General features: G+C 29.6%; 207 protein-coding genes, 6 tRNA genes, 6 rRNA genes, 1 pseudogene, 5 riboswitches and 1 other annotated feature (2 of these 226 only partly in view). Of the genes and pseudogenes, 46 read left to right on the top strand and 174 right to left on the bottom strand.

Features of this window, described 5'->3' with window-relative positions:
* Nucleotides 1–41, top strand: the final stretch of a protein-coding gene (locus FGL08_RS01660) for a PAS domain-containing sensor histidine kinase (RefSeq protein WP_138209155.1). It extends 1,780 nt beyond the left edge of the window; 41 of the gene's 1,821 nt are visible here — the last part of the coding sequence; the start codon falls outside the window, past its left edge; its stop codon occupies nucleotides 39–41.
* A 127-nt stretch (nucleotides 42–168) separates the two neighbouring features.
* Here the strand turns inward: FGL08_RS01660 and FGL08_RS01655 are convergent, their stop codons facing one another.
* Complete coding sequence (locus tag FGL08_RS01655) at nucleotides 169–1,119, bottom strand: ribonuclease H1 domain-containing protein (protein ID WP_243117922.1); 951 nt, start codon at nucleotides 1,117–1,119, stop codon at nucleotides 169–171.
* Nucleotides 1,120–1,337: 218 nt separating this feature from the next.
* On the opposite strand from FGL08_RS01655, the gene FGL08_RS01650 reads away from it, so the two are divergent.
* Nucleotides 1,338–2,129 (top strand): thymidylate synthase, encoded by a 792-nt coding sequence (locus FGL08_RS01650; RefSeq protein ID WP_138209153.1) that lies wholly within the window; start codon nucleotides 1,338–1,340, stop codon nucleotides 2,127–2,129.
* 1 nt (nucleotide 2,130) lies between these two features.
* Complete coding sequence (locus FGL08_RS01645) at nucleotides 2,131–2,631, top strand: dihydrofolate reductase (RefSeq protein WP_138209152.1); 501 nt, start codon at nucleotides 2,131–2,133, stop codon at nucleotides 2,629–2,631.
* A gap of 128 nt (nucleotides 2,632–2,759) precedes the next feature.
* Here the strand turns inward: FGL08_RS01645 and FGL08_RS01640 are convergent, their stop codons facing one another.
* The 6 genes from FGL08_RS01640 to FGL08_RS01615 form a co-directional block, all read right to left on the bottom strand.
* On the bottom strand, nucleotides 2,760–3,611 hold the full coding sequence (locus FGL08_RS01640) for a YybI family spore inner coat protein (protein WP_243117921.1): 852 nt from the start codon (nucleotides 3,609–3,611) through the stop codon (nucleotides 2,760–2,762).
* Nucleotides 3,612–3,683: 72 nt separating this feature from the next.
* The gene (locus tag FGL08_RS01635; protein ID WP_138209151.1) at nucleotides 3,684–4,397 is read right to left on the bottom strand and encodes a M48 family metallopeptidase; all 714 of its coding nucleotides are present in this window, start codon (nucleotides 4,395–4,397) and stop codon (nucleotides 3,684–3,686) included.
* Between the two features lie 163 nt (nucleotides 4,398–4,560).
* Nucleotides 4,561–4,764: a hypothetical protein gene (locus tag FGL08_RS01630; protein ID WP_138209150.1), complete on the bottom strand. Its 204-nt coding sequence runs from the start codon at nucleotides 4,762–4,764 to the stop codon at nucleotides 4,561–4,563.
* A gap of 89 nt (nucleotides 4,765–4,853) precedes the next feature.
* A complete protein-coding gene (locus tag FGL08_RS01625) occupies nucleotides 4,854–5,603 on the bottom strand; it encodes an anaerobic carbon-monoxide dehydrogenase catalytic subunit (RefSeq protein WP_138209149.1) in 750 nt (249 codons plus the stop codon).
* Between the two features lie 169 nt (nucleotides 5,604–5,772).
* Nucleotides 5,773–6,783: an LCP family protein gene (locus FGL08_RS01620; protein WP_138209148.1), complete on the bottom strand. Its 1,011-nt coding sequence runs from the start codon at nucleotides 6,781–6,783 to the stop codon at nucleotides 5,773–5,775.
* Between the two features lie 304 nt (nucleotides 6,784–7,087).
* Nucleotides 7,088–8,743 (bottom strand): glutamine--tRNA ligase/YqeY domain fusion protein, encoded by a 1,656-nt coding sequence (locus FGL08_RS01615; RefSeq protein WP_138209147.1) that lies wholly within the window; start codon nucleotides 8,741–8,743, stop codon nucleotides 7,088–7,090.
* Nucleotides 8,744–9,050: 307 nt separating this feature from the next.
* Here FGL08_RS01615 and FGL08_RS01610 point away from each other — a divergent pair, with 307 nt between their 5' ends.
* Nucleotides 9,051–9,971: a DUF6612 family protein gene (locus FGL08_RS01610; protein WP_138209146.1), complete on the top strand. Its 921-nt coding sequence runs from the start codon at nucleotides 9,051–9,053 to the stop codon at nucleotides 9,969–9,971.
* Nucleotides 9,972–10,062: 91 nt separating this feature from the next.
* Here FGL08_RS01610 and FGL08_RS01605 read toward each other — a convergent pair whose 3' ends face one another.
* The 14 genes from FGL08_RS01605 to FGL08_RS01540 form a co-directional block, all read right to left on the bottom strand.
* The gene (locus FGL08_RS01605) at nucleotides 10,063–11,877 is read right to left on the bottom strand and encodes a DUF2207 domain-containing protein (protein ID WP_138209145.1); all 1,815 of its coding nucleotides are present in this window, start codon (nucleotides 11,875–11,877) and stop codon (nucleotides 10,063–10,065) included.
* 232 nt (nucleotides 11,878–12,109) lie between these two features.
* On the bottom strand, nucleotides 12,110–12,685 hold the full coding sequence (locus FGL08_RS01600) for a 50S ribosomal protein L25 (RefSeq protein ID WP_171011946.1): 576 nt from the start codon (nucleotides 12,683–12,685) through the stop codon (nucleotides 12,110–12,112).
* 283 nt (nucleotides 12,686–12,968) lie between these two features.
* On the bottom strand, nucleotides 12,969–13,694 hold the full coding sequence (locus FGL08_RS01595; RefSeq protein WP_138209143.1) for a DUF1361 domain-containing protein: 726 nt from the start codon (nucleotides 13,692–13,694) through the stop codon (nucleotides 12,969–12,971).
* A 90-nt stretch (nucleotides 13,695–13,784) separates the two neighbouring features.
* Nucleotides 13,785–15,116 carry a magnesium transporter gene (gene mgtE / locus FGL08_RS01590; RefSeq protein ID WP_138209142.1) on the bottom strand — a complete coding sequence of 444 codons (1,332 nt, stop codon included), beginning with the start codon at nucleotides 15,114–15,116 and terminating at the stop codon, nucleotides 13,785–13,787.
* A 314-nt stretch (nucleotides 15,117–15,430) separates the two neighbouring features.
* A complete protein-coding gene (locus tag FGL08_RS01585; RefSeq protein WP_138211233.1) occupies nucleotides 15,431–15,994 on the bottom strand; it encodes a protein kinase in 564 nt (187 codons plus the stop codon).
* 141 nt (nucleotides 15,995–16,135) lie between these two features.
* Nucleotides 16,136–17,395 (bottom strand): dicarboxylate/amino acid:cation symporter, encoded by a 1,260-nt coding sequence (locus tag FGL08_RS01580; RefSeq protein ID WP_138209141.1) that lies wholly within the window; start codon nucleotides 17,393–17,395, stop codon nucleotides 16,136–16,138.
* 475 nt (nucleotides 17,396–17,870) lie between these two features.
* Complete coding sequence (locus FGL08_RS01575; protein WP_171011945.1) at nucleotides 17,871–18,533, bottom strand: B3/B4 domain-containing protein; 663 nt, start codon at nucleotides 18,531–18,533, stop codon at nucleotides 17,871–17,873.
* A gap of 54 nt (nucleotides 18,534–18,587) precedes the next feature.
* The gene (locus FGL08_RS01570; RefSeq protein WP_138209139.1) at nucleotides 18,588–19,367 is read right to left on the bottom strand and encodes an ABC transporter ATP-binding protein; all 780 of its coding nucleotides are present in this window, start codon (nucleotides 19,365–19,367) and stop codon (nucleotides 18,588–18,590) included.
* On the bottom strand, nucleotides 19,367–20,422 hold the full coding sequence (locus tag FGL08_RS01565) for a FecCD family ABC transporter permease (protein ID WP_171011944.1): 1,056 nt from the start codon (nucleotides 20,420–20,422) through the stop codon (nucleotides 19,367–19,369). Before FGL08_RS01565 ends, FGL08_RS01570 begins: the two co-directional genes overlap by 1 nt.
* A gap of 314 nt (nucleotides 20,423–20,736) precedes the next feature.
* Entirely contained in the window at nucleotides 20,737–24,324 is a 3,588-nt protein-coding gene (locus tag FGL08_RS01560) for an Ig-like domain-containing protein (protein WP_171011943.1), read from the bottom strand.
* Between the two features lie 45 nt (nucleotides 24,325–24,369).
* Nucleotides 24,370–26,166: a prenyltransferase/squalene oxidase repeat-containing protein gene (locus tag FGL08_RS01555; protein ID WP_138209137.1), complete on the bottom strand. Its 1,797-nt coding sequence runs from the start codon at nucleotides 26,164–26,166 to the stop codon at nucleotides 24,370–24,372.
* Nucleotides 26,167–26,340: 174 nt separating this feature from the next.
* A riboswitch (cobalamin riboswitch) is annotated at nucleotides 26,341–26,514 on the bottom strand.
* 233 nt (nucleotides 26,515–26,747) lie between these two features.
* A complete protein-coding gene (locus FGL08_RS01550) occupies nucleotides 26,748–27,938 on the bottom strand; it encodes a metal-dependent hydrolase family protein (RefSeq protein WP_243117920.1) in 1,191 nt (396 codons plus the stop codon).
* Between the two features lie 596 nt (nucleotides 27,939–28,534).
* Nucleotides 28,535–28,714, bottom strand: a riboswitch (cobalamin riboswitch).
* 112 nt (nucleotides 28,715–28,826) lie between these two features.
* Nucleotides 28,827–29,486, bottom strand: coding sequence for a VTT domain-containing protein (locus tag FGL08_RS01545; RefSeq protein ID WP_138209136.1), 660 nt, complete (start codon nucleotides 29,484–29,486; stop codon nucleotides 28,827–28,829).
* A gap of 208 nt (nucleotides 29,487–29,694) precedes the next feature.
* Complete coding sequence (locus tag FGL08_RS01540; RefSeq protein WP_138209135.1) at nucleotides 29,695–30,801, bottom strand: AI-2E family transporter; 1,107 nt, start codon at nucleotides 30,799–30,801, stop codon at nucleotides 29,695–29,697.
* A 360-nt stretch (nucleotides 30,802–31,161) separates the two neighbouring features.
* Between FGL08_RS01540 and FGL08_RS01535 the strand changes: the two genes are divergently transcribed.
* Entirely contained in the window at nucleotides 31,162–31,734 is a 573-nt protein-coding gene (locus FGL08_RS01535; protein ID WP_138209134.1) for a GNAT family N-acetyltransferase, read from the top strand.
* Nucleotides 31,735–31,865: 131 nt separating this feature from the next.
* On the opposite strand, the gene FGL08_RS01530 is transcribed toward FGL08_RS01535, so the two are convergent.
* From FGL08_RS01530 to yedE, 5 genes are all read right to left on the bottom strand, one after another.
* The gene (locus tag FGL08_RS01530) at nucleotides 31,866–33,665 is read right to left on the bottom strand and encodes a MutS-related protein (protein WP_138209133.1); all 1,800 of its coding nucleotides are present in this window, start codon (nucleotides 33,663–33,665) and stop codon (nucleotides 31,866–31,868) included.
* A gap of 100 nt (nucleotides 33,666–33,765) precedes the next feature.
* Nucleotides 33,766–33,972, bottom strand: coding sequence for a hypothetical protein (locus FGL08_RS01525; RefSeq protein ID WP_138209132.1), 207 nt, complete (start codon nucleotides 33,970–33,972; stop codon nucleotides 33,766–33,768).
* Between the two features lie 123 nt (nucleotides 33,973–34,095).
* Nucleotides 34,096–34,332 (bottom strand): putative Se/S carrier protein, encoded by a 237-nt coding sequence (locus tag FGL08_RS01520; protein ID WP_138209131.1) that lies wholly within the window; start codon nucleotides 34,330–34,332, stop codon nucleotides 34,096–34,098.
* Between the two features lie 5 nt (nucleotides 34,333–34,337).
* Complete coding sequence (locus FGL08_RS01515; RefSeq protein ID WP_138209130.1) at nucleotides 34,338–34,547, bottom strand: sulfurtransferase TusA family protein; 210 nt, start codon at nucleotides 34,545–34,547, stop codon at nucleotides 34,338–34,340.
* Nucleotides 34,528–35,622 carry a YedE family putative selenium transporter gene (gene yedE / locus FGL08_RS01510; protein WP_138209129.1) on the bottom strand — a complete coding sequence of 365 codons (1,095 nt, stop codon included), beginning with the start codon at nucleotides 35,620–35,622 and terminating at the stop codon, nucleotides 34,528–34,530. Before yedE ends, FGL08_RS01515 begins: the two co-directional genes overlap by 20 nt.
* A gap of 361 nt (nucleotides 35,623–35,983) precedes the next feature.
* Here yedE and FGL08_RS01505 point away from each other — a divergent pair, with 361 nt between their 5' ends.
* Nucleotides 35,984–36,805, top strand: a complete 822-nt coding sequence (locus tag FGL08_RS01505; protein ID WP_138209128.1) for a hypothetical protein — start codon at nucleotides 35,984–35,986, stop codon at nucleotides 36,803–36,805.
* 93 nt (nucleotides 36,806–36,898) lie between these two features.
* Here the strand turns inward: FGL08_RS01505 and FGL08_RS01500 are convergent, their stop codons facing one another.
* On the bottom strand, nucleotides 36,899–37,777 hold the full coding sequence (locus FGL08_RS01500) for a DegV family protein (RefSeq protein ID WP_138209127.1): 879 nt from the start codon (nucleotides 37,775–37,777) through the stop codon (nucleotides 36,899–36,901).
* 189 nt (nucleotides 37,778–37,966) lie between these two features.
* Between FGL08_RS01500 and FGL08_RS01495 the strand changes: the two genes are divergently transcribed.
* A complete protein-coding gene (locus FGL08_RS01495) occupies nucleotides 37,967–39,547 on the top strand; it encodes an ABC-F family ATP-binding cassette domain-containing protein (protein ID WP_138209126.1) in 1,581 nt (526 codons plus the stop codon).
* Nucleotides 39,548–39,692: 145 nt separating this feature from the next.
* Here the strand turns inward: FGL08_RS01495 and FGL08_RS01490 are convergent, their stop codons facing one another.
* The 3 genes from FGL08_RS01490 to glmS all read right to left on the bottom strand — a co-directional run bounded on the left by FGL08_RS01490 (nucleotide 39,693) and on the right by glmS (nucleotide 44,599).
* Entirely contained in the window at nucleotides 39,693–41,156 is a 1,464-nt protein-coding gene (locus FGL08_RS01490) for an IS1182 family transposase (RefSeq protein ID WP_138208895.1), read from the bottom strand.
* Nucleotides 41,157–41,343: 187 nt separating this feature from the next.
* Nucleotides 41,344–42,540 carry an O-antigen ligase family protein gene (locus FGL08_RS01485; RefSeq protein ID WP_138209125.1) on the bottom strand — a complete coding sequence of 399 codons (1,197 nt, stop codon included), beginning with the start codon at nucleotides 42,538–42,540 and terminating at the stop codon, nucleotides 41,344–41,346.
* A gap of 232 nt (nucleotides 42,541–42,772) precedes the next feature.
* On the bottom strand, nucleotides 42,773–44,599 hold the full coding sequence (glmS, locus tag FGL08_RS01480) for a glutamine--fructose-6-phosphate transaminase (isomerizing) (protein WP_138209124.1): 1,827 nt from the start codon (nucleotides 44,597–44,599) through the stop codon (nucleotides 42,773–42,775).
* 761 nt (nucleotides 44,600–45,360) lie between these two features.
* Between glmS and FGL08_RS01475 the strand changes: the two genes are divergently transcribed.
* Nucleotides 45,361–46,707: an HAD family hydrolase gene (locus FGL08_RS01475; RefSeq protein ID WP_138209123.1), complete on the top strand. Its 1,347-nt coding sequence runs from the start codon at nucleotides 45,361–45,363 to the stop codon at nucleotides 46,705–46,707.
* Nucleotides 46,708–46,805: 98 nt separating this feature from the next.
* On the opposite strand, the gene glmM is transcribed toward FGL08_RS01475, so the two are convergent.
* Together glmM and FGL08_RS01465 are read right to left on the bottom strand one after the other, a co-directional pair.
* On the bottom strand, nucleotides 46,806–48,155 hold the full coding sequence (glmM, locus tag FGL08_RS01470; RefSeq protein WP_138209122.1) for a phosphoglucosamine mutase: 1,350 nt from the start codon (nucleotides 48,153–48,155) through the stop codon (nucleotides 46,806–46,808).
* A gap of 315 nt (nucleotides 48,156–48,470) precedes the next feature.
* Nucleotides 48,471–50,549 carry a methyl-accepting chemotaxis protein gene (locus FGL08_RS01465; protein WP_138209121.1) on the bottom strand — a complete coding sequence of 693 codons (2,079 nt, stop codon included), beginning with the start codon at nucleotides 50,547–50,549 and terminating at the stop codon, nucleotides 48,471–48,473.
* A gap of 212 nt (nucleotides 50,550–50,761) precedes the next feature.
* On the opposite strand from FGL08_RS01465, the gene FGL08_RS01460 reads away from it, so the two are divergent.
* The gene (locus FGL08_RS01460) at nucleotides 50,762–50,920 is read left to right on the top strand and encodes a DUF1540 domain-containing protein (RefSeq protein WP_138209120.1); all 159 of its coding nucleotides are present in this window, start codon (nucleotides 50,762–50,764) and stop codon (nucleotides 50,918–50,920) included.
* Between the two features lie 103 nt (nucleotides 50,921–51,023).
* Here FGL08_RS01460 and FGL08_RS01455 read toward each other — a convergent pair whose 3' ends face one another.
* The gene (locus FGL08_RS01455; protein ID WP_138209119.1) at nucleotides 51,024–52,340 is read right to left on the bottom strand and encodes a methyl-accepting chemotaxis protein; all 1,317 of its coding nucleotides are present in this window, start codon (nucleotides 52,338–52,340) and stop codon (nucleotides 51,024–51,026) included.
* A gap of 183 nt (nucleotides 52,341–52,523) precedes the next feature.
* On the opposite strand from FGL08_RS01455, the gene FGL08_RS01450 reads away from it, so the two are divergent.
* Nucleotides 52,524–53,198 carry a uracil-DNA glycosylase gene (locus FGL08_RS01450; RefSeq protein WP_138209118.1) on the top strand — a complete coding sequence of 225 codons (675 nt, stop codon included), beginning with the start codon at nucleotides 52,524–52,526 and terminating at the stop codon, nucleotides 53,196–53,198.
* 122 nt (nucleotides 53,199–53,320) lie between these two features.
* On the opposite strand, the gene FGL08_RS01445 is transcribed toward FGL08_RS01450, so the two are convergent.
* From FGL08_RS01445 to cdaA, 7 genes are all read right to left on the bottom strand, one after another.
* On the bottom strand, nucleotides 53,321–55,876 hold the full coding sequence (locus FGL08_RS01445; protein ID WP_138209117.1) for an FAD-dependent oxidoreductase: 2,556 nt from the start codon (nucleotides 55,874–55,876) through the stop codon (nucleotides 53,321–53,323).
* Nucleotides 55,877–56,286: 410 nt separating this feature from the next.
* Nucleotides 56,287–57,093, bottom strand: coding sequence for a YdcF family protein (locus tag FGL08_RS01440; RefSeq protein WP_138209116.1), 807 nt, complete (start codon nucleotides 57,091–57,093; stop codon nucleotides 56,287–56,289).
* A gap of 29 nt (nucleotides 57,094–57,122) precedes the next feature.
* Nucleotides 57,123–58,223: a butyrate kinase gene (buk, locus tag FGL08_RS01435; protein ID WP_138209115.1), complete on the bottom strand. Its 1,101-nt coding sequence runs from the start codon at nucleotides 58,221–58,223 to the stop codon at nucleotides 57,123–57,125.
* Nucleotides 58,223–59,299, bottom strand: coding sequence for a butyrate kinase (gene buk / locus FGL08_RS01430; protein ID WP_138209114.1), 1,077 nt, complete (start codon nucleotides 59,297–59,299; stop codon nucleotides 58,223–58,225). The genes buk (FGL08_RS01435) and buk (FGL08_RS01430) overlap by 1 nt, the downstream gene beginning before the upstream one ends.
* 51 nt (nucleotides 59,300–59,350) lie before the next feature.
* Nucleotides 59,351–60,946 carry an NAD(P)/FAD-dependent oxidoreductase gene (locus FGL08_RS01425; RefSeq protein WP_138209113.1) on the bottom strand — a complete coding sequence of 532 codons (1,596 nt, stop codon included), beginning with the start codon at nucleotides 60,944–60,946 and terminating at the stop codon, nucleotides 59,351–59,353.
* Between the two features lie 14 nt (nucleotides 60,947–60,960).
* The gene (locus tag FGL08_RS01420; protein ID WP_138209112.1) at nucleotides 60,961–62,220 is read right to left on the bottom strand and encodes a CdaR family protein; all 1,260 of its coding nucleotides are present in this window, start codon (nucleotides 62,218–62,220) and stop codon (nucleotides 60,961–60,963) included.
* A complete protein-coding gene (cdaA, locus tag FGL08_RS01415) occupies nucleotides 62,193–63,017 on the bottom strand; it encodes a diadenylate cyclase CdaA (protein ID WP_138211231.1) in 825 nt (274 codons plus the stop codon). The genes FGL08_RS01420 and cdaA overlap by 28 nt, the downstream gene beginning before the upstream one ends.
* 242 nt (nucleotides 63,018–63,259) lie before the next feature.
* Between cdaA and FGL08_RS01410 the strand changes: the two genes are divergently transcribed.
* From FGL08_RS01410 to FGL08_RS01400, 3 genes are all read left to right on the top strand, one after another.
* Nucleotides 63,260–64,246, top strand: a complete 987-nt coding sequence (locus FGL08_RS01410) for a hypothetical protein (protein WP_138209111.1) — start codon at nucleotides 63,260–63,262, stop codon at nucleotides 64,244–64,246.
* A 52-nt stretch (nucleotides 64,247–64,298) separates the two neighbouring features.
* Nucleotides 64,299–64,430, top strand: a riboswitch (cyclic di-AMP (ydaO/yuaA leader).
* A gap of 1 nt (nucleotide 64,431) precedes the next feature.
* Entirely contained in the window at nucleotides 64,432–65,004 is a 573-nt protein-coding gene (locus FGL08_RS01405) for a cell wall hydrolase (RefSeq protein WP_138209110.1), read from the top strand.
* Between the two features lie 264 nt (nucleotides 65,005–65,268).
* On the top strand, nucleotides 65,269–66,732 hold the full coding sequence (locus FGL08_RS01400) for an IS1182 family transposase (RefSeq protein ID WP_138208895.1): 1,464 nt from the start codon (nucleotides 65,269–65,271) through the stop codon (nucleotides 66,730–66,732).
* Between the two features lie 221 nt (nucleotides 66,733–66,953).
* Here FGL08_RS01400 and FGL08_RS01395 read toward each other — a convergent pair whose 3' ends face one another.
* From FGL08_RS01395 to FGL08_RS01355, 8 genes are all read right to left on the bottom strand, one after another.
* Nucleotides 66,954–67,820 (bottom strand): NAD(P)/FAD-dependent oxidoreductase, encoded by an 867-nt coding sequence (locus FGL08_RS01395; RefSeq protein ID WP_138209109.1) that lies wholly within the window; start codon nucleotides 67,818–67,820, stop codon nucleotides 66,954–66,956.
* 13 nt (nucleotides 67,821–67,833) lie between these two features.
* Nucleotides 67,834–68,148 (bottom strand): thioredoxin, encoded by a 315-nt coding sequence (gene trxA / locus FGL08_RS01390; RefSeq protein ID WP_138209108.1) that lies wholly within the window; start codon nucleotides 68,146–68,148, stop codon nucleotides 67,834–67,836.
* A 119-nt stretch (nucleotides 68,149–68,267) separates the two neighbouring features.
* Complete coding sequence (locus tag FGL08_RS01385) at nucleotides 68,268–69,593, bottom strand: tetratricopeptide repeat protein (protein WP_138209107.1); 1,326 nt, start codon at nucleotides 69,591–69,593, stop codon at nucleotides 68,268–68,270.
* Nucleotides 69,586–70,467, bottom strand: coding sequence for a triphosphoribosyl-dephospho-CoA synthase CitG (citG, locus tag FGL08_RS01380; RefSeq protein WP_138209106.1), 882 nt, complete (start codon nucleotides 70,465–70,467; stop codon nucleotides 69,586–69,588). Before citG ends, FGL08_RS01385 begins: the two co-directional genes overlap by 8 nt.
* On the bottom strand, nucleotides 70,454–71,017 hold the full coding sequence (citX, locus tag FGL08_RS01375; protein WP_138209105.1) for a citrate lyase holo-[acyl-carrier protein] synthase: 564 nt from the start codon (nucleotides 71,015–71,017) through the stop codon (nucleotides 70,454–70,456). Before citX ends, citG begins: the two co-directional genes overlap by 14 nt.
* Nucleotides 70,980–72,023, bottom strand: coding sequence for a [citrate (pro-3S)-lyase] ligase (citC, locus tag FGL08_RS01370; protein ID WP_138209104.1), 1,044 nt, complete (start codon nucleotides 72,021–72,023; stop codon nucleotides 70,980–70,982). Before citC ends, citX begins: the two co-directional genes overlap by 38 nt.
* Before the next feature lie 76 nt (nucleotides 72,024–72,099).
* A complete protein-coding gene (locus FGL08_RS01365) occupies nucleotides 72,100–73,290 on the bottom strand; it encodes a Y-family DNA polymerase (protein ID WP_138209103.1) in 1,191 nt (396 codons plus the stop codon).
* A 553-nt stretch (nucleotides 73,291–73,843) separates the two neighbouring features.
* The gene (locus FGL08_RS01355) at nucleotides 73,844–74,509 is read right to left on the bottom strand and encodes a DUF4230 domain-containing protein (protein WP_138209101.1); all 666 of its coding nucleotides are present in this window, start codon (nucleotides 74,507–74,509) and stop codon (nucleotides 73,844–73,846) included.
* Nucleotides 74,510–74,783: 274 nt separating this feature from the next.
* Here FGL08_RS01355 and FGL08_RS01350 point away from each other — a divergent pair, with 274 nt between their 5' ends.
* Nucleotides 74,784–75,374 (top strand): manganese efflux pump MntP, encoded by a 591-nt coding sequence (locus tag FGL08_RS01350; RefSeq protein WP_138209100.1) that lies wholly within the window; start codon nucleotides 74,784–74,786, stop codon nucleotides 75,372–75,374.
* 97 nt (nucleotides 75,375–75,471) lie between these two features.
* Here the strand turns inward: FGL08_RS01350 and FGL08_RS01345 are convergent, their stop codons facing one another.
* From FGL08_RS01345 to FGL08_RS01325, 5 genes are all read right to left on the bottom strand, one after another.
* The gene (locus FGL08_RS01345; RefSeq protein ID WP_138209099.1) at nucleotides 75,472–76,644 is read right to left on the bottom strand and encodes a recombinase family protein; all 1,173 of its coding nucleotides are present in this window, start codon (nucleotides 76,642–76,644) and stop codon (nucleotides 75,472–75,474) included.
* Nucleotides 76,645–77,106: 462 nt separating this feature from the next.
* Nucleotides 77,107–78,036: a cysteine synthase A gene (cysK, locus tag FGL08_RS01340; protein WP_138209098.1), complete on the bottom strand. Its 930-nt coding sequence runs from the start codon at nucleotides 78,034–78,036 to the stop codon at nucleotides 77,107–77,109.
* A gap of 286 nt (nucleotides 78,037–78,322) precedes the next feature.
* Nucleotides 78,323–78,760: an RrF2 family transcriptional regulator gene (locus FGL08_RS01335; RefSeq protein WP_138209097.1), complete on the bottom strand. Its 438-nt coding sequence runs from the start codon at nucleotides 78,758–78,760 to the stop codon at nucleotides 78,323–78,325.
* A 20-nt stretch (nucleotides 78,761–78,780) separates the two neighbouring features.
* Entirely contained in the window at nucleotides 78,781–79,926 is a 1,146-nt protein-coding gene (gene thiI, locus FGL08_RS01330; protein ID WP_138209096.1) for a tRNA uracil 4-sulfurtransferase ThiI, read from the bottom strand.
* Nucleotides 79,927–79,936: 10 nt separating this feature from the next.
* Complete coding sequence (locus FGL08_RS01325; protein ID WP_138209095.1) at nucleotides 79,937–81,073, bottom strand: cysteine desulfurase family protein; 1,137 nt, start codon at nucleotides 81,071–81,073, stop codon at nucleotides 79,937–79,939.
* A gap of 205 nt (nucleotides 81,074–81,278) precedes the next feature.
* Here FGL08_RS01325 and FGL08_RS01320 point away from each other — a divergent pair, with 205 nt between their 5' ends.
* From FGL08_RS01320 to FGL08_RS01305, 4 genes are all read left to right on the top strand, one after another.
* The gene (locus FGL08_RS01320; RefSeq protein WP_138209094.1) at nucleotides 81,279–81,626 is read left to right on the top strand and encodes a hypothetical protein; all 348 of its coding nucleotides are present in this window, start codon (nucleotides 81,279–81,281) and stop codon (nucleotides 81,624–81,626) included.
* Nucleotides 81,627–81,724: 98 nt separating this feature from the next.
* Entirely contained in the window at nucleotides 81,725–82,969 is a 1,245-nt protein-coding gene (locus tag FGL08_RS01315) for a hypothetical protein (RefSeq protein ID WP_138209093.1), read from the top strand.
* 10 nt (nucleotides 82,970–82,979) lie between these two features.
* On the top strand, nucleotides 82,980–84,038 hold the full coding sequence (locus tag FGL08_RS01310) for an ABC transporter permease (protein ID WP_138209092.1): 1,059 nt from the start codon (nucleotides 82,980–82,982) through the stop codon (nucleotides 84,036–84,038).
* 24 nt (nucleotides 84,039–84,062) lie between these two features.
* A complete protein-coding gene (locus FGL08_RS01305) occupies nucleotides 84,063–84,740 on the top strand; it encodes an ABC transporter ATP-binding protein (RefSeq protein WP_138209091.1) in 678 nt (225 codons plus the stop codon).
* A 46-nt stretch (nucleotides 84,741–84,786) separates the two neighbouring features.
* Here the strand turns inward: FGL08_RS01305 and FGL08_RS01300 are convergent, their stop codons facing one another.
* From FGL08_RS01300 to FGL08_RS01230, 16 genes are all read right to left on the bottom strand, one after another.
* A complete protein-coding gene (locus FGL08_RS01300; RefSeq protein ID WP_138209090.1) occupies nucleotides 84,787–87,162 on the bottom strand; it encodes an ABC transporter permease in 2,376 nt (791 codons plus the stop codon).
* A gap of 12 nt (nucleotides 87,163–87,174) precedes the next feature.
* On the bottom strand, nucleotides 87,175–87,852 hold the full coding sequence (locus FGL08_RS01295) for an ABC transporter ATP-binding protein (protein ID WP_138209089.1): 678 nt from the start codon (nucleotides 87,850–87,852) through the stop codon (nucleotides 87,175–87,177).
* Between the two features lie 190 nt (nucleotides 87,853–88,042).
* Nucleotides 88,043–89,728, bottom strand: coding sequence for an ABC transporter ATP-binding protein (locus tag FGL08_RS01290; protein WP_138209088.1), 1,686 nt, complete (start codon nucleotides 89,726–89,728; stop codon nucleotides 88,043–88,045).
* A 47-nt stretch (nucleotides 89,729–89,775) separates the two neighbouring features.
* Complete coding sequence (locus FGL08_RS01285; RefSeq protein WP_138209087.1) at nucleotides 89,776–90,747, bottom strand: hypothetical protein; 972 nt, start codon at nucleotides 90,745–90,747, stop codon at nucleotides 89,776–89,778.
* A 35-nt stretch (nucleotides 90,748–90,782) separates the two neighbouring features.
* The gene (locus FGL08_RS01280; RefSeq protein WP_138209086.1) at nucleotides 90,783–91,784 is read right to left on the bottom strand and encodes a M42 family metallopeptidase; all 1,002 of its coding nucleotides are present in this window, start codon (nucleotides 91,782–91,784) and stop codon (nucleotides 90,783–90,785) included.
* Nucleotides 91,785–91,787: 3 nt separating this feature from the next.
* Nucleotides 91,788–92,744 carry a zinc-binding metallopeptidase family protein gene (locus FGL08_RS01275; protein ID WP_138209085.1) on the bottom strand — a complete coding sequence of 319 codons (957 nt, stop codon included), beginning with the start codon at nucleotides 92,742–92,744 and terminating at the stop codon, nucleotides 91,788–91,790.
* Between the two features lie 143 nt (nucleotides 92,745–92,887).
* Nucleotides 92,888–93,049 carry a hypothetical protein gene (locus FGL08_RS13285; protein ID WP_171011942.1) on the bottom strand — a complete coding sequence of 54 codons (162 nt, stop codon included), beginning with the start codon at nucleotides 93,047–93,049 and terminating at the stop codon, nucleotides 92,888–92,890.
* 149 nt (nucleotides 93,050–93,198) lie between these two features.
* Nucleotides 93,199–94,572 (bottom strand): PapB family radical SAM/SPASM ranthipeptide maturase, encoded by a 1,374-nt coding sequence (papB, locus tag FGL08_RS01270; RefSeq protein ID WP_138209084.1) that lies wholly within the window; start codon nucleotides 94,570–94,572, stop codon nucleotides 93,199–93,201.
* A 390-nt stretch (nucleotides 94,573–94,962) separates the two neighbouring features.
* On the bottom strand, nucleotides 94,963–95,178 hold the full coding sequence (locus tag FGL08_RS01265; RefSeq protein WP_138209083.1) for a heavy-metal-associated domain-containing protein: 216 nt from the start codon (nucleotides 95,176–95,178) through the stop codon (nucleotides 94,963–94,965).
* Nucleotides 95,175–96,200, bottom strand: coding sequence for a LacI family DNA-binding transcriptional regulator (locus FGL08_RS01260; RefSeq protein WP_138209082.1), 1,026 nt, complete (start codon nucleotides 96,198–96,200; stop codon nucleotides 95,175–95,177). The genes FGL08_RS01265 and FGL08_RS01260 overlap by 4 nt, the downstream gene beginning before the upstream one ends.
* A 32-nt stretch (nucleotides 96,201–96,232) precedes the next feature.
* Nucleotides 96,233–97,159, bottom strand: a complete 927-nt coding sequence (locus FGL08_RS01255; RefSeq protein ID WP_138209081.1) for a nucleoside hydrolase — start codon at nucleotides 97,157–97,159, stop codon at nucleotides 96,233–96,235.
* 81 nt (nucleotides 97,160–97,240) lie between these two features.
* Nucleotides 97,241–98,179, bottom strand: a complete 939-nt coding sequence (gene rihA, locus FGL08_RS01250) for a pyrimidine-specific ribonucleoside hydrolase RihA (RefSeq protein ID WP_138209080.1) — start codon at nucleotides 98,177–98,179, stop codon at nucleotides 97,241–97,243.
* Nucleotides 98,179–99,108: an ABC transporter permease gene (locus FGL08_RS01245; RefSeq protein ID WP_138209079.1), complete on the bottom strand. Its 930-nt coding sequence runs from the start codon at nucleotides 99,106–99,108 to the stop codon at nucleotides 98,179–98,181. Before FGL08_RS01245 ends, rihA begins: the two co-directional genes overlap by 1 nt.
* 1 nt (nucleotide 99,109) lies before the next feature.
* Nucleotides 99,110–100,207 (bottom strand): ABC transporter permease, encoded by a 1,098-nt coding sequence (locus FGL08_RS01240; RefSeq protein ID WP_138209078.1) that lies wholly within the window; start codon nucleotides 100,205–100,207, stop codon nucleotides 99,110–99,112.
* Nucleotides 100,197–101,753, bottom strand: coding sequence for an ABC transporter ATP-binding protein (locus tag FGL08_RS01235; protein ID WP_138209077.1), 1,557 nt, complete (start codon nucleotides 101,751–101,753; stop codon nucleotides 100,197–100,199). The genes FGL08_RS01240 and FGL08_RS01235 overlap by 11 nt, the downstream gene beginning before the upstream one ends.
* A 95-nt stretch (nucleotides 101,754–101,848) precedes the next feature.
* A complete protein-coding gene (locus tag FGL08_RS01230) occupies nucleotides 101,849–102,979 on the bottom strand; it encodes a BMP family ABC transporter substrate-binding protein (protein WP_138209076.1) in 1,131 nt (376 codons plus the stop codon).
* Between the two features lie 543 nt (nucleotides 102,980–103,522).
* On the opposite strand from FGL08_RS01230, the gene FGL08_RS13280 reads away from it, so the two are divergent.
* Complete coding sequence (locus FGL08_RS13280) at nucleotides 103,523–103,660, top strand: hypothetical protein (protein WP_171011941.1); 138 nt, start codon at nucleotides 103,523–103,525, stop codon at nucleotides 103,658–103,660.
* 70 nt (nucleotides 103,661–103,730) lie between these two features.
* Nucleotides 103,731–104,300: an anti-sigma-I factor RsgI family protein gene (locus FGL08_RS01225; RefSeq protein WP_138209075.1), complete on the top strand. Its 570-nt coding sequence runs from the start codon at nucleotides 103,731–103,733 to the stop codon at nucleotides 104,298–104,300.
* A gap of 924 nt (nucleotides 104,301–105,224) precedes the next feature.
* On the opposite strand, the gene FGL08_RS01220 is transcribed toward FGL08_RS01225, so the two are convergent.
* The 6 genes from FGL08_RS01220 to FGL08_RS01195 are packed head-to-tail and all read right to left on the bottom strand — an operon-like array spanning nucleotide 105,225 to nucleotide 109,756.
* A complete protein-coding gene (locus FGL08_RS01220; protein WP_243117919.1) occupies nucleotides 105,225–106,400 on the bottom strand; it encodes an ABC transporter permease in 1,176 nt (391 codons plus the stop codon).
* On the bottom strand, nucleotides 106,400–107,122 hold the full coding sequence (locus FGL08_RS01215) for an ABC transporter ATP-binding protein (protein WP_138209073.1): 723 nt from the start codon (nucleotides 107,120–107,122) through the stop codon (nucleotides 106,400–106,402). The genes FGL08_RS01220 and FGL08_RS01215 overlap by 1 nt, the downstream gene beginning before the upstream one ends.
* Nucleotides 107,123–107,137: 15 nt before the next feature.
* Entirely contained in the window at nucleotides 107,138–107,812 is a 675-nt protein-coding gene (locus FGL08_RS01210; RefSeq protein ID WP_138209072.1) for an ABC-2 transporter permease, read from the bottom strand.
* A 16-nt stretch (nucleotides 107,813–107,828) separates the two neighbouring features.
* Nucleotides 107,829–108,494, bottom strand: coding sequence for an ABC-2 transporter permease (locus FGL08_RS01205; RefSeq protein WP_138209071.1), 666 nt, complete (start codon nucleotides 108,492–108,494; stop codon nucleotides 107,829–107,831).
* A gap of 4 nt (nucleotides 108,495–108,498) precedes the next feature.
* Nucleotides 108,499–109,368, bottom strand: coding sequence for an ABC transporter ATP-binding protein (locus tag FGL08_RS01200; RefSeq protein WP_243117918.1), 870 nt, complete (start codon nucleotides 109,366–109,368; stop codon nucleotides 108,499–108,501).
* A gap of 19 nt (nucleotides 109,369–109,387) precedes the next feature.
* Nucleotides 109,388–109,756, bottom strand: a complete 369-nt coding sequence (locus tag FGL08_RS01195; protein WP_138209069.1) for a GntR family transcriptional regulator — start codon at nucleotides 109,754–109,756, stop codon at nucleotides 109,388–109,390.
* A 254-nt stretch (nucleotides 109,757–110,010) separates the two neighbouring features.
* Between FGL08_RS01195 and ispF the strand changes: the two genes are divergently transcribed.
* A complete protein-coding gene (gene ispF, locus FGL08_RS01190) occupies nucleotides 110,011–110,478 on the top strand; it encodes a 2-C-methyl-D-erythritol 2,4-cyclodiphosphate synthase (protein ID WP_138209068.1) in 468 nt (155 codons plus the stop codon).
* A 211-nt stretch (nucleotides 110,479–110,689) separates the two neighbouring features.
* Complete coding sequence (locus tag FGL08_RS01185) at nucleotides 110,690–111,658, top strand: hypothetical protein (RefSeq protein ID WP_138209067.1); 969 nt, start codon at nucleotides 110,690–110,692, stop codon at nucleotides 111,656–111,658.
* A 169-nt stretch (nucleotides 111,659–111,827) separates the two neighbouring features.
* Here the strand turns inward: FGL08_RS01185 and nadE are convergent, their stop codons facing one another.
* The 12 genes from nadE to FGL08_RS01125 all read right to left on the bottom strand — a co-directional run bounded on the left by nadE (nucleotide 111,828) and on the right by FGL08_RS01125 (nucleotide 122,827).
* Nucleotides 111,828–112,718, bottom strand: a complete 891-nt coding sequence (nadE, locus tag FGL08_RS01180; protein WP_138209066.1) for an NAD(+) synthase — start codon at nucleotides 112,716–112,718, stop codon at nucleotides 111,828–111,830.
* 75 nt (nucleotides 112,719–112,793) lie between these two features.
* A complete protein-coding gene (locus FGL08_RS01175) occupies nucleotides 112,794–113,534 on the bottom strand; it encodes a hypothetical protein (RefSeq protein ID WP_138209065.1) in 741 nt (246 codons plus the stop codon).
* A gap of 12 nt (nucleotides 113,535–113,546) precedes the next feature.
* A complete protein-coding gene (locus FGL08_RS01170; RefSeq protein WP_138209064.1) occupies nucleotides 113,547–114,260 on the bottom strand; it encodes a DUF5058 family protein in 714 nt (237 codons plus the stop codon).
* A 305-nt stretch (nucleotides 114,261–114,565) separates the two neighbouring features.
* Entirely contained in the window at nucleotides 114,566–115,051 is a 486-nt protein-coding gene (locus tag FGL08_RS13740; protein WP_415578685.1) for a putative ABC transporter permease, read from the bottom strand.
* Between the two features lie 202 nt (nucleotides 115,052–115,253).
* Nucleotides 115,254–116,981 (bottom strand): DUF4091 domain-containing protein, encoded by a 1,728-nt coding sequence (locus tag FGL08_RS01160; protein ID WP_138209062.1) that lies wholly within the window; start codon nucleotides 116,979–116,981, stop codon nucleotides 115,254–115,256.
* 65 nt (nucleotides 116,982–117,046) lie between these two features.
* Complete coding sequence (locus tag FGL08_RS01155; RefSeq protein ID WP_138209061.1) at nucleotides 117,047–118,204, bottom strand: GNAT family N-acetyltransferase; 1,158 nt, start codon at nucleotides 118,202–118,204, stop codon at nucleotides 117,047–117,049.
* Between the two features lie 26 nt (nucleotides 118,205–118,230).
* Nucleotides 118,231–119,037, bottom strand: coding sequence for a carbohydrate ABC transporter permease (locus FGL08_RS01150; protein ID WP_138209060.1), 807 nt, complete (start codon nucleotides 119,035–119,037; stop codon nucleotides 118,231–118,233).
* A gap of 12 nt (nucleotides 119,038–119,049) precedes the next feature.
* A complete protein-coding gene (locus FGL08_RS01145) occupies nucleotides 119,050–119,937 on the bottom strand; it encodes a carbohydrate ABC transporter permease (RefSeq protein ID WP_138209059.1) in 888 nt (295 codons plus the stop codon).
* 84 nt (nucleotides 119,938–120,021) lie between these two features.
* Complete coding sequence (locus FGL08_RS01140) at nucleotides 120,022–121,314, bottom strand: ABC transporter substrate-binding protein (protein WP_138209058.1); 1,293 nt, start codon at nucleotides 121,312–121,314, stop codon at nucleotides 120,022–120,024.
* A 249-nt stretch (nucleotides 121,315–121,563) separates the two neighbouring features.
* Nucleotides 121,564–121,782, bottom strand: coding sequence for a DUF2922 domain-containing protein (locus tag FGL08_RS01135; protein ID WP_138209057.1), 219 nt, complete (start codon nucleotides 121,780–121,782; stop codon nucleotides 121,564–121,566).
* Nucleotides 121,783–121,806: 24 nt separating this feature from the next.
* Entirely contained in the window at nucleotides 121,807–122,034 is a 228-nt protein-coding gene (locus tag FGL08_RS01130) for a DUF1659 domain-containing protein (RefSeq protein ID WP_171011940.1), read from the bottom strand.
* A gap of 193 nt (nucleotides 122,035–122,227) precedes the next feature.
* Entirely contained in the window at nucleotides 122,228–122,827 is a 600-nt protein-coding gene (locus FGL08_RS01125; protein ID WP_138209055.1) for a hypothetical protein, read from the bottom strand.
* Between the two features lie 198 nt (nucleotides 122,828–123,025).
* On the opposite strand from FGL08_RS01125, the gene FGL08_RS01120 reads away from it, so the two are divergent.
* The 4 genes from FGL08_RS01120 (at nucleotide 123,026) to FGL08_RS01105 (ending at nucleotide 126,342) form a co-directional block, all read left to right on the top strand.
* Nucleotides 123,026–124,126, top strand: a complete 1,101-nt coding sequence (locus FGL08_RS01120) for a M24 family metallopeptidase (RefSeq protein ID WP_138209054.1) — start codon at nucleotides 123,026–123,028, stop codon at nucleotides 124,124–124,126.
* Between the two features lie 146 nt (nucleotides 124,127–124,272).
* On the top strand, nucleotides 124,273–124,770 hold the full coding sequence (locus FGL08_RS01115) for a hypothetical protein (protein WP_138209053.1): 498 nt from the start codon (nucleotides 124,273–124,275) through the stop codon (nucleotides 124,768–124,770).
* Between the two features lie 13 nt (nucleotides 124,771–124,783).
* Nucleotides 124,784–125,125, top strand: coding sequence for a P-II family nitrogen regulator (locus tag FGL08_RS01110; protein WP_138209052.1), 342 nt, complete (start codon nucleotides 124,784–124,786; stop codon nucleotides 125,123–125,125).
* A gap of 23 nt (nucleotides 125,126–125,148) precedes the next feature.
* A complete protein-coding gene (locus tag FGL08_RS01105; protein ID WP_138209051.1) occupies nucleotides 125,149–126,342 on the top strand; it encodes a cation:proton antiporter in 1,194 nt (397 codons plus the stop codon).
* 78 nt (nucleotides 126,343–126,420) lie between these two features.
* Here the strand turns inward: FGL08_RS01105 and FGL08_RS01100 are convergent, their stop codons facing one another.
* From FGL08_RS01100 to fsa, 6 genes are all read right to left on the bottom strand, one after another.
* The gene (locus tag FGL08_RS01100; RefSeq protein WP_138209050.1) at nucleotides 126,421–127,419 is read right to left on the bottom strand and encodes an ornithine carbamoyltransferase; all 999 of its coding nucleotides are present in this window, start codon (nucleotides 127,417–127,419) and stop codon (nucleotides 126,421–126,423) included.
* A gap of 154 nt (nucleotides 127,420–127,573) precedes the next feature.
* Entirely contained in the window at nucleotides 127,574–128,782 is a 1,209-nt protein-coding gene (gene arcA / locus FGL08_RS01095; RefSeq protein WP_138209049.1) for an arginine deiminase, read from the bottom strand.
* A 113-nt stretch (nucleotides 128,783–128,895) separates the two neighbouring features.
* Nucleotides 128,896–129,840 (bottom strand): carbamate kinase, encoded by a 945-nt coding sequence (arcC, locus tag FGL08_RS01090; protein ID WP_138209048.1) that lies wholly within the window; start codon nucleotides 129,838–129,840, stop codon nucleotides 128,896–128,898.
* 324 nt (nucleotides 129,841–130,164) lie between these two features.
* Nucleotides 130,165–130,320, bottom strand: coding sequence for a YvrJ family protein (locus FGL08_RS01085; protein WP_138209047.1), 156 nt, complete (start codon nucleotides 130,318–130,320; stop codon nucleotides 130,165–130,167).
* Nucleotides 130,321–130,409: 89 nt separating this feature from the next.
* Nucleotides 130,410–130,955 carry a DUF1836 domain-containing protein gene (locus FGL08_RS01080; protein ID WP_138211230.1) on the bottom strand — a complete coding sequence of 182 codons (546 nt, stop codon included), beginning with the start codon at nucleotides 130,953–130,955 and terminating at the stop codon, nucleotides 130,410–130,412.
* 588 nt (nucleotides 130,956–131,543) lie between these two features.
* Nucleotides 131,544–132,188 carry a fructose-6-phosphate aldolase gene (fsa, locus tag FGL08_RS01075; protein ID WP_138209046.1) on the bottom strand — a complete coding sequence of 215 codons (645 nt, stop codon included), beginning with the start codon at nucleotides 132,186–132,188 and terminating at the stop codon, nucleotides 131,544–131,546.
* A 641-nt stretch (nucleotides 132,189–132,829) separates the two neighbouring features.
* On the opposite strand from fsa, the gene FGL08_RS01070 reads away from it, so the two are divergent.
* On the top strand, nucleotides 132,830–133,075 hold the full coding sequence (locus tag FGL08_RS01070) for an AbrB/MazE/SpoVT family DNA-binding domain-containing protein (protein WP_138209045.1): 246 nt from the start codon (nucleotides 132,830–132,832) through the stop codon (nucleotides 133,073–133,075).
* Nucleotides 133,076–133,237: 162 nt separating this feature from the next.
* On the opposite strand, the gene FGL08_RS01065 is transcribed toward FGL08_RS01070, so the two are convergent.
* Complete coding sequence (locus tag FGL08_RS01065) at nucleotides 133,238–134,032, bottom strand: DUF4489 domain-containing protein (RefSeq protein WP_138209044.1); 795 nt, start codon at nucleotides 134,030–134,032, stop codon at nucleotides 133,238–133,240.
* 105 nt (nucleotides 134,033–134,137) lie between these two features.
* A complete protein-coding gene (locus FGL08_RS01060) occupies nucleotides 134,138–134,977 on the bottom strand; it encodes a hypothetical protein (RefSeq protein WP_138209043.1) in 840 nt (279 codons plus the stop codon).
* Nucleotides 134,978–135,202: 225 nt separating this feature from the next.
* Between FGL08_RS01060 and FGL08_RS01055 the strand changes: the two genes are divergently transcribed.
* Both FGL08_RS01055 and FGL08_RS01050 read left to right on the top strand, forming a co-directional pair.
* Nucleotides 135,203–136,987, top strand: coding sequence for a coiled-coil domain-containing protein (locus FGL08_RS01055; protein WP_138209042.1), 1,785 nt, complete (start codon nucleotides 135,203–135,205; stop codon nucleotides 136,985–136,987).
* A gap of 21 nt (nucleotides 136,988–137,008) precedes the next feature.
* Nucleotides 137,009–138,487, top strand: coding sequence for a YncE family protein (locus FGL08_RS01050; protein WP_138209041.1), 1,479 nt, complete (start codon nucleotides 137,009–137,011; stop codon nucleotides 138,485–138,487).
* A 157-nt stretch (nucleotides 138,488–138,644) separates the two neighbouring features.
* Here FGL08_RS01050 and FGL08_RS01045 read toward each other — a convergent pair whose 3' ends face one another.
* From FGL08_RS01045 to FGL08_RS01005, 9 genes are all read right to left on the bottom strand, one after another.
* Nucleotides 138,645–139,844: a C40 family peptidase gene (locus FGL08_RS01045; RefSeq protein ID WP_171011939.1), complete on the bottom strand. Its 1,200-nt coding sequence runs from the start codon at nucleotides 139,842–139,844 to the stop codon at nucleotides 138,645–138,647.
* A 339-nt stretch (nucleotides 139,845–140,183) separates the two neighbouring features.
* Nucleotides 140,184–141,659: a C40 family peptidase gene (locus tag FGL08_RS01040; RefSeq protein WP_138209039.1), complete on the bottom strand. Its 1,476-nt coding sequence runs from the start codon at nucleotides 141,657–141,659 to the stop codon at nucleotides 140,184–140,186.
* A 295-nt stretch (nucleotides 141,660–141,954) separates the two neighbouring features.
* Nucleotides 141,955–143,196, bottom strand: a complete 1,242-nt coding sequence (locus FGL08_RS01035; RefSeq protein WP_138209038.1) for a C40 family peptidase — start codon at nucleotides 143,194–143,196, stop codon at nucleotides 141,955–141,957.
* Between the two features lie 225 nt (nucleotides 143,197–143,421).
* Nucleotides 143,422–144,261, bottom strand: a complete 840-nt coding sequence (rsmI, locus tag FGL08_RS01030; protein ID WP_138209037.1) for a 16S rRNA (cytidine(1402)-2'-O)-methyltransferase — start codon at nucleotides 144,259–144,261, stop codon at nucleotides 143,422–143,424.
* 2 nt (nucleotides 144,262–144,263) lie between these two features.
* Nucleotides 144,264–145,013 (bottom strand): tRNA1(Val) (adenine(37)-N6)-methyltransferase, encoded by a 750-nt coding sequence (locus FGL08_RS01025; protein WP_138209036.1) that lies wholly within the window; start codon nucleotides 145,011–145,013, stop codon nucleotides 144,264–144,266.
* Between the two features lie 332 nt (nucleotides 145,014–145,345).
* Nucleotides 145,346–147,439 (bottom strand): hypothetical protein, encoded by a 2,094-nt coding sequence (locus FGL08_RS01020; protein WP_138209035.1) that lies wholly within the window; start codon nucleotides 147,437–147,439, stop codon nucleotides 145,346–145,348.
* Between the two features lie 24 nt (nucleotides 147,440–147,463).
* Complete coding sequence (locus FGL08_RS01015; RefSeq protein WP_138209034.1) at nucleotides 147,464–149,557, bottom strand: efflux RND transporter permease subunit; 2,094 nt, start codon at nucleotides 149,555–149,557, stop codon at nucleotides 147,464–147,466.
* 14 nt (nucleotides 149,558–149,571) lie between these two features.
* Nucleotides 149,572–150,180: a TetR/AcrR family transcriptional regulator gene (locus FGL08_RS01010; RefSeq protein WP_138209033.1), complete on the bottom strand. Its 609-nt coding sequence runs from the start codon at nucleotides 150,178–150,180 to the stop codon at nucleotides 149,572–149,574.
* A 322-nt stretch (nucleotides 150,181–150,502) separates the two neighbouring features.
* A complete protein-coding gene (locus tag FGL08_RS01005; RefSeq protein WP_138209032.1) occupies nucleotides 150,503–150,862 on the bottom strand; it encodes a hypothetical protein in 360 nt (119 codons plus the stop codon).
* Nucleotides 150,863–151,020: 158 nt separating this feature from the next.
* Between FGL08_RS01005 and FGL08_RS01000 the strand changes: the two genes are divergently transcribed.
* The 5 genes from FGL08_RS01000 to FGL08_RS00980 all read left to right on the top strand — a co-directional run bounded on the left by FGL08_RS01000 (nucleotide 151,021) and on the right by FGL08_RS00980 (nucleotide 156,296).
* Nucleotides 151,021–151,266: a FeoA family protein gene (locus tag FGL08_RS01000; RefSeq protein ID WP_138209031.1), complete on the top strand. Its 246-nt coding sequence runs from the start codon at nucleotides 151,021–151,023 to the stop codon at nucleotides 151,264–151,266.
* A complete protein-coding gene (locus FGL08_RS13715; RefSeq protein WP_138209030.1) occupies nucleotides 151,257–152,018 on the top strand; it encodes a FeoB small GTPase domain-containing protein in 762 nt (253 codons plus the stop codon). Before FGL08_RS01000 ends, FGL08_RS13715 begins: the two co-directional genes overlap by 10 nt.
* Nucleotides 152,019–152,067: 49 nt before the next feature.
* Nucleotides 152,068–153,477: a nucleoside recognition domain-containing protein gene (locus FGL08_RS13710; protein WP_243117917.1), complete on the top strand. Its 1,410-nt coding sequence runs from the start codon at nucleotides 152,068–152,070 to the stop codon at nucleotides 153,475–153,477.
* Between the two features lie 528 nt (nucleotides 153,478–154,005).
* Entirely contained in the window at nucleotides 154,006–155,991 is a 1,986-nt protein-coding gene (locus tag FGL08_RS00985; protein WP_138209028.1) for a fructose-1,6-bisphosphatase, read from the top strand.
* 41 nt (nucleotides 155,992–156,032) lie between these two features.
* Nucleotides 156,033–156,296: a cysteine-rich small domain-containing protein gene (locus FGL08_RS00980; RefSeq protein WP_138209027.1), complete on the top strand. Its 264-nt coding sequence runs from the start codon at nucleotides 156,033–156,035 to the stop codon at nucleotides 156,294–156,296.
* 309 nt (nucleotides 156,297–156,605) lie between these two features.
* On the opposite strand, the gene FGL08_RS00975 is transcribed toward FGL08_RS00980, so the two are convergent.
* From FGL08_RS00975 to FGL08_RS00930, 10 genes are all read right to left on the bottom strand, one after another.
* Nucleotides 156,606–157,439 (bottom strand): LysM peptidoglycan-binding domain-containing protein, encoded by an 834-nt coding sequence (locus tag FGL08_RS00975; protein WP_138209026.1) that lies wholly within the window; start codon nucleotides 157,437–157,439, stop codon nucleotides 156,606–156,608.
* 262 nt (nucleotides 157,440–157,701) lie between these two features.
* A complete protein-coding gene (locus tag FGL08_RS00970) occupies nucleotides 157,702–157,971 on the bottom strand; it encodes a YkuS family protein (RefSeq protein WP_138209025.1) in 270 nt (89 codons plus the stop codon).
* Between the two features lie 149 nt (nucleotides 157,972–158,120).
* Nucleotides 158,121–158,333, bottom strand: coding sequence for a heavy-metal-associated domain-containing protein (locus FGL08_RS00965; protein WP_138209024.1), 213 nt, complete (start codon nucleotides 158,331–158,333; stop codon nucleotides 158,121–158,123).
* Between the two features lie 13 nt (nucleotides 158,334–158,346).
* A complete protein-coding gene (locus FGL08_RS00960) occupies nucleotides 158,347–159,291 on the bottom strand; it encodes a PSP1 domain-containing protein (RefSeq protein WP_138209023.1) in 945 nt (314 codons plus the stop codon).
* A gap of 1 nt (nucleotide 159,292) precedes the next feature.
* Nucleotides 159,293–160,237: a DNA polymerase III subunit delta' gene (locus FGL08_RS00955; protein ID WP_138209022.1), complete on the bottom strand. Its 945-nt coding sequence runs from the start codon at nucleotides 160,235–160,237 to the stop codon at nucleotides 159,293–159,295.
* A 59-nt stretch (nucleotides 160,238–160,296) separates the two neighbouring features.
* The gene (locus FGL08_RS00950) at nucleotides 160,297–160,626 is read right to left on the bottom strand and encodes a cyclic-di-AMP receptor (RefSeq protein WP_138209021.1); all 330 of its coding nucleotides are present in this window, start codon (nucleotides 160,624–160,626) and stop codon (nucleotides 160,297–160,299) included.
* A gap of 117 nt (nucleotides 160,627–160,743) precedes the next feature.
* Complete coding sequence (darA, locus tag FGL08_RS00945) at nucleotides 160,744–161,073, bottom strand: cyclic di-AMP receptor DarA (protein WP_138209020.1); 330 nt, start codon at nucleotides 161,071–161,073, stop codon at nucleotides 160,744–160,746.
* A 102-nt stretch (nucleotides 161,074–161,175) separates the two neighbouring features.
* Nucleotides 161,176–161,817, bottom strand: a complete 642-nt coding sequence (tmk, locus tag FGL08_RS00940; RefSeq protein WP_138209019.1) for a dTMP kinase — start codon at nucleotides 161,815–161,817, stop codon at nucleotides 161,176–161,178.
* A 63-nt stretch (nucleotides 161,818–161,880) separates the two neighbouring features.
* A complete protein-coding gene (locus FGL08_RS00935; protein ID WP_138209018.1) occupies nucleotides 161,881–163,317 on the bottom strand; it encodes an aminotransferase class I/II-fold pyridoxal phosphate-dependent enzyme in 1,437 nt (478 codons plus the stop codon).
* Entirely contained in the window at nucleotides 163,311–163,508 is a 198-nt protein-coding gene (locus tag FGL08_RS00930) for a sigma factor G inhibitor Gin (RefSeq protein ID WP_138209017.1), read from the bottom strand. Before FGL08_RS00930 ends, FGL08_RS00935 begins: the two co-directional genes overlap by 7 nt.
* Before the next feature lie 225 nt (nucleotides 163,509–163,733).
* Between FGL08_RS00930 and FGL08_RS00925 the strand changes: the two genes are divergently transcribed.
* A complete protein-coding gene (locus FGL08_RS00925) occupies nucleotides 163,734–164,897 on the top strand; it encodes a zinc-binding metallopeptidase family protein (RefSeq protein ID WP_138209016.1) in 1,164 nt (387 codons plus the stop codon).
* Between the two features lie 65 nt (nucleotides 164,898–164,962).
* Here the strand turns inward: FGL08_RS00925 and FGL08_RS00920 are convergent, their stop codons facing one another.
* Complete coding sequence (locus tag FGL08_RS00920; protein WP_138209015.1) at nucleotides 164,963–165,448, bottom strand: hypothetical protein; 486 nt, start codon at nucleotides 165,446–165,448, stop codon at nucleotides 164,963–164,965.
* Between the two features lie 310 nt (nucleotides 165,449–165,758).
* Here FGL08_RS00920 and FGL08_RS00915 point away from each other — a divergent pair, with 310 nt between their 5' ends.
* A complete protein-coding gene (locus FGL08_RS00915; protein ID WP_243117916.1) occupies nucleotides 165,759–166,694 on the top strand; it encodes a S66 peptidase family protein in 936 nt (311 codons plus the stop codon).
* A 94-nt stretch (nucleotides 166,695–166,788) separates the two neighbouring features.
* Here FGL08_RS00915 and FGL08_RS00910 read toward each other — a convergent pair.
* From FGL08_RS00910 to FGL08_RS00885, 6 genes are all read right to left on the bottom strand, one after another.
* A tRNA-Cys gene (locus FGL08_RS00910) sits at nucleotides 166,789–166,863 on the bottom strand.
* Between the two features lie 7 nt (nucleotides 166,864–166,870).
* Nucleotides 166,871–166,946: transfer RNA gene (locus FGL08_RS00905), tRNA-Phe, on the bottom strand.
* A gap of 4 nt (nucleotides 166,947–166,950) precedes the next feature.
* A tRNA-Asn gene (locus tag FGL08_RS00900) sits at nucleotides 166,951–167,025 on the bottom strand.
* A gap of 9 nt (nucleotides 167,026–167,034) precedes the next feature.
* Nucleotides 167,035–167,151 (bottom strand): 5S ribosomal RNA (rrf, locus tag FGL08_RS00895).
* Between the two features lie 44 nt (nucleotides 167,152–167,195).
* Nucleotides 167,196–170,102, bottom strand: a 23S ribosomal RNA gene (locus FGL08_RS00890).
* A gap of 162 nt (nucleotides 170,103–170,264) precedes the next feature.
* Nucleotides 170,265–171,779 (bottom strand): 16S ribosomal RNA (locus FGL08_RS00885).
* Together the 16S, 23S and 5S rRNA genes with 3 tRNA genes alongside form the textbook arrangement of a ribosomal RNA operon.
* A 473-nt stretch (nucleotides 171,780–172,252) precedes the next feature.
* Between FGL08_RS00885 and FGL08_RS00880 the strand changes: the two are divergent.
* Nucleotides 172,253–172,777 (top strand): annotated as a pseudogene (locus FGL08_RS00880) (NAD-dependent protein deacylase); the annotation flags it as partial.
* 80 nt (nucleotides 172,778–172,857) lie between these two features.
* Here FGL08_RS00880 and FGL08_RS00875 read toward each other — a convergent pair.
* The 11 genes from FGL08_RS00875 to FGL08_RS00825 form a co-directional block, all read right to left on the bottom strand.
* The gene (locus FGL08_RS00875) at nucleotides 172,858–173,619 is read right to left on the bottom strand and encodes a hypothetical protein (RefSeq protein WP_138209013.1); all 762 of its coding nucleotides are present in this window, start codon (nucleotides 173,617–173,619) and stop codon (nucleotides 172,858–172,860) included.
* Nucleotide 173,620: 1 nt separating this feature from the next.
* Nucleotides 173,621–173,836, bottom strand: coding sequence for a hypothetical protein (locus FGL08_RS00870; RefSeq protein WP_138209012.1), 216 nt, complete (start codon nucleotides 173,834–173,836; stop codon nucleotides 173,621–173,623).
* A 3-nt stretch (nucleotides 173,837–173,839) separates the two neighbouring features.
* Nucleotides 173,840–174,544 carry an ABC transporter ATP-binding protein gene (locus tag FGL08_RS00865; RefSeq protein ID WP_138209011.1) on the bottom strand — a complete coding sequence of 235 codons (705 nt, stop codon included), beginning with the start codon at nucleotides 174,542–174,544 and terminating at the stop codon, nucleotides 173,840–173,842.
* A 15-nt stretch (nucleotides 174,545–174,559) separates the two neighbouring features.
* Complete coding sequence (locus tag FGL08_RS00860; RefSeq protein WP_138209010.1) at nucleotides 174,560–174,919, bottom strand: GntR family transcriptional regulator; 360 nt, start codon at nucleotides 174,917–174,919, stop codon at nucleotides 174,560–174,562.
* Between the two features lie 230 nt (nucleotides 174,920–175,149).
* Nucleotides 175,150–175,225 (bottom strand) — tRNA-Lys (locus FGL08_RS00855).
* Between the two features lie 5 nt (nucleotides 175,226–175,230).
* A 5S ribosomal RNA gene (rrf, locus tag FGL08_RS00850) occupies nucleotides 175,231–175,347 on the bottom strand.
* Nucleotides 175,348–175,391: 44 nt separating this feature from the next.
* Nucleotides 175,392–178,298: ribosomal RNA gene (locus FGL08_RS00845) — 23S ribosomal RNA — on the bottom strand.
* 136 nt (nucleotides 178,299–178,434) lie between these two features.
* Nucleotides 178,435–178,511 (bottom strand) — tRNA-Ile (locus FGL08_RS00840).
* A gap of 5 nt (nucleotides 178,512–178,516) precedes the next feature.
* Nucleotides 178,517–178,592: transfer RNA gene (locus FGL08_RS00835), tRNA-Ala, on the bottom strand.
* Nucleotides 178,593–178,718: 126 nt separating this feature from the next.
* Nucleotides 178,719–180,233, bottom strand: a 16S ribosomal RNA gene (locus FGL08_RS00830).
* 521 nt (nucleotides 180,234–180,754) lie between these two features.
* Nucleotides 180,755–181,891: a pyridoxal-phosphate-dependent aminotransferase family protein gene (locus FGL08_RS00825; protein ID WP_138209009.1), complete on the bottom strand. Its 1,137-nt coding sequence runs from the start codon at nucleotides 181,889–181,891 to the stop codon at nucleotides 180,755–180,757.
* Nucleotides 181,892–182,302: 411 nt separating this feature from the next.
* Between FGL08_RS00825 and FGL08_RS13515 the strand changes: the two genes are divergently transcribed.
* On the top strand, nucleotides 182,303–182,617 hold the full coding sequence (locus tag FGL08_RS13515; RefSeq protein ID WP_243117915.1) for a hypothetical protein: 315 nt from the start codon (nucleotides 182,303–182,305) through the stop codon (nucleotides 182,615–182,617).
* 11 nt (nucleotides 182,618–182,628) lie between these two features.
* Nucleotides 182,629–183,369 (top strand): HD-GYP domain-containing protein, encoded by a 741-nt coding sequence (locus FGL08_RS00820; protein ID WP_243117914.1) that lies wholly within the window; start codon nucleotides 182,629–182,631, stop codon nucleotides 183,367–183,369.
* A gap of 91 nt (nucleotides 183,370–183,460) precedes the next feature.
* Here the strand turns inward: FGL08_RS00820 and FGL08_RS00815 are convergent, their stop codons facing one another.
* From FGL08_RS00815 to fni, 12 genes are all read right to left on the bottom strand, one after another.
* Nucleotides 183,461–184,402, bottom strand: a complete 942-nt coding sequence (locus FGL08_RS00815) for a magnesium transporter CorA family protein (protein ID WP_138209008.1) — start codon at nucleotides 184,400–184,402, stop codon at nucleotides 183,461–183,463.
* 143 nt (nucleotides 184,403–184,545) lie between these two features.
* Nucleotides 184,546–185,058 (bottom strand): UDP-galactopyranose mutase, encoded by a 513-nt coding sequence (locus FGL08_RS00810; protein WP_138209007.1) that lies wholly within the window; start codon nucleotides 185,056–185,058, stop codon nucleotides 184,546–184,548.
* Nucleotides 185,059–185,185: 127 nt separating this feature from the next.
* A complete protein-coding gene (gene trpA / locus FGL08_RS00805; RefSeq protein WP_138211228.1) occupies nucleotides 185,186–185,992 on the bottom strand; it encodes a tryptophan synthase subunit alpha in 807 nt (268 codons plus the stop codon).
* Nucleotides 185,993–186,020: 28 nt separating this feature from the next.
* Nucleotides 186,021–187,199, bottom strand: a complete 1,179-nt coding sequence (trpB, locus tag FGL08_RS00800) for a tryptophan synthase subunit beta (RefSeq protein ID WP_138209006.1) — start codon at nucleotides 187,197–187,199, stop codon at nucleotides 186,021–186,023.
* A gap of 2 nt (nucleotides 187,200–187,201) precedes the next feature.
* Nucleotides 187,202–187,807: a phosphoribosylanthranilate isomerase gene (locus FGL08_RS00795; RefSeq protein ID WP_138209005.1), complete on the bottom strand. Its 606-nt coding sequence runs from the start codon at nucleotides 187,805–187,807 to the stop codon at nucleotides 187,202–187,204.
* 25 nt (nucleotides 187,808–187,832) lie between these two features.
* A complete protein-coding gene (gene trpC, locus FGL08_RS00790; protein WP_138209004.1) occupies nucleotides 187,833–188,615 on the bottom strand; it encodes an indole-3-glycerol phosphate synthase TrpC in 783 nt (260 codons plus the stop codon).
* Nucleotides 188,612–189,634, bottom strand: a complete 1,023-nt coding sequence (gene trpD, locus FGL08_RS00785) for an anthranilate phosphoribosyltransferase (RefSeq protein ID WP_138209003.1) — start codon at nucleotides 189,632–189,634, stop codon at nucleotides 188,612–188,614. Before trpD ends, trpC begins: the two co-directional genes overlap by 4 nt.
* A 60-nt stretch (nucleotides 189,635–189,694) precedes the next feature.
* Nucleotides 189,695–191,137: an anthranilate synthase component I gene (trpE, locus tag FGL08_RS00780; protein ID WP_138209002.1), complete on the bottom strand. Its 1,443-nt coding sequence runs from the start codon at nucleotides 191,135–191,137 to the stop codon at nucleotides 189,695–189,697.
* Between the two features lie 50 nt (nucleotides 191,138–191,187).
* Nucleotides 191,188–191,522: a binding site (T-box leader), on the bottom strand.
* Between the two features lie 143 nt (nucleotides 191,523–191,665).
* Nucleotides 191,666–192,454: a hypothetical protein gene (locus tag FGL08_RS00775; RefSeq protein WP_138209001.1), complete on the bottom strand. Its 789-nt coding sequence runs from the start codon at nucleotides 192,452–192,454 to the stop codon at nucleotides 191,666–191,668.
* A 106-nt stretch (nucleotides 192,455–192,560) separates the two neighbouring features.
* Complete coding sequence (locus FGL08_RS00770) at nucleotides 192,561–192,851, bottom strand: FtsX-like permease family protein (RefSeq protein WP_138209000.1); 291 nt, start codon at nucleotides 192,849–192,851, stop codon at nucleotides 192,561–192,563.
* Nucleotides 192,832–193,266, bottom strand: coding sequence for an ABC transporter permease (locus tag FGL08_RS00765; RefSeq protein WP_138208999.1), 435 nt, complete (start codon nucleotides 193,264–193,266; stop codon nucleotides 192,832–192,834). The genes FGL08_RS00770 and FGL08_RS00765 overlap by 20 nt, the downstream gene beginning before the upstream one ends.
* 74 nt (nucleotides 193,267–193,340) lie before the next feature.
* Complete coding sequence (gene fni, locus FGL08_RS00760; protein ID WP_138208998.1) at nucleotides 193,341–194,378, bottom strand: type 2 isopentenyl-diphosphate Delta-isomerase; 1,038 nt, start codon at nucleotides 194,376–194,378, stop codon at nucleotides 193,341–193,343.
* 469 nt (nucleotides 194,379–194,847) lie between these two features.
* Nucleotides 194,848–194,954: riboswitch (SAM riboswitch) on the top strand.
* 92 nt (nucleotides 194,955–195,046) lie between these two features.
* Nucleotides 195,047–195,151: riboswitch (SAM riboswitch) on the top strand.
* 89 nt (nucleotides 195,152–195,240) lie between these two features.
* Between fni and FGL08_RS00755 the strand changes: the two genes are divergently transcribed.
* From FGL08_RS00755 to FGL08_RS00740, 4 genes are all read left to right on the top strand, one after another.
* Entirely contained in the window at nucleotides 195,241–196,200 is a 960-nt protein-coding gene (locus tag FGL08_RS00755; protein ID WP_138211227.1) for a methionine ABC transporter ATP-binding protein, read from the top strand.
* 1 nt (nucleotide 196,201) lies between these two features.
* On the top strand, nucleotides 196,202–196,840 hold the full coding sequence (locus tag FGL08_RS00750) for a methionine ABC transporter permease (RefSeq protein ID WP_138208997.1): 639 nt from the start codon (nucleotides 196,202–196,204) through the stop codon (nucleotides 196,838–196,840).
* A gap of 45 nt (nucleotides 196,841–196,885) precedes the next feature.
* Nucleotides 196,886–197,683, top strand: a complete 798-nt coding sequence (locus FGL08_RS00745; RefSeq protein ID WP_138208996.1) for a MetQ/NlpA family ABC transporter substrate-binding protein — start codon at nucleotides 196,886–196,888, stop codon at nucleotides 197,681–197,683.
* Between the two features lie 307 nt (nucleotides 197,684–197,990).
* Nucleotides 197,991–199,337 (top strand): MFS transporter, encoded by a 1,347-nt coding sequence (locus FGL08_RS00740; protein WP_138208995.1) that lies wholly within the window; start codon nucleotides 197,991–197,993, stop codon nucleotides 199,335–199,337.
* 165 nt (nucleotides 199,338–199,502) lie between these two features.
* Here the strand turns inward: FGL08_RS00740 and FGL08_RS00735 are convergent, their stop codons facing one another.
* From FGL08_RS00735 to FGL08_RS00715, 5 genes are all read right to left on the bottom strand, one after another.
* A complete protein-coding gene (locus FGL08_RS00735; protein WP_138208994.1) occupies nucleotides 199,503–199,946 on the bottom strand; it encodes a Dps family protein in 444 nt (147 codons plus the stop codon).
* Nucleotides 199,947–200,148: 202 nt separating this feature from the next.
* Nucleotides 200,149–202,017 carry an FtsX-like permease family protein gene (locus FGL08_RS00730; RefSeq protein WP_171011938.1) on the bottom strand — a complete coding sequence of 623 codons (1,869 nt, stop codon included), beginning with the start codon at nucleotides 202,015–202,017 and terminating at the stop codon, nucleotides 200,149–200,151.
* Nucleotides 202,007–202,762 (bottom strand): ABC transporter ATP-binding protein, encoded by a 756-nt coding sequence (locus FGL08_RS00725; RefSeq protein WP_138208992.1) that lies wholly within the window; start codon nucleotides 202,760–202,762, stop codon nucleotides 202,007–202,009. Before FGL08_RS00725 ends, FGL08_RS00730 begins: the two co-directional genes overlap by 11 nt.
* Before the next feature lie 37 nt (nucleotides 202,763–202,799).
* Complete coding sequence (locus tag FGL08_RS00720) at nucleotides 202,800–203,780, bottom strand: sensor histidine kinase (RefSeq protein WP_138208991.1); 981 nt, start codon at nucleotides 203,778–203,780, stop codon at nucleotides 202,800–202,802.
* Nucleotides 203,780–204,481: a response regulator transcription factor gene (locus tag FGL08_RS00715; RefSeq protein ID WP_138208990.1), complete on the bottom strand. Its 702-nt coding sequence runs from the start codon at nucleotides 204,479–204,481 to the stop codon at nucleotides 203,780–203,782. Before FGL08_RS00715 ends, FGL08_RS00720 begins: the two co-directional genes overlap by 1 nt.
* Before the next feature lie 241 nt (nucleotides 204,482–204,722).
* On the opposite strand from FGL08_RS00715, the gene FGL08_RS00710 reads away from it, so the two are divergent.
* Nucleotides 204,723–205,136 (top strand): bis(5'-nucleosyl)-tetraphosphatase, encoded by a 414-nt coding sequence (locus tag FGL08_RS00710; protein ID WP_138208989.1) that lies wholly within the window; start codon nucleotides 204,723–204,725, stop codon nucleotides 205,134–205,136.
* Between the two features lie 57 nt (nucleotides 205,137–205,193).
* On the opposite strand, the gene FGL08_RS00705 is transcribed toward FGL08_RS00710, so the two are convergent.
* From FGL08_RS00705 to FGL08_RS00635, 16 genes are all read right to left on the bottom strand, one after another.
* Nucleotides 205,194–205,700: a transglycosylase SLT domain-containing protein gene (locus FGL08_RS00705; protein ID WP_138208988.1), complete on the bottom strand. Its 507-nt coding sequence runs from the start codon at nucleotides 205,698–205,700 to the stop codon at nucleotides 205,194–205,196.
* 34 nt (nucleotides 205,701–205,734) lie between these two features.
* The gene (locus tag FGL08_RS00700; protein ID WP_171011937.1) at nucleotides 205,735–207,654 is read right to left on the bottom strand and encodes an ABC transporter permease; all 1,920 of its coding nucleotides are present in this window, start codon (nucleotides 207,652–207,654) and stop codon (nucleotides 205,735–205,737) included.
* Nucleotides 207,641–208,408, bottom strand: coding sequence for an ABC transporter ATP-binding protein (locus FGL08_RS00695; protein ID WP_138208986.1), 768 nt, complete (start codon nucleotides 208,406–208,408; stop codon nucleotides 207,641–207,643). The genes FGL08_RS00700 and FGL08_RS00695 overlap by 14 nt, the downstream gene beginning before the upstream one ends.
* A gap of 318 nt (nucleotides 208,409–208,726) precedes the next feature.
* Nucleotides 208,727–209,821, bottom strand: a complete 1,095-nt coding sequence (locus FGL08_RS00690) for an ABC transporter ATP-binding protein (RefSeq protein WP_138208985.1) — start codon at nucleotides 209,819–209,821, stop codon at nucleotides 208,727–208,729.
* A gap of 339 nt (nucleotides 209,822–210,160) precedes the next feature.
* Nucleotides 210,161–211,123, bottom strand: coding sequence for a helix-turn-helix transcriptional regulator (locus FGL08_RS00685; RefSeq protein WP_138208984.1), 963 nt, complete (start codon nucleotides 211,121–211,123; stop codon nucleotides 210,161–210,163).
* Between the two features lie 311 nt (nucleotides 211,124–211,434).
* Nucleotides 211,435–211,854: a hypothetical protein gene (locus tag FGL08_RS00680; protein ID WP_138208983.1), complete on the bottom strand. Its 420-nt coding sequence runs from the start codon at nucleotides 211,852–211,854 to the stop codon at nucleotides 211,435–211,437.
* 226 nt (nucleotides 211,855–212,080) lie between these two features.
* Nucleotides 212,081–212,212 (bottom strand): hypothetical protein, encoded by a 132-nt coding sequence (locus tag FGL08_RS13635; protein WP_279232930.1) that lies wholly within the window; start codon nucleotides 212,210–212,212, stop codon nucleotides 212,081–212,083.
* Nucleotides 212,213–212,246: 34 nt separating this feature from the next.
* Nucleotides 212,247–213,035 (bottom strand): CPBP family intramembrane glutamic endopeptidase, encoded by a 789-nt coding sequence (locus FGL08_RS00675; RefSeq protein WP_138208982.1) that lies wholly within the window; start codon nucleotides 213,033–213,035, stop codon nucleotides 212,247–212,249.
* Between the two features lie 386 nt (nucleotides 213,036–213,421).
* Nucleotides 213,422–214,234 carry a CPBP family intramembrane glutamic endopeptidase gene (locus tag FGL08_RS00670; RefSeq protein WP_138208981.1) on the bottom strand — a complete coding sequence of 271 codons (813 nt, stop codon included), beginning with the start codon at nucleotides 214,232–214,234 and terminating at the stop codon, nucleotides 213,422–213,424.
* Between the two features lie 112 nt (nucleotides 214,235–214,346).
* Entirely contained in the window at nucleotides 214,347–215,135 is a 789-nt protein-coding gene (locus FGL08_RS00665; protein ID WP_171011936.1) for a CPBP family intramembrane glutamic endopeptidase, read from the bottom strand.
* Nucleotides 215,136–215,515: 380 nt separating this feature from the next.
* Nucleotides 215,516–216,439: a zinc-binding metallopeptidase family protein gene (locus FGL08_RS00660; protein WP_138208979.1), complete on the bottom strand. Its 924-nt coding sequence runs from the start codon at nucleotides 216,437–216,439 to the stop codon at nucleotides 215,516–215,518.
* Between the two features lie 48 nt (nucleotides 216,440–216,487).
* Complete coding sequence (locus tag FGL08_RS00655; protein ID WP_138208978.1) at nucleotides 216,488–217,537, bottom strand: M42 family metallopeptidase; 1,050 nt, start codon at nucleotides 217,535–217,537, stop codon at nucleotides 216,488–216,490.
* Nucleotides 217,528–218,571: a M42 family metallopeptidase gene (locus tag FGL08_RS00650; RefSeq protein ID WP_138208977.1), complete on the bottom strand. Its 1,044-nt coding sequence runs from the start codon at nucleotides 218,569–218,571 to the stop codon at nucleotides 217,528–217,530. The genes FGL08_RS00655 and FGL08_RS00650 overlap by 10 nt, the downstream gene beginning before the upstream one ends.
* 125 nt (nucleotides 218,572–218,696) lie before the next feature.
* Nucleotides 218,697–218,939, bottom strand: coding sequence for a hypothetical protein (locus FGL08_RS00645; protein ID WP_138208976.1), 243 nt, complete (start codon nucleotides 218,937–218,939; stop codon nucleotides 218,697–218,699).
* A gap of 168 nt (nucleotides 218,940–219,107) precedes the next feature.
* Entirely contained in the window at nucleotides 219,108–219,884 is a 777-nt protein-coding gene (locus tag FGL08_RS00640; RefSeq protein ID WP_197733540.1) for an ABC transporter permease, read from the bottom strand.
* A gap of 49 nt (nucleotides 219,885–219,933) precedes the next feature.
* The gene (locus FGL08_RS00635; protein WP_197733539.1) at nucleotides 219,934–220,587 is read right to left on the bottom strand and encodes an ABC transporter ATP-binding protein; all 654 of its coding nucleotides are present in this window, start codon (nucleotides 220,585–220,587) and stop codon (nucleotides 219,934–219,936) included.
* Between the two features lie 275 nt (nucleotides 220,588–220,862).
* On the opposite strand from FGL08_RS00635, the gene FGL08_RS00630 reads away from it, so the two are divergent.
* Nucleotides 220,863–221,423 carry a DUF2314 domain-containing protein gene (locus FGL08_RS00630; RefSeq protein ID WP_138208974.1) on the top strand — a complete coding sequence of 187 codons (561 nt, stop codon included), beginning with the start codon at nucleotides 220,863–220,865 and terminating at the stop codon, nucleotides 221,421–221,423.
* Between the two features lie 160 nt (nucleotides 221,424–221,583).
* On the opposite strand, the gene arsM is transcribed toward FGL08_RS00630, so the two are convergent.
* From arsM to FGL08_RS00595, 7 genes are all read right to left on the bottom strand, one after another.
* Complete coding sequence (gene arsM / locus FGL08_RS00625; RefSeq protein WP_171011935.1) at nucleotides 221,584–222,390, bottom strand: arsenite methyltransferase; 807 nt, start codon at nucleotides 222,388–222,390, stop codon at nucleotides 221,584–221,586.
* A gap of 79 nt (nucleotides 222,391–222,469) precedes the next feature.
* Nucleotides 222,470–222,727, bottom strand: a complete 258-nt coding sequence (locus FGL08_RS00620) for an ArsR/SmtB family transcription factor (RefSeq protein WP_138208972.1) — start codon at nucleotides 222,725–222,727, stop codon at nucleotides 222,470–222,472.
* 146 nt (nucleotides 222,728–222,873) lie between these two features.
* Nucleotides 222,874–223,425 carry a CD3072 family TudS-related putative desulfidase gene (locus tag FGL08_RS00615; protein ID WP_138208971.1) on the bottom strand — a complete coding sequence of 184 codons (552 nt, stop codon included), beginning with the start codon at nucleotides 223,423–223,425 and terminating at the stop codon, nucleotides 222,874–222,876.
* A gap of 10 nt (nucleotides 223,426–223,435) precedes the next feature.
* The gene (locus FGL08_RS00610; protein WP_138208970.1) at nucleotides 223,436–224,791 is read right to left on the bottom strand and encodes an ABC transporter substrate-binding protein; all 1,356 of its coding nucleotides are present in this window, start codon (nucleotides 224,789–224,791) and stop codon (nucleotides 223,436–223,438) included.
* A gap of 36 nt (nucleotides 224,792–224,827) precedes the next feature.
* Nucleotides 224,828–225,652 (bottom strand): carbohydrate ABC transporter permease, encoded by an 825-nt coding sequence (locus FGL08_RS00605; RefSeq protein ID WP_138208969.1) that lies wholly within the window; start codon nucleotides 225,650–225,652, stop codon nucleotides 224,828–224,830.
* A 12-nt stretch (nucleotides 225,653–225,664) separates the two neighbouring features.
* Nucleotides 225,665–226,531, bottom strand: a complete 867-nt coding sequence (locus FGL08_RS00600) for a carbohydrate ABC transporter permease (RefSeq protein ID WP_138208968.1) — start codon at nucleotides 226,529–226,531, stop codon at nucleotides 225,665–225,667.
* 4 nt (nucleotides 226,532–226,535) lie between these two features.
* Entirely contained in the window at nucleotides 226,536–227,609 is a 1,074-nt protein-coding gene (locus FGL08_RS00595) for an ABC transporter ATP-binding protein (protein ID WP_138208967.1), read from the bottom strand.
* 335 nt (nucleotides 227,610–227,944) lie between these two features.
* Here FGL08_RS00595 and FGL08_RS00590 point away from each other — a divergent pair, with 335 nt between their 5' ends.
* A complete protein-coding gene (locus FGL08_RS00590; protein WP_138208966.1) occupies nucleotides 227,945–228,136 on the top strand; it encodes a hypothetical protein in 192 nt (63 codons plus the stop codon).
* Nucleotides 228,137–228,280: 144 nt separating this feature from the next.
* Here the strand turns inward: FGL08_RS00590 and FGL08_RS00585 are convergent, their stop codons facing one another.
* Nucleotides 228,281–229,588, bottom strand: a complete 1,308-nt coding sequence (locus tag FGL08_RS00585) for an MFS transporter (RefSeq protein ID WP_138208965.1) — start codon at nucleotides 229,586–229,588, stop codon at nucleotides 228,281–228,283.
* 330 nt (nucleotides 229,589–229,918) lie between these two features.
* Nucleotides 229,919–230,686 carry the 3' portion of an amidohydrolase gene (locus tag FGL08_RS00580; RefSeq protein ID WP_138208964.1) on the bottom strand. It continues 549 nt past the right edge of the window, so 768 of the gene's 1,317 nt are visible here — the last part of the coding sequence; its start codon lies beyond the right edge, outside the window — the gene reads right to left on this strand; its stop codon occupies nucleotides 229,919–229,921.

Genomic DNA, 230,686 nt, shown 5'->3' with positions numbered 1-230,686 from the left:
TAGATACTATAAATATAGAATTTTCAGATATTTATATATAATATATATTATACTCCTGTATACTGATTTCTTAATAATAAATCTTTTAATTATGAGGGAATAAAAAGTAGTAATTTCAAAATTTAAAATTTAAAATTACTACTTTTTATTTTACATCATAATATTTATCTATATAATTTCTAAAATTAAATTGATTATATCTTCTTTCTTTAATTTCTTTAAATAAGTTTTCTTTTTATTTTTATCTAATCCCTTTAATTTATTTATATGTTCTTTAAAATTGCTTTGCTCTAATTTAACTCCTGTAACATTTAAATCTTCTTTGCAATTATCATTGCTTTTAGTAAGTCTACTTTCTCCTTTTAATATAATATTATCGCTATTATCCTTTATCTTTAGTAATTTAATAACTTCTTCTTTTATTTCTTCATTTTCAACATATATATTTTCTATTTTTAATAATTTATCCACAACTCCTGTTACTTCTAAACCTGCAGCTACTTTTGCATAATTATCTGTAATTTCATTAAATAGATCTCCTGTATGGCTATCAACCTTTACAAATACAACTTCTAAACCTTCTTTTGTATACTCATTAAATTTTTCATAATAAAATTTAGATGAGGAATCTTTTCTATCCCATGTACCTATGGCATGGTGAAAAATCCCTTCATAATCATGGAAAAGTACTATTTTATTTTTATTATTTTTAATAGCATATTCATAGGATCTTAGTGCAGCTTTTAGTTCTCCCAGTATTTGTCTTAACCTACTTTCAGAACTATCCTCAGCTACACCAGATTCCATGTACTTTATTACTTTTTCTTCCACGACTACAAGAGCATAGGAATACTTTTTTGTATGTGTATTATAGCTACCATCAACATATATTTGAATACAATCTGAAGGATATGGGTCTACCCCCTTTATAAGTAGCATCTTATGATCTTTTAAATATTCCTTGGCATCTTCAATACTTTGAAAACTCTTATATTTTGCTCCCTTTACTCCCTTTACTACAGCTAAACATTCATTCCATGTAGAGTATATTTTATTCTGAACTCTTTCACCTTTCAAAGAATCAAAACCCTCTTTTACGGCATATACTTTTTTACCCATATTTATTTCCTTTCAATTAAATATTTTTAATATATTTTTATAACCTAATTTTAAAGTTAAATTTTAGAAACTGCAACTCACATTAAAACTTAATATAGTATTTTATAATTTATTAATGCAATAATTAGTCATAATAGATAATTTTTATTTTTACATTACAGGTTTATTATAATATAATTTATATAAACCTTATACAAATATATTAAGGAGTGAATATAATGAGTCTTGCAGATAAGCAGTATCTTCAAATTGCTGAAGACATCTTAAATAATGGTTATTATGACCAAAATAGAACAGGTGTTGCTACATACAAGCTACCTCATAAAACCATGCAATTTGACTTAGAAAAAGAATTCCCCATATTAACAACAAAGTTTGTAGCATTTAAAACTGCTGTAAAAGAATTATTGTGGATATATAAGGATCAATCTAATGATGTTAAAAAACTTCATGAACAAAATGTCCACATTTGGGATGAATGGACTTTAGAAGATGGTACTATAGGTACAGCATATGGTTGGGTAGTTAAAGAGTATAACCAATTAGACAAATTAATTGAGACCTTAAAAACAAACCCTCAAGATAGAAGGATGATGATAAACTTATGGCAAATACCACATATAGAAACTGGTGCCCTTCCACCATGTGCTTTCCTTACTATGTGGGATGTTTGCGATGGACGATTAAACTGTATGCTAGTTCAAAGAAGTGCTGATTTTTGCCTCGGTGTACCATTCAATATGACTCAATATGCTGTTCTTGTTCATTTGATTGCCCAAGTTACAGGTCTAAAACCAGGCCTATTTACACATGTAATGAATAATGCTCATATCTATGAAAATCATATGGAAGGTATAAAAATTCAACTAACTAGAAAGAATGAACAATATGAGGCACCAAAGCTTTGGATAAATCCTGAAATCAAAAATTTCTATGATTTTGCACCTGAAGACATAAAATTAGTAGACTACAAAAATCATGGTAAAATTTCTATGGAGGTTGCTATATAATATGTTATCTATTATTGTTGCTATTGCTAATAATAATGTAATTGGGAGAAACAATAAGTTAATCTGGCACATCCCTGAAGATCTTAAAAGATTTAAAAGAATTACTAAAGGGAAAAAAATTATTATGGGTAGAAATACCTTCGAATCTCTTCCTGGAGTATTACCAGAAAGAGAACATATAGTATTAACAAGAGATAAAAATTATACGGTAGATAATGAAAATGTCAAAATAATAAATAATATAGAAGAGTTAGATACCTATATTAAGGATGATGAAGAGCATTTTATCATTGGAGGAGGAACTATATACGAATTATTTATTCCACATAGTTCCAACCTATATTTAACTAGAATCTATGAAGACTTCAAAGGTGACACATTTTTCCCTGAATATGATGAAGACCAATGGGAACTTCTAGAGTCAGAAAAAGGACTTCAAAATGAAAGTAATCCATATGATTATGACTACCTAACTTATAAACGAAAAACAGAAGATAAGTAACACTATATAATCAAAAATTCTATAAGTATGTAATAACATTAGAGGATTCAACATGATAAAATTTATTGATGTTGAATCCTCTTTTTAACAATAGGACAAAATTATAAATTATAGTGATAATTTTATATCTATTTCCCTACTTGATTTATAGCAACTTGTGACCATACTTTTTTAAATATTCCATCCTCAAAAGATAAATATGTTTGAAGATATCCTAATCCATCAGCACTATAAGTTCCTATAATTCTTTGAATTGCAAAAAGATCAAATTTATTTTTTACTCCGAATGTAGAGTATATGGGAAATAACACATTAAGTCCTGTAACATCACCACTGACTGGTTTTTTTAACTTCCCTAGTTTATCATAATACTGGTCTAAATACTCCCTACTTCTATGACTTATATCTATAATAAACTTTTCTTTACCATCAACACTAACTACTTCTACCCTATAATAATCTCTAAAGTTAACATTATATTTTTGACTATTACTAAAATCCTCATGATCAAAAATCTTTACAAAATCCCCATTTTTATAACTAAAAATATAATAATAATAGAAACCGCCACTACCACCTGATCCTATACTTACAAAAATATCATTTATGCCATCTCCAGTAAGGTCTCCTAAAAATAGTTCTGGCTCGTATCCAGCATTATCTTTCATAGTTATATAATATACTCTCTTAGTTCTTCCATCTTGTATAAACAAATGAATATCTTCTTTAAAATTAGGTGAGTCATTCCTACTTTTACCTAGTAAATAAATATACTCTGGGAATCCATCTCCTGTAACATCAGATTTTTTAAAATCTAGAACTTCATATCCATCTATAGTTTTAGGTGGCTTAAACTTACTATTCTTTTCACTACGAGTATACTCGTCTTCATAATATACATTGTTAGATTTAACATTAATCTCATCTAAACCTTTATCAGATTCTGCAATATTAACATTAGGTGGTATGTTAATATACATACTTTCTCCCCCCTAAAAATTCACATTCAATATTATACTATGCTTTTTATTTTAAAGGGTACTAAATAATCTTTATACTTCTATTTTTGCCCCATTTTCCTTAAGCCATATTGATTTCTCTTTATAATCAGGCATTATATAATGTACTAAATTCCAAAAATCCTTAGAATGATTCTTATGTACCATGTGACACATTTCATGTAAAACGACATACTCTAATACGCCTCTTGTAGCCATAGATAATCGAAAATTAAGTAAGATTTTGTTCTTATATGTACAGCTTCCCCATCTTCTTTTCTGGTCTTTTATAACAACTTCCGTAGGTTTCATAGGAAAGTATATCTGAAATTTATTAATAGCTCTTCTAACCTCTTTTGCAGTTTCTTCTCTATAAAATTTATATAGTAGCTCTTTTATATTCTCCTTATCTACTCTAGGTGATATAACATAAAGCTTTTTCTCATTATAATCAGACGTAACTTTAATAAGCTTAGGGTTTTTATCCACAACCAGGGAATATTCATCCCCAAAATATAAAAACTTATCCCCTGATTTATAATCTCTTTGTATATATCCAGATAACTTCTCTTTATAAAATCTTAAGTGTTTCTCTATCCACACTCTTTTATTTTCTATAACCTCCCTTACTTTTTCCTCTTCTAAAAATAAAGGTGAGATTACATTTATAGTTTTATCATCCTCTACACTTATTTTAATACTTTTTCTATTTTTAAAATCTACTTTAACTTTAGCTTGTCCATTCTCATATACAAAATAAAATTCCATAATAACTCCTTTAAAACCTGAAATTTATTTACTACTTAATGTAATATCAAAAGTTTTATTTAGATAGAGTTTAATATATAACTTAGGAGAAATACTGAATCTCCTAAATTATATATTTTTCTATTAATTTTATTTATACCATTTTTAAAATTAATATTAATTATTAGTGTAAATCTATAAAGCTATTCTCTTTAGAGTAATTATTCTTAGATTCTTCCTGATTAAATTTATCTTCCATTTCATCTTTCTTTACTTTTTCTAAATAGTTAGTTTGATTTACAATATTATTTTCAAAGCTTTCTACAGCATTCTTTGTATAATTTCCTATTTTCTTAACTGCTATAGCTTTTTTCTTTGAATTACTCATATTATCACTCCTTATTGTATTATGATTTAATTTACAAGAGTTTATTATTATTTACACAATTATAGTTTGCACTTTAAGATTAAATTATTTTATATTAATATTTCTTTTAAATCTTCTTCTGGTGTAGATATTTTCTTAATTCCAAACTTATCTACTAAAACTTTGTATACATTTGTTGGCATTAGTTCCTCTAAATCTACTACTAATCTAATATTTTTTATACCTAGTGAAATTAATGTTAATAACACAACCATATCCTGTTCTTCATTCAATGATAATACTAAGGATAAAGGAAGCTTATTTACATGACATTTGAACATTCTAGATAATGCTAAAAGTATCCTTATAACATCATAAGTATCATTATATGCTCCTATATTTAAAAGCCTTGGTATATTACCTATAGTTTCAAACTCACTTTTATTAAATATATCTTTTTCACAAGCTAATGCCAGTATTATTGTATCCTTTGGTGCTTTTTCAACAACCTTTGTAAAATATTCGCTTTCTAAACCTTCATTATAACACTCCCTGAGCAACAAAAAGTGTTTTAAACTTCCGGTCTCTATACTCCCCATAAGTTCTTCTTTATACAATAAAGTTACATACCTCGTAAATTCATACTCTTCACTTCCCTCAAAAATTTTAAGATGTAAATCATTATTAATCCAAGAAATAAAATCTACATTTTCACTATTATCCTTATCCCAGAGTTGCATATATCTTAAATTCACTTTTCCAAAATCTATTATAAGTTTAATTAATTCTTCTGAGTTTAATTTATTATTGCTCAGTTCATTAAAGGTTCTAAAAAAGAAATCACTAACATCATTATCCATAAAAAACCTCCTAACATTTACATATAAATTTATATTACATATGCCTTTAGTTTTCCTGTTCCCGTAGTAAATATGTATGTCCTATTTTTCTTAGAAACTTTTATAATATGTAGACAATAATATATAAAAAATAAGAGATACAAAAGTATTTTTGTATCTCTTATTTTAATTATTTACTTATATCTTTATATATATAATTTTGCATATCGCCTTTTGTACCCTCTAAGTCACAAACAAAATAATAAATACCTTTAATCATCTTTCCTTGTCCCCTACTATTGGCTGGGAATTGTTTTTGTTCTATATTTCCAATATCCATTGACATAACATCAAGTCCCAATTTAACAATATCACCTGAGCCCAAAGATGTCTTTACATTAGGTAGTAATTCTGATACTAATTCAGGATATTTTGTAGGCCCTACATTCTTTACCTTCTTTAACATTTCAGATAATATGTATCTTTGTCTTTCTGCTCTCCTATGATCTCCTCCTGAAGTATATCTTATTCTACAATAAGCTACCGATTGAAGTCCATTTAATGTTTGTTTTCCTGTTCTAGTAACTGGTGTTGGTTTAACTTTTTCTATTCTTGCTATTTCATTTATATAATTGTTAATGTATTTTAATTCTTCACTTGTAATATCTACATCTACTCCGCCAATATTATCTATAACCGTCCCTAGCCCATAAAAGTTAATAGCTGCAAAATCCTTTATTGCTAGTCCAAAGTTTTTATTTATAGTACTAACTGCAAGTTCTGGTCCTCCAAAATGATAAGCATGATTTATCTTATCCATTCCTCTTCCTTTAATATCTACATAACTATCTCTTATTATTGAAGATAATTTTATCTTTTTCCTTCCTTTATCTAAGGTTAACACCATTATTGAGTCTGACCTTGGGCTATCATCCCCGTTTAGACTTCTGCTATCTAAACCAAATAAAGCTATATTTATTATTTCCTTTCCATGTTCATCCTTATATTTACTTTCCAAAGCTTTACCTTCATCTGATATTTCAACATTTTTAATAGGTTCCTTCTTTACAGAATTAAGCTTGTTCCAAAAATACCCGAATGTTCCTACACCGGCTATAAAAAAAATAGCTATGATTGTGGTTATAATTAACAACACCTTTTTCTTTGCAGATCTTTTTCTCTTTACAGATCTTCTTCCCATTTTATCCTCTCCATCCTATACATAATAAAAATATAAATTAATAGTATAAACATATTAATAGTACTAAAAAATTACATATTTTTAAATATACCTGTCTATTTATACATTTTTATTCTTCAATTTCATATATTATCATTTTACTCCATTTAATAAGAAATAGGTATTACAAATTTGTAACAAATCTTACTATACTTATATTCTTATTATATCGAGAATATCATAACTTTACTTTAGTTTTTAAATTGAATACGGCATTGAATCTTAACTAAGAGTCAATGCCTATAAATAATAAGGTTATATACTTTTACTTAGATACTTTAAAAGAACTTTTTAAAGAAACTATTCTATTAAACACTAACTTATCTTCTGTTGTATCCTTAATGTCTACATTAAAGTATCCGTGTCTAAATAATTGAAACTTATCTCCCTTTTGTGCATTATTTATATTCTTTTCTACATATCCATTTAACACTTCTAAGGAATTTGGATTTATAGCCTCAAGGAAGTTATCACTTTGATTCTCTCCATCCAAGATTAATGGTTCATATAATCTAAATTCTGCTGATGATGAATCTTTTGCATCTATCCAATGAATTGTTCCTTTAACCTTTCTTCCTGTAAATCCTGTTCCACTTTTTGTTTCTGGATCATAGGTACAGTGCACTTCAATAACTTCTCCATTTTCATCTTTTATAAAATCGTTACATTTTATAAAATAAGCACCCTTTAATCTTACTTCGTTTCCAGGGAATAATCTAAAATACTTCTTAGGAGGTTCTTCCATAAAATCTTCTTTTTCTATATAAATTTCTCTTGAAAATGAAACTAATCTTTTTCCCATAGAAGGATCATCTGGATTATTTTCCAGTTCAAGCATTTCGGTTTCATTTTCTGGATAATTTGTTATAATCACTTTAAGAGGTCTTAAAACTGCCATAGTCCTTGGAGCTTTAGGATTTAAATCTTCTCTTATAAAATGTTCTAACATTTGGGAATCCACCATACTATTGCTTTTAGCAACCCCTATTTCCCTACAGAAGTTTCTTATAGATTCTGGTGTGTATCCTTTTCTTCTTAATCCTGCTATAGTAGGCATACGAGGATCATCCCATCCATCCACGATTTTTTCATCTACTAACAATTTAAGCTTTCTTTTACTCATTACAGTATTAGTTATATTTAACCTTGCAAATTCAATCTGTCTTGGAACTTTCTCCATTTCACATTCGCTAACCACCCAATCATAAAGTGGTCTATGGTCTTCAAACTCAAGTGAACATAGTGAATGAGTTATTCCCTCTATAGCATCTTCAAGAGGATGAGCAAAATCATACATTGGATATATACACCACTTATCTCCTGTATTGTGGTGTTTCGTATGAGATATTCTATAAATTATAGGATCTCTCATATTTATGTTTGAAGAACTCATATCAATCTTTGCTCTTAATACCTTTTCTCCATCCTTAAATTCACCTTTTGCCATTCTTTCAAATAAGTCTAAATTCTCTTCTATACTTCTATTTCTATAAGGGCTTTCCTTACCTGGTTCCGTAAGAGTTCCCCTATATTCTCTTATTTCCTCTGCAGTAAGTTCACATACATATGCTTTTTGTTTTTTTATTAATAAAATTGCCCTTTGATACATTTCATCAAAATAGTTAGATGCAAAATGAAGTTCATTCCAGTTATATCCAAGCCACTCTATATCTTTCTTTATAGCATCTACATATTCCGTATCCTCTTTTATAGGATTAGTATCATCAAAACGTAAATTTGCCCTTCCACTATACTCTTTCGCTAGTTCAAAATTTAAAACTATAGATTTAGCATGCCCTACATGTAAATAACCATTTGGTTCAGGTGGAAAACGTGTAATTATTTCCTTATGCTTTCCTGAAGCTAAATCTTCCTTTATTATATTTTTAATAAAATTTGATGAACTATTTTTATTTTCCATGCTTCACCATTCCTTCTATATCACTGATATTTAAAACTTTATAACCTTACTATATGTATTAATATCTTAACCTAATTCATTATAAACATTAAGGTTTAAAGGCTATTTTCTTTATCATTATCTACATAATCAAATACAAAGATACTCCGTTATTTTAAATTAACACCTCCATTATATCAAATATTTAATACCTTATCCATAATATTTCTTTTGTTATAAATACACTACTTATCTTTAAATAAATATTGCCTAAGTATTTATATGATGTTATATTAAAAGCATAAAAGCACAATAGGAGGATATTCAAATGAAAAAACTTTTTTCATCTCTGCTGGCAGGTATTTTATGTACTACACTAATGGCAGGATGTAACCTAATAAAATCTGATGCAAAACTTTTAGAAAAAGCTTTTAAAAATACTAATGAAATCAATAAGTGTAAATCTAAGTATAACTTTTCAATTAAAGATAACACAAATAAGAATTCTGTAAAAATGGATTTTGATATTACTAGTGATCTAAAAGAAGATAAATCTCTTATGGATTTTAGTATAGCTTTAAAGGACTTCTCTGAAAAATTTACCGTATATTCTAATAAAAATAATAGTTTTATAAAACTCTCTGGTTATGATAAATTTATTTCCTATCCTAAGAATGCTTCTAGCAAAGATGTAAAATTAGCTAATCTTAACACCGATTTAGTAAATAAATCTTTTAAAAATTTCGAAGCATATATACGAAAAAAAGGAATAAGTAATGATGTTAAATTAGAAACTGAAGGTGACTTTAAAGTCTTAAAACTATCTTTAAGCCAAGAAGACCTAAAGATTCTATATGATAAATTTATCGAAATAAATATGGGTTCTGTAAAAGACTTATTTATAGAAAACGTTATTGATGAAATGGAATCCCTAAACAATAAAAAGTTTTCAAAGTCTGAAAAGGATAAAATAAGTGAAGAACTGCATAAAAATTTTGAAAAAACCTTTAACGAAATTACTAGTAAAGTAACTATAAAAAATATGAATGTTAATTTATATATAGATAAAAAGGACAAAATTATAAAAAAATATAAAACTCATACAAACTTTTCAATGGATAAGAATGATTTTATAATAAATCTTGATTCGGATATACTAGAACATGGTGATAAAGTTCAATTTAAAAACATTGACACAAAAAACTCCATATCATATGAAGATTATATAAAGTCTATAGAATCTAAATAAAACAATTTTTATATCAAAAGGGGGTGTCTAAAATTTCATTTTGGACATCCCCCTTTTCTTTATTTATTTTATATAAACTATATTTTATACATTAGAAGCCGCCAGCTCCACCCCCACCTGAAGCTCCTCCATTTCCACCAGAAAAGCCACCTGTATATCCTCCAGAACTACCTCCAGTGTTTCCTGAATTATAAAAATAGGTATTATTGAAATTACTTCTACTCCAGATTAAGAAAGAATTACGTTTAATTAAATGGTCTATTAGGAAATAATTCATAAGCCAATTATCATCAGAATAAACTTCATTATTAACAACAAACTTTCTAAAACTAGAAAGTGTAGTATTGGCAACTCCTAAAGACACCATATAAGGAAAATAGTCATCTATAGGATAAGTATTTATGGCACTTTCAAAATTCTTATTAGAAAAAACTCTTTTTATTGTTTTCCATTTTGCCTTTTGACTATATCCATATGGAGTTAGTATATACATTAAAGATATTCCTAAAATGAATATAAATATACTACTTAAAATATTAAAAACTCCCATAGGCCCTGAATATATTATCTGTAAAATGGCAGTTATAAATAAAACAACGGAAATAATTATATAAATAACCCCTAATCCCTTTTTACTCTTATCGAATATATTTCTTTCCCTAACTTCTTCTTTTATAATTTTATTCCATATTCTTATATCTTCATTAAAACTATATTTAGGTTGCTTAACTTTATTCCTAAGCTCTCTCATGCTTAACATACCTGTGTAGTCTGAAAGTTTATTTATCATATCTAAAAAATAAGCTTCATGTTCTAAGAGTCCTTCTTTTATTTTTCCCGTTAAAGTGATTTTATAATTTTCTTTTCCACCCTTTGTAAAAGATTCTATACTTAAATATTGCTTTCTATTTAAATCAATCATGGTTGCAATAAAATTCTTAGAATTATCTACTAATTGAAATATATAACTCACCAAGGCAGGGCTAATATCATCTGGTATACCCTCTAAATCCAAATCTTTCTTATTCTTTCTAACTGCTAAAATAAAAACGACAAATAGTAAGAAGCTCCCACCCAAACATATTCTTCCTATATTAGTAAACAGTACTTTTAGTTTTTCATCTCTTATTTTTTGTTTTTCTATATTTTTTAAATAAGCTTCTTCCTCTGCTATAATATGTTCTTTTATATTTTTATCTACAACCTTTTTACTACTATTTATCAGATTTTTAGGGAATAAAACTCTAGTTTGTACGTATTTTCCGTCAATCTTTTCATCCTGTATTTCTATAGTATTATTATCTTTAAAGTTGTATGCTATATTCTTACTCCCTCTTGGAAAAACTCTCATTTCCGCCTTATTAAAGTCTTTCGGAAAGGTTATTGTTCCCTTTATACTTTTTAATTTTGTATCATACCCTTTATCCCAGAAACCTATAGACATCTCCCCTATATCATTATATAGCGTAGCTCCATATGGAGTTTTATAGGTAAACTTAATTCTTCTCTTCTTGTTATTAGTAGGAATAAATACCTTTACTCTTATCATATCTTCATCCATCTTTTTTATGGAATATACATAACTATCACCATTTTGTGCATTTTCATCCCTAGTAAGTTCTACTTCGGTGTTATCACTTTCTATAATATACACCTTTAAATCCTCTATACTACCTAATCCTCTTGATGAAATATCTTTAAATGCACCATTAAACTTTCCTTTAAAATTATAGGTTAGATTCTCTTTTATAAAATAAGAACCATCTTCTTCAATCTTTAAATTAGCCTCAAGATTTTCTATTATTATTTGATTCTCATCTGCCAAAACCTTTAAAGGAAAAATAGCAAATATCAAAATAAAAGCTAAGAAAAATTTTAAAGTATTAAGTCTATATAGCTTACTCATAATCTCTCCCCTCCTCAACAAAATAGATATTAATTTTATAATTTATAATTATATATATTATAAACAATTTATACCAAGAATCAATACCTTTAAATACCTTAGTATTATTTAGAACTCTATATTAATATAATTCATATAATAAAACATTATATAAAATAAGCCTAGATGAATATTTTATTTCACCTAGGCTTATTTTAGTATCAAACATATTTAGATATTAACTAAGTTAATTTTACTCTTCATTATCTTCCGCTCCTGAAGATTTTCTCTCTCCAGAAACTACTATAGCAAAAACTTCATCCTCTTCGTGAAGTATATCTAAGTTTTTATCAATTTCTATATCTTTTAACATAATTTTTTCACCGAAATCTTTGCTTCCCACATCTAAATTTATAGCTTCTGGTATCCCATCAGCTTTTCCTGTAACTTCAATCTCATCAACAAATGTCTCAAGAAGTAATCGTCTGTTTGTAAGATTTTCAATACCTTTGAAATTTATTGGAACTTTCACAGTTACATCTTCATTCTTACTAAATGCTTGTACATCTAAGTGCATTACTTCATTATTTAAATTATCTCTTTGAACATCTTTAACCACACAATTCTTTATATCATCATTTAGTTTTATCTGTACAATTGAAGCTCCTGTTGCTTTTCTTAAAAGACTTTCTACTTTAACTTTATCAAATTTTATTGGAACTGAACTACCACTCTCCTCCAGATACATAACTCCTGGAGTAAATCCCTCTTTTCTTACTTTTTTTCCTTTTTCATTTCTCTCTGCAGCTTTTATAAATAATTTACTCAAAATACTCGCCCCTTTCATTTATACCAAATGTGATGAGTAAGAGATTAATTACATTAGATTAATTTTATAATATTAAAATTCCATATTCAAGGATATAACCTATGATTTCCAATTATTTAATAATTACTTAATATCTTATTAACATTTGGTAATTTTGTAGTGCGATTTACATTTCTATATGCATTATATTCTAAATATCATAATCTCATAATCTACTGAATAAAAAAATTGCTTGCAGAATATAACACCTTAGATTTGTGCCTATACTGCAAACAATTTAAACTTATTTATCCTTTTTTATATTTATAAGAAAATATAGCATAAGATATAAAATCATACTTAGACTAGAAAAAAGAATTGTAAACTTTATACTCTTCTCATTTATATTATTGTTTAAAATATCTAATATTTCATTATAGTTTAAAATATCCCAACTATTTAACCTTATAAATCTACCAATGTATATTCCAAAACCACTTAAGATACTTACTATTATTACGAAAATCCATGAAATAAAATCATTAAATTTTTTTCTTACACATTGGGCATTTAAATATAGAGATACAAAACCTAAAAGATATCCCAACCAAGCACCTATAATCATTATAAAAAAGTCTTTCCATATATCAAAGTTGTCATTGAAAAGTATTTTAGATTGTCCAATTTTAAGTCCATAATTAGGATTGGGTATATAGAATTTATGATCAGAAAAATGCATTAAATCCGTAAATAAGTAAATTGTATTAGGATAGAATATGAGCCAAAGAAAGCTCAATAAAAATATGATAAATATGTATTTACCCTTTTGTTTATGCTGTATTATTTTATATATATAGCTTGATATAATAAAAGGAATCCATGCTAAAAATACATTCCATATCATAAATTCTCTATTTAATTTATATTCTTTAAACACAATCATACCATATAATATAGAAATTATAATAAGAAAGTTCCTGAGTGGTATAAAATTTATCTCACAGGAAGAATTAATATTTTTATTTTTCATACTACCTCCATATAAAACAACTTTATAATTAAGGTCATATCTACTTAATTAAAATTAAGCATATATGACCTTAATGTATAAAATATTAATTTATATTCCTAATAGCATTGTTGCCATGCTAAAGTATACGATAAGTGCAAAAGCATCTACAATAGTTGTAATTAATGGACTTGCCATTATAGCAGGATCTAACTTGAATTTTTTAGCTACAATAGGAAGTATTCCACCTACAACCTTTGCTAAAACTACAGTAAAAAATAAACTTATTGATACTGTAAGTGATATTTCGATTGACATTGATTCTAATAAATAAATTCTAAAGAAATTAAGTACTGATAGAACTAATCCAACTATCATACTTACCCTTAACTCTTTCCAAAGAACTTGGAATACATCTTTAAGTTCTATTTCACCTAAAGCAAGACCTCTTATAATTAATGTTGAGGATTGGGAACCTGCATTTCCACCAGTATCCATAAGCATAGGTATAAATGCTGCTAAGACTACAACTGATTGAAGTACATCTTCAAATTTCTTTATTATATTTCCTGTAAAAGTAGCAGAAATCATAAGTACTAATAGCCAAATAATTCTATGCTTTGCAAGTGAAAACACTCCAGTTTTTAAGTACTCTTCTTCTGAAGGCTCCATCCCTGCCATCTTTTGGAAGTCTTCTGTATTTTCTTCTTCTATGATCTCTACAATATCATCTATAGTTATTATTCCTACAAGTCTATTCTCATTGTCAACTACTGGTAAAGATGTGAATCCATATTTTTTAAATACAGCTGCTACTTCCTCTTGGTCCTCCAATGTATGTGTATATATCATTTCTGTACACATTATATCTTTAATCTTAACTTCATCATCACTTAAAATTAGCTTCCTAATGGATAATATACCTTCTAATTTTCTATTTTTATCTATTACATAACATGTATTAATGGTTTCCTTGTCTAAGGCTGTATGTTTTATCTGTTTTATAGCCTGTCCTACAGTCATTTCTTTTTTTAGGTCTACATATTCTATGGTCATTATACTACCAGCTGAATTTTCAGGGTATCTTAAAAATTGATTTATTAACCTTCTCTTTTCTTCATCAGTATTTTTTAATACTCTTTTAACTACACTTGCTGGCATTTCTTCTAAAAAGTCTACAGTATCATCTATAAATGATTGATTCATTATTCCACTAATTTCATTATCCGTAATAGATTCTACAATATGTCTCCTCTGGTTATTGGACATATATGAAAATACGTCCGCCGCAATATCCTTTGGTAGAATCCTAAAAACAATTATTAGTTCATCTTTCTCTAGTTCCTCTAAAAATTGAGCTATATCTACTGGATTTGTATGAGATAACTCTTCCTTAGCTTGAACTAATTTTTTATCCTTTAATAGTTCTAATATTTTTCCCATTGGTATACCTCCTATTTAAAGGAGAAACATCACCACTTCAGCAATAGTTATGGCTCCTCCTATATTAAATTGTAAAATTGTACATTTCCCACTCGATAAGGGGCTAGCATCCACAACTATCACCTACTTTCATTGAATATATTTTTTATATAATATTTAAATTAGTATACAAAATGTAAACTTGCCGTATAAATACGTACAAAGCACTATTTAATTCTATAACAGGATACTAATTTTGACAACCCTACAAATTACATAAAATATTTGTTATGATTATTTAAATCTTATTTTACTATAAATGATTTTATAAAATTTTATTTTATGTTCTTTTCAAGATATAAGTTCATTCTATATTTCCAAAATTCATATGTTTCTTTATTTATTTCTTTTATGAACTCTAGAAACTCATCTAAAACACCTAATTTATTTAGACCTTTCATTAGATGCCTTGGGTATAACACGCTTTTACTGTAATTATTTTTAGGGTCTATAACTACTAAATGTTTTTTATCTAATATATATATATCCTTACATCTTATATCTAGTTTCTTAAACTTAAGTCTTTTAAATTCTTTTATAAGATTAAATATCTCATAAGATAGTTCCTTTGTAATGCCATTTTCTTTTATATAATGATCTAACCTATGACCATTCACAAAATCTCTTACAATATAATTCTTTCCGCAATCATATACTTTAGGAAAGCATTTACTTTTCCTCGTCCTTTTTAATATGCTATATTCTTTAGCACATACATTTTCATCATTAAAAAATTTAACAATCCTATTCTTAGGAAGAATATATACTATTCCATTATGTCCACAACCTAAATATTTCCCCTTTTTTAAATAAGATTCCCCCTTACTATCTAAAAACATAGAAAACCCTTTTTTCTTTCCCACATACCTCACTTCCAAAATTATTACTATAATATATAGTATGTAAAATTAGAGGGACGGTTCATTAGAATATTATATACTGTATGTACAGTTTTAATCTCTAATTAACCATCCCATAAATTAAGCTTCTATATTATTGTATATATCTAAATCTAGTTCCTTTTCTGAACCTGCAACTATCACAGTACAAACTGCATCCCCTGTAATGTTCGCTGCTGTTCTAAACATATCCACTATTCTATCTGCACTTAGTACTAAAGCTATTCCTTCCATAGGAAGTCCTACCTGCTGTAACACCATAGTTAGCATTACAATACCTGCACTCGGAACCCCTGCTGTACCTATTGATGATAAAGTAGATGTTAAAATTATAATTAACTGTTGTTGAAAACTTAGATCGACTTTAAATACTTGAGCTATAAATATAGCTGCTACCCCTTGCATTATAGCTGTTCCATCCATATTTATAGTAGCTCCTAGAGGTATTGTAAAACTACTTACTTTATTTGAAACACCCATTTTTTCATTACAGGTTTCCATATTTAAAGGTATTGTAGCATTACTACTTGAAGTACTAAAGCCCATCAACATAACCGGCCAAAATTTTCTAAAGAACGTAATAGGACTAACTTTTCCCAAAAGCTTTAATGCCCCTGCATAAACTATAAAAGTATGAATTACAAGCCCAATCACTACTACTAATATATATTTTATTAATGAAAACAATACTGATGTACCTTGATTCATTATTACTTGTGATATTAAAGCAAAAACTCCTAATGGTGCAAATTGCATAACTATAGTTATAACTTTTAAAAGAATAGTATTTATTTGATCACATAATTCTATAACTGGTTTTGCCTTATCCCCTATAGAGGTAATGGCAACTCCAAATATAATAGCAAAGAATATAATTTGAAGCATGTCTCCCTTTACCATAGACTCTATTGGATTCGTTGGAATCATATTTGTAAACATATCCATTATAAAAGGTGCTTCTGCAGTTTTAACTGAAGATACTGTTTTAGCTATATTGTTCATACCTATACCTGGTTTTAGTACATTAGCCACTACCAAAGCCAAAGATACCGCGAATGCTGTTGTTAATAGATAAAATACTACAGTTTTTCCACCAATTCTTCCAAGCTTTTTTATATCTCCTATACCTGATATTCCTACTATTAAAGAAAATAGTACTAAAGGAACCACAACCATTTTTATGGCTCTTAAAAACATATTTCCTAGAGGTCCTAAAATCCATTTGATTGTAACAGCATTTATATCTTTAGGTAAAAATTTATTGAAAACTATACCAAATAAGATTCCCAAAACCAATGCTATAAATATTTTGCTCGTTAAAGAAATTTTCTTTTTTTTCATAGTTACCTCCATTAATTGCAATTTTTATATAAGCATTTCTTCATTTTGTCATTTATCATTTTTCTTTACCTTTATTATAATACACTATTTTTATAGCTTTTCAAGAGGTTTTGTGATTTTTTTATAATTTATTTATTTATTTTTTGCAATTTTAAGTATACTTTTCTTGCATTAATTCTTTTTGCAGAAAATTTATTACAATCTCTTTTTAGTATTTACAAGTATCGTATATGTTTTTTATATTTTGATTTATATTTAACCTTTTTCAAAAATGAAATTTTTTCATTCATCATATAAGTATCTATTTCATTTAATTTTTTTATCCATTTAGCCCCGAAAATATTCTTTAACTAACTTTATTATATAAAAATTAATTATCTAACTTATTCATAAAAAAACAAAAATCTACATCGAAGTATTCCCCCAATATAGATTCTTATTTTAGTAATATGGATTTTTTCCTTAATACACTTTTTTAATTAATCATGCTAATCTTTAAATCTTTTCCTTGTGCAAATTTTTCTAATAACTCACAAGTTTCATATAAATATTTTTCAATCTTGTCATTTCTTTTAAAACTCAATATTATTAAAATTAGATTTTCACAATTTTCGTCTACCATAGTTTTAACACTATCAGAAGTTGTAGAACCAAAAGCTCCTTCATAATCGTAAAATGCAGGTAAATTTTGTATCTTTATTTTCCCTCTGCCGATCCCTTCATATACGTCATCCGTAATCCCCTTTTTTAATGTTATATTCCCATTTATTTTATCAGCATTATAAGCACATACAGGAAGTTTACTTTTTAAAGAAATTAAATTATTTATATCTACTACATTATTCACTTTATAAAGTCCATTTCCCTTAACTACTCTTCTCATTAAAGACTCCGGTGCAACCCTATATCTGCTAGGATCATTTCCTAATTTTCTATATGCACATCTTGCTTCTTTAATTCCTCTTGCTTGAAGTACTTCCTCTAATGAGTAAGTGTTATATATTTCATCGCAAATCTTATTAATTGATTCCATAAGTTCATGAGAGGATTTATAAACCTTTACCGTACCTTCAATAACTCCAAGTGTAATCTCTCCATCTACTATATCTTTTAAAGTTTTATCTATGCTCAAATACACAAACATCACTCCCATAATCTTATTTTGTCATCTTAATATTTTTCTCTTTATGCTTTACACCTTATATGAACCAGGTATATATGATATATTTAATTTATTTGTACAAGGATTCTTGCTTATGTAGGCTTCTACCCTAAAAAGTTTTTTTATCATATCCTTTGTTAACACCTCTTCTGGTGTTCCAAATTTCACAACTTCTCCTTGACTCATAAGAAAAATTTTGTCACAATAAAATGCTGCTATATTTAAATCATGTATAGCTGAAAAAGTTGTTAATCTTTGTGACTTTATAATATCCATTATCTGAAGCTGATATCCTATGTCTAAATGATTAGTAGGTTCGTCTAATATAAGCACTTTGGCTTCTTGAACCAAAGCTCTTGCTATTAATACCCTCTGCTTTTCTCCTCCAGAAAGACTCAAGAAACTTCTTTCTTTAAATTCTTCCATACCTACAGTATGTAGCGCCTCTTCTGCTATGTTCATATCTCTTTTATTATCACTTTGGAACAATTCTTTGTGTGCAAACCTTCCCATTAAGACAATTTCCAAAACAGAGAAATCAAATTCAGTGCTATTTTCTTGAGCTACCACAGCCATTTGTTTCGCTATTTCTTTGTTAGTTAATTTAAATATATTCTTTTCATTTAGGTAAATACATCCTCCTGTAGGGGTGTAAATTCTATATATATTTTTTAATAGTGTAGATTTTCCGCATCCATTAGGACCAACTAATCCCACAAATTCTCCATAATTTATAGATATATTAATATTTTTTAATATGTCTATATTATTAATTTTATAAGTTATATTTTCAGTTTTTATATTATACATTATTTACCTCCAAAACTATAACGGCTCTTTCTGATTAACCATAAAAAGAAAGGTGCACCTAGAAAGGATGTAACAACACCTATAGGTAATTCCTCTGGTGATACTAAAACCCTTGCGAAAACATCTGCCCAAACTAAGAATATCGCCCCTAGTAAACTAACTAAGGGTATTAACTTCTTATGAGAAGAACCAACTATACTTCTAGCCATATGAGGTATTATAAGTCCTACAAATCCTATAATACCACTTACAGATACCATAATTCCTGTAAGTAAAGTACTTAATATAATAATAACTTTTCTAACTGTCCTTGTACCAACACCTAAGGTCATAGCTACATCTTCACCTAAAAGCATTGCATCTAGAGATTTATTTAATATAAAAGCTAATATTATAGATATAAATAATACTAAAAAGGTTGGTAATATAAAAGACCACTGACTACCGGCTAAGGATCCTGTCATCCAAAACATAGCAGAGTATAGTTTTTGAGCATTTTTTGATCTAAAAACTATAAAATTTGTTATAGCTGAAGACATAGACCCTACTGCCACTCCTGTTAATATCAACCTTGTAGTGGTAAATCTATTTTTTAAATTTGCTATTCTAAAAACTAATATTGTAGAAAGCAAAGATCCTAGAAAAGCTCCCACTGCTACTCCATATTGTCCAAAATAAGAAAAAGCTCCAAGTAAAATCGCTGAAACAGCACCTGTAGATGCTCCTGAAGAAATTCCCAGTACATAAGGATCTGCTAAAGAATTTTTTGTTAATGCTTGCATTAGAAGTCCAGAAATAGAAAGGCCTGCACCAACTAGTGCCGCTAAAATTACTCTTGGAAGTCTTAAATCCCATATAATATTTTCCATAGAACTAGGCCAAACTATTGCAAAAACTTCCCTATTAATTATTTTATTACTCACTATCTTCCATACCCAAGAGGGATTTATATGTACAGAACCATAAGTTATAGCATATATTATTGATATTAAAAATATAGGTATTAGAAAAAAATATAAAATACTAGTTGGTATTTTTCTTATCTTTTTAAACATTATTCCTCCCCTTTATATTATCTTAATTATGTTAACATAAAAACAGTCAACTATAGTTTTTACAACTTTACAATTTCCTACTCCTTCAATCATATACAAAAGTTTTTATTCTTATATTAATAAATCCTTCTTCAATATTATCATAAAACCTCACACATTTTATTTATATCTAAAAATATGATAATTTTTTTAGATATAAATAATAATTTTTACAATATTAATGTTAATTATGGTTATATAAAACAAAAAGCATCCCTCATATGAAGGATGCTTTTTTATTAACTTATATATTTAAATTTATAGAGAGGTTTAAATTATCGTATTTCCATAGTTTCCATTAATTCTTCTAAATTATCTAGGTTATCAAAAATAAATGTTTTAGCTTTATATTCTCCTTTTTCTGGTACACTTACTTTTGTTAGAAGTTGAACTTCTTTCCCTTTTTCTACTACTGCTTTTTCTGAGCTATACTTTATAAATTTACCTTCTTCATTATAAAGAGCTGTTATTAAAAATACTTCTTGATTAATAGCTTTATTATTTCTAATCTTAATCCTTGGTTGTAACAATGAACCATTTACTATTTTAATATCTTTTGTAATATTTTCTATAATTAATTCTTCTTTTATTTCTTCTTTTCCATTACTAATTATATCTAAAGTGTGCCTAACTAATTCAGGTTTTGGTTCTCCTTTAGATATCTTAGCAGAATACCTACCTTTTTTCGGAATATCAACAACAGCTTTTCCATTCTTATCTGTTATATGCTCACCTATGCCTTCAATTGATATTTTAACTCCTTCAATAGGGGTTCCCTCTTCCATAGTGTCTGTTATGATAAAAGTAACCTTACCACTTTCCTCTTTTACATTTATTTTAGGTATTTTAGTTAAAACTGCATCATCCGTATAAACAGACATATAAAGAACTAATTCTTGAACATTAGAAACTCCGTTTTCATCGGTCATTTCTTTATATGCAGCCATTCCAACAGATGGCAAATCTATTGTTCCATCATTTTTAACTACATAATATGACCATCCTTGTCTTGGTTTTTGCCTTTCTCCAAGTATGCCTTCTACAAAATACCCCATACCTGGTAGTTCCTTTCCTTCTACATTCTCTTCTCCTACAGCTTTTCTTAAAACTTCTATAGGTGTAGTTTCAGTATCAAATTCATAAGATATTTTATCTTTATATAGAGTTTTTTGTGCTCCTTCTACTCTTACTTTTATATCAGATTTATGCTTTTCTACTACTACTATTTCTACAGTTTTTTCAATTATACTATTACCTTTTAGGAAAGCCTTAATTGTTACTTTTCCAGGTGATATCGCTTCTATATCGCCATGTTCATTTATCTTGGCTATATTTTCATTAGAACTTGCCCATGATACTATTTTAGTATTATCTATTTGTTCTAGAGTATTTATAGCATTTCCTATAGGAGTCACTTTTTCCCCTACTCTTAATCTTGTCTTATTTAACGAAATATTTATATCTTTTATCTCATCTTTTAATAATGTAAAGTTTACACTGCTTTCTATTGTTGTATCCTTAACTTTTGCTGTGATTGTTACACTGCCTTCTTTTAAGACTTTAACTAAACCATCATTTACTAAAGCTTTTGTGTTATCTGAGCTTTCCCAGGTAACTTCTGCATTACTTATAAGATTCTTCTTATCATCATAAACATTAGCTTTTAATGATATTTCTTCACCAATTAATCTTTTTTCTCTTCCAGAATTAATTATATTTAATTCCTTCGCTGTACCTGTTATAGAGTCTGTATCTTTTAACTTTAGTTTTTCAAACATTGATTGGTTTTCTATTAAATCAACTAAGGCTCCAAAAGCATGGTAAGTAGACCTATAATCTAATCCTACTTTATCTCCACTCTTAGAATATCCCCAGTTCACAGGAGTGTCCCCTGCATACTTAGCCATAAGCATAGAATCTAACATAGTCTTTCCATTTTTAATCCACTCTGTAGAGTTTAATGGAGATATTCCATTTGCTATAAGACCTTGAATTACAGCACCAGTTGCAACCGGACTATTATTAAAATATCCCTTTGCTAAATTAAATCCACCTTCATTATTTTGTTTTTCTTTTAAGAAATTAATCAAAGTGTTTTTTGTAGCTTCTACACCTTTAAAGTTTTTATATTTTCCTAAAGCTGTTAGTACAATTCCTTCTACCTTAATTTCTTCATATCCAACAGCATCTTTATATTTATCACTGTCTACCATATCAAGTAAAGCTTTTATAGCAAATTCTCTATTATAATCAGCATTTGCCATATCTAAAGCCAAAATAGCATATGATAGAACATCCGCTTTATCCTTATCCATTTCGGAATTGTACAAAAATTGTCCTTTTTCTTTACCATTTAATATCTGTGTGCTTCTTAGCATGTCAACATAGTTTACATTCTCGTAATCTCTTGGATTTAACCCCGCACCTATTAAAGTTATAATAGTTCTTGATATATTAAATACTGAATTGTTGCTTGTATATTTATATATATTTTCTTTTATATGATTTTGGTCCATTCCAGCAATTCTTGCAGCTGGAGATGCTAAAAATTCATATGAATTATATACCTTAAAGTGTTCCTTTAAAAAGTTTATTTCTTTAGTTATTTCCTCTTTTTGTTTTTTTGTTAATCCTTCATTTCCTTTTACTACTAAAGTAAAACTCTCTTTTACCTCTGGCTTACTTTTAACCTTTGCTACTATATTTACCGTGCCTGGTTTTAATGTTGTAACATTACCTTTATTTATTGCGGCTATACTGGAATCAGAGCTTTCCCATATTATCTCTTCATCCTCTAATAATAATTTATTTAAATCGTATACTTGTCCTAATACTGTAAACTTATCTCCTTCTACTACAGAAGTCTTAACATTAGAAAGGATTATTCTCGCTGGAATAGAACTTTCTATATATTTTATTTCTTTATAAGCTGAATTTTTAAATTTTAAATCTGTTAAAGCAAGCAACACTTCTTTTGCTGTAATTTGTGCGGAAAGATCTTTTTTGCTTTTATCTGATACTAGTGCATCTAAAAGACTTTTTCCATCCTTTATCCAAGAATCTCCTAATGGATTTTCTCCTATAGCAATAAGTCCTTGTACAGTTCTTGATGTTACAATGGTGCTATCATCTTCTGAATAAGCTGTTTTACTTCTAATAAACCCAGTATTGCTTTGTAATGACTTTAGATAATTTTTAATTCCTTCAATAGCCTCACTTACACCCTTTATGTCTTTATGATTTGAAAGTGCAACTAAAGCTAAGGCTGATGTTCCAGTATCTTCTCTAAATTCATTAGTCCACTCATCTTCAAAATCATCATATTCTTCAATACTTTCGCCAAGTTTTAATTTGTTTCCTTCCTTTTCAGAAAGACTTAAAAGCTGAGTTATAGCTTTTTGTTTATTGTAATTTTCTCCTACCATATCTAGTGCTAATATCATAAAAGTTAGTTTTTCAGGATTATTAACCTTATACATTTCTTCTTGTAATTTAATTATTTCGCTAACATAATTCTTATCATTAAAATCTCTTGGATTCTTTCCTGATGCTAATATTCCGATTATATTTCTAGCATAATTATATATATCTCCACCCGGAAATAAATTTAAATTATTTGCAATGTCTGATGTTAAACTCCCTGCTCTTCTTAAAGCTAAAGCAGTTATATAATCATAATTAAATGCAGAACCAAGATTTTTATCTAAACGTTGTCTTGATGCTTTAATTCCATCTTCTATAAGAGCTTCTTCATTTCCTTTGGCACTTACATTTAAAAAGCTAATACTGTTGAATACAGTAAGACACATCATGATTAAGGCTAGAAATAAAGCTGTTCTTTTAGTTCTTTTTACATTACTCATATATATCACCTTCTTATTTATATATATCATTTGTTTTTATATTTTCTATTCTATTTCGAAATTAGGTATTTTCACTTTTTCTGATCCTTGTAATTTTATAACACCCTTATAAGAACCTTTATCTAATTTTAAATTTAAATTATCAGAGCTAACTCCTAATTTAATATCATTTATATATTTAATTTCGTTATTATTATCAAAAAGAATAATTGTTACTTTTTCAAAGTTTTTATATCTACTAAATGTAATTGTTCCACCATTTGTTGTGTTCAGTTTTCCCATTACATCCTTAACTTTTATATCTATTATTTCTTCCTTTTCCTCTTTATCTTCCTTATCTTTATCGTTTGGTTTGTTATCCTCACCTTTATTGTTATCTTTAGGTAAGTCTACTGAAGGTCTTAAGTTTACATAGCTGTTTATATTGTCTTTTTTAAAGCTTAGGGCTATTAATGCTTGCTCAGTAGCTATTTTATTACCCTTCTTATCAGATTTATTATGTTTAAAGCTTCCATCTTCAACTTTATAAGTTAAAATCTCATCTAAAATATTTTGATTATTTATAGTGTAAGCACTTAAATCATCACCTGATGCAACAATAGCCATAACTATTTGTGCAAGGCTCTCTAAATTTTGGCTATTTTTATCTTTATTCATTTTTTCAAGTGAAACTTTTAAATGCTCCAATGCTTTTTTTACTATTGGATGATTTTTATCATTTCCACCCATAGTTAAAGAATATACTGTCATAGCAGTAATATCTGGAAGATTATCACTTTTCCTAATTCCACTAAATAATGCAAATCCCCCATCTGATTTTTGCTCCTTAGCTAAGTATTGGATTGCTTCTTCCTTTTTATAGCTTTCACCTAAAATATCAAGTACCATCATGCCCCATACCTGTGCATTTATTGATTCATCTTTTGCCTCTACCATATTCTTTATCTTAGAAACTAAATTTGTACCTTTAAAGTTATATGGATTACCATCCTGAGATAATACTGCTAATGCTGATCTTGAGTAGTTTAAAAGCCCGTAATCGTCACCTTCATCTTTTATTTCTTTTTCTATATATTCTAGTAACTTTTCTTTCTTGTCTTTTAATTCTTGTGAAGATTTATTTTGGCCAGCCACTTTTAAAGCTATTACATCCCAATTACTTAGATCATTATTAGTTTTTAAATAATCTGATGACTTGCTGATTATTTTTATAATGTCTTTATCCTGAACTTTAGGAGTAATTTTCTTATTTTCTGTTATATTGTTTGAATCCTTGGTTGAATCTTTATTTGGTTCTTTGTTTCCTGACCCTTGACCATTGTTATTAATATTATCTTTCTGAATATCTTCATCTTTGTTATTATTCCTGTTATCCTCTTGGTCTTTAATGTTATTTGATATATCTTTATCCTTATCTATAATTTGCCCACTTTTATTTCCAACAACTTTGTTGTTGCCCATATTATTATTATATACATCCCTATTACTTGTAGATGAATTTCCATTCCCTGAATTACCTTGTGATGTATTATTTTTAGAAATTAATGAACTTCCATCATTTATACTGTTATTATCTGAAGAACTTGTACCATTATCAATATCGGCATTTTTATTATTTGAAGTATCATTGTCGCTGTCACTTTCCTTCTTATCTTCTTTTATGATACTTTCTTTAAGCTTGTCCTGCTCTTTCTTGCTATTTTTATTATAAAGGTAGTCTTGTGATAATTTATCCTTCTTACTAACCTTTTTCTCATTTATAGAAGTAAACTTATACACTGAGTAAATACTACCTATTGCTATTAAAAAAGCCAAAACTATACCTACGTACTTCTTTTTCATACTCTTCCTCCTCTTTTGTTTAACATTTTATTTAGAAATAAAAAATCTCAACCTATAGAGGTTGAGATTTATTTAAATTGCACATTTACATAACTACACATAAGTATATAAAATATACACTTGTTAAATATGTATGAAAAATCTATAAATGTAGCACTTCCCCTCCCTCCGAAGGTTTGCTAAAAATTTTAGGCAGGTCTCCTGACTCAAGTATCTTCCCACACCCTGCCTTCCCGTTTTCACAGTGGCTTTATTAGGGTTGGTCAACTTTTACAGTAGCGGGGGCTGTAGTGGCATCTAACCACTTTCCCTATTAATCTTAATAGAACCTAAAATCATAACTTGTTAAGTTTTTGTATCTTTTATAAGTATATCACCAGCTTTATTGATAATCAATAGTAATTAAAAATATCTATCTATTGGAAATTTTGCTAAAAAATAGAAACAGCCCTTGATTTAGTAAATTATCATTACCTAATTCATTATGAACTGTCCCTATTCTTTGAAAATTATTTTTAAATCTATACTTGTATCAATACCTATGTTTAAATATACTTTTTTTAAAATTAGTATCTGAATATTTATCTTTTTACAAATTTACCGCCTTTAATTATAAACTTCATATTATCTAAATTTATATTAGTTATATCTTCTAAAGGATTCTTAGTTAAAACCACTACATCGGCTTTCTTACCTTTTTCTAAAGTACCAGTAATATCATCAACTTTCAGTACCTCTGCCCCTGATTTTGTAGCAGCTACTATGGTTTCCATAGGAGAAAGTCCCGCATCATGAACTGCATACATCTCTTTCAAACTATACTCTCCATAAGGAGTTAGTTTACTACAAAAGGAGTCCGATCCTACTGCTATCCTAACCCCTGTATCCTTTGCAGCTTGAAAGTTAGCTATAGTACGATTTAACTCTTTTTCAGCTAATGTTTCTCCGGGAAAAATATCTAGAATTGATCTATATGGTGGTTCATATTCTGTAAACCATTCATAGAAAAACTTCATTGTAGGAACTAAACTTATATCTTTTTGTACCATCATATTTAAACACTCTTCATCAAGTTCTTGTCCATGTTCTATACTATGAACTCCCGCTTTTATACAAGCCCTAGCGCCTTCCAAACTTTCGCAATGAGCTCTCACAGGAAGCCCGACATAATTCGCCTCTTCAACTACCACTTCTATCTCCTCATAACTATAGTGCTGATGCCTTTTATCATCTAACCTCCAAACACCACCACCAGTAGCCCATATTTTAATAGCATCTGGTTCAGTTCTTAAAATAGAACGTACTACCTTTCGAAGCTCTTCTCTTCCATCAGCGCAAATAGCCCATGGATGAGATTTTTGAACATAATCTAGAGGAAGACCATGTGTATCTCCATGACCACATGTTCTAGATAATCCAAGACCACAAGTTACAATCCTCGGTCCTTTTACTATACCCTCATTTATCATATTCCTCAAATATGTACCATTTCGAGATATATCTCCGGTAGTAGTGAACCCATGATTAAGACATGTTTCTGCTTGCGCAACAGCTACAATAGATTTTTGTATAACGTGCTCCAATATCCATGATAAATCAGATGCATTTAATGCACCACCAAAGTGAACATGAGTATCGATAAGTCCAGGAATGACAGTCATACCAGTGGTATCTATGGTATCATAATCTTCAGGTATATTAATATTCTCCATTTCACCCACATATGCGATTTCATCTCCATTTACCATTAATAACGAATTCTCAATAGGCATACCCCCTTATTCCATCAATTAATATACCACCCTTTAAAGCTAATTTTGATGATTGCATTTAACCCCCCCTATTTTATGTAATAATTGCAATATATCCCATCCCCCTTTCTACACTTGAGCTTCAGTTCCTTCTTAATAATGACTCTTTTAAATGACAATTGATTAAAGACTTAATTACAACAAAATAAGGCTAAAGTATTATATGTTTAAATTAACTATAATATATACTTAATATTAATAATATTAAGTATATTTTTATATAAACTATGATTTAGAGTTACAAAAAAAGAAAAACTGATGCAAACTTAAATGCATCAGCAAAAATAATTTATTCTAAATAACATCATTGTTAAAAGGTGTATTCAACACCATTGTTGATACGTTGATATGGAATTTAATTATAATTTATGGGGTTACTGCAGCTACATTGCTACACTGGGATTTAATTATACTTTTATTTTTCCTGTTTATACTAGGGTTTGTAAAATAAAAATCCTAACCTTAAAGGTTAGGATGCTCTTTTTATATAATATAGTACATACTTATAAAACAGACGTATGTAAAACACATATTGAAGCAACGTCCCTCCCTCCGAAGGATTACTTAAAATTTAGGCAGGTCTCCTGACTTAAGCTTCGTCCTATTCCCTTACCTTCCCGTTTTCACAGTGGTTTCACTAAGGTTTCGTCTGCTTTTACAGTAGCGGGGGCTGTAATGGTATCTCACCATTTTCCCTATTAGTCTTAATAAAAAGAACCTAAATCCTTATGTATCAGATTTATTATTTAGTTTACTTAATCATTATATCACTATTAAAAAAGATTATCAATTTGTATAATAAAATAAATCTTAGATATTTAAGAATTATTTACATAAATCTAAATTATTCTATGCATTAGATAATTTTTTCTTCAGTTTTCTTATTATAATAGCAAAAAATACGAAAACTACATATCCAATAATAGGCATAAAAATAACTATGCTATAATTATTCCTAACAAAAGTTAAATTCCCAAACCAATATCCTAATAAATTCAGAGGTATTACCCATAAAAATGCACCTAAAATATTATATAACATAAATTTCATATGTCCTACATTGCTTACTCCTGCTATAAATGGAGAAAAAGTTCTAACAACTGGTATGTATCTTGCCATTATAAGGGTCCTTCCCCCTTGCTTTTCGTAAAATAGCTTAGTTTTATCAAAATACCCCTTCTTTTCAATAATAACACCTATCTTACTCTTTATTATCTTTGCTCCAAAAAACTTTCCTATATTATAATTTATTATTCCACCAAATATAGATGCCAAAAGTAATGTTATGATAAGTACATATATATTTATTGATTTTAATGCTGCAAATGTTCCTGTAATAAAGATTAAAGAATTTCCGGGTAAAAATGGTGTTAGTATTATACCACTCTCTAAAAAAACAATTATAAATATAATAATATATGCTTTATATCCAAAATGGGTAATAACAATACCTAAATATTTATCAAGATGAAATATTATATTTAAAACACGATTTAACATATCCATCATAATCCACCTTCGTATCTTTAATTTAAAATATCACACTCTATAATGTACTTAAAACCATTATATATTTAAAACTCACTAATAATATTACCATACTTAGAACTTATTTTTATTAATAAATTAAAAATAATAGAACCTCTAAAAACATAAGGACAGTTCATAAAATATAAATTTCATAAAAAATTATATTTTGTGAACTGTCCCTAAAAAATTAAAAAACTTTATCTACATATATTTTTATAACAGCCATTACAGGTACTGATAAAATCATACCAACCACACCATATAATCCCCCACCTAAGGTAACTGCCAACATTACAAGGAATGGACTTAGTCCAACTTTATCTCCTATTAATTTAGGATCCAAGTACCAGCCATCAAATTGTTGCAATAAAAATAAAAATCCAACTACAATTAATGCTTTAATAGGACTATAAAAAATATTTATAACTCCCGCTACAAACATACCTACAAAAGGACCAAAATAAGGTATCATATTGGTTATTCCAACAGCTATTGCAATTAATAAAGCATATGGTGATTTTATAAACATAAGCCCTATCAATGCTATAATAGCCACAATAAGAGAGTCTAGTGCCTTTGTGCCTATATAAGTACCTATCATACTGTTTAAGGTACTTAATAATCGTAGAAACCTATTCCCATTTTTTTCTTTTAAAGTCTTATATATAGCCTTTTTGGATACATATTTAAAATTCTCTTTGTCCGCTAAAACATAAATAGCTATAAGGAATCCAAATATCCACTTTATAAAATAGTTAGTAATTGACAATAAATTGGCTAAAAAAGAATTTAACACCGAAATAGAGAATTCACTAGCCTTAGAAATAAGTTTCTCTGGATTAAAATTAGCTCCAACAGAAGTATTGATTAATTCTCCAGCTTTACTATTATTAAGTAAATTATTTACCCATCTTTCTGTTGCACGTGTATATTGAGGAACACTTCTAAGTATTTCCATAATACTAGTAGTTATTTTAGGTAATAAATATATTATTACTATAATAAATAAACCAACTATTATAAGATATGTACATAATATACTTATTGATCTTTTTAATTTAAATTTCTTTTCTAAAAATCTCATAAGTGGGTTTAGTATATATGCTATAATAATTCCATATATAAAGGGACTTATTATTGAATATATATTCCCAATTCTATTTAAAAAATATGGTGTAATATCTAGTAATTTAAGAAACATAATAGATGATATAAATACTAAAAATGCTGCTATAGCTATAGGAATTATAATATCCATATATTTTTTATCTTTAAATTTTTTAAAATCCATCATCTAAATTCCTTTCTCATTTATTTTTCCATATAAATATATAGATTTATTCAGTGTTCTATTTATTAGTATAACATATAGTTACAATTCTCAATACAACTTTTTAAACTATACTTTTTAAGTTTTTTTAAATTGTATATAATAAATCCCTCAATTCTATTGACATCACAATTGTCCTATAGTAACATATATAGAAATAATTAAAAATCTAGTGAGTGTATCTAAGCCGTAGTATAGTTACTACTATGCTATTGTGAGCGGTACAGGGATTTTTCCTACACGCATTAAAATATTAACCTGCGGAGTCACTTAATTATAGTGATTCTGCGGGTTTTTTTATATTAAATTAAAGGGGGAATAATTATGTATTTTAAAAAAATTACTGGTGAAAAATGTTATCTATCTCCAATTGATACTAGCGACTACGAAAAATATACTGAATGGCTGAACGATCCGGAAGTAGCTATAGGTCTTTCCCTAATGCCAAAGGTTATTGGTATACAATTTGAAAAAGATGCCTTAAATGATTTAGTTAAAGATGGATATAATTTCGCTATAATAGATTCTAAAAGCAATGAGCTTATTGGAAATTGTGGTTTCCCATCTACAGACCTCAGAAATAGACATGGAGAGGTTGGTATCTTTATAGGGAATAAGTCCTATTGGGGAAAAGGATATGGCGTTGAAGCATTGACATTACTATTGGACTTTGGATTTAATGTCATTAACCTTGAAAGTATTCACCTAGTAGCTTATGGATTTAATGAATCAGCTATAAAATGTTATAGAAAAGTAGGTTTTAAAGAATGTGGAAGGATTCGTAATGCTTATACCTTAGCTGGAAATAAATACGATCAGATAATTATGGATATCCTAAGTAGTGAATTTAAACCTAATCATTTAAAACAATTTATAAATAAAAAACTCGGCATATAACTGTAATTACGTAGATATTTTCGTAATAAATAAAAAATGTAGAGAAAAATAGAGAGTGTCTTTATATACACTCTCTAAATATAAATTTATCTTATATACTTTCATACTTTAATTTTATTTTTAGTTTCATACTATTCCACTATATTTATACCAACTATTTTCATAAGATATTTAGCATTTGTGGTGGTTGATTTCCCATCTTTTATCTTATAGTCGAAATATATCTTATCATCCTTATAATACTCTGAAAAATGATAATTATTTATCCTATTGTATCTATCTAACTCACATAATTCTAAGTCATGTGTGGTTATAGCACCTATTATTTTTTCATTGTTTAAATTTAACAATACATTCTTAGCTCCGAGTATTCTATCCATAGAATTTGTTCCTCTAAATATCTCATCAATTAAAAATATCATTTCCTTATCATCATTAGAGTTCTTAATTATATCTCTTATCCTTATAAGTTCGGCATAGAAAGTAGAAATTCCATTCTTCAGATCATCGCTTATTCTCATTGAAGTAAATATATCTAATATAGAACAAGTCATCTCTCTTGCAAAAACGGGTGCTCCACTATAGGCAAGGACTAAGTTTATTCCTATAGTTCTTAAAAATGTAGTTTTCCCTGACATATTAGAACCTGTTATTATAAAAATTTTATTATCCATACTTACATCATTATCTATTCTATCCTTACCATTTATAAGAGGATGCCCAAGTTTTTTAGCATTTACCGCTAATTTGCCTTCACTATTTATTTTAGGAAAAGTAATATCTTCCTCAATATGAGTTAAAACACTCAAGCTCATGAGTGACTCAACTTCTCCTATATGATATAACCATTTCCTTATTTCGCATCCATATTGTCTTTTCCAAGCCTCTAGAGAAAATACACATTGGTAATCCCAAAGTAAGAGTGCATTTAGTCCAAGGTATAGCAATCCATTATATCTTAAATTAACCTTTTCAAAAGTATTATCTAATTTCTTTATAGCAATAAGTGCAGAATTTTTTTCACTAAATAAATCTGATTTTATACTTTTTAATTTTTGAGACTTGAACTCTTCTTTTTCTATAAGTTTTAACATATGTACATAGGTATCTATATTATATTTAAAAAGTCCAAGTTCCCCTAGTATATTATTAAGTTTCATAAAATTTATTCCCCAAATGGATATCTGAATAATAATTATTATGGGAATTAAATTATATAAACTTTGAAGTTTAAGTAATAGTATAAAAGCTCCTAAAGGAACTGTAATTAAAGGCAGTGTATATATTAAAGTATTTAAAATTTTGGACTTTATCAATACTTCACTATCCTCACCATACTTAATTAACCTTTCAGATTTATTAAGCTTATCTTTATGCTTTCTTGTAATGTATTCCATTTCCTCACATAAATATAATTTATCATGTAATTCTTTTATAGCTTCCTGTCTTAAAACTATCTCTTCCTTTTTATAACTAGGATTCATTAAAGATTTAGCTAAACTTTCTCTTCCTTCTTTGGTATTAGTTATATTAATCATTTGGAATAATGATTTTTCACCGAATATATCTAAATCGCTGGAATATCTGTGGGCTTCATCTATAAACTCATCACCTATATCTTTAAACTCAGTCCACTTTCCATTAATTCTAGATAAATATCTCTTATTTATTTCTATAATTTCCTTAGAAAAATTCAATCTTTCTTTAGTTCTTCTGTGAATTCTCATTAAAAATATAAATGCCATGTAAAGAAGCAGTAGTACTAAAAAGTATGCTTTATTAAAATTCAACTTTAAAACCCTATATGTTAAATAAATGGAGCTAATCATAGTTATTAGCCTAAATATCGAAAATAAATTACACCTCTTACTATACTCTAAGATTTTTTCATCATGTTTCTTTATCTTTTTACTAAACCTATTTGCCTCCATGTAATCCCTCCTTTTATATAGTTTCATATAAAACTATTATAAAAATTAAAGCAAGGAACTCCTAGTTTAATCTCCCTGCTTAATTTTTTTAAATTAGAATTTATTTATTTATGGTATCCTTTTTATTTTTATTAATTAATATTATAAGAGCTATTCCTAAAATTAACAATACTGACATGTCCCCTGCATCTAAATTATTTGCAACCCTTTCCTCTATACCAATACTTTTATCCCTAATACCAAGATAATCTAATCCTAATGTGAAAAATCCTAAGTTATAACCCCCTTGTATTCCACATCCCCCCAAAGACTCTCATCCCATAAGGAATACAGTTCAAAAACTTTAGAGGCAATTAACAAATATAAAATATATTGAATAATAAAAACACCCTATTTATCTAGAGTGTTTTTATTATATACTTATATTCTATTATTCTTCACTATATACGCAGTTATATTCTCCATTATTTATAGAAAATACAGTTTCTACATCATCTATTAGTATATTTTCTAACTCATCACTATAGCTAAACTTAACCCCTATACCACAATTTGAAGTTATTTTTCTAGGTACAGGCATAGCTTGATTTTTAACATCTAAGCTATTTAAATATCTGTTAAATTTTATAGCTCCAGAGTTAGTAAAAAACGTTGCTATATACTCCATATGTTCTACTTCCTTGCAGATAGTATAGATTCTTCATCATCTATATCTTTTATAGTGACCTTATAACCAGCATTTTTCATAAATCTTTCTACATTTCCTCTTGCGGTCATATTATCTACAATTACATCAATACCTTCAGGGTTGCTTTCTAATGCTTTTTTTGTCATAAGTACAGGTTGAGGGCATGATACTCCCCTAGCATCTATTTGATTCAATCTTTACATCTCCCTTCGATTTAATCTTTATAGTTTTTTCTATATTAAAATATGAAATAGCGCATACCAATACAAATCCTATTATTACTGCAACTTTACCATTTAAAGTTGCTCCCTTTCCACTTGAAGCTAAACTAAAGTTATGGCAGAAAGCTGCACCTACGAACATTCCTAAAACTGATATAACAGAATCTATATTTCCTTCTGCTGATAAAATAAGTTGTCTCATAGGACATCCTCCAAGTAGGACACATCCCCATCCTGCAAGAACCATACCTAAGAAATTCCATAGTCCATCTATATGTGCAACAGGTTGTCCAACAAATCCTAATTTAAACTTTCCTATTATTAAATTTCCTATAAGACAAAATACAAAAATAGCTATAAACCCAGATAATAAATATGTATCTTTAAACATTATTAAATCTCTAATGCCACCCACCATACATAATCTTGTTTTTTGAGCTAAAATACCTACTACTAAGCCTGCAATTAATGCAATAATTATTGGAGCATGAGATGCACCTGGACCCTTTTTACTAAACAATATAAATGCTGGCGCTGTAGTTAGTAACATAAAAAGACCTATATTAACTACTGGGAATAAGTATCCTTCTGCCTTATTTAATTTATAATTTCTCTTTAAACTAAACCCTTTGTTTAGGAACATAATACCTATAACTATTCCTACTACAAATCCAACAAGTCCTGCTATGGCATTTAAATCACCACCTGCAAGTCTTAACACCATTCTTAAAGGACATCCAAGGAACATTAAAGCCCCCACCATAACTACAAATCCTAAAGTAAATCTTATAAATGGTGAAGAACCTCCTTTTGTTGCGAACTCCTTACTAAAAATAGACATTATAAAGGCTCCAATAACCATACCTATAATTTCTGGTCTTATGTATTGAACTACTGGTGCTCTATGTAACCCTAACCCTCCTGCAATATCTCTTATGAAACATGCAATACAAAATCCCATGTTCACAGGATTCCCAAAATAAACTAAAAGCACAGAAATAATACCAACTATGGCCCCTGTGAGGATAATACCCTTTTTACTATCCATGTTTTATAACCCCCTCTTTATTTAATAATGTAATATATAGATTATTACTTATACTAATTTCATTCTAGTGAATTATTAATATTTTGTTAAATTGTTTTTATTGATACAACTTGTATAATCTATAGGTAAAATCAATACTATTAATATTTCTCTAAATAATTAAAAATAAGTTTAAAAAAGGCATACATAAAAATTTTACTCGTAAAAACAGTTCCTTTTTATTAAATCTTGATCTTAAAAAACAAATAGCATTACAATATTATAATATGTTATAATATTGTAATGTAGTTAATTATTAATATTTGTATTAATAATTAACTACATGCATGATTTACTAAATAAACACTAAGGGGTGTGTATAATGAGAGTATATAACAATTCAAGGGGAAAAGTTTCATCTAATAAAAGTAAACGAAATTTAATTATAGCTATTTCCTTAAGTTCTATAATAGCTATATCAAGCTTTACAATAATGAGCCTAAATAATAAGAATAAAAAAAATCATAATAAATCTTTGTTAGGAAATATAAGTGTAGACAATAATGAAAAGAGTATACCTATGGAAAATACCTCTAAAAGTGTAAATAATACTAAGCCAGTTCTTAGCAGTCAAAATCATAGTAATAAGAATAAAGAGCCATCTGATGATGAAACTGTAAATAATAAAGAAAAACCATTAAAGGAATCTAAAAAAACTGAAATTAATAACTCTAAAAATAAAAGTACTACTAATAAAAATGTAACACCAGCATCTATCCCTAAAAAGGATCCATCTAAAATAAAAGAAGACAAATTACCCCAAATACCACCTATCCCTACGAAACCAATAAAATATACCAGTCATAAACATGGTATTTCCATAAATTTTCCTGCTAGTTGGAAAGGTAAATATTATATTTTAGAAAATGAATCTGATATAAACGTATGCTTTACCCAGAAAGAGAGAATCGTTCCAGGGCATATTAGAATATTTTCTATAGTTAAAAAGACAAGAGAAGAAGACGAGTGGTATTTAGATAGTGTTGGAGGAAGAAAGTATTTTAAAGCTAGAGGCAATACCTATGTTATAGGTGGTCCAACTGATTATGCATTCAATGATCCTAATAGTAAAGAAGCTCTACTTTACAAGAAAATGCATAATGAAATATCAAGTGTCACTAGTACATTAAAAGAAATAAAATAAAATATCACATATAAATAAAAAAACATCAAAGAGTCTTCTTTGATGTTTTTTTATTTATAACTATAAGTTTTAAAATAGTATACAATTTAAATTTTACTTAGGTTCTTTATGGGTTCCTAAAAAGTAAAGCGCTACAGTTCCTACTCCTGTGTGACTTCCTATAGCGAGTCCAATATAGTTTATTATAATATTTTTCACATTATACTTTTCTTTGATCATATTCGCTAGTTCTTCAGCCCCTTTTAAATTATCACTATGAGCTATAAATATCTCTTCTAGGCTGTCATCTGATAAATGAGCTTCTAAATTTTCAAACAGTTTTTTTAGCGCTTGTTTATGTCCTCTTGCCTTATAAAAAGGAATCAGTTTACCCTCATCATTAATATACATTACTGGTTTTATGTTAAGTAAACCTCCGATATTAGCTGAAACAGCACTAATTCTTCCACCTCTTTTTAGATGCTTAAGATCATCCACTGTAAAATAGTGACATACTCTATTTTTATTTGTTTCTAACCATTTTACTATCTCTTCTTTTGACTTTCCTTCTTCCCTTAACTTAGCAGCCTTATAAACTAAAAGTCCTTGACCACTAGATGCTCCTCTTGTATCCACTATGGATATATCTGCATCTGGATATTTCTCAAGTATATCTTCTCTAGCCATTACCGCACTATTATAGGTTCCACTTAATGCAGAAGAAAAAGCAATATATAATACTTTATTATTATCTTTTACGTGTTTTTCAAACTCTGTATAAAATCTGAAAGAATTAATTTGACTTGTGGTTGGAGATGCCCCCTCTCTAATTGCTCTATAAAAGTCCTTATATGAAAGTGATGCTCCACAATCTTCAATTATCTCTTTTCCATTTAAATCACATACTAATCCCATATATTCAATATTTAAAAACTTCACTATATCTAAAGATAAATCACAACCTGAATCAGTTATAATTACAAAATCATTCATATACAAACTCCTTTAAGGATAAAATTTCTATATTTATTTTATAATTATACCCCTTTTTTCCCTTTATAATCAACTAAAACATTTTATACCCTTGAATACCTCCTTTTTAAGTTCCTGTTTTTATGGTATAATGTCGCGATATGATATAATATTATTTGATTATAAAATTTGGTAAAGGGTGGTATGGACTTGATTACAGTAACGAATTTAAGTTTAAGATATGGAGAGAAAAAACTTTTTGAAGATGTAAATCTTAAATTTACACCTGGGAATTGCTATGGTGTTATAGGCGCTAATGGTGCAGGTAAAAGTACATTTTTAAAAATTTTATCTGGAGAAATAGAACCTAATAAAGGTGATGTATCCATTCAACCTGGTGTTAGAATGTCTATTTTAAAGCAAGATCACTTTAAATATGATGAATTCCCTGTTTTAGAAACAGTTATAATGGGAAATGAAAGACTTTATGAAATTATGAAGGAAAAGGATATTATATATGCTAAAACTCCTTTTACAGATGAAGATGGAATAAAAGCCTCTGAACTTGAAGGAGAGTTTGCTGAATTAAACGGATGGGAATCAGAATCTGAAGCATCTTCCCTACTTCAAGGACTAGGTATAGGTACAGAGCTCCATGAAAAATTTATGAAAGAATTATCTGGCAGTGAAAAAGTGAAAGTATTACTTGCTCAAGCCCTATTTGGTAATCCTGGTGTGCTTATACTAGATGAGCCTACTAACCATTTAGATATAAAATCTATTAACTGGCTTGAGGAGTTTTTAATAAATTTTCATGGTACAGTAATTGTAGTATCCCATGATAGACATTTCCTAAATAAAGTATGTACACACATGGCTGATGTTGACTTTGGTGCTATCAAGTTATATGTTGGAAACTATGATTTTTGGTATGAATCTAGCCAATTAGCTCTTAAAATGGCTAAGGAACAGAACAAGAAAAAAGAAGAAAAAGTTAAAGAACTTCAAGAGTTTATTGCAAGATTTAGTGCTAATGCATCTAAATCCAAGCAAGCAACTTCTCGTAAAAAGTTACTAGATAAAATCGATTTAGAAGATATTCAACCTTCTAGTAGAAGATATCCTTTCATAGGTTTCAAACCTGAGAGAGAAGTTGGTAATGATATATTAAGAGTAGATTCATTAAGTAAGAGCATAGATGGAGTAAATGTATTAAATAATGTAAGCTTCACTGTGGGCAAGAACGATAAAATTGCGTTTATCGGCGACGAACTTTCTATATCTACATTATTTAAAATAATAGCTGGAGAAATGGAACCAGATAGTGGAGAATATAAGTGGGGCGTTACTATAACAAAAGCTTATTTACCTAAGGATAACTCAGAGTACTTTAATGATGTAGATTTAAATCTGGTTGATTGGTTAAGACAATACTCAGAAGAAAAATCCGAAAGCTATTTACGTGGTTTTCTTGGAAGAATGTTATTCTCTGGTGAAGAACCATTAAAAGAAGTTAAAGTTCTATCTGGTGGTGAGAAGGTTAGATGCATGTTATCAAAAACTATGCTTAATAATGCTAATGTGCTTATATTAGACCAACCAACTAACCACTTGGATTTAGAATCAATAACTGCTTTAAATAATGGCTTGGTAGATTATAAGAGTAATATATTATTCACTTCTCATGATCACCAATTCATACAAACTATTGCCAATAGAGTTATAGATATAAGTCCTAATGAATTTATTGATAAGAAAGTTACTTTTGATGAATACTTAGAAAGCAAATAAAAAGTAAGTGCCTTTTGGGAGACCACTGAAAAACTTATAGTTTTTCGGGGGTTTACTTTTTACATAATTTAAAAGACTCAAGTTTATACCATTTTGTGGTATGAGCTTGAGTCTTTTTGTATTATTAAACCCTAATCGGGTATATTTACTGATTGCTTAGAGTCAATATTCTCTTCAAGTTTACAGCAAAAATGGTCAATGCACCTTGCATTTGCATGCCAACAAGACCTGCGGCTGACGCAACATCATACCCATGTCTATGTTTCATTTCACTATTTTTAGCTTCAATTTTATATCTCTCTTTTGATTTTTCTTTAAAAAAATCAGTTTCTTGAAATTCAATATGTTTTTGATGCGTATTCGTTTTGATTGAAACTGAGTATGATTTAGTTTTAGCACCTTCTTTATAGCACCCTTGTTTTAAAGGGCAACACTGACACTTTTTAACATCAAAAAAATAAGAAATTACTGTACCTAGTCCATCTTTGGCATGTTTTTTAGGTCTAGTACTAGTTTTCTTAGTACTCATATGGCCAGCTTCACACGCATACATATCTGCATCTTTATTATATTCAAACTTCGTTTTAGTTTGTCTTTTGTTACCATGAGATACTGATTTACTAAGCTTTGCAATTAGATTTTTTTCACTTTCATTTACATATTCTATATTTTCTTTTTCTGAATAAGCTGCATCTCCAATAATATTTTCTATGTTTAAGCCAGAGGCTTCGCTCTTTTCAATAAGTGATTTTAGTTGTTTTCCATCGTGTTTTTCTCCCGAAGTAACTACAGCAGCAGTAATAATACGTTCCTCAGTCATTGCAATATGAGTTTTATACCCAAAGAAAGATGTATCAGCAGTTTTGTGTCCAACTTTTGCGTCAGCATCTTTAGAGAATGACAAAACCTCTAAATCATCTTCGATTGTTTCTTTTAATAAATTTAATTTTTCTTTTACAGCTGGATAACTTGAAATGACCTCTTCTTTTTCAATAACTGATATAAGTTTTTGACAATACTCTATTTCATCCTCAAGAAGACCGTTGTTAACTTTATTAGGAAACCTTGCTTTCATTGACTCATCAATGTTATAAACTGACTTTCGAAGTTTTTTAGATTGTTCAATTAAAACTTCCCTAGGTGTTTTTTGATTGTATCTAGCTTTGGTATGAGTTGAATCAACAATAATTGATTTTGATTTTATAATTTCCTTTTCCAATGCTATTTCTACGGTTTTAGAAATTAGCATGTCCATTAGATTAGTGTCCTTTAAGCGTAGCTTTCTAAATTTAGTTAAAGAACTTGGATTAATTACATCCTCCTCCGGAGCCATATCTAAGAAATATTTAAAAGACATATCATATTTAGAGCGTTCAACAACATCTACATCAGAAATATTGAAAATAGTTTTTAGTAAAAGATATTTAAACATTCTTATTGGGTCAATCGCTCCGCGACCGTTATTATTGCAATATGTAGAAACTAATTCATCGTAGATGAATGAGAAATCTACCATTTCTTTAATCCTTCTCAACATATTATCTTTAGGGATAATCCTATCATATATATCACCATATTCGCTTAATATCATCTTTTGATGCATTAACATAAAATCACCTGCTTAAATTAGTAATATAAAAATTATACTAAAAAATAGACATAACATCTACACAAACTGTAGTGTTATGTCTATTAAGATTAGGAGGGTACTTTTTCAGTACCCTCGCCTTTTGGCACTTACTTTTTTCTAATAAATAAACATATTTTTATTCATATATAGTTATATAAATATTAATCTAATTAAGTCTAAACAATGATTTTAATTTATTTCTAATTCGTAAGGGTTTACTATCCAATACAGTACTATATTGTCTTAAAAGTGATAATGTTACAGCTGAACACGATATAAACAATAAAGCCGCCTGCGGTGCAATCATTGTAAAATCAACTAGTCCATGACCAATTATTAAAGCCTGAATGCCAGCGAGCATAGGAACAAAAGGGCATCTTTGTGTATAAAGAACTTTTAAACTTCTAAGTAAATTTATTTTAATATACATATATATTAAAAATCCTACAGCTCCGAGCGTGGTCATAAATGTAATCCAAATATTATGAGCATGAAATAACATTTTATTATACCCAACTATGTACTCTGATCCATAATCCCATACAGCCATAAGTCCCCAACCTGTAATAGGTTTATTTTTTGCCATTGTAATACATCCCCTCCATATTCCTACACGATTATGAAATGAACGATCAACATTATGGGCTATGACATTATTTAAAATAGGTAATGGTATAAATGTAACCACTACTATAAATATAAATAATAATATATATATCCATATATTTTTTTTATTCCAATCAAATTTAAATAGGTAAAAGGCAAAAAGCCCAAATACTAATCCAATGAACGCCCCACGAGATCCTGTTAAAAATAAAGCAACAAGAAATAAAAGCGTCGATGCTTTATAAAACAACTTATTATATCTAGAGTCTGTAGAACAAAAATAAATACTAACAAGTATCATTATAGCAAACCAATTACCAGCCACATTAGGATTGCCAAAGGTACTATATATCCTTTTATTATGTATAGTTTGAAAAGTAAAATCTAGGAATCTTGCTACAACATTCTCTTTAAAATATAAACAAAAAATCTTTTCTATAATTCCAAATATACCAGAAAAAACTGAGAAATATATCAAACATCTATATATCTTTTCTACCCTATCCCTATTAATACAATAGCTTTGTATATACACACTACTGCAAAAATACATAAGTAAGGCAAAGGATGAAAATATTGATGTTATACTACGATTTAAAACTCCTACAATTAAAGACCATATAAACAATAAAAAAAGCCCTATATTAAGATAATTTTTCTCTACAATAATTTTTCCTACTAAAACCCTATATGTCATGTATATGCACGGAATAGCTGTTGTATAAGGGGAAATAACCATAAATAATACTAAAAGCAAAATAATAAAACCCCCTTAAAAAATATTATTATAATTAATACAAAGTAATTATATCAAACTTTTATATGTATTTGCCAATATATATATATTTTTTTGTAAATACTAATACTTATTACAACTTTTTACTTAATGTCTATAAAATATTTTACGATTAATATCTATACAACCCACTATTAGCAATAAAAAATCACCTCTCAAGTAAAAGTATTTAAGAGGTGATTATATTCAATCCTTATTCAACTGTTACTGATTTAGCTAAGTTTCTTGGTTTATCTACGTCGCATCCTTTTTGGACTGCTACATAGTATGAGAATAATTGTAATGGAATTACTGATATTACTGGTGTTAATATATCTATAACATTTGGAAGATAAGTTACTGAATCTACATTCTCTTCAACTTCAATATGACCTTTTGGTACAAAAGCGGCTACCTTAGCACCTCTTGCTGTTACCTCTTTTATATTACTTACCATCTTATCTATTAAATTAGACTGTGTAGCTAGTGAAATAACCACTGTGCCCTCTTCCATTAATGCTATTGGACCATGCTTTAATTCTCCACCTGCATATGCTTCTGAGTGAATATAAGAGATTTCTTTTAATTTCAAAGAGCCCTCCATAGCAACAGCGTAGTCCATTCCTCTTCCTAGGAAGAACATATCTCTGTGCATATAGTTTTCTGATGCAAACTTTTGTATTGCTTCTTTATTTTCTAATACCTCTTCTGCTTTTAGTGGAAGTTGTAACATTGCTGATTTTATTTCCTCTAATTCTTCGCTAGATAATGCTCCGTTATTTTGAGCAAAATACAATGCAATTATATACATTGCTATAAGCTGTGTTACATATGCTTTTGTTGAAGCTACAGCAATTTCTGGCCCTGCCCAAGTATATAAAACATCTTCTGCCTCTCTTGAAACTGTACTTCCAACTACATTAGTTACAGCAATAACTCTTGCTCCCTTAGATTTCGCAAGTCTTAGAGCAGCTAAAGTGTCTGCTGTTTCTCCTGATTGGCTTATAACAATCATAAGAGAATTTTCATCTACTAATGGATCTCTATATTTAAATTCTGAAGCAATGTCCACTTCAACTGGTATTCTTGCTAACTTTTCTATTGCATATTTACCAACTACACCAGCATGGTAAGCTGTTCCACATGCTACTATATAAATTTTACTTAATTTTTCTATTTGTTCTTTTGTTATATTAATGTTATCTAAATTTATTGGCTCTCCTAATAAAATTCTAGATGCCATAGTATCTTTTATTACTTTTGGCTGCTCATGAATTTCTTTTATCATGAAATGCTCGTATCCACCTTTTTCTGCTGCATCAGCATCCCAAGTTACATGGTACACTTCTTTTTCTATTTTTTCGCCATCTATATCACATAGTTGAACACCACTTTTGTCCATTAAAACAAATTCGTTATCATTTAATAGATAGATATCCCTTGTTTCATTTAAAACTGCTGGAATATCAGATGCTATGAAAGCTTCTCCATCTCCAAGTCCAACGATTAATGGGCTATCTTTTCTAACTGCTACTACTTTATCTGGCTCATGTGAAGATATAACCCCTAGAGCATAACTTCCTTCCATCTTAGATACAGCTTTTCTAACTGCTACTAAAAGATCTCCTTCATAGTAGTAATCTATTAAATGAGGAATTACTTCTGTATCGGTTTCTGATACAAATTCATATCCTTTTTTAATTAGTTTTTCTCTTAAGTTAATGTAGTTTTCAATAATTCCATTATGAACTATAGTAATTGTTCCTTCTTTATTTGAATGAGGATGAGAATTTAAATATGATGGTTGTCCATGTGTTGCCCATCTTGTATGTCCTATACCTATATTACCATGTACTGGATTTTGTTCTAACTTTTCTTCTAGACACTTTAATCTTCCTTTACACTTTGTAACATTGATTCCATCTTGCTGTATTACTGCTATACCTGATGAATCATATCCTCTATATTCTAATTTGCTTAATCCATTAATTAATAAAGGTGCTACCTCTCTATTTCCAAAATATCCAACTATTCCGCACATTATTATCGTACCTCTCTTATTGTAATATTCTCTAGCATAATTTAATTTTTCTTTGGTTAATCACTTGCTTTAGTCTTTATTTTGTATTATTTTGTTAAGGCGATGGACATTAGAGATCCCACCTGCAGACAAAAAAATACTTATAGCCTATCTACTAAAATTTTCAACAAAACTATAATCTTAACCAAACCATTATAACTAGATATTTAATTATAATTTGCACCTAACTGATTTTGTAACGAAAATCACTCTTCGCTTTTATCAGTTGTTATCGGTAGTACAAATACCGTGGGGCACCCGCCGAAGGTTCGATAAAACCCCATCCTCGTCAAGTTATATAAAAATATCTATATAACTCCTGGCGCTTTAAATCGTTTTTTTAACTTATATTTTTATGTTCACCTCCCTTATTTCTATGATGTTATGCTCTTCTAAAAGGTGTCACATTATTATATGCATTTTTACTATGTTACGTCAATACTTTTAACACTTTATTTATAGTTCCACTATATAGAAAATCGTAGTTTAAAAATAATTTTGACTAAATAAATTATAATATAAAAATTCAAAGAAAAAGTTAAAGAAAAGATACAATTTTTCGATAATATTATTATATTAATAATTAAATTTAGTCAAAAAAATAAGAAAATTCTTTTTTTATTGTTGACATTTGAAAATGCTCATTATATAAATATATTGAACGTACAAGGTTTATACATTTTTATAAGAGCTAACAAAAGAAAATTAGGGAGTGGAATCTTATGAATAATTTAATTAAAAAATCTCTTAGTGTAGCTTTAACATGCTCAATCGCTCTTTCTTTAGCTGCATGTGGTTCTTCTAATAAGGCAGAAGAAAATAAGACAAATAATACTAAAACCGAGCAAAGTACAAATAACACTGCTAACCAAGGTGAAGTTAAATTAGAAAAAGGTAACTGGGCACCAGAAAACTATAAGGCTTTAAGTGCTCTTATAGAAAAGCATGGTAAAAACAGCAAAGACTACAATGCTCAAAAAAAACCATACGCTGTATTTGATTGGGATAATACAACAATTATAAATGATGTTGAAGAAGCTTTATTAGCTTACCAATTAGAAAATCTTGAGTTTAAAATGACTCCAGAAGAATTCAGCAAAACTATAAGAATTAATATTCCAAAAGATAACTTTAAACCAGAATGTAATAATAAAGAAGGTAAACCTGTAAATATAGAATTAGTTGGTGCTGATATCGATTCAGACTACAAATTCCTATATGAAAATTATAAAGGATTTAAAGGTACTAAATCTTTAGATGAAATTAAAAAAACTACTGAATATAAAGATTTTATAGCTAAAACTAGATATCTTTATGCTTCAATCGGTGAATCTTTTAGTTCAGATGTAAGCTACCCATGGGTAACTTATTTATTTGCTGGAATGAACGAAAAAGAAGTTGCTGAGCTTACTAAAAAGTCAAATCAATATTGGTTAAAACATGAGTTAGGCGAAGAAACTTGGACTAGCCCGGCAGAATTAAAAGGAAAAGCTGGCGTTGTTTCAGTTAAATTTAATACTGGCTTAAGAACTTTAAAAGAGCAACAAAACCTTTATAAAACTTTAATGGCTAATGGAATTGATGTTTATATTTGTTCAGCATCATTTATAGATGTTGTTAGAGCATTTGCTACAGATTCTGAATTTGGATATGAACTTCCTAAAGAAAATGTATTTGCAATGGAACTTGAAAGAGATGACAAAGGCGTAATTAAATCTGAATTTAGAAAAGGTTATGATCAAACTCAAAGCAAAGGTAAAACTAAAACTATAGAAAGATTTTTAGTTGAAAAACACGGCGGTCAAGGTCCATTAATTGTTGGTGGAGATAGTGCTGGTGACGTTGCTATGTTGTCTGATTTTAAAGATACAAAATTCAGCTTAATAATTAATAGATGTAAAGGTGGCGATCTTGGTAAACTTTCAAAAGAAGCTGCTGATACTATAGGTAAAGATGACGCTAGATATTATTTACAAGGAAGAGATGAAAACACTGGTGAATTTAGACCAACTCAAAAATCTATATTCCTAGGAAGCAAAGAAGAAAAACTTCTTAAAGAAAGTAAATAATTTAATAACTTAAAAATATATGCTTATAAATTTTGTATAAACCTTATGAAAAGAGGATGTATCAAATATTGATACATCCTCTTTTTTATTTTAATCTTTTAATTATTTGCTTTTTCTTCTATTTTTTTAGCTAGTGCTATTGCCATATTCTCTATTTCTTTTTTATCTTTTCCTTCAAGCATAACTCTAACTAGCGGCTCCGTTCCTGAAGGTCTTATAAGCACTCTTCCTGAACCATTTAAATGTTCTTCCATCTTTCTTATTTGTTCAGCAATTGCCTCATCTTTAATATGAATATCTTTCATATTATTAGGAACTTTCGCATTAACAAGCACTTGAGGAAGTTCTGTCATTATGCTTGTTAGTTCTGATAATGTTTTCCCTTTACGTTTAATTACCGATGCTATTTGCAGACCAGATACTAGCCCATCTCCTGTTGTATTAAAATCTAGGAATATTAAATGTCCTGATTGTTCTCCACCAAGACTATATCCCTTTGAAGCCATTTCTTCAAGAACATATCTGTCTCCAACCTTGGTTTTTACCCTCTTTATGTTTTCTTTATCTAATGCTATATCAAGTCCCATATTACTCATAACTGTAACTACAAGAGTATCTTTTTTAAGTTTCCCCTGCTCTTTTAAATCTTTTGCGCATATAGCCATAAGAAAATCTCCATTTACAAGGTTTCCTTTCTCATCAACCGCAAGACATCTATCTGCATCTCCATCGAAAGCTAGTCCAAAATCACAGTTATTATCCTTTACAAAACTCATTAACTGCTCTGGGTGTGTTGAACCACATGCCTTATTTATATTTGCTCCATCTGGATTATTATTTATAACTAAAACTTCTGCTCCTAGTCCCTTAAAAGCCTTTAGTGAAGTTATGTAAGATGCTCCATTAGCACAATCTAATGCTATTTTTAACCCTTTTAAATCACAATTTATAGTGCTTTTTGCAAATTCTACATAATCTTCGATTGCATTAGCAACCATTTTCTTTCTACCTAAATTTTCTCCTGTAGGTTGTGGAACACCTTCAAAATTATTTTCTATAAGTTCTTGAATTTTATCTTCTAATTCGTCTTTTAATTTATAACCTTGTGAGTTAAAAAATTTTATTCCATTATATTCTACAGGATTATGGGATGCCGATATAACAACTCCTGCATCTGCATTATATTTTCTTGTTAAATATGCAACTGCTGGTGTGGGAACAACCCCTAAACAAATAGCTTCAGCTCCAACAGATAATAATCCTGAAACTAACGCTGACTCTAGCATATCTCCAGATATTCTCGTATCCATACCTACTACAACTTTTGGTTTATGTGCTCCCTCTGTTAAAACGTAAGCTCCAGCTTTACCCAATTTAAAAGCAAGTTCTGACGTAAGTTCTGTATTGGCAATTCCTCTAACACCATCTGTACCAAAAATTCTGCTCATGGTAAATACCTCACTTTTTCTGTAATTTAAATTCTATATTATAAGTTTTTATTTGCCTATTTTAAAATTTAATATTTATTTTTATAAAATAAAATACTAATTAATTATATTACATTTGTATTGTTATAACAAGTTTCATGCCTAATTTCATATTATGTAACACTTTTATGTAATGTTTTCCATTTAAAATAATATAACCGTTTTATAAAAACACCTCACTTCCCATAAGTATTTACCTTATGTTAGTGAGGTATCTTTCTTAGCTGATTAATATTACATTGATAATTTAACCTTCTCAGAATCTATAATTTAATTTTATATATTAAACTTTTCAACTAAATTATTTAACTCTTGTGATATATTCTCTAGCTTATTTGATGACTCGGCTATATCTTCAAAAGTTTTAAGTTGTTCTTCTACAGATGCTGAAACTTCCTCTGTAGATGCTGCAGATTCTTGTGATACTGCACTTACTTCTTGAATAACACTAAGAACAGCTTCTTTATCCTCGTTTACTATCTTAATATTTTCAGATAAAATATCTAACTTATCTAAAGTATTAAAAATGGCCTTTTCTATACCTTTGAAAGACTCTTCTTGCACTTTTAATGCATTTTCTGTTTCTTCTGTAAGTCCTAAACTTATATCCATATTTGATTTAGTTTCTTGTATTTCTATTTGAATTTCTTTTATTATATCTGATATTTGTCTCGTAGATACCGCTGTCTCTTCTGCAAGCTTCCTTACTTCATCCGCAACTACAGCAAATCCACGTCCTGCCTCTCCTGCTCTTGCTGCTTCTATAGCAGCATTTAATGCAAGTAGATTCGTTTGTTCTGCTATTTTCTCTATAGTAGATACAATTTTCCCAACAGAACCAGACTTATTTGATAATCTATCTATATTGTTAGATACATCCGTTATTCTTTCTGTATTAATATTGAATTTTTCAACTAAATTATCTAATGTATTCATACCGTTCTTATTTATCTCTCTTGTGTTCTCTGAATACTCTTTTAATGATTGGTTACTATCTACCACTAACATAATTTTATTTGATAAGTTAACTAACCTCTCTGCACCATTTTGTGAATTACAAGCAAGTTCTCCTGCACCCTTTGCAATTTCTTCTACTGTACTAGAGACTGCATTAGAGGAATATACAGCTTCTTCAGAATTATTAGTTACCTTTTTAGCATTATCTAATACACCTTCAGATAGTACTTGGATACTTTTAAAGGTATTTCTGAGCTCTTCCCTAAAAGATTCTGCAGACCTTGCCATAGTCCCTATCTCATCCTTAAGTAGAAATATTCTTCTATCTATTTTATATGTTAAATCTAAATTTTTCATAGAATCTAGCATTTTGGTTACATTTACTACTGGCTTAGATATCATTTTTCCTATAAATAATGCAAAGACCATTGATAATGAGATTATTATTAAAGTAGTTACTATAATTTGGATTAAATTTTTATTTAGATGTGCTAAAACTTCTGACTTTGGAACTACGATTATCATCTTCCATCCTGTCATGAGCTTACCGTAGCTTATATAAGACTTTTTCTTACTGTACTCCTCTTGAAGAAATCCTTTATCGTTTGATTTGACTTTTTGAGCTATGTTTTTATATTTTCCCTTTTCTTCTTTTTCTAGATTTGTGTCATTCTTTTTCTTTTTGTCTATTATATAATCAAGTTTATCATTTACCACAAAAGCATATCCTGTATTATAAAACTTCATACTATTTATTGTTTTAGCATATTGTGTAAAATTCATATCTACAACCATGAGTCCAACGTACTTATTACCTTTAAATACAGGCTTTGCAAAAGCTATTTGGAAATTCCCCTTAGAATCGGCATGTGGTTCATCCCATGTTCCGCTTTTATTTCTCACATACTCATGATACCATTCTTTATCTCCGCTATTAGGAAGAAAAGATCCCCTATCATAATCATACTCTTCCTTTTTTGCTTGCCCTGATCCCTCACTATCTTCATAACAAATAACCCGTAATTTTGTGTCTGTATAAAGTTCTGGATTTATTATAAAATAAACTCCAAGTCCTTTTTCCTTAGATGTCACCACATTTTTAATAATTTCATCCATATTCTTTTGATACTCTTCTATAAAATTTTTATCCTTGCTTAGTTTTTCAAAATCTATAAGAGAACTCGCAGTACCCCCAAGATCTTCTGCAATATTTTCCATGCCTATATAAGTACCGTTTAATTTTTCTACATTAGCCTCTACCATGTAATCTAACTTATACTTTATTTCTTCTTCTGAAAATCTCTTACTATTAAAAAAACTAAGCCTCCCTACTAAAACTGAAACTATCAGTGTAGATGTTATTATTGCTATAATTATTTTTACACTAATCTTTTTCATATAACCCCCTAAAGAAATTCTTCTTTAGGTCTAACCCCCTTTCTAATCACTTCCATTTTTTTGATTAAATTGTAGTTTTATTTATTTTTTTTGTATTATTTTTATATTAATTTAATTATCGTAATATTTTAATAAGAGTTTACATAATAAAAAGTTTTATTGACATAATAATAATGTATTTTTAATAATTTATTTTTAAGAGGTGAAAAGATATGAAACATAATGAAAGTATTAAATGTGTAGTTGATGAATGTAAATATCATTCTGGGGACAAAGATTACTGTACACTTAATGTTATAGAAGTTGTTAAACACGAACCACAAGCAAAAACAACTATGTGTACAGATTGTGGAAGCTTTGAAGCAAAATAGTTAAATAATTATTTGTAACCTTTTTATTATATTCAATTTAAAAAGGATATATGCTAGATTTCATAGCATATATCCTTTTATTATATTTATTAAAAATACTCAGTTATTTAACAATAATCTTCTTAGTGTAGTCATTTAATTTTTTACTAATAGTTTTTAAATTTATACCAAACTCATTTACCTTTTCCATAGAAGATATTTGTTTTTGTATTAATGCTGAGACTTCTTCTGTACCAGCTGCAGTTTCTTCAGATACAGATGCTATTTCTTGTATAGAATACATTACAACTTCCCTATCCTCATTCATCCTTTCCATATTTTTAACTAATATATTTAATTTTTCTATGGTTTTATTATAGGTTTCATCCATAATATCGAAATATCCTCTTTCTTTCTTCAGAGCTTTATAACTCTCCTGATTTGCAACAATACACTTATCCATATTTTCTTTGGAGTCTCTAATTCCTAATTTTAATTCTTTTAATATATCTCCTATAACCTTTGTTGACTCCTTAGTTTTTTCAGATAAATTTCTTATCTCTTCTGCTATTACAGAAAAACCTTTACCATTTTCTTTTGCTTTAGCAGCCTCTATAGTTGCATTTAAAGATAAAAGATTTGTCCTTATTGCAATTTCTTCTATTACATTAATAATATCTCCAATACTTTCTGATTTTTTTGAAAGATCACTTACTATGGTAAAAGTATTTTCTATATTATTTTTGTTTTCTGCAAACCTTTCTTCTAAAATATTTAAAGCCTCTAAAGCATTAGAAATATTCTTTTTTTCTTCCAATGAAAATCCTTTTAATACACTAGTTTCATTTACTAAAAGTAAAATTTTATCAGATAAGCTTTCTAACTTTTCAGATCCATTCTGTGTGCTTTCAGCAAGTTCTATAGCACCCTTAGAAAGTTCATCCATAGTTATAGAAATTCCACTTATAGAACCTTCAGTTTCTTTTAAACTTTTTTCCATTGTAACTGACCCTTTTAATATATCTATGGAAGACTCTTTAATTCCCCTTCCAATATAAATTAAACTATCCTTAAGTGTAATTAAGGATCTAGACATTTCACCTAATTCATCTTTTCTATTTAGAACATCTTTATCTATAAAATCCTTAGTTAAATCGAACTTAGACATATAATTTAAAATTCTAGTTACACATTGAACAGGTTTACCTATATTTTTAGATAATATAAGTGATGTTATTAATGATACAGTTAAAATTAGTGCTAAGGAAACTATAATACTCCCCATTCCCTTAGTAATATCTATATTACTGTTATAATCCTTTATTATACTTCTAGTATTTAAAATAAAACCCATAGCCACTATAAATCCTGATAATAAATTAGATACTAATAATACAAGTCCTAATCTCCAGCTTACATTTTTAGTATTAAGTTTATCCATGTGGCTAAATCAACTCCTTTCTCAATGAAATTTTTATCCTTAGTAAACTCCAACCTTTCTTTACCTAATATCATTGTATTAAGTTATACTAATTTTGTTGATAAAATTCGACCAATTATAAATTATTTCATTAAAATAGTATATAATAATCATATATAACTGTAGTTAAAGGATGGGAGATAAATGAATGTACTTAAGAATGATTGGCATGATCTTTTAGATCAAGAATTTTCCAAAGATTATTATTTAAAACTGAGGGAGTTTTTAATTGAAGAGTATAGGAATAAAACCATATACCCAGATATGAACGATATTTTTAATGCACTTAAATATACACCATACAAGGATGTAAAGGTAGTAATCTTAGGGCAAGACCCTTATCACGGTCCTAATCAATCACATGGACTTAGCTTTTCTGTAAAGCCTGGGGTTAAAACCCCACCTTCGCTTGTTAACATCTACAAAGAATTAAATAGTGATTTAGGTTGCTATATACCAAATAACGGATATTTAAAGAAATGGGCAGAAGAAGGGGTACTACTTTTAAACACAGTACTTACAGTAAGAGCTGGAGAAGCTAACTCGCATAAAAATAAAGGGTGGGAAAAATTTACGGATAAAATTATATCTCTTATAAATGAAAAAAATGATCCTGTTGTGTTTATTCTTTGGGGAAATAATGCACAAGCTAAAGTAAAATTAATTACAAATTCAAAACATGATATAATAAAATCTGTACACCCAAGTCCATTATCGGCAAGTCGCGGCTTTTTTGGAACAAAACCGTTCTCAAAAAGTAATGAATTTCTAAAATCTATAGGAAAATCTCCAATAGATTGGCAAATAGAAAATATTTAAAAACTTTTATTGTAAAATAAAGGATTTAGTATTGAATTATAAATAAATCTATACTAAATCCTCTTTTATTCCTATTTATTATTTAAATTTAAAATATAATTACTTAAAATAAACTTAATAAACTATATATTAAAAGATAACTTTTTAGCAAAACTATTGAAATCTTCTTCTTTTTTAACTCCATTTATTAATTTTATACTATCTGAAGTATCTCCAATTAGTATTCCACTTACAAGTACATCATCTTTAAAAAAGAATTTCTTATAAATCCCCTTTTCTTTATTATTTATGGTAATTACTGACGAAGATTCTTCTGGTATAGTTCCACAACTTATAAGTGTTGTGTTCATGGCATTAAAAGAAATAACATCTACATAATCTATAAATTGTCTCTCATCTCCACAAACATTAGCTCCTGCAATCTTTGCCATTTCTATAGATGCTGGCCAGTTACCATAAACTCTTTCATTTAATTCAGCCACATCCCCGCAAGCATAAACCTCCCTAGCTGAAGTTTCCATCTTATTATTTACAATTACACCTCTATTTAAAGAAATATCCGTACCTTTAAATAACTCGATGTTAGATCTAATACCTATAGAAAATAAAACCATATCAGCCTCTATTTCTTCACCTGTATTTAGCTTAACATAAGAAATCTTATCTTCCTCCAAAATTTCTACCACTTGTGATCCTGTTAAAGCTTTCACTCCAGCTTCTTCAAGTTTTTTATTTAAAATTTGTGCACCTTCCTTATCTAACTGCTTATTTAAGATATGGTCTGCAAATTCTATAATGGTTACATCCTTACCTGATTTCTTCATTGCCCAAGCTGCCTCAAGTCCAAGAAGTCCGCCACCAACTACTACTGCTTTATTACACTTACCTATATATGATTTAATATTTTCTAAATCTTTTAAATCTCTAAGTGTAAATACACCGTTTTTATCAATTCCTTTTATTAAAGGCATGAAATTTCTACTTCCATTAGCAAGAATAAGCCTATCATAAGAAACCTCTACTCCATCCTTTAAAATAAGCTTCTTATATATTGTATTTACTTTTTCAACTTTAACACCTAATCTTAAATCTATATTATTTTCATTATACCATTCCTTGCTTGAAAGATAGAAGTTATTGTTCACCTTATCATCACCTAAAAGTTCTGATAATGCTGGTCTATAATAAGCTACCTCTTCCTCTTCAGAAAATATAGTTATATTACATGTTTTATTTCTTTTTCTTATAGACTCTGCTGCATAGTACCCTGAGGCACCGTTACCTAAAATACATATTTTATCATTATTATCTTGTGAGTAATTTATAACTTCTTCTGTAATCTCTACGAAATATTCCTCTCCAACACCACAAGCAGAACATATTTCTGGAGGTGTATCTCCTTCAAATATTTCTCCACAAATAAGACATTTCCACAATTTCTTTCTTCTAATAGAAGTGTTTGAATCCTTTGCAAATTTTGCTTTTAGCTTATTTCCAAAAGCTTCTCCATAATTAAAAGCAACCTTTAAATCCTCTTCTGAAGGTTTAAAATTTATTTTAAGTGGATCTACTACATCCATTCTAAGTTGTTTTAATCTCTCAGTTAAATTAGAAGGACCTTCTCCACTCCAACCAAAAGAACCGTAACTTCCCGCGATCTTACCACCATGAACAATGGGATTTAAATTTATAAGAATATCCCAAAGTGGTTTTAAAGCATCTCCATTAATAGTTGGAGTTCCAAGTAAAATACCATTGGATATATTTATTTTAGATAGAACATCACTAAAATCATCTTTTGAAAGGTCATAACTATTAACTTTTATATCTCCAACACTCTCTATACCTTTAGAAATTGCATTTGTCATCATTTCTGTGTATCCATAAGCAGATACATAACAAATTGAAACAGTATTTTCAAATTCTGCTGAGCCTTCTTCCAAACTCCAGATTTTATACTGATTTACTATATCCCAAAGATTCTTTCTTAAAACTGGACCATGTCCATTACATATAGCATATATTTTAAGTTCCTTAATTTTATCTATAGCTTTTAACATGTATGGCTTGAATGGCCCCATTATATTGTCAAAATAGTATTTCAGTGCCTCCCTGTAATCTCTTTCGTTTGCATTATAATCATCAAATATATCTTCATTACAATAGTGACATCCAAAAGAATCACAAGTAAAAAGCACATTATCTTCCTTTAAATAAGTATACATCGAATCTGGCCAATGTAGAAATGGAGCTGATATAAATTCTAAAGTTTTCTCTCCTAAGTCTAAGGTTTCTCCCTCTTTTGCTTCAATATAGTCAAACTCCATATTGGTAATATCCTTTAAAAATCTTAGTGCAGTTTGGGATGCAACAACCTTAGCTTTAGGAGAAAGTTTTAGTAACTTATCTAAAGAACCTGCATGGTCGGGCTCTGTATGATTTAATATAATATAATCCACATCTTCAAGGTTTACATTTATAGATTTTAGTCTTTCTAAATACTCATCGAAAAACTTTTCCTTTACTGTCTCTACGATGGCTGTCTTATTTTTTCCTTTTATAACGTATGAATTATAAGTTGTTCCAAAAGGTGTATACATTATGATATCAAAAATCCTCAAGTTAGGGTCTAGTGCTCCACACCAATAAACATCTTTTTTAATTTCATATGCTTTCATAAATACACATCCCCCTAATTCCTTATTTTTATTGTAAAATAAAGATTATTAATCAATAATGATTGTTATTATTATAACAATATTATATCATATAAATAATTAAGTACAACCAATTAATTTCATTTTTCTTAATATTCCTTATTTAAAGTAACAATGAACATTCTGTGTAATATTATATTTCATAATAAATTTATAAAATTTAAATTTACTGAAAAGACAATATTTTAAAAATACTTGTTTATTATATATATAAAACAATGTATAATATAAATTAGATAAATATATTATATTAAAATATATTATAGTAACAAATAATTCAAAACTTTATTTACCTTATAAAAAAGTCTATTCCACAATGCTATGGAATAGACTTTTTTGACCTTTGCTCTATTTAATAATTTTATTTAATTTTAATAATCCTTATCAAATAAAAAAGACTTAATTAATCCGAAAAATTCTCTTACATAAAAATTAGGTTTTATATAGGGATGCAACTCTGCTGGAAGTCCGTAGGGCTCAAATCCATTTCTTTTTGCTAGCATCTTCGACCTCAGCATATGAAAATTATTAGTAATTATTAACACTTTCTTTTTATCCTCTTCACCTATATTATTAAGTTTTTCTCTTGAAAATTTGAAATTCTGAAAAGTATTCCTTGATTTACTCTCTTTGACTATTCTATCTTTTGCTATACCATTTTCAATTAAATATTCCTCCATAGCTTCAGATTCTGTAATATCTTCACCTGGTCCCTTGCCTCCTGATACTACAACTCTCATATCAGGATTATCTCTTAAATATGTTAGTGCCATATCCATTCTTTGATGTAAAGATTGAGAAAGTTTCCTTCCTTTAAGACCTGCCCCAAGTACAATTACTATGTCCACTTTCTCTTTATCAACTACTTCACCATTGTATATTATAAAACCTTCTAGAATAATAAAAAAAGAAAAAAATAAGATAAACAAAGCTGTTATCAATCTTTTAAAAACTCCCCTTCCTTCATTATAAGAAGATCCTTTACAACCCTTTTGGTTTTTATAATAGTTTTGTCTATTTTCTCTTCCTATGGATAGTATAATTAGTATAGCTCCCAATATAATCCAAAACTTAGAAAAAGCTATAGGCCCAAAAAACTTAAGAGTAAAGAAATAAACTATAGATAATATTCCAAGTAAAAATAAAACAAAGTTACTTTTTCGCATACTAAACCTCATTATCCCTCTTCCCCCTATAATTTATATACTTAATAGTACTTTTCCTTTTCTTCCCCATTTAAAACTCTTAGTACTCCCTCTACCAAATAAAGCATTTCATCTTTTCCTTTGTACACAATTATAGGTGCGATTCTACTTACCCTTTCCTTAATCTTTTCAACCATTTGGTTACAATAAGCAAGTCCACCTGTAATTAATATGGCATCAACTTTTCCTTCTAGTACAACTGCACACTTTGCAATTTCCTTTGTTATTTGATAAGCCATGGCGTTAAAGAGAACTCTAGACTTTTCATCACCTTTCTTTGCCTGTTCTAATAACACCCTTACATCACTATGATTAACATAAGCCATGCAACCCCCCTTACCATTTACATGCTTTATCATCTCTTCGAGAGTATACTTACCACTAAAGCAAAGTTTAACCAGGTCTGTAATTGGTACACTTCCAGAATGTTCTGGGGAAAAAGGACCTTCTCCTTCAAGACCATTATTAACATCTATAACTCTTCCATTTTTATGTGCACCAACAGTAATTCCGCTTCCTATATGAGCAACTACTAAATTTATATCCTCATATCTTTTATGATGAGTTTTTGAATAAGCTTTTGCTATAGCTTTTTGACTTAATGCATGAAAATAACTTTTCCTTTGTATAGCTTTAATTCCAGTAATTCTTGCAACATCCTCCATCTCATCTACTACTACAGGATCTACTATAAAAGGTTTCATACCAAAGTTCTTAAATAAATTGTAAGCAAGTAATGGTCCTAAATTTGATGAATGGGTTCCATACCTTTCTATCTCTAAGTCATTAACCATATTTTCATCTATAACATAGGTTCCACTTTCTATGGGTTTTAAAGGACCTGCTTTAGCCACTACATAATCTATATCATCAATATCTATCTTCTTATTTTTAAGAAAGTCTAATATTATACCATACCTATAATCAGTCTGATCTTTGATATGAGAAAACTGATTAACTTTTCCTACGGTATGTCTTATATTCTCCCCTATTATTTTTTCTCTTTCCTCATATACAGTAATTCCAGTAGAAATATATCTGGTGTTTAGAACTAAAATTTTAGGCTTTTTCTTATTTAAATCCTTCCTTCTAACTGCATTCATTAAATAGACACCTCATTCTCATAGATTTTAGCTTCTTCTTCACAACTTAAAACCCTTAAGGTACCTTTTGCTAAAGCTTCCATCTGATATTCTCCTGGAACCACCTTTACGGGACCCAAAAAACTTACCTTTTTCTTTATATATGATATAACATTTTCATTTTTACTTAGAGGCCCTGTTAGAATTATTTGGTCTACTTCAAGATTTAAAGCCGTACACATGGCACCTATTTCTTTACTTATGTTATAATTCATAGCTTCTACTATTAGACTATGTTCATTAGATTCCGTTATATATTTTTCTATATCTTTATAATTATCAGTACCATAATATTGTACAAGTCCTGATTCCTCAAATATTTCCTTTAAGAAAGATTTAAAATCTTTTTTATCATTATATGCCATATGTATTATTTTCAAAGGTGGGATACTACCACATCTTTGTATGGAAAAAGGTCCTTCATCATAGAAATTATTTGTATCTATTATCTTCCCATTTTTAAGTGCTACAATTGAAAAATCTTGACCTAAGTGTGCAACTACAAAGGAACTTTGTTTAAATTCTATTCCAAGCTTATTGCTTACCATCTCAGCCACATACTTTATGTTAAGTGCATGACTTAAAGCTTTTCTATCTACATATGGAATTCCAGATATTCTAGCTACATCCATCATCTCATCCACACTCATGGGATCTACTATAAATGAAGGTATATCTGCTTTTCTGCTGATTTCATGTGCTATTATGCCTCCTAGATTAGATACATGTTCCCCCGCATATGATATTCTTAAATCTTCTAGCATTTTATATGTTACTTTATAAGTTCCCCCTGGAGTCGGTCGTAAAATACCACCACGTCCTACTACAGCCATAATCTCACCTAAAGGAAGTTTAACTTCCTTTAACCAATTCATAACAGAGCGTATCCTCTCTTCTTTTTGGTCATATACCTTAATAGTTTTCCCCTCAATATCTAAATGCTTTTCTAAAACTTTCTTACCCTTTTTATTAAAGATAGCAACTTTAGTATAGCCATAATGAGGATTTACAACTAATATAAACTTTTTCTTATCCATATTACTAAGCCTCCTAAAAACTGTATACTTAATCTAAAAAGTTTAAGATAATTAATATGTCCATTTTTGCATTACTCTTTCTACCACCTTAACACCATCTACTGCTGCTGAAATAATTCCACCTGCAAATCCTGCACCTTCACCTGTAGGATATAAGCCCTTAACAGATATACTTTCAAGTTCTTCATTTCTATCCATTCTAACAGGAGCAGAAGTTCTAGTTTCAATTCCAGTCATTACAGCATCATCCATAGCGAATCCCTTTATTTTTCCATCAAAATTAAGTAATCCTCTTTTTAAAGAATCTATAACGTAACTAGGAAGGCATTTATTTAGCTCTTTAAATTCATATCCTCGTGTAAAACTTGGTTGAACTGCTCCTATTTTCGTACTTTGTCTACCTTTTATAAAGTCACCCACTAATTGAATAGGTGCCACATGATCTCCTCCACCCAATGAATAAGCTAATTTTTCATAATGTCTTTGAAATTCCATACCTCCTAGTGGATTATCAATTCCAAAGTCTCCTTCTCCAATTGAAACTACAATGGCTGAATTCGCATTAGACTTATCTCTTTTAGAATAGCTCATTCCATTAGTAACTAGTGCATTCTCCTCTGAAGAAGAAGCCACAACCACCCCTCCAGGACACATGCAAAAACTATAAACACCCCTACCTGTAACTTCATCTGTATAAGCTAGCCTATAGTCTGCTGCCTTTAACCTTGGATGACTTGCATATTTACCATATTGGTTCTCATTAATAAGCTCTTGTGGATGCTCTATTCTAACTCCTATGGCAAAAGGTTTAGGACTCATAAAAACTTCTCTTTTATGTAACATTTCATAGGTATCTCTAGAACTATGACCAATAGCTAAAATCAATACCTCGCAAGGAACTTCTTCTCCATTTATAATTGCAGCCTTTATCTTCTTATCTTTAACTACTATATCTTGGAGTTTACTATTAAATCTAACCTCTCCACCTAAGCTTATAATTTTATTTCTTATATTTTTCACCACTTCTTTTAAGACATCTGTCCCAATATGCGGTTTTCCCATATATCTAATTTCTTCTTGTGCTCCACCATCTATAAGTTCTTTTACTATGTAGTCACATCTAAAATCCTTGCTTCTTGTAGTTAACTTTCCATCTGAGAAAGTCCCAGCTCCACCTTCTCCAAACTGAACATTGGATTCAGTATTTAAGTTGCCACTTTTCCAAAACTCTTCTACGGTTTTACTTCTATGGTCTACATTTTCACCTCGTTCAATAATAATGGGCCTATACCCCTTTTGAGCCATAAGAAGTCCAGCAAATAACCCTGCTGGACCCATTCCTACTATTATTGGTCTTGTAGTAAGTTTTTTATCTCCTAATTTAAAATCTGGAACATAACTTTCTTTTTGCAGAAAAACTTCATTACCCTTAAGCTTCTTAACTATGTTATCCTCATTATCACATTCCAAGGACACTTGATAATTAAACTTTATAGAATCTTTTTTTCTTGCATCAATAGATTCTTTTAATATTTTTAATTCCTTAATATCTTTTTCATTTATCTTAAGCTTTTTAGATACTTTTAATTTTATATCTTCTTTATGTTCATCTATACTTAAAATTATATTGTTTACTTGAATTGACATGAAGTCCTCCTAATTTATTGTTTCTTTTTAACATCTACCTTAACCTCTGTAAATTCTTTAGATACTAGGGTGACACCCTTAGGTAAGGTAAGCTCTACTTTTATACTGCTCTGTCCTTCCGTTTTTACTTTGCTTAAATCCACATAAGCTTTGAAATTAGATTCACTTAAGTTATTTAAAACTTTTTCATCTCCTAAGATCTTAAAATTTAACTTCTCTTTATCAATATTAGCTATTAAGTCTTTAGATAAATTTGTTATATTTATAGTGGATGTGAATTCTTTTTCTACCTTTTTTACACTATCTGGTATAGGTTCTTCTTTAGGTACAACTTCCTTTGGTGTAATCTTTATAGCTACGTTTATTGCACCAATATTCCCTAGCACCTCTATATCTCTAGGTATTACTAATTTAACTTCTTTATTAGAGTTACTTGTAAGTCCATTTAAATTTATCTGCTCAGTTTTTATAAAAGTAATGTTTCGTATTACCTTTTCTTCTCCACTTATTTTTACCTTATCTTTAGATGGCTCTACACCATTTAAATTGAAGTTATTTGCTATTGTCCCTACTGTATCTACTTTTATGGGAACTTCTTTTGTTATATTAATTCCTAAAGTAGCATATACCCTTGAAGGTTCTATTTTGACTCCCTTAACTTCTTCTCCTGATGGATCCACCGGCCTCACATTTACCGGTACAGTTTTGGACTGAGAAACTTTTGATATATCTACAGTTCCTATAACCTTATCCACTAGACCAACTTGTTTGGAAGGTCCTAAAACTTTTACTTCATTTGGATTTGTAATGGTTTCCTTTACAACCTTATCATTAGAGCTATTCCCTTTTAAATTCACTAGAACAGAAACTGTTCTTTCTACTACCTCATCTATATCTAGTTTAACCCATAAATCCCCATTATTAACCACAGTTAAATTTGAAGGCATTTTCTCAATCTCTACAGGAAGTCTATTTTCTCCTTTTCTTACTATATATCCGCTTAAATCGGCAATTATATTAAAGTCCCCAGCCTTTGCTTTGTATACTTCTGAGGCTCTTCCTTGAACTTTAATATCTACGTAATAATTATCTTGTTTTGTTAAGGCTAATTTGTTTTGAGAGATTATATCCGCATTCTTAATATGAACGGGCACTTTTTTTATAGTATAATTTACCAAAGGGTTTTGGGTGTTAGAAATATAAAGCCATAAAGTTATAGCTGCCATTACACAACCTATCTTTACTACTAATTTTCCTTTTCTTTCTTTATCCATGACTTCACCCTCTCCAATAAAGTTATTTTCTTTGGCTGTCTATTTGCTATTAATTTTGATAAAACTCCTCTTAATCTATCTCTATCATAATTTCGTATTATTCTACCATTCAAAGCTATAGAAATGATACCCGTTTCCTCAGATACAACAATAACTATAGCATCTGATGTCTCTGAAAGTCCTATAGCTGCCCTATGCCTAGTGCCAAGCTTTTTATTTAATTCATTATTTTCAGTAAGAGGTAAAAAGCACCCTGAAGCCACTATTCTATTATCTCTTATAATGGTAGCACCATCATGTAAAGGGGTATTTACAACAAATATATTTTCAAGCAAAGCCGACGATACTACAGCATCTAGCTTTGTTCCTGTATTAATTATCTCACCAATACCAGTACGTTGCTCTATTACAATTAAAGCCCCTGTTCTAGTTGCAGATAGATTATCAACAGCACTTACTATCTCACCTACAACCTCATTTCTAATTTCTTCGTCCTCTAATATATGTCTATCAGTAAAAGTACTTCTTCCTAAGTGTTCAAGCGCTTTTCTAATCTCAGGCTGGAAGATAATTACTATAGTTAGTACACCTATTGTAATAGTTTCGTTTAATATCCAGTTTAAAGTCGTTAGGTGAAAAAATCCACTTATAGGTATTAATAAAAAAACAAAAAGTATTCCTTTTAATAATTGTTCCGCTCTTGTTTCTTTTATTAAATTATATGTTTTATAAAATATAAAAGAAACGACCATAATATCTAGAATGTTAAATATTCTTATGTTTTCTATAGTATTCATAAAACCATTTAAAAATGTATTAAAATATTCCACCTTACTCACCTCAAAACTTTCCACTTTATTATAATGTATAATTTAATTATACACTATTAAATAATTATATAGTATAACTTTCTATAAACTTTAACCACTTCTTCCCCACTACCTAATACTATGATTCAGCTTTAAATTTTATAATTATTTCTATATAATTGATATAAAATATATATCAGTAAATACTAAATTAAAAGGAAGTGATAAAAGTGAAAAATAAAAAAACATTAATAATAAGTTCCGTATGTATTTTAATACTAATAGGAGTTTTCTTCTCTATTTATTATTATTTTGTATTTAGAAATACTTCTATATACAACAAAACAGTAAAAAACTACATAATAAAGATAAACAAAATAAATAATGATGTAAACACTTACAGTAGTAACGGAGATTTAGATATAACTAAAATTAATAGTGAGCTATCTAAAAATGTTATAGAACCTTTAGTTAATCATAAAAATAACATTTTAAAATTAAATCCTCCTGAAAAATATAAGGCTAGACAAAAATATTTAGTAGATGGCCTTGAAAATAACATAATGATCTATAAACAAGCTTTTACAATAATAAATAATGCTAATAATATGAACCTTAATAAGTCTTTAGAAGATCTTAAATCCTATAGGGATAAAACTGATTCAAATTATTCTCTTGCGAAAGGAGAAGCCTTTGATATCCAATTCCCCCCTACTCTAAACACTTTTATTGATACTGTGCTTAGCTTTGGAAACAAATCCTTAGAAAAGCAAACTCAATTAAAAATAAAAGAAGCTCAAAATGTTCAATTTAAGAACAGTGTAGAAATTGCAAAAAATAAATTAGAAGACTTATTAAATAAAAATAGTTATGTAGATAATATATCTAGAATTAGAGAAGAAAATAGGATTTTTGAACCTGTACTAGAATCTATAAAAAAAGATAAGGAGACCTTATCTGATATTTTTATTTCTTTATCTGAAATCCCTATTCCTGAAGATAAAAATAATATATTTTCTACCCTGCAATCTATATTAAAAGACTATAGTGTTTACCTCCAAACTCTAAATGACACTCTTGAATCAGAAAATAATAGTGAAAACACTGGAATATTTATTAAAAAATCATTTGAAAACTCTTACACTGAAAATGAAAAAAACTTAGAAAACATAAAAAATAAATTTAATAAATTCAAAGATTCACTAAAAAATATTTAAATTCTTATTAAATTTTGTATTATTTTTTGAGATTTGGTTAAAATATCATTAGCCTAAGTAAATGCCAATTTAAAATTTAGGTTATAACGCGGAGGAACCATTATTAGGGGTGAATCATTAAGTTATGTAGGTTATCCTTTACCGAACCCGACAGCTAACTCCGTAGGCAAAAGGAAGGGAGAAATATGAATACCAAAAAATTAATATTAACATTTACACTAGTACTTAGTTTTTTAGTGTTTACTTCGCCAACTACCAATGCTTTAAGTGCAAATAAGCAAAATGAAAAGAAAGTAGTAGCACTTAATTCTTATGCAGAAGGTAAAAAGCTATACAATGAAAAAGATAATGCAAAAGCCGTATTCAATAACAATCATCAACAGCTCAAAGTTACGGATAAAGACATTTATCTTATGGCACAAATAGTTTATGGTGAAAGTAGAGGTGAACCTTATAAAGGTAAAGTTGCTGTCGCATCAGTAATTCTAAATAGGGCAAGAGATTCTCACTTTCCTAAATCCATAGAGGGTGTTATAAAACAAAAAGGTGCTTTTTCTTGTGTTCAAAATGGAGTAATAAATGTAGTTCCAACAGAAGAATGTTATTCAGCCGTATTTGAAGCACTTAAAGGTAATGATCCTACAAATAAAGCCCTATTTTTCTATAACCCTAAAATAGCTACTTGTGGCTGGATGAAAAATACTAAAAAATCTAATGAGCAATCTATTGGTAGACACGTTTTCTTTATAATTAACTAAATCAAACTACTTAACTTGAGAAAAAAACTTATTTTACTTAAGAGAAAATTCTATTTTATTATATTAAAATAGTTTAAATATATAATTAATAAGTACACTATATTTTTAATAAGCTAATTAAAAGGATAAAAAATGGAGAGCTAAACAGGAGGGTACTGAAAAAGTACCCTCCTAATCTTAATAGACATAACACTACAGTTTGTGTAGATGTTATGTCTATTTTTTAGTATAATTTTTATATTACTAATTTAAGCAGGTGATTTTATGTTAATGCATCAAAAGATGATATTAAGCGAATATGGTGATATATATGATAGGATTATCCCTAAAGATAATATGTTGAGAAGGATTAAAGAAATGGTAGATTTCTCATTCATCTACGATGAATTAGTTTCTACATATTGCAATAATAACGGTCGCGGAGCGATTGACCCAATAAGAATGTTTAAATATCTTTTACTAAAAACTATTTTCAATATTTCTGATGTAGATGTTGTTGAACGCTCTAAATATGATATGTCTTTTAAATATTTCTTAGATATGGCTCCGGAGGAGGATGTAATTAATCCAAGTTCTTTAACTAAATTTAGAAAGCTACGCTTAAAGGACACTAATCTAATGGACATGCTAATTTCTAAAACCGTAGAAATAGCATTGGAAAAGGAAATTATAAAATCAAAATCAATTATTGTTGATTCAACTCATACCAAAGCTAGATACAATCAAAAAACACCTAGGGAAGTTTTAATTGAACAATCTAAAAAACTTCGAAAGTCAGTTTATAACATTGATGAGTCAATGAAAGCAAGGTTTCCTAATAAAGTTAACAACGGTCTTCTTGAGGATGAAATAGAGTATTGTCAAAAACTTATATCAGTTATTGAAAAAGAAGAGGTCATTTCAAGTTATCCAGCTGTAAAAGAAAAATTAAATTTATTAAAAGAAACAATCGAAGATGATTTAGAGGTTTTGTCATTCTCTAAAGATGCTGACGCAAAAGTTGGACACAAAACTGCTGATACATCTTTCTTTGGGTATAAAACTCATATTGCAATGACTGAGGAACGTATTATTACTGCTGCTGTAGTTACTTCGGGAGAAAAACACGATGGAAAACAACTAAAATCACTTATTGAAAAGAGCGAAGCCTCTGGCTTAAACATAGAAAATATTATTGGAGATGCAGCTTATTCAGAAAAAGAAAATATAGAATATGTAAATGAAAGTGAAAAAAATCTAATTGCAAAGCTTAGTAAATCAGTATCTCATGGTAACAAAAGACAAACTAAAACGAAGTTTGAATATAATAAAGATGCAGATATGTATGCGTGTGAAGCTGGCCATATGAGTACTAAGAAAACTAGTACTAGACCTAAAAAACATGCCAAAGATGGACTAGGTACAGTAATTTCTTATTTTTTTGATGTTAAAAAGTGTCAGTGTTGCCCTTTAAAACAAGGGTGCTATAAAGAAGGTGCTAAAACTAAATCATACTCAGTTTCAATCAAAACGAATACGCATCAAAAACATATTGAATTTCAAGAAACTGATTTTTTTAAAGAAAAATCAAAAGAGAGATATAAAATTGAAGCTAAAAATAGTGAAATGAAACATAGACATGGGTATGATGTTGCGTCAGCCGCAGGTCTTGTTGGCATGCAAATGCAAGGTGCATTGACCATTTTTGCTGTAAACTTGAAGAGAATATTGACTCTAAGCAATCAGTAAATATACCCGATTAGGGTTTAATAATACAAAAAGACTCAAGCTCATACCACAAAATGGTATAAACTTGAGTCTTTTAAATTATGTAAAAAGTAAACCCCCGAAAAACTATAAGTTTTTCAGTGGTCTCGCTAAACAGCTCTCCATTTTATTTTAATATAATATTTACTCCCCAAAGTATGATGTTCTATTAAAATTATATTAAAAGTTAATATATAAAGGTATTATTCTACAGAATCTAAATATTCTACAACCTTTGAAGATGCTATAAGCCCTTCTGCAGCAGCTACTATATATCTATATGGTCTTCCAGTACAATCTCCTGCTGCAAAGCACCCATCTAAATTAGTCTTCATATTTCTATCAACTTTTATAAATCCATTCTCTAATTCTATTCCTGGAACTAAATCAGCATAATCTGACACTTCTTTAAGAATAAATACACCTTCTATATTTAACCTACTATTATCTTCGAAAACTACAGCTTCTATTATTTCTTCACCTACTATTTCTGTTGCTTTAGTTCTAATTATTTCTATATTTTCATTTAATATATGATCTCCAAAATTCTTATACATAGGTATATAGTGAACTTTAGCACCCATATTCGCAATATAATTAGCCTCTTCTTCTGAATATTTCCCATAACCAATCACAGCAACAGTACTCTCTCCATATAAAGGTGCATCACACTTAGCACAATAGCTAACACCCTTACCATGTAAGTTTTCTTCATTAATTAAGGGCTTGCCGTAATTTGCTCCTACAGCAATTATGATAGCTTTAGCTTCATAGGTTGTGTCTCCACTCATTAAGGTATAATATTCACCCATATTATAAATATTATCTATTCTTTCCTTAGTTATTTCTATACCTAAAGATTCTATATGATTCTTAAAATTATCTTTGAGAGCTATTCCTGATATTTTATGAAAACCTAAATAATTGTTTATTTCCCTAGCTCTCACTAATTTCTCGCTTAGTTCCTCTGTACCAAAGAATATAAAATTCCTATTCTTACGTTTTAAATTAATAGCAGCCTCTAACCCTGCTGGCCCGCTACCAATTATAGCTACATCATATCTTTTCATGTTCTACCTCACCTTAAAGATTCTTTTGTACAAAACTTTTCACCTGTGGTTTTGGTTTAAATCCAACCATCATATCCTTTAATTCACCCTCATTAAACACCATAAGTGTAGGTAAATTTTTTACATTAAACTTTTGTGCTAATTGTGGATTATCTTCTACATTTATTTTAACAAACTTTACTTTTTCACCCATCTCTTCTGATACTTCTGATAATATAGACATCAACATTTTACAAGGGTTACACCAAGAAGCCCAGAAGTCAGCTACCACTAACTTTCCTTCTCCTAATACTTCCTTATCAAAATTTAAACCATTTACTTCTAACATGAACATAACCTCCATATTAATTTATGCCTTATTTGCTTTACAATCATAAAGTCAATTTTATATAGTTTTATATTAATAGTCAAATAACCTAGAAGTGACTGATTAAATTTACTTTCATATTAGCCTAGTTTTTTTAACTCTTTTTCAAAGACCCTATATTTTTCATCATTTAAATTCTTGTAGGTATCTCTTAAATAATATAAAACGTCTTTAAGATAACTGCCATTTTTAACATAATTTTTTTCCTTATATTCTGTGTAGTATCTCTCATAAATTTTCAGTGCTTCTTTTGTATTCCCTACTTTTTTATATGCAACTCCTAACATATAAAGACCATCCTCATAAGGAAATTTACCTACTCCATAAGAAATCCCTTTACTATAATATTTAATAGCTTCATTAAAATTTCCTTGTTTAGATAAATCTCTTCCTTTAAAGTAATAATACTCCCCTGCTCCCTTATTCATAAACTCAATAGCTTCATTAAAAAACATTTTATCGTTTACATCTAATTCTTCTCTTTTCCAATTTCTTAAAACTTGATCTAGGTCATCAAACTTCTCACCATCTATAGATGCTTTTATATTTTCCTTTGGAAATGAATCCTTCTTATGCTCACTAGTTTTCTTATTAACATTCTGAGCTTTTTCTTTTGAATTTTCTGTGTTAATCTTTTTATTACTGTTTGCCTTTTCATGTTCTAAATTTTTATCATCTCTTTTTTTATCTATCTTAGAATTTTCTTTTTTAATATCCTCTCCATTTTTTATAGTATGCTTTTCTTTACTAACCTCTACATTCTTTTTTTCTTTTGCTATGTTATTATTGGGTAAAAGCATAAATTTATAAAATAAACTACTACATATAAATAAAAGAATTACAACTAAAGGTATATACATCTTTTTTTTATGTATATTTAGCTTACTATCCTTTGGTATTATACCTAAATCTGATAAACTTTGTTTATTTTGAAGAGCTATTTCATTCTTATTATCTAATTTCAAAACCTCGTCCATACACATGAGAGCGTTTTTATAATCAGCTTTTTTTATATAACATTTAGAGAGTTCATTATTTACATTTATAGTATTAAAATTAGTTTTCTCCTTGCACAGTTTAAGTCTTTCTATGGATTTTGATATTTGAAAACCTTCAATATAGTGAAGAGCTTCTCCATATAAAGTTGCATACTCTTCATCTTTTATACTATCTGCTAGATACTTTCTTGATATTTCATCTTTATTATTTCTATAATTAATATTCCAAAGGTTCCTAGCTTTATTCATATCTCCCTTTAAATAGTATAAGATGCCATTAAAATTCAATAGATTATTATTTGAATTTATATCATCTCCTAAACTCTCACAAAGATTTATGGCTTTTTCCAAGTGTCCCTTATGATAATAATTTAAAACTTTTTTATAAACTTTATTAGCCTTACTCATATAAAACTCCCTCTTTTATAAATTCCTTTACAAAACTAATAAATACAGTAATAGCTAGGAGGTCTGCCGCTCCCCCTGGACTTATTCCCATTTCACAAAACTCTTTATCTAATTTTAAAATCTCAGCTCGTCCACTTTTAGTCTTAACTCCACCTAAACTCATTATATTTCTTGACCTTTCTTGCATATAATAAAGAGTATCTATAGATTTTCTATGAAGAACTGTAGTATCCTCACAATATGACATTATACATATTAATGTATGTACGAGCCTCTCTCGTTCATTTAAGCTTGAAGATTTTTCATATAACGGAAGGGCTCTATTAAATACTATGGGTATTCCACTCTCAACTTCCCCTCTTATTCCTTTTAGACCGTACTTTAGGTAGAGCTTTTCACCATATGTAAGATTCTCTTTTATCATATTTTCTTTGTTTATTTTAAGTTCATTCTCTACAATTCCCTTTGTCATGCTCTTTATAATCTCTGTAATACTTTCAAAAGGTAACTTTTCATATATAGTCTTTGCAGTAGCTGCTAAGGTTATGCCCATTAAAAATATCATTCCCTTGTGGGTGTTAATACCCTTTGTTTTACATAGCATACTTTTCTCTGCCTCTATCCCAATCCTTCTTATACTAAGAAAAATCTCATAAGGACTCTTATGATTAAATCCTTTCTCTGCAAAAACATACATATAAGGAGTAAGCGCAGAAGTGCTATTTAGAAAAGTAAAGTAATCCATATCCTTATGTGCACCATTAGAAATGGGTGTCACAAGACCTGGCTTAGGATATGCAGAAATCTCATAAAGCATAGCAAGTTCTGCAAATCCACCTAGACTATTTATAATTTCTTCTCTATTTATCATCATGAACTTTCTCCATATTTATGTATTTTTCATATCTATTTTCTATAAAATCTATAATACTCTTTATATTATGTTTCTTGCTTCTAACACAGAGATGAGCATACTCATTACATAAAAAACACACTCTCTTATCATATCCTATATCACTTCTGCTTAAAGAATTACCAAGAGCATTGTAAACATCAATATCTAAAGTTCTACCCAAAATATGAGTTTCCTCTATGTCCACCGTTGTTTTCTTTATTTTTAAGCTGTCACCTTTTATAACCCAAAATACCAAAGGACCTTCTGCAGTAAAGTCTTCCTTACTAAACAATATATCTGCCTGAAAAATTTTATAAACCTCCTCTTTCATTATGCCTATTATATCCCTTGTAAGGCGATTATCTTTTTCTATTCCTGGATAATTCACTCGCATAACTACTAGAGTTTCTTTATACTCTTCTATCAAATCTTCTTGAAAGCTAACCCTATACTCTCTTGCATTTAAAACATCTTCTGCACTATACATAATCCTAATGTGGGGAATTACTAGACTTAATCTTCTCCACAATCTCCCTTCCCTCTATACTGTTTAAAAACTCATAAGTAACCCTTGGAACAAGGTTTTTAACCTCTTCTAGCTTATCATGTTTTATTAGTTCTCTAACCTTTGAAGCACTTATTTTTTCTTCTTCTTCTTCTTTTCTTTCAAGTATAATAAGTTCTTTATTATATCTTCTAAAGTTCTCTTCTAATGACTCATTATAAGCTCTAGTAACCTTACAATAAGGTTCTTCTCCAACAAATCTTTTGCTTATGTTAAACCTACTACAAAAATATCTTAGGAAAATTTCACTATCTAACTTAGTATAAGCAGTTAGTATATCCTCCTCTTTTCTTAAGAAATATAATGGGAATGTTGCAGAAGAAATTATATACTCTCCACCTTCTATAACCTTAACATTTCCTAAATCTCGTACCCCCTCTTTTACCAAATTGTATCTCACATTAAAAGGAAATAAAGACTTATCTTCCTGAACTATAAACACTAATACCTCTTCAGCATCTTTAGATGCCTGTTCTATTAAATATCTATGGCCAAAGGTAAAGGGATTACAATTCATAACTAAAGCACTTCTTTGTTTTTTATCATTTAAATTATACTTTTTAGCAATTTTGTCTAAATATTTATCTATGTTATACATACCATTTTCAAGTAATGCAACCTTATTTACTTCTACAATCAAAGAATATCCGAGTCCTGTAAAAATAGGTATATTATCAGGCTTTGTAAAAATAAAGCTATGATATATACCTTCTTCGAATAATTTATCATTTAGTTTAGTTATTAGTTTCTCACTAAAACCTTCTCCTCTTAATTCTTCGCTTACTGCAAAACACTTTAATACACTTTTAGCCTTAGAACAGGTTCCTTTTATATTTCCACCTTTTCTTATAACTAATGTGTAATCTAAATCTTTATCTAAACCTAAATCGTAGCTAAGTAAAAATTCTCTTACCTCTGAAACTTCTTCTATATTATTTAAATTTACTTTTTCTATGCTATATTCATACATAACCATCACTCCACAATTACAATATAATTATAGTTTACTTTGAAAATAAGAGTTACTCAAGTATAATTTCACCTTATTACTTTATAAGTGTTGATCTTTTAATACTATTTTCTCCATACTTATTCCTAAGAGTATCCATAGTCTTATCTAAGTTTTCTGTTTTGTTTTTTCCCTCATAACTAAAAAAACTAAGCTGTTCTATAGAATCTTTAGTAAGTTCGCTTAAGCCAACTCCAATAAGCCTTAAAGGTTCTCCTATCCAAAATTCTTTGAATAGATCACAAGCTTCTCTAAATATAGTTTCCGTACAATTCGTAGACTCTACTAACATTTTTTGTTTTCCCCTTGAAATAAAATCCTTATTTTTTAAAGTTATAGAAATTACAAAAGCCTTTTTTCCCTCTTGTCTAATTCTCCTACCTACATTCTCTGAAATACCTAATATTACCTTGATAGCTTCTTCCTCAGTAATTATGTCATGTGGTGTAGTTGTAGAATTACTTATACTTTTTATATCTACTTCATCTCTATTAATTATAGGAGACTTATCTATACCTTTTGCATACTCCCATAAGATAATACCATGACTCTTTAGTAGATATTGAATAAATTCTTTATCACAAGACGCTAAATCCCCTATGGTATTTATATTTACATTCTTAAGCTTTTTTGCAGATACTGTGCCAACCATAAATAACTTTTCTATAGGAAGAGGCCACATTTTGTCTTTAATTTCACTTTTAAATAATGTATGTATTTTATTTGGCTTTTCGAAATCAGAGGCCATTTTAGCTAAAAGCTTATTATCTCCTATACCTATGTTTACCGTGAACCCAAGTTCTCTGTATATTCTCTTACTTATTTCTTTTGCAACAGTATAATAATCTTTATATATATGTTCCATATTACTGAAATCTAAAAAACATTCATCTATAGAGTATCTTTGAATTAAAGGGGTATATTCTTCTAAAATATTTATCATAGCATTACTACATCTTTTATATAGATCAAAATAAGGGGATTCCACTCTAAGATTAGGACACTTTCGAAAAGCAGAAAACAAAGTTTCTCCTGTGTTTATATTATATTTCTTAGCTTCTTCTGATTTTGCAAGAACCACACCTCTTCTATTATGAGGATCTCCCCCAATTACTGAAGGAATTTTTCTAATATCTACTTCATTGCCATTTTTCAATAAATATACAGCAGTCCAAGACAAAAAAGCAGAATTTACATCAATGTGAAAAATTAATCTTTGCCTTCTCATTAATATCAACCCTTTTCCATAATTATCTTAATTAAGATTAATTATATACGAACATTAGTTCTATTTCAAGATAAGTTTTTAAAAATATATATAAACTTACTCATAAAATACAAATTACATCTCACACTTTAAAGGCAATTAAATATACTGTTACTAGGATTAAATACTAAACTTAATTAGAGTTCCCACAGGGGGCTCTCTCTCCTATATACTTAACCAATTATAAAGGAGGAGTATATATGAGCCATAGAAAAAATAAATGCAGCTGCGGTTGCAGACATAATTGTTCATGCCACCATAATCACAATCATAATCATTGTTGTAATCATAATAATAATCATTGCCATGGTGGACATAATAGACATTGCTGCAACTGCCATTCAACCCCTTGTAGATGTAACTCATTAGGTTTCCGTAGTATTTGTGAAAATCCTGCATGTTTAGTAGCTTTACTTTTACTTTGTTCTAACAGAAGATGCTAATTAAACTAAAAAAATAGTGTTTGCTTGGGTGCTTTTAAAAGCACCCATACAAACACTTTTCTTAAATTATATTAATTAAAAACAATACTTATCTCTTCAAATCCCATATCACTTAGCATTCCCTGCATTAAAGTTTTAACTTCTTCATTAGCTTTTTCTATATAACCATCTTTGATAATTTGGTTTTCTATTCTTTTTTGTTCCTTTGCTATCTCATTTATCATATCTTGTGCACCATATCTATTAAATATGGAGTATTTTTCATCATATACCATTAAATTTTTAGTGTCAGCCACATTATCTAGAACTTTGCATTTAGGAAGTGTTATACTTACCTTCTTTTTATTATCACTTAATTTTATAGTTTTGCTTTTTAAATCTGTACCGAACTTTATATATCCATTGTACTTTACTATAAAGGATTTACCTGTAAAAGGTACAGGCAAATCTTTCAATTTTAAATTATCCTTTAATGCAACAACAGAAGAATAGTTATATTTTAATGTTGATATTTCTGAAATCTTATCCACCCTTTCTGCAATGGTAGATGTATTTATTTTACTTACTTTATTAAATTTCATACCAGTTATAAAAGTAATCACTACCAATATGGTTATACATAATATAGTTACAGTAAGGTTAAGCTTAGGTCTTTTTTTTAGTCTCTCCCTAAAACTCCTCTTCTTCTCTATATCTTTACATTCTATGTTCCCTGTTTTATCTGTATCTAAAATCATAACTTAAATCCTCATCCCCTTTTTATCATTAAATTAGATTTTATCCTATTTTATATAATAATATATTTTTATTATTATATAAGTTAAATATTACTAAGTCAACCACTATCACTATTATCTCCTATATATAAAAGTATTTATCTATATATTATAAAACTTAATTGCACTATATTGTATTTACATAATCCTATTAATTACACTCTCTTACTCCTTTGACTTAGATATTAAAGTTTTATATACTATTATTTGATAAAACTTTAAGGGGGAACATATAATGAATCTCTTCTCCATATTTCTAGTTGCTCTTGGACTTGCCATGGATGCCTTTGCAGTCTCAATTACAAGTGGTATGCTAATTCCCAATTTAAAAAAGAAACATGCTGCAAAAATAGCTTTTGCCTTTGGATTTGCACAAGCTCTTATGCCTTTAATTGGATTTATTGCCGGAATTAACTTTAAGGATTATATTGCAAGAATAGACCATTGGATAGCTTTTGTACTTCTGGGGTTTTTAGGGGTTAAAATGATTTTAGAAGGTAGGGAACAGTGCCAGGAAAAAGAGGCGTTTAATCCTCTTAAAACTAAGGTACTATTGATGCTATCAATTGCTACTAGCATAGATGCTCTAATTATAGGAATTAGTTTCGCTTTCTTAGATGTGTCTATAACAAAAGCAGTTTTAATTATAGGTATAATTACCTTTATAATATGCTTTATAGGCGTACTCATAGGTAAGAAATGTAACTGTATATTTAGAAGCAGGGCAGAATACTTAGGTGGCGCTATATTAATTTTAATGGGAATAAAGATCCTCTTTGAACACTTAGATATTAGTTTATCTAGTATAATTAGTTTATTTACATAGTTTAAAATCCTCCTAAATAGCCTTGTTACTTTATAGGCTATTTAAGAGGATTTTTTACATTTTATAGACATTAATTCTTTAGTAGTTAAATCAACACTTACTCTACCTTTAAATATACTTTTACCTTCTTCTCTTTTTTCTCTTTGTTCTCTTTTACAACTATTTTTTCAACTAACTCTTCTAATATCTCTCTTGAAAATTCCTTAGTATCTAGGAGTTTTTTAGCTTTATTTAAATACGAATTATTTATATTATCCCATTTTTCAATATTACATTCTAAAGACTCTAGTTTTTCCCTCTTTTTAATAAGCTTTTTTCTTTTATGTTTTAATTCATGGTACTTATGGCCATATGCATATTCACTGATTTTTCCTTTATCACTCTCTAGCTTTAACTTTTCTAGCTTGTAATTAACTTTCTTCAATTTTTCATCTATATGCTCTAGTTGGTCTTTTAGATTTCCCTCATCTTTTACAACCCCATATAGCATACTATAAAAATCAGCATCTTTTTCATGCTTTTTACAAAACTTCTTAATCTTATGTAATACTAATTCTTTAAGTTCCTCTTCCTTAACAGAATGGGCTGTACACCTAGCTTTCCCAGTTTGACTATTATTGCATTTATATCCATCATAGTTTTTTCTATAACACATAGAGCCCTTACATTCATGACATATAAGTAAGGATGAAAATAAATGTAGTGTTCTCTCTTTGCTATTACAACATCTAGACTTACTCTTCATAAGTGCTTGGACAGAATCAAAATCTTCTTTTGAAACTATTCCTTCAAACTCTCCAGAGTAAACCCTTTCCTTTTGACTGGTAAGCATTATTTTATTGCCTTCAACCCTTTTCCACTTGTATTGGACCATAATCCCACAATATTTTTCATTAGTTAAAATAGCTTTTATAGTATTTTTGCTCCAGAGTCCAAACTTACTCTTTTTGAAATTTTCTATGTAAGATGAAGGAACTGGTATACCCTTATCATTTAAATAAGTAGCAATCTTTCCGCAACCATAACCTTTCAAATATAATTTATATATTTTCTTTACTGTAATTGTAGTAATATCACCTGCTGGTTCTAATGTAACTATTTCATTTCCATTTTCATGTATATATTTAAATTTATATCCATAAGGTGGTCTACTTGCTATGGTTGAACCCTTTTCTAGTTTATTTTTTAAAGCCATTTTTACACACTTTGAAATCTTCTTTGAAAGAAGATTACTATTATACTTTTTTATTTGTTTCATATTACTATTCACAGTATCTCCCCTTATCTAATGAAATGGATTTTCATTATCATACTATAAAGGATATCAAATAATCATTTATAGGTCAAATATTATATATTTCTTTTATTATCACTAAATAAGTTATATAATAACCTTTTTTATATTGCTTTTAATTACATATTGGTGTTATAATTAATCTATAATGTGATATGTGTTGTGACGAAAGTATATCATTAGGGTTATTACTGTATATTGGGGGGCATTTAATTGATTAAAAAGTGTATTATGAAGCATATGCACTGGTACATGGGTTTTGTTTTAGGAGTATTTTTGGTTTTAGTTTACATGGTATCAAAATAATAAAAGAACACCGAATTACATGAACTAAGTTATTCACTGTATATCGGTGTTCTTTTATTAAATGCATTCTTAAATAAACTTCATAAATAAAAACATTTATATAATTTAAAAGTCTTATATTATTTTTATTTATTAATCAAATATAGGCATTGATAAATATCTTTGACCTGTATCTGGTAGTAATACTACTATATTTTTACCCTTGTTTTCTGGACGCTTTGCAATTTCCATTGCTGCATAGATTACTGCTCCTGAGGAAATACCAACTAATAAGCCTTCTTTTTGAGCTACTTCTTTTGTAGTTCTTATAGCATCTTCGTTAGTTATTTGGATTATTTCATCTATTATATTTTTATCTAAAACCTTTGGTATAAATCCTGCTCCAATACCTTGAATTTTATGAGGCCCTGGTTTTCCTCCTGATAATACTGCAGAATCTTTTGGTTCTACTGCTATGATTTTTATATCTTTATTCTTTTGTTTTAATACAGTTCCAACACCTGTAACTGTACCACCTGTTCCAACACCAGCTATAAATATATCTACTTCCCCTTCAGTGTCATTCCATATTTCTTCTGCTGTAGTATTTTTGTGTTTTTCAGGATTAGCAAAATTCTCAAATTGTTGTGGTATAAATGAGTTTGAATTTTTCTCTGCTAACTCTTTAGCTCCTTCTATCGCACCATTCATTCCTTCTGCTCCTGGAGTTAAAACAAGTTCTGCACCGTATGCTTTTAATATATTTCTTCTTTCTACACTCATAGTATCCGGCATAGTTAAAATTAATTTATATCCCTTTGTAGCTGCTATAAAGGCAAGTCCAACTCCTGTGTTTCCACTAGTTGGTTCTATTATAACTGTATCCTTGTTTATTTTACCCTCTTTTTCAGCTGCTTCTATCATAGCAAGCGCTACTCTATCTTTAACACTTCCTGCTGGATTAAAATATTCAACTTTAGCTATTATATTAGCTTCTATATTATTTTCTTTTTCAAAATTTTGTAATCTTACAAGTGGTGTATTTCCTATAAGCTCTATTAAGTTATTATATATCTTTTTCATATTAATCTCCCCTTTTCTTAATCAGTATACAATTCCTAGTTCACAATGCTCAATTATATAATTTACCGTATTTATATATTCCCTTTGATAATTGTGAGCTAACAATTGTAGTTTTATTTATATATTTTAGATTATCATATTATTCTTATATATTTACTAGGTTTTAGTTTTTTATAAATTTCATAGGAAATACTCCTATGAAACTTATATTTATAATTATTCTATTAAATTTATTATACACTTGTGATAAAAAACTTTCAAGAATAATTTAAGTAGATTTTTAAACTTATATATAATACATTATTGGTTGGTCTGTTGCTTTTCGATACTCTTCTAACATATTCTCAAGGGTAATATTATCTACGATTTCATTTACTGATACATTTAACTTATTCCATACAGCATTGTTTATACATTTTTCAAGCTCATCATTACTGTAATCTTCTGTATTTACTAATAAAAGCTCTCCTTCTAGAGATCTTAATATTTGTCCTACGGTTATCTCAGATGGATTATAGACTAGAGTATATCCTCCTTGTGAACCTTTTCTCCCTTTTATCAATCCCTTTTTTCTAAGAAGGGAAAATATTTGTTCTAAATATCTTTCTGATATGTTTTCTCTTTCTGATATACTCTTTAGCGTAACTATATCATCCTTGCTAGAATAGTACGCTAAGTCTATCATAGCCTTTAATCCATATATTCCTTTTGTTGAAACTTTCATTGACTAATCGCTCCCCCAAATTATTCTCTGTAAACTTCCATATTTTCAATAGCTTCATCTACTAATTTATCTATGTCTAAAGCTTTCTCTTCTTCTATTATATGTTTTAACACAGGTTTTGTTTTTGGATGCTTAGGAACAAATATTGTACAACAATCCTCATATGGAAGTATAGATGTTTCATATGTTCCTATTTCTCTTGCTATATCCATAATATCTGTCTTATCCGTAGCAATCAATGGTCTAAATACAGGTCTATCGGCAGTGTCATTACTAACCACTAGTCCTTCCATAGTTTGGCTTGCTACCTGACCTACACTCTCACCTGTAGTTACAGAATGTATATCAAACTTTTCTGCAAGTTTGCAGGCAACCCTCATCATAAATCTTCTCATTATAATAGTAAGTTCATCTTCTCTACATTTATCTATAATTTGCATCTGAATATCTGTAAAAGGAACTACAAATAAATTCATATGTCCTGTATATTCTTTTAAAATCTTTGCAAGATCCTTTACCTTTTCCTTTGCTCTTTCTGAGGTGTAAGGATGGCTATGATAATAAACACAATTTAATTTAACTCCTCTTCTTGCCATTAAATATCCAGCAACCGGAGAATCTATTCCACCAGATAACATAAGCATTGTGCTTCCATTAGTTCCATAAGGAAGTCCACCTATAGCTTTAATCTTCTTAGAATACACATAGGCTCTTTCTCTTATTTCTACATTAATTAATCCCTCTGGATTATGAATATCTACTTTAATATCTTCTATGTTTTTAAGTACATGCCCACCTATTTCTCTGCTAACTTCCATAGAATTCATAGGAAATTTTTTATTTGCCCTATTAGTTTCTATTTTAAAAGTTTTATAATTTCCCTCTTTAACTTCCTCTAATGCTTGATTTGCTATAGCTTCCATTGTAGCCTCTACTTCTGTAACTACGCAAAGTTCTGTAATCCCAAAAACCTTTTTAACTTTGTTAGTTAATGATTCAATATCCTCTGAATACAAGAACCATCTTCCTTGGTCATGCACCATTTCATAAGGAATACCTTGTAAAACTTTTTTTATATTATCTTGTAACTTTCTCTCAAACTTACCTCTGTTTAATCCTTTTAAAAATATCTCTGAAGCGTACTTTATTAAAATTAATTTTCTCATGTCTTTTCTCCTATTTCATTCTTCTAAGAAGAATAATGTTTTGTTTTAGTACTTCCATTGTATAGTCTATCTCTTCTTTTGTAGTGTACTCACAGAAACTGAACCTTATAGAACCTAGTATTTCTTTATCTGAAAGACCTATAGACTGTAACACATGACTTTGTTTAGATTTTTTAGCGGAACAAGCTGAACCTACCGATACGTATATACCTTTTTCATCTAAAACCCTAAGTAAAATTTCTGATCTTATTCCTCTAAAAGATACATTTAAAACATATGGTGAAAATTTATTTGATTCTTCACTGTTTATTTTAATATCCTCTATTTTTGAAAGTTCTTTTATAAAATATTTTTTAATATCCATTACATGCTGATAATTCTTATCTAAATTTTTATACATAATCTCTGCTGCTACTGTAAGTCCTACTATGCCAGCAGTATTCTCAGTCCCAGCTCTGAAACTTCTTTCTTGTCCTCCACCTATAATTAAGGGTTTTGGATTTAGGCCTTTTTTTAGATATGCAAAGCCTACTCCCCTAGGTCCATGAAATTTATGAGTACTTACAGATAGCATATCTATATTAAACTTTTCAACATCAATTTTATATTTTCCATAACTCTGAACTGTATCCACATGGAATTTTACTCTTTGACTTTTTTGTTTGATAATACTTCCTATAGTTTCTAAATCTTGTACTACACCTATTTCATTGTTAACATGCATAATGCTAACTAGAACAGTATCCTTATCTATAGATTCTTCTAACTGCTTTATATCTATTTCACCCTTAGAATTTACATCTAAATAAGTAACTCTAATATGATTTTCTTCTAATTCCCTGCAAAGCTTAAGTACACTTGGATGTTCAATTTTACTTGTAATTATATGACTTCCTTCTTTAAGAAATCCTCTTATTAAAAAATTATTAGCCTCACTTCCACCTGATGTAAAAATTATCTCATCTCTACTTGCATTTATAGTCCTGCCTATTATATCTCTGCACTCTGAAATTTTCTTTTCAGCATTCATTCCCAATTTATATGCAGCCGATGGGTTAGCATAAAACTCTCTCATAGCATTTCCCATAGCTTCTATGACTTCTTCATAAGGTTTTGTGGTTGCACTATTGTCCAAATAAATTTCCATAACTACAATCCTTTCCTTTGTGTATAATTCCTACAGAATTACTATGTTTTATAATGATAATATATATTATTAGTTTTCTTAAGTCAAGAATAATTATATATTGTTTATTTTAAGTTTTATAAATTTAGCTCTTTATCGATCATATAGTGAATATTCCGTGAATAAAATGAAAATATAGTTAAATAAAATTCGAGGAGGATTTTCTATGAATAGAAATCTCAAAAACAAAATTTTAGCTGGGGCAATAAGTTTATTTTTACTGACTCCAATTACAGTTACAGCAGCTAATCAAGTTGGTATGAGAGGTCCATCAGGAGGAAGTTCTGGAACTGCCGATTACCACAAACTACATTCAAGATGGGTAAACATACTAACAGATAAAAGAGGAGGATGGGCAGAAACTGGTTGGAAATATGTATATCACTACACAAAAGTTGAATTTGCTAGATCTAACGACTCTAGATACAAAGAAGGATTTGGATATACCAAAACCACAGATGTTACAGGTAAAGGTTGGATTTACTCTTATTATAACTCTAAAGCCAGACCTTAATACTTAATATATAAATAGAGATGCTTATTTTATAGCATCTCTATTTATTGTAAAATTGCAATATAATTCTTATATGTAGCAAATTTGTGGAGGTGTCTATGAAAAACTTAAAATATGCTTTTCACGGCTTAAGTTCTAATTTATTTATAAGCATAATTATTCTTATTCAGGTTACTACAGCCTTCTTATTTTTAGACAAAAGTATAAAATATAATATTAAGCTAAAGGAAGATGGAAACAGAATTCTAAGCCTCTTTAAAGATAAAGAGCCTTTCAGATTAAGAGAAATTATCTCAAACCCTGCACGGGATAAAATGGATCAGGAAGAGGATAGCACCGGAAACGTTACTAAACTATTTCATTATCTAAAATATAATAAAGATTTTACCTTTACAAACTTTGAAACTGGTTATATACAAATAGATAATTTTAAAGGAGGTGCAAAATTTCTGGATGATGTCCCTCCTGATACAGATAACCCAAATTATTCAGCAGTGAAATCGCTGTATTTAGACTACAATTTCACTAAATTATTTAATATTGAGGTTATAGATGGGAGATTCTTTAAAAAAGAAGACTTTGACTATACGGATGAAATCCCTCTAATATTAGGTTCAAATTATAAGGGTATCTACAAACTTGGAGATGAATTAACGGTTAGACCTGGACTTTCTCCTAAATTTATAAAAGGTAAAGTACTTGGATTCCTAAAAAAGGATTACTACTTTTTAGACAATATACATTCCTTAACCATGTTAAATTTAAATAATTCAATTTTAGTACCTTATTCTAGTATATTTGATAAAAAAGTTAACTTTATTCATTCCATGGTATCAATTAATAATGGTGTTATATTTGCGGAAAATAAGGAAAAAGCTATGGAATATTTTAATACAATAAATAAAGAAGCTAGCAAGTATACCCTATATAAATTTAATTATGATGGGCTTAGGGATATATTTAATGGAACTTTTATTACTAACCTAAAAGAGCAAATTAAAATGTTAAATACTATATTTTTGCTCATATTTATATTTTGTAGTACAGGTATAGTAACATCCTTATTAAGCTACATAAAAAAACATTCTTCTGAATTCGGAATTCATCTTTTATGTGGAGCAAAATTATCTGATATTATATATAGAATCATTCTTCAAATTGGAATTATAATTGCAATCTCCTTCTGCTTTACAACTTTATTAAACATAGTTTACTTTAAGGATTTAAGCACTACACTATATTTATTCCTATTTTCAATCTTGGCAATTTTAATTCTTTCTATTATACCAGTTGTTAAAATTTTACGATTAGATATTAATACATTAATCGTAAGAAAGGAATAGGTGAAGTCTTATGATTAAATCCTTTTTTAAAAAATCAATTTTTATAGTTATCACTTTCACTGTTATATCCTTCATATTCTCCATATGCACCTCCCTTTTCCAAAGCATAATCGAAGTAAATAAAGAAAATAACTTTTTTTTAAGTGATAAATCCTTAAAATTATTAGTACAAAATATACCGAATCTAGATAAGAGTGATTTTAAAGCCTTTCAAAGTTTAAATAAAGATATACTTATGTATAAAGATCTATCAAAGCCTATATACAAAGGCATTTACTTTAGCGGTGATAAAACGCCTAATGTTCCCATGAAGAATGGTCGCTTTTTTAATAGAACAGATTTTCAAGATAACAAAAAGGTAGCTGTAATTGGTAAGGAAGTATTAAAGGAATGTTCTGATATTCACGGAAAACATTATCTTAATACAGAAACTGGTCAATATTTGGTTATAGGGATTATGGGTTATAAAGATAAAAAAACCTATTTAGATGATTCTATATACCTAAATTTAAATTCAATTTTTAAGGAAAATGAATTAAATTTTAGCACAGGCTCTTATTATATAGATGCTGGAAAAGATACTATTAAAACTGTTAACAAATTTACAACCCACCTTAAAAGTAAGTACCAAAGTGCAAATATAACCAGCTTTGTAGATGATTCAATAGAATCCCCCTTTATGGATATTCTTCGCGGTACAGCTAATATATTAGGGCTAACAATCTTAATAGTACTCTGTCTTGCCCTTAATACTGTAAGCCTAACAACAGAGTGGATAGAAAGTAAACAAAGGGAACTTGCCATAAGGAAGGCATATGGTGGTACTGATAAGGCAATTTCAAGAAGAATAATAATAGAATATGAGCTTATAGTAACTACATCTTTTATTCTAGGATTTATACTCTATGTTATTTCTGTAAAGCTTAATATATTAGGACTTTTTAATGGCCGTATATACTTTTTATCAACTCTTATAGCCTTTCTGTTTTGTTTGATAGTTGGAGCAATTACTGCAATAATTCCTATTAAAAAAGCTATGAAATTAGAAGTATCATCTATTTTAAGATAATAAATAAATTTAGGGGATGTTAAAATGAGTTTAATAGAATTAAAGGATATAAATAAAATTTACGGATTTGGAGACTCCAGGATTGAAGCTCTTAAAAATATAGATCTAAATATAGAAAAAGGGGATATGATAGCTATAATGGGTGCCTCTGGCTCTGGTAAGTCAACACTTTTAAATATACTAGGTTGCTTAGATAAGCCTAATTCTGGAAGCTACTTGTTAGATGGAAAAGAAATTAGTAAACTAACTAAAAATGAGCAAGCCTCCCTAAGAGGAAACTTCTTTGGCTTTATAGTTCAATATTTTGCCCTTATTGAGGATTATAGTGTATTTGAAAATGTAAAAATCCCTCTAGACTATACAAAGATAAGTAAAAAGGAAAAGAAAGAAAGGATAATAAAACTTCTTAAAAATCTTGGTATAGAAGATAAGATTTCTAGAAATCCAAATCAATTATCTGGAGGTCAGAATCAAAGAGTTGCTATAGCTAGGGCTCTTGTTAATAATCCTCAAGTAATTTTAGCAGATGAGCCCACAGGTGCTTTAGATACAAAAACAAGCGAAGAAGTTATGGAAATTTTTAAGAATATAAATAAAGAAGGGAAAACTATTATAATAGTAACCCATGATTCTACTATAGCTAGTCAATGCCAAAAAATCATTCATATAAAAGATGGTGAAATAGAAAAAATACTAAAATAAATAACAAAGGTTATATCAAAACAAGTTTTGATATAACCTTTTAACTTTAGCACTCTTCCACATTGATTAATCCTATAACACTATTTGAGTTTATATTTCTCATAGGTATCTTAGCTGAAAGATATCCTATAAGTATTGAAAATATAAAAGGAAACACTAAAACCATAGTTGGAATATTCCATTTTGACCCTTTCATTTGAACAAATTTTATAAAATAAACAAAAACTAAGGATATTACCATTCCATATATAGTACCCTTAAGTGAGCAAATAATTCCTTCTAAATATATCATAGAGTTTACCTGTTTAGAAGATAGTCCTATTGCCTTTAGCACTCCAATTTCTCTTTTTCTAGTAATTATATTCGTATTTATTGTATTAAATAAATTTAAGAATGCTATAAATAATATAAATCCTATGAATACTATCATCAATAGATTTAATTGACCTAAAAAATCATCTATCCTGTTTCTATTGTCATCAATTTCTACCCACTTCACATCAGGATTTAAACTTATTATTTCATTAATTTTATTTTTATACTGATCTAACTTTTTTTCATCTCTAACAATGTCATATCCCTCAACATTCAAATTACTCCCTAAAATTTTCTTTGCAAATTCATCACTAATAATTAAAACCATATCTGCTTTAGAATACTTGTTCATAAATTGATTTTTAATTTCATAAGGAGGGGAATTTAAAATACCAGATACCTTCACATCATATAACTTATCCTTAAATTTAAACTTAACAAAAGTGCCAGGTTTAATATCTTTAGCTGTTTTGTAGTCCTTGTGTATTAGTAATACCTCTTCCCCGCTTTTCATATTATTATAGTCAATATGTCCGTTTATAAAGTATTTTTCTTTGTTTATACTTTCTAGTCTCCTACTATCATAAATTTGAATTCTTGCATTCCCACTCATTGAATCTTTAAAGTCTACTTCTCCTTCTAGTGAATTATATATCTTATATATATTTTTTATATATGGCATATTTTCTATCTCTTCATGGATTGCTTTAAATGATCTTTCTTTTGTATTTTCACCTTTAAAAATCTTAGTACTTATTAATGACTCTTCTTTTATCTGCATGCCAACTATATATTTAACCATGCTATAATAACTACTATAAACTACTAATAAACTTACACTTACCATTATAGAGAGTAGTGTTATTATATATCTTTTCTTATTTCTTTTAATATTAGTATTGGCCATGTCTAGTATTACATTATTCTTAAAGGTCTTTTTCACCATTTCTTCTTTGGAATCCTCTATCTGATTGAAAACTGCTTCCATCGGTGATAATTTCGATGCGAACCTTGCTGGAAAATATGCAGCGATTATTACTATTATGATAGATATAATTCCCGTAACTAGTAGTATGTCTTTATAAATATATATACTGTCCCCTACTATATAACTTAGTTTTAATAATGGCAATATATATTTCACCAGTATAATAGATATTCCTATGCCAACGGGATATGCTAGTATTCCTAGAATTATTGCTTCTAATAATACAATTTTCTTAATATCCCATTGTGATAATCCTATCATTTTTAACATTCCGAAGAACTTTACCCTTTGAAGTATTCCTATATTAAATATATTTAGTATCATCATTATTGAGATAATCGTTATGGGTACTATTAATACAATAGCTATATTGTCATTTTCTCCCCAAGTTTTTTCACCCTGAGCTAACTTAACTGCTGCCTCATTTATTTTAAAGCCTTCTTTATCTAGACTTTTATATTTCTCCATATTATCTCTTATAGAAACATTTTCTTTTAGCTTAAAATATATATTTAATACCTTGTCTCTCTTCCAAGGTCTATCATTTACCTGATTCAACATGGTGTAAATATTAATTTTCTCATTGTACTGGGATGACTCAAAATTTTGATATAATCCTACTAATTTGTAACTTAATTTTTTATCATCTATATTTATGGAAATCTGATCTCCTATTTTTAGGTTATTTCTCCTAGCCACCCATTGTTCCATAATTACTTCCTTAGATGTTCGTGGAAGATCACCTTCTTTTATTTCCATTTTTGAAAGTAAATTCTTATAAGCCTCTTTATTTCCATGTACTAAATCAACTCTTAGATTTTTAATTTCTGATACCTTATTATCCAGCTCTAACATTAGTACGGATAAACTATTTCTATCTATCTTATGATCTTTTTTTAAGGAATCTATTACTTTTTCATTAGTTTTTATAAATGACAACTGATAATCTCCAGTTGCCTTAACCTTATCTCTAAGTTGATAATTATTAATATTCCTTACTAATAGTAGCACTGAGCTACATAGAACTACCGATAAAACTATTCCTAAAAAAAGAAAAAAATATTTTTTCTTTTCGTATCTAATATTATTTGTAACTAAATCCAATATGTAATTCTTCACTTTTTCCTCCCCTTATACTATCAATTTTGTATCTTTTACGATTAATCCATCTTTCATTTCTATTATCCTTTTAGCTTTACTTGCGATTTCTCTGTCATGTGTAACCATTAATACTGTTTGATTGTATTTTGAGGAGGCATAATTTAGTAAATCTATAACTTCCTTGGAATTTTTACTATCTAAGTTTCCTGTAGGTTCATCTGCTAATATAATACTGGGCTTACTTAAAAGTGCTCTTGCAATTGCAACCCTCTGTTGTTGTCCACCTGATAACTGTGTTGGACGATGTTTTACTCTATCTTTAAGATCTAATATTTCTATTAATTCATTCATATACTCTAAATCAACTTTTTTTTTAGCTGCCCTAACTGGAAGACTTATATTATCTTCTACATTTAATATAGGAATTAAATTAAAAAATTGAAATATAAAACCTACTTTTTCTCTACGATATTTAGAGAGTCCTTCATCACTTAAATTCTCAACTTCTATCTCATCTACAGTTATGCTACCTTCTTTATATGTATCTAGTCCACCTATAAGATGTAGCAATGTGCTTTTTCCTGAACCACTGGAGCCTATTATAGAAATAAATTCCCCTCTATTTACTTCTAAATTAACATTTTCTAATGCCTTTACTTTTATGGCGCCATTATCATAAGTTTTACAAAGATCTTTTATTTTTATCAATTTATATTACCCCTTTCCGCATTTTGTCATATCAATGCTTTAAATTAAGACTTTTTGTTCTAATAAAACTTGAAGTTTATTTATAATAAAGTTTCAAATTTTAAATATATTTTCTATTAAACTTCTTCTGAAAATTACAACAACCTCTTCAATAAATATATAACATAATTAAATCTTTAACCAACATGCTTTATTTATTAATCTTAATAACCAATTCATCCTTATTATCTGAATAATAATTATTTAAATTATATATATAATCCGCATACTTTAATATTTCTTTTCTATGGGTAAAAATAACTGTAGTAGATTCTCTTAATATTGGCTGCAAATTAAACCATATTTCTTTCTCCAAATCTTCATCTAATGATGATGTAGGTTCATCCATAATTAAAATTTTAGATTTATGAATTAATGCTCTTGCAATAGCTAATCTTTGCAATTGTCCACCAGATAAACGTATTCCTTTATCTCCTAACATGGTATTATATCCATCGTTAAGCATAATAATATCATCATGTATTTTAACCTTTTTACAAATATCGTAAACGAATATCATACTCTTATTTTTATCTCCTAATAATAAATTATTTACTATTGTATCATTAAACAAAAATGTATTTTGGTTTACAATACCTATTTGTTGTCTCAAATTATCTAAATTATATTTATTAATATTTATATTATCAATTAAAATTTCTCCACTATTAACCTCCCATAATCTATATAGCAAATTAACAATCGTACTTTTCCCAACACCACTTCTTCCTAATATAACATTTATAGACTTAGGATGTAATTTAATATTATCATAATTTATACTTTTCTTGCCTTCTCCATAATCAAAACAAACATTATCTAAATAAATTTCTCCCTCAATTTTAGTTTCTAATTTTTCATTACTATCTTCTATTGTCTGTTTATCCAATATAGAAAAAATTTTATTTAGAGACACACGTGCTTGTTGTATTTGTAAATTAGACCTAATGATACTCTGTATTGGTACTGATATCTTTTGTGAATAATTCAAAAAAGTAATTAACCCTCCTACAGTTAATGTTCCACTAGAAACTTTTTGAATCCCAAATATTAAAATATATGCTAGTGTAATTAGATCCAATAAACTCATACTTGCATAATTTAACCCACATAACCACTCAAACCTTAGAACATTCTTAACATATTTATTTTGAACATTATTTATTTTTTCAACTACAAATTTCTTTACATTCAACTGAATAATATTCATAAATGACCCTAATACTTCTTGTTCTAAATTAGTTATTTCTCCCACATAATTTCTTAATTGTTTTCTCCTTAACACCATTTTTTTGCTAAACTTCACCTGTATAAAAGTTATAACTATTTGAATAATCAATATAAATAAAACCATATCTACTTGTAAAGAAATAAGTATCCCTATAATAAATATAGAAGATATTATATCCCTAATTAAACTAAACATTGATTGTGTACCTATTTGTTCTATAATCCTGGTATCTGAATCTAATATATTAATATGATCTCCAACATTTAGCCTTGAAATATACTTGCCATCTAATTCAAATAAACAATTTATTATATCTAATTTAATTTTAGTGGAAACCTTTTTTCCTATTAATGAAAAAATATAATCTGAAAATAATGTAGATAGGATTTCTAATATATAAAGTATTATTATAATATATATTAATACTTTAACTTGATTTAAATCTTTAGTCGCAGATAATGTGTCAATAAGTTCCATTAATATCCTTGGAGATATCGCTGAAATAAGTGAATAAATTAGCATTAAGCTAGTAGCTAATATTAATAATGCCTTATAATTTAATAGTATATCTATAAATCTTTTTAAATTCTTAAACTTATATTTCAAAATTTCCTCCTACTTAAAAATAGATATATACTATATATCATCTAAATTTAAACCTTTTGTATAAATTGTTTAACTAATGTTTTAGTAACTTCTAAATCATTCATATCCATCATCTCAAATGCTGATCCAAGATTTTGGCATGGTACAGTTATCCTAGCACCCATTATATTATTAACTAACATATTATCCACACTACTCATTAAAACGCTATCTGCGTTAAAAGCTTCATTTAATTTTATAGAATTCTCTTTTGATATTTCTTTTAAAAGTTTATGTATTAGCGGGTTACAAAATATCTCTGAATCTATAACATTTAATATTGGACCTCCTCCAATACTAAAGTTAATATTTCTAAGTATGTTTCCAAATGTAGTATCTAACATTAGCATAATTTCAGGGTTTATTTGTGATATTGCAACATCTAAACTCTTTAAACCATTTATTTGCTGAGCCGTAAAAACAAAATAAACTTCATTTTTTAATTCTTTAACTTCTTTTATAGCTTGTACTAAAACACCGCATAAACTTCTATTAGATAATGAACTACTTAAAATTTTGTTTCTCAGAATTTCAAACTTACTATAAAATATCGCTGTATCCCCAACTGTAACCAAAGATTCTGTTTCCTTCTTACTATTACTTCCTATATCTATGTATACTTCTCCTGAAAACCCTTGATTCTCTATATTTTTTTCAGCTATTATTATTCCTTTTAAATCATTTTTAAATATTACATATTGCCCGTATAGATTTACTTTATGTTGGCATCCTAATGTTATAAATTTTATTAATCCATTATTCATTATATTAGATACAATAAGCCCCTTAGTATCCATATTAGTTGTTAACATTATTCTTTTTTTCGAATCACCTTTTTTCACTATAATGAGATTTCCCATATGATCTACCCACCATCTATCTCCTATATCACTAATCTCATTTATAATTTTATTTCGCACTTCATCTTCTTCACCCGAAATCCCGTATGTTAATGTCAACTCTTTTATAATATCAAGCATATAAATACTCCTTTATGTTAGTTACTTTATAAATTTTATTGTAATTCTCTTAAAAAATTATATACTAATAAATACAAGTTATTAAGGTCATCTAAATTAATGAAAGTTCCAGATGTATGAATATATCTGCAAGGTACAGATATTACTATTGTTCTGCATCCACATATACCATATTGTATTGCTGCACCATCTGTAGAGCCAGATATTGTTGTTTTTATCTGTATAGGTATATTATGTTTTTTTGCAATATTTTTTGCTTGAATGATAAGATCTTTATTATATATAGTTTTTGAATCAAGTAATGTAATAACCGGTCCTTTCCCTAAAATTAATTCTTCCTCTTTAGAATTTAAACTTTGGGGGATACATGTAGGCGTACAATCTAATACAATACATAAATCCGAATCTAAGTATTGTGAGATTCTACTTGCGCCTCGTAACCCTATTTCTTCTTGAACTGTAAAACAAGCGTTAATATTACAATAAAAATCTTGTTTTAGTAATTCTAATATAATAGCACATCCTACACGGTCATCTAAAGCCTTACTGCTAATGCATGTAGTGCCAATATAAGAGAATGAATTTTCAAATTCAACATAATCGCCAATCTTAACTTTATCCATAGCCTCTAATTTATTTGAAACACCAATATCTATATAAAGTTCTTCAATTACTTTAGTTTTTCCATTTTCATTTACTACTTTTGAGAATGGTGTTATGACTCCGTGTATTTTTTCTATTCCTATATATATTCTTTTACAAGATAACATACTAGTATTAATTCCACCTATCACTTCAAAACACAACAATCCATTATCATTTATATCAGTTATAATTAATCCAACTTCATCCATATGTGCACAAATCATAACCTTTTTTGAAGATAAACCATTATACTTTTTAGCAATAATATTCCCCATAGAATCTTCATGAATATCTATCTTATATTCTAATAACTTACTTTTAATATATCGAACAATCTCATACTCATTTCCTGATATGCCACTACATTGGACTAAATGTCTTAAATTATACATATTTTATTCACCATACCTTTTAAACCATTCAACTAAAAACTTCGTAGTTAACTCCACTGTATTATCTAAATCAGCTGAATTCACTTTGTGAATTGTTGAATATGGATATTGAATTGGAATACTTAAGTGAATAGCAGGAATATTTCTATTTAATATTCCTATTATATTTTTTCTATATACATCACCACCACTACCTCTAGCCTTTACTTGAAATGGTAAATTATATATTACAGATGTTTCTTCAAATATCTTAGTATATTTTGATGAAAAATATGGACCTACATTCATCACAGGTCCTTTACCAATTTTAACATTCTTCATGGATGTACAAGTATCAAGAATAATCATTAAGTCGGCCTCAGTATTATTCAATGCATAATGTATCCCGTGCCAATAGGGAAAAAATATATATTCCATATTAATCCCCATATTCTTAGTATTATTTTTTTTAATTATTTCAATTACGGTAGCTAAATTAAAGATTTCTTTTTTTACGCTAAATATAAATTTTTCCTCATTAAGTTTAAAACTCTTTTGATATAATTGTACCTTATCCCCTATCTTTAGTTTTTCACTCACCTCTTTAAAATTCATTCCTAAATCCACATATCCATATCTTTTATTAAAACCTTGGGAAATAGGGCTTATTACACCTTTCAATTCTTCTATTCCATATGCAATTACTGGATGTAAAATTAAATTATCAAATCTAACCATAACTACTGGTTCTATTTTAACTAAGCCAGATCTATCTATTTCCCTCACTATAAATTCAGGTTCATCAATTTTACAACACAAGACAACTTTTTTAATTCCTTTATCATGTTTTCCAATTATATTATTAAACTTATCAATGCTTGTTTTTGAAACATACGGAGAAATTAAATTTTTCAAATTATTTATAGCATCATATTGATCCTTATTTAAATCTAATGAATCTAATACTTGATTAACACTCATTTTATACTCCTAATCTATTACATTTTTATATAAAATAATTATTTTTAATCTAATAAAATCCTTATACCCTCAAGTACAGATTATGGTGAAATCCCCCTAATTACAATTTAACTTATACAAACCTTTAAAACCATTTTTATATGTTATTTAGAATCCCCTTTTCCACACCATACATCTTCTGCATGATCACAGAAACCACATTTCCAATCTAAAGCATCACATCTTGAACAACCATCCTTTTTATCACAAAATATGCACCATGTTTCCTCTTGTTCTGATATCATATTAACCTCTTGTATAATCATACTAATTCCTCCTTAAACCTTAAATTATATTTTTATACTGAAAAATTAGGTATAATATTCATTCACCAAAATCTGTGCTTCAAAGTACAAACACAAATTAACATTTTATATAGCATGATGAAAATAAGATTTTCATCATGCTATATTTTTTATGCAAATATGAGTTTTTTCTCATTTTCGTTTAGTTCTAAATAGATATTAATTAAACTTTCAACAAAATCTTTAAATACTTCGCATTTTTTTAGAAATGGTTCATTACATTTACCGGTAGCTAATAAATTTTCATTAGGACAACCTCCTCCACATATATTGTAAGCCCAACATGAAAAACATTTGTTTCTTCCTACTAATGATAAATCTTTCTCTATTATCTGGTTATATTTATCATCATTAACTCCATCAAAAACATTCCCTATCTTATACTCTTTATTAGCTACAAACCTATGGCATGGATACAAATAACCATCTTTATCTATTGTCATCATGTTAATCATAGCACCACAAAATTTATTCCTTAAACCTGCCTTATGCAATGCTCTTAATATTTTTATAATATTATTATTTTTTTTAATACCTTTATAGTTCTCATTTTCCAAATATAATTTAAGCTGATTTACCATCTTTATATACTCATTCTTCAAAATCTTATAATCATCATCTGTTTTAAATAAGTTTAATGCTTCTGAAATAAATAATGATTGAAAGTCCAAATCTATTAAATGTTCTGCTGATTTAACAAAATCAATATTTTCAGGCGATGCCGTTGCCCTAGCAACCATTGGTACTGCAACTTCCTTTAATATTTCTAACCCCTTTATAACATCTTTATAAGATCCTTTTTTATTAGAATAGAACCTATTAGTGTTATGAATTTTCTCATCACCATCGATACTAATAGTTATAAAAAAATTATTTTCTTTTAAAAACTCGGCTATATCTTTATTTACCAACGTTGCATTAGTAGTCATTGAAAAATCCACATGTTTTTTATATTCTTCAGCTAATTCCTTAGAATATGCTACAGACTCTTTTATTAATTTAAAATTTATTAGTGGTTCCCCACCAAAGAATATAACTTCTACATCCTTATTAGAGCTATTCTCCATTAAAAATTTAATAGCTTGTCTAGCTGTTTGTATGGACATAAGTCCACATTCACTATATTCTCCATCATCACCATAACAATATCTACATCTTAAATTACACTCTTGAGCAACCATTAAAGTTATACAAGATACGTTGTTATTTATTTTAGTATTCAATAAATTCTTATTATTTTCTTCTGTTTGTAAAACACATTTCTTCTCGAATATATTAATAGCTTCAATAAAGTCATTTCCGTATCCATTACATTTAAACCAATCCAGAGTTTCTTTATAAGTTTTACCTTCAAACTCAAATATTTTTTTTACTATATCATCAATTAAATATATACCCCCTGTTTTAGAAGCATAAAGATAACTCTTCTCCGATTTATCAAAAAGCTTATACGGATAAAATTTTATAATTTCTTGGTTTTCCATTTTACTTCCCCCTAATGTTCTATTACACAAATATATTTAAATCTTATTATGTAAATGTAACTTATAAAATTAATTATTTTAGTTAAATAAAACTTTATAACTAGCGTTTTATAAATGTTTATCTTTATTGTCCTATTTAACGCAGCCACATATAAATTTATTAACCTTTATTCCATTTTATAGCATTTATAGTCATTATTTATATTATACATATATATTTTACAAATTTCAATACTATTATATTATTTATATTTTTTCACCTCTTATGTATATTTCTTACATATTGTTGTAAAAAACCTTATTATATAATATGCTAAAAATATACGAACCCCAAGCTACTTAATAAATATAAGTAACTTGGGGTTTTATTTTAGTCTAAAATATTTAATGTTATAGTTCAATTATATCCTTAACTTCATATCCTACATCTTCAATGGCATTTTTAATTTGTTCATCTGTAACTTCTGAGGTTGAATCGAATTCTGCCATTTTTTCTTCTAAGTTTACTTCTATATTTGAAAGCCCTTTGATTTCTGAAAGAGCATCTTTTGCATGTTTAACGCAATGCCCACAACTCATTCCTTCTATTAAAACTCTTTTTTTCATAGTAATTCCTCCCTTATATCTTTTACAGAATCTTTTTCTACTATATCACTTTTTAAAACAACACTTACATTTTCTAGTTTCTCTCCATTTATTAAATCTATAAGCATTTTTACTGCCATTCTTCCTATTTCATATTTAGGTTGATTTACGGTTGTAATTCTAGGACATGTAACTTCTGTAATATCAATATTATCAAAACCTGTAATCGACACATCTTCTGGAACATTAATTTTATGTTTTCTTAAGGCTTTTAAAGCTCCTATAGCAATCAAATCATTAGCACATACTATAGCTGTAAAATTCTTATTTTCTTTTAAAAGTGATTCTACACCTATTTCTCCACCTTCTATGCTATATGGCCCATATTTTATTAAGCTTGAATCTTCTTCTATATTAGCACATTTTAGACCCTTTTTATATCCTCTTAGTCTATCCCTTGCTGTTATATAATCTAAAGGACCTGATATGTAGGCTATGTTTTTATGACCTTTTTCAGTAACATACTTTACCATATTATATATAGCTTCTTCATTTTCCGTATATATATAAGGTACATCCTTATTCTTAACATATTTATCAAAAACCACAAAAGGAATTCCCCTTTTATCTAAAGTATCAATACTTTCATAGTTTTTTCTCTCTACACTTAAAGCATATATAATGCCATCTACTTGCCTTTCTATAAGTAACTTTAAGTATTTTTTTTCTCTTTCTTTGTCATAATCTGTATTACATAGTATTATATTGTATCCTAGGGTAGTTGCCATATCTTCTATCCCCCTTTCTATTTCTGGAAAGAAGGGATTTGTTATGCTTGGAAGTATCAACCCTATTACTTTAGTTTTTTTAGTTACCAAACCTCTTGCAATTGCATTAGGATGATAACCCTTTTCCTCTATTATCTTAAGAATTCTATTTCTTGTCTCTATGCTTACCCCTTTACTTTTGTTATTTAACACCCTTGATACTGTAGCAATTGAAACCTTTGCTTCCTTTGCTATTTCTGTTATGGTTACTTTCATTTACATCCCCACTTTAATCTAAAGTTCCCCTATTAATTATACTTCTTTATTAATTCTTTTATTAAGGCTACAAATTTTTCTCTATCCACATCCACAGCTACATATGCATTAGGTTCTTTTCCTGTTACTTTGTATATATCTACAACTGTTTTTCCTCTTGTAAGCTCTCCCCTTGTTTCTATATCTACATGATATTCTTCAGTTTTTACTATACTTTCATCTAAAACATATGCAAGAGCACAAGGGTCATGCATTACTATACCTCCAAAACCTAAAGATTCATAAAAACATTTAACGAAATCCATAATTTCTGCTGCATATTTACCAACTTTATTATAGCTTTCTATTTCTCTTATTTCATTTTCAAACACTTTTGCCTTATGTGTTGCATCTAAACCTACCATAACTAGTGGTATTCCTGATTCAAATACTATTCTTGCAGCCTCTGGATCCACATATATATTAAATTCAGCAGCTGGACTATCATTTCCACCAAATATAGCTCCACCCATTATAACTAATCTTTTTATCTTATCTTTAACTTCTGGATATGTCATTAAAAGATTTGCTATATTTGTTAAAGGTCCTATGGATACAAGTTCTAGTTCTCCATTACATTTCATAGCCTCTTCATATATAGTATCTACTGCATTCTTCTCGTAAAAGTCTGCCTTAGCTTTTGGGAAAACCGTATTTCCTACTCCACTATCTCCATGAACAAAGTCTGCTAAAAATACTTCTCTTGTAAGTGGTCTTACAGCTCCCTTTGCTACCTTTACATCTTTTCCTAGAAAATCTACTATGTTTATTGCGTTATTAGAAGTTTTTTCTATGGTTTGGTTTCCAGAAACTACTGTTATAGCTCGTACATCTATATCCTCTGACGCTAATGCCATAAATAATGCTATAGCATCGTCTGTTCCTGGATCACAGTCTATAATTATCGGTCTTTTATTCATATGTATATTCTCCCTTTGTCTTTATAGTTTTTTAAAAAAGACGGCTTATCATAGGAAAGCCGTCTTTACTTTAAAAGTTTATTATCTTAAATTTTTAACTGAATCATATATCATTTGGATAAATCTTTCTCTATCAATATCAAAAGCAACATCTACATTTTTCTCTTTTTTAAGTATATCATTATAATCTACAACTGTCGCTCCAAGAGTAAATTCTCCATTTGTTTCTATAGCTACATGACATTTTTTAGTTTTTATTATACTTGGATCTATTATGCAAGCTACTGCACATGGGTCATGTAATGGTGCTCCTTTAAAGCCAAATCTCTCATCTTTATGGAATATAGCGAAGAAATCTAAAAGTTCTGCAACTAGCTTTCCTGTAGCATTGCTTAATCCTCTAAATTTTTCTATATCCTCATCATAAACTTGGGCTTTATGAGTTACATCAAGGCCACACATTGTAATTGGTACACCTGATTTAAATACTACATCTGCAGCTTCTGGATCTACTAGAATATTAAACTCTGCTGCCGGTGTCCAGTTACCTCCAAACGCAGCTCCTCCCATTAGAGAAATTCTCTCTATCTTATCTTTTAACTCAGGATAAGTTGAAAGAAAAATAGCTATGTTAGTTAGAGGTCCTGTTGGAATTAAAGTTATTTTTTCATCACTATTTTTTAATACATCAGCTATAACTTCTATAGCATTTCTTGAACTTTCTTTGAAGCTAGGTTGTGGAAGTTGTGGACCATCTAATCCACTTTCACCATGTACCTCTGGTGCTATAATTAAGTCCCTCATCATAGGTTTCTTAGCACCTTGTGCAACTTCTATATTATCTAACCCTAGAAAACTTAATACTCTAAGGGCATTGTTTAAAGTTTTGTCTGGAGTTTGGTTACCTGCTGAAGTTGTTACTGCTTTTACATCTATCCTCTCATTACCTAATGCAAGCATTAAAGCAATGGCATCATCATGACCCGGATCACAATCTATTATTACAGGAATCTTCTTCATTAGTTTTCCCTCCTGATTTTCTTTCCTTTTGATGTCTTTCTAGTTGAATACACAACAAGTCCTATAATTGTTGCTAAATATGGTATCATCTGAACAAATTCTGATGGTATTTTTAAAGATTGTAATGAGTTTGAAAGTGCATCTGCACAACCAAACAATAAGGATGTTAAAAATGTTCCAAGTGGAGTTCCCGCTCCCATGGCTTCAGCTGCTAAAGCTATAAATCCTCTTCCTGCAGTCATGTTTTTTGAGAACCATGATACATATCCCATAGACATGTATGCTCCACCGAATCCCGCTAAAACACCACTTAATGCAAGTGCTATGTATTTTGTTTTTACAACATTTACACCTACTGAAGCTGCCGCATCTGGATTTTCACCAACAGATCTTATTCTAAGTCCTAATGGTGTTTTGTATAAGACATAAGCAACAACCCCTACTGCTATTAATGATACATAAGTTAGTACATTGTGACCTGATAGTATTGGTCCTAAAACTGGTATTTTATTTATTAAAGGTATTGTAAGTTTTGGAAGTACTCCACTTTTTAATGATGTTGATATACCTTTATCTTTTGCAATTAAGTATAGGAAGAATATTGTTCCTCCACTTGCCATTAAGTTAAGGGCAATACCTGCAAGAATAATATCTGTCTTTAAGTTCAGTGAGAAATAAGCAAGGAATATACCTATTAATCCACCTATTACTACTGCTGCTAAAAGACCTATCCATACATTTCCTGTTAATGCACTAAATACAACACCTGTTAATGCTGAAATAAGCATTATACCCTCTAGAGCTATGTTTATAACTCCTGCTTTATCTGATATTAAAGCACCTAATGCTGCAAATAATATGGGGGTTGTAACTCTTAAGATAGCATATCCAAAGCCAACAGAAAAAATTATATTAAAAAACTCTTTCATCTTAGTGTTCCCCCTTTTCCTTTATTGTAGTTGCTGTATTTCCAGCTACACTACTTTTAGCATTTTTGTATATCCTTTTATGTTTCCAATAAGCTAGGAATCTTTCTGCTGCTATAAGCATAATCATAATTCCTTGTATAATTGCTATAACTTCTGATTGAACATCTGTCATTCTATTCATTAAGTCAGCACCAACTCTTAGGTAAGCTAAGAATACAGCACCAATCGGTACAAGTAATGGATTGTTTCTAGCAAGGATTGCTACTATTACACCGTCCCAGCCGTATCCTGGTAATGATTGCCACTGGAATCTTGAATACATTCCAAGAACTTCTGTAGCACCACCCATACCTGCAATAGCACCACCAATTACTTGTGATAATAAAATAACTTTAAATGTATTTACTCCTGAATATCTAGCAAATCTTTCATTTTCACCAGTCATTCTTATTTCATATCCCCATTTAGTTCTATAAATGAAGAAGTAACATACGATAACCATTAATATAACTATAAATAATCCTGTATGAAGTCTTGTTTTAGGTATTAAATTACTTGTAAGCTGGGCTGTTCTATTAAATTTAACAGAAGCCATTGACCCTGCATTTGGATCTCTTAAAACATTATTGATTATGTATATACCTATATAGAATAAAACATAGTTTAACATTAACGAAGATACAAGCTCTGTGGCTTTGTATTTAGCCTTTAGTATAGCCGGTATCAATCCTGCTACAGCACCAAGAATTGCTCCAAATAATATGGCAACTATTGGATGAGCCACTATCGGTAATTTAAACTGTATAGCTATAATAGATGCTCCTATACCACCTATAAAGAAGGCACCCTCTGCACCAAGGTTAAATTGTTTTGCTTGATACATAATACTTACAGCAAGCCCTGTAAATATCAATGGTATGGCCATCTCAAGTACGTTACTAAAATGCCTTACACTTTTTAACGGCCCTAGTAAAAACTTATTAATAGCTACTACTGGTTGTTTACTTACAGCAAATATTAAGATAAATGCTAATAATAGTGATAATCCTATAGCTACTAAGGTTCTAACTATTTCATATTTAACATTTTTATTTTGCATAAATAGCCCTCCTAATCTCTTCTGGAGATTGCTTCTTTACACCTAACATATAGAATCCTAATTCTTCTTCTGTTACCTTAGATGCATCTTCAAAGTATGCAGTAATTTCTCCACCATACATTACGATTAAGCTATCACTTAATTCTAGTACTTCGTTTAAGTCTGCAGAAACCAGCATAACACCAGTTCCATTATCCCTTAACTCAACTAATTTTCTTCTTATAAATTCAGCTGCCCCAACGTCTACACCTCTTGTTGGTTGGTTCGCTATTATGAACTTAGGATTAGATGAAAACTCTCTAGCAACAACAACCTTTTGTATGTTACCTCCTGATAGTCTTCCTACTCCTTGCTTTGGTGAATTACACTTAACTTTGTAATCTTTAACTAGCTTTTCTGCTAATTCTTTAATTTTATGTATCTTTAAAAGTAAACCTCCATTTAATTCCTTAGAATCATATTTATCTGAAATTAAATTTTGTTCTATGCTAACATTTCCTGCAACTCCATAAGTCATTCTGTCTTCAGGAATATGTGATGTTCCAAGTTCACGTATTTTCTTAATACTTAAATCACTTATTTCAGTACCTGTAATACTTATTTTTCCCTCATCATATTTTCTCATTCCGGTAATGCTCTCAACTAACTCTCTTTGTCCATTACCTTCCACTCCTGCTACTCCAAGAATCTCTCCACTACGTACACTAAAAGAAGCCTTATTTAAAACCTTCTTGTTCGTCTCATCATAATAAGATACACCATCTACATTTAAAACCACATCTTTAGGTTTAGCTTTTTCCTTATCAATCTTCAAAACTACGTCTCTTCCAACCATTAATCTTGAAATATCTTGTTCTGAAATCTGAGTTACATCATGAACACCCATGTATTTACCATTTCTCATAATTGTAATTCTGTCACATATCTGCTTTATCTCTTTTAACTTGTGAGATATAAATATCATTGTATGTCCTTGTTTCTTTAAATTAATTAGTTCTTCAAATAATTCCTGTGTTTCTTGAGGAGTTAGAACAGCTGTAGGTTCATCTAATATTAATATCTTAGCCCCTCTTAAAAGTGCTTTTAAAATTTCAACTTTTTGTTTTATTCCAACTGGCAAATCTTCTACCTTAGCTCTTGGATCTACTTTTAAATTGTATTTTTTAGAAAGTTCTTCTGTCATCCTAATAGCTTTATCTAAATCAATTGACACACCTTTTTTAGGCTCTACACCTAAAACCATATTTTCTGCTACTGTTAAAGATGGTACTAGCATAAAATGTTGGTGAACCATTCCTATTCCATATTTAATAGCTATATTTGGAGAAGTAATATTAATCTTTTCTCCCCTTAAGAAAATTTCTCCCTCTTCAGCCTGCTCAATACCAAATAAAATTTTCATTAGAGTGGACTTACCTGCTCCATTCTCCCCCATAAGGGCATGGATTTCTCCTTCTCTAATTGAAAAATTAATTCCGTTATTGGCAACTATTCCATTGGGATAAACTTTGGTTATATTCTTCATTTCCAATAATTCTTTTCCCATGTGCTCTCACTCCACCCTATCTGAATAATTGTTATAGAAAAGGGTACATTTATAGGTCATCAATAAATGTACCCTCTAATTTAAATAATTTTAAATTATTTAACAGAGTTTCTTAATTTGTTTAAATCATCTGTTTTCATACCATAAGCAGTATCAACTTTGATTTCACCTTTAACAATCTTATCTTCGATTGTCTTCATTTCTTTTCTAAGATCTTCTGATATTAATTTATTGTAAAATTCATTTTCAACTACTTCCATAGCTTTTTCTTTTAATCCTAAAACTTCTTTCTTACCATACTCTAATTTATTATCTTTCATTAATTCTAAAGCTCTTAATAAAGAATTATCTACCCTTTTTAATAAAGATGTTGGAATTAACTCAGCTTTTGCTGCATCCTTATCTTTAAATAACATTGCTTGGTCTGAATCCACACCTATAGCATATTTTTTAGAATCTTTAGCAGCATCTAACTGTCCTAACCCTGCTTGACCTGCAACATTAAATCCAATATCAACACCTTGGTTGTATTGAGCTAAAGCCATTTCTTTACCCTTTGCAGAGTTTTCAAAGTCACCTATATAAGAAATAGCAACTTTTACGTCTTTATCTATATATTTTGCACCTTGAATATATCCTACTAAGAAATCATTGATAATTGGTGTATCCATTCCACCTAAGAAACCAATTTTCTTTTCTGGATTTGCAAATGGCATTTTAGAAGTAGTCACTTTAGATGCTAAAGCACCAGCTATAAATGAACCTTCATTTTGCTTATATTCTATAGAATAAACATTTGATAAATCACCTTTGCTATAATCTACTGATGTATCGAATATTATATACTTTTTATCCTTGTATTGTGGAGCAACTTCTTCTAAGTTCTCTTTCATTTCCCAAGTACCAACTACTATTACATCGTAATCTTGATCTGAAACGTCTTGTAGTGTTGGTTTCCACTTAGTTTTGTCATAACCCATTTCAATTGTCTTAACTTCATAACCTAACTTTTCTTTAATTAGGTTCATTCCATTATTAGCTGAATCAAAGAAAGATTTATCTCCTAGGTTACCATTAAGTAAACAAACTACTTTAAGCTTTTCTTTATTAGCAGTACCACCATCTTTGCCTGCTTCTTGTTTCTTATCGCCACTGCCAGCACAACCTGTTAAAAATAAAGAAAAGGCCATAATTGCAGCAAGAGCGAAGGTTAATAGTTTTTTCATTTTATTATACCCCCTGAGTATGAGTTTTCTTTTTTCATAATCTAACATTAAGATTTGGTTATCAATAACTTAATATTAAATAATGAGTAAACGTTTAACTATTAATATTATATACAAACTGATTTATATTTTCAAAGTTTTTTTATAAACCATATCAAAATTTAAAGAATTATAGCGAATATCTCTTCTAAATTAATATAATCGCCTTTTTGTATTTTGAAATATACTATACTTTTACTTTATTTTTTCTAAAAAAACGATCATTTATATATTTATATTTTATCCAAGAAATAAAAACATATCTATATGATATTATTCCACTTATTTCCCTATTCCTTTAAATTACTAGCTCAAGAGCTCATTTTGAGAATTTTTTATCAATTAAATCTCTCTTATCCGGTATAAAAATTGTCCCAGGTGTAAATAATATATAATAAATTTTTATGTATATGTGTTACACTATTTTTTTTTAGAGTATACTAATTTTTTTATTAAATAGTGCATATACTATATTAATTACATTTTAAGGAAAGGGATTAGTTTATGAAATTTAAATATAAAAGTTCTACTGTAAAAAAGATTCTTCTTACCCTTCTAACTATACTAGTATTCTTATTTACTACATATAATACTTCAAAACTATATACATATACTACAAAGGAACTTAAAGTTTCTAAATAATGTATTGAAAATCTCCTATTTATTTTTTATTATATAGTAGATAGTTATAAATATAGATAGGGTGATTATATTGCGAAAAGTAGGAAAAGTATTGAATATAGAGAATGATAAGGTCTATATAGTTACTAAGGAAAATGAGTTTTGTGTATTAAAAAAAAATCACATAACCCCTGTAAAAGGAGAACCTTATGGTGGGGAAATCTATAAAAAACCTTCTCCATTAAAAAAATTAGCTTTAATACTTGGTATATTTTTATTTTTAGTTTTTTTAGTTGAAGGCTTTTTATATTTTAGAACTCAGACTACTTTAATTGTAGATATGGGTTCCTCTTTTAAGGTAAATATAAATAATTTAGGTGTTATTATTAAAGTTGAAGGTAATAATTCCATTGGAAGAAATGTTATTAAAAACAATAACTTAAAATTCAAAAACTTAGATGAAGGTCTTACCAAGTTGCTAACTGATAGTATAAAATTAAATTATATTGGTACTTCTTCTTCAAAAACTAACCAAATTACAATATTCGTAATTGAAGGACCAAAAAAGTTCCAACCTAGATATGATAATTTCAAAAATGCAGCTAAAAATAAAGATATTAAGATAACTATAAATAATGATGGTAAAGGTACAATTGAATAACTATATTAAAAGTTAAGACTTATATAGCACATACTTAATTTAAAGATTAAATTTATGTATGTGCTATATTTTTATTCTATATTTATTAATTAAAATATTTCTTACTTTAGTATTTTTACCTTTAAGTTCCTAAATATAATACATCTACATACGTATATAAGTGTATTTAAGTCTACCATGTTCATTTCAACATATATTTTTTACTTATTCACATATATATTGTGAATAAGTTGTTATTTATCTGTTTTTTTGTGGATAATGTGGGCTTATCCACAGGGTTTTTTGTATCCCATTTATTTTATTACTTTTTATGTAAATAATATTCTTTATTTACCTTGTAATTCCTTTTAATTCCTTAAAATTTTGTATTCATTTCTTTTATATCTATAATATATTAACATTATCCACAGATTTGTGGATAATATGTGGACAACTTATATTGTATGATATTATCAAATAACATATACTTAATTTTCATGTTAAAGATTATAACAATATAAATAAATTTAATGATTTAAAAAATATAACCTCTTATTACTATATATTACCTGTTTTTTGTGATATAATTAATTAGACCTGCAAATTTCGTAACATTCATTAAACGCCTTTCGTAATATTATAGTACATACACTTATTTTTAAGGAGGGCAATAGAATGGAACATAAAGTTATTCATGTAAACTTTAAGAAAAAAAGTCTAAAGAAGAGGGTAAAAAATAAATTCTCTAAATTTTTTAGTTTACTACGCAAGTCATTTTATCCTTTCAAAAAATACACATCACGTAAAAACCACAATTTAAATCACAAAAGAACTAATAAAAAAAGCATTTGAATATAAAAAACACCTTCACCAATATAAGTTCTTCCTTATACTTCATGAAGGTGTTTTAATTTATTGATTATACACTATACTTTTATTACTTTTTTATGTTCTAAATATTACTGATTCTTTACTAAACATATATCTTGCAAACAATAGTGATCCGACTATATATACTAAGGTCCAGACTAGTACTATTACTATATGTGTGAAATTAAATACTCCCAATGTAAGCTCTTTTAATATAGCTGTTATATTTAAAACTGGAATATTTAAAAATAACATAGATACATTTTTAGCATCAATTGCATATGTTGCGAACCCTGCCATTCCAACAAAACTTAATGGGGTTAAATAAGTTTGAGCTTCCTTAAATGATCTTGCATATATACTTATAGCTAGTGACAGTGCTCCAAATACCATAGTTAAAGCTATAGTTAGGATTCCCATTATAATTAGAGCTAAAGGTGATATACTTATACCTCCACCTCCACCAAACATTTCTGGTGAAGTCTGCATTGAAATCATTAATCCACCCATAAATGCTAGACTTGTAATGCCCCCCATAACAGTTATTGCTAAAAATTTTCCCCATAAAAGTGACATTCTACTTGCTTGTGTAGTTAATAATGGTTCTAATGTTCCTCTTTCTTTTTCCCCAGCACCTAAATCTGTTGCTGATGCTATAGGTCCTGTAGCAGCAAACATAACAAGCATCATAGGTATCATAATAGAAAGCATTAACTTTCCAAGTCCATCACTTTCTTTTTCTGTAGTTTTCTTAACTAAATTTATAGGTGTTAGTATACTGTTATCTATATTTCTTTTCGAAAGTCTGTTTCCTACTATAGTTTTTGAATATTGCTCTATATACTCATTTATCATACTCATTGCAGTATTTGATTTTGTGCTACTATTATCATAAGTTATATTTATATTAGCTTTTTTCTCTTCTAATATATTCTTATCTATATTTTCTGGAATATCTATATATAATAATAATTTTCCATCCTTAACTTCTTCTTCTGCTTTATTAGTGTTAACTATAACTATATTTTTTTGAGATTTTAAAAACTTACCGAACTCACTATTACCCTTATCTACTAAAGCAACTTTCATGCCTTTTTCAACTTCTTCTACTTGACTTTTCATTCCCTTACCCATTACCCCAAATAAAACTGGATAAATAAGAAGTGGTAATAAAATACCTATTATAATAGTCTTCTTATCTCTAAACATGTCTTTTAATTCTTTTTTAAATACGATTCCTGTAATATTCATTATTTCTCACCTACCAATTGCATAAATATTTCTTCCATATCTTCATTATTGTATTTATCTTTTAAATATTGGATAGTTCCGGATTCCACAACTTGTCCCTTGTGAATTATCACTACCCTATCACATAACTTTTCTACTTCTTGCATACTATGACTTGAAAATACTATGGCCTTATTGTCTTCTTTACATTTTAATATAAAGTTTTGTACTATCTTGCTTGAAGTAACATCAAGTCCTGTAGTTGGTTCATCAAAAAGCATAACTGTTGGTCTGTGAACTATAGAACGCGCTATGGCAACTTTTTGTTTCATACCTCTTGAAAATTTACCAACTCTTCTATCTATATATTCACCCATATCAAGCACTTCTGTTAAATCCTTTATACTACTATCTATATCTTCTTTTGTCATGCCATTTAATTCTCCAAAATACTGAATGTTCTCCTTTGCTGTTAACCTATCATATAGACCTATTTCTCCACCGAAAAGTATTCCTATTTTCCCCCTAACTTTTGAAGGTTCTTTTATAATACTGTGAGAGTTTATAATAGCATCTCCACTTGTAGGTTTAAGCATGGTTGCAAGCATTCTCAAAGTTGTGGTCTTTCCAGCTCCATTCTCCCCAAGCAGTCCTACGATTTCTCCTTTTTTTACTTCAAAACTAACACCTTTTACAGCTTCTACATTTTTAAACGTCTTTTTTAAATCCTTAACATCTATCATTTATATCACTCCCTTTTAAACATCTTTATTTATATAAACGTAATTTCCTATAGTAAAGGACATATAAAAAATAGCTACGGAAAATACGGAAACTATACTGTTAAGCCAGAAATTATCTACATATAATCTATACTTATTTATAATATAATTAAATAGATAATAAACTTTAAAACTTTTAATAAACATTGGCGATAGCATAATAATAACAGGTATTATAGTATTAAAAATTACTAATTTCTCTCTACCTAAATATAAATTTATAGGAAGATAAATACTTAAAAATATCAGTGGCACTACTATGGTGCTTATGAAATGATCAAAACTATATAAATTACCTCCTCTTTCTCCTATACCTAATATATTAAAAACATAATATAACAAAAAAGATGCTACAGAATAAAGGAATACTAATATTAATGAAGTTAGATACTTGCTCTTCACTATACTCTTCCTATGTATAGGTATGCTACATAGAATATTTTCAAATTCATTTTTAAGTTCATTAGCATTTAAATAAGCATATGTAAGTAAGACAAAAGAACTATTATACAATCCATAATATAAAGAAGTTGCTGATTTTGAATATTTCAAACCTAAAACTAAAAGTACATATAATAAAACAAAAGATGAATTAATATTTGTAAAATGATTAAAATTAATCTTAATTAAATGTTTTGTACTTATATCCATAATCCCTCCTCCTATTTTAGTTTATATATCTTCTTTTATATAAATTTAAAGCTATTAGATAAGATAAACCATATAAAATAAGTGTTGCTACTATAATTATTAAAATTACAATATGTTTTCTATTGCCGAATGTATTTATAGTACTAACTACAAACTTACCTACTTTACCAAGATTATAAGAACTCGAACTTAGTCCCCCTATAACCCCCCCCATAAACATATATGATAAAAAACCAAGAAAAAAGTTTTTTCCATAAATATGAACAGGTAATATAAGAGATGAAAACATTAAATTTAATATAGTAATTGCTAAAGAAAGTTCTAAGCTGTTAATCAGAACTTTATTTTTAGTAAAAGTTACAATAACAGACAATGATATGAAAGAAATAAAATATGCAATTATCAAGTTTATAAGTCCTAGTATATACTTAGTTATAACTACTTCACTATCTTTAACAGGTATAACCTTGTATAAAAGGCTATTATTATTGTTATTTTTATAGCTATACATATAAGAATTTTCAAATAGAAGTAAAAAACAATATATAGTGAAATACATAAGCGGAAATTTATAATTCATAGTGTTTATATTGAAAAACATTATAAAAAGTGCCATACCATATATCCATAAAAAATGCTTTTTTATAATCTTAATATCACTAAACAAGAGTTTATAAATCATATACTTATCTCCCTTTATGTCTTTTATATCCTATCATTATATCCTCTAAAGATGCTTTCTCTAAAATTACTTTATCACCTAAAAATTCTCTTACAATTTGGGAATTCTTAGTTAAACCTTCAAATCCAAAAGAATTTTCTTTATATCCAATTAAAATTTCCTTTATATGTTCATCTATAAGCTGCTTTGCACCCCTTATAATATAGTAAGTATCATCTATTTCTTCCTTTGATTTTGAAAATATTATCTTACCACTATCTATAAAAGTTATATAATCTGCAATCTTATCTAAATCGCTAGTTATATGTGTAGAGAAAAATATTCCTTTATTCTCATCCTCCATAATATAATGTAATATGTCTAACATCTCTCTTCTAAATACAGGATCTAATCCTGCTGTTGGCTCGTCCATAATAATTAAATCTGCATTATGAGATAATGCCATGGCAAGAGAAAATTTAGTTTTCATTCCCTTAGACAGCTTCCTTATCTTTTTTTCAGGATCTAAATCAAAATCCTTAGTGTATCTAATAAAAGCTTCATCATCCCACTTTGAATAAAAAGGTGCTATGAGATCTTTCATCTTTTGAATAGTAAAATCTTCAAAGTAAAAATTCTCATCATATACAAAACCTATTCTATTCTTTATCTCTATTTCATTTTCCAAGTTATCCATTCCAAATAATTTTATACTTCCACTATCCTTTTTTATAATATTCATCATTAATTTTATAGTGGTACTCTTACCTGCTCCATTGGCTCCAATAAAACCCATTACATAACCCTTATCCAATGAAAAGCTTATATTATCTAAAGAAAAGTTCTTATAACTTTTACATAAATTGTTTATATCTATAATTCTGTTATCGTTCAAATTAATCCCACCTAAAACTTTATTCATAAAGTAATTTCAAAATATTACATAGGTCACTTAAATCAAGTCCTATTAATTTACCTTCTTTAATAACCTCTGATAGCTTACTTTCTATAGACTTTATTCTTTGTTCCTTAATAAGCTCTTTATTTTGAGTGGCTACATAACTGCCCTTTCCCGCTACTGTCTCTATAAACCCAGACTTTTCTAATTCCTCATAAGCTCTTTTTGTAGTTATAACACTTATATTAAGCTCTTTTGCTAAGTTTCTAATAGAAGGAAGTGCATCACTTTCTTTTAAAGTCCCATTTAATATATGTATTTTAAACTGATTGCATATCTGTTCATATATAGGACTATCAGAAGAATTGGAAATTACAATATTCATATTCACACTCCTAATTCCACTTTATTTATTATAGTATATACTGTTTATATTGTATATACACAGTATATACCCACTTGATTTTATAGTCAATAGTATTGTTTATATATTCCTTTTCATAGTTTTCAAATGAATTTTGAAATCAATTGAACTATTTAAATATGTCAAATTATGATATAATTTAAATAATATTTTTAGAAATTATATTTTCCTTATCAGGAAAACACATATAAAATACACATTTGGAGGTTTAGTAAATGAGAGTTGGTTTAGGATATGATGTTCATAAACTCGTTGAAGGCAGAGACCTAATTATAGGAGGAGTAACCATTCCATATGAAAAAGGGTTGCTTGGACATTCAGATGCCGATGTACTTTTACATGCCATTTCAGATGCCATATTAGGTTCTGCTGCTCTTGGAGATATAGGAACACATTTTCCAGATACAGATCCAAGGTTCAAAGGAATCTCTAGCATGGTTCTTTTAAAAGAAGTCGGAAATCTAATCTTTGAAAAAGGTTATAAAATAGGCAATATAGATGCTACTATTATTGCACAAAAACCTAAAATGAGTCCTTATATTATGAATATGAGAGAAAACATAGCAAATGCTTTAAATATATCCGTAGATTTTGTAAATGTTAAAGCAACTACAGAGGAAGGTCTAGGTTTCACGGGAAATGGTGATGGGATATCTTCTCAATGTATCTGCCTTTTAATATAAGATATATTGTAGTTTAATAACTTAATATTTTTGTAAATTAATTGTAACTACTTATATAGACGTATGTTATATAATTAAACCATAGATATAGAATATTAAACCCTATCCCTACTAAATTTAATTATAATAAAGCATAGTCATATTGTATGTCCCTACAGATTATGTTTTATTATAATTTTTTCATTTTTATAGATTATTCGGAGGTTTTATAATGAAAGTTTCTAAGAAAAAATTAAGAGTAAAAAGGACTCTTATTCTTCTTATTATATCTATATCTATTCTATTAACACTTCAGTGGGCTTTTAGTAGGCTTTTCTCTACCATCCTTAAAGATATAAGAATCTTTAAGCAAGATAATGATTCTACCACATTTATAAGTGAAAAAGAACAACTTATTTTAAATCAATATAATACAATGTTAAAAGAGAATAAAGATGGTATAGAAATAATAAAATTCATAAATAAAAATATTGATATTTTCTCTAAAAACAATGCTGGCAAGCTTTTAACTTCTTATGAAGAATATCAAACTTCAAAATTAGATTCTATAAATAAATATTTAAAGAGTGAAAATAATATAAATATATTATCATCTGAAGTTGGAAAAGATCCTACTGAAAATAAAATTAAATCCTTAAGTAATCCAAACTTGAAAGATTACTTAAAACCCCTTTACGAAAGTGGTTATAGAATTATATATAGCAATTCTACATATGCATGTGTAGTCAATTATAAGTTTTATGAATCTTATAATGATAAAATAAACTCAGATATTAGAGATTATTTTACTCTTATGAATAACGATCAAAATATAAGTAATACTCTACAAAATTCTGATAAAATTAATTGGAATGATATTAGTAATTTATTGCTTAAAATAGATAATCAATTAAATAAAAATAGAAATTCTGATAAGGATAAGAAAGTAAAAGAAATGTACTCTGAATACATACGTCTCTATACTTTAGGAAGTAGTAGATTTCCTACATTTGATAAGAACAATATCCTTCTAAAGGAAGTACAATCTAGTTATGAATCTGTTATTGAAAATAATAAAGACTCAAGGCTTTCAGATACTTTAAAAGGACTTATAGATATCTTATCAGAAAACAACTATGCCCTAAATAATCAAGTAGAAGATTATGTATTAAGTGCTATAAGAGATATATTACAACAATAACAAGTATATAGAATTAATATTCTAAAATACACCATTTTAAATTTAAGTGACTGCAATAAATATTAAAATTAAAATTTACAAGAAAATATTTTAATTTCTAAAATTCCATGGGTTCAATAAATAAAGTAGCATTTAATTTAAATGCTACTTTATTTACATCAAAATATATTTATATTATGATTTTTATTTTACTCTTTATTTTGTCTCCTTTATAATCCTCTAACCCGTACATTATTAGTTCACGTTTGTTGGAAACTTCTACTATCTTTTTTATTCTATCCACCTTACCTACATCTTCTTCATTTAAAGCTTTTCCACTTTCTATATTCATCAAAATCCTATCTAAGGTTTTATAACTAGTCCCAAAAACAAATTCATCTGTTATACCTGGTATAAGATCAGGAGAAGGTGCTTTTTTTATAATTTTTTCAGGAACATTTAAATCCCTCGCCAAATCATAAATCTTGGTTTTATATAGATGTATTAATGGTTCAATATCACTTGCTCCATCTCCCCACTTCACATAAAAACCTGTTAAGTATTCTGTCTTATTTGTAGTACCTACCACTGCATAGTTAATTTTTTCTGCCTCCAAATATAAATAACACATTCTAACCCTGTGCTTAACCCTATAGCTTGCTATATTTTTTAAAAACTCTCGATTTCCTGTTCCGCTTAAATCTTCTAGAAATGCATCTTTTTTGGGTAAGGTTCTCCACTTCCGCATAATATACTTTTTCTTTATAAAATTCGGAATCATAAACATAGGTAATTTAGTAGGATACACTCCAATTGATTTTAAAGTTTTTGTTATAGGAATAGTTTTATAAGAAATTCCTAAGGAATCGCAAACTAAAATTGAATCTTTCATGGTTTCCCTAGAAGAATCTCTCTCTGGAAGCAATATCCCATGTACCTTTTCTTTTCCTAAAGCTTTTACACATAAAGCAGCAGTTACAGCGGAATCAAGCCCTCCGCTTATCCCTACTACAGCTCCATCGTATCTATATTTTTTTAAAATATCTTTTATAAAATCTTCAATCTCATTTATGCCAGTCATGTAATCTCCTTAACTCTAAGTACTCATCCTTTATATTATATGCTTTAGGATTTACATAGGACATAATTTTTAATATTAAAGTTTTCCTTTAGAATGTAAAGTTTTAGATACAAATATAGTTCCAAATACAGATGCTAGGGTTATTACATAAGACGGATCGCCAGGGAAAAATGCAAGTAATCCTAATCTATATATTATGGTCATAACCACAGCTATACTTATAGCTATAATACCAATTTTAGGATCATAAAAACTTAATTGAACAAATACCGCACCAAAAATTGCAGGCACTAAATATTTTAGAGCTGCTGTAGCCGCTGGTGGTAGTAATCCAATAACCTTTGCTCCTACAAAAACACCTATAGTAAGCATAGTTGTATTAACAACTACAGAAGATGCAATTCCTAAAGTTGAAATTATAGATGCTTTTTTAGTTCCTGGTTTAACCCCAGCAGATTCCAAAGCATTAATTGCACAGGGTAATCTTAAATTAGATATGTTTCCAGTTAAAAATGCCATATAAGTACCTGTAAGCCCCAGCACTGGAAAGAATGCTATAGGGTCCACAAAATAGTATGCAAAACTAGCACTTAGTTGTGCTACTGTTGCCTGAGTTAAAGGGCCTAAAGAAGGTTTTATTTTAAATACAAAGAGTAATAATAACGCCGGTAAGAAAGATAGAATAGCTCCCCCAATATTTGTTCTCTGCCCCCACTTTATCACAAAGGGAACATATTCCGTATCATATACTTCTTCTCCTAAAACTTCACTTTTACTAAATTTTGAATCTGAATATTGACCTATATTATTTGACATTAGACTATCCCCCTATACTAGAATTGCAGTTATAATCATGCTTAAAAACATGGCAATTGAAAGTCCCCATTCTTTTAACCAGCCCAACTTTTTCTTTTTATTTACAATCATAATTATTCCCATGATTGCTCCTCCCAAAAAGCAAGCTAAAGAATAATCATTAAATTTTATTATTTCTTCTGTAACAAGACTATCTGCAACCAAAAAAGAAAATGCTCCTAATGAAGCTGCAGATGATATAACTTCCAAAGTCTTTTTATTACCTCCAGCAATAACTCCTCTAAATTTATCTATCTTATGAGTAAATATTCCAGTAAAAAGTGGCCAAGCTACAGCTCCCAACGCCATTACCCATACCGCATTAGCAAAAATAATTTCTGATGTAGCTGCTGCACCCATAGCTTTTTGAGTAAAGCTTTCTGCAAATTGTGCCGCCATTAATTCATGAGAAACAGATCCTATAAGTGATAAACGCATCCAAGCCATTGGTGCACCTACCTTAGTTAGAAGTGAAACCATCCCAACTAATATAGCAAAAGATGGTCCTAAGGAGGCTATCATACTTGATTTCATAGCACTCTTCATTTGATGATCCGTAAGACCAATTTCTCTTCCCACTTTAAGAGACTTCCTTACAAATATAGCTGATTGAAAGATAATTAAAAGAATTGATATTCCGGTTGCAATCCACATAAGAGGATGCGTAGCAATACTAAGGTTCTCCATAACTTTTCCCCCTAAATATTTAAAATTAAAATATGTTATTGGCCTAAAATATTTATCCCCCTCCCATATAAAAATTTTTTATTAAAACTTTTGATATTATTCATCTTTATGCACACTTATTCAATTGTATGAATATTGATACCACTTCATACCATATAACCCTTATCCATATATTTTATGATTTCTTTTACATATGATAAACATTATAATAATTTATATATTAAGTTATACTTAGTCATACACTGATATAAAAATAAAACCCCATACAAATTGAAAAGCCCCCTGTCTACTTTACAGGGAGCTTTTCAAAATATATTACTTTTCTCTCTTCTTAAAGAAATTATAGTAAAGAGTAAGTCTGATATAAAATAAATAAATACTAAGGGACTTAAAAGTGTCCAAAGATAGGATATCCTTAGATATAATCCCCTTACAAGAGGATGTATTATGTATAGCATTAATAAACTTAAAAATATCCAATACACAGAAAACCTTAAAGATATATACCCATGCAATTGCATTGGCATATCTGAATAATCCCACCATTTCCTATTAAAAAGCTTTTCTAATAAAAACCCACTTATGTACTCCACAAATGAAGGCACTAAAAAGCATAATAAAATTATTAAAAACCAGTTTTTAGTTTTACTTAGAAGTACCAATAAAATAACAGGAGCACTTCCATACATAGGTTTGAAAGGCCCCTTTAAAAAAATCTCTTTTTTAAAAACTCCTTTTGTAAAAAAAGAATATAAATTCTCAATTATCCATCCACAAAATGAGTAAAACATAAAGTAAAAAAATAATTCGTTAAGTCCAAAACTCTCTATTATAAACTTATATAAAGAACTCGTTAAAATAAAGATGCCCATTATATTCCCTACCTTTTACTAACTTTATTTATAAGTATTATGGGTGGAAATCTAAAGTTTTATACAAGTTAATCACATGTTCTATTATATAACTTATTACTTTATTAAATCATATGTTTTCTTACAACAAATTTATCAATTCATCTCTTATATTTTTATATAACTTCGTATCTAATGAATGGTTCATTTTCACTTCATTTCTTTCTAAGATTTGCATTTTTGATTTTTCTCCTAGAACTTTTAGTAAATAGTTGTTTATTATATCCTCTTTTTTATAGCCCTTTTCTTCTACAAGTTTAAATATCATATAATCCTGAATTCCAAATTTTAAGTTCTCAAATCTTGTAGATGTTATTGGTTTTAAATCACTACCTGGATATACAAAGTACATGTCTCCAGCTTTCCATGTTGGGAACTTATAGCTTGGTTCATTGTACGGATTCTCAGGCCATACTGTGTAATTCCATCTTAAAAATCCATCTAGGTTAAAATAATATGCAAGCCAAGGCATAATTCTATTTTCAATTAAAGGTGATGATAAAAATGTATTTGGTTTTGAAGGAAAGCAACAAACATAAAAAGTACATATTCCTCCAGAAGTTTTAATCTTATTTATGGAGCTTTCATTTTTAATCACAAGTCCTAAACTTAATGAAGAATCCTTTATATATCCATTATAATTATTTAAAAATTTATCATCATGATAAGCAACCTTATATTGTACATTCTCTCCACAGCAAGCTTTATCAATTAATTCTACTGATTTCTTAAATGCCTCTAAACTATTAGGTTCATCACAAATTATGCGAACTTTATCCCATACGCCTTTATCCTTTAAATACTTAAATAATGCCTTTATATAATATTCTAAGTCTAACTTATTATTTATAAACTTGAAGCTTTTATCTAACTTATCATAATAATTTAATCTTATAGGACTATAACTTTCATCAACTGGGTTTCCAAATTCAAAAGCTCCCCAATTACATAATAATCCGAATACATCTATCTCCCTATCTATTCCATGTTTAAAACAAATATTAATATAAGTGTCTATTATGGAAAAATCATAAGAAAACTCTCCATTTTCTTCTTTAAAAATTATCACCATATTATATTCAAAAAGATTTGATGGGTTCTCTATTACCTTATAGCAACCCTGTCCTGCCCATGCATAGTCTGATGCTATAAGTGTAACCACTCTTTGACCAAATTCTGATAAATATTTTATATAGTTTTCAATAATTTCAAAGTGCTCCTTAGACCATAATCTAGTCTTATACATCCTAGCTATATTACTTGGATGTTGCCAGAGATCTAAAAAAAATTCCCCTTCTTTTATAGGTTTTAAAACACTATCTAAAACCTCTACCTTATTCGCTATTTCTGTTAATAAAATCTCATCTCCGTATCCTTTTTGTTCATATAATCTTATAATTATATGAAATTCTTTTAGACTACAATTTTGTGAAACCTTACCTTGCACCCAAAGAGCTTGTGATAATCCTTGTTCCACTAGCATACCACTATCTCTTAAAATAGGATCGGCAACATATGAATCATCATCATCTTTTACATATCCCTCAAAATTTATTTTAAAGTTCTTTTTTAATTCATTTGGAACTTCCATTTCTATTCTTATTCTAGTATTAAGTCCTCTAAAACTTAATTCTCCATTATTTGATAAGTTATAATAAATTTCTTCATTATGTCTAAGTAGTAATTGAAATGCAAATTCTTCCCCTTTTAATACTATTAAATCTATAAATTTCTCTATCCACTCTTCTGAATTTATTCTTTCATACTTCTTATGTTTATATGATGAATCTTTTAATGTATAGCTTAACATTCACACACTCCCTTTATTAACTAGCAAATGGTTAAATTTAAATAGAAAAGTTCTTATTTAAGTTTTTACTGATAATTTAAATTGTATGGCCACACAAAAGGTATTGGAAAGTTTACCTTTATAAACTTTTCTATAGTGGGTACATCCTTGTAATTTAACTTTTCTGCCATAGGTCCTGCAAACACTAGATTAGTTATAGCTTCTTTATCTTCTATCTTTAAAATTTCTTCCTTATATTTAAAAATACATTGATTGCTTTCTTCATAAAATTCCATATTATCTACTATGGACTTTTCCTCATATTGATAAAATAAAGGTCTTAAGTTTTCCATAAAATTTTTAAAATTAATTATCTTTACCGTTCCACCCATATTTCCAAATGTGATTTTATCATAATCATAAAGATATGCTTCTCTATCTCTTAAATGTACGTTATACGTTATTCTGCTCAAATATAGGTCATTGGCTATATTCCTAAATGCTTTACTTAACATATGAGAATTTCCAGCTGCTTCTACTACCTCACCATATTTATCTGCTTCTTCACTCATGATTCTAACTACTATATATCCCAAAACCTTAATTCCCTGTTCAAAATGAAATCCACCTTCCTTACCTAATATGGTATATTTTCTATATGAGAAATTACCCCAAGGTATAGTGGCAGAGTGAAGTAAGGTTTTAAACTCTTCTAATGATCTACAATACCTAGTTGACTTACTATTATACATATCCACCATATGAAGTAGATGCCAATTTTCATATGGTACTAATTGAAAATCCATCTCCTCTTTTTTAGGATGTAAACTATAGTTATAAAAGTTTTTAACTACTTTGCATCCTCTTCTTCTGTAAAGACTTCTTTCTCCAGATATTAATGTAAAGTCTACTTTCTCATTAAACATTTTTTCTTCTACTTTATCTAATATTCTAGATGAATATCCAAATTTTCTATAATCCTCTAAAGTACATACCCCTCCGATAGATGCTCCATTAACTCTAGTCCCTTGGATTAGTATATCTTCATGCATGTAGTTTACTGTAGATATACATGTATCTTCATCTAACATAACAATCATATTATCTGTATTATTTTCATTTATAAGTAAAGGAAATTCCTGTTGCATAGTAGGTTTATGTCCCCTGCTTATTCTAAAAACATGATTTATAAGTTCTAAAACCTTGCTAAACTCATCTTTTTTAGCACTTCTTGGCCCTTCCATTTGAAATCCCCCTTTAAATTAACTCTTTATCCTTTTACTCCTGACAAAGTTACTCCTTCTATAAACTTACTTTGGAGAACTAAATAAAATATAAATGAAGGTATAAATGTTAAAGTTGCTCCTGCCATAACCATTCCATAATTTACAATATACTGCGCCTGAAGTGTAGACATTCCCACTGTAAGCGTCCTCATAGAATCCTTAGTAGTAACTATTAGTGGCCATAAAAACTCATTCCAAGCACCTATAAAAGTAAATATAGAAAGAGTTAATATTGCTGGCTTAATTAATGGTAATACTATATAAATAAATATTTGAAAATCAGAGTATCCATCTATTCTCGCAGCTTCTATTAAATCATTTGGTATATTTAAAATAGCCTGCCTCATTAAAAACACACCAAAAGCTGTTGGTATTGGAAGTATTAATGCATAATATGTATTTATCCATCCCAAATTCTTCATTATGATATATAGTGGAATCATTGTAACCTGTGAGGGTATTATTAAAGTAGCTATCATAAAGAAAAAAATTTTATTATTACCTTTAAAATCTTTTTTTGCAAAAGCATAAGCTGCTAAACTACTAAATGTAACTGTTAAAATAACTCCCAAAATAGCAATTATGAAACTATTTATAAAATAAATGAAAAAATTAGTATCCTTAAATATTGCCATATAATTTTTTAGAGTTAGATTGCTTAAAGAAAAATCAAAGCTATATGTGTACGTAATCTTAAATGATGTTATTATCATATATAAAAAAGGTACTATCATTACACTTCCTATTATAAGTAGCAAAATATCTCCTATTATTCTTTTAGCACTTCTCATCTTAAGCCTCCTTTAATAATATGTAGATTCTTCTTTTCTTAAAAACTTCTTCTGGAATATTGAAATTATAGCGATAATAAAAAATAATATATTAGCCACTGCCATAGCCTCTCCTGCATTAAATTGTTTAAATGCTAAATTGTATATATGAAGTACTAATGTCATGGTTGCTGTTCCTGGTCCCCCTCCAGTTAGTGTGTATACTATATCAAAACTTTGGAATGACCATATGATTCCTAAAAACACAACCATTATAGTAGTGGGTTTAAGCATAGGTACTGTAATGTTCCAGAACTCTTCCCATTTACTAGCACCGTCTACCCTAGCTGCCTCATAGTAACTTTTAGGAATATCCATAATAGCAGCAATATATATAACCATAAAGTATCCAACATTTTTCCATATTGCTATGCCCATTAAAGTGGGAAGAGCTAAATTAGCACTTCCTAAAAAATCTGGCATAGTTAAATTAAGAAAAGAAAATAATTTAGCAATGGGAGCATCTCCTCCTGTAAGTAGTAGCCTCCAAATTATGCTTATTAATACCATAGATGATATAACAGGAATAAACATAACACCTCTTATTAAATTCGATATCTTACCCTTTCTCTTCGTTAGCCAAATAGCCATAAGCATAGCTAGAATAGTTTGCACTGGAACTACACCAAAAGTATAAATAGCTGTATTTTTTAAAGACTCTAAAAAAACCTTACTTTTAAATAGAGAGGCGTAGTTGTCTAAGCCTATGAACTTTGGTGCAGACATAATGTTATATTTTGTAAAACTAAAATAAATAGACATTAAAATAGGTATAACATAAAAACTAGTTAATATAATACCAAGTGGAAGTATATACCCATAAGAACTTATATTTTTAAATCTTTTTTTATACTTATTCATAATCCTCTCCTTAACTAGTATTTAGAATTAATTATTAATAAAGGAAACAAGCACCATGCCTGTTTCCTTTACTTTACCATATTATTATTTTGCTAGTAAATCATTAGAATATTTAGCTGCATCATCAAGTGCTTTCTTTGGAGTTGTTTGTCCAGACATCATTCTTTGTAATTCCTTCCATAAGTTTTCATAAACTTCAACACCATGAGGTGCAACTACAAGCGGTCTATATACTCCCTTTTCTTTTTCAACCATTTCCTTTAAACGAGGATCTCCTTGATACGGCTCATCCTTTGTAATAGGAGCTCTTGGATGATATTTATGGAATTTTGTCATAGATTCTTTGTTTAACATATGTTCCATTAAATTGAATGCTAATTTTTTATTCTTAGCCTTTGACATTAATACTAATTGGTCTACTGATGCAAATGTTCCTTTTGTTTTATCCTGTAATGATGTTATAAATCCATAATTAAGTTTTGGGAATGATTTATCTAAAATTTCTCCGGCTGCTGAAGATAGATAAATACAGAAAGCAGCATTACCATTTCCAAAATGTGATTGTAACATTTCCTTATTTGTTTTACCCATATGATCATTTGGAAGAACCTTATCTGTAAATTTTAAATCATATAATAATTGTGCAGTTTTTTGTCCTGCCTCATCATTAAATCTTACAGTTTTTAAATCCTTATTGTAAAGTTCCCCACCTGCTTGCCATAGGAATCCATACCAGTTCCAGTTTAAGTCTCCAAAAAACTTTTGACCCCAACCTTGAGCAAAGCCCCATTGGTCTATTTTCCCATCACCATTAGTATCTTTAGTAGCTTTCTTACTAATTCTTCTAAAGTCTTCCCATGTTACTGGTGGTTTTTCACCTAGTTTATTTAAAATATCTTTATTATAATATAAAACTGCTGGATTTGCTGCTTCTATAGCAAGGCCATAAAGTCCACCCAACATCTTTCCATCTTCTATGTAAGTATACTTATCATAGTCTTCTTTCTTTAAATAAGGAGTTAAATCTTCTACAGCCTTCATTTCTATAAACTGTGGAAACATTTCAGCATACATATATCCAACATCAGGACCTTCTCCTGCCGCTATTGCTGTAGCATACTTTTCTGGGTAATTCTCCCACGGTATTATCTCAAGATCTACCTTACATTTATTTTTCTCTTCAAACTCTTTTAGTATTGGTTCCCAAACTGGTTTATCATTTTCCCCAATTGGAGGAAGCCATAACTTAAGTGTTTCTTCTTTTTGATTCTTAGCAGATTCTTTTTTCTCTCCCTTAGTTCCTGTACAAGCTGCTAGAGACATAGTACATACTGATGCTAAAAGAAAGATAGATAAAATCTTAGTAAATCTTTTCATCTTATATCTCCTTTTTTATTTATGTCTTAAATTAAATCATAAACATAGATATGTTAAAGATTTTTGTAAACATATTTATAACATTTATCTACAATGATTTTAAACTTGTTGCAATTTATTTCAATATTATTATTATTTATTATATACCATTTGTCTAATTTAAAAAACCAATACATAATTAAAAATCTATTGATTTTTTCTATATATAAAAGTGCACCGAAAAATTCGATGCACCTTTATTATACCCATTTATTTAAAATCATACTTTTCTATCTTTGTATCTATAAGTTCTGCATATTGTTTAACTTTTATAGAACCCTCTTTAATCTTAAAAACGTCCTTTGCAAGTATTAAATCCATTAGCATCTCAACTGAATTTTCATCTACATCTTCCTTAACATTCTTAATTCTTAAAGGACACTTAGCCCCCAAATCATTTAAAAAATACATTACTAAATCCTTAGACATTATATCCCTCCTAAATAAAAGCTATTAGTTTTGTTTAATAAGTTCAACTTCTTCATTTATAATAAATCCTGATATTGTAGTAGCCATTATATTTTTAATAGCTTCTCCTATGGCAAAAACATCCTCATCTTTAGCATCTAACTTAATACTTCCTATCTTTTGTTCTTTTATAATATCTTCTCCCTTTGCATTAATCCCTTTTGCGTATTGAACATTAAAAACTCTTTGTGATTTTTGTGATATTACTGACATACTATCAACTCCTTTCATAAGGTATATATGTACTATTCCTAAATAAAGGACAGATTGTTTTACGTTATAAATGAATTTATAACTAAATAAAAAAGATACTATAATTTATGAAACTTAGTAAATATAACATCCTTAATCTAAGCATAAACCATAGCATCCCTATTATTAAACCCGCATTCTTAACTTATAATAATTATTCGTATCTTTCCATAAAATCCTTTAAATCTTCAATTCTATCCTCTAGTATATAATCCTCATGCTTATCTCTTCCAAGACCCATTTTATATACTTCCATAGCTTTGTTTAAATTAATAAGTTCTTTCTTTTCCTTTAATATATTTGAAAGCCAGTATACATCACCCCACTTAACGGAAGGCCATGTGGAATTTTTATATTCCTTGCTATACTTTTCAAATAGTTCCTCACTCTTTTCAATTTCACCAATTTCAAAATAAGACTCTGCCTCTGCAAGGTTCATGTTCATTATTATAAATTGATCTACCTCACTAAAGGTCCTACAAAATTCATTTACATAACTTATTCTTTTTTTAAAGAACTCCTTGTCTTCCATACCTGCATTCTCAAGTTCCATTTCTAAATCTTGAGCCCAATTAGTAAGACTCTCTATAAATTTAAACCCATCTTCTATGTCCTCAAAATCTTTATAACCTTTCTCCTCTGCTAATAACTTAATTTTATCAAAAGCTTGTAACCAATCTTTGCAAGCCTCAACAGTACTTTGGGATATTAACTTTTCATACCCACTATTAATTAAATTATTTATGTTTTCCATGCTCTCACTCTCCTATTTCCATCTATATCCCCTATATTACCACAAAACATTTATTTTTAGTATTTTACTATTAATATTATAAATAGTTATAGTATGGATTTTTATAATTAAATATAATACAATTAGTCTTAGGGAATTAAGTAAATTAAACCTTTATAATAAGGCTTAATTTAAATATTATAATTAGGGGTGAATCATATGTTTCAAGCACCATATATTGAAAATCTTTACGCACTAATGAAAAAAAATAATTTAGATGCAATAGTCATTGGACCTTCTAATGACCTTGTATACCTTTTAGATTTTTCACCTGCTCCAGATGAAAGATTCCAAGCTTTATTCTTATTAGCAGATGGAAGGTACTTCTATGTTACTCCAGAATTAAACTATGAAGAAATCCTTCATAAACTAGGAGAAGATGCTACTTACTATATTTGGAGTGATGGAGATGGCTTTGTTCCAAGTATTATAAAAGCTTTCAAAGACTTTGGTCTTATGGGTAAAAACATAGGAGTTAACTGTGCTATAAGATCTATAAACATGCTTGATATAGCTGATGAATTTGATGGTAAATTCTTTAACGCTCATAATTTATTAGAAGAATTTAGAATCATAAAACCTGAAGAAGACATAGAAAAAATGAGAGTTGCAGCTCAAATGGCTGATAAAGTTATGGAGGTACTTTCTAAATTTATAAAACCAGGTATAACTGAAAAAGATATAAAAGATAAAATATATGAAACTTTCGATGAACTAGGTGCTGAAGGCGTTTCTTTTGAACCTATTATAGCTTCTGGTCCTAACAGTTCTAAACCTCACTATAACGGATACTCTAGAGTAATAGAAGAACAAGACTTAGTTATACTTGATCTAGGATGTAAGTATAAGGGGTACTGTTCTGATACTTCTAGAACATTCTTCATTGGTGGGATTACTGATGAGCAAAAGAGAGTATATGAAATAGTAAAAAAAGCTAATGCTGATGCTGAAAACTTCGCTAAAGCTGGCGTAACTTGTGGAGATGTTGATAAAGTTTCAAGAGATATTATAAAGGATGCTGGCCACGGAAAACATTTCTTGAATAGAACTGGACATGGTATAGGATATAGTGTTCATGAAGCTCCATATATAAAGGAAAATAATAAACAAATTCTAGAACCAGGAATGGCTTTTAGTATAGAACCTGGTATATATATATCTGGAAAATTTGGTATGAGAATTGAAGACATCGTTGTTATCGATAAGGATGGCAATCCAGAAATACTAAATAAATTCACAAGAGACATAGTTATAATATAAAAATTTTTTCAAGTCAAAGACCTTTTCATATATTTATGAAAAGGTCTTTGACTTTCATATAAACCCATAAAAGTCAATATCTTTCTGGTTAATATATTTTAGCTATGTTATTATAATATATGGTACTAATTTATAAGGATTAAATAATGAAAAAAATAATTTATATTATATCAAGTCTCCTTATCCTCTTATTTTTACTATATGGTTGTAATCATACTCATATAAAAGTAAAAGAAGATCTAAGAAATTATGTTAATAGCATAAACTCTATAAATGCACTAAGAAACGATGCTTTAAATGACTATTCTGGTATAGTAGGAAAAAACTATAGATCTGATGAAAATTCCCTAGTGGTATTAAGTAAAATAGTAATACCTAAATATAATTATTTCTTAGAAAACTTAAAAAGATTAAACCCTTCGTGTAAAGAGGTAAGAGAACTTCATACACTTTATTTAAATGCGTCTGTAAAACAAATTTCATCCCTTAATGGATTTAGAGAGGCTATGGAAAAAAGAGATAAATCCATATTAAAAGAGAACGAAAGACTTTTTAAAGAATCTTCAAAAGAACTTAAACAGTTTAAAAAGAAGCTAAAAAAATTAGCTTCTAAATATAAACTAAATTTAGATTTAGAATTATAGGAGGTGTGTTAAAATGCAAATGTTAGTATTTGTATTGAACAAAATTGATTTGCTAGATGATATCATATCAGAACTTACCAAATCAGGTATAAGGGGTGCAACAGTAATTGATAGTACTGGAATGGCTACAGTATTATGCGAATCAGATCATAGTGAAATACCCATATTTGGTTCATTAAAAATGCTGTTAAATGGTAGTAGACCATTTAATAAAACTATTTTTACTGTCCTAAAGGATGATGAAGTTCAAATTGCTATAGAAGCTATTAAAAAAGTTGCTGGTGATTTGTCCAAGCCTAATACAGGCATTCTTTTTTCTCTTCCAGTAAATTTTGTTGAAGGGATAAAGAAATAAACTTAATAGAAAGAGGTAATAGGGTGAATATTTTATTTTATGTCAGTGTTATTTTACTTTGTGGGATGTTGATGGGAAAGCTTGTTTCCTATATAAAACTTCCTGAAGTTACTGGGTATTTAATTGGGGGAGTTTTAATTGGCCCAAGCATTTTGGGTATTATCCCATCTAATGTATCTTCTTCCCTTGGTATAATCTCTGAAGCTGCTTTAGGTTTTATAGCTTATACCATCGGAAGTGAATTTGACTTTAGTCATATAAAAAAGATTGGTAAAGGGGTTATATTAATTACCATATTAGAAGCTTCTTGTGCTACTCTCTTTGTAGACTTAGCTATGATTTTTATATTCAAGCAAACAGTACCTTTTAGTATAGTACTTGGTGCTATAGCAGCAGCTACTGCCCCTGCAGCTACATTAATGGTAGTAAGGCAATATAAGGCTAAAGGACCTCTTGTAGATACACTACTTCCCGTGGTTGCTATGGATGATGCTGTATGCATTATGATATTTGGTATATCTTCTACTATTGCAACAACACTATTAACCAATTCAAGTACTTCCATGATTATGGCCTTTATTAAACCAATATTTGAGATACTAATTTCTCTATTTGTAGGTTTTTTACTTGGAATAATATTTTCTTTCTTATGTAAAAGATTAAAAAGCGAGGAAAAGTTACTAACCCTCTCTGTAGGAGTTATATTTCTTGCTATAGGCATTTGCAATAAATTTAATCTTTCATCTCTTTTATGCTGTATGGGTATTGGAGCCACTATTGTAAATATTGCTCCCAATACAACTAGAACTTTTTCTGTGGTAGATAAATTCACACCACCTATATTTGTAGCATTTTTTACTATAGCAGGTGTTGAATTAAATATATCTATTTTAGAAAAGGTTGGAGTATTAGGAATAGCATATATACTAATTAGAGCTTTAGGAAAGGTTTTTGGAGCATCTATAGGTGCAAAGATTACGAATGCGCCTAAAACTGTACAAAAATTCTTAGGTATGACTTTAATACCTCAAGCAGGTGTTGCCATTGGACTTGCTCTTATAGGAGAACAAATACTTCCATCTCCTCTTGGTTCAGAGATAAGAACAATAATCCTTGCAGCTACTGTAGTTTATGAATTAATTGGTCCCCTACTTACCAAAATAGCTTTAATTAAGGCTAATGAAGTAAATTTATCAAATAAAAACCTTAATGTATAAATACTACTAAAAGATATAATTTAATATAAAAAACAAAGGACTATCTTTTTGAAAGATAGTCCTTATATATTATGTTAATTATTCTCCTAATGTAGCAACCATAACTGCTTTGATTGTATGCATTCTATTTTCTGCTTCATCAAATGCTATTGAAGCTTCACTTTCGAATACTTCATCAGTAACTTCCATACCATTTAAGCCGAATTTTTCGTTGATTTCTTTACCAACTGCTGTTTTTAAGTCATGGTATGCTGGTAAGCAATGCATGAATTTAACCTTAGGATTTCCTGTAGCATCCATCATTTCTTTATTAACTTGGTATGGTTTTAAAAGATTAATTCTTTGTTCCCATACTTCGTCTGGTTCACCCATTGATACCCAAACGTCTGTGTAGATAACGTCAGCATCTTTAACTCCAGCTTTAACATTATCAGTAATAGTGATTTTAGCACCAGTTGATTTAGCAACTTCTTGACATTTAGCTACTAATTCTTCTTCTGGGAATAACTCTTTTGGAGCTACGATTCTGAAATCCATTCCCATTTTAGCTGCACCAATCATTAAAGCATTAGCCATATTGTTTCTTCCATCTCCAGCATAAACAAATATAACTTTGCTTAGTGGTTTGTCAAAATGTTCTTTTACTGTTAAGAAATCAGCTAAGATTTGAGTTGGATGGTCAGCATCTGTTAAACCATTCCATACTGGTACTCCAGCATATTCAGCTAATTCTTCAACTGTTTCTTGAGCGAAACCTCTGTATTCTATTCCATCAAACATTCTTCCTAAAACTCTAGCTGTATCAGCCATTGATTCTTTCTTTCCAATTTGAGATCCTGTTGGTCCAAGATATGTAACATGAGCTCCTTGGTCATGAGCTGCAACTTCGAAAGCACATCTTGTTCTTGTTGAAGTTTTTTCAAATATTAAAGCAATATTTTTTCCTTTTAATTTTTGTTGTTCTGTTCCTGCATATTTAGCTCTTTTAAGATCTCTAGCTAGATCTAAGAAGTAGTTTATTTCCTTTGGTGAGAAATCCATTAAAGTTAAGAAATGTCTGTTTCTTAAGTTAAACATAATATTACCCCTTCCATAATTTGGCCTATATTTTCATTTAGAAACTATCAGGAGCTTACTATAAAACTCCTGATAGTAAGTATTATCATACTTTGATATTAATATACTATATATGAATTTTCAATATTTTATTAATAAATTCAGTAATTTACTATTACTCAATGTCTTCTCTTACGAAAGGCATTGACATACATCTTGGGCCTCCTCTTCCTCTTGAAAGCTCAGCTGAAGCTATAGGAAGAACCTTAACGTTATATTGATCTAGTAATTCGTTAGTTATATAGTTTCTTTCATATGTTACAACTGTACCTGGAGCTATTGCTAATGTATTTGATCCGTCATTCCATTGCTCTCTTCCAGCTATAATCTTATCTCCGCCACCACATCTAATTACAGTAATATCTTTATTTAAGTGGTTTGATAATATTTGTTCTAATGTTCCTTCTTCTTCTTTAGCAATAACTTCTTTTTTAGATGCATCATAAGTTAATGCTGTAACTTTTAATGATCCCTCAATTCCTGGATGAACAGTGAATTTATCGTAGTCGATCATTGTAAATACTGTATCAAGGTGCATAAATGCTCTAGTTACAGGTATATGGAATATTAATACTGTCTTAAATGATTCCCCAGCTTCGAATATATTCTTAGCTAAAGTTTTAACTGCCTCTGCATCAGTTCTTTCACTAGCACCTATAGCTAAGACATCTTTGCTAAGCACTAATTCGTCTCCACCCTCTATTGCAAAATTTGCTCCTCTATCGTACCATAATTTGATACCAGAATCTCTGTAATCTGGGTGATACTTAAATATATATTTTCCGAAAATAGTTTCTCTATTTCTAGTTTCTGTTCTCATTGTGTTTAGTGATACACCACTTCCCATACAAGCAAATGGGTCTCTTGTGAAGTATAAGTTTGGTAATGGGTCCATTATGAATGGATAATCTTCATAAGTTTCCTTAATACCAATCTCTTTCTTTCTAATACCAGCCATGATTTTATCAACCATTGCTTTTTCTGGCATAGATAGTAAGAATTTTTTAATTTCAGCTTCAACATCTTTTTGACCTATGTTACATTCTGAAATTACTTCGTTTAAAAATTGATCTTTGACTTGCTCTTCCATCAAAGCTTCTGCTGCTAATTTTTCAAGATATAATACTTCAACGCCATTGTCTTGTAACACTCTTGCAAAATTATCATGCTCTTCTCTTGCAACTTTTAAGAATGGAATATCATCAAATAATAATCTTTCTAAATACTCAGGTATAAGATTTTCTATTTCAGCACCTGGTCTGTGAAGCATAACAGTTTTAAGTTTTCCTATTTCGGAATAAACGTGAATTCCTTTTTTACTCATACTAATGCCCCTTTCACTAGGGAATTAAAAACATTATCCCTTTGTCTTATATTTTATATTTTTTTTAAACATTTATATCTTATATTAAATAATATTTAATTGATATCTTTTAATTAACCAATAACTTTTGTTCCAGATTCACCTTTTATCGCTTCTCTAGCTCTTTCAAGTGATGCTATAATAGCAACCTTAGTATTGTCATGTTGAACAAACTTTTTACATGCCTCAACTTTTGGTAGCATACTTCCTGGAGCAAATTGTTCTTCTGCAATATATTTATCAACTTCTTCTAAATTCATTGTCTCTAAAGCTTTTTGATCTGGTTTGTTAAAGTTTACACAAACTCTATCTACTGCAGTTAATATTATTAATGCATCAGCTTCTAAGATTTCGGCTATCTTTTCAGCAGCAAAATCTTTATCTATAACAGCTGCAACACCTTTTATTTCATTTCCTTCTTTAATAACTGGAATTCCACCGCCACCGCAAGCGATTACAACAGAACCATTATCAACTAGGCTTTTGATTATATCTTTCTCAATAACATCAACTGGTTTTGGAGATGCAACAACTCTTCTATATCCTCTGCCGGCATCTTCTTTCATAACATAACCTTTTTCTTCTTCTAGCTTCTTAGCTTCCTCAGCTGTATAGAAAGAACCAATTGGTTTTGTTGGGTTTTGGAATCCTTGGTCATCCTTATCAACTACAACCTGTGTTACCACAGTTCCAACATTCTTTACTATATTTCTTTTAGTAAGTTCTGTAGATATTGCATTTTGAAGATGGTATCCAATGTAACCTTGTGAAAATGCTCCACAAACATCAAATGGAAATAAAACATTTGAGTTATCTTGTTTGTGAGCTGCCTCTAAAGAAGCTACTATTTGTCCGACTTGTGGTCCGTTTCCATGTACTATGGTAACCGTATGACCTTCTTGTATTAAATCAACTACAGATTTAGCTGTTTCCTGACAAGTTTTTAATTGTGCTTCAGCACTTTTGTCTTTAGGATCTGCTTGAAGAGCATTTCCGCCTAAAGCTAACACTATTTTCATTCGTATACCTCCTTAAAATTGCTACTGACTTTGCTTGACTTCATAGTAAACCCTAATAAAAAGATTGTCAACAGTCCTACAAAGTCAGTAATTTGCATATTATTTCCTTGTACTTGTATAAATATTTTGAACAAAAAAATACTATATTTATAAATTGGATTCTATCAATATCTATTATGTTATAATTTAGTATCAATAATGCATATTTATAAAAAAAAATTTTTTAAAAAATTTTTTTATCCTCTTCCAAAGCATTACAATAAAAAAACATATGCTAAATAGTATTTTTTTATTCCTATATACTATTAGAGCATATGTTATATATTATTTGGTTTGTTCTACGAAACTAACTATAGAATTTGATAATGCATTTATACTTTCTGTTAGTTTCTCAAGTTTTGCTTCTATTCTAGTTAACAGATATATGGATACAGCAATTGGAAAGCCTAGATTTCCAATTAAGGCTACTATCTTCTCCATAAAAATATCCCTCCAAGCTTTAAATTAGAATCTATTACTATATAGTACAATTCTAAAATTAAAGGACAAAAGGAAAGATATCACCCTAACTAAAAGCTTTCTTCATAATCATCTATAATCTTTTGAGCTAATTTTTTAATAACACTAGATTGAGCAATTAAAGTCATTACAACTAAGAAAATTTTAATTCTGTCTTGATCCTTAGTTTCTAAATTAAATTCTTTTATAATACTGTTAATTTTCTCTTCATCAAAGTAGTCAGTTGATAAAAAATAATTAAAGCACTCTTTTTGTATATCACAAAAGCTTGCATAGGCTTTTTCCCAACTGATAATATCATCACTTCTATCATTTATTTCATTAAAAGCAAGCCTAAACACTTTCTTTATCTCTTCCGTAGTAAGTACTGGCCTCATATAACTTAGTAATGCAAGTTGAGCTAAATGTAATTTTGTATATCCTCGTTTTTTACCATCCTCAGGTTTAGATATAACTTCGCTCTTTATATAGTTTTGTACTATATTATTAGTATACTTTTCTTTGTCAAAATGATCATTTAGGAAATCAATTACTTGAGATAAAAACAAATCATATTGTGGTAATGCTTCATAATCAATAATACTACTGTCAGACATTTCCTTAGCTATATCATTTATTTTCTCTATAGAAAATTCACCCTTTTCCACACCCTTCACCTTCCTACTTCATTAAACTTATATTTACTATCATTAGTGTTAATACAGTGCTACTCTTCAGTGCGTATATCTTTAATATATATTATTTAAACAACCTCTATAATATATACTATAATTAAATTATAAGGTATATATAACCGTATTACAAGTTAATAAATATAAAATTTACAGTATATTAAATTATATAGTAATTACGTAATTAATCATCATATTATTTAATTCATCATTATGTAACAAATTACTTTATATTTTTATAAATGATATTTTATTTATAATATCTTTCATATTTGAAGTTTTATTATGATAAGCACTATGTAAAATAAAGTTATGCACATTTTTGTGGATAACTTTGTAAAATATGTGGACAAGTTATAATATATTTATATCTATTAAGGTATATTAAGTATAAAGTTCTCATAAATATGTAGTTATACACATTATCCACAATCACGCTGTGGATAATGTGTTGATTTTATTGTCATTTTTTGTAATAGCTATGAAAGATGTTAGACAAAAAAACATCAATTGTTACTTTACTGAACTATTATAATCAGCTAAAAACTTTTCTATACCAATATCAGTTAATGGATGTTTTACCATTTGCATTATTACTTTATAAGGTATTGTAGAAATATGTGAACCTACTTTAGCCGCCTCTAAAACATGCATTGGAGTTCTTATGCTAGCTGATATTATTTCTGTTGTAATTCCATACATATCAAAAATGTCCGCTATATCACTTATTATTTGCATTCCACCATTTCCAATGTCATCTAATCTACCAACAAATGGACTTACAAAAGTTGCTCCAGCTTTGGCTGCAAGTAATGCTTGCTGAGCCGAGAATATTAAAGTAACATTAGTTTTTATACCTTCTTTTGAAAGTCTAGAAACAGCTTTTAATCCTTCTTCACACATTGGGATTTTTATTACTATATTTTTATGTAACTTAGAAAGTTCTATCCCTTCTTCAACCATTTTATCAGCCTCTAAACTTATAACTTCAGCACTTATTGGGCCATCTACTATAGAACAGATTTCTTCGATAACTTCCTTTAAATCTCTTCCTTCTTTAGCTATTAATGATGGATTAGTTGTTACGCCATCAAGTATCCCAAATTCTGCCGCCTTCTTTATATCTTCAACGTTAGCAGTATCGATAAAAATTTTCATAATAAAAAACCTCCTACTTATTTTATTTACAAAGATACTATATCATGTATTTTTCTATAACACCATGGATTTTTTTTATAAAAATACTTATTAAAAGATTTTAAAAATTATTATGTATATATACAGACTTTGAATAATATTTATAAATAAGGTAATAATTAATAACACATTAGAAAGGTATAAGATACTTAAAATCTTTTATATATTATTTTTTATATCTAACTTCATATTATAGTTAAAATTTCAACATATTATTTACAATTTTATTACTTATATATAAATATTTTAATCTCACGTGTACAAGCTTTTCGACACATACTTCCTTTTTGAGCCTTTTAATATTTGTATTTTAGAATGGGACTTTTTTGTATAATTTTTTTCATTTAAAAATTATTTAAAGCCTAATAAGTATTGATATATAAAGCTTTTGACACAAAGAGAAAATTTAAAATATTTAAAATTAAGCATTGACATTTGCATTATTTGGTAGTATATTAACTATAGATGGAATTTTAAGTTTATTTTGTAACTTCAAATTCAATCTCTAAATGTGATTTTATTGACTATATATGTCATAAATACGATTGTTTATTAATTTAAAGTCGAATATTGTTAGTTTATAATAAAGGAGGATTTTTAAAATGAAATCAACAGGTGTAGTAAGAAGAGTAGATGAACTAGGAAGAATAGTAATACCAATAGAATTAAGAAGAACTTTAGACATAGCTGAAAAGGACGCTCTTGAAATTTATGTAGATGGTGAGCAAATAATACTTAAAAAATATGAACCGGCTTGTATCTTCTGTGGAGATGCTAGAGACGTTTTAAATTATAAAGGTAAGAATATTTGTCAAAACTGTCTAGGTGATTTAAAAACTGAAAAATAATTATTTATTATAAATAGTGTAAACTTTATTTTTATTTATTTAATTTTTAATTATATTATGATTACTTGAGTTATAATATTCTTTACTAATTAATGTATTTAAAATAGTTCCATAAAAAAGAGTCTGTTCTAAAAGAACAGGCTCTTTTTATAAACACTTTAACTATTCACAAGAAGATGCTGCTATAGCAGAAATACTTGAATTATTTATGCTAGCTTGTTGTGTTATAGGATATCCATTTATTGTAGCAGGTTGAACCCTAATAACTTCTACAGTATAAACGCAACATCCATGGCAAGCATTGCCTTCACAATGTGTAAAGCTAAATGAATGTGTTGTATCGAATGTTTGTCCATTAACAGGTCCTTGTGCATAATCCCACGTTCCTAGATTTATCGTTTGACCATCTCCACAAGTTTTAGTCAATTTAAAAGTTACAATAAGTGGAGTTGTCATTACAGGGCATGGTGGATATTGTGGATATGAAGGTTTTCCTCCACCTTTATTTATATCAAGTTCTTCTTCATTCATAACCATAGGTTGTTTCATTGGAGAAGAACATGGATAACATGGTTGATTACCATCTGAATGGAAATTGATTGAAGCGGTAAACTCTACTTTTACTGAAGGCTTACATAAACACGTTGTATCTACAGTAACACTCGCAACTGGCATGCAACTGTGACATGCATTTGCAGAATTTGAGCAACTTGATACTGGTAAAGATAGACCACTTCCTTGACTACAAGATACCACTACTGGCTTTGGTAATCTTTGTTTATGTGAGCAGTGTCTTGCTCTACAACAATCTTCCATTCTCTCATCTCTGTGTCTACGTCTATCTCTGTCATCACGTCTATGTCTGTCGTCACATCTATCTCTATCATCCCATATATCGTCGCATATATCGTCTCTATCACAACATTCATCAGTAAATTTTCTTGATTTTGAATTCATAAATAAACCTCCTTATTTTTAAACCTTTCTATTTTAAAGTTTCCATAAAAGCAATTCACTATATAAATATGAGAATACACATATGTGTGTTACTCCATAAAGTATTTATTCTAAATCCTCATCAAATTCCTCACATGGAGAATCACAAGGTGACTCACTTTCATCTTCATCATCGTAATTATAATCGTCTCTACAATCATCATCGCAATCCCTTGTAAACAAAGGCTTTAAATTTTGATCTGGATAGAATTTAGGTGTTCGTCGTCTATTAAAAGTTCTACATGCATCTTCTCCTGGATTATCTCTACAAGGTTTAGGAACAGGACAATATCCATATGCAGGTATTAATAATTGAACTAGGAGTTCACATTTTACTATTAAATGGAAACCTAAAGTTATATCTAGCACAGTATTGCAATCACGATCTATATTGAAAGTACCTTCTAGGCATTCCGCAACCAACTCTAATTTTAAAATTTCATCCTCCATTTTTTTAGAATTAGGTACTTCACTAGTAGCTATTCTAGCTATGGAATCTGGACAAAAAATTCTAGGAATAGTTTCTGTTCTATTTACCTCAAATAACTCTGAACAGGTATTGCCATCCTCATCTAAAAAGTCTGCACAAAATGAAATTATAAAGCTTACAATTAATTTACTAAAATCACAGTCATCTCTAAGTGGAATTTTATCAAAAGATACTAGCCTAATATTAAAATCTCTACAACCTAAAAATACCTTTGGACGCTCTAATGGACCACTTCTTAAATCTTTATCAGTACGTTTTGTGTCTGGCCCTTCTCTAAACCTTAGGCATCTTTTAATTAGACATTGTCCAAACACTTTAGGTACTTCAATACATACCAATTCTTCAGGATCTGGAAGACATCCCTCTTTATTTACAAATCCGGGACGTGGTATAAAGTCCTTATTGGAAATTCCCATTAGCTCTCCTCCTTTTCATATACTAAATAATATTCACAATATATAATATACAAATTTAATTATTCTGTTACTGATTACATGGTGTAATAAATTTATAAATAAGAAATATATTTTTATAGAGGAAAGTTTTATACATAAACTTTTATTTACTAATCTAACTTTTATTGTTTGATTTAATTTTATCTATTAAATTTAGTCATGATGCTATTAAAGGAGGATAGGTTTATGCTTGATACTAAAACATGGGTTTTTAATGATTTAGATAATAACTTATGGTATTTTACACTAGATGATAAAAATAACATGTCATACAAGATTATATATTCTGAAAACAAATGGAGTAAAGAAAATATAATTGATAAAAATGTCTTAGAGTTTAATATTTTTATTCATAATAACAATATTCATATTGCCTATATAAAAGAAAATGAAGTTAAATATTGTGTTTGGGAAAAAAATCAATGGCTTGGAAAAACTTTATATAATTGTAATCATAAAAAAGCAAGTGAGGTTAAAATAATAATTATTGAAGATAATTTTCATGTGTTATTTATACTTAACGAGACCAATAATCCTACTAAAGGAACTCTTACTCATTGCAATTTTAACTCTGAGGGAATCTATATTAATCCACTCTTCCCTATGGAAATTTTTACCGAAGTAAATAATCACTATAATCTAGAGTTATTAAACAAACATGATATTTGTCTATTTTTCTTTGAAAGTAAAAACAAAGAACTAGAAGTTCACAGTTGTATGTATAATAAAAATATATGGAGAAATCCTAGAAAACTTTATTCTTTAAAAGGCAGCGATATAGAAATATTCACTATGAACTATAAAAATAGCATCCATATTCTAAACTTATCTAAAGAAGAAAATACATATTTATTAGAAGATGTATGCATATACAGTGAGAATAATATAGATTATCACAAAATTCACCAAACTAACTTTGAGGTATCATGCCCTATGCTTATGATAAAAGAGGAAATTTTATGGCTTGTGTGGATTGAAAACAATTATATAAATTATTCATTATTTAATGATAAATGGAATAGTAAATTTCAAATAGCGCCTAAAAATTTAAATGAATTAATATTATATAACTCTAATTATATAAATCATAACAACAAAAAAATTACTTGTCCCAAATTATTAGGTAATCCCTACCCTAATATAGAATTTATTCTTCCCAATAAATATGAGTCCAACCCAAACCCCATAGAAAATATTCTTGACGATAATACAAATAATGTTAAAACTTTAGAAAATCAAATTTTAAAACTAAAAAAATCAAATAAAACATTAGATAAGGAAATTGTACACTTAAAATTTAAATTAAATAGTAAAGAAAAACAATGCATAGAGTTAAAAGAAAGACTTAATAACTCTATAGCTAAAACCATGGCCTCAGAAGATAAGTTTAAAAACTTTAAAAAAGCATATATGGAATTTCCCGAACAAATGAAAGATTTGCGTAATCAAGTAAAAGAATCTAGTGAAAATCTGAAAATTACAGAAGAGAAAAATTCAAAACTAGAAGAAAAAATGAAAAACACTACAGATAAATACACCGTATTACAAGAGAATACTAAGAAATATGAAAATACCTTAAGTAATTTAAATAAGGAGCTATCTATTTTTAAAGATGAAAATAAAAAATTATTAATTAATACAAATAACTTAACAAAAGAAAATTCAAACTTAAAGTCTAAATTAGAGAATACTTTATTAGAAAAAAAAGAGTTAACCTTTCAATTGAAATCTCTTTCTAAAGATAAATCAGTTTTGGAGTCTAAACTACAAAATCTTATGGAAAACACTAAAATTTTAGAAGAAAAAGTCAATAGTGAGCTAGAGGATGCTTCAAATAAAATATCTATGATAAATGCTCAGAAAAAAGAATTAATATTAAAACTAAATAATATTGATGAAGAAAATATTAAATTAAAAAAGGATTTAGAACTTGAAATAAATAAACCTATTCTGAGTAAAATTTTTAAGTAGAGAGGAGGAATTTCAAAACACATGAATACTAAAGATTCAAATGAAAAGTTACTATATTACATCTCCAATCTAGGAAATAACACTATTACTATAATTGATGGAAACAAAAAACAAATAATAGAGACAATTCCTCTCACATTTAAGCCATTTAGATTGCAACTTTATAAAAATCATGACGTATACATCGGTAGTAATCTTAATTATATAGAAACAATTTCACGAACTAATAATACCTTAAAAAAAGTACCATTAAAAAATAATGGTACCATACTTATAGATTCTATAACTTCTAACTTATATGTATCCAATATATCAGAAGTATTAGTATATGACTTGAAAAAAGAAAGCATCATTCACACCCTTAAAGGTTTTGGTGCTGTTGATGTCCTAAAGCTAAATTCTGATGGCTCTAAATTATTTATATTAGATGTATTATACAAAGAGCTAAAAGTATATGATACAAATAGTCTAAGGTTATTATGGTCTATAAGTAACATAGGTATAAAACCAAGTTCACTAACCATTGATGAAAATAGTAAAAAAATATATATAGGAAACAAAGGAGGACTTAATGTAAATTCTGGGGATATTTCTGTTGTAAATATGGAAACTAAAACCATGAAATCAATTCCCCTATCTCCTTATTCCTCTATAACAAGTTTAACACTAAAAAATCATACTCTTTATGCTTGTAATAAAAAACTGCAAAGAATTGACCTAATAGATATAAGAGAAAATAAACCCATATCCTACATCAAAACTACAGCTAGTGAACCTGAAAGTATATTATTAAATCCCATGAAAGATGAACTAATCGTGGTAAACAGAAATTCTAAATCTTATGGTTCTCTGGACATAATTAATACAAAACTTAATAAAATTACGAATTCAATCTTATTAGATAGAGATAAAAGTGAACCATATGATATATGTGTCGTTCATATTGCTGAAAGAAATACAAAAAAGGATGGCAATATTTATGAAAACCTCAAGAAAAAATCTATAAAAAAGGAATCTGAAATTAGGCAGACTCCTATAATCGTAAAGAGAATATTATCTAGTTATAAAGAAACTTTTCTAATGCAAAAAATTGTAACAGATATACCAAAACAATATACACCCCCGTTTAAGTTAGAAAAGGTAGTATTTAAAAAAGGGTTTATTCCTCAGAATAATTATAAGATCAATGTAAAAAAACATGCTAGTAATAAATATTTCCTAAAATTCATTCTGAAAATTCCTTACAAAATTAAATTTAAAGATGGAAAAGGTATAACAAGAACGTTAAAAAACTCTATAGAAAAAGAAAAAAGTATAGAATTATCTATACCCGATTTACAAGATAAAAAAAATCTTGAAGTATTTGTAGACACACATTCTCAAATAACCAATGATGCCATTTTAATTAAAGATATATATAATTTCTCATTAGAGGTGGATTTAAATTTGAAAATTATTAAAGACATGGAGGTAATGATACCTCTTTCAGCTTTACAATGATATGTATAATTATAAACTTATTCAGTATATAATTATTTATAAACATATAGTATATTAAATCAAGTACTTATATTAATACTACTCGCCATATTAATTTTATATAAAAGGCTTAGAGCTTATCTAAGCCTTTTAGTTATAACAACTTAAAATTTACTTATTAGAATGCAACTCTTCTAGCTCCACAATAATCTCTTCTAGTTAATGGAGATATTTTTACTACATCACCTGTTCTTGGGGCATGTACATATTGTCCGCCTCCAATATACATTCCAACGTGGTGTGGTGCTGATGCGCTACCAAAGAAAACTAAGTCTCCTGGCTGTAATTGATCTCTTGATACAGCAACTCCATTACCTATTTGTGTATATGTAGTACTTCCAAGTCCAACACCTAATCTTCCATATACATATTGCATTAATCCTGAACAGTCAAATCCTGATGGACTTCTACCACCCCAAACATAAGGGACTCCTTGGAAACTTAATGCATATTGTACAGCACGTTGTGCTACTGGACCTGCTGATGGAACACTTCCACCACCAAAGTTTGAAGTTTTTCCACCTCTAGATGGTCTAGGTTGTGGAGCAACTACTGGTCTATTAATCTCATCTATCTTATTATTTGCTGAATTTATCTTATCTTGGCTTTGTTTTATTCTAGCATTATATGTATCAATGACATTTTTATATTTATCTCTTTTTTCCCTAGCTTGAGCAATTAATGGATCTTGCTTTTTCTTAGCTTCTTTAATACCATTTATATCTTTTTCTATTGAAACTTTTAATGAAACTAAACTTTTCTTTTCGCCTTCTAAATCTGATTTTCTCTTCTCAATTTTAGCCTGTTTATTCTTTAATTCACCCATTATCTTCTTATCAAGCTCTGCAACTGTTCTTAAATTCTCTATTCTAGATATAAAATCATGTAACCCTTTTGAATCAAGTATAACTTCTAAGTAACTATCTGATCCACTCATATATAAGTTTTTAGCTCTTCTTTTAAACAAATCTTGTTCTGTTTTCATATCAGCTAGAGCTTTATCTAATTCCATTTGTGATAATGTTATTTTCTCGTTAGTTTTATTTATCTTCTTATCGGCATCATTCTTTCTTGCCATCATATTCTCTATTTTATTATCAAGTTTTTCAATTTCTATTTCAATATTATGTACTTCTGTCATTGCTTTATCGTATTCTACTTTGTTCTTATCTATTTCAGCTTTATTCTTATTTATCTGCTCTTTTTGCATTTTAATTATTTCTTTCTGCTTGTCCACTGCCGGATTTGCAAAAACTGGTACAGTTAAAGTCCCTACTATTGTCACTGCAATCATAAGTGACGCTATTTTCTTGTGCACCCTAATCCCTCCTAAAAAAGTATACATAAAATAAATCTTTTTCATTATATCACTTTTTACCGAAAAAATATACACCTAGACCTAAATTATAGATAATTTCTTTAATTTATGTTGTTTTTCCATTGATGTCTCTAGCATCCCCGAATTTTTGAACTTTTTATAAACATTTCGCAAACGAAACCTTGAGATATCTTATTTTTTTATTTATTACACAATAAGAAATGAAATAAATTTTATTTATAAATATAGCAAACTTTGAACTAACAAACCTGTAAAAAAGAGACTACATCTTAAAATAACTTTTAATCATTTTAAGATAGTCTCTTTAATTTATTATTATTAATAAGCTACTCTTCTTGCTCCACAATAATCGCCTCTACCCCAAACACTTGATATCTTAACCCTATCTCCTGTTCTTGGAGCATGTACATATTGTCCACCACCTACATATAATCCAACATGATGAGGTGATGCTGCACTACCAAAGAACACTAAATCTCCTACTTGTAGTTGATCTTTTGTTACTGGAATTCCTTCTTTTACTTGAGTATAAGTTGTTCTTGATAAGCCTATACCAACTCTTCCATATGCAAACTGTACTAGTCCTGAACAATCAAATCCACCATGAGATTGATCTCCTTTAAACTTAGGTTGTATCCAATTTCCACTACCATCCTTTTGTTGAGGGGTTGTCCCTCCCCAGACATACCATGACCCGATGAATTGCTTAGCAATTTCTACTGCACGTTGTGCAGCTGGTCCTGATTTAGGTATTTCATAAGAAACAGTACCTGAAGATCCTCCTCTTGAAGGCCTAACACCACTTGATGTTGTACCTCCACCATTTCCTGTTTGTGATGTTGTTGGTTTTGTTACTTTTGTTGGCGTTGATGTTGTTGGTCTTGGCGTTGTTGATATTGTTGGCTTTTTTGATGAAGCATTTACTGAAGATGATGTAGACCCTGATTCTCTATTAGTAACTGATGCTACTTCTCTATTACCTTGAGATACTTGTCTACTAATTCTTTCAGCTTCTATCCTTGCTCTTTCTCTACTTTCTATATTACTAATTTCATTATTTGCAGAGTTTATTCTATTTTGATTTTCAGATATTTTAGCCTCATATGTACTAACTATATCACCGTATTTCTCCATTCTCTTATTAGCCTCTGCAATTAAAGGCTCTTGCTTGTCTTTTGACTTTTTTATTGTGCTTAAATCTGTCTCAATACTAGATTTTAATGAAACTAATTTTTTCTTTTCTTTTTCTAATTTCGCTTTTTCTTTTTCTATAGTAGATTTTTGTTCTTTTAACTTTCCTATTATCTTCTTATCTAATTCTGAAACAGATCTTAAATTTTCTATTCTAGATATGAAATCATGTAATCCATTTGAATTAAGTACAATTTCTAAAAAGCTATCTGATCCACTCATGTACAAATTTTTAGCTCTTTTGCTAAAAATCTTTTTCTCTTCCTTCATATCATCTTCCGTTTTAGCTATTTGTTCTTTTGATTTGTTTATTTTATTATTAGCAGCATCTATATTTTTATTGGCATCTTGAATTCTTACCATATTATTTCCAATTTCATTATCTAATTTTTCTATTTCAATTTCAATAGCTTGTAGCTCTTTTACTGCCTTGTTATAGTCTACTTTGCTTTTATCCAATTCAGCTTGATTTTTAGTTATTTGTTGCTTTTCAGAATTTATTACATTCTTTTGCTGTTCTACTGATGGACTAGCAAACACTGGCGTACTTATTGTCCCTATAATAGCCAATGAAACCAATACAGACAAAACCTTCTTATTCAACCTAACCCCTCCTATATTTTATTGATGTCATTCAAATATATTATAGCATTTATTTTGTAAAAATAATATCCTAATGTGTTAAATTTTCTATAATTTTAATTCCATTTAATATATGCTTAAATTAATTATACAACATTTTTCAATTTTTTGTAAGTCATGTTGATAAATTTCCCTCTGCAATCTAAATTTACCTAGCTATAAACCACAAAATAAAAACTCAGTCTTATAAAAATCATGAGAAACATGATTATAAATAAGTTTTCTGAGTTTATATGTTTATATATACTTTTACGGTTTAATATGCTACCCTTCTAGCTGCACAAAAATCTCCTCTACTCCATAAATTAGAGATTTTGATTCTGTCTCCTGTTTGTGGTGCATGTAGATACTCTCCATTTCCTATGTATATACCTATATGATGTGGTGCAGATATATTTCCAAAGAAAACTAAGTCTCCTGGTTGTAACTGTGATTTTCCCACAGGCATCCCTTCATTTATTTGAGTAAATGTAGTTCTACTTAAATTTATACCAACTTGCCCATATGCAAATTGAACTAACCCTGAACAATCAAATCCTCCATAGGATTGATCTCCTCTAAATTTAGGAACCATCCACTTACCACTGGTATCCTTTTGTTGAGGTCTTGCACCTCCCCAAACATACCACGATCCAATAAATTGTCTAGCTACTGCTATAGCACGCTCTGCAGCAGGTCCAGATTTGGGCACCTCATATTGGACATCTAAAGCAGCCCCCCCTCTAGAATTTCTCATAAGCATATCTATTTGTGCTTTACTCTTTTTTATTTCTGATTCATATGTATTAATTATATTCTCATATTGCTTCTTTTTCTCTTCAGCCTTTTTAATCAATGGTTCTTGTTCTGCCTTGGCAGTATTTAATATATCTAGATCTTTCTGAAGATCATTCTTTAAAGTTATGCTTTCCTTTCGCTTAATTTCTAAATCTTCTTTTCTCTGATTTATTTTAGCCTTTTTTTCTTTTATTTGTGCTGTTATTTCTCTATCGTACTCAACAATGGCTCTTAAATTTTCTATTCTTGAAATAAAATCATGTAGTCCTTTGGAATCCAATACAATCTCTATATAATTATCCTTACCATTCATATATAGATTTTTAGCTCTTTTGTTGAATAGAGATTTCTCCCTTTTCATCTCATCTTCTGCTTTACTTAATTCTAACTGTGCTAGAGTGATCTTTTCATTTGTACTATCTATCCTCTTATTAGCATCTTGTATTTTTATCATCATATTTTCGATTTCTCTGTCTAACTTCTGAATCCTTGTTTCTACATCATTTATTTCTTTTATAGCTTTCTCATATTCAATCTTATTTTTTTCTATTTGAATTTTATTATTATTTATTTTGTTTTGCTCATTGTCTATGTTAGTAGATTGCACCTCTCCAGCTGGAATATCTGGCGTATCTGGAGCATATGGGTCTGCCAATACTTTTAAACTTAATGAAGTAATTAATATACCTGTAAGTATTAATACTCTTATCTTCTTATTCAATCTAATCCCCCTTAAAGAAACATTAACTTCCTTTAATACCCTATTAGTCTATGTTTTACTTATTTATATAATAAATTAATTATACAATGTTTGCATGCTTGTTGTAACTACTTCTTGCAAATAAATATATAGGTTTTGTATTAAATAAGCTACACTGTTAAATTATTTAAATACTTAAGAGTCGTATAAACGCCTTATACTTGACTAGATTTAATTGTTAATCACTTATATATCTATTGAATATTTATAAACTTCTCCTTTTGGTATACCTCGTTCTTTTGCAACTTTTTTAACTGCTTCTTTCTTACTAAGTCCATCCTCTATATATTTTCTAATATGGTCTTCTATACTTAAATCTTCCCATTTAGATATTTCCTCTTTCCTTATTTCCTCTAAACTTTTACCACTTACAACTAGTACATACTCTCCTCTTGGATTTATATCATCATAATAGTTTATAGCTTCTTCTAAGGAAAATCTCAATATTTCTTCATGTAACTTTGTAAGTTCCCTACAAAGAGATATATTCCTATTACCCAACCCCTCATATAGTGCTTCTAAGGTACTTCTTAATCTATGTGGTGCTTCATAAAAAATTAGAGTCTCTGTTCTATTTTTAATGTCTTCTAGTACAGGTTTTCTGTCCTTATTTTCTCTTGGAAGGAATCCTTTAAATAAAAAGCTTGTAGTGTCTAATCCAGAGTATACTAATGCTGTAGTTATCGCTGTTGCACCTGGGAGCACTTCAAAAGAAATATCTTCTTCTATACATTTTTGAACTACCACACTTCCTGGATCTGAAATCCCAGGAGTACCAGCATCAGTTATTATAGCCACACTTTTTCCGTTCTTTAATATAGATATCAAATCCTCACTTTTGCCTTGCTCATTATGTTTATGATAACTTATTAAAGACTTTTTTATATTAAAATGATTTAAAAGTTTTAAACTAACTCTTGTATCCTCACTAGCTACATAATCTACCTCATTAAGTACTTCTAAGGCTCTTAAGGTTATATCCTTTAAATTTCCGATTGGTGTCGGCACTAAATAAAGCTTTGACATTTTTATTTCTCCTCTCTATGAGAATTGTATATATTTATAATCTCCTCTGTATAACTTCCATCTATATTGTGAACATATAACGGGTCTTCCCACTTAAAAAATCTTCCTCCGTCCCTTTGTCCCTCTATGAGAACTATATTAGGTGCTTTATTAACTGACGGATGAACCATTCTAATTCTCTTAGGTTCTAATTTATAATCTCTCATTAAACTTAAAATATCAACTAATCTCTCTGGTCTATGAACCATAAAAAACCTTCCATTATCCTTAAGTAATACCCTAGAAGTCTTGATTACATCTTCAAGAGTACAACATACCTCATGTCTTGCAATAGCCATTTTATCTGTAGGGTTTAATATACCCGAATTATTCAACTTATATGGTGGATTGACTGTAATTACATCTACCTTATCTAATGACTTTATAAGCTTATTATCCTTTAGATCTATGTTTCTAAAATCCACTCTATGTTCTAACTCATTTAACTTTACTGTACGCAAAGCCATGTCTACCATATCTTCCTGTATTTCAATTCCTGTTATTTTCTCCGCCTCTGTCTTTCCAGCTAAAATAAAGGGAACTATTCCTGTACCTGAACACAAATCAATTACTTTAGCATTCCTTTTAACTCTTGCAAAGTTTGCAAGTAACACTGCATCTACTCCAAATCTAAAACCATCTTTCTTTTGAATAAGTTTTAATCCCTTTAATTGTAAATCCTCTAAAGTTTCATCTTCTCTTATAAATTCCATATTAAATCCTCTCCAATTTAAATATGTATAATAAATAGTTATTCTATATTAATGAATTTCTCATAGTAAATTATTCTATCATATAAAAGGATAAATGTATAATAATAGGACATACCTTTGTAAAAACCTAAAAGCCATTGAATTTCTTATACAAAATTAATAGTTAATAATTTTCATCTATTATATATAGCATCCTAAAAAGAACCACTTAACCTATATATTATAAAAATAGCATTTGACACTAAGAATATATATATCCTTAATTATCAAATGCTATAATTTTTATAAGCTATACTTTAAACCTTTTAGAATTACTTTAATTAAGTCTTAATTTATTTTCCTTTAAATAGGTTTACTATTCTCTTAAAGAATCCTACTTTTTCTTCCTTTACTTCTTCTTTCTTTTCTACCTTAGGTTTCTTTATTTCATCAGTTTTCATTATAAATTTAACTGATCCTTCCATACCTTCTCCAACACCTGTATAAGTTTTAAAGTTATCAGATAACTTCATTACTTCATTCTTAGTGTCTATTAGCTCCTCTATATCTCCTACTTTGCTTCCAAGTTTATCGTCTACTTTCTTTATGCCTTCATTATCAAATTTAGCCATTCCATCCCTTAGTTCACCTGACTTTTCAGCTAAAGTGCCACTTCCATCTTTTAAAGCTGAAATTCCACTAGATACTTTAGTAGAGCCTTCTTTTAACTTACTAGAACCTGAAGATAATTGACCTACTCCATTTTTAAGTTCATTTGCTCCAGCATCTAATTGTTTAGTTGCTGCCTTTAATTTAACTATTTTACTTGGATCAACAGCTTTTAATTTCTCATCTAAAGAAGCCATACCTTTGTTAATTTCAGCCTTTAGCTTACCTGTACCTGCTGCTAATTGTCTGCTTCCCTCAACAGCTGCTGGAATTTGTTCGTTCATTTGAGTAAGTCCGACTACTAATTCTCTGGTTCCTTGTTTTAATCCTTTTTTATCCTTTGGTAGGCCTTCCCCGGTTATTACAGATTTCAATCCATCAAGTGCTTTTGTTTTACCAATTCCTTTAATTTTAATTTGTTGTAATGTGTCTTTTTGTTTTGTAAGTCCGCCCTTTAACATCTCTTTTTGTTTTCCATCTGGCATAGAAGCTATAATTTGTTCCATTTGAGCAATTTCTTCAACTAATTTCCCTATATCTTGTTCTTGGCCTGCTTGTAGCTTATATGATTTATCTAAAACTTGTAAAACGCTATCTAATCCACCATTAAGTCTTTTGGCACCATCTAACAAGTCTTCAGTACCTTTTTGTAGAGCTGGCATCCCTTTTGCAAGCTTATTTGCTCCTACATCTAACTCTGATACTCCATTTTTCAAAGCAACCACTTGATTTTTCATTCCACTCATATCTGGAATAGAAATATTGTTAACTTCTTTCGCTAACATAGATGTTCCGTTTGATAATTTATCTGCCCCATCGTATAGCTTTTTTGAACCTGAACTTAATGTACCTATTCCAGAATCTAGTCCTGAATATGCTGAATTAAGTAGTCCAACTTTGTCTGCCATAGTTTTTGCTCCATCAGCTAATTTAGAGGTTCCATCTACAAGCTTATTGCTTGCATCCTTCATTTTATTTAATCCGTCAGTTAACTCATTTAAATCTTTTGCCTCTTTAAGTTTGTCTAATTGCTCTGGTAATTTAGATGTAGCTGTAACCATAACTGAACCCATTTCAAAGTCCTTTGTGTCACAAGTAAGTTCTAAAGTATCTTTTAAATCTATATCTAATGTTTCTTCTTTTATATCAAGACTTTCTTTCATTCCTGGTAATGATATAAAAGTTACTATTTGATTATTTCCTTCTGATATAATTTCTCCTGTATTCACTTTTACATTTGTAAAGTGTTCTAAAGGTAGATTTATTACAGATGCTGCTGCAAATGGTGTGTATACTGTTTTTTCCTTACCTTTTACAGTTACCTTGTGAGCATCCTTATTAATTACTTGAAGTTTCATTTTTAGTTTTCCTGTTTTTCCTACTATATCTTTAGGACTAACTTCTTTTCCGTCAAACTCATAAGTAACCTTCACTTCGATTGGTAATTGTTTATCTGTTTTTCCTTGATAGTAGATATCATTTTTATCTGACTTCCAAGTTAAGTTTTCTCCATTAGTTACAGGTTTCTCTTCACCTTTTACATTTTTTATATCTTTTAAGTTTGATTTATCTTTAATATCTGTATTAGTTTTATCTGAATGAATCCAATCACTTACTATTTGTTCTTTAACTTCACCTTTTTCTGTTAAAGTTACAAATACTGATTCGTCTTTTTTTACTCCTGAATTATTTGTAGTTGTTGTGGCAAAAACAACTTGTCCACCTAACATTGTTCCTAAAACAACTAAACTTACAACCTTCTTTGACATTGTATTCATATCTAACACCTCTCCCTTATTTTCCTATAGTGATGACTGTTGATTACTTTCCATAGATGTATCTCTCCACTTTCTTGTGGTTTTTGAAATTACTTTTTCAAAAATTATTAATAATGGAGGTAACATAATTATTATTGAGAACATACTTATAATAGCTCCTCTAGCCATTAGTAAACATAAACTCTTTATAAGTTCCATTTTTGATACTGCATAAACACCTATAGTTGCTCCAAAGAATGTAAGTGCACTTGTAACTATGGATTTTGAACTCTCTTCAATTGCTATTTTTATAGCTTCGTATTTATTAAGTCCATTATTTAACTCTTCTTTAAATCTACTTGTCATTAAAATTGCATAGTCAACTGTTGCACCTAATTGAATAGTACCAATTACTATACTTGCAACAAATGGTACTATTGTACCTGTAAAGTATGGAAGTCCTAGGTTAATAGAAATTGCAAGTTCTATAGCTAGTACCAAAATTACTGGTATTGATAAAGATGAAAATACTAATAATACTATTATGAATATAGCTAATATTGAAGATACGTTAACGCTCTTAAAGTCCTTATCAGCTATGTCAATTAGGTCTTTTGTAAGTGGACCCTCACCTGCTATCACTGCACCTTTATCATAAGATTTAACAATATCATTTAGCTTAGTAATTTGTTCATTTTCTTCCTTTGTTGCTGCTTTATATTTAGAATTTATCATCATTAAGCTATAATTGCCCTTTTTAGATACTTCCTTAATCTCATCTGGTATGAAATTCTCAGGTATAGATGCCCCCATTACAGAATCATAACTTAATACATTTTCTATTCCGTCTATATTTTCAATTTTTCCTACCATTTCTTTAACTTTATATGGCTCGATATTTTTATCAGTTATAACAAAATGTGTTGTTGTCATTTTATAGTCTTCTTTTAACTTATTTGTTGCTACTATAGAGTCTAAGTCTTTAGGTAATGCCTCATCTAAGTTATAGTATACCTCTGTATTGTTTTGAGCATATATAAATGGCACGAACAGCACTACAAAGAAAACTGCAAGTGCTTTATTGTGTTTTACTACAAAGTTTGAAACCTTTTTAAATCCTGGCATTACAGTTCTATGTGTGTACTTATGAATTGCTTTATCAAAGAACATAAGTAATGCTGGTAAAGTTGTTACTGTAGATAAAACTCCTAGTACAACACCCTTTGCCATAACTATTCCTATATCTTTTCCAAGTCCAAGTTTCATAGTGCATAATGCTAAGAATCCGGCTATAGTTGTAAGAGAACTTCCTGCAATAGATGTAAATGTACTTGCAATAGCCTCTGCCATAGCCTCTTCTCTATTTTCCCTCTTTGACTTTTCTTCCTCATATCTATGAAGTAAGAAAATAGAGTAGTCCATGGTTACCCCTAGCTGTAATACAGCAGCCAGTGCTTTAGTTATATATGATATCTCTCCTAAGAAATAATTTGATCCTAAGTTATATGCTATTGGGAACCCTATTCCCACTAAGAATATAAAGGGAACCACTGTTGATTCCATAGTAAGCATTAAAACTATAATTGCAAATGCTACTGCTATTAATACATAAAATGGCGTTTCTTTTTCTGCAAGTTGTCTTGTATCATGAATTATTGCTGACATTCCTCCAAGGAAAGCTCTTTTCCCTGTTATCTTTTTTATACTATCTACTGCATTAAAGGTATTGACTGATGCTGATCCTTCTTTAAACTTTATCATAATAAGAGTAGTGTCTTTGCTATAAAACATATTTCTAATTTTTTCTGGAAGCATTTCCTTCGGAACACTGATATCCATCGCATCACTTATCCAAATAGCTTTTTCTACACCCTTAACCTTCTCTATTTCTTCCTTTAGTTTTACCACATCTTTAGACTGCATATTCTCAACCATAAGCATTCCTGTACTTGCATTAGAGAACTCTTCATCTAATATTTTTTGGCCCTTCATAGTATCTAATTCCTGTGGAAGGTAACTTAAAATATCATAATTTATTCTAGTTCCTATAAATCCCAAAATTGAAGGAATTAAAAGTAGCAAGGAGATTAAAATTACTAAAACTCTGCGTTTTACTATAAATTCTCCAAATCTTTTCATATAATGTCACTCCTTTATATACTTAGTATTTTTCTTATTGAGTTAAATAGTATAGGTTTCATACTGTCGATATTATCTGGCTCACCTAAAATAATAGAGGAATACGAAACTGTTCCTATAAGTTCTATTATTATAAATAAGGTTTTTTCAGCTTCATCAGCAGTCATACCCATATTTTGCATGTGTTCCATGTATATTCCGATAGCTTTAACCATTTCCTCATTTTGCTTGGTATCAGTTAAAGCTCTTCTATAAATCCCCCATGAGAAGTTTTTGTTTATAATTTTCAATAGTATCTTGTTTTCTTTAAAATACTCTATTATATAATCTGTAAAGTATATTATCTGTTCAGCAAACTCCTCAATATTTTGTTCATCAGTTTTTTCCATTGCTTCTTTTATAACTAAAGCGCTCTTTTTTAGAACAATTCTGTTTATAATATCAAACTTATCTTTGAAATAAAGATAAAATGTACCCTTAGCTACCCCTGCCTTTTTTACAATGTCATCTATAGATGTATCATTGAAACCCTTCGTTCCAAAAAGCTCATAGGCAGCTTGAAAAAGATCACTCTCTTTCCTCTTCTTCTTTTGTGTTACCGTAACTTTTTTTGACATCTCCATTTAATCACCTTTCAAAAATTCTTCAAATAGTAAGAATTTTAATACTTTTATAAACTTTTATGCAATATTGACTTGTAGTCATTTTTTAGAACAAATATTATTATACAACTTAATGACTAATAGTCAACATTTCATTTTTTATGTTTTTTCCTTATTAATTAAAATTAACTCTTATTTACTTCAAAATGCTCCACTTTCCTTTTTTACTGTTAAATAAGTTTTAACTTTATGTTAATAGTTAGTAAAAATATGTACTAATTTTAAACAAAAAAATAAAAGATAGTATCAAACTTGATACTATCTTTTTACTATCTTTTTTTAATTAACAAATAAAATGTTCTATTCTTCTCTTATCTATTTGAGCTGATACCCATCTTGTTCCATTCCATCTATAACATATTATATAAGTATCATATACGGCTACAAGCCATATCCAAAATGCCCTTCCATTTCTAAGCCAAAGGTAAGTAAATCTATTAAAACAGTCACATAAACTTCTTCTTCCAGCGGTATGCATGGATTTTTGTGGTACATTTTTAGGGGGCGCTGACTTAGGAAATCCACCTCCTGGTTGAGTCATAGGTGGCATATTCATTTGTCTATTATAATCTAGCTCATACCCCTCGTCCTCGTACCCGTAGTCATCCATAACCTCAAAATCTTCGTCTCGGTAAAAGTTCATATTAAATCTCCTTATTTTAATTCTATCGCTATATAAATTATGAATTTATCTACTAATTTGTGATTACTTTTATTAATATGTTTTGTGACACATTTTAGTATCATCGCATAGTATAAATCATAAATTACTTTTAGTCTGTTCAAAAGAGGTGAGGTTACATGGATTGTACTAAAGTACTAAAACTTAGTGAAGTTCCTGTAGGAAAAAAAGCTAAAATAATTAAAGTTTCATCTACAGGACTCTCTAAACAAAGATTACTAGATCTAGGTATGGTTGAAAATACTATAATACATGTTTTAAGAAAAAGTGCTTGGGGAGATCCTACCGCATTTTTAATTAGAAATACCTGCATAGCTTTAAGATGTGAAGAATCAAGTAATATAGAGGTGATTTTATGGGATTAACTTACTCATCAACATCTAAAAAGTCTCTAAAAGATTTATTTAATGTGGAGAAAAGTAGTGAAGACGATTTAGTAGTTGCCTTAGCTGGTAACCCTAATACAGGAAAAAGCACAGTCTTTAATTCTCTTACTGGATTACATCAACATACTGGAAACTGGCCTGGAAAAACAGTTACTAATACCCAAGGTAAATATTCTTTTATAGATAAAAACTTTATAGTTGTAGATCTACCTGGAACATACTCTCTTCTTGCAAGCTCTATAGAAGAAATCGTAGCAAGAGATTTTATATGCTTTGGGAGACCTGATGTTACTGTAGTTGTTTTAGATTCAACTTGTATCGAACGAAACTTTAATCTTTTACTACAAATCATGGAAATAACACCTAGAGTTGTAGTATGTCTTAATCTAATGGACGAGGCAAAAAAGAAGAACATAAAGATAGATGTTACATCACTTGAAGAAAGACTAGGTGTGCCCATAGTTCCTTCAGTGGCCAGGAGTAATAAAGGGATGGATAATCTAAAAGAAAAAATTTATGACGTATCCCTAGGAAACATACTTCCTATTCCAAGAAAAATAGCGTATAGAAGTGAAATTACTAATATGATATGTGAATTATCGCCTAAACTAAAAAAAATCTTTGGGAACAACATTAATACTGATTGGTTAGCTTTAAGACTTTTAGATGGTGATAAATCAATATTAGATTCCATATCAAAATATTTAAATACGGATATAAATATTTATTAAGTAAACTTTTTATTATTTGTACATGAAATTAATATAAAGGAGGCTTATTTTGAATATTTTAAAGGATAAACCAGATTTTAAGTTTGATGATATTATTGACGAAGTTAAATGTTTTAGAGAAAATCATAAAAATGAGATTAGAGAGGATATAGTAGAAGATATCTACTCTAATGCAGAAGAAATACTTTCTAACTGTGTAGAAACGGATTTAGATAAAATAGATTCTCAGAAGAAAATAGACGATATTATTACATCAAAGACTTTTGGAATACCTATAATGTTTTTACTTCTTTCCATTGTATTATGGATTACTATTGAAGGTGCTAACTATCCTTCTGAAGCTTTAGCAACTTTCTTATTTGAAATTGAACACTCTATTACAACTCTATGTCAGAAGATTAATATGCCAACATTTTTGCATGGTATTTTAGTATTAGGACTTTATAGAACCTTAGCTTGGGTCATATCAGTTATGTTACCACCTATGGCTATATTCTTTCCTATCTTTACGCTATTAGAAGACTTAGGGTATTTACCAAGGGTATGCTTTAATTTAGATCACGTATTTAAAAAAGCATGTGCTCACGGTAAACAATGTTTAACTATGTGTATGGGATTTGGATGTAATGCAGCTGGGGTAATATCCTGCAGAATAATAGAATCCCCAAGAGAAAGACTCATTGCCATACTTACAAATAACTTTGTACCATGTAATGGAAGATTCCCAATTTTAATTGCAATATCATCTATATTCTTTGGATCACAATTGTTTGCAGGTTCAGGAACTTTCATTTCTGCCCTGATTATAACGGGATTAATTATATTATCTATATTAATAACATTACTTGTATCTTATATATTATCTAAGACCTTATTAAAAGGAATTCCCTCCTCCTTTACTTTAGAGCTTCCACCTTATAGGAAGCCTCAAATAGGAAGAGTAATATATACATCTATAATAGATAGAACTATATTTGTTCTTGGTAGAGCCATAGTAATAGCTGCACCCGCTGGTATTATAACTTATCTACTTAGCAATATATATGTAGGTAATTTAAGTATTGTAGGTCATGTAGCATCATTTTTAAATCCTTTCGCAAAATTAATTGGATTAGATGGATTTATATTAATGGCTTTTATATTAGGATTCCCTGCCAATGAAATAGTTCTGCCTGTACTTATAATGGCTTATATGTCAAAGGGTGCTATGATTGATTTCAATAGTTTAAGCGAATTAAAAACTATACTAGTTCAAAATGGTTGGACACATATAACAGCACTAAACACCATGTTATTTGCCCTACTACATTTTCCTTGTGCTACTACGGTATTAACTATTAAAAAAGAAACTGGTAGTTCAAAATGGACACTTTTTTCTATATTAATGCCTACTGCTATAGCTATAATGGTATGTTTTCTAACTAACCAATGCTATAACCTTTTAAAATTTGTATTATAAAATATAAACATTATAATAAGACAAACTTTAATTGTTTTTTTTAGAAAGGTCTATTTTTAACTACCTTTTAATATAAAGTAAAGAACCTTTTATAGTATCTATAAAAGGTTCTAGGGGAGTTTAAAATATTTAGTTATGGGGGATACTCATGCACCTAAAAAGATTTTTAAGTAGGGGGACCCTTTTTAGGTGCATATTAAATTATAAGGGATTGAGGGATTATAAGGGGTTTATATAATGTATCTCTTACAATAGTAATTATAACCACTACATAAAAATATATTCATTTTTTATTATATTTCCTAAAAAAATTTTTCTTATTTTATATGTTATACTTTTTTTATATATAATTTCTTGTGTGTATATTAAAAAAGTTGTAAATTATTCTTCTTTCATTCATATTAATATATTATAAATATATTAATATTTTTTATATGTTAGACTATTTTCAAAATATTATTGATATAGTATAACATATATGATATTATATTTTTGTTGTCACTTATTAATATAAGAGGAGAGTATGTTATGGAAGAAATTAGCCTATGTACTTTGGAAAAAAATTTGAAATATCTAAAACTTTTATCAGAGCAGTATCCTAATATAGCTTCTGCTTGTACTGAAATAATAAACCTACAGGCTATATTAAATCTTCCAAAGGGTACTGAACACTTTTTAACTGATATTCATGGGGAATATGAGGCTTTTACCCATGTTCTTAGAAATGCTTCAGGAGTTATAAAAAGAAAGATAAATGATATATTTGGCAACTCTTTAAGGGAAAGTGAGAAAAAAACTCTTGCAACCTTAATATATTATCCTGAGCAAAAAATTCAAATTATGAAAAATTCCGAAGTTGAGATGGATGAATTTTATAAAATTACTTTATATCAGTTAATTGAAATTTGTCGTAATGTATGTTCAAAATACACTAGGTCAAAAGTTCGAAAAGCTCTTCCAAAAGACTTTACTTATATTATTGAGGAACTTTTACATGAACATGAAAATGTAAAAAATAAACAAGAGTATTACAACCAAATTATAAAAACAATTATCTATATCGATAGAGCGGATGAATTCATAATTGCATTATGCAAACTAATAAAAAGATTGGTTGTAGATAGTCTTCATATTTTAGGAGATGTTTATGATAGAGGCCCTGGTCCACATATAATTATGGATGCTCTAATAAAGCATCATTCAGTTGATATACAATGGGGTAATCATGATATTCTGTGGATGGGGGCTGCTGCTGGTTCGGATGCTTGTATCGCTAATGTAATTAGAATAGCTGCAAGATATGCAAATTTGAGTACCTTAGAAGAAGGTTATGGTATAAACTTATTGCCTCTTGCAACTTTTGGAATGGATGTTTATGGGGATGATCCTTGCAGTGCCTTTATTCCTAAAATTTGCGGGAATGAAGATGAATATAGAGAAAAAGATATTAGATTAATTTCTCAAATGCATAAAGCTATAAGTGTTATACAATTTAAACTTGAAGCTGAAATAATAAAAAGAAGACCTCACTACAAAATGGATCATAGACTTCTATTAGATAAAATAGACTATGAAAAAGGTACTATAGAGTTATATGGTAAAACATATGATTTAGTAGATACCAATTTCCCTACTATTGATCCTAAAGATCCTTATAAACTTACAGAGGAAGAAATTGAAGTTGTAAATAAATTTAGATTTTATTTTAATAATAGTGAAAAGCTACAAAAACATATTAGTTTTTTATATTCAAAAGGTAGCCTTTACTTAAGTTTTAATTCAAACCTCTTATTCCATAGTTGTATTCCTTTAAACAAAGATGGTTCATTTAAAGAGGTAAAAGTTAATGGAAAGATTTATAAAGGACGAGCTCTTCTAGATAGATGTGACAGGCTTGCAAGAGAAGCCTACTTTAACAAAAAAGACCCAATAAAAAATCTCTATGGATTAGATACAATGTGGTATCTATGGTGTGGTGAAAATTCTCCTTTATTTGGAAAGGATAAGATGACAACATTTGAAAGATATTTTGTTAAAGAAAAAGAAACTCATAAAGAAGTAAAAAACTCATTTTTCTTGCTAAGAGATGACGAAGATGTATGCAACAACATTTTAAGAGAATTTGACCTTGATCCAAAAGATTCTCACATTATAAATGGACATGTACCTGTTAAAACAAAAAAAGGTGAAAGTCCTATAAAGGCAAATGGCAAACTATTAGTTATTGATGGTGGTTTCTCAAAAGCTTATCAACCTGAAACTGGTATAGCTGGTTATACTCTTATATATAACTCATATGGACTTATATTAGTTTCTCATGAACCTTTTGAATCCATCCAAAAAGCAATAGAGGAAGAAAAAGATATCTTATCTTCTACTATTGTATTGGAAGCTAACTTAAAAAGAAAAAGAGTTTCAGATACTGATAAAGGAAAGGAATTGGAACAACAAATAGAAGATATCATGATGCTACTTTGTGCTTATAGAAAGGGATTGATTAAAGAAACCGAATAATCTATACTATAAGTAACTTTATTAAAGGGGGCTTATATACCATGAGTGAAAACTATAAGTTTTTCCAACATAAGAATTGCGAATACTTTCCTTGTCATAAAGTAAAAGATGACAAAGATTTTAATTGCTTGTTTTGTTACTGTCCACTATATACTTTAGGTTCTAAGTGTGGTGGTAATTTCACATATACAGAGAGTGGTGTTAAGAATTGTACAAACTGTTTAATACCACACTCTAAAAATGGATATGAATATATCATGTCAAAATGGAAAGAAATTGCTGACTTATCAGCAAAAAATAAATAATATATACTATAGAGAATACCCAAATACCCAATTATTTTACCTGCTGGCTTTGTCAGCAGATTTTTTTATTTTAATATATAAAATATATAAATGTACTAATGCCCCTTAATATTAAAATTTAAGGGGCATCCTATTAAAGGGGCAAAATGGATTATTACACTTTAGGGGTTAACTATGAAATCATCTTTAGTTTATTAATTTAAAAAAACTTATTCATTCGTGTGATTTTATATTCATATTTAATAAATCCAATAATACAATAGTTAATGTATTGACTTATTAAATATTTTTAACAACTTACTTATATACTTATTTTTCAGTAGGTATATATATTTTTTGATCTGCCTTTAAATCTGTTGCACTTTTTAAGTTATTATTTTTCATTAATAATTTAACAGCCTCGTCACCTTTACACCACTTCATGTGATTATTAGCTATATCTATTAATGTATCACCTTTTTTTACTGTATAAGTATTTCCTTTAGATTGTGATGTTTCCTTTTTATCTTCCTTCTTATCTTCTTTTGTATTAGAATTTGTCTTTTTATCCTCTTCTTTTTCTTTAGTTTTATCATCTTTTTCATTTTTAATATTATCTTCTGTTGGTATTAACAATTTATCGCCTTCTCTTAATACCCCGGCATTCTCCATTTTATTTATTTTTTGTATTAATTGCATAGCTTCATTTATGCTCTCATTCTCAAAGTACTCTTTAGCTATACTAAATAATGTATCACCTTTTTTAACTACATACTTATCATCATAAACTTCAACTTTATTTCCACTAGTTGTTTTTGATTCTTCTTTCTTTTCATCTTCTTTTTCAGAATTTGTTTCCTTACTATCCTTATTTTCTTTGTCCTTTTCAGAACTTGTTTCTTTAGTATCTTTTTCTTCCTTAGTATCATCTTTTATAGTATCTTTCTCTTCTTTTTCTTTACGTTCTTTTTCTTCCCTTAAACTTTGCGATAAAAAATTATCCTTCTTTTCTTCTTTTTCTTCATTTGCTTTAGCTACCTCTGTATTTTTAACATTAGTTCCAACCTCATTCTTAGGTTTATTTATAAACTTTAATCCTAGAAAAAGTCCTAATAATACAACTACTGTCGTGCTAACTAATACTATACCTTTATTTCTTCTCACTTCTAACCCTCTCCTCTCAAAGTAGGTATGTAATTAATTTGTTTTACATTAGAATTTTTTCCATTTATAGATTTTTTATACCCAAATTGGTTAAATTTTAAATATTTATTTTTATTCTAGTATTTTTTTATAAAATTAAAGGACTAAACATAAGTATATAACTTAGGTTTAGCCCTCTATATATTTCAATCACTAGTTCTAATTTTTATATTTATTTATCTATTTTAATTTATAGATTTTTAAATTTTAAAATTATTAACTACTAGCTTAATGTGTGATTATCCATTGATTCTATTTGTCTTTCTATCTCTTCTGGTGTCATTCCATTTGAGTTTATAATACTTGAATCTGTTATAGTATCTTGAACTCCCATAGAATTATTATTTTCACCCTTAACTACTACTGCTTCAAATTTATTTAAAAAGTTTTTAGCTGTTTTCTTTCTATCATCAAATTCTTTTACTTTATACCCTTGATTTTCTAAGTAATTCTTAACTGTAGATAATCCCTTTTCTATCGCTACCTTTTTCATTTATTATTTCTCCTTTCAATATGTTATTTTCATTACTTATTATTTACTTTAAGTAATTTCTATATCCTATAATGTTTTATCCTTTAATGAAAGAATATACACATTAAATTAAAAAAAGGAGAAGAACAAAATACTTTTATAAATTTATATTATCTACATTCTAAAACTGTATATCCTATATTTTCAATAGATTCTATAATTGTATCTATATCTAAAAAATATTGATCATATATAACTTCTATTTCTTCTTTTTTTTTAGAAATTTGGCATGCTATTATACCTTCATTACTTGTTATAGCATTCCTTATATTATTTATATCTTTGGATGAATTTATGTCCCTTACCTTAATTAAGGCCCTCATATTATTTATCCTCCTAATTTTCCTTGAATACCTCTTTTACTTTAACTTTTGACTTTTCTTCTTGAAGGATATTACCTAACATCTTACTTTCTTCTTCATCCTGTATTTCAAGCCTAATTACATCATCATTTTCATCTGACATATATCCACCTGACACAAGTTCAAGATCACTTATTTTGACCTCTTGAATTGTATCTTCATCATCTATTTTAACTTTTATCTTAACAAACTCTTTTACGATATTATTATCTATAACTTCTGCTTCTCCAAAAGGAGTTCTAACTATAGAACCAACATTAGGCATCTTTTCTCTTGTTTTTCTATAAACCTCTTCTTCATATGTAAGACAACACATTAATCTTCCACATATGCCAGATATTTTTGAGGGATTAAGTGAAAGATTTTGATCTTTTGCCATTTTTATTGATACTGGTGCAAATTCACCAAGGAAAGTAGAACAGCATAATGGTCTTCCACATGGTCCTAGTCCACCTATCATCTTAGCTTCATCTCTTACACCTATTTGCCTTAACTCAATTCTTGTTTTAAATATGCTTGCAAGATCTTTTACAAGTTCTCTAAAATCTACTCTTCCTTCTGCTGTAAAATAAAAAATTATTTTATTATTATCAAATGTATATTCTACATCTATAAGTTTCATATTAAGACTATGTTTAGATACCTTTTCCTCACATATCTTTAGAGCTTCTTCTTCTCTTGATTTATTTAATTTATGTTTTTCAATATCTTCATCTGTGGCTTTTCTTATTACATCTTTAAGTGATGCTATAAGATCTTCTTCCCTGACTTCTTTTAGACCCACTACACATTCACCAAATTCTATACCTCTGGCTGTTTCTACAATAGCAAAGTCACCCTGTTTTATATCTACATTTCTAGGATTAAAATAATATATTTTACCCGCTTTTTTAAACCTTATTCCTATTACTTTGACCATTCTATACCTCCTGTATCTTAAGTAGCATTGTACTAAAAACTAGTGTTGGGTTGAGGTTTTTTTCTAAATTATCTCTGCTTTCACTAATTATCTTTATAATATCATTTAACTGTGAAAATGAAAATACACTACATATCTTCTCTATATCCTTAATTTTATCTTGATTAATTAAAATGTTTTTATTTGCCGTCTCTTTATATATTATAGAATCCCTTAAAAAACTTAAAAAACATTGGAAAAACTCATCTTTTTTATCTTTATATTTTATAAAAGTAGACTCATAATTTAAGAATTCTATATTACTCTTCCTTAAATCTTTTAAAAATTCTATTGTGGTATTTCTCATTTCTTTAAAAGTCTCATCATAGACTAAAGTTTCTGCTTTGCCAGGTATTCCATCACTAAAAGCCACTAATACTTTGATTTCACCTTCATTTAAATGCCCATATTTTTCTTTTAAAAAGTATAACATTTCATCTTGGTTTAACGGTTTTAATTTATGTATTTGACATCTTGATTTTATAGTTTCTAGTATAGAATTTAAACTTTCACACAACAAAAAAATATGTATACCATAAGGTGGCTCTTCTATAGTTTTTAAAAAAGCATTCTGAGCCTGTATAGTCATTTTATCCGCACTATATACTATTATAACTTTATTACTACCTTCATAAGGTTTTTTATTAATCTCTTCATTTAAAATTCTTATATCATCTACGCCGATACTTTTTTTGTTTTTCCCTAACTTCCAGTGTATTAAATCTACATGATCTAATTTCTGATCACAATTTAAAATAATTTTCCCTAGCCTATTTGCAATTAGACTCTTACCTATGCCATCTTCTCCTACAAAAAGATGAGCATGGGTAAATTTTTTATTATAAATAGTTTGTTCCAATAAATGCAACATGTTACTGTGCCCTATTATAATATTCCCTAAGCTCATCTATTTAAACTCTCCTTCAGTCTTTATATCCATTATTTAGTTATAAAATTATGCTTATTTTATTTCTTCACAAACTTATAAACATTAACTACAAATACCGTAGCTCCTCCCACGTTAACCTTTATTGGCTCTGAGGAATAAAAAGCCCCTATATCTGATACAGGTTGTACTGGGACTATAATTTCTTCTCTCTTGTTACAAGTTTCTTTAATGATGTCTATAACATGATTAACTTTATCATCCTCTATACCTATCATCAAAGTGGTGTTTCCTGACTTTAAAAATCCACCTGTGGATGCAAGTTTTGTAACTCCATACTTTCTTTCTGTAAGCTCACTTATCAGACTATTAGCATCCCTATCTTGTACAATAGTAATTATTAGTTTCATAAAACCAACCTCCTAATCTAAATAGGTTATACCTACTGTTTTACTCGAAATATTCTAGTTAAAACAAGCGTTGTAATCGTTGGTCTATTCTATATAAGTTATTTTGATTTTGAAATTTTATATCTTAACAAACTTCTCTACATCTACAACAAATATGGTAGCTCCTCCAATTTTAATTTCTACTGGATATGGCATATAAACTCCCGCTGAACTTGTTGTAGTTGCCGGAGATGCAACCATTTGTTGTCTTGTCTTACACACTTCTTCAATTATTCCAACTAAGTTGTCTACATTTTCATCCTCTACACCTATCATTAATGTAGTATTACCTGCTTTTAAAAATCCACCTGTGGTTGCAAGTTTTGTAACCCTATACCCATTATCTGTCAAAACGTCAACTAAATCATTAGCATCTTGATCTTGAACTATGGAAATTACTAACTTCATAAAATCAACCTCCTTATTGTGATAAAAGCCCGTTATATTATTGTTTTATTCTATTTTATCATACTTTTACCTACTTAGTAAGTTATCTAACTTTGATTTTATCTATTTCGCATTATCCTTTATTGAATTTCCTATCAACTCTTTAATTTTATAAAAGACTTCTTCTTCGGTACCTTCTGCTGAAATCTTCTTAATTCTATTAGGATAAACCTCTAGTAGTTTTAAATATCCTTGTCTAACTTTTTCATGAAAACTAAGGCTTTCTAAATCTAATCTATTTATTTCACCTTTTCTATTTTTTACTCTTTGAATTCCTTTTACGGGTTCTATATCTAAATATATTGTTAAATCTGGCATACATTCTTCTATTGCAAACTCATTTATAGCCAGAACTTCTTTCATTCCTATTCCCCTTGCAAATCCTTGATATGCTAATGAAGAATCTATAAATCTATCACATATTACTATCTTTCCCTCTTTTAAGGCCGGTATAACCTTATCAGCTAAATGTTGTCTTCTAGCTGCAGCATATAATAATGCTTCTGTCCTTTCGTCCATATCTGTATTACTTTTATCTAAGATTATCTCTCTTATTTTTTCTGATATTTTAATTCCACCTGGTTCCCTTGTGGATATGTACGATATATTATTTTGCTTAAAATATTCCTCTATATTTTTGATTTGCGTTGTTTTCCCAACGCCTTCTCCACCCTCTAATGTAATAAAGACTCCCTTAAAATTCATAAAAAATCTCTCCTAAATCTATTTTATATCTCTTGTTTAAATTACGCTTCTATTAAACTAATTTTACTCTACGACAAATATGCCTCCATCTTTCATGCCCATTACAGTTTTATTGTTTTTACTATAGAATTTTATAAGTTCTATAGCTTGTTTATTTATAACTTCACCAGGCATTACAAGTGGTACTCCTGGTGGGTAAGGAACTATAGCTTTTGCACATACCTTGTCCTCAGAAAGGTTTATATCAACTAATATCTTTTCTCTTTCCATTACCTCAAAAGGCCTCAAAACACTATCTGGAATATTATAATCCATAGATACTATCTGTTCATCTCCCTTTAAATAACCTAAATTACAACTTTTTAAAACATTATATAGACTTTCAAAATCATCTCTACCATTAAACACACTAGGAATTAAAATAACATTTTTACCATCACTCATTTCACCTTGGATTTTATTCGCCCTTAAATAATCCAAAAGTTTATGAGAATTAAATCTATCATCTAAACTTATAACAAGCCTAGTTAGGTCTATGGATGTATCTAATGTATCATTCCTACCTATATACATATGCTCTTTTCCCATAGTTGTAAATCCTTGTAGGTTATTTATTTTCTCTCTATACTCTAATATTAAATCTAAAAAATTTTTATAAGCTTCTGCTCCATATTTTTCTAGATAAAATCTCGCAAATTCCATAGACATCATTAAAACATATGATGGACTTGTACTCATAAATGCACTAACATAGAAGTCAACCTTCTCTACGTCCACAGAATCATTTATATGTAAATAAGCTGTTTGTGTAAAACTTGAAAGGGTCTTGTGTGAACTCATAACAACCATATCAGCCCCTAATTTTATAGGATTTTGAGGTATGTCCTCTATAATACCAAAATGTGCTCCATGTGCACAATCAACTAGAACTTTCATATTATACTTTTTAGCCTCTTTTATGATTTCTGAAAGGTCCACACAAACTCCATAATAATTTGGATAAGTAATAACTATACCCTTTGCATCCTTATTATTTTTAATAAGACTTAAGAAATGCTCCCTATCTAGAGAGAAAGGAGCATTGAATACCTCATGTAATTTATTTTTTAAATAAACAGGTTCTAATTCCCTCATTATAACAGCATTAAAAATGGATTTATGGCAATTTCTCTCTAATATTATTTTATCCCCTTTATTAAAGGTAGCATATATCATAGCCATATTACCACTAGTGCTTCCATTTACTAAGTAGTAAGATTTATAACTTCCATAAAACTTACTCAACATATTTTGAGATTCTTTTATAATATCTTCAGGATTATGAAGATTATCTACACCTTCTACTTCGGTTATATCACCTTTTAAAATATTTTCATAAAATAACTTACCCTCTTCTACGCTTAAAAATCCCTTGCCTGACTTATGACCTGGCATAGTAAATGGGATATTATTTTCCTTTATATATTTATTAATACCATCTATAAGTGGTAATCTTAACACTCTTTTTCCACTCCCTTTATCGTGTAACGTGTAATACTTCTTTTTATACGATCTTTAAAATACTCATAAAAATCTGTGTTTATATCTTCTTTAATTAATCTCGCTTCACAATCACTACAAATTCGTCTTCCTTTTATCATTATACCATCATTTAGAGGCTTTCTGCATATTATACAACTCTTTTTTTTCATCAATGTCCTCCTTAAAAGAGTGCTAGGATTTATCTGAATTTTTGCCTCATATAATATATTTTATTCAAAAATAAACTAAGTAATACTACTTTATCTAATAAAGATTATATATAATTTCAATTTTAATATTAAAATAAAAGATGGTTATAATATTAATACTATTTTATTATATTCATCTAACAAAACTTTGTTAATAAATTTAAATACGTTTGGAGTGATTAGAGTATGAAACAAAAAACTATTACCTATCTTTCAACTATCAAAGAAGAAATTTTCTCTCTATCACAGTTTGTATATAAAAATAAAGAGCTTCCTTTTAAAGAAAAAAAGACTTGTGAATACATAATTAACTTATTAAAAAAATTCAACTTTAAAGTAGAAAAAAACTTCTTAAATATAAACACTAGCTTTTTTGCTCAAATCGGTGAAGGTCATCCGAAAGTCTGTTACATTTGTAAATACTCTGCCTCAAAGGAAGGTCACATATATGGAAATAATTTAAATGCAGCTATAAGCATAGGCTGTGCTTTAGCTATGCAAAATATTATTTCTGAAATAGGAGGAAGCATAACAGTTGTAGGTTGTCCTGGTGATAATTTCAATGGTGCAGAACTGGCAATTGCAAGAGAAAATACATTTAAAGATATCGATATTATAATGTGCCCCCATGTTTATAATGAAACTTTAGAAAGTGGAACTTCTTGTGCACTTATTCCCTTTGAAATAACCTTTAAATCTAGAAAAACTTCTGAAGAAGGAGAAATCTCTTCCTCTACTTTAGATGCTTGTCTCTTGACTTTTAATATTTTAAACTCTCTAATTAAAAATAATAATAATTTATATTCTATAGATGGTTTGTCTATTAACAGCCTAGATGGTCCTTATAACCTCCATCCTGAGGCATCCTTAAGGTTTTATATAAGAGGTAATACTCTTAGCAACTGTGAATGTTTGGAAAGCTCCATTAAAGACATATTAAAGGGCTTATCTAATATATTAAACGTAGATGTCTACACACATATGTTCGAACTACCTTGTAGAGAGTTATTGACTAACAAATCACTCTCTAGAGTTTTCAGTCATAATTTGAAAGAATGCGGAATTATAGATATTGATTGTTGTAGAAATATACCCTATGGGCTTAGTATAGGCTCTATAAGCCATACAACACCTTGCATATACCCTTCAATATCAATTTGTAATAGTAGCGAAGATAATATTCAATTTCCTTCTAAGGAATTTGAATTACTAACTTTATCTGACTTTGCAAAATCTCAATGCCTAAAAATTATAAAGTCGATATGCCTAACTTCAATTGATATTATAGAAAGGGAAGATTTATTAAGAGAAATGACAATAGAAATGTACGACAATAAAAAAAGTAAATAATATAAAAGAGCTTTAGTTCAATATTTATATGATACTAAAGCTCTACCTTTACACTATATAATTATTTAAAATATAATAGACTTCTCTATAGTCTTAATAAGCTTATCACTAGGCTTAAAATAAAACTTTTTAAGTTTATTACCTGACCTATATATGCATATATAATTCTGTTTCGTAATCATACCTATATTATACTTTTTGCTTCTATAAAAACAAAAAATATCCCTTAAGTAGTGACATCTCTCAATATTTTCTATCTTATTTAAATTTATAGCCTCAACTAAACTCTCTTCATTTCCTATTATCTTATGTATAATTAATTCATTTTGTATAACACTATACTTGTATTTTGTCTTAATTCTCCTCATATGTAAGAAAAACAATGCCCCCATTGATAGATATAATCCATACCTTATGATGCTATAAAAAGCTATCTTATTTTGCATGGATTTAAATAAATCTGAAATTACTATAAAACACATCAACATAATTAAGCAATTAAAAATTATAGAGTTAGTCTTCCTTTCAACTACCTCTTTATACAATGCCATAAATATAACCCCCATCAAAATATTTTCCTCATTAAAAAGACATATAAAGATTATACTAAGCTTTATGTCTTTTAGCTACTGTGTCCAGAGACTGTATTATATATTATTAAATGATTAAAGGCTGCCAAATGTAATAGCAGTAAATTATTCTCACCAAGATAAACTTTCCTTTGATTTCATTTATACTCCTATATAGTTTGTTTTTATAAGAAAAGAGTACGTAATCGTACTATATAATAATATTATATAAATACAAATACCCTATTTTTATATAAAAAACTTAGCGTTAATATTTGAATTTTTAAAGGAAGTGATAAAAATTAATAAGTTAAATTCATTGAATATTGGCGATACTATAGGAGTTATTTGTCCCTCTAGTGCCGAAGATTATGAAAAAATAAAATCAGGTATCTCTCTTATAAAATCTTTAGGTTTTAAGGTTAAAGAAGGAAAACATATCTACAAGAGAAAAGGATACTTGGCAGGAGATGATAAGGATAGAGCTGAAGATTTAATGGATATGTTTAAAGATAGTACAGTTAAGATGATTCTATGTATTAGGGGAGGCTATGGAGCCATGAGAATTCTCCCATATATAGATTTTGATATTATAAGAGAAAATAAAAAGATATTTATGGGTTTTAGTGATATAACAGTTTTATTAAATACAATATGTCAAAGATGTAACTTTCCTACGTTCCATGGGCCTATGTTAACCTCTGATTTAAAAGAACCTTATACCTATAATAGCTTTATAGAAAGTATAACTAATACTATGAAGAAACCATATATATTAGAAAACCCACCCCATATAAAGACCATATCTTTGGTCAATGGCAAAGCCAAGGGACGTTTAGTTGGTGGGAACCTATGCTTAATTTGTAGCACACTAGGAACACCATACGAAATAGATTTTAAAGATAATATACTATTTATAGAGGAGATAGGTGAAGCACCCTATAAGATAGATAGAATGTTAACTCAACTTCTATTAAGTGGAAAACTTCAAAAATGTAGAGGAATTATTTTGGGTGGATTTACAAATTGTGAATTAAAAGATTATAGTAAAAGTTTAAAGTTAGAAGAGGTGCTAAAAAGTAATCTATGCAAACTAAATATACCTATTTTAAGTAATTTCTCTTCTGGACATTACTATCCTAAACTTACACTCCCAATAGGTATAGAAGTATCACTCGATAGTGAAAAGAATCTAATTAATGTCTTAAGCCCTCCATTTAAGATTTAAATCATAATTTAAATAAAGGCCATACTTTAAAGCAATTATTAAAACATAGTATAAATAAAAAAAGTATCCCATAAATTTTATGGGATACTTTTTTTGGAGGCGCCACCCAGATTTGAACTGGGGAGTAAAGGTTTTGCAGACCTCTGCCTTACCACTTGGCTATGGCGCCACTCTATTGGTGGCTAGACCAGGAATCGAACCAGGGACACGAGGATTTTCAGTCCTCTGCTCTACCGACTGAGCTATCCAGCCATATTGGCTCCGAAGAGAGGATTCGAACCTCCAACCTATCGGTTAACAGCCGAGTGCTCCACCATTGAGCTACTTCGGAATAATATTTACCCGGCAGTGTCTTACTCTCCCACAGGGCTTCCCCTGCAGTACCATCAGCGCTATAAAGCTTAACTTACCTGTTCGGTATGGGAAGGAGTGTTACCTTTACGCCATTACCACCGGATGCATTGAGAGATGTTCTCTCAAAATTGCACAATGAAAACTATATTGGTCAAGTCCTCGACTTATTAGTATGAGTCAGCTACACATGTTACCATGCTTACACCTCTCACCTATCAACCTTGTGTTCTTCAAGGAGTCTTACTGACTTTCGTCATGGGAAATCTAATCTTGAGGTGGGCTTCACACTTAGATGCTTTCAGTGTTTATCCCTTCCCGACATAGCTACCCAGCTGTGCCACTGGCGTGACAACTGGTGCACCAGAGGTCAGTCCATCCCGGTCCTCTCGTACTAAGGACAGCTCCTCTCAAATTTCCTGCGCCCGCAGCGGATAGGGACCGAACTGTCTCACGACGTTCTGAACCCAGCTCGCGTGCCGCTTTAATGGGCGAACAGCCCAACCCTTGGAACCGACTTCAGCTCCAGGATGCGACGAGCCGACATCGAGGTGCCAAACCTCCCCGTCGATGTGGACTCTTGGGGGAGATCAGCCTGTTATCCCCGAGGTAGCTTTTATCCGTTAAGCGATGGCCCTCCCACGAGGTACCACCGGATCACTAAGCCCGACTTTCGTCCCTGCTCCACTTGTATGTGTCGCAGTCAGGCTCCCTTCTGCCTTTGCACTCTACGCGCGATTTCCGACCGCGCTGAGGGAACCTTTGGGCGCCTCCGTTACACTTTCGGAGGCGACCGCCCCAGTCAAACTGCCCACCTAACAATGTCCGACGACCAGATTCATGGCCTTTCGTTAGAATTCCAGTACTGTCAGGGTGGTATCCCAAGGATGACTCCATACCCCCTGACGAAGGTATTTCCAAGTCTCCCACCTATCCTGTACAGACAATACCGAAATTCAATGCTAAGCTACAGTAAAGCTCTACGGGGTCTTTCCGTCCAACTGCGGGTAGCAAGCATCTTCACTTGCACTACAATTTCACCGGATTTGTTGTTGAGACAGTGCCCAGATCATTACGCCATTCGTGCGGGTCGGAACTTACCCGACAAGGAATTTCGCTACCTTAGGACCGTTATAGTTACGGCCGCCGTTTACTGGGGCTTAAGTTCACTGCTTCGCTTACGCTTACAGATCCCCTTAACCTTCCAGCACCGGGCAGGCGTCAGCCCCTATACATCAGCTTACGCTTTAGCAGAGACCTGTGTTTTTGTTAAACAGTTGCCTGGGCCTATTCACTGCGGCCTAGCTTTCGCTAGGCACCCCTTCTCCCGAAGTTACGGGGTCAATTTGCCGAGTTCCTTAACAACAATTCTTCCGCCGGCCTTAGGATTCTCTCCTCATCTACCTGTGTCGGTTTGCGGTACGGGCGCCAAACTTCTCCATAGAGGCTTTTCTTGGCAGCGTGGAATCAGATACTTCGCGAAAAAAATCGCTCCTCGTAACACCTCAGCATTGACTAAACGGATTTGCCTGCTTAGCCTGCCTAAGTGCTTGAACACACACTCCAACAGTGTGCATATCCTATCCTTCTGCGTCACCCCATTTGTCAAACGAAGTTTGGCGGTATCGGAATATCAACCGATTGTCCATCGCCTACGCCTTTCGGCCTGGGCTTAGGTCCCGACTAACCCTGAGAGGACGAGCCTTCCTCAGGAAACCTTAGATATTCGGCCAATAGGATTCTCACCTATTTCTCGCTACTCATGCCAACATTCTCACTTCTGCATCGTCCACCGCTCCTTTCGGTACGACTTCAACCAATGCAGAAAGCTCCTCTACCATGTACATAGTACATCCATAGCTTCGGTGGTAAGTTTTAGCCCCGGACATTTTCGGCGCAGGATCTCTTGACTAGTGAGCTATTACGCACTCTTTAAATGAATGGCTGCTTCTAAGCCAACATCCTAGTTGTCTTAGAAATCCCACATCCTTTACCACTTAACTTACACTTTGGGACCTTAGCTGATGGTCTGGGCTCTTTCCCTTTTGACTACGGATCTTATCATTCGCAGTCTGACTGCCAGGATACAAGTATACGGCATTCGGAGTTTGATAGAGTTCGGTAAGCGGTGAAGCCCCCTAGCTCATTCAGTGCTCTACCTCCATTACTTAATTACCTGACGCTAGCCCTAAAGCTATTTCGAGGAGAACCAGCTATCTCCGAGTTCGATTGGAATTTCTCCGCTATCCACAGCTCATCCCATGGTTTTTCAACACCAACGTGGTTCGGACCTCCACGAAATTTTACTTTCGCTTCATCCTGGCCATGGATAGATCACTCGGTTTCGGGTCTACGACATGCAACTAATTCGCCCTATTCAGACTTGGTTTCCCTTCGGCTCCACACCTTCAGTGCTTAACCTCGCTACATATCGTAACTCGTTGGCCCGTTCTACAAAAAGTACGCCGTCACACATATAAAGTGCTCCGACCGATTGTAGGCACACGGTTTCAGGTTCTATTTCACTCCCCTCCCGGGGTTCTTTTCACCTTTCCCTCACGGTACTTCTTCACTATCGGTCACCAGGTAGTATTTAGCCTTGGGAGGTGGTCCTCCCTGCTTCCCACAAGGTTTCACGTGTCTCGTGGTACTCTGGATCAGATCTGTAGTCTTCTTGTTTTGTTTACAGGACTATTACCTTCTATGGTGAAGCTTTCCAGCTTACTTCAACTACAATAGCCTCTACGTTTATGATCTGTCCGCAACCCCAGAAACAAGTTTCTGGTTTGGGCTCTTTCCCTTTCGCTCGCCGCTACTTAGAAAATCGATTTTTCTTTCTCTTCCTCCGGGTACTTAGATGTTTCAGTTCCCCGGGTCTACCCTCCTGAACCTATGTATTCAGTTCAGGATATATACCGTTAGGTATATGAGTTTCCTCATTCGGAAATCTGTGGATCACAGCCTATGTGCGGCTACCCACAGCTTATCGCAGCTTATCACGTCCTTCTTCGGCTCCTGGTGCCAAGGCATTCGCCATGCGCCCTTTCTAACTTGACCTATCATGAGTAACTAAATTAATTTATATTAATCAGTTAATTATAGTTTATTTATTCATTGTGCAATTTTCAAAGAACAAAATTGAAGAACTTTAGTCCTTCAAAATTAAACAGAGTAAGTGCTCGCTACGAAAAGGCGATAGCCTTCTCGATTTCTCCTTAGAAAGGAGGTGATCCAGCCGCAGGTTCTCCTACGGCTACCTTGTTACGACTTCACCCCAATCATCGATCCCACCTTCGGCCGCTGGCTCCTTACGGTTACCTCACGGACTTCGGGTGTTACCAACTCTCATGGTGTGACGGGCGGTGTGTACAAGGCCCGGGAACGCATTCACCGCGACATTCTGATTCGCGATTACTAGTAACTCCAGCTTCATGTAGGCGAGTTGCAGCCTACAATCCGAACTGAGATTGGCTTTGTGAGATTGGCTCCACCTCACGGTCTTGCTTCTCTCTGTACCAACCATTGTAGCACGTGTGTAGCCCTGGACATAAGGGGCATGATGATTTGACGTCATCCCCACCTTCCTCCTGGTTACCCAGGCAGTCTTGCTAGAGTGCTCAACTTAATGGTAGCAACTAACAACAAGGGTTGCGCTCGTTGCGGGACTTAACCCAACATCTCACGACACGAGCTGACGACAACCATGCACCACCTGTCACCGAGTTCCCCGAAGGGCACTCCTATGTTTCCACAGGATTCTCGGGATGTCAAGCCCAGGTAAGGTTCTTCGCGTTGCTTCGAATTAAACCACATGCTCCGCTACTTGTGCGGGCCCCCGTCAATTCCTTTGAGTTTTAATCTTGCGATCGTACTCCCCAGGCGGGGTACTTAATGTGTTAACTGCGGCACCGGAGTATTGAAACCCCGACACCTAGTACCCATCGTTTACGGCGTGGACTACCAGGGTATCTAATCCTGTTTGCTACCCACGCTTTCATGCCTCAGCGTCAGTTACAGTCCAGAAAGCCGCCTTCGCCACTGGTGTTCTTCCTAATATCTACGCATTTCACCGCTACACTAGGAATTCCGCTTTCCTCTCCTGCACTCTAGATATCCAGTTTGAAATGCAGCACCGGGGTTAAGCCCCGGGATTTCACATCCCACTTAAATATCCGCCTACGCATGCTTTACGCCCAATAAATCCGGACAACGCTTGCCACCTACGTATTACCGCGGCTGCTGGCACGTAGTTAGCCGTGGCTTCCTCCTCAGGTACCGTCATTATCGTCCCTGAAGACAGAGCTTTACGATCCGAAGACCTTCATCACTCACGCGGCGTTGCTGCGTCAGGGTTTCCCCCATTGCGCAATATTCCCCACTGCTGCCTCCCGTAGGAGTCTGGGCCGTGTCTCAGTCCCAATGTGGCCGATCACCCTCTCAGGTCGGCTACGCATCGTCGCCTTGGTGAGCCGTTACCTCACCAACTAGCTAATGCGCCGCGGGTCCATCTCAAAGCGGATTGCTCCTTTAATCTTTCTAACATGCATTAAAAAGATATTATGCGGTATTAATCTCCCTTTCGGAAGGCTATCCCCCTCTTTGAGGCAGGTTACCCACGTGTTACTCACCCGTCCGCCGCTAATCCGTTCCCCGAAGGGAACTTCATCGCTCGACTTGCATGTGTTAAGCACGCCGCCAGCGTTCGTCCTGAGCCAGGATCAAACTCTCAATTTAAAAGTTTTCCTTCTTGCTCAAGCATTTTACTGACTTGAATTGTTTTTTCTTTTTCTCAAAAGAATGCGAGTTCTTTTATCTTACTCTGTTTAATTTTCAAAGACCAATTTCTTTCGTTTTTGTCACTCTCTTCAAGCGACTATTAAATCTTATCAGATGTTTTTTATCTTGTCAACACTTTTTTATTTCTTAAACTTGCTGACTTGATTAAGTTCTAATTAAATTTAGAACCAAACTACGAAATATATAATATCATAATTAAAACCTTGTAAATTTCTAAAAACTCCTATCTATACTAATTATATTTACTATTCTTTAATTTTCTTATTTTTTCTTTTCTTTTTAATTATTGATACACCTGGTTTAGTATATATCTAAATCCTTATATAACATATACTTTAAAACTATTATAGCTTATAATTCAATTAATTTTTCACTTAATTAGATATAATAATATAGTAGAGGTGATTTAAATGAGCTATTTAAAATTAGAAAAAATTATAGATAAGAATCATAATATTGTATTCTTCGGCGGAGCTGGTGTATCTACTGAAAGTAATATCCCTGATTTTAGATCTGAAAATGGATTATACAACACAAAGTATAGATTTAAGTATTCTCCTGAAGTTATGCTAAATTACAGATTTTTTATAGAACATACAGAAGAATTTTATAAATTTTATAAGGAGAGAGTACTTTTTCCTAATGCAAGTCCGAACAATGCCCATCTAGCACTAGCTAGATTAGAAGCTAGTGGTAAACTAAAGGGGGTAATAACTCAAAACATCGATGGTCTTCATCAAAAAGCTGGTTCCAAAAATGTACAAGAATTGCATGGTTCTGTTCATAGAAATTACTGTACTAAGTGTAATAAACATTATGATCTCAATTATATAATAAATAGTCCTAATATAATTCCTTATTGCAATGAATGCAATTCCCTAGTAAAACCTGATGTTGTTTTATACGAAGAAGCTCTAGATAATGAAATAATAAAAATGCAGTAATATGAGGTTTTTAGTTTTATAATTAGAAACATTCCTCATAATACTGCTTTTATTAATAAATTTTATAATTATTATAAATCAATTTTTTTATCTAAAAGTAATGAAGTAAGTCCAAATATCCCTATAACAACTACTATATTATATATTTGTACAGCTATATTAGTAATACCTACATCACCCGTCCTAGATTGACTTACAATAGATAAAGTCTTAAAATCTATTGCATATGGTAATAATTGTGCAAGTTTTACAGCAATATATCCTATTAAAATATTAGTTAATATAAATATTAAAAAAGATATAAATCCTACTCGTTTATTCTTAATAGACACTTTACTTAAGGTTATACTAAAAAATATAGTTAATATAAACTGTAACCATTGAATTAGACTAGCAAAAAATGAAAATATTAACGTTCCCTTATACTCCAAAGCAATTTCCATTAGTTCATCAGTTCTTAAAAAATTTAAACCATCTAAACGGATTATGCGTGGAGAGAAAAATCCAAAACATACTATTCCAACTATAATAAATAAAATAATACTTAAAAGTAACTTAGCCCCTAATATTTCTCTACCTTTTAATGGTAATGTAAAGGTTAAATAGGCCCTATCTTCATATAACTCGTTTTTATAAGCATTTATTATATATATTAAAGTTACAAGGAACACTCCAAAATTAATCATGATATAAAAGATAAAAACTGCATTATTATTTATTTTATTATAAAAATTAAGACTTAAAATTCCTATATATGCTATTACAGCCATTGATAATATAATAGACACATATTTAAAACTTTCCTTAAGATTATATTTTAATAATTTAAACATATTACTTATCCTCCTTAGTCTTTAATCTTCCTCTATTGGAAATAAGACCATTTCCACCTATAAAATATACAAATAAAAATACACAAATTACCACTAAGAAGACCTCTGACATTATATACGCTAAATTAAAATTTACATTATTTTTAAAAACAAGCTTTTGCAAAGGAACAATGAAATACTTTTTTAATACAAGTTCTATAAAATATAAGATTTTCACTTATTACTCATCTTCACTAAAAATTTCACGATACAATTCATCAATTGATTTTGAATTTTTCTCTCTTAATTCCTCTGCATTTCCCTCTAACATAATTTTCCCCTTAGACATAAAAGCTACATGATCAAATACTCTTTCTATATCTCTTACTAAGTGAGTAGTTATAATCATTGAACTATCTTCTGAATAATTATTTATAATAGCATCTAATATTTTCTCTCTAGTAACAGGATCCACTCCCGCTATAGGCTCATCTAATACATATAGTTTTGCCTTTCTTGATAAGACTAGAGTTAGATTGAGCTTTTCATTCATACCCTTAGATAAATTTTTTATTTTTAAATTTTTATCTAAGTTCATAAATGTTAATAATTTATCTGCTTTTCTTTCATCAAAATCACTATAGAAATCTTTATATAAATTTACAGCATCCGATATCTTCATCCACTTATATAAGTAATCCTTATCTGGTAAATAAGATATTATAGACTTTGTATATCTTCCTGGTGTCTTTCCATCTATAAGAATGCTTCCTTTTGAAGGTGATAATATTCCTGCTAATATTTTAATAAATGTAGTTTTTCCACTACCATTAGGTCCAAGTAATCCTAAAACTCTCCCTTTTGGTACCGTTAAATTAAAATCTTTTAAAGCTTCTTTCTTAAAATAAGTTTTAGATAAATCGTTAATTTCTAAAATTTTATCCAAGACTTTCTCCCCCTTTTATTTATCTTCTAAAAACTGAGAAATCACCTCTAATATCTCTTTATTAGAAAATCCGATACTTCTCATGTCTCCTATAAATTTTTGTATAATATCTTTAGCCATATTTTTCTTAAGATTATATATGAGATTATTTTCTTCAATAACAAAAGTACCCATTCCTCTTTGTGTATAAGTAACCCCTTCTCTCTCAAGTTCACTATAAGTTCTCTGAATTGTATTGGGATTTACTTTCAATTGTGAAGATAATTCTCTAACGGAAGGTAACTTATCACCTGGTTTTATTTCTTCCGTTACAATTTTAGACTTAATATAATTCATAATTTGAATATATATAGGTAAATTATTATTAAACTCCATGCTTAACTCACCACCTATTTCAATTAATAAACTTTTGTTAAAATAAATATAATAAAATTATATTAGTGTTATATTTATATAGTACACTAGACTTATGATATCGTCAAGTTATTAATATATAAAATATATTAATTCAAAATAAATATTCCTTTTAAAAAATAAAAATAAAATAGATTATAACACTAAGTAACAAAAAATAAAAAAACATCTTACATAATGTAAGATGCTTTTGGTGATCTACCGGGGAATCGAACCCCGGACACCATGATTAAAAGTCATGTGCTCTACCGACTGAGCTAGTAGATCATATTACCCGGCAGTGTCTTACTCTCCCACAGGGCTTCCCCTGCAGTACCATCAGCGCTGTAAAGCTTAACTTACCTGTTCGGTATGGGAAGGAGTGTTACCTTTACGCCATTACCACCGGATGCATTGAGAGATGTTCTCTCAAAATTGCACAATGAAAACTATATTGGTCAAGTCCTCGACTTATTAGTATGAATCAGCTACACATGTTACCATGCTTACACCTCTCACCTATCAACCTTGTGTTCTTCAAGGAGTCTTACTGACTTTCGTCATGGGAAATCTAATCTTGAGGTGGGCTTCACACTTAGATGCTTTCAGTGTTTATCCCTTCCCGACATAGCTACCCAGCTGTGCCACTGGCGTGACAACTGGTGCACCAGAGGTCAGTCCATCCCGGTCCTCTCGTACTAAGGACAGCTCCTCTCAAATTTCCTGCGCCCGCAGCGGATAGGGACCGAACTGTCTCACGACGTTCTGAACCCAGCTCGCGTGCCGCTTTAATGGGCGAACAGCCCAACCCTTGGAACCGACTTCAGCTCCAGGATGCGACGAGCCGACATCGAGGTGCCAAACCTCCCCGTCGATGTGGACTCTTGGGGGAGATCAGCCTGTTATCCCCGAGGTAGCTTTTATCCGTTAAGCGATGGCCCTCCCACGAGGTACCACCGGATCACTAAGCCCGACTTTCGTCCCTGCTCCACTTGTATGTGTCGCAGTCAGGCTCCCTTCTGCCTTTGCACTCTACGCGCGATTTCCGACCGCGCTGAGGGAACCTTTGGGCGCCTCCGTTACACTTTCGGAGGCGACCGCCCCAGTCAAACTGCCCACCTAACAATGTCCGACGACCAGATTCATGGCCTTTCGTTAGAATTCCAGTACTGTCAGGGTGGTATCCCAAGGATGACTCCATACCCCCTGACGAAGGTATTTCCAAGTCTCCCACCTATCCTGTACAGACAATACCGAAATTCAATGCTAAGCTACAGTAAAGCTCTACGGGGTCTTTCCGTCCAACTGCGGGTAGCAAGCATCTTCACTTGCACTACAATTTCACCGGATTTGTTGTTGAGACAGTGCCCAGATCATTACGCCATTCGTGCGGGTCGGAACTTACCCGACAAGGAATTTCGCTACCTTAGGACCGTTATAGTTACGGCCGCCGTTTACTGGGGCTTAAGTTCACTGCTTCGCTTACGCTTACAGATCCCCTTAACCTTCCAGCACCGGGCAGGCGTCAGCCCCTATACATCAGCTTACGCTTTAGCAGAGACCTGTGTTTTTGTTAAACAGTTGCCTGGGCCTATTCACTGCGGCCTAGCTTTCGCTAGGCACCCCTTCTCCCGAAGTTACGGGGTCAATTTGCCGAGTTCCTTAACAACAATTCTTCCGCCGGCCTTAGGATTCTCTCCTCATCTACCTGTGTCGGTTTGCGGTACGGGCGCCAAACTTCTCCATAGAGGCTTTTCTTGGCAGCGTGGAATCAGATACTTCGCGAAAAAAATCGCTCCTCGTAACACCTCAGCATTGACTAAACGGATTTGCCTGCTTAGCCTGCCTAAGTGCTTGAACACACACTCCAACAGTGTGCATATCCTATCCTTCTGCGTCACCCCATTTGTCAAACGAAGTTTGGCGGTATCGGAATATCAACCGATTGTCCATCGCCTACGCCTTTCGGCCTGGGCTTAGGTCCCGACTAACCCTGAGAGGACGAGCCTTCCTCAGGAAACCTTAGATATTCGGCCAATAGGATTCTCACCTATTTCTCGCTACTCATGCCAACATTCTCACTTCTGCATCGTCCACCGCTCCTTTCGGTACAACTTCAACCAATGCAGAAAGCTCCTCTACCATGTACATAGTACATCCATAGCTTCGGTGGTAAGTTTTAGCCCCGGACATTTTCGGCGCAGGATCTCTTGACTAGTGAGCTATTACGCACTCTTTAAATGAATGGCTGCTTCTAAGCCAACATCCTAGTTGTCTTAGAAATCCCACATCCTTTACCACTTAACTTACACTTTGGGACCTTAGCTGATGGTCTGGGCTCTTTCCCTTTTGACTACGGATCTTATCATTCGCAGTCTGACTGCCAGGATACAAGTATACGGCATTCGGAGTTTGATAGAGTTCGGTAAGCGGTGAAGCCCCCTAGCTCATTCAGTGCTCTACCTCCATTACTTAATTACCTGACGCTAGCCCTAAAGCTATTTCGAGGAGAACCAGCTATCTCCGAGTTCGATTGGAATTTCTCCGCTATCCACAGCTCATCCCATGGTTTTTCAACACCAACGTGGTTCGGACCTCCACGAAATTTTACTTTCGCTTCATCCTGGCCATGGATAGATCACTCGGTTTCGGGTCTACGACATGCAACTAATTCGCCCTATTCAGACTTGGTTTCCCTTCGGCTCCACACCTTCAGTGCTTAACCTCGCTACATATCGTAACTCGTTGGCCCGTTCTACAAAAAGTACGCCGTCACACATATAAAGTGCTCCGACCGATTGTAGGCACACGGTTTCAGGTTCTATTTCACTCCCCTCCCGGGGTTCTTTTCACCTTTCCCTCACGGTACTTCTTCACTATCGGTCACCAGGTAGTATTTAGCCTTGGGAGGTGGTCCTCCCTGCTTCCCACAAGGTTTCACGTGTCTCGTGGTACTCTGGATCAGATCTGTAGTCTTCTTGTTTTGTTTACAGGACTATTACCTTCTATGGTGAAGCTTTCCAGCTTACTTCAACTACAATAGCCTCTACGTTTATGATCTGTCCGCAACCCCAGAAACAAGTTTCTGGTTTGGGCTCTTTCCCTTTCGCTCGCCGCTACTTAGAAAATCGATTTTTCTTTCTCTTCCTCCGGGTACTTAGATGTTTCAGTTCCCCGGGTCTACCCTCCTGAACCTATGTATTCAGTTCAGGATATATACCGTTAGGTATATGAGTTTCCTCATTCGGAAATCTGTGGATCACAGCCTATGTGCGGCTACCCACAGCTTATCGCAGCTTATCACGTCCTTCTTCGGCTCCTGGTGCCAAGGCATTCGCCATGCGCCCTTTCTAACTTGACCTATCATGAGTAACTTGTTGATTTGTCAAAATCTTAGATTTTGGTAACAAATCAATACTCCTCAGTTTAACTGAGTGAGTTTCATTACAAGTTAATTATAGTTTATTTATTCATTGTGCAATTTTCAAAGAACAAAATGGTGGGTCTAAATGGACTCGAACCATCGACCTCACGCTTATCAGGCGTGCGCTCTAACCAGCTGAGCTATAGACCCATATATGGTGGAGATAAAGGGATTCGAACCCTTGACCCCCTGCGTGCAAGGCAGGTGCTCTCCCAGCTGAGCTATACCCCCATATTTTTCGATAATTTAAAATCAAAAGTTTTAAATTATTAATAGTTTTAAGAGTTTGACCTCTCAAAATTAAACAGAGTAAGTGCTCGCTACGAAAAGGCGATAGCCTTCTCGATTTCTCCTTAGAAAGGAGGTGATCCAGCCGCAGGTTCTCCTACGGCTACCTTGTTACGACTTCACCCCAATCATCGATCCCACCTTCGGCCGCTGGCTCCTTACGGTTACCTCACGGACTTCGGGTGTTACCAACTCTCATGGTGTGACGGGCGGTGTGTACAAGGCCCGGGAACGCATTCACCGCGACATTCTGATTCGCGATTACTAGTAACTCCAGCTTCATGTAGGCGAGTTGCAGCCTACAATCCGAACTGAGATTGGCTTTGTGAGATTGGCTCCACCTCACGGTCTTGCTTCTCTCTGTACCAACCATTGTAGCACGTGTGTAGCCCTGGACATAAGGGGCATGATGATTTGACGTCATCCCCACCTTCCTCCTGGTTACCCAGGCAGTCTTGCTAGAGTGCTCAACTTAATGGTAGCAACTAACAACAAGGGTTGCGCTCGTTGCGGGACTTAACCCAACATCTCACGACACGAGCTGACGACAACCATGCACCACCTGTCACCGAGTTCCCCGAAGGGCACTCCTATGTTTCCACAGGATTCTCGGGATGTCAAGCCCAGGTAAGGTTCTTCGCGTTGCTTCGAATTAAACCACATGCTCCGCTACTTGTGCGGGCCCCCGTCAATTCCTTTGAGTTTTAATCTTGCGATCGTACTCCCCAGGCGGGGTACTTAATGTGTTAACTGCGGCACCGGAGTATTGAAACCCCGACACCTAGTACCCATCGTTTACGGCGTGGACTACCAGGGTATCTAATCCTGTTTGCTACCCACGCTTTCATGCCTCAGCGTCAGTTACAGTCCAGAAAGCCGCCTTCGCCACTGGTGTTCTTCCTAATATCTACGCATTTCACCGCTACACTAGGAATTCCGCTTTCCTCTCCTGCACTCTAGATATCCAGTTTGAAATGCAGCACCGGGGTTAAGCCCCGGGATTTCACATCCCACTTAAATATCCGCCTACGCATGCTTTACGCCCAATAAATCCGGACAACGCTTGCCACCTACGTATTACCGCGGCTGCTGGCACGTAGTTAGCCGTGGCTTCCTCCTCAGGTACCGTCATTATCGTCCCTGAAGACAGAGCTTTACGATCCGAAGACCTTCATCACTCACGCGGCGTTGCTGCGTCAGGGTTTCCCCCATTGCGCAATATTCCCCACTGCTGCCTCCCGTAGGAGTCTGGGCCGTGTCTCAGTCCCAATGTGGCCGATCACCCTCTCAGGTCGGCTACGCATCGTCGCCTTGGTGAGCCGTTACCTCACCAACTAGCTAATGCGCCGCGGGTCCATCTCAAAGCGGATTGCTCCTTTAATCTTTCTAACATGCATTAAAAAGATATTATGCGGTATTAATCTCCCTTTCGGAAGGCTATCCCCCTCTTTGAGGCAGGTTACCCACGTGTTACTCACCCGTCCGCCGCTAATCCGTTCCCCGAAGGGAACTTCATCGCTCGACTTGCATGTGTTAAGCACGCCGCCAGCGTTCGTCCTGAGCCAGGATCAAACTCTCAATTTAAAATAATGCTAGAAACTTGTTTCGTGCAGTATTTTACTCATCAGCCTTAGCTGAGGAGTTTCCTTACACTCTTCAATTTTCTATTGAGATTTCAACTTGCTCAAGCATTTTACTGACTTGAATTGTTTTTTCTTTTTCTCAAAAGAATGCGAGTTCTTTTATCTTACTCTGTTTAATTTTCAAAGTTCAAATTTTGTCGTATTTCTGACGACATTTAATACTTTATCAAACCCTTTGAAGTTTGTCAAGCATTTTTTATTCTTTATCACTGAGCAATTTTTCTTATGTTCCTTAGCGACATGAAAAATAATATCATAGTAAATAATATAGTTTTGTATCGAAATTAGCTATTATAATTAATTATATTCATCTATATCTATATTTCTATTATTTAATAAGTTTTATATATATAGATACACTTGGGTAAGTTTATTTTTATATTCTTGAATAATGCACTTAACATAATTTAAAAAGTTATTAATTAGGGGCTCCACCACATTATTATGGAAGAACCCCTTTTTTTATTTTACATGTTCTAAGAACTTTTCAGACAAATCTCCTTTTAATTTAAACCCAAAGTATTCTAGACCTTTTTGTAACACCATAAGAAGATATGTAATTTTATGACTATACGCATTTTCACCCATATGTCCTATTCTTATAACCTTACCATCTAAATAACCAAAGGATCCTGAAATTAAAACATTATATGTATCTACTATATACTTTATTAATTCATCACTTTTAATGTTATATGGCATTTCTATTGATGTTACCGTATTTGAATAGCCATTCTCCAAATGTAAATTAAGTCCACACTCTACAACAGATTTCCTTACAGCAAATGCTATTTTTTCATGCCTGTCTATTATATCCTTCTCTTCTAATATATTATCAATAGCTCTTCTAATACCTAGTATATCACTTATTGGCGGAGTATATGGACACCACTTCTTTTCATAATAGTCTTCCCATAATAATAAATTACAATAGAAGGACCCTATTTTAGTCTTTCTATTTTTCATAACACTAAATGCTTCCTTACTTATACTTAATATAGTAAGTCCTGCTGGTGCAGATATACATTTTTGTGACCCACCTAATACTATATCTATATTCCAATCATCTACTTTTAAAGGCACTCCTCCCATAGCTGATACACTATCTACCACAGTTATAATTCCCTTTTCTTTTAACAAAGGACAAATTTTGTCTATTGGATTTACAACTCCAGATGGAGTATCACAGTGAACTACGGTTGCATATTTAAAATTACTATCTTTATCTAAAAATTTTTTAAGTTCTTCTATATCTATTTCTCTTCTTCTGTTTCCTTTAAAATAAACAACTTCTCCCCCATATAATTCCACGAACTCAGCAAAACCTTCTCCAAATATACCGTTATCTATTACTAATACTCTATCTCCTTTTTCGGTTAAAGAAGCACATGCAGCCTCTAAGCCTAAAATTCCCTCGCCACTTAATATCCTAACTTCCTCTTTTGTATTTAAAAGTTCCCCAAACTTAACACAAGTTTCTTTGTAAAGGTCGTAAAAATTAAAATCAATATCAGGGTTTGTTGTTTCAAATGCTCTAGCAAACCTAACATTTTCTCTAACTTGCGTTGGTCCTGGTGTCATAAGAAAAGGTATCTTCATTTTTTGTTCCCCCTTAATTTAAATAATTTATATTCTTGTTAACACTATAATACTTTTATACATAGTAAAGATTAATTTCTAATGTAAAAACGCTAATAAAAAATATACTATTATATAAAAACCTAGATTCACATACTATTATATCCAAATTACTTATACTTTTTAACTTTTACTATTAAGTATTATTTTGGTATAATAATAGCATAAAATATATTTATGTTTCTGTCATGATTTAAATTTTGTATAATAACTTAATTATAACAATAGATTTCATACTTTTTGTTTTTTTACTTACTAAAAATTTATAAGATTTTTATGTTAATAAACTAATATTTATATTACTTTAAGTGGATAAATTGAATTTTACAATGAATTTTATTAAATAATATTAAATTAGATTTGGAGTGTATTATGAAACTAGTTTCGGTTAATGATTTAAAAGGTAGTGAGGTATTATGGAAACATATTTTAGATTACGAAGGAAAGATCTTATTAAGTGCTGGCACTGTTTTAAACGAAGATCACATAAATAAATTAAAACATAATGGTATATATGCAATTAAAGTAGAAGAGAATTGCGATTTTAATTTCAAGTGGAAATTTAAAGATGATTACATGAAGACATTAAAAACTTCTGTCATTAAAAATATGCCTATACTATTTGATAACTTAGTAGCTGGTAATTATGATGATTCTCATAAATATATCAAGATGTATACTCTATAGTTGATCATATAATGAATCAAGGTACTGTAAATACTAATCTTTTCGATCTTAAGCATTATGATGATTATACCTATGTGCATTGTGTTGACACTTGCATAATGGCTACTTTTTTAGGATATACTATGAATTTGAATAAATCGAATTTAAGACATTTAGCAGTTGCAGCTATTTTACATGATATAGGAAAAACTAAAGTCCCATCTTCTATAATTAATAAAAAAGGACGACTTACTAATAATGAGTTTGAAATTATTAAGAAACATTCCCTATATGGAATACAAATACTGAACAGTATAAAAAAATTTCACCCTATTGTGATAAGAGCTGTAGCAGAGCATCATGAAAAATTTGATGGTACTGGTTATCCTTTTGGTATTAAAGGATATCGTATCTCAAAGTTTGCAAGAATAATTAGTATTTGTGATGTTTTCACTGCTGTAAGTGCTAATAGATCCTATAGAGAAAGGTTTAATCCTACTGATGCCTATGAACTTATTTTATCATCTTCTGGAACTGCCTTCGACCCAATTTTAGTTAAACATTTTAGAGATACATTCTATATATATCCTCTAGGATGTAGACTAAAACTATCTAATGGATTAGAGGGTATTGTAATTAAACAAAATAAATCTTTCCCAGACAGACCCATAGTAAGAATAATAAGTCCTGGATATAATATCTACTCTAATTCCTTTGACATGGATTTATTAAAAGAAACTGCCATTACGGTAGTTCAAGTTTTTGATGATTAATATATAAATGTTTTAATCACTAATATTATAAATTACCTCCGATAAAAGTAACGGAGGTTTTTATATTACTAATTAATTTTAAATGCTTTATTTAAAACATATCTTTTTTGTTTAAGAAAAACGTAACTAAAGCACATACTACAATTGACATACAAACTACTATAAAGAATCCATTTGCACTATTTGCATAAGGAATGCCATTTACATTCATACCAAAAAAGCCTGAAAAAATACTAGGTATAGCCATTACTATAGTAATTGAAGCTAAAAACTTCATTACTATATTTAGATTATTTGATATTACAGAAGCAAATGCATCCATAGTACCACTTAATATATTGCTATATATATTAGCCATCTCAATTGCTTGCTTATTTTCGATTATTACATCTTCTAATATATCTTGGTCCTCTTCGTATTTAACAAAAGCATTCATCTTAAGCATTTTTTCTAAGGTTATTTCATTAGATTTTAGGGAAGTCGAAAAGTAAACTAAAGATTTTTCCAAAGAAAGTAACTGTATTAACTCTCTATTTCTCATAGATTTATGAAGCCTATTTTCTATAACTACACTCTTTTTATCTATTTGTCTTAAATAGATTAAATAGTAGCTAGCTATTCTATATAATATTTGAAGTATAAATCTTGAACGTTTATAAGTATAAAAAGACTTTATTCTTCCTATAACAAAATCATCTAATATTTTGCTTTCTTTTAAACAAACAGTTACTATAACTGAATCATTACTTACAATTCCTAAAGGATATGTATCATGTAACATGGATTCATCTTCTTCATTTTCAAAGGGTATATCTAGTATTACTAATCTATTTCCCTCATCTATTTCAAGTCTTGAAGTCTCCTCTTCGTCCAAAGCTGCCTTTAGCATATCTACTGGTATTTTAGTTCTTTGTGAAATAACAGATAATTCATCTAAGCTAGGCCTCACCATGTTTATCCAACAACCATTTTCAACACTTTCTATCTCAACTACCTTATTTTCTTCTTCAGTGTTTTTATATATTTTTATCACACTCATTCTCCTCTCTAGTAAGAAAGAAAAAACTCTAAAAGTAATATAGCCAGTCTCTTCTCTTTATATTTTACCTTTATTGTAACTATGTTATTCAACTTAAAGACAAAATATATTTATATCACTTTTAAAAGGAATTCTGATTATAATTCCCTATAAAAATATTTTAAAGCTGTATCTACTGATTTATCGATACTATAATGTATACCACCTAGTTTATGATGAAAATAACAATCTTGTTTTTGTGAATAAATTATTTTCTTATAGCTTATTTCTTTTAAAATCTGAAAGTTATCCACATTTAACATAACTTTCGTCTTAGTTCCTAACATGTTTTTAAACATATGTGCATAACCAAGTTCCGGTACTGCCACATATTTATAAAAACTACCTTTGATGTTTATTTTCTTCCAATCTGAAAAGTTCTCTAAATATCTCCATACATGTTCCATATTTGTTAGAAATATATGATTATCATTAATTAATTGTCTATTTTTAGGATCTTTATTATTATATAAGCCACTAATCTGAAACTCCTCACCTATGTAATTTCTCTGTTCTAAAATCATAACAGACTTATCTGTTTCCGTGGTTATTCGCTCTGCAAGAGTTAATCCATAAAGTCCTGAACCTATAATTATATAATCAAAATACAATTGTGTCCCCCTAAATAATTGATACTTTTATATTATATAGGGAGACTCTATGAAATATTATTAATTTTAAACTTATATATTTTATGCTTATTTATAGGATTAAATATTCTTTAGAATGATTATATATCTATTCTTTAAGTTCTTTTTTTATATCCTTAATAAACTCTGATATATCTTCCATTATAAGATTTATATTTTTCTCACTTTTCCCTATCATAGCAACCTTTTTAACTATAGCACTACCTATGATTACTCCATCACAATAAGGTTTTAACTTTCTTACAGTAGATGCATTGGATATTCCAAAACCTATAAGAGTAGGAATGCTTGTGTACGATTTTACTAAATTCATATAGGATTCTATATCTGTATTCATATTCTCACGAGCTCCTGTAACTCCATTTACAGATACGCAATATACAAATCCACGTCCTTGTTTTGTTATCTTTTCTACTCTCTCCTTAGAAGTTCTAGCAACTAGTGGAATAAGATATATATCTTCTTTAAGTGCCTTATATATTATATTATCCCTTTCCTCTATAGGTATGTCTGGAATTACTATGCCATCTACCTTAACCTTTTTACATTCTACAAGAAACTTTTCTATGCCATACTTAAAAAGGGAATTGTAGTACATTAAAAATACTATAGGTATATTAGTCACTTTTCTAACTTTAAATAACATATTAAATATCTTCTGTATATTTGTCCCTTTCATTAAAGCTCTTTCTGATGCTAACTGAATAACCTCACCATCAGCAAGTGGATCTGAATATGGTATTCCAAGTTCTATAATATCTGCACCACTCTTCTCCATTTTCAAAATCAACTCATAAGTTATATCTAAATTAGGATCTCCAGCAGTTATAAAAGTGACTAGTGCTTTTTCATTCTTATCTTTTAATGATTTAAACTTTAAATCTATATTATTAATTACTTCCCTCACCTTCTCCCCCCTAATTTTATAATCTATTTTCCTCAAAATAGTTATTTATACTAAGCATATCCTTATCTCCTCTTCCCGATAAATTAACTACAATTATCTCTTCCTTACTTTTTTGTTTTGCAAGTTTAGCTACATATGCTAAAGCATGTGAGCTTTCAATAGCAGGTATAATTCCTTCAAGTCTACTTAAAAGTTTTAATGCTTCCATTGCCTCATTATCATTTATAACCTCATATCTAGCTCTTCCAATATCATTAAGATATGCATGTTCTGGTCCAATCCCAGGATAATCTAATCCTGCTGATATTGAATATGGCTCTTGTATCTTTCCGTCCTCATCTTGAAGAACATAGGTCATCATACCGTGGATAACACCCAAAGTTCCTCCTTTCATACTAGCTGCATGTTTTCCTGTTTCTACTCCAAGTCCACCGGCTTCTACCCCTATTAGTTCAACCTCTTTATCTTCTATAAATGGATAGAAAATCCCCATAGCATTACTTCCTCCTCCTACACATGCAACTATGTAATCTGGAAGTCTTCCCTCTTTTTCTTTAACTTGGACCCTTACTTCTTCCCCTATTACCTTTTGGAAATCACGAACCATAACTGGGTATGGATGTGGTCCTACTACAGAGCCTATGACATAAAAAGTATCAGAAACATTAGAAACCCAGTGCATTATAGCCTCATTGACTGCATCTTTCAAAGTTCTAGAGCCTGATGTTACACTGTGCACCGTCGCTCCCAAAAGTTCCATTTTAAAAACATTGAGACTCTGCCTTTTAATATCCTCCTCTCCCATAAAAACTTCACATTCCATACCAAACATAGCTGCTACTGTGGCTGTAGCAACCCCGTGTTGTCCTGCTCCTGTTTCTGCAATTATCTTCTTTTTACCCATTCTCTTAGTCAAAAGAACTTGTCCTATAGCGTTATTTATTTTATGTGCACCTGTATGATTTAAATCCTCTCTTTTTAAATAAATCTTAGCCCCACCTAAATATTTAGTTAGATTCTCTGCATAATATAATGGGTTTTCACGGCCTACATAGTCTTTTAAATAATACTTGTACTCATTTATAAACTCTTCATCTTTCATAGCCTTATAAAACTCTGTCTCTAGCTCTATTAATGCACTCATTAAAGTTTCTGCTACATATTGTCCACCAAATTCTCCAAATTTACCGTTCATAATTAACCCCTCACCTTTTCTATAATTTTTTTTATTTTGTTATAATCTTTTAGTCCATTACTTTCAACACCGCTAGATACATCTACGGCATAAGGATTAAATAAATTAATACCCTCTTCCACGTTGTAACTATTTAGTCCTCCAGCCAAAACAATCTTTATCCGTTTAGGTAATGCCTTTGAAATTTCCCAAGAAAACTTTTCCCCAGTACCACCAAGTTCTTTATGAGAAAAGGCATCCAATAAAACACCATAATCCTTATATTTATCTATCTCTTTAATGCTGTTGATACCTTTAACTCGTATAGCTTTCCAAATTTCAAAATCTGAAAAGTTCCTTAGATACTCCAAGGTTTCACTTCCATGAAATTGTAGTACATCGAACTTTAAATTACTTGCAATCTCTCTAACTTTATCTAGACTTTCATCTACGAAAACACCAACTTTTTTAATATTTTTGTCTAAATCTAAAATCAAGTTTTCACATTGATTTGAACTAACCCTCCTCTTGCTCTCTGCGAATACAAAACCTACAAAATCAGGCTTTACCCTATTTACATACTCTATATCCTCTCCTCTTGTAAGACCACATATTTTAATTTTAGTCACTACACATCCCCCACTTTACCCTTATCTAAATAATCTTTAAAATATTATTTTTATTATTAATATTCCTCATTAGACTCTCTCCAATTAATGCACCTTTAACTTTAAGAGACTTTAAATACTCTATATCTTCTCTGTCTTTAACTCCACTTTCTGAAATTATTAATCTTTTGCTATCTACATTCTTCATTAATCTTTCTGTAGTCTTTAGATTCACCTTAAAAGTATTCAAATCTCTATTGTTAATACCTATAATTTCAGCGTCACATTTTAGGGCAATGTCCAATTCATGTTCATTGTGAACCTCTACTAAAGCATCTAATCCTAGTTCCCTAGTCAACTTGTAAAACTTAGGAAACTCATCACCTAGAACCGATGTAATAAGAAGCACAGCATCTGCACCTATATATCTGCTTTCGTACAATTGATAGATATCTACTATAAAATCCTTTCTTAAAATAGATTTTGTGGTAAACATTTTGGCAAATTTTACATAATCATCACTTCCCTTAAAATACTTACCTTCTGTTAATACAGAAATAGCATCTATTGGGAGGACTTCATATAGTTTTGCAATTTCCACAACGTTAAAATCTTCTTTTATAATACCTTTAGATGGAGATGCTCTTTTTATTTCACCAATGATTGCAAAGTCCTTTTCCTCTAATGCCTTTTTAAAACTTCTCTTAGTTTCAAGAAATATATTTCTCTCTTCTTTCTCTATAAACTTTCTAAGATTAAATTCTGATAATATGGACTTCTTATGTGCCACTTCTTGTTTTTTATCATTTATTATTTTATCTAAAATCATATTACAACTGCTCCTTTATGATAAGTTACTAGATCTTGAAACTTTCTATATGCCTTTCCTGAATCTATTAGCTCTTCTGCATATCTTATTCCCTCTTTTAGATTTTCTGTAATCTTACTTACATACAAAGCAGCTCCTGAATTCATAACAACTATATCTCTCTTAGGTCCCTTTTTACCCTTTAAAATATCAATTATTATGCTGCCATTTTCTTCTGAATCTCCGCCTTCTATATCTTTTAAACCTACCCTCTTTATTCCAAAATCTTCTGGCTTTATAAGGTAGGTTCTAACACTTCCCTGTTTCACTTCTGTAATTTTAGTTTCTGTAGTTGTAGTTATCTCATCTAACCCATCTATCCCATGAACAACTAGAGCTCTTTCACGACCTAACCTTAAAAGCACCTCTCCTATAGTATCTGTGAGTTTACCATCATAAACTCCCAGAACTTGTCCCTTTATATCTGCTGGATTTATAAGAGGTCCTAAAAGATTAAACACTGTCCTTACCCCTAACTCTTTTCTAATAAGAGCTACATTCTTCATAGAAATATGATACTTAGGTGCAAATAAAAAGGTCATTCCATTCTTATCTAGACATTCTAAAGATTTCTCTTCATCCATCTCTATATTGAATCCTAAATACTTTAATACATCTGCACTACCACTTTTACTAGATACAGCTCTATTTCCATGTTTCACCACCATCGCTCCTGAAGCAGAAGTTATTATAGCTACAGCAGTTGATATATTAAAAGTTCTTCCACCATCTCCCCCAGTACCACAAGTGTCTATAGCGTAACTATTATTTACTGAAAAAGGTTTTGAACATCCCTTTATAGCCTCTGTAAAACCTGTAATCTCTTCTATACACTCTCCTTTCATTCTAAGAGAGGTTAGAAAAGCACTAATTTGAGAAGGAGTAAGTTCTCCATTCATAACGGAACTCATAATCTTTATAGACTCAGTTCTAGTTAAGTCTTCTCTATTTAAAACTTTCTCAAGTATACTTTTAAACATACAATTCCCCCCGCTAATTTTATATTTAATTATCCATATAAGTTAAGTCAATTCTTACAGCTAAATTACCTCCATAGTTGCCTTTGCCTTGTTAACAGTTTCCACATACTCAAATTCCGGCGTAGATCCTTGGACTATGCCTCCTCCAGCACTGATATATGCATATCCATCTTTATAAAGTATGGTTCTTATGGAAATTGCCATATCCATATTTCCATTAAAGGACATATATCCTACTGTACCTGCATAAAATTCTCTTCTTACATTTTCAAGTTCAGCTATAATTTCCATAGCCCTAATTTTTGGCGCTCCCGATACTGTTCCAGCTGGAAAGCATGCTTTCAGAGTATCTATACAGTCTATACCTTCTTTAACACGACCTGAAACTTGTGATACCAGATGCATAACGTGTGAATATCTCTCCACTTGCATAAGTTTATCAACCTTCACAGAGCCTTCTTCACTAACCCTACCAATATCCATCTTTCCAGTATCCACTAACATGGTGTGCTCAGATATTTCTTTTTCATCATTTAATAATGATTCCTCCAACTCTTTATCCTCTAGTTCCATTTCCCCTCTTCTTCTAGTTCCAGCTATAGGATTAGTTATAACTGTACCATTCAACTGACTTACAAGATTCTCCGGAGAAGCACCTATTAAATTAAATTCTTCAAAATCTATATAGAACATATATGGTGATGGATTAATATATCTAAGCTTTCTATAAATTTGAAATGGTTCTGACTTTGTTTCTATGGAAAATCTTTGTGAAAGAACCACTTGAAGTATATCACCGCTTTTTATATAATCTTTTGCTCTTTTTACAAGTTCATAATACTCTTCTTTTTCATAATTACTTTTAAAGTTCTTATCTTTTGAAACGGCTTCTAAAGGTATACTTTCCCTTTTTTTGTTTAGTTCCCCATATAACTGATTTAATCTATTCTCTATTTCTATAAGACTTAAGTCATCCTCTGGAGTTACGTTATATATTAGCCTTAAACTATTTTCCTTATGGTCATAAATCACAATGGTTTTATAAAATAACAAAATACTTTCTGGTATTCCTATATCTTTTTTATTTTTATCTTCTATATGCTCTATTTCCTTAATGAAGTCATAAGACATATATCCTATTGCTCCTCCTGTAAAAGGAATTTCTTCTCCTAAATCCAGATACTTAATATTTAAATGCTCTTTTAAAACATTAAATATATCTTCTTTAACTTCACTTTGTTTTCTTTCATCGGATAAATCCTCGATTATATTAACTTTATGGTTTTCTAGCACTATAGCTTTATATGGTTCCACACCCATATAAGAGTATCTAGTATTCTTAAGACGAAATTCCCTATTCTCTAAAATAAATTTATATTTTCCCTCTAAGTTATAAAACAAATCTATAGGATCTAATTTCTTAGCTTTAAATTCTAGACATATTGGAAAACTATACCCTTTATTTTTCAAGTTATTAAATTCTTCAGAGCTAACTTTACTCATAAAAAACCCTCCTCTTAAATTTAGATAAAAAAAGAGCCACTTCATCCTCTATATGGGACGAAGTGACTCGTGGTGCCACCCAAATTTATATCTCACTTAAATGTATAATAGCTTATCAAAAAATAAAAGACATTTCATTCTTTAGAACGAAATGTCATATATTCGCTATGCCATCTAAACATAATATCTCTCAATAAAGTACAGAGCTTAAATATGCTCGATACCCTGTCATTTTAACGGTAGACTATCCGGTAAGTACTACTACAAAAGGTTCGTACTCCATCTCACAGACCCATTCACCATAAATTACAGTACTTGGCTCACACCACCCCAAGTTCGCTGGAACTAAACTTCTATAGCTACTCCTTCTGCTCACAGATTTTCACTCTTATTATTATTTATAATCTATACAACTTCAAAGGAAATTACATTTACCTAATGAATTTAAATTTATTAACTATATTATAAATAATATTCTTAAAATTGTAAATATATTTTATGGTATATTTTCTTTAATATTTTTATATATTAATCCATATTCTCTATTATAACTGAATAATTCTCCTTTAATCTAAGTAATTCTTCCTTTACCTTTTTTTCACTCTCTAAAAGTTCACTTACATAAACTTGTATATTTTCAGATAAACTTCTTCCATTGAATATAGCCCTATCAATATCTTTGTTTAAATCTGCTCTTACACAAAAATCATTTATAAACAAATCTATCATCTTCGAAAAGGACTCTGAACTTGTAATAACTCCTCTTTTGCTTGTTAATAATTTTACATCCAAAAGCTCTCTTTTAAACTTATTCATAGAATGCCTCGTTATGCACGTTAACTCACGAGCTCTTTCCATGTCCTCTTCTTTTAAGCTATCACTTCTTATGAGATTTTTAAAAAATCCTATTTTCTTTGAACTACTTAGAATCTGCATAAGTTTATCTATACATTCTAGAACATCATTTCCTGCATCTATTGCCTCTCCGTATTCTCTAATATCATATTCTATATCAGCTAATCGTTCTCTAAGGTCCATTAACTTTAAATTTTCCTCGTCAATACTATTACTTTGTTTAATTAATTCTTCTTTTTTCTTAAGTATTTCTTTAAACTCGTCTTCTACATTTGAGTAACATAGTAACTCTTTTTCTATATCATCTTTCTGGTTTAAAAGATTCTCTATATTTAAGTTTTCAAAAACTTCTTTTTCATTAAGAATCTCTTTATTTATCTCATAAAGCTTCTTATCAAGCTTACTTTTTTCCCTTAATTTTTTCTTTATTTCTATTAACTTTCCATTTAACTCTGTAAACATATAACTTCCTCCTTTATATGTTAACAATTCGATAAACATTGATTAACTTCTATGATTTATTAAATAATAACATACAAAAGGTAAGGTATAAATAGATAATAAAGACCTACTCATAATGTAATGATTTTACAGAGTCTAATTTAGTAACTCTATATGCAGGATATAGGGCAGATATAAATCCAGTAAATAAAGTTACTATTGCAGCTAGTGATAAAGTTTTTAAATTTATTTTTATAACCTCTTCAAAACCTGTGCTACCTTTTAAAGCTACATTTAATCCACCAGATATTAAAAAAGAAATTATAATTGCAAATAAATTAGCAAGTAAAATTATAATAACTGATTCATATAAAAATATCTTTCTTATATAAGACTTTTTATATCCTATAGCTCTCATAACTCCAATCTCTCTTGTTCTCTCTATAACTTGTATAATTTATACCCTTTCCATCACTTTTATTTTTCATAGTTACAACAAAAGATTCTGGACTTAAAACACTATCAAATAACCCCTTCACTCTATCTTGAACACCAGTACCAAAAGCAAGTCCTAATATAATTCCCATAATACCAACAGAGGTTCCTAAGGATATTAAAATATTACGAAACTTCCTATTCTTAAAATTATTAAATGCTATTTTAAATGTAGCCATGATACCTAATCTAGGTTTATCACTATATTTATGATTATTTTCCATATCATTTTCATTATCTTCTGATTCCGACACTCTATATTCTTCTTCAATTAAACCATCCTTTAAACTGGTAACTTTAGTAGCATACTTAGTTAAAGCTTTATCGTGGGTAACCATTATAGAGGTATTAAATTAAAATTTTGAAATATGAACCCTATTTCATTCTTTTTATATAAATCTATTTAATAAACCTATTTTATATAATGATTCAGTTCTTTTTCATATTCATAAATATAATTAAGATTTTTTAATTGTTCTATATTTTTACAACCCAACAAGAGCATCAGAACCCTAATCTTATGAGCCAATCCCTCTATTTCTTTTTCAGCTTCATAGATGCCTTTCAATTTTAATGTTCTTAATATCTTCCCACTAACACCTGCAATTTCTGCCCCTAAAATTAATGATTTGACAATATGCTCTGCCTTACTTATTCCACCACTTGCAATTAATTTAAAATTATAATCTGCTTTCTTACATAGTACTAAAGATTGTGGAGTTGGTATTCCCCAAGAGAAAAACTCTGAATAGTCAAAAACAAGATTTCTCATATTCTCTATCTCTATGAAATTAGTTCCCCCTTTGCCTCCTACATCTATGTACTTAACACCTATTTCTGATAATTTCTTTGCAGCTTCATAGCTTATTCCAAATCCAACTTCTTTGACAATTACAGGTTTACTTATATTTTTTATTATATTTTCAATATTCTTAAGAATTCCTTTGAATTCCCTATCTCCCTCTGGCATGCAAATTTCCTGTGCTACATTTAAATGAAGTTGAACAGCATCTGCATCTACCATTTCTATAACTTTAAGTACATTTTCATATGGCGATGTAGCACTTAAATTAGAAATAACTACACCATCACCTATAATATCTCTAACTATAGTAAAAGAATCCCTGCTCCTCTTATCCTTCAAAGCTACAGTTTGAGACCCCACTGCCATGGGTATATTAAACTTTCTAGCCAGTGTTGCAAGATTCTTATTTATAACTTTAGTATCTTCTGTTCCTCCGGTAATTGCATTAATCATAAAAGGTAATGATATTTTTTTGTTTAAAAACTCATAAGAGGTATCTATCTCTTCAAAATTAATATCCGGAAGAGCATTATGAAAAAGATTTATATCCTTAAAGTAATCTTTAGAATGCTTCTCCATTTTTAAAAAGTTTGATATATGCTCGTTCTTTCTTGCAGCCCTTATCTCTTGTTCATTTAATTCCATTTACTCTCCTCCAAATAAAATTAATATCTATATATACTTTTATTTTCATCATAAACTTATGGACATTAATTATATTAAACACCAAATTAACAACAATATATAATCTTATTTATATATTATTACTTAACTTATATTTATAATTCAATAGATTTTATGGCATAGTAAAACATACTAAATTTCGCATAATTTTTATATTAAATATTTAAAATAATAATATAGGTTTTTTTATAATCAAAATTCATGTGAGAACTATAATTTATATATTAAGCCCTCTATCATGTTAACATATTATCATGTCATAATTTTACAGTCAATTAATTTAAAATAGCTATTACATAGCTTAATAAATAATTACTACAGGTTTATTTAAAAGTTCTATTTTATACTTAGTTTAAAAGTTTATAACTTTTTTATATTCTTGTATTGACAATTACATTTTAATATGTTAAACTTTTTTACAATTCAATATTACTTATCAAGAGTGGTGGAGGGACAGGCCCTATGAAACCCGGCAACCAGTATAGTATATTCTATACCAGGTGCTAATTCCTGCAGCATTATGCTGGTAGATGAGGATTAAATTCGGTTATCATAGCCTAAGGAAATCCTTAAGGCTATTTTTTATTTTACAGAAATAATTATTATTTATTACAAAAATTAATATGTATTTCTTATCAAGAGAGGTGGAGGGACTGGCCCTATGAAGCCCAGCAACCAATACAATTATTTGTATACGGTGCTAATTCCTGCAGCGTTAAGCTGATAGATGGGACAATTTAGGTAAAGCCTGAGATTGTTCTCAGGCTTTTTAATTTTTTTAAAACTAATATGAAGGAGTGACAATATGAATATTAAAAACAAAATAATAGAAATTAAAGATTTGAACAAAAACTTTAATAATAAAGTAGTTCTTAAAAATATATCTTTTGATGTAGAAGAAGGAGAAATACTAGGTATTGTAGGCCATAGTGGTGCTGGTAAATCTACTCTACTAAGATGTCTTAATGGACTTGAAACTTATGAAAATGGCTCTATAAAAATAGACGAGAATGAAGTAAAATCCCTAAACTTAAATAATTTAAGAACTCTTAGACGTAATATGGGCATGATATTTCAAGGATTTAATCTTTTAAATTCTAGAAATGTATATAAAAATATAGCCTTTCCCATAGAAACATGGGGCTATAACAAAAAAGCTATAGATGAAAAAGTTAAAAGTTTAATAAAGCTTGTTCACCTTGAAGATAAACTATACAGTAATATAAGTTCCTTAAGTGGTGGTGAAAAACAAAGAGTTGCCATTGCAAGAGCTCTAGCTCTAGAGCCAAAGATTCTTCTATGTGACGAGGCAACTTCTGCTTTAGATCCAAAAACTACAAAATCTATATTGAGACTTTTAAAAGAAATAAATGAAAAACTAAATATAACTATAGTACTTGTAACTCATGAAATGGAAGTTGTAAAAGAGCTTTGCACCAAGGTAGCTCTTTTAAATAGTGGTAATCTAATATCTCATAGCAATGTACAGGATTTATTCCTCTACCCAAATCCTGTATTAAAAGAATTCTTAGATGAGGACTTAAGTATACTACCTACCACTGGTATAAATATAAAACTATATTTTAGTAATAATGTAAGTAGCAACAGTATTATAAGCAGCATGGCAAGGGATCTGAATATAGACTTCTCTATAGTATTTGGTAAATTAGAACAATTTAGAAATGATATTTTAGGAAACCTAATTATAAACACAAATGAAAAAAATAAAAAAGAGATTTTAAACTATTTAAATGAAAAATCTATTTTATGTGAGGTGATTTAGAATGATAAATGAGTATCTATTAGCACTATGGGAAACTGTATATATGGTTTTTTTCTCTAGCTTATTTTCAATAATTTTAGGATTCATTGCTGCAATAACTCTATTTTTAACAGAAAAAAATGGAATCAAAGAAAACTCCTTTATCTATAAAACTTTAGATTTTGTAGTAAATATACTTCGTTCTTTCCCTTTTATAATTTTAATGATTGCAATTATACCTCTTACTAAATTTATAATAGGGACAAGTATAGGTACCTCTGCAGCCATTATTCCTCTAACCATAGGGGCATTCCCCTTTGCAACAAGAGTAATCTATTCTTCTTTAAAAGAGGTTCCTAAAGGATTAATAGAGGCGGCTCAATCTTTTGGGTGTAATAATTTTCAAATCATTTTTAGTGTACTCCTAAAAGAATCTCTACCTTCTATCATAAGAGGAATTACCCTGACTGTTATAAACCTTGTTGGATATTCAGCCATGGCAGGTGCTATAGGCGCAAAGGGACTTGGAGATTTAGCCATACGATATGGCTACCATAGATTTAAAACAGATGTGATGATTGTAACCATAATAATATTAATTATCTTAGTACAACTTATTCAGTTTATTGGTGATACTTTATCCAAAAGACAAACTGTTTAAACCATATCAAAAATATAATAACTAAAAACCTAAGGAGAGATTAAAATGAAAAAGATACTAAGCTTTATTTTGTCAATAACTTTAATATTTACACTAGCTGCTTGTGGAAGTTCTAGTGTATCAAAAAATAATAAGGAAATTAAGGTTGGAGCAAGTCCAGTTCCACATAAAGAAATACTAGAAGCAGCAGCTCCTGTGCTAGAGAAGGAAGGTTATAAATTAAAAATAGTAGAGTTTACAGACTACGTAATTCCTAATAGAGCACTAAATGAAAAATCTATAGATGCAAACTTTTTTCAACACATTCCATTTCTAAACGACTCAGTTAAAGAAAAGGGATATGATATTGATTACACAGTAAAAGTTCATCTTGAACCCCTTGGTATATATTCTAAAAATATAAAAAATTTAAAAGAACTAAAAGAAAAATCTTCAATTGCTATACCTAATGATCCAACTAATGGTGGAAGATCTTTAAAACTTCTAGAAAAGTCTGGTCTTATTAAATTAAAAAACGTAGATAATCCAACTGTAAAGGATATTGAAGAAAATAAAGGTAACTATGAAATAAAAGAATTAGAAGCACCTCAGCTTCCTCGTTCTTTAGAAGATGTTGATATTGCAATTATAAATACAAATTATGCCCTAGAGGCAGGATTGACTCCAGCAAAAGATGCTCTTTTTATAGAAGGAAAAGATTCTCCTTTTGCTAATATACTAGCCGTAAGAAAAGAGGATAAAGAAAATCCTAAAATTAAAGCCTTATCAAAAGCACTAAATTCACCAGAAGTTAAAAAATTCTTAGAGGACAAATATAAAGGAAGTATTATTCCAGCTTTCTAAAATAAAAAATACAAATTCTTATATAACCTACTGTTATACATAGCAGTAGGTTATATATTTTTTCTCTAAATTTAAACGTCTATATAAATAAATATAATTTATTACAAATTATGATAATTTTTTCTTGATACTGGTTAGCTTTTACTGTATAATTTTTATGGTAAATATTATCCTTATAGCTATACAATGGTTCTTATTCAATAAATCTCTAAACTGTTCACTTTTTAGTTATGATGTTTAAATTAGGGTAATATTATATAGGTATATAACAGTTATTAGAATACTAAAATGAATATGGGGTGATTCTATGTCAAATGAACAAAATATAAGGAGACTTACCAGAAACAGTTGGCTCTTTATAATCACATTCTTCTTTACGGGAGCATTAAGTGGAATAGCTTATGATGCTATGACTACTTATGCACAAGAAATCTCTGCATCAGTTGCTGCTGGCTTCTCAATTTATCTTGGCCTTGGAACATTTATTGCTGCAATTATTTTATTACTAGTACCAAAGCTAGGATATAAGATAGTTTTAGGTTTCTCAGCCATTGTAGCCATTGGTTCATTTCTACTTACTAACATTTCTAATAACGAAGTTTTAGTCACAGTTGCAGTATTAGGTGTCTTGCTTGCGATTTCTTTATTCGAAGCTACATTACCACCTTATTTAACTGCTTATACTACAAGTAAAAACAGACAAAAGTTTTTCTCAAGGGCTTTATACTTAAATGTTCTAGGAATGGTTTTAAGCACTAAACTTGGTGGACTTGTTATAGTGTGGAGATTTGGAAACAGAATTGGAAAAAGTTTTAATGAGGCAAAAGCATTAACAACAAAAATAGCGGAATTTACAGCCGTTCAAAAAAGCGCATACCTACTTGCTCATAAAGATTTATTACTTATGTGTGTGGCTCTAGGTGTATTATGTTTCCTACCTATTTTATTCATAAAACAAGAAGTTTCAGACTATAGAACTGTTGAAAAAACTGAAGAAAAAACTAAATTTGATATAAAAGTATTTGCAAATAAATACGTTATTTTATTCCTCGTATATACTATATTTATAAGATTAGGTTCATCTTTAATTATGCCTTATATATCTATTTTCTTAGGTAAACTTGGTATAGATCGATCCACAGTATCAACTATTTCAACATTACAATATGGTGCAATGGTTATATTTATGATAGTTTCTCCATGGGTAGTTAAAAAAATAGGACAAGTTAAAACCCTTGGATATTTTTCTTTAGCCTCTGTTCCATTTATGCTACTTATATGCAATGGTAAGGCATTTGGCCCACTAATGACTCCAGTTGTTACTATGTCTTTCTTCTTAAGATCAGGATTTATGAATGCTGCTTATCCTGTAAGTAACTCACTTCCAATGGAATTTGTAGAAAAAGATTATAGACCAGCTTATAACTCTATAATATTTGTAACTACAGGTGTATGTTCTATCCTATCAGGTATATTTGCGAAGACATTTTTATTTAAACTTGAAGGTGGTTATTCTTACGCTTATTATATAACCTCTGTCTTATATGCTACAGCAGCTATCATCATTTTAGTAGCATTTACAAAAAAATATAATAGGTCTTTTGAAAATGCTGATGAAAATGAAACTACAAGCGAATCTAGTGTAGAGGTATAACCCACATGTATATTAATAATACCAAACATAGGTTATAATGCTTTATACAAAATACTTTTAATAGAGATACAAGTATCTAAATAAAATATGCAAATGAAAATAGGTATCCACTTTAGGATACCTATTTTCATTTACCTATATAAAATATATTTAGAAACATATTAATTAATCTAGGTAAGCTCTTAACATCCATAATGTTTTTTCATAATTACCTATAAATGCAGCTGCCATATCAATTACTGCTTGAACTTTTTCTTCTTCTGCTAATTCTAAAATTTCCTTAGAAGATTTCAACATAACTTTAAAATCCTCTGAAACTTCTTTTACAGAGTCTTTAGTTGATATTTTCTTTGCTTCTCTTTCTTTTATTGTTGCAACACTTAAATATTCCTTCATTGAAGCCATTGGAGTATATCCAAGTGATAATAAAACTTCGGCAACCTGGTCTAAATCTAATGATGTTTGGTTATAGAAATTTTCATATTGAGTGTGAAGTTCGAAAAATCCTAATCCTGATACATTCCAGTGATAATTATGTAACTTAGTATATAACACATTTAAATTAGCTAAATAAACATTTAATTCTCTCTCTAAATTTTTCTTTTCCATTCAAATCCTCTCCTTTGATTAAAATGATTTTGTTTTAACGCACTACATTAACCTTCCATTCATAACTACTACTTTACTAACCATAAATAGTTTGCCTAAATTCAAATATTTTACTCATCTTATGTTTAATATTATAGAGGATAATATTAGCATTGTCAATAATAATTATTAATAAATAATTATTATCTTATAATATTTATTTTTAATCACTTTCAAAGAATATAAGATCTATATTTTTCATTCTCCAAACTAAGAAAAATAGAGCACTTATGATGAAAAAAACTACTAATATAATTGCACATTCTTTAATTATAGATATATAAGAAATATTCTCTGTCAATATTAATATTATTAATGTATTTAGCGAAGCCACTATAAAAGGAAGAAAAAATATCACATACATTTCTCTTGTAACTATGGACTTAATTTCTCTACTACTCATACCCAGACTTAACATGGTCTTATAATTCTCTTTATTATCTTCAAGATCTAAATAAAATTTAAAATGTATAAAGCTCATAGCTCCAAAATATAAAATTAAGCTTATAAATATTGTTAAATATAAAGTTAAATTAGATTCCTCTCTATGTTCTCTATAATATTCTATTTTAGACATTAAAAATACACTCTCGCCCAAAGTTTTTTTTATACTTTTATATTCATCTCTTATTTTCCTGTCAATTCTATATAAATTCTCCCACTTTTCTATTTCATATCCTATAAAAGTTTCTTTTTCTTTAATATTAAGTTCACTTATTAAGCTCTTATTCATTACAATATTATTATGATATAATCCTTGAAAAAATATTCTTTCATTAGAAATTCTTATTATTGTAACTTTCCTATCTTTATCTACAGTTATTTCTTTGTTTAACATAGCATTTTCTTCTTTAGAAGTCCTCGGAAACTGTGGTAAAAGAACTGCCTCGTTCTCTTTTAAAGATATTCTAGGAAAGTTAAGTATAGATGCCACATTATTATAATCTTCTACTGAAATTATGTTATAGTCTTTAACTTCAAAAATATTAACTTCAGCCTTAGAGTACTTTATACTATTTTTATTTAGTATATCGTCTATAAATTTCTCATTTACCTCATTTCTGCTAGTTGTATAATTTATAGTAAATGGAAATTCCACATCTACTGACTTTTTAGATATAAAATTCATAATATAAAAGTTCGACATAATTATGAAAGATATAGATAAGAACATAGTAGTAAACATTAAAAGCAAGGTATTTTCTCTAAGTTTAGACTTTAAACTAGACATTACAATAATATTTACTTTTTTATAGTACATACTTTTAATGCTACTTAAGACCTTAAGTGTAAGTTCTATTACATACATAAAGAAAATATAATTTCTTAATGAGAAACAAACTAGTAATAAAATTATTACTCCTGAAAATCTCATATTTCCATTAAATATATTTATAAGTAAATATACTTCTAGAATAAATAAGAAAAATCCTATAGATGAAATTATTAAAAGTATAGAAAAATTTTTTTGTTTCCTGTTCTTATAAAGTAAGATTTTCTTTTTAAATTTATCGATTAATTTATAACAAATAACAGGTAATAACACGAATACATAACTATACATTATTATAGTGTAATAAACGTTATATATAGATATATAAAAATTCAAATTATTAGTTTTTATAATACCATCTAAAATGATAAGGAAAAACTTTAATAATGCTATGCCTAAAATTATTCCAAGAACCATACTTATAATACTCATTATCAGGCTTTCTATAAAAATCATTTTAGTTAATTCCTTCTTACTAAAGCCTAAAACCTTAATAATATTAAATTCTTTTCTCCGCCAATATATAAACACAATAAAGGACGAAATAATAAATATAATACTAAAAATATATAAAAGTATTCTGTATGTAGCTATTCTTCCAGCAATTTGTTCATAAGGAGCTTCTTTAAGAGAAGGATGATTCTCTATAGAGAAAAATATAAAGAATGTAGCAATAGAAAATATTTCACTAATTAAATATATATAATAGGTTTTTAAGGTCCTTAAAGTCTTTTTAACCATAGTATAATTAAAATTCATATAAATTTCCTCCGAGGAAAGAAATAACATCTAAAATACTTTCATAAAATTCTTTATGGTCTTTTCCCTTATATATTTCATTATAAATTTCTCCATCCCTTAAAAATAGTACTCTATCTGAGTAGCTTGCCGCTAAAGGATCATGAGTTACCATAAATATAGTTCTTCCCTCCTGTCTATTTATACTTTTAAACACTTCTATAACTCTTTTCATAGACATAGAATCTAATTTACTAGTAGGTTCATCTGCAAAAACTATATCAGAATTACTAATAATAGCTCTTGCTATAGCAACTTTCTGTACCTGTCCTCCTGATATTTCATCTATATATTTATGAAGAATATTTTCTATGCCTAGTTTTCTTATGCTCCTCATATCACATTCATTTATTTCAAGACTCTTTTCTCCTCTTAATATCTTAGGAAATATTAAATTTTCCTTTACTGTTAATGTGTTAATTAGCTTAAAATCTTGAAATATAAAAGATAACTTATCTTTCTTTAGGTTAGATAATGCTAGGGAATTAAGTTCTATACAATTTCTACCACCAATAATCAATTCTCCTGCAGAAGGCTTTAAATTGATAGATAGGATATTAATCAATGTAGTCTTTCCACTTCCAGATGGCCCCATGATAGATATAAATTCACCTTCATCAATACTTATATTTATATCCTTTAACGCAATATGTCCCTTTCTGCTACCATAAATTTTATATATATTTCTTAATTCTATTAAACTCATAAATTCACCTTATTCTATTAACTTCTAACTCTAATATTTAAAATATTATATTAACGGTAGTTCCTTCATTCTCCTCAGAGTGCACTTCTATGTTATGATCTAACTTTCTTATAACTTCACGGACAAGATAAAGTCCCATACCTGTAGACTCCCCCAAAACCCTTCCATTCTCTCCAGTATAAAAAGGCTCAAATATTCTTCTTATATCCTTCCTCGTTATACCAATTCCTTCATCTTTTATCTCTACTATAACTTTATTATCGTCCCTATAGGACTTTATTAAAACATAATTTCCTTTATCCTTAGAATACTTTATTGCATTTATGATGATCTGCTCTAAAATGAACCTTATCCATTTCCTATCAGATTTTACTATTAAGCCTTCCTCAATATCTATCCTTGGAAATATTCTGCTATTTATAAAATATCTTTTTAGAGAATTCACTGTATCTTTGATGATTACACCTAAATTAAATTCTTTAATACTAAAATCATGCTCAAAACTCTCTAGTCTTGCATTATAAAGTGCTATATCAAGCCCTCTTTGGAGTTTATCTACTTCAGATTTTATCTCCTCTGTATGTTGTTCCCCTTGATATTGTTGTAATACTAAATTTATCACAGCAATAGGTGTCTTCATTTGATGAACCCACCGATTTATAAAATCTAAATGTTCTTTTTGCTTCTTTATATTAGAATGTAAGTTATACTGATATATACTATAAAGTTCTTCTACAAAGATATTCATATGCTTTCCTAAATAAGAATTATCAAAACTGTCTAGAATCTCTTCAAAAGAATTAACTTTTTTCCTATTTAAAATTCTATATATACTCTTATTTTTAAAATAATGAATACTCATATATACTATAAAAATAAATAAACTTAAAAATATAAAATAATATAAGTTTTTCAAATTACTAAAGCCATCAAAAATAAAATACAAGGACATAATAAGTACAAAGTTAAGAATATATACAAATATTAATCCTAGATGCTCTTTTAAAAACAATTTCATTAAGAATTCCCCCAAGTTATATTAAACTTATATCCTGCTCCTCTAACAGTCTCAACAGATCCCTCTATAGAAACATCACTAAGTTTTTTTCTAATCCTTGTAATATTTACGTTTAAAGTATTCTCATCTACGAAGTTTTGATCATCCCATAATTTTTCCAGTAATGATTCTCTAGTTGCAACTTTAGGATAGATAGTAATTAAAGCTTCTAAAAGCTCTGTTTCTTTTTTGCTTAAAAGGGTGCTTTTATCTTTAAACTTAAGTTCAAGTCTTTCTGGATATAAAATAAGTCCTTCAAGTTCTACTATCCTTTCTCTATTAGAAAAGGAATACTCACCATAAATCCTCCTCAATTGCCCTTTTATCTTAGCTAAAACGACCTCATAATAGAAAGGCTTTGTTATATAGTCATCAGCTCCACTTTCTATAGCCATAACTTGATTCATCTCACTATCCCTAGCAGATACAAAAATAATAGGACATAGCGAAATTTGTCTAATCTTTGTACACCAAAAATACCCATCAAATTTTGGCAGATTTATATCCATTAAAACTAAACTTGGATTTACCTCTTTAAATTCCTCTAATACATTATTAAAATCCTTAACCAAAACAGACTCATAACCATACCTATTCATATATTCACAAAGCAAACTGCCAATATTCTCATCATCTTCTACTACAAATATTTTATAAGACATAATTCCCCTCCTTAAATTAAGATACAAAAATTAATTTACAATAAATAATAATTTATCTTATACTATAATCAGCATTAAATAATAATACGTATATTATACCCTTTAAAATAATTATAAAAAACAAATAAGCTGTAAAATTAATTATGTTTACAGAGATATTTTTAACATAAGGTTGAATAATTAAAACATCTCTGCAAAAACTTAAAACAATGGCTATTCATAACAGTGGGAGGTGTAACTAATGGATTTCGAAAAATCATGTGGCGCCGTCGTATATAGCTCAATAAATGGCGACTTAGAATTTTTAATAGTAAAGCATAGACTCAGTACCCATTGGGGCTTCCCTAAAGGTCATGTGGAAAAAGATGAAACTGAAGAAGAGACAGCCCTAAGAGAAATTTATGAAGAAACTGGATTAAAAGTTAAATTAGACAATAATTTTAGAATATCAACTAAATACCATCCAAGAAAAAATACCCTAAAAGAAGTTGTATATTTCCTAGGAGAAAGTAATACCAAATCTGTAAAATTACAAGAGGAAGAAATAGGGGAACATATGTGGGTAGACTTTAATACAGCAATGAATCTCCTCACCTTTAAAAATGATAAAAAAATGATAAAAAAAGTAAGGGATTTTCTAAATATAAATGCCTAAATTACAAAAGTAGCTTTGAACCTATATTGATTCAGAGCTACTTTTTATATCTTAATACTACTTTAAAGTTGGATATAAAACTTTATATATTTTCATTCTCTTTTCTATCTTTGGTGCATAGTATTGTTTTGCGTAGTCCCTCATATCTACTTTTGCATCTTTATCTTTCCCATTTCTTTCTTGCCAATCTGCCATAAGTTCTTTAATATCATTATTCTTATAATGTTTTGATATAAAATAAGTTCCGAGTTTTATATTTGTATCTTCTTCTGCAGTTTTTTCTGGTTTAAAATCTGCAATATTAGCTTCCTTTGCTAGCTTTACAGCTACCTCTGGCTTTAGTTTCATATACCCCACTGATTTTCCTTCTTCATATGGTATAGATTCAAATCCTGTTTCAAAGTGTATCACTGATGCGATTAAAGCTGCATCTACCTTATATTCTTTTGCATATTTATTTATTATAGCTTTATCTTTCATAGGATATAATAATGTTCTTACTAATACACCTGCTGCAATTACAGCAACTAATATTGTAGCCAATATAATTCCTAGTTTCTTCATAATACTCACTCCTCTATATTTAGTATTTATATAATTAACTTTTTCCTACTACGGTTTTGTAATAACCCTTATAAGTCAACACATAGTATATAGCATAAATCGTCGTATAAGGTATAAGATTTATTACCATTATACTAGCTATATTCTGTTCTAACATATGAGCTATTAAATATATTGCACATAAACTATGCATACTTCCTATTATTAATGGTACTAAGAACACAAACCCTATTTGTTTTTTAACAGAAAACTTAATTTCCTCCTTATTTACACCTATGTTTCTTAAAATCTTGTATCTTCCCACTTCCTCTTCTGCTTCAGATAATTGTTTAAAGAAAATTATACTTCCAGTACAAGCTAGGAATACTAGTCCAATAAATACACCTATAAACAATATTGTTCCTACCATAATTAGATTTTGTTTATAGTTTTCATGATAAGAAGATAAAGTTAAAACAGAAGGTTCTTTTGAATATTTTCCACCATCAAAAATCTTTATAAGTGTTTTTAAATTTTTATCTAAATTATCAAGATTCTTATTGTTGACTAAATTAAATGCTGTTACTTTTGATGTATTGTTAGAACTTAGATATTTATTATATACTCCATCTTTAACTACCAATACATCTCCAACAATAATTGTATTAGCAAAAGAGCCTTTGTTTATTGATTTTACATTAAACTTTTCATCTCTTGCTCCAAATCTTACTCCTTTAACAATCTTAGATTTCTTTTTTCCATCTTCACCGAAACGAGTAAATAATATTGCCTCATTATTAAAACCTAAAGTTATTATTTCTTTTTCATTTAATGCCTTTGCTCTTTCCTTATACTTACTTTCTGAAATCACCAAAATTTCACTTTCATATTCGTCATTGAGTTTAGCTTCTATAAAATTAAACTGAAGTTTATTCTTAAGGTTTCCTTCTCTAGAATTCTCTATTACATTTTCCATTTTACTTAACAACTTAGTGTCATCTAATCTAGTTGCATAAGAAAAAGGATAAGATTTACTAAAGTCACCTTTAAAGTTTTTATAATAACTTACAGATACCCCCATAGCAGTTAACGTAGTAGCACTTAATATAGCTATAGTTGCTAAGGTCTTTGAATTTCCTTTTATTCTATATAGAAGTTGTGATGTAGATATCATATTAAGTCCACTAAAGTATTTTCTTCTATTTTTCTTACTTCTTTTAATCATATAGAGTATAAAAGAATCAAATAACATATAAGTTCCGAGTATTACAGTTACAGTAGTTAGAAATATTGTAAACTCAAAATTAGCACTTTTTATTGAAGAGAAATAATTAATATACCCGAAAACTATTAATCCTACAGATATTATAGTTTTGATTATAGAAACCTTAGGTTCTTTCTCGCCCTTACTCTCAGCCTTAAATAAATCTATCAAATCATACTTATAGATTATTCTTCGTCCTTGAATGGATACTAGTAAAAATATAATGATAAATGTTATGAATGTATTAGTTATAGCCCTAACTTCTATACCAAATTTTATGGGTACGGTAAAACCTGTAACTTTAAGTAATAAGACTATAAAAATCTTAGATAGTATAGCCCCTATAAATATACCAATAACTATTGAAACTAAACCGATTAAAAGAGTTTCATAGAAAAGTAATCTACCTATACTCTTCTTCTCTATTCCAAGCAATGAGTAAAGTCCAATTTCTTTTTTCCTCTTTTTTATAAAGAAGTTATTAGAATACCATATAAATACTGTAGAAAACATCATAATTATAAGGGCAGAAGCTTTAAACCCAGTGCTTAGTTTTGTCATAGAACCCATTATATCTGCTACTTGCTTGTTATATTCTATAGACTTAAATATAAAGTATATAAATACTGCAAAAATCATGGAAAGCATATATAAAAAATAATTACTCATATTCTTTTTAACGTTCTTTTTTGCTATATTAAATAGAGGCACTTCCATCACCACCTATTCTAGCTAAAACATCCATAATATCTTGGAAGAACATTTTTCTTGTACCGTTCTTTGTTATCTCTGAATAAATAACGCCATCTTTTATGAAAAGTACCCTCTTGCAATAGCTTACGGCAAAAGAATCATGGGTTACCATCATAATAGTAGCTTTTTCATTTTCATTTAATTCTGTTATAGCATCCAAAAGTTCTGTAGATGATTTAGAATCTAATGCTCCTGTTGGTTCGTCAGCTAAAATTAAAGATGGCTTTGTAATAATTGCTCTAGCCGCTGCTGTCCTTTGTTTTTGACCACCAGATATTTCATAAGGATATTTACTTAAAATATCTCTTATACCTAATCTATCTGATATTTCATTAACTTTTTTATCTATGTCATTATGACTCACCTTACTTAATGCTAGTGGAAGAGCTATATTCTCTTTCACAGTTAAGGTATCTAAAAGATTAAAGTCTTGAAATATAAATCCTAACTTTTCTCTTCTAAACTTAGCTATTTCCTTATCTTTAAGTTTAGTAATATCAGAACCACCTATTATAATTTTTCCACTAGAAGGTCTATCTATAGTTGATAGGACATTTAAAAGTGTACTCTTACCTGCACCAGAAGGTCCCATTATTCCAACAAATTCACCTTCATAAATACTCAAATCTATACCATTTAAAGCAACGTATGTATTATTTCTGCTTCCATATATCTTTTTTAAATTATTCGCTATTAAAACTTCATTGCCCATATTATTGCTCCTTTCTCTTATCAAATCTTATACACATATTGTACTCTATGTGTATTAATCCAACTATTGATTAATATTTCAATAGTATTACAAAGTTGTAATACTGAAGCTTTCTATAACTATCTACATGTTTGGAATTTTCCTTACTAAAAATACATTTGATTTTAATGCAAATCCATGTGATAATTTTCATGGACTATAAATAACCAAAGATTAAAAATATAAAGGGACTATCTTACTATAGAAAATAAATTTTCTATAGTAAGATAGTCCCTTTCAAAACCATTATAAACATATTATATTTATCTTTATTACATACTACATAATAGCTTTTTCAGTTTCCTTATCAAAGAGATGAATCTTTTCTTTATTGAAAACCACTTTAACTTTATCATTAACTTTACAGTTAATATCTGAAGAAACTCTAGAAACTATATTTTCATCTAAAAGATTTAAATATAGATAAGCCTCAAATCCAAGCATTTCCTTAACTTCGATTATAGCTTCCACACCACTACCTTCTTGTGTAGTTACATTTATAGATTCAGGTCTAAGCCCCATTATCATAGATTTACTAATATATCCTTGCTCTATTAGTTTCTTTGATAACTCCTCTTCTAGCTTAATTTTTTCTCCTTTAAAACTAGCGTAAACCATTTCATTTTCTTTAACTATATTAACATCTATAAAGTTCATTTGAGGAGAACCAATAAAAGATGCAACGAACTTATTTAGAGGCTTATTATATATAGTCTCTGAATCTGCAATTTGTTGAACTTCCCCATCCTTCATAACTACTATTCTCGTTCCCATAGTCATAGCCTCTGTCTGATCATGAGTTACATATATAAAAGTTGTTTGAAGCCCTTGATGTAATCTACTTAATTCAGCTCTCATTTGAACTCTCAATTTTGCATCTAAATTAGATAAAGGCTCATCCATTAAGAACACCTTAGGCTCTCTAACCATAGCTCTTCCAAGTGCTACTCTTTGCCTTTGACCACCAGATAACTCTTTGGGTTTATTTTGAAGTAAATTTACAATACCTAGGATTTTAGCTGTTTCTTCTACTCTTTCTTTTATGTACTTTTTATCCTTTTTCTTTATTTTAAGTCCAAAAGCCATGTTTTCAAACACAGTCATATGAGGATATAGTGCATAGTTTTGAAATACCATAGCTATATCCCTAGATTTTGGTTCCACATTATTAACTAATTTATTGCCTATATATAACTCTCCAGAAGATATCTCTTCAAGTCCAGCTATCATTCTTAAGGTAGTAGTTTTACCACAGCCAGATGGCCCCACTAAAACTATAAATTCTTTATCTTTAATTTCCATATTAAAATCTTTAACAGCCTTAAATCCATTACTATATGTTTTATTTATATTTTTTAACTGCAAACCTGCCATTTTATTCTCAACTCCTTATCTAAATGTAAATTCTTTATAAAAGCTCTTTGTAATCTATATAAATTCTAACCATTAATAAGATGAATATAATCCTATTTAATCATTATACATCATGTAATAATTGAAGACTATATGGCGAGTCATAGACAAATAAAAATGTATTCTTAAGTTTTTTATAAAAAAATACTGTCTTCTAGGGTGAAGAAGACAGTCAAATATAGGGTAACGACTAAATATTAAATTAAATCAACAGGTAAAGGTTAAAAGGCTTAATTAATACCTGCATTATCTATTATACATTAAAATTTGGAAAGATAAAGAGATAATTGAAAAAATTTTTTAATTATTTTCACTTTTTTCATAATTAATTTGTATATTTTGTATTTCCCTTATAATATCTTGTTTTAATTCCACTGGTTCTAATACTTTTACGGAACTCCCCATTGAAAGTAACCAAGCTTTAATTTCTTTATATCCTTTTATATTTGCCTCAAATATAATACTCTCATCCTCATTCCAAGTAATCTTTTGATTATCTGACCATATTCTTTCACTAATAATATAGGACATAGGTTTAAAGACTTTAAGTTTAATACTTATTTCCCTATCATTAAAAATTCCTACGTTATTGTGTAAGTATTTATATAAAGAGAATGTCTTTGGTATCTCATACTTTTCATCTAAAAATTCTATATTCCCTTCAATCCTAGATAGCTTAAAATATTTTACTTCACCACTATTCTCACACAGTCCGGCAAAGTATACACAAGATTTATAATGAAAAAGAGCATATGGTGATACCACTCTTTCATATTTTCCGCTATTTAATGAAAAATAATTGATTTTTATCTTATTCCTTTTCATGATTGCCTCATGAATCTTTAAAGATACCTTTCTTTCAGTATCCGACTTTGAAGATTTAGCTTCTTGAATATAATAATTTAAATTATTGCTTCTTAATAACGTCTTATCGATACCATTGTTAATCTTATCAACAATAAGTTCAAAATCTTTATAATACATAAAATCATCACTTTTTAAATTCTCTCTAGCATAATTAAAAACTTCAATATCATGCTCAGTTAGGCTATGAAACAACTCCTTAGGAGTCTCTGAAATAAAGTACCCTCCATCCTTACCTCTTATAGATTCAACATAAAATCCTGCCTTTGATAAATCATCCTTGTACTTCCGTATCATACGCTCGTCTACTTCTAAGACCTCTGATAGTTCTTTTGCCTTCATTGTTTTACCGCCATTCAGCAACAGTAGCATTTTTAGCAGATTTGAAAATTTACTCATGTCTTACTCCTTGTATATTTCATTTTTATTTCAATACTTAAATAATGGCTAAGTTCATTTATATTATAACATCTTTTCAATATATATAGGAACTTATTAGCCCTCTTTTTATTACTTTTTTGAAAATATATGTATGTAATTTTCAGTTTTATTTAGTATCATTATATTATAATATCAAATTTAATGCAAAATTATAACTATTATTACAATCTGTCCTTATTATATATCTCTCTTATAATTATTATTGCAACTCAAAGGAGCATGCCCCTTAAAATCCTTTTAGGAATCATGCTCCCATAAATTCATCTATATTATAAAACATAAAAATAAAGTCTTTGTAATTGCTTAACTACTTCATCACTATTTTTATACCAATGATCTTTTTCTAATTGACCTGTTTTGATATTAGTAACTTTATAGTGAAATTTTGTATAAAAGAAACTTATATCTATTTCCTTTTCAGTTTCAGTTATAATCTTAATGCTATATACTGGACCAGTCAACTTACAATCATCTATTCTTTTAGTAACTATAGTCTTTAAATACTTAGTAATACTTATTACTTCCTGTTTTTTTGATGCTACTTTGCTTTCATCCATACGAATAAACTCCAATTTCTTTATATCATCATTATCTAAATCTTCAAAAGGTTTTTGTTCCTTCATACCTGTTACTACTACAACACCTATAAGAACAAGTAGTACTATGCCTATAATCACACCTGCGCTCATACTAGTCCCCCCTTATTTAGTTATAACTTACTACTATTAGTATATTCAGAAAATATATAACTGTGTTATATTTGCTCTTAGGTCTATAAACTAATCGTAATAAAAATAAGTATTGGGGAAAGCCTATATATTATAACTTATTATCTCAATATAGAGAGTGCAAACTAAAAAAAGAATTAAACTCATATGACGAGAACCATCAACAGTTAAGATATGGAGTATATATTTAAAATTTCAAACCTAAACCTCTATTATCACTATAATGTTGTTTATAAATACATATCATACCTACTATAAAAATTACTAATCCTAATACTATGTAACCATATGCAAGTTCCTTAGTTTTATCTAAAATCATAGTAAAAACTGAATGCTCCAAATTTATATTTTATTTAAGAATCCCTAACTGATCTTCTAAACATATAGAATGAACTTATAAAAATAACTATACTTAAGCCTAACTTAATGGAACTAAATCTAGTATCATCATATAAAGTAGGATAATATTCTGTTATAACTACAAAAAAATTATTTACAAAACGAGCAAATATACACGGTAATAAAGACCTAGTTCTATAATAAATTATTCCTATTACAAGTCCGATAAAAAATGCATTTGGTATTTGTACTAAATTGCCATGCATTAATGCAAATAATAAAGATGAAATAGTTATAGCAACATAAGGCTTGTTTTTAATTATTAAACCTTCTAATATTATTCCTCTTAATAAAATCTCTTCAAATATAGGCGCTACTATAAGAGCCCCTAAAATTAAAGTAATTGGAGAATTAAGCTCTTCTTGTATAACCTCATTATACCAACTATTAGTTGTAAATTTCTCCACAAAGATATTCAATGTATTATCATAAATAAATATATAACTTATAACAATAAGCACTATGAATATACACTTGTTGATTTTAAGTGTATTTGAAAATCTTAGTTTACTTTCAGTTAAACTCTCATAAATCCTTATGAAAATAACATAGCTTATAACCTCAGCTAATAAATATATATAATTTTCAAAAGCACCTACTTTAACACCACCAGCACCTAAAATTAATATTACATTCCCCGCAAAAACCATCCAAAAACTATCTGAAATAAAACTAAGAAAAAGCACGAGAAAACTTTTTCCTACACTCAATCCCTTCTTATTATTTATCGCTACTTCCTCCATAATACCCCTCCATGTACCAATTGTTAGCTAAAAAATTCAACTAATTTTATGGTTATAAATCCAATTATTATGAATTATAGCATATTTATATATATGCTTCTATAAATACTAACAATATTCTAAAATATCCTGTAAACCTTCTACGATAGACCTAATTTAAATAAGTAATGGCATTTGAAGAAAAAAATAGAATTACCTATTTTACGAAGCTTAAATGAAAGTAGAAATTTTTCTAATCAGAACTCTTAGATTCATTTAAAAAATTTCACTTTCATAGCTGCGTAAAATTCAGTAATCCTTTTTCTCTGAAACAATTATGATACTTTAGTTATTTCTATATAATTATCCTACAAACGTCCTCTATAAATATACCCACTAGTAAAAATCTAAACTCCAACATCTAAAGCCTTATTTTCATTATTAGATTGTTTATAAATACACATCATACTTACTATAGAAATTAATAACCCAAATACCATATAGCCATATACAAAATTCTTAGTTTTATCTAGAATCATAGGAAAAATTGAACTACCCAATAGATTAAATACTATATGTGCTAACATACTTCCATATAGTGACTTTGTCCAAGCATATATTAATCCATATGTAATCCCAAGTGCAAAAGCGTATAAGCCTTGTAGACTATTGCCATGCATTATTCCAAATAGAACGGCTTGTATAATTAAAGCTCGTTTAAACTTTTTACTTTTCCTGAGTTCGTCAAATACTAAACCCCTAAATAATATTTCTTCAAATATAGGTAAAATTATAACAATGGAAACCATAGCTAGTACTGATGCTTGCGCTGAGTCAATGGTCTCAGTAGTTTTAATATAACTAGGAAATTTATGCTGTATCGAAAAAACTACAGAACCTAAAAACATAGCACTCCCTATACTACATGCAATAATCCTTAATGAACACTTAAAATCTATCCTTTTTAATATAAGTCTATCCTTTAAACTCTTTTTCCTATTTTTAAAAACATAATTATATATAATAATACTTAAAAAACTAGCTATTAATGCTATTATATATGCATTCTCTCTTATCAAGACCTGACCATCCTCTAAGAAATCCTTACCTTTAACTATACATAATATAAATACCATAATAACACCACATAAGGATTGTGCTAAAAAATAAGTTTCTAAATAAAAAAGAATGTGCTTTGAAGTTGATGATATTTTTTTCATATAATCCCCTGCCCCTTATAGAATTAACTTATTAATAAATAGTATTTTTAAAATCAATGCATTCTATTAATATTTCTTTATATAATGGTTTTTAAGTATATCTATACTTAACTTATGAGTGTTTAGTTGATCTTTTAAACATATAGAATGAACTTATAAAAATAATTGTACCTATCCCTAATTTAACAAAACTAAACTTAGCATCATTATATAAGTCAGGATTATATACTGTTATAATTGTAAAAAAGTTATTTACAAAATGGGCGAATATGCACGGTAATAAGGATCTAGTTCTATAATAAATTATTCCTATTACAAACCCAATAAAAAACGCATTTGGTATTTGTACTAAATTACCATGCATTAATGCAAATAATAAAGATGAGATGGTTATAGCAACATAAGGTTTATTTCTAACTATTAACCCTTCTAATATTATTCCTCGTAATAAAATCTCTTCAAATATGGGTGCTACTATAGCCGCCCCCAAAACTAAGCTTATCGGTGACTCAAATTCCTTTTTTAGAGCCTCATTATACCAACTATTAGTTGTAAATTTCTGAACCAATACATTTAATGTATTATCATAAATAAATATATATCCTATAATAATAAAAAATATAAACATATATTTACTAACCTTAACTGTGTTTGAAAACCTCAATTTATTTTCTGTTAAATTCTTATAAATTTTTATAAAGACAACATAGTTTATAGTCTCTACTAATAAGTATACGTACTTTTTGAAGTTATCTATATCAGCACCAGTATATTCTAAAGACATTAATATACTCTGAACCAATACCATCAAAATAGTATTTAAAATAAAATATATAAAAAACACAAATAAACTCTTTCGTATACTCAATCCATACTTATCATTTACAACCACTTTTTCCATTATATATTCCTCCATATATAATTGTTAATTTACAACGTTTTCGTTAGTTTTATGTCTTTAAACCCAGTTATTATAAATTATAACATATTTATATATAAGAATTCTATAAATACTTATACTCCTTCAAAAGCTCATATAATATCTTATAGCTATAAATGACTCAAAACAGTACTAGCACTTGAAGAAAAAAATAGGATTACTTATTTTACGAAGCTTAAATGAAAGCAGAAATTTTTCTAATCAAAACTCTTAGGTTCATTTAAAAAATTTCACTTTCATAGCTTCGTAAAATTCAGTAATCCTTTTTCTCTGAAACAATTATGATACTTTAGTTATTTCTCAATGAGTAGCTTACAAAAAATTTTATATCTATATAATTACTACACTATAGCTTTTATAAGCTCCACCATAGTATCTAAATCTTTTGATGATACCATCTCAAGTAATGTATTTTTGTATTTTATAGGAAGTGCAATGACACCTGTTTTTATGCCTCCCACTTCTTTATGAATAGGTCCACCTTCTGTTCCATTCTTACTTACTGTATACTGAATTTCTATATCAGCATCGTCAGAAGCATTTTCTATAAGTTCTTTAACTTCATGGCACATTATAAGATTCTTATCCTTTACAACAATAGATGGTCCTGATCCAAGTTCTAATTCTTCTGTGCCAAGAACTATAGCATAGTCTGGCTCTATATTATTTGCAGCAGCTCTTCCCCCCCTACCTTCTAACTTACCTTGAGAAGAGAATACGAAATAGCATTCCTTTGAAGTTTCTTTTATATCTTTTATAGCTTTTATTAGAGCATAGCAATTAATTATATTGTTTAAAGATGCTCCAACAATATTTTCTCCAAGATTGAAGACTTCACTTTCTATTTTAGCAACGTCTCCTTCTTCTATTATCTCTAAAACTTCTTCTCTAGTTTCTAGTCCTAGTTCTATATACATATCCTCTATTTCAGGTTTTTCTTTTGATGTACTTATTCTTCCAAGTGTTCCATCACTGAAGATAGCTACTTTATCTATTATAGTACTAGGATTCACATCTCCTACATTAGTAAACCTAACTCTTCCGTCTTTTTCTATATAAGTTACCATAAGGCCTACTTCATCCATATGAGAAGAGAACATCATTTTTTCTTCTCCATCACCTATTTTAACTATAAGATTACCTAACTTATCTTCTTTTATTTCGCAATCTATATTTCTTAATTCTTCTTTAATAACTTCTTTAACTCCATGTTCATGACCACTTACTTTAAAAGCACAAACAAGTTTTTCTAATAATATATCCATAAAAACCGCTCCTTTTTATCTAAGTTATATAACAAAATTTATATAAGTTTAACCTATACAAATTTCCCCTATTTTTCTTTTATATTTAACTTCTGAAGAATTTAAAATATGTAACCAATTTTTTACTAGTTTCACAGTGTTATCAATGTCCTCTTTACTTGCAACTGATATGGATGAATGAATATATCTACATGGCACAGAAATAGTAGCAACACGAGCACCGTCACCACTGGATACCATAGCACCTGCATCATTGGAACCTGCTGAAGATTTTCTCCTTTGATGAGGTATATCATTTTCTTTTGCAACTTTTAGTATGCTCTTTGTAAGTTCAAAATCGAAAATACTTGTCTTATCCATCATAGAAATTGCAGGCCCTTTACCTATTTCTGTAGCCTTTAAATGCTCTTCTATATTTGGCATATCAGCACAAATAGTACCTTCCAAAGCTAGTCCAATTTCAGGATGTACATTGTATGCAGAAACAAAAGCTCCCCTATCTCCGATTTCCTCCTGAACACTAAAAGATGCATATAAGTCACAATTATAAGTTTCTTTTAATGCTTCTATTAATACATAACATCCAACCCTATCATCAAAAGCCTTTCCTTTTATAAGGCCTTCACCAAAGTCTGAAAACTCCGTAGAAAACACTGCATATTCTCCAAGTGATATTAATTTTTGGGTCTCTTCCTTAGAATTAGATCCAATATCAATGCAATAATCCTTGTAACCTAATGCTTTAGTTCTCTCCTCTTTACTTTGAAGATGAATAGGTTTAAGTCCTATTACCCCAACAACCTTTGTATCACCAATATATAAAACTTTACAAGGAGCAACTTTTGCATTAACTCCTCCAAGTGGTGCGAATCTTAAAGTTCCATCATCATTATATCCTGTTATAATAAATCCCACTTCATCCATATGAGCATCCAGTAAGACCTTTGGTCCATTACCCTTTTTATGTACAAGGATATTCCCCATAGTATCTACCTTTATTTCATCTACATAAGGCATAATTTCTTCTTTTATAATATTTCTAACTTCTCCCTCATAGCCAACAGGACCATGAGCATTACACAATTTTTCTAAAAGCATAATAAGTCCTCCAATTCCTCATCATTTATTTTCTCTATAAATTTAGCTATGATTCTACCTGTATTTTTAATATCATGCATATTTACCATCTCTACAGTGGTATGCATATACTTTTGAGGTATAGAAATTAGTAAAGTTGGAACGCCACTTCTAATATTCTGAATATCCCAAGCGTCTGTCCCTGTATTTCCTGGTTCCACTTCTACCTGATAAGGAATTCCATACTCTTCGGCAATATCTGTAAGCTTCTTTCTGAATTTAGGATGAATATTAGAGCCAATACAAACAACAGGACCTTTACCTAAATAGTTCTCCTTCTCTGGAATACCCATTTTACCACTATCAAAAGTTACGTCTATAGCAATTCCTAGAGTAGGATTTAAATCATAAGTTGCCATTCTGGCACCTCTATGTCCAACTTCCTCTTGGCAAGAACACACAAAGTAAACATCTAAATCGTGATTTGTATTTTGAAGTTCTTTTGCACAACTATACATAGCAACAATACTTGCCCTATCATCTGTTGCCTTACATACCATATTATTGTTTAAAAGTTCATAGAAATCTCTTTTTAAAGTTATAAAATCGCCAATATTCACAAGCTTCTCTAACTCTTCTTTACTTTTACCTGTATCAATTAAAAGATTTTCAGCTTTTATAGCTCCGTTTCTATCTTCTTCATTCATTAAATGAGGTGGTTTGATTCCTATAATTCCATCTATCTTCCCTGAACCATGAATTAACACTTCTTGAGATACTAAAGTTTTTGGGTCTATACCTAAAGTAGTGAATTTTAGAAAACCATTATCACAAATTTTATCAACTAGCATAAATACTTCATCAGCATGAGCCATAAGCATTATACTAGCCTTACCATTTCCCTTTTTAACCCCATAAACATTATTTAAATTGCCCTGTCTCACCTCATTGCAAAGTGGATCAAAAGCATTCTTTATAATCGGATAAATCCAATGCTCTCTACCACTAGGACCATGAGCCGTGCATAATTCTTTTAATAACTCTTTTTCCTGCATATCCTCACCCACTTCAATAAAATTATATCTATTAACATATATTAAACATCTTAATAAAGTACTATATTATTAACATTATACATCGAAATTTTCCAATAGTCATAAAATTCTCTTAACCTTTATAATTATCTCCTAACCTTTGAACTACTTCCAGCAAAGGAAGTTGAAATTCCTATAACAAAGCCAAGTTCATATAAACGTCCTGTATTATTTGTTTCATAAATCCTTACATTAGTATTACACATAGCAATTATAAATGTAATTGGTGCAATTAACCCATGCCATAAGCCATCTAAAAAACCAGCAGCTTGAGCACCTGGTAACTTGTATTTTGAATTTGGACCTGCGATTAAAAATCTATTTACCATAATATCCTTCACCTACTTTTGATTATTTATTATTGTTATATATCTTAATTATATCATTTATTTCAAATGTAATTACTACTAATTTGTCTCACTTAAAACCTCCTCTCTACGGAGGGTGTTTTTGTTACATATCTGTTTTATAAGTATGATTTAAATAACAATTAAAATCTAATAATTACCTAAAAGTCCTTCCTTCTTTGCTTTTCTAGTAAAAGAGTTAAACACAAAAACTCCTATTACAATCCAAGTAAGTGAGCATATTAAAAGCATTCCCCAATCACTCATGGATATCCTAAGTCCAAGAGCAGATTTTCTAGCTATATCTATTCCTGTAGTAAGTGGAACTGCCTTTGACAATCCTTGAGCAAAATTTGTTTTAGTTACAGTATCGCATAAAAGAAATAATGCTCCATTTATTATAAAAACCAAATTACCAATTTTCTTTTCCTTTATAGCAACACCGCCTAAAATAAGCCCTATACCATACATTCCGATTAAGGTCAAAATTAAAGAAAATACCATCTTTAAGTTAACCGTAATTCCCACTCCTGCAATTAAAATTGATAATACTATTATTAAACTTATTTCAAGAAACTCTATAATAAAATTAGATATGATTTTTCCACCTATTAAAAACGGAAAAGGTACTATAGCCATGAACTTTTGCTCTAGAGTTCCTTTAAAAGCCTCTGCACTTATTTCCATACTTAAAGCATTAATACTTGATATAGAAAAATTCCAAAATATATATCCTATTAAAAGAAGAGTTCTTGCGCTTCCCTTATTTTCATAATAAATTCCTATATAAGTTGCTGAACCTGAAAATATAAGATAAAAATAAAGAAGAGAAAAAATCAAAATATCCGTTAGAAATCCAACCTTATAATGAAAACTTTCCTTTAAACCTCTTGCTACCTCTGCCTTCATAACATTTAAATATAACAATCCATTCACATCCCCAAGTCTATTATAAGTATAACTTTCTTAATTAAAACTAATTTACAAATCCCTTATATATTTTTTCTATATCCTCTACATTAAGATTATCATTCTCAAACTGATCTTGTTTCTTTCCTTTATTTATTATGATAAATTTATCTACTACCCTCCTTATAAAATCTACATCATGAGAAGTTATAAGCATGGTACTATTAAACTCTTCCTTTATGTCCTTTAATATGCTTATTAAATCTGTCTTCGAATCTATATCTAAACCATTGGATGGTTCGTCCAAAATTATAATTTTAGGTCTATGAATTAAAGATATAATAATAGCAACTTTCTGCTTTTGTCCTAAAGAAAGAGAATTTATCTTTCTATCAAGAAGTTCACTTAATCCAAAACTATCTCTGTACTTTTCTATAAACTCATCAATATATTTCTTATCCTTCCCCTTTAATGCTCCTAAATAATAAGCATTATCTAATACAGTTAAATTCCAATATAAGTTCCTTGCACCTTCAAGAACTGCTCCTATATTTTTAAGGTGCTCTCTTAAATTCTTTTCTTCTAGCCTAATTTTATCAATAAATATATCCCCTTCATCTTGAGCTATAAGTCCGCAAAGACATTTTATTAAAGTTGTCTTACCTGCACCATTAGGCCCAAGAAGGCCCACTATATCCCCTTTACTTATTTCTAAATCCATACAATCCAATGCAGTTACATTATACTTTGAATATCTCTTAGTTAAATTATTTACCTTAATAATTGTAACTCCCCCCTTTATAGCTATTAGATATATAATACAATATTAAAGTTAAAATTTTTGTCGTAATTTGACATATAACAAAATATTCACACAACTGCTTTCTTATAAATTTTATAAGCTATTTGGACATATTAAATGATATAATAACTTCTGTAACAGTTCTTTTATTACATTAAATTTAAATTTTACATAATAAATTTAGGGGGAAACTTATGAAAAAATCTCATATCTTTATAAGTGTTGTGTTGGCAACTGCAGTTTTAAGTGGAATTATATATTTTCTAAATAAGGATAATAATAAAACTGTTCCTAGTAATTCTTGCAATATGCTATATGTAGATACATATGAAAGTAAAATGATGAAAGCTATGGAAGATGCTCGAAAATCTCTACCACACTTTTGGGAAGTATTCGATAATAGAAAAAACAAAGAAACAGAATTTATTTTACAAATCATACTTACTGACGGTGAAGAAAATAACTATGTTTGGTTAGATGATATTAAAAGGCAAGGTAAAAAGATATATGGAAAAGTTGCGAATGATGACTTTAAAGCAACCTTTGGAAAAATAGATACTAATACAAATAAAATAGTTCCATTAAAAGATGGAGAACTCATAGAATTTACTGAAGCCGATATATATGATTGGGGATACACAAAGAATGATAAACTTTATGGTCACTTTGGAGAACGTGTAAGGTTGGCTGATACAAATAATAAACGCTTATTAGATAAAGCTTTAAAATATATGTTATCTGAAAAACCTTATTAAAACGAATACTTTTGTATATATAAAAGAACTGTATAAAAGTTAAAAATATTAGATACAAAAGCCACCATTAGGTGGCTTAAATTACTTATTTTTTGTTTATAGTTAAACAATTATTAAATACCCTGTAAAACAAATCTCCCTTAGCTTATATTATATCCTCTTATTTAATGGCCCTAATAGCACCAGACATTATATACTCCCCTACTTTTAAGCCATGTCCCCATTTTTCTGCATACTCTCTTGAAACTTCTTTTAGTTCTATATCTATATTTTTAAATCCTGCTTTGGTTAAATAGATTTTAAGCTCTTCAACTGAAGATGCTCCTGTAACTCAGCCACAGTAAAGCTTTTCATCATTTTGTACTTCTTTTGGCAGGTTTCTCATTAAGACTACATCTGATATTGCAAGTCTTCCTCCACCCTTAAGTACACGATATGCTTCATTGTACACCCTTTGTTTGGAAGGAGATAAATTTATAACACAGTTTGATATTATAACATCTACAAAATTATCGGCTACAGGTAAATTCTCAATCTCTCCAAGTCTAAATTCTACATTTCTATATCTATTTCTCGATGCATTAAGTCTAGACTTACTTATCATCTCTGGTGTCATATCTACTCCAATAACATGCCCACCTCTTCCAACTTTTTTAGAAGCTAAAAAGCAATCAAATCCACCACCACTACCTAAATCTAGAACCACTTCCCCCTCTTTTATATTTGCAATTAATTGAGGGTTTCCGCATCCAAGCCCCATATTAGATTCGTCCGGAACAGATTCTATATCTTCTTTAGAATACCCTATATTACTTGTAATATCATTAACTGATCTGTTTAACTCAACACCTCTGCTATTATCACCACAACAATTTCCACCTTTTTTAAATAAAGCATTTCCTAAAGCAAATTTCTTATAACTATTACGTACACTTTCTCTTATTTTATCTTTCTTTGTTTCACTCATATTACTGTCCTCCTATGCTAGATTCATCCAACAAATACCTTCTATAATAATTTAAAAAGATCTTTGCCAACATAATTATTTATAAGTTTTGCACCATTTCTATAAGTTCTATTACTTTTTTATTAGCAATACTGTAGTATGTCCACATGCCTTCTTTTCTAGCATTTAATATATCTGCATCTCTTAAAATTCTAAGGTGTTGGGACAAATTCGATTGTGTAAACTCTACATCTTCATTTAACTTACATACACAAAGCTCTCCATTTAAAAGTCTCTTTACTATTTTAAGTCTTATAGGATGAGCTAATGCTTTTAAAACCCTAACTTCCTTATCCATTAAATCACACCTTAATATATAGTATATTAGTTTTTTCTAATATACTTATATATTATATTTATATATTATAATAGTCAATATACATTTAAAATATTTATGATAATAAAAAAAGGATAAGCCTTTATGCTTATCCTAAACTACTTCTATTATTTAAATATTAGATTAAAATCATACTTTTCAATTTCTCTTTCACTAATTCCTAAGAACTCTATATCTAAATTTTCTTCCTTTAATAGTTTTTCAAGCTCTTCCATGTACACACCGTACTCTTTTTCATATGTTATGGACTTAGTTAGATTCTCTATATTTTTAATTCCAGAAATCTCTCCTATATAGTCCTTAGACTTACAAGTACCATCAATACCACAACTAGGACTACCATTTACTCCTATTATATAATCTATAACATATCCGTTTTGTATATATTCTTTAGCTTGTTCTACCATAGGAATTAATAACTCCCTACATGTTTTTCTGTAGAATGGATTATCAAATTGTTCCTTCGCATGTCCCCATCTTCTCATACCATAATGCATAAGTTCTGGACAGGGCAACTGGATTATTCCATAATCCCTTTCTATTAATTCATAAATTAGTCTTTTAAATACTGAACTGTACTTACACTTTGGAGATTCAACCTTTGAATTAGCATTTAAAAAACAATGAGCGACTATACACATTTTTCTACTCTTATCCATATATAATCACCTAATTGCTTCTAGCTTCTTTCATTGCTTTTTCGCCATTTTGTTGAGCAGTTTTTAATGCTTCATCTACTGATTTTTTACCAGCAAATACTTGTTCAAGCTCTTTACCTAAAACATCTAATGCTGGAATAGTTCCTATACCTCTAGAACCAGTCCATCCTTTGTCTAAAGTTTTTAATGGTACTTCTTTTGCCTGATTTTTCTTTAAGAATTCTTTGTATTTTTCGCTCTCAATAGCTGATTTTCTAACTGGAATATATCCTGTATCCATTGAGAATTTAGTTGTATTTTCAGTATTTATAAGGTGCTTCATATATAACCAAGCTGCTAATTTTTGTTCAGGAGTTCCTTTGTTGAACATAGCTATGTTAGTTCCATAGTATAATTGAGCATAGACTTTATCTACTGGTAATGGAGCTACGAACCACTTACCTTCAAAACTTTTTTTAATATAAGGTAATGCTGAAGTTGAAGCAACACACATAGCTGCTCTTTTCTTAATGAAAACATTATTTGAATGCTTATCTTCCCCAGCTAAAGTAGCTGTTTTATCTTTTATCATTTCACTTATAAAGTTAACTGCTGCCTTAGTTTCAGCTGAGTCAAAATTGATTTTGTCCTTATCTTCATCAATAACTTCTCCACCAGCTTGTCTTACCCATATACCTATATCTGTAGAAATATTATTTTCAAAGGCAATACCATGAACTTCTGGTTTACCATCCTTGTCTTTATCTACAGTTAATTTTTTAGAAGCTTCTTTAAGTTCATCCCAAGTTTTAGGTACTTCCACGCCTTTTTCTTTTAGCATATCCTCATTGTAATACATAACCATTTGGCTTTTATTTAAAGGTAATGAATATTGCTTATCACCAAAAGTACCATCTTTATAAAAAATCTCTGCAATATCTTTAACTTCTTCATCTTTCATTCCATGTTTTTTATCTTTTTCATAAGGCTTTAAGTCTTGTACAAGTTCCTTATCCATATACCAAGTTAACCTATTGTTATATATTTGAGTTATAGCTGGTAATGTATTACTCTTAGCTGCTCCCATAAGTTTTTGGAATAAATCCCTATAACCGCCTTGGTTAACTAGCTTAATTTTAATATTTGGATTTTTATCTTCAAAGTCCTTTGTTATTTGTTTTATGCTCTCTTCATTTCCACCTTTCATAGAATGCCAAAATTCTATTTCGACCTTATTCTTAATTTCTGATGGAATATCAGCCTTGGCTTCTACAGTTTTAGCCTCTTCCTTCTTTTCAGAGTCCTTTGCTCCTGAAGAACTTCCACACCCAATCATTGATACTGCCATTACTGCTGAAAGTAATACAGAAATAAACTTTTTCTTCATTTTGTTTCCCCCTCTTTATATATTTGCTTATTTAAATTATCCTTTGATACAAGAATTACTAACCCCATTTATTATCTGTTTTGATAATAGTATAAATAGAATTATCATGGGTGCTATTATAATTAAGGATGCTGCCATTAGTATGTGATAATCCATACCAACTTCACTAGAGAATTTAGATAATACTATAGGAAGTGTCCTCATCTCCTCTGAATTAGTCATTATAAGTGGCCACATAAAAGCATTCCAACTATTTATAACCTTTAAAATACCAGTAGTTACTATGGCTGGCTTTGCCATGGGAATTAGTACATGTATTAGATATTTAAAATCACTACAATTATCCACCTTTGCTGCATAATAAAGTTGTTTAGGTATACCTAAGAAATACTGCCTTAAAAAAAATATGGTTGATATGCTTGTACACCATGGAATTATTAAAGCCTTATATGTATTTATCCACTTTAATTTACTTAGAGTAACAAAGTTAGGAATTAATAAAACTTCTCCTGGAACCATCATTGTACCAATAAGTAAAGTAAATAATAAGCTCTTCCCCCTAAAGTCAAAATGTGAAAAAGCAAAGGCTGCTAGTATAGTGGTTATAAGTTCCCCTAAGGTTATGCCTATGGTAACAAATACACTATTAAGTGCATATCTCGAAAAATTCTCTAGCCTTAAAACTTCTAAGAAGTTTTCCCATCTAAGCTTTTTCGGTATTACAACTGGTGGATTACTAAAAACTTCTTGTGGGCTTTTTAGTGCAGTTAAAAGTATCCAAACAAAGGGAGTAAGTATAAAAATAAATACTATTACAAGAATTAAATACTTAATTACATTTTCAATATTTTTCTTCCCCATACCTATACCCCCTTAGTAATCAAACTTCTTGCTAACCTTAAATTGTATTAAAGTAAAAATTAGTATTATTATAAAAAGAACAAAAGAAGCAGCTGCAGCTACTGCAAATTGCCAGTTTAAATAAAACTTATCAAAGATATAAAAAACTATAGTCATTGCACTATTTAACGGTCCAGGCGTTTTATCATAAAGGATAAATATAGAATCAAATAATTTAAAACCTCGTATTATAGAAGTTATAGATAGAAATAATATTATTGGAGACAACAGTGGTAAAGTGATACTCTTAAAAATTTGCCATTTAGTTGCTCTATCAATTCTAGCTGCATAGTAATACCTCTCATCTATACTTTGCATCCCTGCAAGAATTATTATTACATTGTATCCAAGGTTCTTCCAAATATTTAATAAAACCAAAAGAGGCATTGTGTAATTACTGTCTTTTAAAAATTCCTTTGAGCTAATCCCTATAGAATTAAGTACTATATTAAAAAGTCCTTGATCACTATGAAAAATCCATCTCCATCCAACACTTATAGCTATGGTGCTTGTAACAAAAGGAAGGAAATAAACACTTCTAAAGAAATTTTTAAACTTTATATTACTATTTAATAAAGATGCTATAAATAAAGCAATGCATATAGTTAATGGCACTGATATTAAAACATATGTAAATGTATTTTTTAGAGCTAGATAGAAGTTTTTATCTGATAGAACGTATTTATAATTATCTAGTCCTCTCTTATAGACTACATCCTTAATATAATCAAACTTTGTGTAAAAACTCATAAATAGAACTTTTATCACTGGGTAGAGTTGAAATACAAGAATTATTATTAAGCTAGGTAATAAGTATAAATATCCTTTTTTATTATTCATAACCTTACTCCTTAAACACATAAATTCTATTAAAATTTATATGAACTTCTTCTCCCACAGCAAAGTTACAATGACCTGTTACAATAGCTCTTAAATCTTGATCATCAATTTTTAGACTAATATATGTATCCTTCCCTAGTGGAAGTATGCTCTTAATAATCCCTTTTATGCTCCCAGACTCACATTGAACTTCATCGAATTTATCTCTACTAATTCGCCTTATTATTTTCGAAGTAGTTTTTACGCCCTCATATCCTATGCTCACATCTTCCGGTCTTATCCCAATAAATACAAAGTCTTGGTTCTTATTAACTTCATTTAAATCAATACTCATATTATGTATGTTATCCATAGGCACCATATTTATCTTAGGCCTACCTATAAAACTTGCAGTATAAACTGAATTAGGATACTCATATAACTCTCTCGCAGTTGAATACTGCACTAATTTACCTTTATCCATTAAAAGTACTCTATCTGATATAGATAATGCCTCTTCCTGATCGTGTGTAACAAATAATGTAGTTATTTTAAATCTAGCTTGAATATTTTTTATCTCTTCTCTCATTTCAATGCGAAGAGCTTCATCTAAATTAGAGAAAGGTTCATCCATAAGTAGTAAACTAGGACTTTTAATAATAGCTCGTCCTATAGCAACCCTTTGCTGTTGTCCACCTGAAAGCTCCTTAGGTTTTCTGTTTAGTAAATCTTTTATCCTAAGTATTTTACTTATTTCATTTACCTTTTCCATAGCTAAACTCTTATCTACTTTATTCATCCTTAGTGGAAACATTAAGTTATCCCTAACAGTTAAATGAGGATACAGTGAATAATTCTGAAAAACTAATCCTATATTTCTCTTCTCTACAAGTACATCATTTATTCTATTATGATCAAAATATATGTCCCCTTCCGTAGGTTCTATAATTCCTGTAAGCATATATAATAAAGTACTTTTCCCACATCCACTAGGGCCTAGTATAGAAACAAATTCCCCATCTTTTATATCTAAACTTAAATTATCTACAGCATTAATATTAGTATACCGCTTTGTAAGTCCCTCAACTCTGACTCTCATCTTAATCACCCTACCATACAGTTATTTCAACCTATAATATAGCACTAAGATTATTTCTTTCCCAATTGGCATTATCTATAGAATCTCTTTAATTTATAGAAAACTTGAATATTAAATAGATTTAATATTCTACTTAATATCCTAAGTCTTCATTAAAAATCTTATGATATATATAGTTTTTAACTATATACTATGTTTTATAGTATTACATTTTTTTATTTAATGAATAAGCTTTTAATTGCCTTTATATGTTATTTTCATAAAAAATGACGAAGGAAAGTTAAAGGTAATTATCTTAAAATATAGAAATATACTACATGAAAGGAGGTATAGAGATGAAATTAATTGTATATTCAATACTTTGTGGCTTTTTATGTTTAATAGGGGCATCAATAATTTTAAATATAGATGGTCAAGCAGGTAATTTTGGTATTATTTTATTTGGAGTAATTGGGTTTTTTAGTCCTAGCCTTTATGTTCTTAATAAATTATATGAGAAATCAGAAAAAGGAAATGTTAAAGAATAAAACCAAAGCAACATATCTTTATAATACATAACAATTATACTTTTTATAATATACGATAATATATATCCTTATATTAAGCAAAAAGTACAAACCATAAGGTTTGTACTTTTTATATCTAAATTATAAATACTTTTTAAGTAGCCACTAGAGTTCTTTTTCTACCTGAGGTCTATTATACTTTTTAGTAAATACAACTATTAACATTATAGATGCAATTGTATATATGACCGCAGTAACATAGTATGCTTTTCCATATCCATTGGGTAATTTAAATATGAATTGTTTTCCTAATACACCAGCTACTACTTGCGCAAGTCCTTGAGCAACGTATATTACTGCATTATAAGCTGGCCTTGCCTCTTTAGTTACAAATTCCATTGGTAAAGCTTGTTGTACTGGTTGAGATGCATTCATAAATCCTGATCTTAAGAATAATCCTATGCCAACTGCCATAACCATATGTGATCCAAAAGCAGCTCCATTTGCGATTATAAGCATAAATGGTATAGAAATTAAGGCTAGTCCCCCCAAAGTTGTAACTCTACCTATTTTCTTAACAACCCATGGTGATACAAATATAAATAAAACCATAGCAAAATACTGGTAAGAAATAAGCGATGATATCGTAGCTCTGTCTATTCCCATTCTACTTAGGAATACTGAAAAATAAGGAGTTATTAATGCTGCTCCAAGCCTTACCATAAATGAAAATACTACGAATAGTATTATATATTTATTTAAAAATGCATTCCAATTTATTTTTTCTTTCTTATCCTTTTTAACCTTTCTATAGTCCTCAGGAATCTCTTTAATTAAAAACAACGGTATAATAGCCATGACTGCAAAAATTGCATATAAAAGCAATGCATCTCTATGTGCCCCAATATATGCTTGTAATTGGGATGGATTAAATTCTGCTATTTTTTCTGTTAATCCTTTAGCCTCGTTATAACCTATGCCTAATCTAGATGCGAATCTATTAGCTATTAATTTTCCTCCTGACCATGTTCCAAAAACCATACCTACAATGTTTGTCCATAATGTTGTTGAGAATATTTTTTCCCTATTCTCCTCACTAGTATAGCAACTTAAAAATGGTGACAAAATAGCATCAAACATGCATATGCTTATCATAATTACTGAAGCTGCTACAGCAATTATAGCAACAGATTGTGACTTAGTTAAAAGAAATGTCCCTATAATAAATGCTATAGGTGAAAATATTAGAACCTTTTTATATCCAAGCCTAGAAATTATTAATAGTAAAGCTGCTGAACCATAGAACCCTACTCCCATAATTATTGACATACTAGCTGCTATTTCCTTAGTAGCTGTAGATGCATCGAGAAAAGTAACCATTGTATCTAAAGCTACTCCACTTAAAATCCCCATGAATATATAAGCTATAATAAACATCCAACTATTAAATTTAGATCTTTTATCAAACTCCATATTAAATTTCCCCCTTAAATTTATTTATAGTTTTAAAATGTTAATGATTTAAGATTTTTATTTTTATCAATAGTTTTCATATATCTTATAGTTTATATTTTACTTTTTAATCCTTTATCTCACTATTTCGCCTCCCCCATCCCTTAATTAATCAAATTATGTCGTAAATCCATTAAAATAGAGTAAGGTTGCTATATACTGCCCTTACTTAATAATTTATTTAATATACTATAATAATATTACTTTTAAATTTAAATTATAAAAATACACCTTAAAAGAAATCATTTTCTTTTAAGGTGTATTTAATCTAAGGTGAACTTGTAAATAAGCCTATTCAGTGTATACCTTTTCTTTTCTGATACTTCTCAAATAATTTAAATATTCATCTTTGCTCATGGGTGCCTTAAATTCTTTAAGAATATCTTTCATATTTTCATTATGGTTATATAGTAAATCTATAGCTGTCATTGCCATAGCTTTTGCTGGTATTAAATAGGCATTATCTTCATTTACGATTTTGTAATCACTACTATGAAGACTTCCACTTATACCTCCCATCATTGGGTGAAGTGTAGGCATAATTTGAGATAGATCTCCAAAATCAAAAGATCCTGTAAAATCACTTGTTTCAACTATTTTACCTTTATATCCTAGTTCTTCTAGATTATTTTTATAAATATTATCTAATTCTTTATAATTTAAAATTGGGAGATACCCAGGTATGTCCACTATCTCAACTGTAGCTCCTACTGCAAGTGCTCCAGCTCTTATGGCTCTATCTACCTTTTTATTAGTATTTACTATAGCTTCTATATTTCTGGCCCTAACATAGCATTCCATAACAACTTCAGAAGGTATTACATTTACAATATCTCCTCCCTTAGTTAGTATATAGTGCACCCTAACCTTATCCTCTTCTTTAAAGGTTTCTCTTTGTGCATGTATATTATTCATTGCAAGCATGGCTGCATTTAAGGCATTCACACCATTTTCTGGTGCTGATCCTGCATGAGATTCTCTTCCTATAAATTTTACCCTTTTTCCCATAAATCCGTTACTTACTGTACCTATTTGTCCTGTATTTTCTCCTAAATCTAG

Origin of the sequence: Hathewaya histolytica (assembly GCF_901482605.1) — a bacterium.
GTDB classification, from domain to species: Bacteria; Bacillota; Clostridia; order Clostridiales; family Clostridiaceae; genus Hathewaya; species Hathewaya histolytica.
The sequence above is the reverse complement of the archived record's forward strand: the minus strand, read 5'-3'. Positions and strand labels throughout refer to the sequence as shown.

Coding starts and splice junctions, on each gene's coding strand:
- FGL08_RS01655 (WP_243117922.1), bottom strand. CDS start 1,119: ATGGGTAAAAAAGTATATGCCGTAAAAGAGGGTTTTGATTCTTTGAAA.
- FGL08_RS01650 (WP_138209153.1), top strand. CDS start 1,338: ATGAGTCTTGCAGATAAGCAGTATCTTCAAATTGCTGAAGACATCTTA.
- FGL08_RS01645 (WP_138209152.1), top strand. CDS start 2,131: ATGTTATCTATTATTGTTGCTATTGCTAATAATAATGTAATTGGGAGA.
- FGL08_RS01640 (WP_243117921.1), bottom strand. CDS start 3,611: ATGTATATTAACATACCACCTAATGTTAATATTGCAGAATCTGATAAA.
- FGL08_RS01635 (WP_138209151.1), bottom strand. CDS start 4,397: ATGGAATTTTATTTTGTATATGAGAATGGACAAGCTAAAGTTAAAGTA.
- FGL08_RS01630 (WP_138209150.1), bottom strand. CDS start 4,764: ATGAGTAATTCAAAGAAAAAAGCTATAGCAGTTAAGAAAATAGGAAAT.
- FGL08_RS01625 (WP_138209149.1), bottom strand. CDS start 5,603: ATGGATAATGATGTTAGTGATTTCTTTTTTAGAACCTTTAATGAACTG.
- FGL08_RS01620 (WP_138209148.1), bottom strand. CDS start 6,783: ATGGGAAGAAGATCTGTAAAGAGAAAAAGATCTGCAAAGAAAAAGGTG.
- FGL08_RS01615 (WP_138209147.1), bottom strand. CDS start 8,743: ATGGAAAATAAAAATAGTTCATCAAATTTTATTAAAAATATAATAAAG.
- FGL08_RS01610 (WP_138209146.1), top strand. CDS start 9,051: ATGAAAAAACTTTTTTCATCTCTGCTGGCAGGTATTTTATGTACTACA.
- FGL08_RS01605 (WP_138209145.1), bottom strand. CDS start 11,877: ATGAGTAAGCTATATAGACTTAATACTTTAAAATTTTTCTTAGCTTTT.
- FGL08_RS01595 (WP_138209143.1), bottom strand. CDS start 13,694: ATGAAAAATAAAAATATTAATTCTTCCTGTGAGATAAATTTTATACCA.
- mgtE (WP_138209142.1), bottom strand. CDS start 15,116: ATGGGAAAAATATTAGAACTATTAAAGGATAAAAAATTAGTTCAAGCT.
- FGL08_RS01585 (WP_138211233.1), bottom strand. CDS start 15,994: ATGTTTTTAGATAGTAAGGGGGAATCTTATTTAAAAAAGGGGAAATAT.
- FGL08_RS01580 (WP_138209141.1), bottom strand. CDS start 17,395: ATGAAAAAAAAGAAAATTTCTTTAACGAGCAAAATATTTATAGCATTG.
- FGL08_RS01570 (WP_138209139.1), bottom strand. CDS start 19,367: ATGTATAATATAAAAACTGAAAATATAACTTATAAAATTAATAATATA.
- FGL08_RS01565 (WP_171011944.1), bottom strand. CDS start 20,422: ATGTTTAAAAAGATAAGAAAAATACCAACTAGTATTTTATATTTTTTT.
- FGL08_RS01560 (WP_171011943.1), bottom strand. CDS start 24,324: ATGAGTAATGTAAAAAGAACTAAAAGAACAGCTTTATTTCTAGCCTTA.
- FGL08_RS01555 (WP_138209137.1), bottom strand. CDS start 26,166: ATGAAAAAGAAGTACGTAGGTATAGTTTTGGCTTTTTTAATAGCAATA.
- FGL08_RS01550 (WP_243117920.1), bottom strand. CDS start 27,938: ATGCCTATTGAGAATTCGTTATTAATGGTAAATGGAGATGAAATCGCA.
- FGL08_RS01545 (WP_138209136.1), bottom strand. CDS start 29,486: ATGATGGATATGTTAAATCGTGTTTTAAATATAATATTTCATCTTGAT.
- FGL08_RS01540 (WP_138209135.1), bottom strand. CDS start 30,801: ATGATGGATTTTAAAAAATTTAAAGATAAAAAATATATGGATATTATA.
- FGL08_RS01535 (WP_138209134.1), top strand. CDS start 31,162: ATGTATTTTAAAAAAATTACTGGTGAAAAATGTTATCTATCTCCAATT.
- FGL08_RS01530 (WP_138209133.1), bottom strand. CDS start 33,665: ATGGAGGCAAATAGGTTTAGTAAAAAGATAAAGAAACATGATGAAAAA.
- FGL08_RS01520 (WP_138209131.1), bottom strand. CDS start 34,332: ATGGAGTATATAGCAACGTTTTTTACTAACTCTGGAGCTATAAAATTT.
- yedE (WP_138209129.1), bottom strand. CDS start 35,622: ATGGATAGTAAAAAGGGTATTATCCTCACAGGGGCCATAGTTGGTATT.
- FGL08_RS01505 (WP_138209128.1), top strand. CDS start 35,984: ATGAGAGTATATAACAATTCAAGGGGAAAAGTTTCATCTAATAAAAGT.
- FGL08_RS01500 (WP_138209127.1), bottom strand. CDS start 37,777: ATGAATGATTTTGTAATTATAACTGATTCAGGTTGTGATTTATCTTTA.
- FGL08_RS01490 (WP_138208895.1), bottom strand. CDS start 41,156: ATGTTAATGCATCAAAAGATGATATTAAGCGAATATGGTGATATATAT.
- glmS (WP_138209124.1), bottom strand. CDS start 44,599: ATGTGCGGAATAGTTGGATATTTTGGAAATAGAGAGGTAGCACCTTTA.
- FGL08_RS01475 (WP_138209123.1), top strand. CDS start 45,361: ATGAATAATTTAATTAAAAAATCTCTTAGTGTAGCTTTAACATGCTCA.
- glmM (WP_138209122.1), bottom strand. CDS start 48,155: ATGAGCAGAATTTTTGGTACAGATGGTGTTAGAGGAATTGCCAATACA.
- FGL08_RS01465 (WP_138209121.1), bottom strand. CDS start 50,549: ATGAAAAAGATTAGTGTAAAAATAATTATAGCAATAATAACATCTACA.
- FGL08_RS01460 (WP_138209120.1), top strand. CDS start 50,762: ATGAAACATAATGAAAGTATTAAATGTGTAGTTGATGAATGTAAATAT.
- FGL08_RS01455 (WP_138209119.1), bottom strand. CDS start 52,340: ATGGATAAACTTAATACTAAAAATGTAAGCTGGAGATTAGGACTTGTA.
- FGL08_RS01450 (WP_138209118.1), top strand. CDS start 52,524: ATGAATGTACTTAAGAATGATTGGCATGATCTTTTAGATCAAGAATTT.
- FGL08_RS01445 (WP_138209117.1), bottom strand. CDS start 55,876: ATGAAAGCATATGAAATTAAAAAAGATGTTTATTGGTGTGGAGCACTA.
- FGL08_RS01440 (WP_138209116.1), bottom strand. CDS start 57,093: ATGAGGTTTAGTATGCGAAAAAGTAACTTTGTTTTATTTTTACTTGGA.
- buk (WP_138209115.1), bottom strand. CDS start 58,223: ATGAATGCAGTTAGAAGGAAGGATTTAAATAAGAAAAAGCCTAAAATT.
- buk (WP_138209114.1), bottom strand. CDS start 59,299: ATGGATAAGAAAAAGTTTATATTAGTTGTAAATCCTCATTATGGCTAT.
- FGL08_RS01425 (WP_138209113.1), bottom strand. CDS start 60,946: ATGTCAATTCAAGTAAACAATATAATTTTAAGTATAGATGAACATAAA.
- FGL08_RS01420 (WP_138209112.1), bottom strand. CDS start 62,220: ATGGATAAAGAAAGAAAAGGAAAATTAGTAGTAAAGATAGGTTGTGTA.
- cdaA (WP_138211231.1), bottom strand. CDS start 63,017: ATGAATACTATAGAAAACATAAGAATATTTAACATTCTAGATATTATG.
- FGL08_RS01405 (WP_138209110.1), top strand. CDS start 64,432: ATGAATACCAAAAAATTAATATTAACATTTACACTAGTACTTAGTTTT.
- FGL08_RS01400 (WP_138208895.1), top strand. CDS start 65,269: ATGTTAATGCATCAAAAGATGATATTAAGCGAATATGGTGATATATAT.
- FGL08_RS01395 (WP_138209109.1), bottom strand. CDS start 67,820: ATGAAAAGATATGATGTAGCTATAATTGGTAGCGGGCCAGCAGGGTTA.
- trxA (WP_138209108.1), bottom strand. CDS start 68,148: ATGTTAGAAGTAAATGGTTTAAATTTTGATAAGGAAGTATTAGGAGAA.
- FGL08_RS01385 (WP_138209107.1), bottom strand. CDS start 69,593: ATGAGTAAGGCTAATAAAGTTTATAAAAAAGTTTTAAATTATTATCAT.
- citG (WP_138209106.1), bottom strand. CDS start 70,467: ATGATGATAAATAGAGAAGAAATTATAAATAGTCTAGGTGGATTTGCA.
- citC (WP_138209104.1), bottom strand. CDS start 72,023: ATGTATGAATATAGCATAGAAAAAGTAAATTTAAATAATATAGAAGAA.
- FGL08_RS01365 (WP_138209103.1), bottom strand. CDS start 73,290: ATGAGAAGGCAAAGATTAATTTTTCACATTGATGTAAATTCTGCTTTT.
- FGL08_RS01355 (WP_138209101.1), bottom strand. CDS start 74,509: ATGATTTTAGATACAGATAAAACAGGGAACATAGAATGTAAAGATATA.
- FGL08_RS01350 (WP_138209100.1), top strand. CDS start 74,784: ATGAATCTCTTCTCCATATTTCTAGTTGCTCTTGGACTTGCCATGGAT.
- cysK (WP_138209098.1), bottom strand. CDS start 78,036: ATGAAAAAGATATATAATAACTTAATAGAGCTTATAGGAAATACACCA.
- FGL08_RS01335 (WP_138209097.1), bottom strand. CDS start 78,760: ATGAAAGTTTCAACAAAAGGAATATATGGATTAAAGGCTATGATAGAC.
- thiI (WP_138209096.1), bottom strand. CDS start 79,926: ATGAGAAAATTAATTTTAATAAAGTACGCTTCAGAGATATTTTTAAAA.
- FGL08_RS01325 (WP_138209095.1), bottom strand. CDS start 81,073: ATGGAAATTTATTTGGACAATAGTGCAACCACAAAACCTTATGAAGAA.
- FGL08_RS01320 (WP_138209094.1), top strand. CDS start 81,279: ATGAATAGAAATCTCAAAAACAAAATTTTAGCTGGGGCAATAAGTTTA.
- FGL08_RS01315 (WP_138209093.1), top strand. CDS start 81,725: ATGAAAAACTTAAAATATGCTTTTCACGGCTTAAGTTCTAATTTATTT.
- FGL08_RS01310 (WP_138209092.1), top strand. CDS start 82,980: ATGATTAAATCCTTTTTTAAAAAATCAATTTTTATAGTTATCACTTTC.
- FGL08_RS01305 (WP_138209091.1), top strand. CDS start 84,063: ATGAGTTTAATAGAATTAAAGGATATAAATAAAATTTACGGATTTGGA.
- FGL08_RS01285 (WP_138209087.1), bottom strand. CDS start 90,747: ATGCTTGATATTATAAAAGAGTTGACATTAACATACGGGATTTCGGGT.
- FGL08_RS01280 (WP_138209086.1), bottom strand. CDS start 91,784: ATGTATAATTTAAGACATTTAGTCCAATGTAGTGGCATATCAGGAAAT.
- FGL08_RS01275 (WP_138209085.1), bottom strand. CDS start 92,744: ATGAGTGTTAATCAAGTATTAGATTCATTAGATTTAAATAAGGATCAA.
- FGL08_RS13285 (WP_171011942.1), bottom strand. CDS start 93,049: ATGATTATACAAGAGGTTAATATGATATCAGAACAAGAGGAAACATGG.
- papB (WP_138209084.1), bottom strand. CDS start 94,572: ATGGAAAACCAAGAAATTATAAAATTTTATCCGTATAAGCTTTTTGAT.
- FGL08_RS01265 (WP_138209083.1), bottom strand. CDS start 95,178: ATGAAAAAAAGAGTTTTAATAGAAGGAATGAGTTGTGGGCATTGCGTT.
- FGL08_RS01260 (WP_138209082.1), bottom strand. CDS start 96,200: ATGAAAGTAACCATAACAGAAATAGCAAAGGAAGCAAAGGTTTCAATT.
- FGL08_RS01255 (WP_138209081.1), bottom strand. CDS start 97,159: ATGAATAAAAGACCGATAATTATAGACTGTGATCCAGGAACAGACGAT.
- rihA (WP_138209080.1), bottom strand. CDS start 98,179: ATGAAGAAGATTCCTGTAATAATAGATTGTGATCCGGGTCATGATGAT.
- FGL08_RS01245 (WP_138209079.1), bottom strand. CDS start 99,108: ATGAAAGAGTTTTTTAATATAATTTTTTCTGTTGGCTTTGGATATGCT.
- FGL08_RS01240 (WP_138209078.1), bottom strand. CDS start 100,207: ATGCAAAATAAAAATGTTAAATATGAAATAGTTAGAACCTTAGTAGCT.
- FGL08_RS01235 (WP_138209077.1), bottom strand. CDS start 101,753: ATGGGAAAAGAATTATTGGAAATGAAGAATATAACCAAAGTTTATCCC.
- FGL08_RS01230 (WP_138209076.1), bottom strand. CDS start 102,979: ATGAAAAAACTATTAACCTTCGCTCTTGCTGCAATTATGGCCTTTTCT.
- FGL08_RS13280 (WP_171011941.1), top strand. CDS start 103,523: ATGAAATTTAAATATAAAAGTTCTACTGTAAAAAAGATTCTTCTTACC.
- FGL08_RS01220 (WP_243117919.1), bottom strand. CDS start 106,400: ATGAATATTACAGGAATCGTATTTAAAAAAGAATTAAAAGACATGTTT.
- FGL08_RS01215 (WP_138209073.1), bottom strand. CDS start 107,122: ATGATAGATGTTAAGGATTTAAAAAAGACGTTTAAAAATGTAGAAGCT.
- FGL08_RS01210 (WP_138209072.1), bottom strand. CDS start 107,812: ATGGATATAAGTACAAAACATTTAATTAAGATTAATTTTAATCATTTT.
- FGL08_RS01205 (WP_138209071.1), bottom strand. CDS start 108,494: ATGATTTATAAACTCTTGTTTAGTGATATTAAGATTATAAAAAAGCAT.
- FGL08_RS01195 (WP_138209069.1), bottom strand. CDS start 109,756: ATGAATATTGTAATTTCCAATTCTTCTGATAGTCCTATATATGAACAG.
- ispF (WP_138209068.1), top strand. CDS start 110,011: ATGAGAGTTGGTTTAGGATATGATGTTCATAAACTCGTTGAAGGCAGA.
- FGL08_RS01185 (WP_138209067.1), top strand. CDS start 110,690: ATGAAAGTTTCTAAGAAAAAATTAAGAGTAAAAAGGACTCTTATTCTT.
- nadE (WP_138209066.1), bottom strand. CDS start 112,718: ATGACTGGCATAAATGAGATTGAAGATTTTATAAAAGATATTTTAAAA.
- FGL08_RS01175 (WP_138209065.1), bottom strand. CDS start 113,534: ATGTCAAATAATATAGGTCAATATTCAGATTCAAAATTTAGTAAAAGT.
- FGL08_RS01170 (WP_138209064.1), bottom strand. CDS start 114,260: ATGGAGAACCTTAGTATTGCTACGCATCCTCTTATGTGGATTGCAACC.
- FGL08_RS13740 (WP_415578685.1), bottom strand. CDS start 115,051: ATGTTTTACTCATTTTGTGGATGGATAATTGAGAATTTATATTCTTTT.
- FGL08_RS01160 (WP_138209062.1), bottom strand. CDS start 116,981: ATGTTAAGCTATACATTAAAAGATTCATCATATAAACATAAGAAGTAT.
- FGL08_RS01155 (WP_138209061.1), bottom strand. CDS start 118,204: ATGGAAGGGCCAAGAAGTGCTAAAAAAGATGAGTTTAGCAAGGTTTTA.
- FGL08_RS01150 (WP_138209060.1), bottom strand. CDS start 119,037: ATGAGAAGTGCTAAAAGAATAATAGGAGATATTTTGCTACTTATAATA.
- FGL08_RS01145 (WP_138209059.1), bottom strand. CDS start 119,937: ATGAATAAGTATAAAAAAAGATTTAAAAATATAAGTTCTTATGGGTAT.
- FGL08_RS01140 (WP_138209058.1), bottom strand. CDS start 121,314: ATGAAAAGATTTACTAAGATTTTATCTATCTTTCTTTTAGCATCAGTA.
- FGL08_RS01135 (WP_138209057.1), bottom strand. CDS start 121,782: ATGTCTAAGGATTTAGTAATGTATTTTTTAAATGATTTGGGGGCTAAG.
- FGL08_RS01130 (WP_171011940.1), bottom strand. CDS start 122,034: ATGTCAGTAATATCACAAAAATCACAAAGAGTTTTTAATGTTCAATAC.
- FGL08_RS01125 (WP_138209055.1), bottom strand. CDS start 122,827: ATGGAAAACATAAATAATTTAATTAATAGTGGGTATGAAAAGTTAATA.
- FGL08_RS01120 (WP_138209054.1), top strand. CDS start 123,026: ATGTTTCAAGCACCATATATTGAAAATCTTTACGCACTAATGAAAAAA.
- FGL08_RS01115 (WP_138209053.1), top strand. CDS start 124,273: ATGAAAAAAATAATTTATATTATATCAAGTCTCCTTATCCTCTTATTT.
- FGL08_RS01110 (WP_138209052.1), top strand. CDS start 124,784: ATGCAAATGTTAGTATTTGTATTGAACAAAATTGATTTGCTAGATGAT.
- FGL08_RS01100 (WP_138209050.1), bottom strand. CDS start 127,419: ATGTTTAACTTAAGAAACAGACATTTCTTAACTTTAATGGATTTCTCA.
- arcA (WP_138209049.1), bottom strand. CDS start 128,782: ATGAGTAAAAAAGGAATTCACGTTTATTCCGAAATAGGAAAACTTAAA.
- arcC (WP_138209048.1), bottom strand. CDS start 129,840: ATGAAAATAGTGTTAGCTTTAGGCGGAAATGCTCTTCAAGCAGATCCT.
- FGL08_RS01085 (WP_138209047.1), bottom strand. CDS start 130,320: ATGGAGAAGATAGTAGCCTTAATTGGAAATCTAGGCTTTCCAATTGCT.
- FGL08_RS01080 (WP_138211230.1), bottom strand. CDS start 130,955: ATGTCTGACAGTAGTATTATTGATTATGAAGCATTACCACAATATGAT.
- fsa (WP_138209046.1), bottom strand. CDS start 132,188: ATGAAAATTTTTATCGATACTGCTAACGTTGAAGATATAAAGAAGGCG.
- FGL08_RS01070 (WP_138209045.1), top strand. CDS start 132,830: ATGAAATCAACAGGTGTAGTAAGAAGAGTAGATGAACTAGGAAGAATA.
- FGL08_RS01065 (WP_138209044.1), bottom strand. CDS start 134,032: ATGAATTCAAAATCAAGAAAATTTACTGATGAATGTTGTGATAGAGAC.
- FGL08_RS01060 (WP_138209043.1), bottom strand. CDS start 134,977: ATGGGAATTTCCAATAAGGACTTTATACCACGTCCCGGATTTGTAAAT.
- FGL08_RS01055 (WP_138209042.1), top strand. CDS start 135,203: ATGCTTGATACTAAAACATGGGTTTTTAATGATTTAGATAATAACTTA.
- FGL08_RS01050 (WP_138209041.1), top strand. CDS start 137,009: ATGAATACTAAAGATTCAAATGAAAAGTTACTATATTACATCTCCAAT.
- rsmI (WP_138209037.1), bottom strand. CDS start 144,261: ATGTCAAAGCTTTATTTAGTGCCGACACCAATCGGAAATTTAAAGGAT.
- FGL08_RS01025 (WP_138209036.1), bottom strand. CDS start 145,013: ATGGAATTTATAAGAGAAGATGAAACTTTAGAGGATTTACAATTAAAG.
- FGL08_RS01020 (WP_138209035.1), bottom strand. CDS start 147,439: ATGAATACAATGTCAAAGAAGGTTGTAAGTTTAGTTGTTTTAGGAACA.
- FGL08_RS01015 (WP_138209034.1), bottom strand. CDS start 149,557: ATGAAAAGATTTGGAGAATTTATAGTAAAACGCAGAGTTTTAGTAATT.
- FGL08_RS01010 (WP_138209033.1), bottom strand. CDS start 150,180: ATGGAGATGTCAAAAAAAGTTACGGTAACACAAAAGAAGAAGAGGAAA.
- FGL08_RS01005 (WP_138209032.1), bottom strand. CDS start 150,862: ATGAACTTTTACCGAGACGAAGATTTTGAGGTTATGGATGACTACGGG.
- FGL08_RS01000 (WP_138209031.1), top strand. CDS start 151,021: ATGGATTGTACTAAAGTACTAAAACTTAGTGAAGTTCCTGTAGGAAAA.
- FGL08_RS13715 (WP_138209030.1), top strand. CDS start 151,257: ATGGGATTAACTTACTCATCAACATCTAAAAAGTCTCTAAAAGATTTA.
- FGL08_RS00985 (WP_138209028.1), top strand. CDS start 154,006: ATGGAAGAAATTAGCCTATGTACTTTGGAAAAAAATTTGAAATATCTA.
- FGL08_RS00980 (WP_138209027.1), top strand. CDS start 156,033: ATGAGTGAAAACTATAAGTTTTTCCAACATAAGAATTGCGAATACTTT.
- FGL08_RS00970 (WP_138209025.1), bottom strand. CDS start 157,971: ATGAAAAAGGTAGCGATAGAAAAGGGATTATCTACAGTTAAGAATTAC.
- FGL08_RS00965 (WP_138209024.1), bottom strand. CDS start 158,333: ATGAGGGCCTTAATTAAGGTAAGGGACATAAATTCATCCAAAGATATA.
- FGL08_RS00960 (WP_138209023.1), bottom strand. CDS start 159,291: ATGGTCAAAGTAATAGGAATAAGGTTTAAAAAAGCGGGTAAAATATAT.
- FGL08_RS00955 (WP_138209022.1), bottom strand. CDS start 160,237: ATGAGCTTAGGGAATATTATAATAGGGCACAGTAACATGTTGCATTTA.
- FGL08_RS00950 (WP_138209021.1), bottom strand. CDS start 160,626: ATGAAACTAATAATTACTATTGTACAAGATAGGGATGCTAATAGTCTG.
- darA (WP_138209020.1), bottom strand. CDS start 161,073: ATGAAGTTAGTAATTTCCATAGTTCAAGATCAAGATGCTAATGATTTA.
- tmk (WP_138209019.1), bottom strand. CDS start 161,817: ATGAATTTTAAGGGAGTCTTTATTACATTAGAGGGTGGAGAAGGCGTT.
- FGL08_RS00930 (WP_138209017.1), bottom strand. CDS start 163,508: ATGAAAAAAAAGAGTTGTATAATATGCAGAAAGCCTCTAAATGATGGT.
- FGL08_RS00925 (WP_138209016.1), top strand. CDS start 163,734: ATGAAACAAAAAACTATTACCTATCTTTCAACTATCAAAGAAGAAATT.
- FGL08_RS00920 (WP_138209015.1), bottom strand. CDS start 165,448: ATGGCATTGTATAAAGAGGTAGTTGAAAGGAAGACTAACTCTATAATT.
- FGL08_RS00875 (WP_138209013.1), bottom strand. CDS start 173,619: ATGTTTAAATTATTAAAATATAATCTTAAGGAAAGTTTTAAATATGTG.
- FGL08_RS00860 (WP_138209010.1), bottom strand. CDS start 174,919: ATGGAGTTTAATAATAATTTACCTATATATATTCAAATTATGAATTAT.
- FGL08_RS00825 (WP_138209009.1), bottom strand. CDS start 181,891: ATGAAGATACCTTTTCTTATGACACCAGGACCAACGCAAGTTAGAGAA.
- FGL08_RS13515 (WP_243117915.1), top strand. CDS start 182,303: ATGAAACTAGTTTCGGTTAATGATTTAAAAGGTAGTGAGGTATTATGG.
- FGL08_RS00820 (WP_243117914.1), top strand. CDS start 182,629: ATGAATCAAGGTACTGTAAATACTAATCTTTTCGATCTTAAGCATTAT.
- trpB (WP_138209006.1), bottom strand. CDS start 187,199: ATGAACGGTAAATTTGGAGAATTTGGTGGACAATATGTAGCAGAAACT.
- trpC (WP_138209004.1), bottom strand. CDS start 188,615: ATGATTTTAGATAAAATAATAAATGATAAAAAACAAGAAGTGGCACAT.
- trpD (WP_138209003.1), bottom strand. CDS start 189,634: ATGTTTAAAAGTATACTTGAGAAAGTTTTAAATAGAGAAGACTTAACT.
- trpE (WP_138209002.1), bottom strand. CDS start 191,137: ATGAGTAAAGTTAGCTCTGAAGAATTTAATAACTTGAAAAATAAAGGG.
- FGL08_RS00775 (WP_138209001.1), bottom strand. CDS start 192,454: ATGTTTACAGAGTTAAATGGAAAGTTAATAGAAATAAAGAAAAAATTA.
- FGL08_RS00770 (WP_138209000.1), bottom strand. CDS start 192,851: ATGAGAGCTATAGGATATAAAAAGTCTTATATAAGAAAGATATTTTTA.
- FGL08_RS00765 (WP_138208999.1), bottom strand. CDS start 193,266: ATGGTTACCCACGATAAAGCTTTAACTAAGTATGCTACTAAAGTTACC.
- fni (WP_138208998.1), bottom strand. CDS start 194,378: ATGGAATTAAATGAACAAGAGATAAGGGCTGCAAGAAAGAACGAGCAT.
- FGL08_RS00750 (WP_138208997.1), top strand. CDS start 196,202: ATGATAAATGAGTATCTATTAGCACTATGGGAAACTGTATATATGGTT.
- FGL08_RS00745 (WP_138208996.1), top strand. CDS start 196,886: ATGAAAAAGATACTAAGCTTTATTTTGTCAATAACTTTAATATTTACA.
- FGL08_RS00740 (WP_138208995.1), top strand. CDS start 197,991: ATGTCAAATGAACAAAATATAAGGAGACTTACCAGAAACAGTTGGCTC.
- FGL08_RS00735 (WP_138208994.1), bottom strand. CDS start 199,946: ATGGAAAAGAAAAATTTAGAGAGAGAATTAAATGTTTATTTAGCTAAT.
- FGL08_RS00730 (WP_171011938.1), bottom strand. CDS start 202,017: ATGAATTTTAATTATACTATGGTTAAAAAGACTTTAAGGACCTTAAAA.
- FGL08_RS00725 (WP_138208992.1), bottom strand. CDS start 202,762: ATGAGTTTAATAGAATTAAGAAATATATATAAAATTTATGGTAGCAGA.
- FGL08_RS00720 (WP_138208991.1), bottom strand. CDS start 203,780: ATGAAATTGTTTTTAAAAGAGCATCTAGGATTAATATTTGTATATATT.
- FGL08_RS00715 (WP_138208990.1), bottom strand. CDS start 204,481: ATGTCTTATAAAATATTTGTAGTAGAAGATGATGAGAATATTGGCAGT.
- FGL08_RS00710 (WP_138208989.1), top strand. CDS start 204,723: ATGGATTTCGAAAAATCATGTGGCGCCGTCGTATATAGCTCAATAAAT.
- FGL08_RS00705 (WP_138208988.1), bottom strand. CDS start 205,700: ATGAAGAAACTAGGAATTATATTGGCTACAATATTAGTTGCTGTAATT.
- FGL08_RS00695 (WP_138208986.1), bottom strand. CDS start 208,408: ATGGGCAATGAAGTTTTAATAGCGAATAATTTAAAAAAGATATATGGA.
- FGL08_RS00690 (WP_138208985.1), bottom strand. CDS start 209,821: ATGGCAGGTTTGCAGTTAAAAAATATAAATAAAACATATAGTAATGGA.
- FGL08_RS00685 (WP_138208984.1), bottom strand. CDS start 211,123: ATGAGTAAATTTTCAAATCTGCTAAAAATGCTACTGTTGCTGAATGGC.
- FGL08_RS00680 (WP_138208983.1), bottom strand. CDS start 211,854: ATGAGCGCAGGTGTGATTATAGGCATAGTACTACTTGTTCTTATAGGT.
- FGL08_RS13635 (WP_279232930.1), bottom strand. CDS start 212,212: ATGATTTTAGATAAAACTAAGGAACTTGCATATGGTTACATAGTATTA.
- FGL08_RS00675 (WP_138208982.1), bottom strand. CDS start 213,035: ATGGAGGAAGTAGCGATAAATAATAAGAAGGGATTGAGTGTAGGAAAA.
- FGL08_RS00670 (WP_138208981.1), bottom strand. CDS start 214,234: ATGAAAAAAATATCATCAACTTCAAAGCACATTCTTTTTTATTTAGAA.
- FGL08_RS00665 (WP_171011936.1), bottom strand. CDS start 215,135: ATGGAAAAAGTGGTTGTAAATGATAAGTATGGATTGAGTATACGAAAG.
- FGL08_RS00660 (WP_138208979.1), bottom strand. CDS start 216,439: ATGGATATATTATTAGAAAAACTTGTTTGTGCTTTTAAAGTAAGTGGT.
- FGL08_RS00655 (WP_138208978.1), bottom strand. CDS start 217,537: ATGCTTTTAGAAAAATTGTGTAATGCTCATGGTCCTGTTGGCTATGAG.
- FGL08_RS00650 (WP_138208977.1), bottom strand. CDS start 218,571: ATGCAGGAAAAAGAGTTATTAAAAGAATTATGCACGGCTCATGGTCCT.
- FGL08_RS00645 (WP_138208976.1), bottom strand. CDS start 218,939: ATGGTAAATAGATTTTTAATCGCAGGTCCAAATTCAAAATACAAGTTA.
- FGL08_RS00635 (WP_197733539.1), bottom strand. CDS start 220,587: ATGGATTTAGAAATAAGTAAAGGGGATATAGTGGGCCTTCTTGGGCCT.
- FGL08_RS00630 (WP_138208974.1), top strand. CDS start 220,863: ATGAAAAAATCTCATATCTTTATAAGTGTTGTGTTGGCAACTGCAGTT.
- FGL08_RS00620 (WP_138208972.1), bottom strand. CDS start 222,727: ATGGATAAGGAAGTTAGGGTTTTAAAAGCATTAGCTCATCCTATAAGA.
- FGL08_RS00615 (WP_138208971.1), bottom strand. CDS start 223,425: ATGGATAAGAGTAGAAAAATGTGTATAGTCGCTCATTGTTTTTTAAAT.
- FGL08_RS00610 (WP_138208970.1), bottom strand. CDS start 224,791: ATGAAGAAAAAGTTTATTTCTGTATTACTTTCAGCAGTAATGGCAGTA.
- FGL08_RS00605 (WP_138208969.1), bottom strand. CDS start 225,652: ATGGGGAAGAAAAATATTGAAAATGTAATTAAGTATTTAATTCTTGTA.
- FGL08_RS00600 (WP_138208968.1), bottom strand. CDS start 226,531: ATGAATAATAAAAAAGGATATTTATACTTATTACCTAGCTTAATAATA.
- FGL08_RS00595 (WP_138208967.1), bottom strand. CDS start 227,609: ATGAGAGTCAGAGTTGAGGGACTTACAAAGCGGTATACTAATATTAAT.
- FGL08_RS00590 (WP_138208966.1), top strand. CDS start 227,945: ATGAAATTAATTGTATATTCAATACTTTGTGGCTTTTTATGTTTAATA.
- FGL08_RS00585 (WP_138208965.1), bottom strand. CDS start 229,588: ATGGAGTTTGATAAAAGATCTAAATTTAATAGTTGGATGTTTATTATA.